This window comes from Prosthecobacter sp. (genome assembly GCF_044227185.1).
Lineage (GTDB): Bacteria > Verrucomicrobiota > Verrucomicrobiia > Verrucomicrobiales > Verrucomicrobiaceae > Prosthecobacter.
The window spans coordinates 1-230,686 of record NZ_JBGAFO010000002.1 but is presented as its reverse complement, the minus strand read 5'-3'; the positions used below and the strand labels follow the sequence as shown (position 1 = coordinate 230,686).

Here is a 230,686-nt window from a genome sequence, read left to right as displayed (position 1 = left end):
ATTCGCCGCCGTCATTGAATCTCGTGCTCGCGTTGTGCAGCACCACCGCGCTGTCCACCTCATGCTGGAAACGCTCGGCCGCGGCACGGTCCTTGGTGATGATGCTGTCCGTATGGTGCGAGCCATACCGGTTGACGTGCGCGATGGCCTCGTCCAGCCCGCTGACGGTTTTCACGGCCAGGATGAGATCCAGGTACTCCGTGCTCCAGTCTTCCTCCGTGGCTGGTTGGGCTGCCACGCCCAGGTGCTGCCGCGCGGTCTCATCCGCATGGATTTCCACCTTCGCCTCCAGCAGGCGCTGGCCGATGAGCGGGTAGAATGTCGCCGCCAGATCCTCGTGCACCAGGATGGTTTCCAGCGCGTTGCACACACCCGGCTTCTGGCACTTGCTGTTGACGATGATGTCTGCCGCCATGTCCAGGTCCGCATCCGCATGCACATACACATGGCACACACCGTCGTAGTGTTTGATCACCGGCATGCGTGCGGTCGCCACCACCTTTTCGATCAGCCCCTTGCCGCCGCGTGGAATGATGAGGTCCAGGTATTGATCCATCTGCGCCATGTGCTCCACGCTGGCGCGGTCGGTGAAAGGGATGAGCTGAATGCTGTCAGGCGGCAGCCCGGCGCGTTCGCCTCCGGCCTGCAGCGCCGCAGCCAGCGCGCGGTTGCTGTCGATGGCCTCGCTGCCCCCGCGCAGGATCGTGGCATTGCCGGTCTTAAAACAAAGCGAAGCCGCATCCGTGGTCACATTCGGCCGTGACTCAAAAATAATGCCGATCACGCCGATGGGCACGCGCACCTTGCGGATGTGCAGGCCGTTCGGGCGCGTCCAGTCACTGAGCTTTTCACCCACGGGGTCAGGCAGCAGCGCCACTTCACGCACGGCGTCGGCCACGGCTTTCAGGCGTTTCGGGTCCAGCGTCAGGCGGTCGATCATCGCCTTGCTCAGCCCGTTTTTCTGCGCCCGCTCCAGGTCCAGCGCGTTCGCGGCGAGGATGGCTTCCTGCCGCGCCATGATCTCCCCGGCCATCGCCACCAGGATCGCATTTTTCTGTTCGGTGCTCAGTTTGACCAGGGCATACGAGGCGGCGCGGGCACGGCGGCCCATCTCCAGGATGGCGGATTTGATTTCGGAATCAGTCATTGAAAGGGTGAAAAAGGGAAGGGGGCCAAAGGCGGCCGCCCTGTGAAGTGTGTTATTTGGAAGGAACGGCTCCTCCGGGGATTTGGACGTCCTTGCCCTGCAGATGGCGGGCGTTGAAGGCGTACATGCGTTCCACCAGCGGCCCGCTCAGAAAGACGTGGCCGCCATCCGTGCCGGTCAGCAGGATGGAGGGGATATGCGCCGCCTTCAGCGCCGTATCAAACTCCGTGGCCTGCGCATAGGGCACGATGTTGTCCTTGTCTCCATGAATGATGAGAAAGGGCGCATCATCCTGCGTGAGGTAGCTCACGGGCGAGGCCTTGCGCGCCTCCTCCCGGCGGTCCTTCAGCGGTCCGCCGATGAGCTTGGCCAGCGGCCCCTGGGGATCATCAGGATCAATCACGCTGCCCTTGCCGCCGAAGGTCAGAAAATCAGACGGCCCGCAGAAGTCCAGCACGCAGGAGACCCGGCTGCTCTGCTCCAGGTGCCTGCCCAGCTCTCCTTCCAGCTCCTTCACTCCGCCGGTCACGCCCAGCATGCTCACCAGGTGCCCGCCTGCGGAGATGCCAAAGACGGCGATCTTGTCTGGATCGAGGTGATACTCCTCTGCATGCGCGCGCAGCCAGCGGATCGCGGCCTTGCAGTCGTGGATCTGCGCCGGCCACTGGGCCTGCTGGCTCAGCCGGTAGTTCAGGCTGGCCCCTGCATAGGGCGTGTTTCCCTTGATCAGCCCCACCAGCACATCAGCCTCGTCCTTGCTGCCCGCCTGCCAGCCGCCGCCATGGATGTAAACCACCAGCGGGTTCGGTTTCTCCCCCTTCTTTTCAGGCAGGTAAAGGTCCAGCATCTGGCGTGCATTCCCGGAGCCCACATAGTCCAGGTCCCTCAGGGCGCGGAACCCCGCCGGGGCAGGCGTTACCTTCTGGCACTGGGCCAGAAGGGGGAAGCTGAGGGCGAAAAGGAGCAGATAGCGCATGATTCCCGGCTCCTTAGACCGGGGAAATGGGCAAAACAAGGGCCGGAACGATCCCGTTCGGCAGGCTCGTTGCCACCTTGACGCATGCTTAACCAGAACTTACTATACCCGTCTGATGAGATTCCTTTCCCCAGTCCGCCTGCCGGTCCTCCTGGCATGTGCCGTTTCATTCTTCTCCCTGACGACTGAGTCCTCCGCCCTCTGGCCCTTTTCCGGCAAGAAGGACAAGGTCGTCCCGGCGAACAGCGAGCGTGAGTCGCAGGAACTCGCCGCCGCCGCCCTTCTGGCCCAGGCCCGCCAGGCCGAGAACGCCGGCAAGGTCAGCAAAGCCCAGACCCTTTACCAGACCATCGTGAAGCGCTACTCCTTCACCAAGAGCGCCGCCGAAGCCTCCTTCCAGAATGCCGTCATCGTCCGCCACAATGGCAAGATGGACGCGGCATTCGACGCGCTGCAGGCCTTCATCCAGTCCTACCGCGACAGCCCGCACTTCAGCGAGGCTATTGAAAAGCAGTTTGAGATCGCCGAGGAAGCCAAAGGCGGCAGAAAGCAGCGCGGCATCCTGCTCATCAGCATGAAGATGAACTCGTCTGACGTGATCAAGTTCTACGAGAAAATCATCAAGAACGCCCCCTTCGGCAAATACGCCCCTCTGGCCCAGTTCAGCATCGCGGAAATCCAGCAGGACCTGAAAGAGAAGGACAAGGCCATCGCCGCCTACCAGAAGGTCGTGGAAAACTACCCCAACACCTCGCAGGCGGCTGAAGCCCAGTTCCGCATCGGCTCCATCAGCAACATCGCCGCCCAGCGCAGCGAGGACGCCTCCAACCTCCTCGCCGCCCGTGACGCCCTCCGCACCTACATCGCCACCAATCCTACCGGAGATCGCAAGCAGGAGACCGAGATGATCCTCCATCAGGTCAATACGGCCGAGGCCAATCAATCCCTCACCGTGGCCAAGTTCTATCAGCGCGTAGGCAAGACCAAGGCCGCCGCCATCTATCTCAATGAGGCGCTCAAATTTGGCTCTCCTGAGGTTTCGGCAGAAGCGCGCACCATGCTCGCTCAGCTCGCCGCCACAGATCCTGATGGCGTGGCAGACGCCAAAAAAGGTCCGGGCCAGGACTACACCGCGCTCACTGCGGAGAATCTGAAGACGCGTGACGACTATGTCGGCCCGCTGGCCCCGGAGCTGGCCCGCCTCAGCCAGAAGCCGAAAATGCGTACAGGGGACGATGGTTTTGTGCCCATTCCTCTGACAGAGCCCACCCTGCCGCTGCGCCCTGGAGCCACCACTCCCGGTGCCGGCTCTCTGCTGCCACCAGTTCCCGAGACGGAAAAACCTGCTCTGCTGCCGGTGCCGCCGGCTCCCAATGCACCCATGGTTCCCCCGTCGCCAGGTGGGTCCAATGTACCTGTGCCACCCGTTCCGCCCGTGCCTTCGACCACGAAGCCCGCGTCATAAATTCTTGCGCGGGCATGTCAGCACGCCATGCTCGGCCGGGTCACTTCTCAAACTATTTGGATGAAATCGCTTTTTCTTCTGCTGGCGTCTGGCTGCCTTCTGCTCTCCGGTTGCGCGGGCTACACCCTGGGTGCCCACAAGCCCGTACACCTCCGCAACATCACCAAGATAGCGGTGCCCACCTTTGAAAATCTCACCCTGGAGCCTCGGCTGGCCGTACTGGTGACCAACGCCGTCATCAAGCAGCTCCAAAATCACGGCTCCTACCAGATCGTGTCCAAAAGCGAGGCCGAGGCCGTGTTGGAGGGAAAAATCTCCAACATCAACCGCACCCAGTTTCGCTCTGACCTGAACAACGTCCTGCGCAGCTCGCAGATTCTCGCGACTTTGGTCTGCCCCTTCACCGTCAAGGACACCGCCTCCGGCAAAGTGCTCCATTACGGCTACGCCACCGCTGATTCCTACATCATCCTCGATGCGAACCTGCAGCTCTCCGAAACTCAGCTCCTCGAAGACGCCGCTCAGCGTCTGGCCTTTGTTCTCGCGGATCAGGTTTCCGAAGGCTGGTAATCTTCTGCCCGCGCCATGTCCTCGGAGCCAGATCCAGCCGCGGAGCAGTCAGCCGGTCAGGAGGAGGAAGGTGAGTTGTTTGAGCCTGTGGCGCCCGCCGGCCGCTTGAATCCAGGCCTGCATCTGGTCGCCACTCCCATTGGCAACATGCGCGACATCACCCAGCGCGCGCTCGACACCCTCCGCGCCGCCGACCTCGTCGCCTGTGAGGACACACGCCATTCGGGCATGCTGCTGAAGTACCACGACATCCGTGCGCGCCTCATCAGCCTCAATGAGCACAATGAAGCCCAGCGCATTCCCCAGCTTCTGGAGCACATGCGCCAGGGCGGCAGTGTCGCCCTCATCTCAGACGCGGGCATGCCCACCGTGTCAGATCCCGGCCAGCGGCTTGCAGGGGCGGTCGTGGCCGCCGGTTTCCATGTGGAGGGCATCCCCGGGCCCAGTGCCGTTATCACCGCGCTGGCCGCCTCCGGCCTGCCCACCACGCCCTTTTATTTCGGTGGCTTTCTCCCCCACAAAAAAGGTGCCCGCACCACCGTCCTCACCGCCGCCCTCCAGCGCGATTGCACCAGCGTCTTCTTTGAAAGCCCTTACCGCCTGGTCGATACCCTCGAAATCCTCGCCACAGCCTCGCCTAAGCATAGGCTTGTAGTGGCAAGGGAATTGACCAAGAAATTTGAAGAAATCAAACGTGGTCCGGCAGACATCTTGCTACCTTATTACCGGACCAAAACGCCCAAGGGCGAAATCACCCTCCTCATTGCTCCGGTCGATCCTCCCAAGTGGTTGACTTGGTAGCTCCATCAAAAAAATTCAGCCCCTCTCCCATGGAAGCCCTCGCCAATTGCGCCGTCCTCAACACCACCGACAGCCTCAAACTTTCGATCACCAATCATCTCCGCTTCACCCTGGGTGCCTACATTGCCACGGCCAGTGAGAACGACTGGTACGTCGCCACCTCCCTCGCCGTGCGCGACCGCGTCATGGAGCGCGCCACCCAGTCTCGCCGTCAGCACCGCGCCCAGGGCGTGCGCCGCGTGCACTACCTCTCTCTGGAATACCTCATGGGCCGCCTGCTGGAAAACAACCTGCGCAATGCCGGCATCTATGACGCCACCAAGCAGGCCCTCTCTGAAATGGGCAAGGATCTCGATGCCCTCGTGCAAAAGGAGCCGGACATGGGGCTGGGCAACGGCGGTCTCGGCCGCCTCGCCGCCTGCTTCATGGACTCCCTCAGCACCCTGGACCTGCCCGCCATCGGCTACGGCATCCACTATGAGTTTGGCCTCTTTCGCCAGGAGTTTGTCAATGGCAGGCAGGTGGAGCATCCAGACGCCTGGATGCGCGATGGCAGCCCCTGGAAGATCGCCCGCCCCTCCTACCGCCAGACCGTCCATCTTTATGGCAAGGTCATTCAGAAGTTCGACGAATTTGGCCGCCCGCACCACGAGTGGGTGGACACCAAATGCCTTCTCGGTCTCCCCTGGGACATCCCGATCGTCGGCTATGACAGCAACACCGTGAACGTCCTCCGCCTCTGGCAGGCGCAGGCGGACGAAGACTTCAACTTCAAGGTCTTCAACGAAGGCAGCTACATCGAGGCCCTGCGTGAGAAGGCCATCGCCGAGACCGTCTCCAAAGTTCTCTATCCCAATGACGCCACCGAGAGCGGCAAGGAGCTCCGCCTCGTGCAGCAGTACTTCTTTGTCGCCTGTTCCCTCGCGGACATCGTGCGCCGCTTCAAAGGCGGCTACGACCTCCCCTGGAGCGAGTTCCCCTCCAAGGCCGCCGTCCAGCTCAACGACACCCATCCCGCCGTCGCCATTCCAGAGCTCATGCGCATCCTCGTGGATGAAGAGAAGCTCGAATGGAGCCAGGCCTGGGACATCTGCCAGAAGACCTTCTCCTATACCAACCACACCCTTCTTCCCGAGGCGCTGGAAACCTGGAATGCCGCCCTGTTTGAGCGCGTGCTCCCACGCCACCTGCAGATCATCTACGAAATCAACAGGCGCTTCCTGGATGGCGATGTCGAAGCCCGCTGGCCGGGGGACGGCGAGAAAAAACGCGCCCTCTCCCTCATCGAGGAGAGCGGTGGCAAAAAAGTCCGCATGGCCCACCTCTCCGTTCTGGGCAGCCACGCCACCAACGGTGTCGCCGCGCTTCACACCCGCCTGCTCTGCGAGCGCCTCTTCCCGGAGTTCTTCGAGCTCTATCCCGACCGCTTCCTCAATCTGACCAACGGAGTCACCTTCCGCCGCTGGCTCGACGTCTGCAATCCGGAGCTCTCCGCCCTCATCACCGAATCCATCGGCGCCGGATGGTTGAAAGACTCCACCAAGCTCATCGCCCTTGACCGCTTTGCCGACGACGCCTCGTTCAAGGAAAAATTCCAGGCCATCAAGCGCGGCCACAAAGTCCGCCTCGCCAAGATCATCCAGGACACCTGCGGTGTCAGCGTCAGCCCTGACGCCCTCTTTGACGTGCAGATCAAACGTCTGCACGAGTACAAGCGCCAGCATCTCAATCTCCTGCACATCGTCACGCTGTATCGCAAGATCATCGCCGACCCGAACTTCGACATGGCTCCCCGTGTCTTCATCTTCGGTGCCAAGGCTGCTCCCGGCTACTACCTCGCCAAGAACATCATCCACGCCATCAATGCCCTCGCCGCCAAGGTGAACCACGACCCCCGCGTGAATGGCAGGCTCAAGGTCATCTACATCCCGAACTACGGCGTCTCCCTCGCCGAGCGCATCATCCCCGCCGCTGATCTCTCCGAGCAGATCTCCACCGCCGGCAAGGAGGCCTCCGGCACCGGCAACATGAAGCTCGCCCTTAATGGCGCCCTCACCATCGGCACCCTCGACGGCGCCAATGTCGAAATCCTCGAGGAAGTCGGTCCGGAAAACATCTTCATCTTCGGCCTCACCGTCGAGGAAGTCACCGAGCTCTACGCCCGCGGCTACAACCCCTGGGACTTCTACCACGCCAGCGAAGACCTCCGCCTCAGCATTGACTGGCTCGCCTCCGACTACTTCACCGGCAATCAGGACGAGTTCAAACCCCTCCGCGACAGCCTCCTCTCCCATGGCGATCCCTTCCTCGTCATGGCCGACTACGACCGTTATGCCGCATGCCAGGCCGAGGTGGACAAAGCCTACCGCGACCAGAACCGCTGGCAGAAGATGGCCATCCACAACACCGCCCGCATGGGCAAATTCAGCAGCGACCGCACCATCCTCGAATACGCCAAAAACGTCTGGAACCTGCCGCAGATCGGCGTGTGAGGCGCTTGAGGGTGTAATCTCCCCTGGCGCTGCGGCGGAGCGAGCATCATCTCGCTCCGCTCAGAGTCACGCCCCCAGCATCGCCTCATGCACCGCCTGCGCCGCGCGTGCATACGCTCCGCCGCTCCCCAGCGTGGCCACCACGTCGGCCAGCTCCCGCTGCAGTTGCTCCCGCTTCGCGCCGTGGGTCAGCAGTTCCAGGGTCGCCTTCGCCAGCGTCTGCGCACTGAGCTGCCCCTGCACCAGTTCCTTCACCACTTCACGCTTTGCCAGGATGTTCACGATGCCCAGGTGCTTGATGCGCACCACCAGCCTGCCGATGACATAGGTGGGCCAGCTCACGTTGTAGATCAGCGTGTAGGGCAGGCCAAAGCACGCCGCCTCCAGCGTGGCGGTGCCTGAGGCCACCGCTCCCGCCTCGGCGCGCTGCATCAGATCATACACGGTGCCGGTTTCGATCCAGCGCTTCGCCTCCGGCATGCCGTGGTCGTCGGCCATCTGCCGCATGAATCCGGCCAGCGTTTCATTTGCGGCGGAAACTGCAAAGCGTGCCCCCGGCGCGGCTTCCTTGATGATCTTCGCCGCCTCCATCATCAGCGGAAACAACCGCCGCACCTCGTTCAGGCGGCTGCCGGGGAACCAGCCCACCAGGCCCGGCTCCCGCTTCCATTCACGCTTCAGCGTCACCACACGCTCCACCATGGGGTGCCCGCTGAATTCGGTGCGCAGCCCGCTCTTCTCATAAAACTCCTTCTCAAAAGGGAAGATGCAGATCATGAGATTGAGCACCTTCGCCATTGTCTTCACCCGGCCCTTCTTCCAGGCCCACACCTGCGGGCTGATGTAGTAGAGGATGCGCCCCTGGTAGCCTGCCGTGCGCAGCCCGCTGGCCAGCCGCAGGTTGAAGCCGGGGTAGTCCACCAGGATCACCGCCTCGGGTTTTTGATCCAGAATGGAGTCCAGCACCGCGTTCATCTTCTCTTTGAAGTAGCTGTACATTTTCAGCACTTCCCACAGTCCCACCACGCCGGCCGTCTCCACCCAGTCCTCGATCCCGTCTCCCGCGACTTCGCGCATCTTCGGCCCGCCCAGCCCCACCACCTTCATATCAGGCTCCAGCGCCTTCAGTTCACGCAGCAGCCCCGCGGCATGGGTGTCGCCGCTGACTTCGCCTGCGATGATGAAGATGCGGTTCATGAGCCTCCGAGCGCGGCGTTCTTTTCGATCTGATCCGTGATCTCCAGCGCGATGCGCACCGCCTCCGCGCCTTCCTGTCCGGTCACCACCGGGCGGCGTCCATGGCGCGCGCATTCCACAAAGGCGGCGATCTCAAGTTTCAACGGCTCGTCCTTCTCCACTTCCACCGCCTCCCGCACGATCTGCATGCCATCCTTGCGGTAAATCCACCCGCTCTGCTCCTGGTAGTCCAGGCTCAGATAACTCGAGCTCTGAAACACCCGGATCTTGCGCATCTTCTCCGGACTGATGCGGCTGGCCGTGATGTTCGCGATGCAGCCGTTGGCAAACTTCAGCCGCGCATTGGCGATGTCCTCGCGCTTCGTCAGCACGGGAATCCCCACCGCGTCCACCTGCACCAGCTCCGATTTCACCAGGTGCAGCACGATCTCGATGTCATGAATCATCAGGTCCAGCACCACGCCGATGTCGATGCTTCGGTTCGGGAAGGGGGAAAGGCGGTGCGCCTCGATGAAGCGCGGGTTGTCCATGCGCTGCTCCAGTTGCAGCAGCACCGGATTGAAGCGCTCGATGTGCCCCACCTGCAGGATCACGCTCTTGGACTTCGCCAGTTCGATCAGCGCCTGCGCCTCCGCGTAGGATTCACTGATCGGCTTTTCCACCATCACATGAATGCCCGCCTGCATCAGCGGCTCGGCCACCTTGCGGTGGAAGATCGTCGGCACCGCCACCGTGGCCGCGTCCACACGACCGGCGAAATCGGCCAGATCGCTTGCGGCCTGAGTGCCATACTGCGCGGCGAATTCAGCCGCGCGGGCAGGGTCCGCATCATACACCGCCGAAAAGGTGATCGCGCCTTCGCTCTTCGCGGCGATCTCCGCCATGATGCGTGCGTGATTTTTGCCAATGGCGCCGACTCCGGCGACTCCGATGCGGAAAGGGGAACTCATAGTGTGGGACAAGGAAAGAAAGCGCAGGATTAGAATTTGCCGGGGAACTTCATCCCAGGCGGCAGCTTGGGCATCTTGCCGCCGCCTCCGCCACCCCCGAACATTCCTCCGAGGCCTCCCATGCCGCCTCCGCCACCCCCCATCATGCCGCCCATCATCTGGGCCATCATGCCCTTGTTGCCCATGAGCTTCTTCATCATCTCAAACTGTTTGAGGAGCTGGTTCATCTCCATCACGGGCCGCCCGGCGCCGGCGCAGATGCGCTTGCGGCGCTGGCCGTTGATGATCTCGGGCCGCTGACGCTCTTTCGGCGTCATGGAGAGGATCAGCGCCTCCACATGCTTCATGCGTTTGTCGGCGTCAGGTCCCACCATTTCCTTCATTTTGCCCATGCCGGGCAGCATGCCGAGGATGCCGCCGATGGGGCCCAGCTTCTTCATCATGCGCATCTGCGCCAGCATGTCGGTGAAGTCGAACTTGTTCGACTGCATGCGGGCGGCCAGCTTCTCGGCCTCCTTCTCGTCGATCTCTTCTGCGGCTTTCTCCACCAGGCCCACCACGTCTCCCATGCCCAGAATGCGCTGCGCCATGCGGTCCGGGTGGAAAATCTCGAGCTGGTCGATCTTTTCGCCCACGCCGAGGAATTTCACCGCGCAGCCCGTCACCTGCCGCATGGAGAGCAGCGCACCGCCGCGGGCGTCGCCGTCCAGCTTCGTCATGATCAGGCCGGTGATGCCCACGGCCGCGTTGAATTTCTGCGCCACGCTCACGGCCTGCTGGCCCGTCGCCGCGTCTGCCACCAGCAGCACCTCGTTGGGTTCCACCACCGCGCGCACGCGCTTGAGCTCCGCCAGCAGTTCTTCATCCAGGTCCTGACGGCCGGCGGTGTCAAAGATCGCCACGCCATTGCCCTGCTCCTTGAGCCACACCAGCGCGGCTTTCGCAGCCTTCACCGGATCCGTTTCGCTTTCAGCAGGCGCAAACACGGGCACATTGAGCTGCTGCCCCAGCACCTGGAGCTGCTTCACCGCAGCCGGGCGGTACAAGTCCAGCGCCAGCAGCAGCGGGCGGCGGCCCTGCTTTTTCAGCCAGTTTGCCAGCTTGGCGGAGGTCGTCGTTTTGCCGGCCCCGTTGAGGCCCGTCATCAGAATGCGCTGTGGCGGGTCCACGTTCAGCGCTGTCGCGTCGCTTCCCAGCAGCTTGACCAGTTCATCGTGGAAGATTTTGACGATCTGCTGCCCCGGGGAAACCTTCAGCAGCACTTCCGCCCCGATCGACTGCTTGCTCACCGTCTCCACCAGGTCCTTGGCTACCTTGAAGTCCACATCCGCCTCCAGCAGCGCCATGCGGATTTCCTGCATCGCTTCGCTGACGTTGGATTCACTGATGCGCGACTGGCCGCGCAGCCTCTTAAAGGCGCTTTCTAGTTTTTCGGAGAGGGCGGAGAACATCGGAGAAAAAGGGGGAAGGGGGGCTTAGATAGTCGCCAGCAGTCCCCACATCGCAACCCCGAAGCTTATCGGATAACCCGAGAGGCAGGGCTTACGCATGAAGCGGTTAGCCACGGGAGGGAGTATTCTGTGACAGCCAGGCTTTTTGCCGATGTTCATCGGCAAGCCCTGGCGACATGCCGGAGGGATGTGATACCCCAAACAGTTGAAAACGGGTCTGAGAGGCCGGCGGTCAGTTGAGGGCGGTGGATGCTTGCGACGCAGAAGCGTGGCGGGACGCGTTGCAAACGCCCATTCTTCGCTAAAGCTACGAAGGACTAGCTGCTGGGACCCGGCGGCATGTGACGGAGCGCTGGGTTTGCTGCCCCGGGTTTGCGTGCGGGTGACCCAGGGCTTGCTCGTTCCTCGCGGCGCCCTGGGCTGGACTCCGTCGCCCCTTTGGGGCTGAAGCGAAGAGAATAGACCCGTATTTAACAATGCGTGGTATGACTTCCCACTTGGCGGACTGTTCGCGTATACCCAGGCGTTGAAATAGTTGAAACGGTTGAAGTTTCGGCGCTGCCCTTCGTCATCCATGATGGCATTTTGTACAGCGGAAGCATTCCAAGACGCCAAATTCTACTCCTCATACTCAGGCGCTCCATTCATGCGTAGGCCCTGCCCGAGAGGGGAAAACACGCGCCAGCGTCCCCGGAGTGCCGTGCGTCAGCGCCGCTTTCGAGCGTCCCCGCCCCTCATCCCGCCTTCTCACTGCGCAGGCAAATAAGCCGCCGCCAGATCAATCTTAAAATGCCAGCTCACCACCTCGGTGGGCTGGGAGGGTTCGCGTTGGAAGCTCAGGCTCACCGCGCAGTCCTCCTTGCGCAGCTTGTAGGGAAACTGGAAACGCACCACCATCGCCGCCGGGTCGTAGTTCGCCGGCACTGTTCCCAGACCGGCAATGCGCAGCTTGATGCTCTCCGGCACGATGGTGCCCAGTTTCTTCAAGTCCGCTTCAATAAGAGGGCGGCGTTCGGTGATCACCGCCTCCGGCTTCGGCTTGAGCTGGATCAGTTGCTCCCCCTTGTCGTTTTTGGCGTCGGCCACCAGAAACTTGTTGGAGCCCACATCTCCCCGCCCGCGGAAGCTCGTCGCCAGCTTGAAATTGATGTCGTTGTCCCCGTGCACGATGTAGCGCCCCAGCTTCCCGTTCGGCGTGTCCCAGGTCACTTTCTGCCCGTTCACGGTGACGAGAGACTCATACCCAATCTGCAGCCCCGTCTCCATGATGGAGTCGTCAAAGTTGCCGTAGGGGTACGCAAAGGACAGCACCTTCACATGCAGGTTTTCCTCCAGGAAATCGCGCGAGTCCTTCAGCTCGCTCACAATCCACTGCTGCACGTCCGCGTCGGTCTTCGCATTCTTGGGTTTCTTCTTGAGGCTTTCGTGCGAGACGCTGTGGCTCCCCACTTCGCATCCGTGCTGCATCATCTCCTTGATCTGATCCCAGCTCATCGAGCGTCCGGCCCCGCCCACGTACTTTTTGTACAAGTAGATCGTGAAGGGAAAGCCGAACTCCTTCAGCACCGGATACGCGTATGTGTACACGCCCTCCCATCCGTCATCCATCGTGATCACGATGGCCTCTTCGGGAATGTTCTTCTCCCCGCGCTTCCATGCCATCATGTCGCTCAGCGAGATGACCGGAATCTTGGAGTCCTTGATCGCCTGCATCTGCGTCCGGAACTTCGGCGCGGAAATCAGCATCGGGCTGCCTCCCCGGTCTTTGAAATCATGGTAGCCGAGGATGGAGACGACGGACGATTTGTTCAGCTCGAAGGCGGGCGCGGCCGGCATCTCCGGCCCCGGCGCGGCGGCTTCCTGCAGCGCGGTCTCCTGCAGCTTCTTTTCGATCGCCTGCTCCTCCGCGGTCAGCGCCGGTTCCTCGGGCTTGGGCGGTGGCGGTGGTTTCGGGGTCACACCGCTCTGCTCGGCCAGGCGGCGCAGTTTGGCCTCGATGCGCTTGCACGAGGGCAGCACCCCCAGGGCAAGGGCGGCAAAGATGAGCGGAAGAACGAAACGCATGGCACTAAGGATTGGAAACGGCGGGGCGCGGCCGGGTGATGAGCAGGCTTTTGACAATGAGATGCGGGCTGGCTTTCTCCCCCGCGCTCAGCCGCAATGTCTCGCCACGCAGGTCGTTGGTCAAGACAAGGCTGCCCAGCCGCAGAATGCGGAAGGTCTTGGTGTCCGCGGTCATCCGCTTCACTTCCAGCTCCTTTTCCAGCGTCTGCCCGTTGAACTCCACCCGCACAATCAGCGGGTCCGGAAGCTCCGGGCAGGCATAGTGCAGCAGCAGGTCATAGTTTCCTGCGGCGATGTATTCAATCCGCCAGCTTATTTCACCGATGGTCGCGGTCGTTGCATCCGCCGCCGCCTTGGGGGTGGACTCCTGCGCCAGCGCCGGAGACAGCGCGATCAGGGCCTGTTTCTGCTCGGCCGGCACCGGAGGCTGTGGCATGGGCGCCGGCATTGGCATCGCGCCTGACTGCGCCTGCTGTGTGGCGATGAGGTCCAGCGCCCCGCCCGCGCTGATGATCTGCTGGACGCGGCGGATCTCCGCGTCATACGCTGATTTGTCGGCGGTGGTGGCCGCCTGTCGTTGCAGCTCGGCCAGGTATTTACCCAGCAGCGGGATGTGCCGCGCGCTCAGCTCCTTCTGGTAGATGCTCTCCATCTGCTGCAGGCGGCTCCCCGCCGCCTGAGCCGGCCCGGGCACCACTGCAGCCCCGGCCGTCGGCGCAGCCGCCGGCGTTGACGCAGTTGCGGCCGGCGTCGTGGGCACCGCTTGCTGGGCTGCGGCATACCCCGTCATCAGCAGCAGGACTGCGGCGTATGTGGCTTCTCGCGTCATGGCGTCCTCCCTCCATTTGCCTCGGCTGAAAGGGCCCAGGCCCCGGGCGCGGGCCGCCGGTTTTTGGCGGCGCTTTCCAGTGCGCTCAGCGTGGCCAGGAAGGCCCGCTCCATCGCGCTGTGCTGCTTCTCCCTTGCGGGCGCCACCACCGCGGCCAGCCCGTGATTGATCAGAACATTCTGGTATAATCCCACATTGGGCAGAAACAGCAGCGCCGCCATCGTCCCGTCCTTGTCGCGGTCCGGGCGGATCAGCAGCCGCAGCGGCTTGTCGCGCAGATAGCTCGCTGTGAACTCCCGCGCGGTGCGCCCCACCGCCACCACGTCCTCCACCTCGATGTTGAAGTGCTCCGCAAAACGCTTCACCCGCGCGGCGTCATCTTCCTCCGGCGGCGCGCAGTCCACCCACAGCAGGCGCACGGTCAGCGTGCGGCCTTCGTGCACCACCTTGAAGTGGTCGCCGGAGAGCGGCTCTTCATCCGCCAGCCTGGCATCGCTGATGTCCTCAAAGCCGCTGAAGTCACCGCCCGCCGAGGCAATGGCGTTCATCCCGGTCTGCCCGTTCTTTTGATCGCCCAGCCGGTTCATCCGCCGGATCTCCGCATCCACCTGTCCCTGCAGCGCCGGCTTCGTCACTGCCAGGTCATGCAGCTCATCCACATACTTCGCCGCCGCCGCCTTTCTCGCGGTGTCGATGGACTCTTTCAAAGTGGCGCTCGCCTGCTGCATCGCCGTCGCGGAGCTCGTCGGCGCCGCTGCGGCGGGGCTCGGCGCTGCCGTTTCGGTCACCGGCACCAGCCGCAGGTTTCGCACGCGGATGATGTTGGCGGGGTACCCGCTCGTGGCGGCGAAGCGCAGCGTCACCGGGTTGCGGCTGAAAGTCAGCGGCCCCACCCGCACCGTCGTGAAGGTCGTTTCATCCGGGCTGCGCTTGATTTCAAACGTTCGGTGGTTCTCCGCGGCGACGCCCAGCAGCGTTACTTCATCAAATTCAAACAGCGCGCTCTGCTGCGGCTGAAACTTCGAGGAGGCATAGATGCTTCCCGCCACCGGCGCGTCGCTCATGTTCACTTCAAATTCCAGATGGTAGCTTCCCGGCATCAGCCGGAAGTTCACCCACTCCGCACCGCTGCCGTTGGAGCGCCAGTTCCCCAGCGTTTCGCCGGCTGCCTGCACGGAGCCCATCATCCGCGCCTGGGTCAGCGGCAGGGGGGTGGCCAGGCTGGACACCGTTCCGGCATACAGCGCCTGCAGTTGCTCCCGCCGCTGGCGGATGGCGCGTGCCTCTTCATAATCTCCGCCCGCGGCCACTTCCGTCTCCGCCTTGGCCAGCGCCCGTTCATACTGCTGCGTCAGCAGCTGGGACTCCGCCATCACCTGCCGCATGAAGGACGCGCGCGTGGCGGTGAGCGCCGGTGGCTCCGGCGCTGGCGTCTGAGCCTGTGTCTGCGCCTGCAGCGCCGCGCAGGCGTGCAGCGTGCAGATCAAAACCAGGGCTGGCAGCATGCTTTTCATCGGGAGGCTGGCACCAGTTCCACGCCCAGCAGTTGCATCAGATTATCCGTCACCAGCGCCTGCACGGAGAGCGTCAGCGTGCCTGCGCCGTCGCTGATCTTCAGCGTGCCCGCGCTGCGCTCCTGCGGGCCCTTGAGCGTCGTTTCGATGTTCGTCGTCAGTGTGAAGCGCGCTTCTTTGATCAGCAGCTTCCCGCCCTCCGCCGTTCCGCAGCGGTAGCGCAGCATCACTTCATACCCGCCGGGTGGCAGGCCCGGCAGTTTCCACACGGCGGACGCGCCCACCTTCGACCATCCCGTGATCGCGCCGCCCTCGTGCCGCAGATCGCTTAAAGCAGCGGCCTCCAGCGGAAGCTTGATCCGGTCCGGCAGCAGCGCGGTTTTCAGCGCCTGCTCGCGGGTTTGCAGCAGCAGCAGCTCCTTGTCCAGCCGCGCCAGTTCATTTTGCAGACGTTTGCGCTCATCCCTTGCAGTGATCGCGTCATCGTAGTCCCGTTCCGCGGCAAACTGCTTTTCCAGCGTCGCCAGCGTCGTGATCTGCTCCTTCACCGGCTTCAGGCTCGCCTCGATCAGGTCGCGCTCATACCCCAGTCGCAGCAGGGCGATCTCCGGGCTCGCTCCTGGGTCATCCGTGCGCTTCTCCGCCTTCGGGGCCGACATGGCAAGCCCCGCGCTGACGAGTGCGCATGCGAAAACAAAACCGGGTTTCAAATGGAGGACGGGAGGGGGTGGAACAAGCAGCCTCATGCTAGCCTGAGCCCGCGGTGAAACAAGCCCGAACTCACGGGGCAGGGCTAGGCATTTCGCTCACTCCCCGCCTCCTGGCACACGCCACCGGCCTGCTGCCCCCTTTTCCAGAAATGGATCCCGGCGGCCGGATGGCTCTCATCAAACCACCGCCACCAAGGCTCTGATTTTATCTCATCAGCAGGCCGGTCCATTTTGGATGGCGCACGGCTCGGTGCATCGCAGCATTTAGGCCTGCATCCTATTTCAAATGGGCGCGGGGAAATTCGCTTTTCCTCACTGGCTGAATCTTCATTCAAGACGTAACAAAAAATGAAAAGCATTCGAATTTGATGGGTATCTTTTTTGTGGCACTTTTCGTTCCCCCAAAACTCAATGCAGAATACTGAAGCATCGTACCCTCCCTCTTCTCCTTCATCGTTCACAAAGGCCCTGTCGCGCGTCGCCATCCTGTTCACAGGAATCATCATGGGCGCCCTCTTGATGAAAGGGTACGAGTACAAGGAGGAGGCCGGCAGCGTTTCTCACACCCTCCTCGGCCAGCAGTTGAGCTCCGGCCCTTGGGGCGAAGTTTATTTCACTCCTTTCACCATCTCCGCTCCTGAGGAGCTGCTCCCTCTGCGCAAGCTGGAGGAAGGCGGCACGCGCTGGGTCTTCCCGCGTGCCCACTACAGCGACGTTCAGCGCCTTCTCGAGTCCACTGGCATGCCGGCCTCTCTGGTGGCGGAACTGATGGAACCCGGCGTGCTGGCGCAAAACGAACGGGGCATGGAGATGCTGCCAGCGGCCAAGACCCTCCTCGCTCTGCCTGCCGGTCCGCGCAAAAAGCTCTATCAGGCCGTGTTGCAGCATCCTGAAAATCGCGGCCAGATCAGCTTCATCCACAAGGACACTCTCGCGGACCGCTTTGGCGGCTCGAACAACGGCGAGCACACCCTCATGCTCTTCAAGCAGCTCTGCTGCGAGCACGGGGACTACCTTGTCTTCAGCGGCCTCTCCGTGGTGCTCTCCCAGCTTCCCACCTATGAGGAAAAGCGCGATTTCATGCGCGGCCTCACCTGCCAGCGCACGCTCACCATGCGCCTCCGCATCAAGCAGGGCATGGACATCAGCGCCCTCGCAAACTACTGGGGCAAAGGCATCAAGGGCACCGATGTCCGCACCATCTTTGAATCCATCGCCGAGGCTCCCGGTGGCGGCACGCTCGGCATTGCCACCATGCTCCCGCCGCTGCCCTCCTCCCAGTTGTTTGTCTATCCCACGCCGGACAATCCTTTGAACGGCCCCGCTCCCGTGCGCGACTGCCACTGGACGTCATTCAATTTCTTCCAGGATTCTCCCGAGCAGCAGCTCAGCGATCCCGCCTACTTCACCCAGAAGCTCAAGGAGGACTACACCCCTGCTGCGGGAGATCCACGCTATGGTGACATCGCTTTCTTCAGCACGCCCTCCGGCGGCATCGTCCACTCCGCCGTGTATCTGGCGGATGACATCTTCTACACCAAGAATGGCGCCACCTTCACCTACCCCTGGATGCTCGAAACCCTCTCTGATCTTCTCAAGCAGTACTCCTTCCAGGTCGAGCCGGGCGAAAAACTGGTGGTCAGTTACTACCGCCACAAAAATCTCTAGGCATGTCCTCCTTTGACTCCCTGCGCACCCTTCTCCGGCGCCGGCTGGATCTCATCGCCGACCACGCCTTTCGTGACCGTGATGCCGCCGCGCACCTTGAAGCTCTGAAGCAGGTCTCGGAGGAGCTCACCATCGAGCACGTCAGGCTGCGCGCCCAGCTTCCGCCGCGTCTCAATCATTTCCTCACCCAGGCCAGTTTTTCCAAGGCCCTGGAATATCTCGATAGCTCGGAGGGCTGAGCGCGTTGAATGCGGTTCAACCATGAACCGCTTCCTTGTCCTCACCACTCTCCTGTGCCTCGCCTTTGCCGCCGCCTCCCGCGCGGGTGACAAGCCCAACATCATCTTCGTCCTCTGCGATGACCTCGGCTACGGCGACGTGAAATGCCTCAATCCCGAAGGCAAGATCGCCACCCCAGGCTTTGATCGCCTCGCCAGAGAGGGCATGATCTTCACCGACGCCCACTCCGGCTCCAGCGTCTGCACCCCCACGCGCTATGGCGTGATCACGGGCCGCTACGCCTGGCGCTCCAAGCTGCAAAGCGGCGTGCTCGGCGGCCTCAGCCCCCGCCTCATCGAGCAGGGCCGCCTCACCGTCGCCGGCATGCTCAAGGCCCAGGGCTACTCCACCCACTGCGTCGGCAAATGGCACATGGGCATGGACTGGGTGCGCACCGGCCCCACGGAGGACTTGAACATCGAAAAGCCCGACCAGGTGAAAAACGTGGACTACTCCAAGCCCATCACCAACGGCCCCACCACCGTCGGCTTTGACACCTACTACGGCATCAGCGCCTCGCTCGACATGGTGCCCTACTGCTTCATCGAAAACGACCACGTCGTCGCCAATCCCACCGAGACCATGAAGCTCGTCATGAACAAAGGCGGCGCCGTCAGCTACACCCGCGAAGGCCCCGGCTCCCCCGGCTTCCGTGGCGAGGATGTGCTGCCCACCTTCACCCGCGAGGCAAAAAAAATCATCGAGGCAAAGGCCAGACAAGGTTCTCCCTTCTTCCTCTACCTCCCGCTGAACTCTCCCCACACCCCCATCCTCCCCAGCGAAAAATGGCAGGGTAAAAGCGGCATCAGCCTCTATGCCGACTTTGTCATGGAGACAGACGACGCCATCGGCCAGATCATGAAAGCCACCGAGGACGCCGGCATCGCCAAGGACACCCTCATCATCGTCACCAGCGACAACGGCTGCTCCCCCAGCGCAGACTATCCCAAGCTGCTGGCCGCAGGGCATAACCCCAGCTACAACATGCGCGGCCACAAGGCCGACATCTTTGACGGCGGCCACCGCGTGCCCTTCATCGTCCGCTGGCCTGCGAAAGTGAAAGGCGGCCAGACCTCCTCCCAGCTCGTCTGCCTCACCGACTTCATGGCCACCGCTGCGGATGCCCTTGGTGTGAAGCTGCCCGAAACCGCCGCGGAGGACAGCTTCAGCTTCCTGCCTGCCCTGCTGGGTGAATCCGGCAAGCCCGTGCGCCAGAGCGTCATCCATCATTCCATCAATGGCTCCTTTGCCCTCCGCGAAGGGGACTGGAAGCTCGAGCTCTGCGCCGGTTCCGGCGGCTGGAGCGATCCCCGCCCCGGCAGCCCCGGCGAAAAGGGCCTGCCCGACACCCAGCTCTACAATCTGAAAACCGACATCGCCGAGAAGAACAATGTGCAGAAGGAAAACCCCGAAATCGTCACCAAGATGACCGCCGAGCTCGACCAAATCGTCACCAGCGGTCGCAGCACCCCCGGCGCACCGCAAAAGAACGCCGTCGAAGTTGTCCTCCGCAAACCCACCCCCGCCGCAAAGCCAAACGCGAAAGGGAAGGGGAAAGGGAAGAAGCAGGAGTGATGGACAGGATGCCGGGTCTCCTGACCCCGGACCACCACCGTCACACCCGGCGTCTCATTCATACCCAGCGCGGAGTGGTCCGCACTCTCCGAGTGCGGCTCGCGCGGAGGTGGAGAACGTTTTCCCAGAGGTTACACTTGGTTCGTCGCTCGGTCTGTGGTGATCGCCGTCCTTTTCGCCCCGCCTGAAATCACGCAACTTTGTTCGTGCGTTCCCAGTCCTTCCCGCTAACCTCGCGGCCTCGATTCCCAAACCAAGCAATCACCATGAGCTACTCCCTACCCAAACTTCACAATGCAATGTGGCCCGGACTCGTCGGCAAAGGCGATGGCGAAGGCCAGGAACCAGCGATCAGCCTGGAAAAGATGCTCGACCTCACCGCCGCCGCCAATGTGAACGGCCAGAAGTTTGAGGGCATCGACTACTTCCTCTTCCTCCCTCACACCAATCCCGAGGCCAGCGACGACGAGATCAAAAAAATCGCCGACCTCATCGCCGGCAAGGGCTTCAATGTCGGCTCCCTCGTGGCTCCCGTGTGGCCCGGCACCGTCGGTGACTCCGCCATGGGCGACGACGCCCAGCAGGAAAAATTCCTCAGCGCCGTGAAGATGGCCTGCCGCATCGCCAAGATCTTCAACAACCACGGCGTGCGCAAATACGGCGTCATCCGCATCGACTCCGCCGAATTCGGCATCGCCAAATGGCGCGAGAATCCGAAGGCAAACACCGCCCGCATCGTGGACACCTTCAAGAAGGCCGCCCAGATCGCCGCGGACAATGGCGAACGCCTCGCCGCCGAAGGCGAAATCTGCTGGGCCGGCATGCACTCCTGGAAGGACATGCTCGATGTCCTCGAAGGCGTCGGCATGCCCAATGCCCTCGGCTTCCAGGCCGACCTCGCCCACACCTACCTCTACACCCTCGGCTACAACGCTCCTGAGCACGCCCTCATCAAAGAAGGCTACAGCGATGCCGAGTTCTGGGCCGCCTATGAGAAGATGACCGATGCCCTCCGCCCCTGGACCATCGACTTCCACGTCGCGCAGAACGACGGTACCGTCCACGGCGCCGGCTCCCACGACAAGACCGGCAAGCACTGCCGTGCTGACGATCCGAACGGCAAGCTCGACATCACCAAAGCCTCCGGCTACTGGCTCAAAGACGCCGCCGCCCGCGGCATCCAGCACATCTGCTGGGATGGCTGCATGTTCCCGAACGCCGTGCTCGAAACGCCGGACACCTGGAACAAGATCCTCGCCGCCATGATCAAAGTCCGCGACGCCCACGGCTGGTAATAATCAGTCCGCCAGCTTCATTCCATCACGCCGTAGGGTTTTCCCTGCGGCGTTTTTTTAGACTTGCCACGACACGGCCGTTCCGTGTTAACCTTCCGTTCATGAACTCGCGCCTGCTCCTTTTTTCCTGCCTCACGATTTCCGCGGCTGCGCTGGCCGAGACTGAAGAAGAGGCGAAAGAGGCGATGATCTCCGGGACACGGGCCAATCTGTCCGCATATGATGTCATCACTGCGCCCAAGGCTGACATTCCCGTCATGGTGAACGTCAAGCTGGGGGAGACGACTTCGAATTTCAAAGATGAAGTTTACGATGGCATCCGCATCACCGCTCCTGATGACGTGGAGGGGCGGGATTTAGTCTGGTATTTCAATGTGCCGGGAAACTGGTCCACCTGGTACATCGTTCCCGTGTCAGGAGATTTTGGCAGGGGCTTCCGCAACTTCATGCGTGCAGACAGGCTGTATGCGGGCCTGGACAAGCCGCAGGAAAAGAATCGCATGCGCGTGCTCCAGTCGCTCGACAGCAGCTACTTCAAGCCCGGCGGCGAATACATCCTGTGGTTTAGGCGGGAGAAGTCCGCTGACGATGCCGCGTCGGATATGCGCGCTGTCTTTCGCTTCGTCGCCAGGCCCAAGGCGGACAAGGAGTGGAATCGCGAAAGCGTTGAAAAAGCCCTCAAACTTAAAAATGCCACGCCAGCCGACCAAGTCGCGGATTGGAACTCCCGCGGCGGGCGCATCCTGCTCGACACCGCGCTCTTCGATCCCGCAGACGCCAGCAGCCGCATCCGTGACGTGCTCTTCAGCATCCGGCAGACGACCTATCACAGCGGAGGCGTTTATGTCTCGGTGGAGTCTTCCTGCAAGCCCTGCAAGCGCACCCCCACCCTCGCCGCCATTGTCGAGAAATACGGCCCGGCGGATTTCGTGCAGACGAGCACTGAACTGCGCAAGGTGGATCAGCAGGCCGGGAATAACGGCCGCAAAGAAGAGCCGAGCCCCGTCACCACTCATTACTACGACTACTTCGCCTTTGAGGTCGTCGATGCTGATGCGGATGGAAAAGTGCGGGAGGTGAAAACTCACTCCACTGATTTTTCCCAGCTCAAGCCGCCGGCCAAAGGCGGGTTTTTTGCAACGATGCCGATGCGGAGTGTCACCGTACTTTATCAGGACGGCAAGGAAGTGGGACGCTTTTACTACTTCATGCAGGGCAGTCTGGAACCTCTTTGCATCCAGGAGCCGCCGGTCGGAAAATATACCAACGACAATGTGACTCTCGAATATCAAGGCGGTGGCATCTGGGTGAAGCAGGCGATGGAGAATGGCAGGCTGTCATACCGGGCGCCTTATGCCGGGCACCGGCTGAACGGCCTGGCCGAAGGATTTTACCCAGATGGCAAACTCCAGTTCAAAGTGCCATACAAAGACGGGGAGCTGCACGGTGAGGGCTTTCAATACTCCGAAGATGGCAAAGTCATCGACCGGCGGCGCTTCATCGAAGGACGGCAGGTGGGAGACGACGAAAAAAACGCTCCCCGCAAAGGCCCCGTCAAAGCAGCCGAGCCCAAATCAAAACCCAAGCCTCTCTGACGCCCGCCGCGTTCAGCCCCTGCGATCCATAGGTGCCCCTCATGCATCGTTTTCTTGCCTTGTTCGTCACACTTGTTTCCTGTGCCCACATGCCCGCCCCAGTGACGCTGCCTGCCGAAATCACCGCAGCGCTTCCTCCGGACTGCCGCCAGGTGCTCCTCGTCACCGTAGCAGATCAGCACACCTCCGCCGCGGAGCTCACGCTGCTTGAGCTCACCCCCTCCCATACGTGGAGCACTGTCGGCAACGCCATTCCCGCCCGCATCGGTCGCAATGGCATGGCCTGGGGCCACGGTGAGTTTTCGCTCCACGCTCCTCCGGGCTGGCGCGTCAAAAAAGAAGGAGACGGCTGCGCTCCCGCGGGCGTCTTTCGCATCGTCCAGGCCTTCGGCGACGGACCTCAGCCGTCCGGCATCCGGCTGCCCTGGCTGCACTGCACCACGCACCACTGGGGCATCGATGATGTCCGCTCACGACACTACAATCAGATTGTCGATGATCGCGTCACCCCCTCAGACTGGACCGGCCCCGAAACCATGGTGCCCGCCGTCGGCTGCTACAAGCTCGGGGCCGTCATCGCCCACAATCCACGCAACACCCCGGGCCTCGGCTCCTGCATCTTCATGCACGTCTGGCAGGGCAGGGAAGTCCCCACCGCCGGCTGCACCGCGATGTCCGAGCCGGATTTGCGCAACGTTCTCGCTTGGCTGGACCCCCACGCATATCCATGTCTTGTGCAGCTCGTTCAGAAGCCCTGACGAATCACCTCCGCTCAATCACATCGCTGCTCTTGAACCGCACCTTCGGCAGTCCTGCATACCGGTCATCCGCATGGCGGTAGCCTGCAGGGCACAGCACCGCCGTGGTAAATCCCTGCGCCTCCAGTCCCAGCACCTCGTCATACTTCTCCGGCACAAAACCTTCCATCGGGCAGGTGTCCACACCCAGCAGCGCCGCCGCCGCCATGAACTGCCCCAGCGCAATGTACGCCTGCATCTTCGCCCATTCCGGCGTCATGTAGCCCTGCGCCAGAGTGCCCGTCAGCATCTTGCGGAAGCCCGCCAGTGAATCCGGCGTACCTCCCCGCACCTCGGCGATCCGCATCAAATTGGCGTCGATCTCCGCCTCAGACATCGTGCGTCGTGTGGCCATCACCACCAGGTGGGAGCAGTCCACCACCTGCCGCTGCCGCCACGAATGCCCGACCAGCTCCTCACGCAGCGCCTGGTCCTGGATGATCAGAAACTTCCATGGCTGCAGGCCATAGCTCGACGGCGTCAGCACCAGCGACTCTTCCAGCGCCGCCCAGACATCGTCAGGAATCTTCTTCTTCGAATCAAAAACCTTCGTGGCATAGCGCCAGTTCAGCGCGGTGAGCAGTTCAGCAGGAGTCATGGAGTTGCCCGACTATGAGGGGCAGGCTGCAGCTTTAAAGTTCAAAGTTCACGGATCACTCCAGCTCCGGCGGCACGTTCCCATACGTCCACGGCACCCCCTTGCCAGCCCCGCCAAACGGCAGCGCCTTCGCCGGCTCCGGCTTCGGTTCCGCAGTCATCTGGTTTGCCAGCTCCACCCCCTTCTTCGCCATCTGCGTTCCTGCCGTGACCTCCAGGTTGGAGTAAGCCGTCAGCCTCGTCTCATAGCCGCCCCCATGCGGCCCGAAGGCCTCCTCGGTCGGCACATAGCCCACGATCCCGTTCGAAAGCTCGCACGGAAAGGTGAAGGCATGCTGGCTGCCTTTTTTGATGTCCAGTCCATACTGCACAAAGTACTCCGCAGGATCCGAAACAAAGCACACCGGCCCCACTTTGATACACTGCACCTCGCAGTCCACCACCGGTGTCACCCTGTTCAGGTGGTCCAGCATCAAAATCTCCTTCGCAAACAGAAACTCCGTCGGGTCTCCCGGCGCCTTCGCCTTGCTGGCGATCTCCAAACTCTTTTGAACCCGCTGCGCCGATGGTGGCCGCCGCTTGATCTTCAAAACCTCCTGCCGTGTGTCGATCGGCGCCACCGTGAACCGTGGCATGGACAGCAGCACGCGGATCGCCTCCGCACCCACACGTCCGCCCACCAGCCGGCTCCAGTCCTCGCCCTTCGGGTTCTCATACGGGCTCAGGTTGTCCACTTGCGTGATGTCGCCGCAGGCCCCTTGCAGAAAGACCACCGGCGCATGCGTGTCCATCCCGCCCTGAATCGTTTTTTCCAGGTATTGAATCCAGTTTGCCGAAATGCCGCCCGGATTGGTGGTGGCATGGCACGCGTAGTTCACCACCACGCCCACCAGCTTCCCCTGCAGGTCCCAGGCTCCGATCACTCCCACCTGCGGGTCGATCGGCCCCGCGTATTCAATGATGTCAGGATTGCCCGAACGCGGGTGGCTCCACGTCTGGCCGTTCTTCATCCGCAGCCGCCGGTTGAAGGCCACCTTGTCTTCATGGCCAAAACCGCAGCCCAGTTGCACCGGCACTTTGTTTTGCTGCGCCGCCACCACTCCGGTCACGATCTCATGCGTCAGCCGCAGCAGGTAGCCGGGGTCCGCGCAGGAGGACTCCTCATACGCCAGCTTCTTCACCAGGTCGGAGGCCGTGTCATATTCCCCCGGCATCACCATGCCCACCGGCCCGGAGCTGTGCGAGTGCGAGGCGCAGATCAGCACCGCGTCCCCCTTGATCCCCGTGGCTTTTTCAATCTGCGCCCGCGCGTCCAGCACCACCTGCCGCGGCACCACCAGCGAATCCAGCCCCACCGTCACAGCCGTCTTTTTCCCGTCGTCAAACAGCGCCACCCGCACCTTGCAGGCATCGTGAAAGCTCCGGTGGTAGCTCTTCCCGTAGCCGCCCGGCTGCTCCATGCCGATCCCCGGCGTGATGTCCCGCTCCGCAAATCCCGCCTTGATGCTGGAGGTCGGGGCAGGGGCCGGGGCGGCGGGAGTCAGCGTGGTCAGAACGGCAAAAAGGAGGGGCAAATGAAAGCGCATGGAGGAAGTACGTTCCGGCCGGCACCCTTCCATGATAAAAAACTTACATTACAGGTTGGTGTGGATATTGCATATTTGTCCCGCTTCGAACTATTGTAGAAGCTCCGATTCCCTACTGATTCGTGCATGCCGCCTATTACATCGCCAAAGGCCAGAAGACCCTCGGTCCCTGCTCCAAGGACGATCTGCGCAATTTCCTCGCCTACGGCTCCATTCGCGACAGCGACCTGGTGAAGCGCGAGGATGAGGAGCAGTGGCGCCCCGTTTCCTCCCTCCTCGAGCTCCATGCCGAAGGCCAGGTCGTTGCTGACGGCCTCACCGTCCTCCCCACCCGCCGCCGCGTGGCCCGCTACCGCGACTACAACCGCGTGCCTTACAATCAGCGCGGTGGCGCCGTGCTCCGGCGCATGATTTTCGGCTTCCTCGTTTTCCCGCCCCTGCTCTGGTGGGCCGCCGTGGCCTTGTACTCAGACCACATCTTTCGCCAGAAGAAGGACGAAAACGGCTATCTTATGGTATGGGGCCGCTGGGTGGAGATCCTCGTCACCGTCATGATCATCGTGAACGCCTTCGCCTGGTGGATGGCCGTCACCTACGCCTCCTGGATTCTCGGCCCCGGCCTTCTCGAACTGAAGAAAGGCATGGGAGAAGCCGTGGACGTGGTCAAAGGCCTCATCAATGACATGTCCGGAAAGTAGTTTTACGCACCCACGCCCTTCGCCGGCGCGTCTGGCAATGACTGGCTTGCCATTTGGTGTGCAGGATTTGGCATCCTAAGGCGGCGCTGACACCTGCTCTGGCTGCATCGCGTTGGTTCTCGCATGAAAGCCAGCCACTCACTTTCGCTGCTCGCCACCGCCCTCTTCGCCCTCACGGCGCACGCCGCTCCCACAGACATTCCGGCCGCCTCCAGGCAGATCGATGCTCTCCTCGCCAAAAGCTGGCAGAAGCACCACATCCAGCCCCATGCCCTGGTGGATGACGCCACCTTCCTGCGCCGCGTGTATCTCACCGTCGTCGGCCGCATCCCCTCCCTCGATGAAGCCCGTGCCTTCCACGCCTCCCAGATGCCGGACAAGCGCGCCAAGCTCATCGACACCCTCCTCGCCAGCGAAGGCTACGTGCAGAATTTCTTCAACTACTGGGCCGATGTGCTCCGCGCGCAAAGCCAGGGCGTCGCCGGCAGCACCACCTCGCAGAATTACCTGAACTACATCCGCGCCGCCCTGCGCGAAAACAAGCCCTGGGATCAGATGGCCCGTGAGCTCGTCTCCAGCGAAGGCTCCTGCTTCGACACCGGCGCCATCGGTTACTACATGCGCGACCGCGGCATGCCGTTGGACAATCTCTCCAACACCACCCGCATCTTCCTCGGCACCCGCATGGAGTGCGCCCAGTGCCACGACCACCCCTTCGACAAATGGACGCAGAAGCAGTTCTACGAGATGGCCGCCTTCACGCACAACATGAGCGCCACCAGCTACCGCTCCAAAAGCGCCGAAGAAGTGCAGAAAATGATCCGCACAGACAAGTCTCTCGACAGCGACACCCGCGATCTCATGCGCCAGGCGCTCAATGAGGCCATGCGCCCCCTGCGCGACACCCTCGTGGTGCAAAACAAGTCCCCGCTCCGTCTTCCCCACGACTACAAATACAAGGATGCCAAACCCAAGGATGTCGTCCAGGCCTCCGTCATGTTTGGCAAGCCCGTCGCGCTGCAGAAGGACTCAAACACCATCGGCGAGTTCGGCCAGTGGCTCACCTCGGCTGAAAATCCCCGCTTCACCACCATCATCGCCAACCGCCTCTGGCAGCGCGTCTTTGGCGCCGGCCTCTATGAGCAGGTGGATGAAATGATGGACAGCAGTGTGCCCTCCAATCCCGAGCTCATGCATTTCCTGGAGCGCCAGATGGTCGCTCTGAAATACGACATGAAGGCTTATCTCCGCCTCCTGCTGAACACCCAGGCCTTCTCCCGTGCCAGCATCAAGGAGGTCTCTCCCGGCACCCCATGCTATTTCGAGGGCCCCGTCTTCCACCGCATGCGCTCTGAGCAGGTGTGGGACTCGCTCGTCACCCTCGTCAGCCCGGACCCCGACCAGCCCAACTGGAGCAGCCGCGAGCGCGAACGCCGCGACCTGGAAAACCGCCACCACCTCGCCGGACTTCTCGACAAGACCGAAGCCCCCCTCCTGTTTGAGGCCGCCAAAGAAGTCGCCGCCGCCATGCGCGAGCAGAACAAGGAGTTCGACCAGCTCCGCAAAGAGCTCGATGAAGCCCGTGCCAAGGAGGACAAGGTCAAGGCCCGCGAGATTCAGCGCCGCCTCGGTGAAAGCCAGCGCATCCTTCGCGAGCAGGTCTCCAAATGCTTCTACGAGGCCGCGAAAAAGTCCGGTAATCAGGAGATCCAGAAAGAGCTCGCCACCGTCAGCGGGGACGGCCCCATGGAGATGGCCATGATGAACCTCATGCAGGACAGCCGCGTGGACGCCAAGGACGCTCCGCTGAATCCCAGGATCCTCGCCACTCTCAAGAAGGACGAGGAAGTGCTCGGCATGAAGGACGCCAAAAGCATCAAAGGCTTCGAAAACTTCCAGCGCACCCTGCACCAGACCTGGAGTCGAGCCGCCGAGCTGCCCTCTCCCGCACCACGTGGCCACTTCCTCCGCGAGTTCGGCCAGAGCGACCGCGAGATCATCGAAAACGCCAGCGACGAAGCCAGCGTGCCCCAGGCCCTCACCATGATGAATGGCTCCCTGCTCACCCAGCTCACCAGCGCCTGGTCCGTCCTCAGCATCAATCTCCGCCAGGCCAAAACCAACGAAGACAAGATCGACACCCTCTTCCTCAGCCTCTACTCCCGCAAACCCACCGCGCAGGAGAAGGCCCACATGCTTCAGACCATCGAGAGCTACGCCTCCTCCAAGACCCTGTGGGAGGACATCACCCTCGCCGCTCTCAGCACCCAGCGCTTCATCTTCGTCGAATAACCATCTCCTGCACACCGCACACCCTCCAGCCCGCATCCCCATGAAAACGCCCCACAACGATCTCTCCCGCCGCGCTGTCATGACCCGCATGGCCCAGTCCTGCCTCGGCGTCGGTCTGCTGCCCTCCATGGAGCATCTTTTCTCCAGCAAGGCCTTTGCCGTCGGTGAAGGCAGCGCCACCGCGAAGCAGGCCGCCACGGCGCGCAATGTGATCTTCCTCTACATGACCGGCGGCCAGAGCCACCTCGACACCTGGGATCCCAAGCCGGACAACAAGGAAGTCGCAGGCCCGGTGAAGGCCATCAAAACCAGCGCCGACGGCGTGCAGGTCAGCGAATACCTCCCGCGTATGGCGAAGCAGATGCACCACGCCTGCGTGATCAATTCCATGGCCACCAACACCGCCGCGCATGAGCAGGCAAACTACTTCATGCACACCAGCTTTGGCCTGCGCAGCACCATCAAGCACCCCGGCATGGGCGCCTGGCTCAGCGTCTTCCAGGGCCCTGGCAATCCTGCCCTGCCGCCCTACGTCTATGTCGGCAATGACAGCCGCCATCCCGGCGCCGGTTTCTTCGCCAAGCGTCACGGCCCCCTCATGGTGAACAATCCCGAGGCCGGCCTGCAAAACGTCACGCCGCAAAAAGGCGTCACCGATGAACGCTTCGGCATGCGCCGTGAACTCGCCCACGCTCTCGATGCCGAATTCCAGGGCAAATGGGACACCCGCGGCGTGAAAGCCTATTCAGACGTCTATGACGACGCCGTGAAACTCATGAAGAGCGAAGACCTCGTCGCCTTTGATCTCACCAAAGAACCCGAAGCCATGCGCCAGGCCTACGGCAAGGACACCTTCGGCCAGGGCTGCCTCCTCGCGCGCCGCCTCGTCGAGCACGGAGTGCGCTTCATCGAGGTGAGCCTCGGAAGCTGGGACACTCACGTGGCCAATTTCGTCAACGTGCCCCAGCTCTGCACCACGCTCGACACCGCCCTCGCCGCTCTCATCACCGATCTCGAGCAGCGCGGCATGCTGGACTCCACCATGATCGTCGTCACCTCCGAGTTCGGCCGCACCCCGAAGATCAATCAAAACCAGGGCCGCGACCACTACCCCGTCTTCTCCTCCGTCATCATCGGCGGCGGCATCAAAGGCGGCATCAAATACGGCTCCACCACCGCGGACGGCTCCGCCATCGCCACGGACAAAGTCGGCCCGCCCGACCTCAATGCCACCATCGGCTACGCCCTCGGCCTTCCCCTGGACCAGGTCATCTACTCCCCCAGCAAGCGCCCCTTCACCGTGGCGGACAAAGGCCAGCCCCTCACGCACTTGTTCGCCTGAGGGATCTCTGCTCCCGAAAACAAAAACGCCCGGCAGCTCGCGCCGCCGGGCGGTGATCATTTGGTGCTCTACGCTTACGCGTTCTTGTTCTTTTTCCGGCCCTTCATCGCAGCCAGTGCTCCGCCCGCGGCCAGCACGGCCAGCGTCGAAATCGCCAGCGGCTTCAGGTTCGTCGGCGGGTTCATGTCCGCGGCGCTGTAGTGCCAGCCCTGGCGGTACGCCGCACGGCTGAGGAGCTTGTTCGCTTCCGCGTTGTCAGACTCCTGCTTGGCGCTGTCCCAGTTGATGACCTTGCCCGGATTGGCGATCGCCAGATTTCCAAACAGGCAGAACTTCGTCAGCGGCACCGAGTAGTCAAAGTTGCTGCCGCAGATCTTGTCCTGCTCGATCGCGCGGATCAGTTCCAGTTGAGGCTCCCCTTCAGCAATGGAAGGCTCCAGTTTCATTTCAGGTGACTTGCCGCCCAGGAAGTCGGCCATCTTCGTGTTTGGGATCAGGCGCGGGCTGCCGCAGTAGTCGTCGGTGTTCAGGATCACCCCGGCGTCGCCGCGCAGCAGGAAGCCGCCTCTGATCTTGTCCCAGTCACGGTCGGCTTCCAGTTCCGCCGGACGCTCCGGCTTCAGGCTGCCTTCATACCAGTGCAGCTTGACCTCGCCGTACTTGGGCGTCTTGAAATAGAAGATCACATGAGACGACTTCGGCCAGCTCACGTCCGTCAGTTCCGTGCACTCCGCTTCCATCTTGTAGGGTTCACCCAGGTCGCAGGCCCAGAAGGGGCCGTCCAGAAGGTGGCATCCCATGTCCCCCATCGCGCCCGCGCCGTATTCGCGGTGGCCGCGCCAGGCAAAGGGGTGCAGCCCTTCGGTGAAAGGCACGGACGGGCACGCCGCCAGCCAGTTCTCCCAGTTGAAAAGATCTTCGTTGGTGTCGGTGGTCACCTCCTTGCCGTCCGGCCCCTTGGTCTTCTGCTTCATCTTCGGCACCGTCCCATGCACATACTTGGCCTTCGCGTCATTGCCCTGCGGCCAGATGGGCCGGTTCGTCCACACATGGATTTCCTTCACGTTCCCCACGATTCCCTCGCTCACCCACTGCTTCAGGAAGCGGATGCCCTTGCCCGTGTGGCCCTGGTTGCCCATGTTCGTCTTCACTCCCATCTTCCTGGCCGCTTCATGGAGCTGGTTCGCCTCCCAGATGCGGTTCACCAGCGGCTTCTGCACGCACACATGCTTGCCCCGCTTGATGGCCTCCATCGCCGCCGGGTAGTGCGCGTGGTCGGGTGTGGACACCGTGCACATGTCAATCTTGTCCCCCATCGCATCAAACATCTCGCGGAAGCTCTCAAACATCTTCGCGCCCGGGTACTTCTGCTGCGCCTGCTTCAGGCGCTCACGGTCCACGTCGCAGATCGCCACGATGTTCGCCCCCTTGGCCGAGATCCCCACGTCGGAGGCTCCCTTGCCGCCCGCGCCACCGATGCCCGCCACGTTGATTTTCTTCACGCCACCCTCCTGCCCGAGCAGCAGGTTGGGAACAAAGATCCCGCCGGCGGTCACGGCGGTGTTGCGGAGAAACGTACGGCGGTTGGGGAAGAGCGATGGCTTCATGGAGTGGGTGGATTGGGGCTGCGAAGATAGCGGATTGCCTCAGAACTACGCAATGGGAATGTCGCCTCTGGAGAAAATCGCGCCCTCTCCGTGCAGAAACACCTCCAGGGGCATTCTTTCTGCTTGGCGGCAGGCCTGTTCATCCCCTAAAAGGCGCCATGGACTTTGCGAAAATTGCTTCCGACCTCTCCGGTTTTGTCTGGGGCCTCCCCCTCATCGCGTTGCTTTTCGGCACGCACTTGTTTCTCACGCTGCGCACCGGCTTCATCCAGCGCTTCCTGCCCCGGGCCATCAAGATCTCCTTCTCGCGTGAAAAAGAAGGCGCGGGAGACGTCTCGCAGTTTGGCGCATTGATGACAGCGCTCGCCGCCACCATCGGCACCGGAAACATTGTCGGCGTCGCCGGCGCCATCACCACCGGCGGCCCCGGCGCCGTGCTCTGGATGTGGCTCACCGGTGTCTTTGGCATCGCCACAAAGTATTCGGAAGCCGTGCTCGCCGTGAAATACCGCATCACCATGCCGGACGGCAGCATGGCCGGGGGGCCCATGTATGCGCTGGAGCGCGGACTGAAGCAGAAGTGGCTCGGCGTCATCTTTGCCGTCTTCACCTGCATCGCCGCCTTTGGCATCGGCAACATGACCCAGGCCAACAGCATCGTCGAACTCCTGCGCGAACACATCAAACCAGAGTCGGATGTCGTACTGCGCTGGGTCGCCGGCAGCGTCATGGCCGTCCTCACCGCCGCCGTCGTGCTCGGCGGGGTGAAGAGCATCGCCAAAGTCTGCGAATTTCTCGTCCCCATCATGGCCGTCGGCTACGTCTTCGGCTGCCTCCTCGTCCTCATCAAAAACTACGCCCTCATGCCGCAGGCCTTTTCCGACATCTGGAACGGCGCCTGGAGCGGTCAGGCGGCCGTCGGCGGCTTTGTCGGCGCTACCTTGAAGCAGGTGGCCCAGGCGGGCATCGCCCGCGGCCTCTTCTCAAATGAGTCCGGCCTTGGCTCCGCCCCCATCGTGGCCGCCGCCGCGCAGACCCGCAATCCCGTCCGCCAGGCGCTCGTCAGCAGCACCGCCACCTTCTGGGACACCGTCGTCGTCTGCCTCATGACCGGCCTCGTCATTGTCAGCAGCGGCCACTGGAAAGAGGGGCTGCCAAAGGGCGCCCTCACCAGCGCCGCGTTCGGAGATCTGCACACCGTCGGGCCCATCTTCCTCCTCTTCGGACTCATGACTTTTGTCCTCTCCACCATCCTCGGCTGGGGCTACTACGGGGAAAAGGCGGCCGAGTACCTTTTCGGCACCCGCTCCGTGAAGCCCTACCGCATCCTCTGGGTGCTCGCCGTGCTCTTCGGCTCCGTGCAGCCCGCCCAGGCCGTCTGGGACTTCGCGGACGCCGCCAACGGCCTCATGGCCCTCCCAAATCTCATCTGCCTCATCTGCCTCAGCGGCGTGGTCGTCGCCGAAACCCGGGCCCATCGAGACGAGCTCACCGGCCGCCCCTGAAAAAGTCTGCCGTCCCGCTTGCAAGAACGGCCGCATCCTCTATTCTCTCCGCCCGCCACTCACTGCCTCATGGTGTAATGGTAACACAGCAGATTCTGAATCTGTTATTCAAGGTTCGAATCCTTGTGAGGCAACCACCTCGTTTTTCACCATGACAGCTGCTGAGGTCATCGCCGAAATTGAAGGCTTGCCGCCGGAGGAGCGCGAGCTGGTTTTTCTCCGGGTTCATGAAATTGAGGAGGCCTCGGTTCCTGACTCCTTTTTGCAAGGCATGGAAGAAGCGATGCGTGGTGAACTGTTGGACATTAAAGACGACCATTTCCAGCTTCCGCCGGTGAAATGACCTATCGCTATCTAGCCACGCCGCAGTTTTGGCGCTCATATGCCAGACTGAGCGAAAACCAGAAGGCGTCCGCCACACGGACTTACGGCATTTTCAAAGAAAACCCATTCGATCCGCGCCTCAGGACGCACAAGATTGCCAGCCTCTCCTCCCGCTTTGGCCGCACGATCTATTCTGTTTGGATCGAACCTGACTTGAGGGCCGTGTTTTACCTTGATGGTTCCGACTGCATCAGCGTGGACATTGGAACACACGCCATTTATCGATGAAATGGTCGTCACCCTGAAGCGATTTTAACTTCGAGCGGAAAGAATAGCGGCACGCCCGCCCGGAGGGGAGCGTGCCACATGCGCTAAACAACCCGGCAGGGCAGGGGCGAAACCAATAATCAGCCCTTCGCCTGCGTCGCCGCCAGAATCGCGGAGTCCAGCCGCGCCAGACGGTGCGTGCTCGACGCCGTTTCGATGCCCTCCAGGGCCCGGTAGGTCTTGCCCACCTTCTTCACCAGACCGCAGTTGGTCAGCTTCAGAATCTTCTCATACGAGCGCAGCCGCAGCATCTCCTCCCCGCCGCTCACCGCATTTTTCAGCTTCAGTCCTTCAAACACTTTCGCAAACAGGGCTTTGAACTCAAAAGTCTCCCCGGAGGACAAAACGCTCACCAGTTCATCGGTGACGTGATCAACTACCCGGCGGGAGAAAGGTGCTTTTTTAGTGGCGGCTTTTGTGGTGACCATCTTTCCCTGTACCACACGAATGACGTCCTGTCTCAGAAACCCTTCGCAAATGTCACTTTTCTGCATTCTGGCATCCTCTCACGCCGCCAGAAGCGTTTCTTTCCCGGACCGGCTCAGTTTTTTGAAAGAAATTTCCGCTCTTAAGGCCGCGGACTGGTTCTTCTGCGGCCATGATTTCACCACGCTCACCGGCCCGCGGCCCCGCGTGTATCTCGCCCCTTTGCCCGCATTGTGCAGGGCCACCCGCCGCTCCAGATCATTCGTGATCCCGCAGTACAGCGTCCCGTCCTTGCACCGCAGCACGTACAGCACCCACTTTTTTTTCGCGGGCCTGGCTTTGGCGGCGGCTCTCTTCTTTTTCTTCGGCACGGCGCATCATAGCCGCGCCGTGCCGCTGCGAAATCAAAACAGCTCGCTGATCGTCGTTCCTTCCGTCAGCGCGATCGGACGGTCGTCCGCGGAGCGGTAGCTGATCTCCCGGTAGTCATATCCCAGCGCCGAGTAGATGCTGGCATGAATGTCCGCCGGCGTCACGGGCCGGTCCTTCGGGTAGGCCCCGGTGGCGTCTGAACTGCCGATCACCTGCCCGCCGCGCACTCCGCCGCCGGCCAGCAGCACGCTGTAGCAGCCCGGCCAGTGGTCGCGCCCCGCGTCGTTGTTGATCTTCGGCGTGCGTCCAAATTCTCCCATCCACACCACCAGCGTGCTTTCCAGCAGGCCGCGTTCCTCCAGGTCGTCCAGCAGCGCTGCGTAGGCCTGCTCCATCGGCGGCACCAGCCGGTTCTTCAGCCCGTTGAAATTGTCCTTGTGCGTGTCCCAGGTGATGGACGGCCCGTTCACCGTCGTCACAAACCGCGTCCCCGCCTCCACCAGGCGCCGCGCCAGCAGGTGGGACTGCCCCCAGCTGTGCCGCCCGTAGCGTTCGCGCACCTTCGCTGGCTCCTTGCTCAGGTCAAAGGCCTCCGCCGCCTTGCCAGACTGCAGCATCGCCGTCGCCTGTTCGTTAAAGATGTCCATCTGCGCCACCTGCGTGGAGGCGATCGGCCGCGCCGCCGCGCTCATCTGGTTCAGCAGCGCCAGCCGCTCTTGAAAACGCGCCGGCGTCAGGCTCGCGTCCAGCCCCATGTTCCTCACGCGGAAGGCCGCGGCATTGGGATCATCATCCAGCACAAACGGGTCGTATCGAGTCCCCAGGCAGCCGCCAAACTGCCCCGGCGTCAGGTACACCTTGCTGTCGCAATGCGGAAACGGTGTGATCACATACGGTGGCACCCCTTTGCTGAAGCCATCCCGCTGCGCCAGCCAGCCCACCAGAGTCCCCACGCCCGGCAGATCCGTCGGGCTTGGCGTGATCAGCGTGCTGTCCACGCGATACGGCCTGCCCGTCGTCGCCCAGTGCATGCCGCCGTTGTGGCTGCTGTGCCCATGGTGCACGGAGCGGATCAGCGCCAGCTTGTCCATCCGCTTCGCCATCTGCGGCAGCAGCTCCGTCACATGAATCCCCGGCACGTTCGTGCGGATCGTTTTAAATTCCCCGCGAATCTCCACCGGCCCGTCCGGCTTCGGATCCCACAAATCAATGTGGCTCGGTGCTCCGCCGTTGAAGATCATGATCACCGACTTCGCCTTGCCCAGCCCGATGCTGCTGCTCTTGTTCACCGTCGCGCCCAAGGCTCCCAGTCGGCCTAGGCCCATCCCCAGCAACCCCATGCCACCGGCATGCAGCACGCTGCGACGCGAAACACGAATCTCTGGAACCTGAATGCCCATGATGAAACCTACGAGGCAGGACGGTGATTCTTGCGAATGCGAAGTAATTCACCCCGCTGTTGGCGTGAGACTCACGCCCGCCACTGCAGGTCCACCTTCACGCCATTCCACTCATGCTCCGCCAGGTGCGTATGCGTGGTGAAAGACCCGCCCGTGGCGCTGAGCCGCGCCATCGTCCAGCCTGTCGTGCTTTCCTTTGGATTCGCCACAAACGATGTCGCCGGTGTGTTCAGAATGTGGATGCCGCGATGCTCAAAGTAGTTCCGGTGATGGATATGCCCGTGAATGTAGGCCTTCACCTGCGGCCGCGCGGCCAGCACCTCCCACAGCGCCTCCGAGTCCTCCAGTCCGCCCGGAAAATGTTTTTCCTCGCCACCCAGACGTGGATTGTGGTGCGCAAAGATCAGCGCCGGCTTGTCCGCATGTGCATCCAGCACCTTCTCCAGCCAGTCGCGCTGCTCCTGCCCCAGCAGTCCCTGCGCCACCATTCTCGCCTTGAGCGAGTCCAGCAGAAAAAGGTTCGCCCTGGCCGTCTGCACCACGCCCACATGTTTGGCGGCCACCGCGGTGCTCGCAGGCTTCTCGCCCTTCAGCACTTCATAAAACACCTCACGATCATCGTGATTGCCCATCGTGAGATGCACAGGAATACCGGCCTCGCGCAGCGGCAGGATCAGTTTCGCAAAGTGCGTGTAATCGTCCGGCTGCCCGTTGTTCAGCGCCAGATCACCATTGATGATCACCGCCGCCGGTCGCTTCGGCAGACCCACCAGATAGGCCACTGTCTCGCGCAGATGCGTTGGAATCGATGCATTAGCCGGGTGCTTTCCTCCCACATGCGTGTCATTCAGAATCGCGATCAAATCCTCATCCACCTCCGCTGCTCCAGCTTCCTGCGACACCAGCGCAGTCGCAATGCCCATTTGTGCGATGAAGTGACGGCGTGAAGTGAGATGAATCGGCATGCTCTGCTATACGCACGGTTTCCTCGCCGTATTGCTTCCTCATGGACCGCCGCGACTTCATCAAGACCACCAGCGCCATTGCCGCTGTAGGACGGACATTCGTGTCCGCCGCCCCCGCCTCTTCACGCCAGCCCGAACTCATCAAAACTGAAAACGCAAAACCCGGCGCGAGCTTCCAGCTCACCCGCATGCGGCCGGACGGCTCCAAATCCTACCGCACCTCCCTCATCGAAGGCTACTGCTCCCGCCAGTCCGTCAAAGCCGGCGAAAAGCTGGAAATTTTCGTCAGCACCAAACCTGCCGCCAAGTTCACCATCGACCTCTTCCGCATGGGCTACTACGCAGGCGCAGGCTCCCGCCTGATGACCACCCTCGGCCCCTTCGAAGGCCGGGAGCAGCCCGTGCCCGAGATGGCAGACAAACGCCTCCGCGAATGCCAGTGGCAGTCCTCCACCACCCTCACCATCCCCGCCGACTGGCCCAGCGGCGTCTACATGGGACGCCTGAGCACCGTGCCCGAAGCTGCCGACAAACCCTACTGGCAGAGCTACCTCATCTTCATCGTCACAGACGACCGTCCCGCCGACATCCTTTTCCAGTGCAGCGACAACACCTGGCAGGCCTACAACCGCTGGCCCGTCAATGAATCCCTCTACACCGATCCCCGCGCCGCCCACGCCCCCGGCGTCAGCGTCAGCTTTGACCGCCCCTACGGCAAGTACGTGCAGATCTTCGACAACCCTCAGAGCATGGGCAGCGGCGAGTTTCTCCTCTGGGAATACCCCTTGTGCTACTGGCTCGAAAAAGAAGGCTACGACGTCACCTACTGCTCGAACGTTGACAACCTCAACTCCGCCAATCTCGCCCGCGCCAAAGCCATGATCAGCGTCGGTCACGACGAATACTGGGACATGCGCCAGTACAACAACGTCAAGGAGGCCATCGCCAATGGCCTCAGCGTCCTCTGGCTCTCCGCCAACGACGTTTATATGGTCACCCCCTTCACTCCAAACGCCGGCGGCGCCGCCAACCGCCGTCTCACCCGCGAGACCTGCTACGGCGAATTCCGCGAAGAAGAAAAAGAGGCCTACTCCAAAGTCCTCGGCCCCTTCGAAAACCCCGGTCCCGACGAGCGCGACATCATCGGCGCACGCACCACCGTCCCCTTCAACGGCGGCGGCGACTGGACCTGCGTGAAGCCCGACCACTGGCTCTTCGCGGGCACCGGCATGAAGCACGGAGACAGCATCCCCGGCCTCGTCGGCTGGGAATTCCACGGCGACCCCGACACCGCCCGCCCCGGCCTCGAAGTCATCGCCGCAGGCAACGTCTGGGCCGGCGGCACCCGCCTCGGCAAATACGCCGCCACCCTTTACGAAGGCCCGAAGAAAAACATCGTCTTCAACGCCACCACCATCTTCTGGTCCCAGGGCCTCAGCGATCCCCCCGGCCACATGATCCCCTGGAGCCACTACTCCCGCCCGCATGGCCCGGATGAACGGGTGCAGCGCATCACAAAAAACGCCATCGCAAGAGCACTCGGATGAGATGGCAAATCGCCAGCGCGCGAGCACTCGAGGTGGCCGCTTGGTCATTCGCACCCGTCTCTGCTCTCGCCGCGCATCACGCTGTCCGGTTGAAATTTGCATTTCTTCAACAGCATCAGTTTGCCATCGCCTATGTGAATGATGCCTGCCTCCGCTCGGAGCATCTTTGGAAACTGATGGAGCATCACTATGGCTGGTTCTGCTTCGCTGCGTTTCTGTTCCCTGCCATAGGCTGCTTCATTCAGCACCTAGGCCTTCGTTGGTGGTGGCGGCTGCTCATCGCATTCTTTGCTTCTATTCCGGCGCTGGCCTATGCCAGCATGGCTCTGCATCTCTTCGGAAAGGTCGTCACGCATGCCCCATGATAAACTTCACGGAAACATCTTCGCAGACCTGCTCACTCAAAATTGCTCTGCAATAATCAGCAGCAACGAGCGGCCAAAACGCAAATCCCCTCTCCCCCTCGATGATAGTGCATCGCCCATGATTGCCTTGGGGGAGAGGTAAGGGTGAGGGGGCGTTCCGGGGAAGGGCGGCTGCCGTTGCGCGGTGAAATCACCGCATCTTATCACCCTCGTCAGGTTTCACTTCAGGCACTTGAGCCATCACTCGATCAAACGCCGCAAGGTCAGCCCGCTTTGCCCTCCCGCTCAAATAATCCTCTGTCGCAATAGCCGGCAGCTTCTCTCCCGCTGCTAAATCAAAAACTGCTCCATCGAATAGCCATCCTTCACCGCCAGCTCTTGAATGCCGCGATGAAGAGAATCAGGAAACTCGAGTGTGATGCACGCCATCTTTTGCTTCATTCTGATCTCCCTTCTGGATTCCGTGTCTTCCGCGTGTTCCGTAGGTACTCCTATTCAAACACAATCAAGCTCCGCGCCACCTCGCCCCTCTGCAGCGCCTCATACGCCTCATTGATTCCTTCCAGCGGATACCGCTTCGTCACCAGCTCATCCAGCATCAGCCTCCCTGACTGGTGCATGCCGATCAGCAGCAGCAGATCCGTCCGCGGCTGTGTGCTGCCATACAAGCTCCCGCGCAGCGTCTTCTCCGCATACACCAGCTGGTTCACATTGATCGAGGCCCGGTCCGCCGCGCTGGTGATCCCCACCATCACGCACATCCCGCCCTTCTTCGTCGCGTCAAACGCCTGTTCCGCCGTCTTCCCCGAACCATACGCCTCAAACGCGTAGTCCACGCCCTTGCCCTCCGTCAGGTCCTTGATCGCCTGCACCGGATCGCCCGCGTTGATGTCCACATAATCCGTCGCGCCAAACTGCCGCGCATCGCCTTCCTTGCGGCTGAATTTGTCCACCGCGATGATCTGCCGCGCTCCCGCCATCCGCGCGCCTTGCACGATGTTCAGGCCGATCCCCCCGCACCCGATCACCGCCACCGTGCTGTTCGGCTGCACCCGCGCTGCCCTCTCCACCGCGCCCACGCCCGTGATCACCCCGCAGCCAATCAGCGCCGCCTTCTCAAACGAAAACTCCTTCGGAATCTTCACCACGGACGCCTGCGGCATCGTCGCCAGCGAGGAGAATGCAGACACCCCCGCGTAATGCCGGATGCTCTCACCCGCCGCGTTTTGAAATCGCGTCGTGCCGTCCGGCATCAGTCCGGTGAAACGCATCGCCGTGCCCATGTCGCACAGCGCGGGCCGTCCGCTGCTGCAGTACTCACATTTCCCGCAGGAGCCGCGCCACACCAGGATCACATGGTCCCCCACCTCGACCGAAGTCACCCCTTCACCCACGGCCTCGATCACCCCGCTCCCCTCATGCCCCAGGATGATCGGCATGGGCATCGTCAGGTCACCCTTCATCACATGCAGGTCACTGTGGCACACACCCGCCGCCTTCATGCGCACCGTCACCTCGCCCGCCTGCGGCGGCAGCACCTTCACCTCCTCGATGCGCAGGGGCTTCTTCGCTTCATACAAAACGGCGGCTGGGGCAAGGGTGGACATGGTGCCGGGATGAGAGACCATCCGCGCCTCCCGGCAAGCAATACATTCGGCCGAGTTGCGGCCCTCCGGAAGAGCTTGATTTGATAAAGGCCCGCCCGAAGGTTGTAGGATTAGCCGCCACTTCCTGGTGGCTTTCATCACCCCAATATCTCATGAAACGCGCCCTCTGCCTGCTCGCCGGACTTCTCACACTCTCCCTCCTCCCGGCTTCCGCAGCCGAAAAAACCTTCCCTGCCAAAAACCCGGTCCTCAAATTCGAGCTGCCGGAGAAATGGACCAGCGAAGTGGACGCTTCGGACGGCAGTATCTCCCTCACTTCCGATGACAAAGATGAGCGTATCTCAGTGAATTTCGTCGAAGTGAAGGTGGAGGCGACCATGGAGGATTTTAAAGGCATGGTGCCGGAGATGGTCAAAGAACTCAAAAATGCCCAGTTGGTGCAGGAGGCAAAGGAACAAACATCGGATGGCCTGACCGGCTACACCACCGGCTACATCGGCACCTATGAAGGCAATCAGGCCATGATGATCATCATCCTGTTCAAAGCTGGCGAGGGCCGCTCGATCATCGAGACGGCCGTCATGATGGAGCCAGCCACAATGCCGAAGGAGCAGGCCGCGAAATTTGACGCCTTAATGAATTCCGTCAAAGGGATCAAGGAGAAGTAATGCCAGCCACTCGCAGCAGCTCCAGCCATCCCGGCCGGAGCCTGCTGCCAGCCACGCGGTCAAAGTAGTCATCTCGCTCCGCGAGATGACCCAGCGCCCCCGCCATCCCCCGGTCTCTCAGCGCTCCCCATAAACTCTCTCCCGCTGCGAAAGCCCTCAGTTCCTCCCGCGCTTCACCAAAGGACAGAAGGACAGCTCTTCCTCGCCGCCTCCCGAATCTCCTGCGGCAGGCCGCACTCCCCGGTTGCAGGCATCGCCGGTCTCGCTGAGATAGCGTCCACATGTTTTCCAACCGCAAGACATTCTCCATCCTCGGCGCGCTCGCGTTGCTGGGCGCGTCCGGTCTCCGGGCGCAGGCTCCTGCGGCTCCAGCTCCTGCGGCCCCCGCACCCACACCCGCCCCGGAACCAGCGGCATCCGCGCCGGCAGCGGTGCCTGTACCCGCACCTGCGTCCCCTGCGCCTGCCCCGGCACCTGCGCCTGCGCCTGCGCCTGCGCCTGCGCCTAGTGAAACCGTTTCAGACCTTCCCGCACTTCAGGCCGCCGCACGTGCCATCGAGGCGCAGTTGCCCACTCCCGCCGTCCAGCCGCAGACCTACTTTGATCTCACTCCCGTTCAGCGCGATCGCTGGCGCAAGTTCCTCCCTCAGACTCTCCTCAAGCTCACCCGCCGCGAGCGCGTGCAGATCGTCGTTCTGGGAGACGCCATCCTCGACGGCGCACAGGCGGATGCTGGGGTCGATCCCCTTCTAAAAAGCTTCGCTGGCGTCTTTGCCAGCAAGCTCGCCTCCCAGTTTTACTACACCGGCGGCGTCCGCGTTGTGCGGCCCGGCGCCAAATTGCGCAGCAAAGAGTCCATGGCCCTCGGCCCGGAGATTCTGCTCCAGCCCGTTCGCATCTCCAGCATCGTCTCTGCACCCGCCGCCCTCGCCATCGCCTGCCTTCAAAGCCAGCCGGATGTCGTTCTCCTCGCCCAGGGGCTGGAAGACGGCCTGGCAGACCTCCCCTCCGCCGATGTCGCCTCGGCCTTCCGCACCATGCTGGAAGTCGCCCGTGGCAAGCGCCTCGAAGTCATCGTCGCCGGCCCCGTTCCACAGGTGGCGGACCCGGAGGAATCCAGCCTCGCCCTCACCCGCGGCCCCTCCAGCGTTCTCCGCGAGGCCTGCGCCAGGGACAAGGTGATGTTTTCAGATCTTGGCGATCTCTCCCGCCTGCTCGAAATCCCTGGCGGTGCCAAAGGGGCGGACCAGATCTTCCCCACCCTCGTTCAGGAATACCAGAACCTCCTCAATCTGCTTCCCGCCGCCGGAGTGGACACACCCACCGCCGGCATGCACGCAGAGATGGGCCGCATCTTGTACCAGGACGTCATGCAGGGCCCGCCCGGCGTCTCCTGGCAGATCAGCGCCGCCAAGGCCACCCTCGCAGGCCAGGGCCGCCTCACCCTTGAGTTTTCTGTCGCCAGCACACGCCGCGAGCCACTTCCTCTGATCGTCCTCCCTCTCATTCCCCCGGGCCTGAAGCCCAAGGACGCCAGTCCCGAGGTCACCCTCGCTCCCGGCGCAAAGCAGACCCTCAAAGTGGACTACGCCATCACCGACACCCGCGATCTCCCCCTCACCGATGGCGAAGTCCGCCTGCCCGTCCTCGTCATCTCCGGCAAACAATCCCGCATCGAGGACATCGTTGCTCCGCTCCAGCCTTTCAGCGTCACCTGGAATGAGCGCGCCGCCTTCAATCAGGAGAGCGAGTTCTCACCCGAACTCGAGGTCGAAAACAGCACCGGCGCCAGCCTCTCCGCCACCTGGGAGTCCTCCTGGGCCGGCAAGCCCCAGCAGGGCCAGATCTCTCTGGACGCCAGCGGTTCCGAAGTCCTCAAGCTCGCCCTCCCTCTTGCTGCCGAAGGAAAGAGCCCCTTCCGCCGCGTCCTGCCTTTCAAGCTCACCCTCTCCTCCGGGGGCGTGAGGCAGATCTTTGATCGCGAATTCGAGGTCATCCGCAATTTCGGTCTCAAAGAAACCGTCCCCATGAGTGCGGCCGATGGGCAGGACAGCGCCGTCACCCTCCGCGCAGATGCCGATGGCATGAAGCTCTTCCTCACCCTCGATCTCACCGGCGTCAGCCTCGCGGACGACTCCTCCGGCCACGCCTTTGAGCTCCTCCTCAATCTCGACGCCCGCAGCTACGGAGAGCGGTTGACCCCAGGCGCCACCGCCGCCCTCCGTATCACCGGCAAGGCCGCCGATGGCGACGCCCTCGTGGACCCCATCGCTCCCTGGGCCTTCGGCAGCAGCGGTGCCTCCGCCACGGGTTACGCGATGGCGTTTGACCACAGGGAAATCCAGGCCGTGCTCAGCAGCTCCGCCTCCGGTGGCCGCAGGCTCACCATCACCCTGCCAAAGAGCTACCTCTATCTTCACGAGTGGGCTCTCGGCAACGGCAACAGCCAGCTCGGCCTCAATCTCCGCTTCTCCGGCGGCGGCCGCGACTACTTCCTCACCCGCAGCACCCGCCAGGGCGATGACGCCGAAGGCCTCGCCGTCCTGGAACTGACCGACAAACCCACGCAGCGCTGGACCGTCCGCGTGGAGTAGAGAGACTCAAAAAACATGGCAGAAGAACGAGCGAGCAAAAAACTGTGGGACCGCGCCGCGTGGAGAGACGCCGGCTTTTTCCTCACCTACCTCCGTCCCCACTACAACGTCTTCATCCCCGCGCTCATCGCCCTCGCCATCACCGGCGGCATGACCATCCTCTTCATCAAGGAGCTCGCCGCCCTCGCGGGGAAGGGGATCGGCGGCGGCATCAGCGCCGGCTGGATTGCCCAGTTCAAAGCGCTCGCCGTTCATCTTTCCACCCTGGTTTCAGGCTGGCCCGCCGAAGCCACCAGCCCCGAATGGGGGAAGGAGTTAAAAGACGTGGCCGCTCAGGCCACGGCACTGGACGCCAGCTTGAAGGGTGCCAGCGGCCCCGCATGGATGGCTGAGCTCACCCGCAGCGCCTGGTATCTGGTCGCCCTCGTGTCAGGTCAGGCCGTCATCGCCTTCTTCCGCATCATGCTCTTTGCCAAGGCCTCTGAGCGCGCCCTCGCCGCCCTCCGTCTGGACACCTTCAGCCGCATCATCCGCCTGCCCATGGCCACGCTGAATCAGCGCCGCGTGGGAGAGCTCGCCTCCCGCCTGGCCAATGACGTCGAGGCCATGCGCGAGACCCTCGTCGTCACCATCCCCATGCTCATCCGGCACACCGTCATGCTCTCGCTCTGCCTGGTGCTCATCCTCAGCATGTCCGTGAAGCTCTCCCTCTTCATGATCGGCACCATCCCCGTGGTCATCGTTCTCATCGCCCTCTTCGGCGCCCGCATCCGCAAGCTCACCAGGCGCGCCCAGGACAATCTCGCCGCCTCCCAGGTCGTCGTGGACGAAAGCCTCCAGAGCATCGTCAGCGTCAAAGCCTTCCGCAATGAGGCCTACGAGCTCGCCCGCTACGACAAAAATCTCGGCGAGTACCTCCGCACCGTCCTCCGTGCCGCCGTGCCCCGTGCTTCCTTCATCGCCTTCATCATCTTCGCCTTCAGCGTCGCCCTCATCCTCGTCACCTGGTTCGCCATGCGCATGCTCAATGACGGCGCCATCGGCAAGGAGGAGCTCACCCAGTTCGCCGGCCTCAGCGGCATGATCGCCGCCTCCTTCATGCAGTTCCCCGAGCTCATCACCCAGCTCCAGCGCTCCCTCGGCGCCACCGAACGCGTGCGCGAAATCCTCCGCGACTCCACCGAGCCCGAGGACGACGGCGCCGCCAAGCTCCACTTCAAAGGCGAGATCGACATGCGCGATGTCAGCTTCGCCTATCCCACCCGCCCGGACACCATCGTGCTGCGCGATTTCAATCTCCAGGCCAGAGCCGGCCAGCGCATCGCCCTCGTCGGCCCCAGCGGCTCCGGCAAATCCACCAGCGTCGCCCTCCTCTTCCGCTTCTACGATCCCACCTCCGGCGAGATCCGCATCGATGGCCAGCCCATCCGCGAAATGTCCCTCACCACCCTCCGTCGCAATCTCGCCCTCGTCCCTCAGGAGGTCCTCCTCTTCGGCGGCAGCATCAAGGAAAACATCGCCTACGGCAAGCCTGACGCCACCGAGGAGGAAATCATCAGCGCCGCCAGGAAGGCCAACGCCCACGACTTCATCACCACGCTTTCCTCAGGTTACGAAACCCTCGTCGGCGACCGCGGCACCCAGCTCTCCGGCGGCCAGCGCCAGCGCATCGCCATCGCCCGCGCCATCCTCGCGGATCCCGCCATCCTCGTCCTCGATGAAGCCACCAGCAGTCTCGACGCCGAAAGCGAGCGCCTCGTGCAGGACGCCCTCGACAAGCTGATGGAAAACCGCACCAGCATCATCATCGCCCACCGCCTAAGCACCGTCCGCCGCTGCGATCAGATCCTCGTCATGTCCTCCGGCGCCATCCTCGAGCGCGGCACCCACGAAGAACTCGTCGCCAAACCCGGCTCCCTCTACGGCTCCCTCGCCAAACTCCAGCTCGAGTAGCGGGCTGCCACCCAGCGTGGAGTGGTCCGCACATTCCATGTGCGGTCTGGGAGGCGGGAAGTGACACCAGGTGCTCAGTCGCGCTGGTAATTTTCCGACCCCTCAGCTCCTGAACACCATCGCCGGCTCCAGCTTGCTCACCCGCCAGATACCCAGCAGCGCCGCCAGCGTGCAGATGCTCAGCACCACCCCCAGCACCGCAAAGGGCACAAACTCCGGCATGTAAAACGGCGGCTGCTCATTCTTCAGCGCCCCCATCGCAAATCCAGACGTCCCCAGCAGCCCGATCCCATAGCCGATAAACCCCACCGTAAACGCCTGCGTGATCAGCATCAGGCACAGCGTCCCGTTCGAGGCCCCCATCGCCTTCAGCGCGCCCAGGTGCCGCATGTTCTCCAGCACAAACGAGTAAAACGTCTGGCAGCTCACCGCCATTCCCACCAGCAGCCCGATGATCACCGTCGTGCCAAACGAAATGGGAATCCCCGTGTTCTTCACATACCACCACACCGTGGAAACATTGAAGTTGCCCGTCTTCGCGCCGTCGCGCTGTGCCCAGAACTCACCAAAGCCCGCCTCCCGGTTCACGAACGCCTTCAGCCCCGTCTCCCGCTGAATGTCCGCCACCGCCTGGTCCACGCTCACCCCTTCGCGCGGCGCGCAGATCACCGCCTGCAGCATCTTGCGCTGCGGCGGCACATACTGCAGCGCCCGCTCATACGTCGTCCACACATAGGGCCCGCCCGTGAATGACGTCATCGCATCCGCAATGCCCACCACCCGCGCCTCCTGGTCGTTGAGCTCAAACACATCCCCCACCTTCACCTTCTCCCCGCGCTTCCGCGCCAGTCGCGTCACCCCCAGGTCGTCGATGATCACCGAATGCGGCAGCCGCAGCTTCATGAGGTTTCCCTCCAGCATCTTCGCCGGCGCGCCCGCCAGGGTGTTTGAGTCAATGCCGATGAGCTGGATCATCTTGAAGTTTCCGTTCTCCAGCCGCACCCGCTGGATGCCCGAGTAGATCGGCGCCGCCCACGCCACGCTCTTCACGCTGCGCACCCGCGCCACATCCGTGTCCAGCAGGGGGTTCGTCTCGTTCACCTGCTCCACCTTTTCCTCCACCACCCAGATCGGCGCCGGCACATTGCGCAGCGTCGCCTTCGTCCAGTTCATCAGCCCGCAGAACACCGCCGTCTGCTGCGCCATCAAAAACGTCGCCACCGCCAGCCCCGCCACCAGCATCAAATACTTCGCCGTGTCACCAAACAGCATTTTCAGGGCAAGGCGGAGCATGGAGTAAAATCAAAACAGTTTTATCGCTGCGCCCGGCATGACACATCATCGAGCCAGGTCCACAGCTCTATAGCACGTCATGGAACGAACACCAAGGAATGACCGCAAATACGCGCAAATCACCCTCAAACCCAGCACTATTCATAAAAATTCGCGGTCAATTCGTGCCCATTCGAGTTGAACATTTCGATGCTGCCACGACGACACATTCGCAGCCGCAATCACAATCATCATCCACGTCTCCCCGCCTCTAAATAATCCCGCATCGACCAATCATCCTCCACATCTTCTGCCGCCACCTGCGCTTTCAGCCGGCGCGCCCTCGCTATTTTTTCCTGCACCTGCCCGTGTGAGCAACCCCGCGCGGCAGCGATGCCGGGATGTCCTCCGTCCATCACTTCTCGCAGATCAGCCTCAGCGTTCGCACCCTCCATCCTGCCGCTTTTCCAAATCATAAATCATAAATCGTAAATCATACATTACCTGCCTCCCCCAAACAGCCCGCCAAAGCTGCTGCTGATCACGCTCGTCAGCACGCTCTGAATCTGGCTCCCGCTCGGGTGGTTCTCATGGATGTGCCCGTGCGGCGTCAGCTTGTCGATCACCTGCGGCAGAAACTGCGCCAGCAGCGGCAGCACCGTGTGCACCTGCATGCCCACCTTGCCGGCCAGCGCCTGTAGATTCTCAGCTCCCACCGCCGCCTGCATCTGCTCCGCGGTGATCGGCTCGTTCGTGCCCGTGCCCACCCAGGAGGAAAAGGTCGCCCCCATGCCCGCCTTCTCAAACTGCGCCATCATCCCGCTCAGCCCCCCCGCCTCGCTCAGCATGCCCGAAAGCATCCCGGCAGGGTCCATTTTGGCAGAGCCGCCGAGCAGTCCGCCCAGCGCGTTTTTGGCGAGTGAATCAAAGAGTCCCATGGAGACCGCGAGTGTGGGGGAGGGCAGGGGAAAGTCAAGGCCCCGCCACGCAACCATCCACTCGCTCGATCACCCCCAATCGTCCTCGTCCTCGTCCTCAATCAAAGCGCCCCGCATCCAACCAAAAATGCCGCATTCCTCCCAGCCCCTGTCTTGATCCCTCTCCCCCTCAAAACGCCGCCCCCTTGACCTCGCATTCCCTCCCGCTACTCTCTCCGCCCCCAAACCAACAAAAACTTACCATGAGTCAAACCCACGAATTCCAGGCCGAAGTCAAACAAGTCCTCGATATCGTCATCCACAGCCTCTACACCGACCGCGAGATCTTCATTCGCGAGCTCGTCTCCAACGCCTCTGACGCGATGGAAAAGATGCGCCTCACCCAGCTCACCGAAAAAGAAGTCTTCGACGCCGCCGCCCTGCTGGAGATCTCCATCACCACCGATGAAGCCGCCCGCACCCTCACCATCGCCGACCACGGCATCGGCATGACCCGCGCTGAGCTGGTCGAAAACCTCGGCACCATCGCCCACTCCGGCTCCAAGGCCTTCGCTGCTGCTCTGAAAAACGCCGGCAAGCAGAATGACGCCTCCCTCATCGGCCAGTTCGGCGTCGGCTTCTACTCCGCATTCATGGTGGCAGACAAAGTGGAGGTGCACACCCACTCCTGGCGCAACGACGGCGAGCACCTCGTCTGGACCAGCGACGGCTCCACCAGCTACACCATCGATGAATCCAAAGACGAAGCCCGCGGCTGCAGGATCATCCTCCACCTCAAGGAAGACGCCGCCGAGTTCTCCAAGAAGCACCGCGTGAAGCAGATCCTGGAGAAATACTCCAACTTCGTCACCTTCCCGGTCATCCTCGACACCGAGCGCGTCAACACCGTCGAAGCCCTCTGGCTCAAGCCCAAGGACAGCATCACCGACGAGCAGTACACCGAGTTCTACCGCTTCGCCGCCCACGCCTTTGACGACCCCAGCTACCGCCTCCACTTCCAGGCCGAGTCCCCCATCGCCATCAATGCGCTCCTCTTCACCCCCACGCAGAACATGGAAGCCTACGGCATGGGCCAGATGGAGCCAAACGTGGGCCTCTACTGCAAAAAGGTCCTCATCGATCCCAAGCCCAAGAAACTCCTTCCCGAGTGGATGCGCTTCGTGCGCGGTGTCATCGACAGCGAAGACCTCCCGCTGAACATCTCCCGCGAGTCCATGCAGGACAGCGCCCTCGTCCGCAAGCTCGGCGACGTCGTCGCCAAGCGCCTCCTCAAGCACCTCGACAAAGAAGCCGTCGAAGATCCGAAGAAGTACAACGAGTTCTACTCCCACTTCAGCCGCTTCTTCAAGGAAGGCATCGCCACAGATCACACCAACCGCGATGCCATCGCCAAGCTCCTGCGCTTTGAGTCCAGCATGACCGAGCCCGGCGAGACCGTCAGCCTCAGCGACTACGTGAAGCGCATGAAGGAAGACCAGAAGGAGATCTACTACCAGGTCGCCACCTCCCGCAGCTCCATCGAAAGCGGCCCCTACGTCGCCGCCTTCAAGGCCAAAGGCTACGAAGTGCTCTACATGTTTGAGCACATCGACGAATACGTCATCTCCAGCCTCAGCAAGTTTGAGGACAAGGACCTCAAGTCCGTCAATGCCCCCGATATCGACCTCGGCGACACCGCCGAAGAAGGCGAAGCCCTCCCCGAAAGCGACGCCACCTCCCTCTGCGACTGGATCAAGGACCGCCTCTCCACCCAGGTGGAAACCGTCCGCACCGGCAAGCGCCTCGTCGGCAGCCCCGCCCTCGTCCTCACCCCTGAAGGCGAGATGAGCCCGCAGATCCGCCAGATGATGAAGGCCCTCGGCAAAGACGGCGACATGCCCGGCTCCAAGGTCATCTTCGAAATCAATCCACGGCACCAGCTCGTGCGCAATCTCTCCACCCTCCGCGAGAAAGACCCCGAGACCGCCGGCCTCATCACCGACCAGATCCTCGACAACGCCCTCCTCTCCGCCGGCCTCCTTGACGAGCCCCAGCGCATCATCGAGCGCACCCAGAAGCTCATGGAAAAGCTCTCGGCGTAGGCTGCTAAAAAAGATCAGAGCGCCCTGCGGTGAACTTTCGCCGCAGGGTCTCGCGAGGGCGCCAGCAAAGTGGCCCGCACAGTCCTCTGTGCGGTGCGAATTACCCAGCGCCTGCTTTTTCACCCAAATCATTCGCGAGGGTTTTTAGACAGCCGCAAGGGAATGAGCGATGGGTTTCTGCGCAGGCAAATCGTAGCTTGCAGCTCAGGGAGTTCGCGGGCTGCACAGAGGACGGTGCGAACCACTATGGGGGCAGCCTTCGGCTTGTTGCGTCCACAGGCTTTGTTGAAAATGGTCAATGGGCTTATGTTTGCGCGCTGGATCTCGAGAAGCCTCAAACCTCCGCTTGCACCTTCCCGCCCTCCCCGCCTTCATGCCCGCATGATCGCCTTTCTCCGCGGCCTCCTCGCCGAAGCCCTGCCACACCGTGCCACCATCGACGTCAACGGCGTGGGCTACCTCGTCCTCATCCCTCTCACCACCTTCGACAAACTCCCCCATCCCGGTGAGAAGGTCCAGCTCCTCACGCATTATCACGTCACCGACCGCGACCACACCCTCTTCGGTTTCATCACCGCGGACGAGCGCGATCTCTTCCGCCTCCTCATGGACCGCGTATCCGGCATCGGCCCCAAGATGGCCCTCAGCGTCCTCAGCGGCATGCCTGTGCCCGCCTTCAAAGACGCCGTCATCAGCGGCGATGTCAAATCCCTCTCCCGCATTAAAGGCGTCGGCGGCAAGACCGCCGAGCGCATCGTCCTTGAGCTCAAGGACAAAGTCGGCGTCGTCGATGCCTGGCAGGCCGCCCGCACCGCCAAAGGCGCCCACGATCCCAAGCAGGAAGCCCAGAGCGACGCCGTCCTCGGCCTCATCGCCCTCGGCTACAAACAGGCCGAAGCCATCAAAGCCGTCACCGACCTCGCCAAAAACCCCGCCATGGACACCGCCGACAAGCTCATCCGCGAAGCCCTGCGGAGTGGGGGTCTCTGACCCCCACAAGACAGGGGCGGGAGCCCCTGTCGCCTCGGGGTAGGGGCCAAGCGGGACGCTTGCCCTACGGGCTACTTCAAACTCTTGATATACAGAATCAGACTCTCAATCTGCCCGTCATTGAGGATGCCATTGTAGATCGGCATCCCCGTGTCAAACTTCTCAAAGCCCTTCACCACTTTCGCACTCGGACTCAGGATGGACTCCCGCAGATACGCCTCATCCGCCTTGAACTTGCCCTTCTGCCCTTTGGCGATCTCCCGCTCGCTGCCATACAGCCCCTTCCAGCTCGGCCCCACCTTGCCCACCAGCGTGCCATCCGTGCTGTGGCAGGCCATGCAGCCAAACATCTGATACAGCCGCTCGCCTTCCTCCGCAGTCGCTTTCACCATCGCCACCGCCGCCGCTTTGCGCGGCGTCAGGTCCACCTTCAGGTTCTCATCAAAGCCCTCCTTCTTTGCGTCAAAAGTCATGAGCTCCCACGGTGAAAAATACGCCGTGTTCTCCGCCTTCAGGCCGTCCGCGCTCTTCAGTCCCCAGCCGATGCGCATTTGGTGCACGCCCGCCTTCATGTCCGGAAAGCCCACCAGCACGCTCATGCCATCCTTGCTCAGGTACGCGCTGCTCGCCGTCATCCATTCCTGGCCGCTGCTGCCGTCGGGTTTCAGATGCGGAGAGCCGTACTCAAAGGTGCGCTTGTAGTTCCAGCGTTCGCCATTGTAGCTGTCCGGATCAGTCGCCAGCTTCGGGTCCAGCGTCGCGTTGAACTTCAGCAGCAGCCCCTTGTCCGTCGGCGTCACTTCTTTGATCAGCACCCGCGGCTTGTCCGTGTAGCGCACCCGCGCCAGCCCGCTGATCTTCTTCACCACCGTGCCCCACACCTGGAAGCCCGCCACATAGAGCTGGCCGTCCGCCGGATTCACCACCGCATTCAGCGTGGGGAAATCAAAGTTCCGGTTAAAGCTCACCACCGCCGCCTGCGGCTTTTCAAAGTGCGAATTCATCAGCACCCGGAACAGCTCCGGCCGGTTGTAGCCGATGTGGATCAGCTCATCATTCACCGGCCCCATCTTCGCTCCGATCAGCCACGTCTGCGTCACCCCGCTCGGATTCACCGGATGCGGCAGCCAAGTCAGCGGCTCCGTGATCGTCTCCGGATATTTCTCCTTCGGCGCGATCGTCGGCAGATGTCCGTAGAAGTGATGATCCGAAATGATGTGCAGCGGCGTGGACGGCACATAGTTGCCCTGCTGATCGCTCGCCGTCACCAGCCCCGTCTTCGGATTCACGCCAATGAACGGCTGCCGCAGCCCATACCCGATCACCTCCATCGACTTCCCATCCGCCGCGATCTTGATCACCGTCCCGTTGTGCTTCCCAAACGTCGTCCCCTCCTGCCCGCCCTTCGAGATATACAGCTCCCCCTTTGGCCCCAGCTTCATCGAATTCGGAAACTCCCGCGTCTCCGCCGTCTGCGCAAAGAGATTGCAGAACATCTCATACCGGTCGCACTCCTTGTCACCATTCGTGTCCACCAGCTTCCAGATCCCATTGCGGTCAAAGACAAGAATGTCGCTGCCGCGCACCACGATGCTCATCGGCTCATGCAGCCCGCTCGCAAACCTCTTCCAGGTGACTTTGTCGAGATCGCCCTTCAGGCCGGAGATCAGCCACACATCCCCGTCGAAAGTCACACCTGCCGCATCACCCTTGTCATTGAAGAAGGAAATGTCCGCCAGTCGCACATTCCTCTTCCACGGATTGTCGAGCGGCAGGGGGATTTCGTCGTTGACGTAGGCATCGGGCTTGGTGGAGAGGGTGCCGGCGGTGGTGAGGATGGCAGCCCACTGCGGTACTTCTTCATCTGTAGTGGTTGCACCGTGCAAACTTCCCGCTGGCATGTCCACTGAGCAGACAATGGTCACGGGTTCTGACGAAGGAGCAAGCCTGATCCAGGCACAGTTTTGTGTCACCATCACAGTCAGCTTCTTCTGGTTGATTGTCGCACCCTTGTCATCCTTCGTTATGGAAACAGCATGCTGCTTCTCTTGGGTTGTTCCCAAAATCCAAATCAAAGAATCCTTGTGCGGAGCAACTTCCACTTTGCGGACGATGGCCCAGTCTCCTTCAGGATGACTGAATCTGACAGGGAGCATCCGAACCTCTTCTTGAATGTCAGTGGTCGCGATCTTCATTTTGAGAGGACACGCCTGACGGATCTTTTTATCCGCTGCTGCAGCACCAGGTCGGTCAACAGATTCAAATCGAGCATAAGACACCGGCCCTCTCCCCACCTCCTCCGGACTCGGCGTCGCCGCACGCGGATCAGTAAAGCTCGGCTTCTCCCCCACCTGCCACCCCGGATAAATCCCATTCGCCAGCCACACCTTGCCCACCGGCTTCGGCAGAAAATCCTGCCCGTCCTTCGTCTTCTGCCCCGCCACATGGTACGATCCCGGCGCCAGCGCATCCGGCGTCACCGGCGGCTTGCCCTCCTCACCTTCCCAGATGCACGCGATGCGCAGCAGATCCGTGTCAAAACACGCCCACAGATTGTGCCCCAGGTTCAGGATGATTCCCCGCGGCGTCAGGTTGTCCTTCGGAAATCCCTCGCCCACCTCCCGCGCATCCAGCACGCTGCTGAAAAACGGAAAATCCTTCTCCACAAAATCCCCCCACGGCGACGGCGCGGCCGGAGCCTCCGCCACCTTCGGTTTGGCAGGCTTGGACTTGTCAGCAGCAAACGAACAGGTGGCAAAAGCCAGGAGCGCGAGAAACGAGCAAAACTTCATGGGAGACACAGAACAGGCGTGGCGGGCCGAATCTGTCAATCATGGAGTGGTCCGCACTCTCCGAGTGCGGTTTTCGAATCCGGGCACCCACGTCCCGCTGAAGTTCGCGGCCCCTATAAACCGAGTTCGCGCAATGGCCAGAGCCATGCCCAGCGCGGCGTGGTCCGCACATTCCATGTGCGGTCTGGAAGTCCGGACACCGCACTCGGAGAGTGCGGCCCACGCCGCGCTGTGACTCTCGCCGTCCTGTAGCATCATTGCTCTCTCCGCCAAAGCGTAAACTCACCCTCCGCCAGCCCAGCCTTGCCCGGATTCTCCCCGATGTACCGCCGAAATTTCATAAACGCCGCCTCATTTCGCACGAGATGATCAAAACTCTCGTCTTGCCAGAATCTCCCGCGCTGCCTCAGCGCCGCGTTGATTTGCCTGGCCGTCCATCTCTTCCACGACTCCACCTGCGCCAGCATCGCCTCACGCGCCATCCCGCCCACGAGCAGATGCACATGGTTCGGCATCACCACAAAATCCCCCAGCATGTAACGCTGTCCGTCGAAGCAGCGCAAAGCATCCATCAGGATCTGCCGCAGGTTGGGCTGGCGAAGGACACATGCCCCGTGACAGGCGTCCGCTTCAGACTCAAGTCGAGTGGTGAACTGGCGAAAATCAAGACGCTCCGTCTCGTCCAGTTCCTCCACCTGCAGCCGCCAGTCCTTCCGCTGGGGATCAATTCCATGCTCCACCAGCCATCCGTCCCGCTCTGCCCGCCACCGCTCCCATACTGCCTTCGGAATAGAATCCGCCATGCGCCACGTGATGAAATAGGTCGCCCCCGCCTGATCCCAATGCGGCAGATGGCCGCGAGTGACCGTTACACCTGCAAGAGGATCGAAAAACTGAAACGACATGAAAGGCCCGGCGCGGAGTGGTCCGCACTCTCCGAGTGCGGTCTGGTCTCCGCAAGCAGAAGCAAACACCGCCCCGGAAAGAGCGGTCCACGTCGCGCTAGGTTACTCCACCCTCACCGCCGCGCACACCGCCGCCAGCACCCGGCTCAGCGAGGCCACACCACCCGGCTCATCAAACCCATTCCCCAGCTTCGGCTGCCACGTGTCCCGATCATGATTCTGCTCCGGCTGCGGGATCAGCGTCAGCTTCGGATCATACTGCCCGTCCTTGCCACCCAGCTTGTAAATCACCAGATCCAGCGACGGCACCACATACAGGCAGAAGCCGCCCGCGCCCGATTTCCAAAAAGCATCCTTCGGCACACCCGCCACGTGCCCGTCCTCATTATGCTCAAACTGCAGCGAGAAAGGCGTGTGCGGATTGTACGGGCTCCACGTCTGGCATTTCTTGATGTACTCAGCCGGCACCAGCTGCGCATCCTTCCACTTTCCGCCGTGCGCCAGGCAGTAGCCCATGCGCATCACATCCGTGGCATGCAGCGCCGTGCTGCCCGCGCCGTTCGCATGTGGCATCACGTAATCGCCGCGGTGCAGGCAGTAGTCCCACGCACCCCAGCCCTGCGGCTTCGCCAGCCGCGCATCGATGTAGTCCTTCAGCTCCATTCCCGTCACATGCCGCAGCACGATGCTCGCGATGTGCGGGGAAGGGGAGGAGTACGAATACCCTGCACCCGGATCAATCCACAGCGGCACGTTCAGCGAGGACTTGTCCAGATCCCGGATGTTCTGCCCCGGCACCGGCTTCAGCGGCCGCGTTTTCGGGTCGCCCTTTACATACCCGCTCGGCGTCTGCCCCTCGCCCCAGTAGCCCGCCGTCATGCACAGCAGCTGCCCCAGCTTGATCTCCGCCTTGCGCGGATCATTCAGCGGAAACGCCTCCGGCAGGTACTTCTCCGTAAACACCTTCGTGTCCAGCCCCTCGGGGATCTTGTCCTTGAACTCATTCAGCATGATCCCGCACGCGATGCTGCAAAACGCCTTCCCGGTGGAGGCCATGTCCGGATTGCAGTTCCGGCTCGCGCGGCCGAAGTACCGCTCAAACACCAGATACCCCTGGTGCACCACCAGCAGCCCGCCGTGCGCCGTGGCCCGTTCAGAGAGAACATACGCCGGCTCGATCTTGCTCAAATCCATCCCGCCCAGCTCACGGCACGCCTTCTCCGTCTTCGCCTCACGCCAGCCTCCCTCGCTGTCCGGCGGCGGAAAATAAACATCAGCAGCATGCACAGACAGGGAGGCGGAGGCAAAAACAGCGGCGGTCAGAATTCGAAAGCTCATGGCAGGTTTGCCACCATGAAGGCTTCGCCCCACACTGCCAGCCGCAATTTTCTCAAACCTCAAAAACTCCGGCTCACGCCAATCAAAATCCCCAGCGCATTCACCCCCGGATTCGGGTTCGTCTGCCCGCCGTTCGACATATGCTGAAACATCGCGCTCGCACGCACCGACCAGTTCCGGTTCACCGCATAGCCCACGCCCACCTGGCTGAACCAGTTGAAGGTGAAATCCTGCCCCTCACCGCCCGGCACTCCCTGCGCATCCAGCCAGCCCACACCGCCGCCCGCTCCGCCGAACACACTCCACGCCAGGTTCGGACTCCACCATTCGATGGAAGGAGAGGCCGAAAATCCCAGGTAGCGGTTCTCAGACCCCGTCTCGATGTAGTTCGCCATCGCGGAGAGCTTGTTCCGCACGCTCAGCGCCGACCCGTTTCTAAAATGCAGCCCAAACATCTCCGGCGCGCGCCAGGAGACGATGAAAGGAATGATGCGATAGTTGAAGGTGGTGTCTCCGCCCACCTTCCACAGCATGCCCGTTTCGAAATCAAACGCGTTCCGGTCCCACGGCTTGAGTTCGGCGGGAGCACTTTGGGAAAAGCCGGTCGTGGCGGCCAGCAGCACGCAGGCCATGCAGGTGAGGAGTCGGGTCATCCCTTCACATAGCCTCCGCCACCGCATTTTCCAGTCAGGAGTTATTTGCCACTGCCCCGCCGCGCTTCATATCTAGCGCCCCATGCCAGCCCACCCCGCCTACGATCTCCTCTCCCTCGGTGAAGTCCTCCTCCGTCTCGATCCCGGCGAGGGGCGCGTCCGCACCTCCCGCCAGTTTACCGCCTGGGAGGGCGGCGGCGAGTACAATGTCGCCCGCGGCGCCCGCCGCTGCTTCGGCCTCCGCTCCGGCATCCTCACCGCCTTTGCCGACAATGAAATCGGCCGCCTCATTGAGGATCTCATCCTCCAGGGCGGCGTGGACACCTCCCTCGTCAAATGGGTGCCCTATGACGGCATGGGCAAGCGCGTGCGCAATCCCATCAACTTCACCGAGCGCGGCTTTGGCGTGCGCGGCGCCAAAGGCAGTGTGGACCGCGGCCACAGCGCCGCCTCCCAGATCAAGCCCGGAGACTTCGACTTTGATCATCTCTTCGGCACCCTCGGCTGCCGCTGGCTCCACACCGGCGGCATCTTCGCCGGCCTCTCCGAGTCCACTGCCGAGGTCACCATCCAGGCCTGCGAAGCCGCCAAAAAACACGGCGTCACCGTCAGCTACGATCTCAACTACCGCCCCTCCTTGTGGCAGGAGCGCGGCGGCTTCGCCGGCTCCCAGGCCCTCAACCGCCAGCTCGCCCCCTACGTCAATGTCATGATCGGCGTCCTCAGCGATGTCCCGCCCGTCTCCTCCTCCACACCGACCGATCCAAACGACATCTTCGCCGCCGAAGACGCCAAGCTGCGTCCCATGATGGAAAACCTCGCCGCGCAGTATCCAAATCTCCACACCATCGCCGCCACGCTGCGCCGCGTCCACACCGCCAATGTCAATGACTGGGGCGCCCTCTGCTGGCACAAAGGCTCCTTCCACCGCAGCCGCAACTACTCCCGCTTCGACATCCTCGACCGCATCGGCGCGGGCGACAGCTTCGTCGCCGGCCTCATCCACGGCCTCCTCGTGGAAAACGACGCGCAGAAAGCCGTGGACTACGGCGCCGCCCACGGCGCCCTCGCCATGACCACCCCCGGAGACACCAGCATGGCCACCTTCCCCGAAGTCCAGAAACTCGCCGAAGGCGGCGATGCCAAGGTCATGCGCTGAGACTGCTCCGCTTCGCTGAGAATGACGAAACCAGAATGGCGAATGACGAATGAACTCCCAATGCCCCACATACGAATCAGGTCGTCTTAAGGGCGGGTCAGGCTCTGTGACATTCGAGCTTCGACATTGATTCGTCATTCCTCATTCTGGTTTCGTCATTTTTGCCTCTTGTTTCTTCACTCCATCGTTCCCAGTTTACTCATCTCGTTTTCCCCTGAATGGCCACCCCCTTCTTCACGCCTCCCCACGTTTACGAGCAGCCCTTTCCGGCCTTCGATATCGACGCCATCGAGACCCCCGCCTACGTGGTCGATGTCGCACTGCTGCGCCGGAACATGGAAAAGCTCGCCCACGTGCAGAGTGAATCCGGCGCCCGCGTCCTCCTCGCGCTGAAGGGCTTCTCCATGTTCAGCGTCTTCCCCATCATGCGGGAGTACCTCAGCGGCTGCTGCGCCAGCGGTTTGAATGAGGCCCTGCTTGCCCAGGAGTTCGGCAGGGAGGTTCACGTCTATTCTCCCGCCTTCAAGGAGCACGAGATGCAGCAGATCATCCCCATCTCGCATCATCTCAGCTTCAATTCCCTGGCTCAATTCAGGAAGTTCAAGCCCATGCTCGATGCCGCAAAGGCCGCCACCGGCCACGCGCCCAGCCCCGGCATCCGCGTCAATCCCGAGCACTCCGAAGTCGAGGTCTCCCTCTACGATCCCTGCTCCCCCGGCTGCCGCCTCGGCATCCGCTCAGAGCTTCTGGAAGGCGAAGACCTCACCGGCATCGAAGGCCTCCACTTCCACGCCCTCTGCGAGCAGGACAGCGATGTCCTCGAGCGCACCGTCGCCGCCGTCGAGCGCCGCTTTCCCAAACTGCTCAGGCAGGTCCAGTGGGTCAATATGGGCGGCGGCCACCACATCACCCGCAAGGACTACGATGTCGCCCGCCTCATTCGTGTCCTCCGCACCTTCCGCGAAAAATGGGGCAAGGACGTTTACATCGAGCCCGGCGAAGCCGCCGGCCTGAACACCGGCTACCTCATCGCCGAAGTTCAGGACATCATCTCCGGCGAGCACAAATCCACCGTTGTCTCTTCACCCTCTCACACTAACATTCCCCATGGCCAAGATCGCTCCCGTCCTCAACTCTTTCGCCCGGCAGCAGATGCGCATCATTCAGCAGCAGGACTCCATGACTTCCTCAGAGATGCCGAAAGAAAGCTTGATCACCCAGATGCGGCGCTGCGGATCCACTCCGAGACCGAATCCCTTCTTGCCTGGGCGCGCGAAAACCACCGCCTGATCACCGCTGCGCATCTCGCCCACATCACCGCCGGGCTCGCCGAACTCGAAGGCGCCTCCGAGCACGATGTCTGTCTCGATCATGCCGCGGGCCGTGTCCTGAAGTGGACCAAGCCGCCAAACTTCGGCGCCCGCGGCAGCGCCCTCGGCTACCTCGAAAACATCCTCGCCTGCAATGCCTTCTTCGCGCTCGACTGGCGCTTTGAGGCCATCGTGCAGGCAGACGACGGCGTGCGCATCCTCAGCAGCCAGCCCTTCATCATCGGCGAAAACGCCACCGTGCAGGAGATCGACTCCTGGTTCACCACCCTCGGCTTTGGCAAAGAGCGCGAAAACACCTACGTCCGCCCGGACGGCCTCAAAGTCGCAGACGCCCGCCCGGACAATCTCATCCGCCGCCCGGACGGCGCCCTCGTTCCCGTCGATGTCCACATCCTCGGCGTCGCCTTCGAGGATTTTCCGGATGAAGACGTCGAGCCCGAGCCCCTCGGCTGCGAAAGCATCACCCCCACCATCATCCTGGACATCTCCGCCACCGCCCACATGCCGGACACCCTGGAGATGCCCTACCGCCCCTACATCTTCGGCGCCGGCCTGCCCGGAGAGCATCCGTATGAGTACAAAATGGGCGGCACCTCCTGCCTCGCCGGAGATGTCCTCAGCGGCTTCTCCTTCCCCGAGCCCCTCCGCATCGGCCAGCGCCTCGTCTTCGCAGACATGGCACATTATACCATGGTGAAAACCACCACCTTCAACGGCGTCCCCCATCCCGACATCGCCATCTACGACCCCTCCACCAAAGAGTACCGAGTCGTCCGCAAATTCGGCTACCCCGACTTCCGCAACAAGCTCTCGTAACGCAGCACGCGCCCCCGGAGCGCGGGCCTCCGAGCCCGCAGCACTCCGCCCACACATGGCGCGCCGCACGTCCCATCGCAATCGCATGTGATTCAGCCCGTATTGTAGTACCGGGTTCGCTTCGCGGCTTCGCAGCAGCCGGTCCGGCCACATCACCCACAGCCTGCAAAAACAGGCGCCGCCATGCGCACGCCCAGGACGCACGAAGCCACGAACCGAGAACCGAGAACCGAGAACCGAGAACCGGGAAACCAAACCCCACATCACAAAAGCACCATTTCTCGCCTCAATCGTGTCTGCATCACAACTCGCCATGCCGTAATGATTCGCTCATCCTCGTCGTACTCACACCATGCGCATCCTCTCCTTCCTTCCCATGTTGTTCTTAGTGGGTTCCGCAGCCCGCCTCTCCGCCGTCGAACCCGTCAAGGCGAAGATCAACCTCCTTGACGTCATCAAGTCCGGCAACGTCGAGTACCACGTCAACCCCAAGGCCGACTTCCACGACGACCCCAAGGACATCTGGACCTTTGACAAAGACGGCACCTTCCACATCAGCGGCCGCGGCTACGGCTACGTCGCCACCAAGGACAACTACCGCGACTACCATCTCGTCCTCGAGTTTAAGTGGGGCACCAAGACCTGGGGCAAGCGCGAAAAAGCCGCCAAGGACAACGGCCTCCTCCTCCACGCCTACGGCCCCCACGGCGCCTACGGCGACACCTGGATGGCCAGCATCGAGGCCCAGATCATCGAAGGCGGCGTCGGCGATATCCTCGTCCTCTCCCCGAAGCTCGCAGACGGCACCGAGCTCACCACCTCCCTCTCCTCCGAGTACACCCTCGACCGCGACAAGGAAAAAATCTGGAAGAAGGGCGAGCCACGCCAGACCGTCACCAAAGGCCGCATCAATTGGAAACACCGCGATGTGGACTGGGCGGACAAAGTCGGCTTCCGCGGCCGCGAAGACGTCGAGTCTCCTTCCGGCGAGTGGAACCGCCTCGAAGTCATCGCCAAAGGCGACACCCTCCAGTACTTCGTCAATGGCGCCATGGTGAATGAAGCCTTCGACTGCAAACCCAGCGAAGGCAAAATCCTCCTTCAAACCGAGGGCGCCGAAATGCTCGTGCGCCGTTACGAATTGTATCCCCTCGGCGAGTTCAAAGAAAAATGGAGTGCCATCCAGGCCAGCGGCGGCAGCGACATCGGCGCCGTGCGCGACGGTCAGGACAAAGCCCTCTCCCCCGAAGAATCCCTCAAGCGCATCCAGCTCGATGGCGACTACGAAGCCCAGCTCGTCGCCGCCGAGCCCCTCGTGCTCGACCCCGTCGAGTGCACCTGGGATGCCCAGGGCCGCATGTATGTCGCGGACATGCGCGACTACCCCCTCGGCCCACCCGTCGCCGGAGATCCATGGCTCTCGCGCATTCAGCTCCTCACCGATGAAGACGGCGACGGCCGCATGGACAAGGCCGTCACCTTTGCCGACCACATGGACAATGTGCAGGGCCTGCTGCCCTACAACGGCGGCCTCATCGCCACCACACGCTCGCAGATCCTCTTTCTCAAAGACACCGATGGCGACGGCAAGGCCGACGAAATCAAATCCCTCATCAAAGGCTTCAATCCCAAGCACGCCCAGCTCCAGGTCAGTGCCCCCCGCTGGGGCCTCGATGGCTGCGTGCATTTCAACAACGGCCTCGACGCCCGCGAGATATACCCCGCCGACAAACCCACGGATGTAGTGAACATCCCCGGCAGCAATTTCAAATGGGACCCCCGCACCGATAAGATCACCCCCACCGGCGGCAAAGGCCAGTACGGTGGCTCTTTCGATGACTACGGCCACCACTTCTACTGCTCCAATCGAAACCCCCTCATGTTCACCGTCATGCCCTACGAGGCCATGCTGCGCAATCCGCACGCCGGCATCACCCAGAACTTCGAGGACATCGCCCCCTTCGGCCCGGATACCCGCGTCTTCCCGCTGCAGATCACCCACACCACCGCAGACGCCCACGCCGGCACAAACACCGCTTGTTCCGGCCTGGGCGTCTATCGTGGTCCCCTCATGCCAGAGCTGAAAAACAACGTCTTCGTTCCAGATCCCACCGGCCAGCTCGTCACCCGCTACAAGGTCGAGCCCAATGGCGCCTCCCTCAAAGCCACCCGCGTCGGTGACCGCACCGAATTCTTCCGCAGCAGCGATGAATGGAGCCGCCCTGTCAACTTCACCACCGGCCCGGATGGCGCCATCTACATCTGCGACATCTACCGCCGCTGGATCGACCACGCCCGCTTCTTCCCCGAGGAGTTCGTCAAAACCCACGACATGCGCCAGGGCGAAAACGAAGGCCGCATCTGGCGCGTGGTGCCGAAGGGCAAAAAAGCGCCAAAAGTGGAAGCTGCACCGAAAGAGATCGAGAAGCTCGTCGCCTTGCTCGGGAATGAAAATGCCTGGCAGCGCGAGACAGCGCAGCGGCTGCTGGTGGAGATGCTCGCTCCAAAGTTCGCCGGCTCCCAGATATCGAAATTCGTCTGCCCTCTTGACGTTCTGGAGCCTGCTGAAGCCGCCAAGTTTTGGGAGGCGGCGCACAAGCTCTCCGGGATTGGCATCCTGCATTTCTTCGCCACCTACGCCGGCATCGACGGTGGCGATCACCAGCTTGCCAACACGGCTCAGGCAAACATCAGGGATGCCTTGACTGAGAAGGGTTCAAAAGATGCCCCCTTGACCCGGCTCCGTGCCCGCATGCTTCTGATCGGCCGCTCGAAGCTGCCCCAGGAACAAAGTGAGAAATGGGTTCGTGAGGGCGATGCGGAGACTGCGATGACCGCTCTTCTCGCCGCAACAACATCCGATCCAGCATCTGCCGCGTCCTTGGGTAAAGCTCTCTTAACCCGTTTCCCGGATGATGCATGGGTCGCAAGAGCAGTCGCTTCCTCCGCCAGCAAGCAGATGGGCCGCATCCTCAGCTCCCTGGGAGATGACTACTTCAAGACCTTCTCCGAAACTCGCAGCACCACCATTCGCACCTTTGCCCTCGGCTCCCTCGCAGATGCCGAAGCCGCGGACGTGACCGCCCTGCTCACTCTCCTGCAAAAAGAGCCCGGCAAGCTCCTCTGGTGGAAGCCCGCCCTGCTGCAAGGCCTCGCCAAGCTGCCCAAGGGCCACGAAGACGCCGCCAAAGAAATCGCCATGCTGCAGTCAGAGATCGACGAAATCATCGCCAATCCCAAATCTCCCCTCGATCAGCGCCTCGCCGTCATGCCCCTGCTCGCCCAGCGCAAATGGGACGCCGTGCAGCCCGTCGTGAAAACTCTTCTCAGCACCAGCCAGCCTCCGGAGCTCGCCCTCGCAGCCTTGGCCCTGCTGAAAAAATACCCCGTCGCCACCACCGCGCCATTCATCTACGAGCTCCTCCCCGCCGCCGGTCCCGCCTTGAAGCGCGATCTCGTCCCCATCCTCACCTCCAATGCCACCACCGCCCTCGCCTTGTTCCGGCGCATGGAGAAAGGCGAATTCCCCACCGCCTGGGTCGATGTCGAGACCCGCTGGCGCTACCAGCGCGGCACCGGCGAAATGCCCGAGCTCGCCAAGAAACTCTTCGGCGAAGCCAGCAGCGACCGCGCCAAAGTCGTGCAGGACTACATGGTCTCCACGACGATGAAAGGGAACGCCAAAAGAGGTCAGCAGGTCTTCGCCACCATCTGCATCTCCTGCCACAAGCATGGCGCCCTCGGTGTCGATGTCGGCCCTCCCCTCTCAGACGTGAAGGTCAAGCCCCCCGAAGGCCTCCTCTCAGACATCCTCGATCCCAACCGCATGTTTGAGGCCCGCTGGAGCGCCTACACCGTCGAAACCAAGGACGGCCGCATCCTCTCCGGCCTCATCCAGAGTGAAACCGGAGATGCCATCGTCCTCGCCATGATGGGCGGCGCGAAAGAAACCATCCAGCGCAGCGCCATCAAGGAGATGAAATCCCTCGACCACACCCTCATGCCCGTCGGCCTCGAAGCCGCCATCAACAAGGAGCAGATGGCCGACCTGCTGGCGTTTTTGCTAGGAAAGTGATGCGGGCACTCCTGCCCGCAAAGACGCCTCCACCTCGCGCATCACCTCCCGAACAACCGCTCGTGAAGTGGTCCGCACATTCCATGTGCGGTCTGGCTTCCACGGTTGCAGGCAGCACCTGATGTCCCGGCTTACCTCCTCGCCTCCTCCGGCCAGTCCGCCACCTGCACATCAAACTCAAACACCTCCGGTCGTTCGATCGCAAACTCCAGATCCACGGTCTCATACGTCGCAGGCACCCAGTAGCGAAGGTCAAAGGTGGGCGTCGTCGCCGCCACCGTCGGACCATGAGCGTCGTTGAAAACACGAATGGGGTGGCAGCTAAATTGCCCAAATTCCTCGCGCACCTTTCGCGGGTCAAACACCTCGCTGCCACCACCTGCCAGATGTCCCGTCACCCGGGTCAGCACCGGCCAGTCATCCACTCTCGCTCCGGGAAGCTGCACATACGCAAAGTTCAGCCACATGCCATTCTCCACCTTCCTCTTCTCACTCCCCCGGTGATTCAGCATGAACCGTTGGGCGGCGATGGCCCGCGTCTGTACAAAGTGAGAATCCCCCATCGGAATCGATTCAAACACCGCCGTCCGGCCCGCAGGCATCTTGGCGCCCACCCCTCGGCTCAGGGCCAGCCTCACACGCCAGTGGGAATCCTGCATCACGGTCCTGCTACTGCCCATGGGTTGCCAGAAGGCATTCACCGTCCTACCATCCTGAGATGCGGAACCCTGGATCAGCTCGGAGTTTCCCCAGCAGTCCGAGATGCGTACCCCGATCACATGGCAGGGCAGCAGATCTCCGCACTGCGAAACATCAAACTCCAGCCGCATGTTGGAAACACCCTTCGAGTTTGGGGCGGGGTGTTCCCACACGACTTTGCGCAGTTGCACCCTACCTGCCGGTGTCGATGCGTTCACCGGGGCCGGCAGGCCCACAAAAGCCCGCACCGGCTGGTGGCAGGGATTTCGCACCTCCAGATGTCCCGATGACTTTCCGGAGGGATCCTCGATTCGAAACACCAGCATCGCATTGCGGTGGGGAATCGCATCCCAGTTGCAAAACAAAGGCCGCCATCGCGAGCTCAAAGATTGAGAAGAACCAAAGTCATCCTGCAGGATGACTCTTCCCTCGAAACGTCTGCCATCAGTTTCTCCCACCTGAACCTTGAGCAAAACAGGCACGTGAGAGTACTCAGGTGGGGGGAGGCTTCGCTGGCTGACCATCCGTTGCAAAATCTCAAGGATGTCAGGCGCTTCAAAGTGGTTCGCGGAGTACGCATAAAACGCCTCCTCAAATTCCGAATGCGGTAAAGCCTCCCCATGCACCAGGCCCAGATATCGCACGTGGGTCCCGTCCATCAAAACGGTCGAGGCCACGTCACGATTCACCCACCACACCCCTCCGCCCCCCACGCCCAGCAGGATCAGCGCCCAAACCCAGCGAGCACGCACAGCCCACCCTGGCCTCCTTTCCGTTTCTCCCTCTGCGCGCATGCCCCGATCCTTTCAGAAACCACCCGCCTTAGCAACAACAAACCTCTCAACCCACCGCGGCGCGATCCCCACTCTCCGAGTGCGGCTTCTGCTCCCCCCAACACCCACACCCCACAAAACAACACAAAACCCCAAAAACAGAGAACAGAGAACAGAGAACCGAGAACCATCACTCCACCGTCCCCCCACCTCACTCCTCCGCCGCACCCTCTTCCCCATGGCCTTCCTCCGCCATTTTCTGAATCGTCCCGCTCAGCAGCTCAATGTACCCATGCACATCCAGTGACTCCGCCTCCGGCTCCCCCCGCACCGCATACAGCCACCCCTGCTCATACGGATCACTCCGCACGATGCACGCATCCACCTTCAGCTCCGGGTTCCCGCCGGCAAACGCGCCCTCCATCACGCAATAGACATCAGACGCCGCCTTGAAGCCCTCCACCCAGCCGATGTTGTCCCCCGGCGTCACCTTCGCTCCATCTCCCGGCTTCCATTCGCAGTCCACCAGCTCGCCCAGCATCCGCGTCGCAAACTTCGTAAACCCCACGCGCCACAGGTTCGTCTCCCCCTCCACCGGTGCCATCCAGTAGTGCGAGCGCGAATAGCGAAACGTGTCAGGAAAACGGGCGGAAAACCGGGCGTGCTTGAAGCGGACAAAATTGAGCATGGGGAAGGGGAGAGAAAAGCCGGAGGTCAGGAAGTGGTCAAGAGATCAGGTGGAACGGCAGCACATGGAAAGAACTCGCTTCCTCATCGTGCAAGCGGAAGCAGCCGAGAATGCAGCCTCTTTGGGACGGATTGAAGCGCCAAAGGCGCGGCCTATCGCAGCCCAGGGCATCGCCCTGGGTCCACGGCACCGCCAGCCGCAGCCCTGAAGGGGCGGCCTAACTGCTCAGCCTCATCCCCTCCGCTTCAGCCCCACAAACGCCAGCACCACGCCCACCAGGAAATGCACCCCCAGCATGCTCATCGCCAGGTCCGGCGTCGCAAACCACGTCTTCACCAGTTTCTCGATCGGATTGAAATACGCCGTCTTCGCCAGTGAATCGATGATCCCGGACCACCCATAGTGCGCCGTGATGAACGGATGCACCACCTGTCCCATGATCTTCGGAAAGCCCAGCAGCGCCCCGCACAGCAGCACATTCGCAAACAGCAGCGTCAGCGACACGCTGTGCGCCCGATCCCTGTTCCCGGAGTTCGCGGAAATCCCCAGGCAGATCGCCGCAAACGCCGCGCCTGAAAGCGCAGGCAACACCAGCTTCGCCACCCCGTTTCCAGGCAGTCCTCCGGACACGATGTCCACAAACATTTCCATCCAGACGCTCTGTACCAGAATGATTGGCAGCATGAAAAGCAGGCACCCCAGCAGCCACGCCGCCGGGCTCACCCCGCCGATCCTCTCCCGCTCATACAGCGCACGCCGTCCCGCGATCTCACACGCCCCCAGCCGCACCGCCATGAACATCACCAGCAAAATCTGGATCAGCATGATCATCGAAACCGTGTGCGCCGCCGGCCACAGCACATCCGCATACGTGTTGCCGCCCTTCACATCCTTCAGATTTCGTAAATTCGGCAGCAGCAGCAGCGCCGCCACGGCCGGCGCACCCACCAGCAGCGCCGCATGCGTGATCCACTCTCCCGGCGTGCGCCGCAGCAGCGTCCACCGCCGCTTCACCAGATGCTGCGCCTGGCTGAAAATCCCCGGCAGCGGAATGATCGGCCTCGCCTCCGCGTCCACCGGCTTCTTCACCTCGTCCTCGTCGCCCTTCTGCTTCATGAGGATCGTCCGGTCCTCATCACCCGGGTCATCCTCCGCCGCGGAAAGCTTGTCCGCCACGCTCCCTCCCAGCTTGAAGGCCGCGTAGTACGCATCCCGGTGCTTCATCCAGGAGTCGCCCCACCGCTGTGCCGGGCGTTTCGCCAGCCGCGCATACACCTCGTCATACGTCGGCACCGTGAAGTAGTGCGGCACCGCCCGCGCCGGTCCGTGAAAGGCCACGTATCCCTCGTGCATCACCACCACCGTGTCATACGCACCCAGGTTGGAAAGCGAGTCCGTCGCATGGATCACGATGCGGTCCGGCCGGTCCGTGGACACCATCTTCAGCAGCGCCTCAAACTCCCGCTCGCTCCGTACATCCAGACCCACCGTAAAGTCGTCACACAGCACGATCACCGGGTCCGCCACCAGCGCCAGCCCCAGCTTCAGCCGCCGCCGCTGCGGCAGCGCCAGCGCAGACGTCCGCTCCGTCGCGATGTTCTCCAGCCCCACCGTCACCAGCACATGAGACACCCGGGAGAGCACCTCGTCCCGCGTCCGCCCCGCCCCCCGCAGCATCGCCGCGCTGATCAGGTTCTCCCGCACCGTCAGGTGGTCGATCAAATTGTCATCCCCCGCCGGCACCCAGCCCAGTTGGTTCGCATACAGCGGCTGCTTGATCACGTCCCGCTTCCCCAGCGTGATCGTTCCCGCCTCCGGCTCCGTCAGTCCCGCCAAAATGCGCAGCAGCGTCGTCTTCCCGCTGCCGGAGGGCCCGATCAGCGCCAGCACATGCCCGCCTGGTGCCATGAAACTGACCTGTTCCAGCACACGCAGCGGCTCCTTGCCTTTTCCGGGAACAACATGGGAGAGATTGCTGATTTCGAGCATAATCCCCGTTCTAACCCGTTCTGGCGGAAAGCGCAAAGGTAACTATTCGGGCCCGGGCCCACCCTTCTGGAAGGCGTTACGCAAACCGGCCTTCAGGCTGATCCTGTGCGCTTACACTTCCATGTGTATCGAGCCTCCCAGCGCGAAACCCCTCTCCCCGCCCCAGATGTCGCAGCTCTGAGCTTCCTTCGGGGAGAGGCGTTCCAAAGTCTCCTAACCGCGCCGACCGTATGATCCAAGGACCTGAAGAGTGACGCGCAAAGTTCAAAATTCCGCCTTCCCCTCCGCCAGCCTGCGCTTTATTCCTGCCCCATCATGGCCTCCATCCTCCAAGTCCACCCTGCCGACGACGCCATCGTCGCCCTCTCAGATCTCGCCGCCGGCACCGCCCTCTCCTTGCACGGCACCTCCTGGACCCTGCGCGAAAAAATCCCCGCCAAGCAGAAATTCGCCGCTCACGACTTCGCCATTGGCGACCTCGTCACCATGTACGGCGTCACCGTCGGCCGCGCCACCCAGCCCATCGCCACCGGCTCCCTCATCCACACGCATAACATCGTCCACGCCACCTCCGCCTTCAGCGGCAAACAGCGCGACTACACCTGGACACCTCCGGATGTCTCCAAATGGAAGACCCGTACCTTCAATGGCTTCAAACGCTCCGTCGGCCCCGCTGGCACCGCGAACTACTGGCTCGTCATCCCCCTCGTCTTCTGTGAAAACCGCAACCTCGCCTTCATGCGCGAGGCCCTCACCCGCAGCCTCGGCTACGGCAAAACCTCCCCCTACGAGCGCTTCGCCCAGCGCCTCGTCGAGCTCCACCGCTCCGGCGCCTCACGCGAGGAAATCCAGGCCACCGCCCTCGAAGCCGAAACCTCCGCCACCGCCGCCCGCGTTTTCAAAAACATCGACGGCGTCAAATTCCTCGAGCACGGCCTCGGCTGCGGCGGCACCCGCCAGGATGCCCAGGCCCTCTGCCGCCTCCTCGCCGGGTACATCCACAGCTCCAACGTCGCCGGCGCCACCATCCTCAGCCTCGGCTGCCAGCACGCCCAGGTCAGCCTCCTCGAAAGCGAGATGGCCGCACTCTATCCCAAATTGGAAAAACCCCTCCTCATCTACGAGCAGCAGAAGAGCAAATCCGAGCGCGACATGATGGCCTCCGCCATCCGCGACACCTTCCTCCACCTCGCCACCGCGAACGAACAAACCCGCGAGCCCTGCGCGCTGAGCAATCTCATCATGGCCGTCGAATGCGGCGGCAGCGACGGCTTCTCCGGCATCTCTGCAAATCCCGCCATCGGCCACACCGCCGATCTCCTCGCCGCTCTCGGCGGTGCACCCGTCCTCAGCGAGTTCCCCGAACTCTGCGGCGTCGAGCAAAGCCTCAGCGACCGCTGCGTCACCGCCGCGCTTGCGGACAAATTCGTCGGCCTCATGCGCGCCTACGAAGCCACCGCCCAGGCCTGCGGCTCCGGCTTCGATGCCAACCCCAGCCCCGGCAACATCCGCGACGGCCTCGTCACCGACGGCATCAAATCCGCCGGCGCAGCCAAAAAAGGCGGCACCAGCCCCATTGTCGATGTCCTCGACTACGCCGAGCCCATCCGCCAGCATGGCGGCCTCACCCTCTACTGCACCCCTGGCAACGACGTCGAAAGCACCACCGCCCTCGCCGGCGGCGGCTGTAACATGATGCTCTTCACCACCGGCCTCGGCACCCCCACCGGCAACCCCGTCTGCCCCACCCTCAAAATTTCCACCAACAGCGACCTCGCCAAACGCATGCCCGACCTCATCGACTTCGACACCGGTCCCATCATCACCGGCCAGAAAACCGTCGAACAAATGGGCGAAGAAATGCTCGAACTCGTCATCTCCACCGCCAGCGGCGAATACATCCCCAAAGCGGTCGCTCTAGGTCAAGACGACTTCCTTCCCTGGAAGCGCGGCGTGTCGCTGTAGAGGGCTGTCTGCACTATTTATTCGACCTTCTTTCGCGGCTTCCTCGGAGGGGTAGCGTCATCTCCAAAGTATAGCTTCTCAGTGACGTGATCGCCACTGTGTGAGGTGAGTTTAACATTGCGACGAGGCCTGAGAAGTTCGACTTCACCATCGCGCTTCATCCGATAACCTTCACGCTCAGTCCAATATACGTTTTCTGTTTCATAATCGAAAACGTCGATGAAAAACCCATCGACTTTACGAGCCATTAACCATGGGTGCCCACCAAACGAAAGCGAACCAGCCTCTGCCACGGCATCCTTCCAGTCTGGATTCCTGTATCGCCTCATGGACTGGAGATACATTTCTCCATATTTTTCGAAATTCAGCAACGTCCGTTCAGTGGAATAAAGCAAGGGAAGGTACCGCCTAACAAAATCATCCGAAGCCCGACTATCCAGCACAGCGGCAATTGTTCGCCGTCCCAATTGCTCAAAATAGTCATCGCGCATGTACTCCCAAGTGATTAGCCACACGGTCCTTTTTGGAGTTCGAAACGGAAACATAGTAACATACTCAAGCTGGAGTTTTGAATGACAACGAAATCTGGCGAGCGCTTACAAAAGCTTGGCTGTTATCGAATCGTCACCCCTCCGTCTCCGCATGCAGCGCGATGCAGTTCCCCTCCGAATCCAGCACCTCCGCGCGAAACCCATACTGTCCGATCGAGTGCACATCCGTCTGCACCGTCCCCCCATTCGCTCTCACCGCAGCCACCGCCTCCTTCAGCCGCCCGTTCACATCAAAGTAGATCATGATGCCATCCGCCGAAGGCTTGAAATCCTTCACCACCACCACGCAGCCCTGCTGCCCGCCATCCGCCGTCGGCAGCATCGCCGTCGGCACCCCGCCGAAATTTTCCTCCTTGAGTTCCCGCCCCAGCACGGCCGAGTAAAAACGCATCGCTCGGCCGAGATCGACCGCCGGAATATCAAACCAGACAAGATTAGGTTTCATGGCCACCAGCATGACTGACCACCTCGCGAAAGCAAACGCCAGACCTGTGACGCACCCGGAAATCATGCTTGCCGATAACACGGGCTCCGTCTCTTAATTGCGACCGCCATGCGCCCCGCCGTCTTCGCCCTCCTTCTCGCCATCCCGGTCTTCGCCAAAGACATCCCCGTCGCCGATGCCGCCGCCTTTGCAGAAGCCGCCAAAAGCATCGCTGCTGGCGACACCCTCATCCTCCAGGACGGCACCTGGGCGGATGCCCAGCTCAAACTCTCCGCCACCGGCACCGCCGCGAACCCCGTCACCATCAAAGCCCAAACCCCCGGCAAAGTCATCCTCACTGGCGCCTCCCGCCTCTCCGTCGGCGGCTCCCACATCATCGTGGACGGCCTCTGGTTTCAAAACCCCACCGGCGATCAGGTCATCGAGCTCCGCCGTGACTCCAAGCAGCTCGCCACCGACTCCCGCATCACGAATTGCGCCGTCACCAACGACACACCGCTGACCTCCGCCAAGTCCTCCCAGTTCGTTTCCATCTACGGCGCCCGCAATCGCGTGGACCACTGCTACATCGCCGGCAAGACCACCCTGGGCACCACCATGGTCGTCTGGCTCTCCAACGAATCCAAAGACCAGGGTCAACACCAGATCGACCACAATCACTTCGGCCCCCGCCCGCGCCTTGGTCAAAACGGCGGCGAAACCATCCGCCTCGGCGACAGCAAGACCTCCATGCAGACCGCCGCCTGCATCGTCGAGCACAACCTCTTTGAGAAATGCGATGGCGAAGCCGAGTGCATCTCCAACAAATCCTGCGGCAATGTTTACCGTCACAACACCTTCCAAGGCGTCTCCGGCACCCTCACCCTCCGCCACGGCAATGCCTGCACCGTCGAAAACAACACCTTCATCGGGGCCGGAGCCAAAGGCGCCGGCGGCGTCCGCATCATCGGCGAAGACCACGTTGTCACCGGCAACCGCTTCGAAAACCTCACTGGCGATGACGAGCGCAGCGCCATGTGCTTCATGCTCGGCATCCCCGATTCCCCCGCCAATGGCTACTTCCAGGTCAAACGCGCCAAAGTCACCGGCAACACCTTCATCAACTGCAAGCACAACATCCTCATCGGCATGAGCGGCGACAAAAAAGCCACCCTCCCGCCTCTCGAAACCGTCATCAGCGGCAACCACATCCAGGCCAATCTCGCCGAAGCCTTCGAAATCAAATGCGCCACCGAAGGCGTCACCATGAAGGACAATCACATCGACAAAACCGCTCCTGCCGCCACGCTGTCTCCGCCCACTGCACCCGTCGGCCCCTCTTGGAGGCAGCCGTAATCCAGCAAGGTGAAAACCTCTCATTCTGTTTCCGTGTGTTCAGTGTATTCCGTGGTCAATTCTCCGGCCTTCGCGGTGCAAGCCCCTGGCGCTCCCCACCCGCCGCGTTCATAGTCCCCTCATGCGCACAAACGTCCTCCGCAAACCCCTCACCTGCTGCTGCCGCAAGCCCATGACCGGCTTCTACCGCGACGGGTACTGCCGCACCGGCCCTGGCGATGTCGGCCTTCACACCGTCTGCATCGAGGCCACCGAGGAGTTCCTCAATTTCTCCTACCTCAGCGGCAACGACCTCACCACACCCGCCCCCGAGTGGGACTTCCCTGGCCTCAAGCCCGGCAACCGCTGGTGCCTCTGCGTCACCCGTTGGAAGGAAGCCCTCGATGCCGGCTGCGCCCCGCCCGTCTGCCTCTCCGCCACCCACGAATCCGTCCTCGAGTGGGTCGATCTCGAAGACCTCAAAGCCCACGCCCTCGACGACCCCGGCGAAGTCATCGACAACGAGTAACCTCATCAATCGTCCACCGACTCGAAACTCGTCCGCAATCTCTCGCTTCGCGTCATCTTCCGCCTCCGCCAGTTGGAATATCTGCTCAAATGAAAAGCTAAGTGTGGGAAAACTCACTTCCCCATGCTCACCCGGCTTCCCCTTCCTTTGCTTTGCTCCAGTTTGAGCAATTGGCAATAAGAACGGAACTGGTGCCATGCTAGCAGTGCTCCGCCCAGCGGCAGTCCCGCGACCATCAATTTAACGGAGCCCGGCATCATCATCTGGCTCATCAAAGCATTCGCAACAAAGGCATGAACCAATGCGGCAGCCTGCAGCAAGATCGAGCCTGACAGCATCCAAAATTTTTGCGCTGTGGACAGCCATAAGCCTGCCGCGCCGATGCAGGCAGCGGAAACCCCAAACACCACGTATCTGAACACATCGGGAAGCTCGGACGGCCGTAAAAACGAGAGAATCGACACTGCCACCACTATCAGCAGCGCACATCCCGCCACATACGCAGCCGATTGCTTCCGCAAATGGTTCAGCGCCTCCTGAGTCTCCTGTTCATGCTTCAGCAGTTGCGCGAGGCTCAGCAACGGCCCTCCGCATTGCGGGCAGCGTCTGACATTCGCTAAACTGGCACCTTCATAATCCTTCACGCATGGGCGGCAGCGATAGTTCTCCATAGGGTTGAAGCGCTGGTTAGTTGCGCAGCAGGCTTTTTATAAAACACAGACCTGCCTTTGCGAGTCAAAAGCTCAGCAAACTCCTTGCGCCGCGCAACATCTTCGGCCGCATCCAGCATCCAGCATCCAGCATCTAGCATCTAGCATCTAGCATCTAGCATCTAGCATCTAGCATCTAGCTCCGGCTCTCCAAAAACTCCTTCACCCCCTGCGCCAGCACCTTGCTGATCCCCGGCACCTCCGCGATCTTCTCCACCGTCGCCTTCCTCAGCCGCGTCACCGAGCCAAACGCTTTCAGCAGCGCCGCCTTTCGCGCATCGCTGATCCCCGGGCAGTCATCCAGCACGCTCTCCGCCACCCGTTTGCCCAGCAGCAGCTGGTGGTACCCGTTCGCCCACCGGTGCGCCTCATCGCGGATCCTCTGCAGCAGCTTCAGCGCCCCCCGCTCATGCGGAATAATCACCGGATAGCTCTCCCCCGGCAGGTACACCTCCTCATTCTCCTTCGCCAGACCAACGATCGGCAGCCCGTGCAGCCCCAGCTTCTGCAGCTCCGCCACCGCCACCCCCAGCTGCCCCTTGCCACCATCCACGATCACCAGATCCGGCAGCCTCACAAAAGGCGCCTTCCGTCTTCCATCCATCGCCTCTGGATTCTCGTCATTCGTCATGGATTCGCTTCGCCCCCCTCCGGGCTCGCGTTGCTCGTCTGTGTCGCTCCGCTCGGCTCCGCATTCATCATTCGTCATTTCCAGTCTCCGCATTGCCTCCAGCGGCTCCTCCTGGGAAAACTCCGCATCACTCCCCGCTGCCTGCCTGCCCTCCAGCAGGATGCGTGAAAACCTCCGCCGTATCACCTCCGCCATGCTCACAAAATCATTCTGCCCGCTCACCGCGCGTATCCGGTACCGCCGGTAGTTCGAGTTGTCCGGCACCCCGTTTTTAAACCGCACCATGCTCGCCACACAGTGCGCCGTGCCGATGTTCGCAATGTCAAAGCACTCCATCACCAGCGGCGTCTTTTCCAGATGCAGCAGCTCCTGCAGCTCCCTCACATCCGCCATCGGGTCGATGCTCCGGATCACCCGCGCCCGGGTCCCCCGTTCAAAGCTCCGGCTCGGGATCAGCGTCTTCTTGAAATCCTCCACCATATCCCGCAGCTCCGCCGCCTTTTCAAAGTCCATCCGCGCCGCCGCATGCTGCATCTCCTCCTCCAGCGCGCTCACCAGATCCTTCGACTTTCCCTCCAGAAACTCGCACGCCTGCTCCATCCGCTTCTTGTACTCCTCCAGCGAGATCCGCCGGATGCACGGCGCCGAGCAGTTCTTGATGATGTCGTTGCTGCAGTGCTTGTAGTCCGCCTCCCCCGGCTTCAGCGGCCGGCACACCCGCAGGCCAAATCTCTTGTTCAGCCAGCTCAGCGTCGTCCGCAGCGCCGTCCCATGCGGAAAGGGGCCGAAGTACCGCGCCCCGTCATCCTTCTTCAGCCGCGTCGTCGCCAGCCGTGGAATCTCATCCCCCAGGTGCACCCGCACCATCAGGTACCGTTTGTCATCCCGGAAGGTCACATTGTACCGCGGCCGGAATTCCTTGATCAGCCGCCCCTCCAGCACCAGCGCCTCCGTGTCATTGCGCACCTCGTGCAGCTCAAAGTCCCAGATGCTAGCGATCAGCGCCCGCGTCTTCCTGTCCGCCAGTTGAGACCTCGCCGGCGTGAAGTAATTCGCCAGCCTCTTCCGCAGATCCCGCGCCTTCCCCACATAGATCACGCTGTTCAGCCGGTCCCGCATGATGTACACCCCTGGCACATGCGGCACATCACGCAGCTTCGCGAGCAGATCAGGTTTGGCACGTGAGGAAGACATCGAGAAAGAATGATAACAAAATGACGAATGACGAATAACGCATGAACCCGCGACCCGCCAGGCAGCCAGGCAGCCAGAGCAGGGCAGGGAAGGAGGAGCAAAGTCAAGACCGCCTCATCAGCCCGTCAAGCCCTTCGCCCCGCCCACTCCTCAAATACGTCTCATCCTCCCCATCCGTCCCATTTCTTCCACCCACAAAAGCAGACTTGTTGCCGCGCCCCAAAAACCCTCGCTCGCACCTCCCACATCTCCCACCGCGCCGTGGCCCCCACTCTCCGAGCCCGGCTTCCCTTCTCCCCAAGAGGGCCCACCCACCACCACCCCACAAAACAACCCAAAGCCCCCCCAAACAGAAAACCGAGAACCGAGAACCAAGAACAGAGAACAGAGAACAGAGAACAGAGAACCATCCCCAGCATCCAGCTACCCCACCACCCTCCAAGGATGCACCGCCTCCGAAATCCCCTTCAGTTGCATCGGCGGCATCGGCACTGCGTTAATAAAACTCTTCGAGTCCTCATACGTCTCATCATCCATGATGATCTCCCCCGCCTGAGCGATGCTGCACAGCCTTGACGCCAGGTTCACCCGGTGTCCCAGCACCGTGTAGCTCAGCCGCTGGTCAGACCCCATGCACCCCGCCACCACCGGCCCCGTCGCCAGCCCTATCCCCACCTCCAGCGAGTGCTTGGACACCTCGTTCAGCTCACGCCTCACCCGCAGCATGTTCAGCGCGCACTTCACCGCCTTCACCGCATCTTCCCCCGTGCTCTGCGGCGCCCCAAACAGCACCATGATCAAATCCCCCACAAACTTGTCCACGATCCCCCCGTGCTCATACGCCACCCCCGTCAGCGCCGTCATGTGCTCGTTCAGCAGCTCGATCACATCCGCCGGCGGCATGTTCTCCGTCAGCGCCGTAAAGCCGCGGATGTCGCAGAACAGCATCGTCACATGCCGCAGCTCCCCGCCCAGCGTCCCGCTCTGCGTGATCAGCTGCTCCGCCACAGACCGGTCCGCCACCGCATTCAGCACGCTCCGGTACTTCTCCTGCAGCGCCAGCCCCGCCGCCATCTCATTAAAAGACGCCGCCAGCCTCGCCAGCTCGTTCTCACCCCGCACCGGCACCCTCACATCAAAGTTCCCTCGCTCGATCTGGTGCGTCCCGCTCACGATCTCGCGGATCGGCCCCGAAAGCCCGCGGGAGATGTACAGCACCGCCACCAGCGCGATCAGCAGAGACACCACCCCCAGCACCCCCACATCCCGCCGCAGCTCCCCCAGCTCCTTGTCCATCACCGCCAGCGGGTACAGGTTCACCTGCGCCGCCAGCGGAAAAGGCGAGCCCGGATTCAGCACCCGGTAGTAAATCTGGTGCCGCTCCCCGTTGATCCACACCGCCATCCCCCGCTGCGTCCGGTGCGTGTGGTGGATCGAGTCCGCAATGTGCGCCGCCACGATCTCCCGCTCCTCCTTCGGGATCGTCGTGCTCACCAGCCCCTCCTCCACCCACACCCCGCTCATGATCTCCCCCAGGTCCGAGTGCTTCGTCTGCTCATACAGCACCCTCTCCGCCAGCACCTGCAGCGGCAGTCCAAACAAGATCGCCCCCAGAAACTCGCCCGACTTCGGGTCGCGCAGCGGTGTGATGTACATCTCCCTCACCTGCTCGTAGCGGTTGTCCTCCCCGTACTCCAGGCGCATGTAGCCGATCTCCTGCTCCTTCAGGATGTCCTTCAGCTTGTGCTCTCCCAGCCACAGCAGCTTCCCCGACTTCCGCCGGAACTCCGCGCTCGTCGCGCTTTCCCGCAGTCGTGAGGGCAGCAGCATCCCGCGCGCGCCAGGCAGGTTCTTCCTCGATGACATGACAAAGTTCCCCTCGGGATCAATGAGGTCGATCGACGGCTGCTGCGACATCGGCAGCTTTGAAAGCACGTACTCCCTGTTCTTGTCCCGGTCCCGGTCCTTCTCCCTGTCCCGGTCTTTCCCTTGGTTGTCCTTGTCCTTGTCAGTGTCATTGCCTCCCGCTCGTGCCGCCGGCATCGGGCCCGGGTGCGGCGGCGTCCCCGGCGGCCCTCCGCTCCTCATCAAGCCCGCCCCTGGCACATCGCTCAGAATGCGCTCGCTCGTCAGCGACTCCAGCTCCGCCCGCAGCGTCTGCCACGCCGCACCCAGATTCTTCTTCGAGATCGCCTCCAGCAGCTCCGGCTCCTTCGCTATCTTGTCCAGTACCTTGGACAGCGCCTCCGTCCGCTTCTTCCTCGCTGCCGAATAGCTGCTGATCTGCGAGTCAAACTGCTCCTCAAACAGCTTCCGGTACGACTCCATGAACTTCACCTCCGCCAGCACCAGCGTCGCTATCGTGATCCCCGCCACCACCGGAAACACCGTCAGGATCAGCTTGGCACGAAAACTGTGGAACCACTTCATGAATCAGATGTCACAGGCAAAGCATGACGCAGGAGGATGAACCCGCACCCGCCCGCATGGTTGCTCACCGCACGCGTTTCATCGTGTACGTTCCGTGGTCCATCGCGCACTTGTAGTTCGCCTTGAAGTCATCCCCCTTGATCGTCCCTTCATAGTGGTACAGCCCGCCCGCCCAGTCCGGCATCTTGTGCTCCCCGGTAAAGCGGTAGCTCCCATCCTGCTGCTTCTTCGTGCGGTGCACCGCCTTGTAGCTCCCGCTCAGGATCTTCTTCCACGTCGCATGGTAGAAAAACTCGTGGTCCCCCTGCAGGTCCTTCAGCTCCGACACCACGCACCGCAGCTCCCCTTGGTGGCCGTTCGCATCACTCAGCCACGTCCCCTGCCACCTCCCCTCCACCTGGGAAGTCACCGGCGCCTTCCTCCACGCAGACCGAAACGCAACCCCGCACGAAGACAGGCACGAACTCAAAATCAGACCAAGGACCACACGGAAGATCAAAGCATGTTTCATGAATGAAGGAAGAAAGGAAGGAAGAAACGAGAATGGCAGTCCCCTACGAACGTCCCGCCCGCCCGCCCTTTTTCGCCCATCCCCCAATTGCCCCTCCCCCAGCCCATAAGCCCCCCGCCTATCCCACACGAAGTAGTCCCCACACTCCGTGTGCGGTATCGCGCGTCCTCCAGGCTCTCAAACCACCTCCCAGCTCCCCAGCCCACCCCACGCGGCGTGGTCCGCACTCTCCGAGTCCGGCCCCGCACGTCCCCCAGCCTTCAACCAGCACCCATCCCCCGCCCAATTTGAAATTCTCAGTTTTCAGTTCCCAGTTTACAATCCCTTCCCCCCTCCGCCGCCTCCCCGGCCACTCTCCCCTCAGCATCCCTCAGTCCCCGAAGTAGGAACAACCTTCCTCTTGCCCCCGCCCGTATCCACGATACTAACCCCCGAGAACCTCAAATCAACCCACCCACCACCATGGCCCACACCCTCCCCCCCCTGCCTTATCCCTCCAACGCTCTCGAGCCCCACATCGACCAGCAGACCATGGAGATCCACCACGGCAAGCATCACAACGCCTACGTGACCAACCTCAACAACGCCCTCGCCGGCAAGCCCGAGCTTGAGGCCATGTCCGTCGAAGACCTCTGCAAAAACATCTCCAAGATCCCCGCAGACGTCCAGGGCCCCATCCGCAACAACGGCGGCGGTCACTTCAACCACACCCTCTTCTGGAACATCATGGGCCCCAATGCCGGCGGCGCCCCCACCGGTGCTCTCGCTGACGCCATCACCTCCACCTTCGGCAGCTTTGACGCCTTCAAGGAAGCCTTCGGCAAGGCCGGCGTCGGCCGCTTCGGCTCCGGCTGGGCCTGGCTCGTCGTGAAGGACGGCAAGCTCGCCATCACCTCCACCCCCAATCAGGACAACCCCCTCATGGACGGCTCCGGCACCCCCATCCTCGGCTGCGACGTCTGGGAGCACGCCTACTACCTCAAGTATCAGAACAAGCGCCCCGACTACATCGCCGCCTGGTGGAACACCGTGAACTGGACCGCCGTGGCAGACCGTTACAAGGCCGCTCTCGGCTGATTCCCCGCTTCCTGACGCCTCGTCCTCTTCACAAAGCGCGGAACGGCCCTGCCCGTCCCGCGCTTTGTCGCTTTCAGGCTCCGTCATTCGACATTCCTCATTCTGGTTTCGTCATTTATCCGATGTCCATGGTCCTCCATCGTCTCCGCAACGGCCTCATCTATTCCCAGGCCTTCGCAGACTACCTGGCCTCGAAGCACGCCAGCGAATCCATCGGCCATCCCGGCGAAGTCATTCACCTCGACTACGTCCGTTGTTCTCAGGGAGATCTCAGCGGCCAGGAGTGGTGCCAGCTCACCTGGATCAGCGGCGCCCAGGCCGCCACCGAGCACCGTCACCCCATCGGCGGCACCGAAGTGTACATCCACAAGCAAGCCCTCCGCGGCCTCAAAAACCGCCTCCTCCATTTCGATGGTACAAATGTGGTCGTGAAGCAGTAGCCATGATGCACGCCCTCCACATGATCTTGCCCACGATGCCCCGTCCAAGGCATTCCATCCGCCACACCACACCGCCGCACACCAGCCCCAACGGGGCTGCGGAACATAGCCCAGGGTCAGCCGAGCCTGGGCGAGGCGACCCTGGGTATCATCCATCAGACCGGGAAGCAAACCCAGCATTCCGCCACACCCAGCGGCCACCAGCAGCGTCTGCCAGGCAGCTCCGCCACACCTTTGCCGTGCACGCCACACTCCCGTCAACCTCTCTCCACTCGGCCCGCTTAATCACGCGCCCTCATCCGCCCCGGACGCACCCCGCATCCACCCTTCATCCGGCGTCCGCCATTCGACATTGATTCGTCATTCCTCATTCTGGTTTCGTCATTGTCGGCACATCCAACACGCTTAAAACAGCCAAAGCCCCACATGCCGACCCTGGCCGACATCGGAGAAGACAACCTCATCCGCAAACTCATGCGCGGCGTGAAGCTCGACAGCGACGTCATTGCCGGGGCAGGGGATGACTGCGCCGTCGTCCGCGGCTCCAAGGACGAACACACCCTCCTCAAAACAGACGCCCTCGTGCAGGACGTCCACTTCACCCTCGAAACTCCTCCGCGCCTCATCGGCCGCAAAGCCATCGCCCGTGTCGTCAGCGACTTCGCCGCCATGGGCGGCACCCCGCGCCACGCCATGGTGACCCTTGTCGCCCCACCCAGCATGGAGGTGGCCTTCCTCACCGAGGTCTATCGCGGCATGCGCGCCATCGCCAAAGAATACGGCATCAACATCGTCGGCGGCGAAACCTCCCGCGGCCTCGTCCTCATGCTCTCCATCTCCATGAGCGGCACCGTCCCCTCCAAGCGCTGGCTCTCCCGCAGCGAAGGCAAGGCGGGCGATGTCATCCTCGTCACCGGCCGCCTCGGCGGTTCCATCCATGGCAAGCACCTCAAATTCCAGCCCCGGCTCGAAGAAGGCCGCTGGCTCTCCGAACATGCCCATCCCCATGCCATGATGGACATCAGCGACGGCCTCGCCAAAGACCTTCCCCGCCTCGCCCTCGCCAGCGGCACCCACTATCAGGTCAATGTCGCCTCCTTGCCCTGCAATCCCGGCTGCACCTTCGACCAGGCCTGGGGCGATGGCGAAGACTACGAGCTCCTCCTCGCCGTCAATCCCCGCAGCGTGAAGTCCCTCCTGCAGAAGTGGCGCCTCGCCTTCCCCAAGCTCCCCCTCACCATCATCGGCAAGCTCGTCCCCCCCGGCGAAGGCCGCCCCCCCGACTTCGAAAGCACCGGCTGGGATCACTTCGCCCTCAGCGCCGACGCCTGAGCCCCCCCCACTCCGCCGCCGCTTTGCGTCTTGGAGTGCTCCAGCCCTCTGGAGCTTTCCGTCTCATCCAAGCCCCCCTGAAAGTCTCTCAACCGTCCGGCTCTGAAATTTTTTTGCCCCTTATCTTTTTGCCCTTAATCCTTCCCAATCTCGAAGGAATGTTTGCGGTGCAAATCTCCATCCTCTCTCGACCTCGCAAAGCCCGCTCTCCCACTCTTCAGATTCTGAAATTTTTCTACCCCTAATTTTTCTACCTTCACTCTCTTGGCTCCGCATAACAAGCCTCGCCCACCTCTGAAAAATCTCTGCGCCTTTCCGATCTCTCCGGTGCAACTCAACTTCCGTTCCAGGCACTCCTCATGACCACCCTCGCCACCGCCGAAGACGCCCACGCCTGGGGCATGCAGCTCGCCCCCACCCTCGCCGCAGGCGATGTCATCGCCCTCTGCGGCACCCTCGGCGCCGGCAAAACCCAGATCACCCGCGGCATCGTCGCCGGCATGCAGTCCCAGGCCGCCGTCACCAGCCCCACCTTCACCCTCGTCCACGAATACCTCGACGGCCGCCTCCCCGTCTTCCACTTCGACTTCTACCGCATGGACTCCGCCGCCGAAGTCCTCGGCATCGGCTGGGACGAGTTCCTCACCGAACCCGGCCTCATCATCGTCGAATGGGCCGACCTCTTCCCCGACCTCCTCCCGCCCCACACCCGCTGGTTCCATATCGAAGCCAGCGCTGACGGCTTGCGAACCGTCACCGAATCCTCCAAATCCTGACGCCTCATCCATTCGTCATTCCTTATTCTGATTTCGTCCTTTTCTCCGCATGCTCCTCTCCCTCGACCTCTCCACCGCCCACGGCAGCATCGCCGTCGTGCATGGAGATGACGTCCTCTTCCAGTCCACCTTCCAGTCCGAGCGCTCCCACAACGCCCAGGTCTTCGCCCCGCTGAAAGAAGCCCTCACTACAGCCGGCAATCACCTCAGCGGCATCGTCATCGGCAATGGCCCCGGCTCCTACACCGGCGTCCGCATCGCCATCGCCGCCGCCCAGGGCATCGCCCTCTCCCGCAATGTGTGGTGCGCCGCCTGGTCCTCCCTCACCGGCCTGGACCTCGATACCCCTCCCGCCTACCAAGTCATCGGCGATGCCCGCCGCCAGAGCTTCTATCTCGCCCGCGTCGAGAACGGCAGGCTGCGCCCCGACCTCGAAATCGTGTCCGCCGAAATCGCCCAAAAAAAGGCCTCCGATTGCGGAATATGGTACACAACTGACCCCAAACCACCGCTCAATCTGCCATTCAAAACGGCCAGACCAGACGCCGCCAAGCTCGCCAAAATCGTCCAGTCCCTCCCCCCCTCCGAGCTCGCCACCCTCATTGCCCAGCCCCTCATCCCCCACTACCTCGCCGAAGCCTTCATCACCCTTCCCAAACGCTCCACCCCATGACTCCCGAACCCATCACCACCCACGTCTCCGAATGGGGCGAAGGCCCCATCTGGCACCGCGACCGTCTCTTGTACGTTGATATTGAATCTTATAAGATCATCGCCTTCACCCCTTCCACCGGAGAAGAAAAGGTCTGGAACGTGGGCCAGCGCGTCGGCACCGTCGTCCCCCGCGCCAGCGGCGGCCTGCTTTGGGCCGGAGATCACGGCTTCTTCTTTCTCGATGAAGCCACCGGCCAAAGCACCCTCATCGCCGATCCCGAACCCAACCTCCCCGACAACCGCTTCAACGACGGCAAATGCGACCCCGCCGGCCGCCTCTGGGCCGGCACCATTTGCCTCCAGAAGCGCCCGGATGCCTCCCTTTACTGCCTCCACACCGACCTCCGCGTCGAAAAAAAGTTCGGCCCCGTCACCAACTCCAACGGCATCATCTGGAGCAGTGACGCACGCACGATGTATTACATCGACACGCCCAGCAAAAAGATCCGCGCCTTCGACTTCGACAAAGCCACCAGCGCCATCACCCACGAGCGCGTGGTATGGGATACCAGCGCCGATCCCTCCTCACCCGACGGCATGACCATCGACAGCGAAGACCGCCTGTGGATCGCCTTCTGCCACGGTGCCAAAGTGGTCTGCTTCAATCCCGCTACGCGCCAGGTGGAGACGCAGATCGACTTCCCCTGCGTTGAAACCACTGCCTGTGCCTTCGGCGGTCCCGATCTGCGTGATCTCTACATCACCACCGGCAAGAAGCCCGGACTGGAGGAGCCCCTCGCCGGACGCCTCTTCATCTGCCGTCCTGGAGCGCAGGGCGTGCCGAGTGATGCGTTTGGTGGATGAGTCCTGCAGCCAGCCGAGAAGCGCAATAGATGTCAGCCCGAGCCTCCATAAGCTCACGAAAATAAGCATGCGCACTTGTCAGGCGTGATGATTGTGATTATAAAAACCATAATTGCATGAAACTCATCGCTCCTGATCCCGAGATGCGTACGGCTGTTCCGTTTGAATACACGGCCAAGCCACTGCTGACACCCACGGAGGCGAGATTTCATGCCTGCCTGCTTCACATCACGCAGGAGCGCTGCCGCATTCAGATCAAGCCGCGGCTGGCGGACGTGTTTCAGCATGAAAACCGCAACGGGGCCTTTCAGATGATCAGCCAGAAGCATGTGGACTTCCTCATCTGCCGTAATGACGACTGGATGCCGATGCTGGGCATCGAGCTGGATGATGCCAGCCACAATTCGATCAAGGCCAAGGAACGCGACATGTTTGTGAATCTTCTCTTTGCCTCCACGGGCGTACCTCTGCTGCGTCTGCCCGTCCAGGAACTGGATCAACTGGAGGTTCTGGTCGAGGAGCTGAACCGCGCCTGGAGCCACCGCTGGAAGACTTTGGAACTGGGTGTCGCGGATTAGGCGAGAGGAAAAAGATGCTGCATGACAGGCTCACAACCCGTGGCCTGTTACTCTGCATGAAGCTTTTCGTTTTTTCACTTTGGGTCCTGCTTTCATCCCTTCGCCCTGCCTTGGCGGAAACCGCGGTGCAAAAAGTGGACGTGTGTGTGTATGGAGCCACGCCGGGAGGCATTGTTGCCGCGGTGGCTGCGCGCCAGGAGGGGTGCTCGGTGCTGATTGTGGAACCCAGCCGCTGGGTGGGTGGGATTCTCGGTGCGGGGATCAAGCCCATGCAGGACTGCGCTGCGCCGGAGGCGGTGGGCGGGCTCACGACCAGCCGCGTCTTCAAGCTGGGGAACAGGCCGGATCTGATCCGCGAGGCCTTCGCGAAGTGGCTGGAGGAGGAAAAGATTCCAGTGCTGTTTGAGCACCGTGTGGAAAGAACGCGCAAGACTGGCACCACGATCCACAGGCTCGTGCTCGAACTCGCCCCGCCGGATGCTCACGGCGTCCCCGCACCGCAGGCCACGCAGCGCGATGCCGCCACCATCGAGGCCAGGGTCTTCATCGATGCCAGTTACGAAGGCGATGTGCTGCGTGCCGCCGGAGTGCATTACAGCGTGGGCCGCGAGTCGAAAGATGTTTTCAATGAAGAACTCGCGGGCGTGGGGCCAGCAACGAACTGGACGCCCATCGATCCTTATGTCGTCCCCGGCGATGCGAAGAGCGGACTCCTTCCGCTGGTGGACAAAGATCACGGACTGCCCAAAGGCGCGGCGGATGACTACACGCAGGCCTACAACTACCGCTTGTATGTGACCCGTGACGCGGAGAAGAAGATCGCCTTTAAAAAGCCGGAAGGGTATGATGCCAAAGACTTCGAGCTCGTGGGCCGCTATGTGGAGCATCTGGTCCGCACCACCGAGGGCGGAGAGGAGAAACTGCTCAAACGCCTGCGCGACATCTTTCCTGGCTGGAGAAACAGCGGCGAATACAACTACAAGCGCGACTCCCTTGTCACCATTGCTCCGCTGGGCGTGAGCCGTTACTACCAGGATGGGGCCTGGGTGAGAAAGTCTCGCGTATGGCGGCAGCACCAGGATTACCTGAGCGGGCTGCATTACTTTCTGAGCAACGACGAGCGGGTGCCGCAGAAGTTCCGTGAGGAGACGGCCGCGCTGGGGCTGGACAGGACCATGCATGCGGACACGGAGGGCTGGCCCAATCAGCTCTATGTGCGCATCACACGGCGCATGCAGGGGCCGTATGTGCTGACTCTGGCGGATGTGTGGAACCAGACCCAGGTGGAGGACAGCGTGGGGCTGGCGCTGTATGGCGTGGACATTTATCCCGTGCGTCGTTACGCCGTGGCTGACCCCGCCACGGGAAAGATGGGCGTGGCGACGGAGGGGAACATGTTTGTGGGCGGCTCGCAGGGCACGGGACATCCCTATCCCATCCCGTATCGCGCACTGACGCCGAAGGCGAAGGACTGCGGCAATCTGCTGGTGCCGGTGTGCTTTTCTGCAAGCTACATCGCGTATGCGTCCGCGCGCATGGAGCCGGTGTTTTGCGTGATGGGCGAGTCGGCGGGGGTGGCGGCGGCGCAGGCGATCCATGCCGGTGTGCCGGTTCAGGCGGTGGATGTGGGGAAGCTGCAAGGGCGGCTGCGGGAGCGCGGGCAGATTTTGAAATGGACGGGCGGGAACCTGAAGCCGAAGGGCGGTGGAGTGACGACGGGCGAGTGGGAATCCAAGGAAGCCTGGAGCGAGGCGAAGCCCGGCTGGGAGTGGCTGTTCCCGTTTATCGACACGAACAAGGATGGGAAGATCTCCAAGGCGGAGCATGAAGCCTTTCAAGAGTATAAGAAGCAGCACCCGGCGTGGATGAAGGAGCTGAAGGAGAAGTGATCAGTAGGGGGCCGGAGACCCCGTCACCTTGGCATGCCTTCCACGATCACGGGGGCCTTCCGGCGGACGCCGATGTACACCGGGGATCTCTGGCGCTCCAGCCACTTGTGCTTAAAGGGGAGCTCGGTGTTGAAGGCGTGGAAGTGCCAGGGGCCGTCGTCGGTGCGGATGGAGTATTGCAGGGCGCGGCCGCCATCCAGCAGGGTGGCGTGCTGGACGTCGAGCTTGCGGGCGATCTCGGTGACTTCGCTGACGTTCATGACGCCGCCGTCGCCGGAGAGGACGAAGACGATGGTGCCGTCCTCCCGCATGCCGACGAGCGAGCGGTAGGTGACTTTGGAGCCGTCGAAAAATTCGTCGGGTTTGAGGTCGATGTAGGAGAAGGTGGTGTGGTGCTTCATCACAGAGGGATAGACCTGGCAGCCTTCCTGGATGAGTCCGGGAACATCGTTGAGCAGTGATTTCGGCCCGCACCAGGGGCGGCCGTCTTTGACGAAGAAGCAGCCGCTCCAGTCGCCAAAGGGCTGGTTCACCTGGCGGCCTTCGTGATAGACCCAGCCCATGGGACGGCCTTTGGGGTCGCGGAAGTTGGCGGTGATGGCAAACCAGAGGTTACCCTCCGCCATGCGTTCGCGCGCGGTGGTGAGGGCGAACTTGGGCTGGAAGGTGGTCATGAAGTCGAAGCGGTCGGCGGAGAAGGTGACGACCTGGACTTCCGCGCCGAAGAGGCGCTGGGAGAGGCCGGCCAGCGTGCCTCCGCCGCGCCGGACTTTGAGGGTGGACCAGTGCATGCCGGTCTCGCTGTGGCGCTCGATGAGGGCGGCATCGAGATCTCCGGCGGTGAGGGAGACAGCGGATTTCCACTCGCCGCGCTTGGTGAGGATTTGCAGCGGGGACTTGGAGTCGCGCACGCTGACGGCGACGAGGTTGCTGTTCACATTGAAGAACACCTCGGCGGCAAGCCAGACCAGCAGCGCGCCGGCAAGGACGAGCAGCAGAAGCAGCTTCAGGCATCCGCGTTTGGAGGGCATGGGGGTGCGCCAGCATGGAGAACAAGTCCGGCACGATCAAGAGAGATGTCAGTCGGGTGAATGAAGATTGATTCAGGCGGTGGTCTGTTCCAGTTTCGCGGGCATGAAACTGATTTTGCCCTCCGCCTTTGTTTTTCTGATCTCGCTGGGGTTGCTGGCGCAGTCGCCCGCACCAGCACCCGTGCTGACGCTGAAGGCCAGCACGGATCATCCGGACGCCTTGTACAAGGTGGGTGAGACGGCCACCTTCACGATTGAGGCGCTGCAGGGAGGGAAGCCGGTGGAGGGCAAGGTGACCTGTGTGTTTTCCAAAGACGGCGTGCAGCCACAGCCACCGCAGACGCTGAATCTGAAGAGCGGCAAGGCGACTGTGATCGGCAAGCTGGACGAGCCGGGCTTTCTGCTGCTGCGCGTGACAAGCGAGAAAGCCTCCGCCATGGCCGCGGCGGGCTATGATCCGCTGCTGCTGAAGCCGAGCATGCCGGTGCCGGAAGATTTTGACGCCTTCTGGGCGGCGCAGAAGGCCGTGCTGGCGCAGGTACCGGCGAAGGCGGTGCTCACCCCTGTGACGACCGGTGCGCCCAAGGGCGTGGCGGCCTTTGATGTGCAGATCGACTGCGCCGGTGGCAAACCGGTGAGCGGCTATTTCGGCAGGCCGCTGGACGCGAAGCCGAAGTCCCTGCCGGCGATCCTGCATGTGCATGGCGCAGGGGTGCGCAGCTCAAATCTGGGCAGTGTTTCCTGGGCTCTGAACGAGGGCGGGATGCTTTCCATGGACATCAATGCGCACGGCCTGCCGAATGGGAAACCGAAGGAGTTTTATGACGCGCTGGCAGCGGGAGAACTGAAGGATTACCGCATCGAGAACCCGCGGGACCGTGAGAAGATCTACTTCAAAGGCATGTTTCTGCGGCTGATGCGGGCGCTGGATTTCCTGGCGGCGCAGCCGGAGTGGGATGGGAAGACGCTGATCGTCTATGGCGCGAGCCAGGGCGGGTTCCAGGCGTTTGCCGCAGCGGGGCTGGACCCACGGGTCTCCTTCATCTGCGCGGGAGTGCCGGCTGGCTGTGACCACACCGGCAGCCAGGCGAACCGCATCGCCGGCTGGCCAAAGATCGTGCCGCTGGATGCGGAAGGGAAGCCGGACCCGGCGGCACTGCAGGCCTCGCGCTATTTTGACAATGTGAACTTTGCCACGCGGGCTAAGTGCCAGGGTGCGGTGGTGACGGTGGGCTTCATCGACACGACCTGCCCGCCGACGAGTGTGTATGCAGCGTACAATGCGCTGACGATGCCCAAGGAGATGCACACCGACATCCTCTCCGGGCACACGAGCACACCCGCGGCGAGCAAATTCATGCAGGCGGCCGCCTTGAAGCATGTGCGGGAGAGCAGGGCGAAGTGATGCCCCCGCTGGCGCTACAGCGTCGCTAAAGTTGCGTCCTTAGTGGAGGTGTTCTTGCATAAAAAACGCAAAAAGTGGTGACATAAAGTTTTGGCGAGGTTACGGTGAATACTTCGCCTATGAATTCAAGTTCTGCTCTTTTCAAATCCATCGTGTTTATCACCAGTCTCAGTCTTCTGGCTGTTTCTGGTCTGCCAGTCGAAGCTCAGGAAGCCAAGGCCAAGGGAAAGGCCACCCACAACAAAAAGGGTGCGCCTCCCACGCCCAGTTCTCTGGTCAAGGACATGAAGGCCTCCGTGGCCGTCATTGTCAAAAACGCCAAGGACATCAATCCCAAGTCCAAGCAGGCGGTGCCGTTTTACTCCGCGCTGAAGACCACGGCCAAGGGGCTGGATCAGATGGACAAGGGCATCAAGGAAAAGAGCCAGGACATGCTCAAGGGCCTGGACGCCACCGGTGAAGGGGTCACCCAGCTCGCCGCCACCTGGGGCATCATTCGCGGTGCGCATCCCAAGTCTGCCGTGGGGCGCGGCTTGAAGTCGCTGAATGCGGCCTATGAGATGTACCTCACCCATTACGGCCCCTCCGTGGCTGCCCTGAAGAAAGGTGGCAAGAAGGGCAAGCTCACCGATGCTGAACTGGCCGAAATCCAGGAAGCCGGCCCGAAGATGGAGGAGCTCATCGGCAATCTCAAGAGGGCCTCCGCCAACGCGAAGCCGAAGAGCTACCAGTCCCGCATGATCGCGGATCTCATCGGTCTGGCGGAGAAGATCCTGGGCATCCAGGGCACGGACCGCGGCACGTATGCCAAGTATCAGTACCAGACCGGCCGCCTGCGCAACACCCTCGCGGCCTACGGCAACATCAACAAGGCCTACTACCCCGAGTACTACAAGTCCTCCTGGACGGTGCTCACGCCGGTGGTCAATGTGCTGAGCGCCATCTTTGACGACTCCGCCTGGGGCTACTATGACGGCTGGGACTACTATGACGTCGCCATCGTGAACTACGGCAGCTACTATGAAGAAACCGCGATCAGCCTGTCCATTGAAGTAAGCGAAGTGTCCTCCTACGAGGAGTCGGTGGAAAGCTACGAGGAGGAATCCGCCACGGAGGAAGATGAGGAAGACGAGGAGGAGATCGACGAAGAGCAGGACGAAGAAGACGACGAGCAGTCCCTGGCGGATGAGGCCGCCGACTGCGAAGACGACGCTGATGGCGACGGCATCGACGACGAAGAAGATGAAGACGACGACAACGACGGCATTGCCGACGAAGAAGATGGCGACGACGACGGCGACGGCGAGTCCGACGAGGAAGACGGAGATGAAGAGGACGAAGAAATGGAAGACGAAGGTGACGACGACGACTGCGACGGCGCCGCCGACTGCGGCTGCGACGGCTGCTGCCAGGAGTAAGCCTCACGATCGAAGATTTCTTCCCGAAACAAATTCCAGGCGCATGGTCTCAGGGCCATGCGCCTTTTTTGCGTGCGCCCGGCAGGGCGCACTCACTTGGCGGTTCAAGTCCGCCGCACACCCGGCAAGGGAACGTGCTAGCTGAAAGGCAAGGGCGTCAGCCGTGAGGCTGAGTCCGAAGGAGCCGACCGTAGGGAGACAGCCAGCCAAAGGCTGCCCGAAGGGGGCGCGAAGCGCAGCAACTCAGAAGCAAAACGCTGCACCGATGAACAAGAACCTCATACAAGGCACCACGATGGAGACAAGGCGGCCAATATCGCTGAAGTCCGATTCTTGCCCGGAGAGTCGTGATGTATATGGGGCGGTGATGAGCGGGGAGGTGAGTGCGTCATACCCGGGGAGGTCTGGGAACCTGCTCCAAGAAGAGCTATCGTTGCCGGAAGGCGGTGGGAAGGGAACCCAGAAGTCAGCAGAAGGCATAGTAGCAGCCGCTCCACGCTGCGAAGGCCCGAAGAGAGAAGACCACCACCGTCATGTCGATGGAGCGAGGAGTCGCAGCAACGGAGCCTGAGATGACACCAGCAGCCCACCGGAGAGGCGTGCGGAACACGCCGTGCCGTGGGACTGCCGCGACAAAGCCCACGGTCGTGACTGACCCAGGTGAGTCCACATGGGAAAGACAAGACAGCAAAGACAACGCTCCGTGCGAGCTGATGCCCCGCATCCTCTCGCGCGAGAACATGCTCGCAGCCTGGCAGGCCGTGAGGCGCAATGCCGGAGCCGCCGGAGTGGACAGACTCCAGGTGGAAGCATTGCCCGAATGGTTGAAAGCCAGATGGGAGCAGACTACAACGTTGGCAGCGTCAGGTCAGACCATGAACACAAACTCTTCAACTCAACCGCCGGATGCGGAACCGCACGTCCGGTGGTGTGGGAGGACGGCGGGGGCAACCCCGCCTCCTACCCGATTTTTCTCCCTCTCCCCGCTCCAGACTTACGACTGCAATCTCGATTGCCTCCGGGGAGAGGGCTGGGGTGAGGGGAAACGAGACGCGCCGACAGCGCTGAATCACCCCTCACCCGGCCTCTCCCCCGAAGGGATTCCTTGCGGGAGCACATGTCCTCGGCGTGGAGAGGGGATTCACTTTGTGTTCTTTCTCGATGTTTCCTTACCTTCGTCACCTGCGTCAGCTTCTTATCACGCCAGATGCCCCAGTGCCAGCAGGCCGTAGTAGGTGTACTCGCAGTCCAGCACATCATCCGTCCAGTTCCCATGAAACCCGCCGGTGGCATCCCAGAGGGAATCGACGAAGTCGAGGCAGGGCTCTTTGAGACGGGAGTAGTCGGCCTGTACGGCATCCAGGGCGTGGAGGGCCACGGCGGTGGAGAGGAGATCGGGAATGGGGGCGGCGGGCAGGGCCAGAAAGCCGCCGGCGGGCAGGCACTGGCGCATCAGCCAGTCCACCGCTTCCGGGGGCGGGGCCATGTCCATGTGGCGGTGCAGTGCGACCATGGCCGCGGTGGCGGTGGTGGAGCCCACAGGGATGCCGGGCTCATTTGACCAGGCACCATCCGCCGTGCGCAGGCCGCCCATGCACTCCGCCAGCCGCCATGGCTCAGGAGGGAGGCCGCCGAGATCCTGATAGGCCCCCCACGCCAGCAGGCAGCCGTAGGCGCTGCCCTTCGCCCGCTTCGGTGCCTGATGGTAGCCGCCATCGGGGCAGCGAAAGGCCTCGATGCGTGCGGCCAGCGCCTCCCGCGCGGCGGGAGGGAAGTGCTGCATGCCTGCATTGGCCCAGCAGCGTGCCAGGCAGCAGAGGTGCACAAAGTCCTGGCCTTCTCCATCGCCGAAGTGAGCCAGCCAGGGACGCACATCAGGAATCGTGTCGGCATTCACCGAAAGGGCCTGCAGGCCTTCAAGGCCGAACACGGTGTAGTAGAGATCGGGCTTGTCATTGCGGTCCAGGAAGCCGCCCTCCGGAGAAAGGCGGGAGCGCAGAAAGGCCTGCACCAGGTCCGCCGACTCACCGAGGAGTTTGGGGGCCAGACGTGCGACTTGCAGCATCTCAAGACGAAAGGACATGAACACGCGACTAACCCCGGTGCCGGACTGCTGCCAGAAGAAACTGATTTTCCCGCTTGAGTATTTTCTGGCTTGGTCAAAAATCACGTCCCCAGTCAACCCGACTCCATTGCTCACGTGGCGGAATTGGTAGACGCGCTAGATTCAGGTTCTAGTGAGTAACATCGTGAAGGTTCGAGTCCTTTCGTGAGCACCATCCCCCTCTAACTGAGGGGTTCCCCTTGGGAAATAGAGAGTGGATCTAGCGCTGCCTGTGAGAGGTGCGGCGGTCAATGAAAGCCCTCACTGAGCATAGGTCGATTTTCCCCCGAAGGTGAAGGCTTTGGGCAGAGCGCATTTGCATTTCGCCGAGGTGCACACCTTGGGCCTGGCGCACTGGCAGCGCGGGTCCGCGCACGCATGCTGCTTCTCGCACGAGCAGCCGGCGCTCAGGCAGACGCGGGGCAGGTTGCACCTGCATGGCCGGACGTCCGCGCAGCAGGCCCATTTTTCATCATGCGTGACCTTGTGTCGTGACCACGCGCGCCAAAAACCGAGCTTCCACAACCAGACCGCCACCATGAGAGAGGTGGCGGCGGCAGCCTGCGCGAGGGAGGCGGAAATCCTGGAGGCATCAAACTTCAAGGCGTCCAGCGCAGCGCATGTTCCGACCACCAAACCCAGCCATGCGGCGGCCCACCCCAGCCCGCCGAGAAATGCCATGACACCGCGCGTTTTCATTCGGCAGGCTATTCCGCGCTCATCCGCCTTCAAGCTGATTCGGGCGCGACATTTGAGCGGCTGCTTCCCACCTTGAGGCCCGCAAAAAACGGCTCGTCAAACGGCGATAAGTCGGCAAGGTGGCCGCCATGCAGTGTGAGATGAGCGGTGACCGGTTACCCAGAAAGAGAACGAGAAAGGTGAAGGCGATATGCAAGACGCAGGATTCGTAAGGCAGGCCTTTGCGGGGATTGCATCGCGCTATGTGCTGGCTAACCACGTGCTGAGCCTTGGCATTGACTGCCTGTGGCGGCGGACCACGGCGCGGCGCATCGCAGAGCTGCAGCCCCGGCGTGTGCTGGATCTGGCGACCGGCAGCGGCGATCTGGCGCAGGCCGTTCAAAACGCCTGCCCGCAGGCGAAGGTTTTGGGCGCGGACTTCTCCGTGCCGATGATGCGCGAGGCACAGAAGCGCCAGCTCCGCGCCCTGGTGGCCGCGGACGGGCTGGCGCTGCCGTTTCAAGACGGTGTCTTTGACGTGCTCACCGTTGCCTTTGGCCTGCGCAACATGGCTTCCTGGCCCGCGGCCCTGCAGGAGATGAGCCGCGTGCTGCGCCCCGGCGGGCGTTTGTTTGTGCTGGATTTTTCCATCCCTCGCATGCCCGGCATCCGGCAGCTTTACCTGTTTTACCTGAAGGAGGTCATGACCCGCGTGGCCGGATGGATCACCGGCAAACGCGAGGCCTACGTGTACCTCTGCGGCTCCATCGAGCGCTTTCCATCCGGCCGGGAGATGGAGGCGCTGATCTGCGCGAACGGTTTTCAAAGCGCGAGCTCACGGCAGCTCACGCTGGGGATAGCGTCATTGTATGAGGCGGTGAAGTGAGGAAGCCGAGCCCGCCTCTCGTGGTTAACTTCTTGCCTTCTTCGAGCATCTCCGCTTTCGTCGGCTGTCTCATGGCATGAACGCGCCCATCACCATCACCGAAGTTTTGGGCCGCGCAAAGCAGGGGATGACCCGGCCTTTTATTTGTCGGAGCGATGATGGGGCCACGTGTTTTGTCAAAGGTGCTTACGCCGGGCGGCGTTCCTTGTGCTGCGAATGGGTGGCCAACCGGCTGGTGCGTCCGATGTTGCCGGAGGCCGTGCTGGGCGTGCCGCCGTTTAGGATGGCTGAAGTGCCGCCGGCTTTAATCAAAGGCAGTGTCATGCCGGACATACGAGACCTGGGGGCCGGGCGGGTGTTTGCCTCCATGCTTGTCAAAGACGGCCTGGAACTGGAGTGGTCGGAGGCACAGGCGTGGCCCGAGGAGACAAAGGCGCTGCTTCTGCTGCTGGATCTCTGGCTGCAAAATGAGGACCGCAGCCTGTCTGCCCTGGGCGGGAACCCGAACCTGCTGGTGACGCCCGGGCGTGCTCTTGAAGCGAGTGGGGGAAGTGATCCGCCACGAGGGGAAAGGCTGTGGGCGTATGACTTCAATCTGGCGTTCGACCCGGACTTCAGCCGTGCTCGTTTCTTTGATGCCCATGTGTTTGGCAGCATGCTGCGGCAGTGGCCCGCCGGATTTCGGGAGAGCATGACGGCACGCCTGGAAACAGCGCTGACGGAAGTGCGCACGATCTTCGCGGAGCTGCCGCTGGAATGGCTGCATTTGGACGGAGACGAGAGTTTGCCTGTGCAACTCGACGTGGAGGGAGTAAACTCGATCCTGCAACTGCCGTTCACCGAATCTGACAGCTTCTGGACTTTGCCATGACATCTGCACAACATGCCTGCAACTACGCGCTGCTCCATTTCCGGCCTCATCGAGAGACGGGGGAGATGGTGAATGTAGGCGTGGTGGGGATCTGCCTGCAGCCCTGCTTGTTTCATTTCATGATCGAGGAAAAAATGACCGCCCGGCTGAAAGCCGTTTTTCCCGAGCAAAAAGAAGAAGCCTTTGCCGCCGCGGCAGCCGCCATGAAGCGGGAGATGGAACGGGTGAAAGCCACCATCCACGATCCTAAGACCTGCCAGCTTGCCTTTAACAAAGTGGTGCGCCCGAGGGAGTCCATTTTTTGTTTCAGCGAGCCGCGCACGATTCTCACGGCGGATGCGCTGCACTTTGCGGAGGTGCTGTTCAGCCGCTATGTGCGAATGGAAGCGCTGCCGCAGCACAACGCCCATCTGGCCGCGGCCTGACAAGGAAGGGATCAGATCAGGCCGTCCTTCAAATCCTGCAGCGCACCGCCGAGGTGAGATGTGACATCCGTGGCGCCGACGGCTTCCATGGCCGCCCCTTCCTGAATGACAAAGCGCTCGGCGGCGCGGCCGCAGAGCCATGCACCGAGGCCGGCCGCCTGATGAAGGGGGATGTGCTGGGCGGCGAGGGCAGCGCAGACGCCGGTGAGCACATCGCCCATGCCGCCGCTGGCCATGCCGGCGTGGCCGGTGGTATTGAAGAGCGTGGGCTGGCCGCGCGTGGCGATGACGGTGCGCGTGCCTTTGAGCAGCAGCGTGTGGCCGGTGTTGGTTTCGGTGAGGGACTCCACCAGCGTGCGGCGGCTCATGCCATGCCAGCCGGGGAAGTTGCGCAGCAGGCGGTCCATCTCACCAGGATGCGGGGTGAGGAGGCGTGGCAGCTTGCCCATGGCATCGAGCACGTCCGGATGCTGGGCCAGCATGGTCAGGGCGTCGGCATCCACCACGGCGGGAGTCTTGCTGCGCTTCAGCACTTCGAGGATTTCCTTCTCATGTGCAAAGCCGAGGCCGGGCCCGAGCGCGAGAGAGTCGAAGCGCATCTCGAGCACGTCACGGTAATCGTCGATGGGCTTGACCATCACCTCGGCAGGCATGCGCGGTGCCATGAGGAGATAAACATCTTCCTTCACCAGCAAAGTGACGAGCCCCGCGCCGCCGCGGATGGCGCCACGGCAGGCCAGCTCCGCCGCACCGAGAAAGCCCGGTGATCCGGCCAGGATGCCCACGCGCCCGGCATCTCCCTTGTGCATGTCATTGGCACGCCGTGGCAGCCAGTGGCGCAGCAGGCGCGGTGTGAGTGCCTCAGCACTCGCATCGCCGGTGATTTGAGACAGCGCGGGCAGAGGCACCAGCGCGATGCGCCCGACGTAATGATCGGCCCCGTCTTCGAGCAGGCCGGATTTGATGTGCGCCACCACGGCGGTCACATCCGCCTCCACGGCATCATCGCAGGCATCGCCATGGTCGCCATCGAGGCCGGAGGGGATGTCCATGGCGATGGTCAGCGCGTGGCGCTGGGTGCGGAGCGTGTTCATCTCGCGCGCCAGGGCCTGCAGCTCGGGCTTCATGGGTCCCGTGGCACCGATGCCGAGGAGCCCATCCAGGCTCACCAGAGGGCCGGCGGGAAAGTCAAAGGTGGTGGCGTCTTCCAGGAAATGAACCAGGCTGCCGAGAAGCGCGAGATGGCGGCGCGGGAGCTCCTTCATCGCGGCGGGTTCGCAGCAGAGCCGGGCGTGCAGTTTCCAGCCATCCGCCACGAGTTCACGCGCGGCCACCAGCGCATCGCCAGCATTGTTGCCTTTGCCAAGAAACAGCACGAGCGAGCCAGCGCGCGGCGCAAACTGGCGCACCACCTGCGCGATGCCTTTTCCCGCCTCCTCCATCAATGCGGCTGCGCTCACGCCGTGGGTGAAGGCGGCTTCTTCGCATTGCTGCATCTGCTGGCAGGTGACGATCATGGAATCTCCGCTGCATCCAGCAGCATGGCTTTGAGTTGGTGCGCGGACTGGAGGGTTTCCTGCGTGGTTTTGGTGGCGGGAAGAGAGAGGACGCGCGTGCCCTCGGCCGTGGTGTTCAGGGCGTGGGAGATGGCCTCGATGCTCTTCACCTCAGGGCCGCCGAGCACCAGCAGCTGCATGAGCCGTTCTCCATCGCGCTGCAGTCCCTCCTTCAGCCGCTGCAGCGCCGCCGGTGTGTCTGGTATGAAGGCAAAGCGCAGGGAGCGTACCACTTTTTCACCGGTGACCTCATGTGCCACGGAAAGAGCCTCGGCAATCGCCTGCGTGGTGCTCTCAAGCTGCTCAGGCTGGCCGCCGTAGAGGACCAGGGCCATCACGATTTCCCGCGGGCGCTTCGTGCCGGTGAGTTCGGCATCAATGAGGGCCAGCCCCTCGCCAAAACGTTCGCGGCGCACCGCGTAGCCCATGTTTTCCGCGCCCATGGTGGATTCGAGGTAAGCGGGAATGCTCAGATCACGGTCCGCCTGGCCCAAAGCCGTGCGCACAATGCCCGCAACCCTTTCGATGCCCTCAGGGCTGATCGTGCGGCGCAGCGCCAGCGCATATTTAAACGAGCGGTCCGCCGCCTGATCCTTCTTCCACTGCCAGATGCCAAAGGAGGCAATGCCGAGAATGATGGTGCCCACAGGCAGCATGACGAGGGCAAAGCGAATCCAGCGGCCGGGGTCAGCGGGGGTTGGTGGTGCGTCGGTCATGGGTGATGATCCCATAGCCATGATTCAGCGTGATGCCACGCCGAATGCGGGGAGTGATGCGCCTCAATCCAAATTTTGCAGCAGCTCCGCCACTGTCTCCTTTTGCCCAGGCAGCACCAAATCCGGCCGGATGTCCGCCAGCGGCTCCAGTACAAAGCGGCGCAGGTGCATGCGCGGATGCGGCAGGATGAGCACGGGATCGTCACTGACGACATCATCCGCATACAAGAGGTCCAGATCCAGCGTGCGCGGCGAATTGCGCTCGCGCTGTTCGGGTCTGCCCAGCGCCTGCTCCACGGCTTTGAGATGCGCATGCAGCTCCTGCGGCGTGCACTCCGCCGCCACTTCGATGACCGTGTTTAAAAACGCCTGCGTACCCGGCGCGCAGTCCACAGGCTCCGTCTCATACACCGGCGCGCTGGCGTTGAGCCGGATGCCGGGCACCCTCGCGAGCAGCAGGTCGATGCCGCGTTGAATGCTGGCAGCGCGATCACCGAGATTGGAGCCGAGGGCGATGCCGAAGTTCATGGGAAGGGGAAGTTGACGGTGGTTTACGGTTATTGACGGTTGTTTTCCAACCCCCGGCTAACAACCGTAAACCACCGTCAACGATTGTTCAGCCACCGCAAACTCAGATTCCGCGCGGAGAGGTGGAAACGGTGCGGACGGCAGTGAGGGTGTGGCCTGCGGCAAGGGTGTCTGCGATGAACTTCAGGAAGCCGCCGGAGGGACGGCAGGGGATGACATCGAAAGGAATGAGTTCGTTTTCAAAGCGAATGATGTTTTTCGCATGAGCATCGAAGACTCCGAGGTTGTCCGCCGCGCGGTAGTAGCCGCAGGCGGTGACTTTCTCGAAACCTTGCCCAGCAAACCATGCGTCGATTTCCGCCAGAGTGACGGGCACAATGTCGAAGCGGGGCTGAGAGGTGACGATGGCGAGGTCATCGCCCTGGTCGAGGATGCCCTCCAGCCGGTTGAGCCCGATGACGAGTTCGTTTTGCAGATGGAGACGTTCGAGATACTCAATCGGCGAAGCCTCCCAGAGATGAAAGCGCGTGCCTCCATGTCCGAAGACACCAAGGCGAGGTCAATGCCCGGCGAGAGGCCGAAGATGCCATCGCGGGTGACTTTGAAGACTCGCTCTCCTTCACGAAACCAGTCATGCTCCATGCCGCCGCGTTCCAATCGCGGCACGATGGCCGACGAATCTAGCAGCAGACCCAGACTTCCCGACCATTCACGAAGGTCTTTTTTCTGCCGGGAGAGGGAGGGCGGCCCAGGTGAGCTGCCACCTGCTGGCGAAACTCCTCGGAGGTGACTGAGCGCCGAGACGATAAGATCCTCGCCATCTGCTCTTGAGTGAGCAGCGGCTTCACTGGCGGCTGGCTGTCGGGAGTCTGGGACATCGGCGGGCATGCGGAATGTAAGCGCAGACGCGGCGGGGGGGAAGGGCGGAGTTTGCGGTTGTTGGCGATGCTTTGGAAACCATTGCAAACAATGGCAAACCACGGCCAGCCATCGCAAACTTCTACTTCAGCCCCAGCACATCCTGCATGTCATACAGTCCCGCAGGCTTCCCGGCCAGCCAGACGGCGGCGCGGACGGAGCCGTTGGCGAAGGTGTCGCGAGAGCTGGCCTTGTGGGTGAGCTCGACGCGTTCGCCGACGTTGGCGAAGATCACGGTGTGGTCTCCCACCACGTCGCCACCGCGGATGGCGTGGACGCCGATTTCCTTCGGCGTGCGTGCGCCCACATCGCCAAAGCGGCCGTGCTTGCAGTCGTTGTCGTATTCGAGGCCGCGCACATCGGCGAGGATTTCGACGAGGGTGCGTGCGGTGCCGCTGGGGGAGTCTTTCTTGAGGCGGTGGTGCATCTCCACGACTTCGAGGTCGAAGGCGGGGCCGAGGAGTTCGGCGGCTTTGCGCGTGAGCCAGAAGAGGGTGTTCACGCCGATGCTGTAGTTCGAGGCGAAGACGATGGGCAGGGTCTTGGAGGCTTCGCGGATGCGGGCCAGCTCCTCATTGGTGTGGCCGGTGGTGCCGATCACCAGGCTTTTCTTCTGCTTCAGGCACTCGTCCAGCAGCTCATTGGTGAAGAGGTGGGAGGAGAAGTCGATCACGCTGTCGGCTTTGGCGAGCGCAGGGGACAGGGCATCGCCCACATCCACAGTGGAGGCGACGGTGACGTTTTGAGCCTCGGCGGCACGGATGATGGCCTGGCCCATGCGGCCTTTGCTGCCAGTGATGAGGAGTTTGAGGTCGGACATAACGGGCCGGGTTGATAAGCGGGACCCCGGTATTATGCAAGGGGCGGCTGTACGCTGTGCAGCGGGTCGTGCAGCAGAATCTCGTCGTAGTCCGCGTTCGGAGAGCGCTCGGCCGGCGGCCAGAAAACGCCGCTGCGGATGCGCTCCACGGCTTCGGTGGCGCACGCCAGCGCGCAGTCGGTCAGGCCGGCGTCAAAATTCTCCCAGGGTACGATGGCGGTGTCCTGGATGCTTTTGGGCAGGGCGAAGTAGGCCACCTCGCGCACGTCCAGGCCGCGCTGGCGCAGGGCGGCGGCGTAGAGGGGCAGTTGCAGATCCAACCACAGGGCGCGCCGGCCGTCGGGCAGGTCAAAGCACTTCCATTCATCCGCTTCGGTGAGCTTGGTGCGGGCGGTGATGACTTTGAAATGCGCCTCCTCTGGCGGCCGCCGTTTGTCGGAGCTTTTGAAATCCACAATGCGCACCTTGCCGCTCACGTGGCGCTCAATGCGGTCGATGCGGCCTCGCAGGCGGGCTTCAGCGATGAGGAAGGGCCTGGCGTCTTCTTCACCGCCGATGAGCAGTTCCGCCTCCACGCTCTGCCAGCCTCCCTGGCGGTTTTTAGCCTCGATCTCCGCGGCCTTCTTCAGCCGCTGCAGGATGCTTTCCATCTGCAGCGTGATCAGCGGCGCGGGACGCCGGCCGTAGATTTCCTTCACCCGGTCCCGGGCGGCGGCTTCGAGACAGTCGGAGATTTTTCCCTCATGCGTGCAGTCGCGCATGGCTGCATCCAGATGCAGTTGATGAAAGGCGTGATGGATCACGTTGCCAAATTCGGCGGCATCCAGCTCGCGCTTGTCCATCTCCACGGCCTGCATGCGTTTGTTGCAGCCCAGGTAAAAGCGGAAGGGGCAGCTCAGGTACTCACGCAGGCGCGAAGGTGAGATGGTTTCCAGCGGCTTTGCGGCCCAGTCCGGCTCCAGTTTCCACGCCAGCGTGCGCGGCGGTTCGGCGGTGGCGGGCTGGTCTTCTTCCTTGGGGAAAAGATGGGCCACGCGCCGCGGCAGCGCCTGATCATCACAAAGAAAGAGAAGACGGGAGGGGCGCAGGGCATCGCCATCTTCACTCCACTGCCCGCAGAGCAGGCGCAGGCGGCCACGATCTCCCAGACGCTGATGCGCCAGCGCGGCGAGGATGAAGGCGTCACGCGCAAAGCGGGTGTTTTGATGCGGCAGGCCCAGTGCCTGGCGCAGGCTGTCCGGCAGAAACGGATGGCTGATGAAGATGCCCGGCACATGCTCCTCATTGAATCCGGTGACGATGAGGTTGGGCGCGTGCTCCCACAGCAGTTCCAGCCAGCCCTGCAGCACGACGTCAATGTCACCGCGAGGTTCGGCGAGGCGGCTCTGCGCCAGGCAGTCGAGCGACAATGAGAATGCCTCCTCCGCCGTGGGCTGCAGGCCGAAGCGCCGGGCTTCGAGCTCGAGCTCTTCACTGATGCGCAGCCACTCGGTGGCCAGCTCCGTGCGCTCGCGGTCGCCCGGCGCTTCGGGATCGAAGTCATGCTCACCGAGCAGTTTCAGGATGAGCGCGCGCGCTGCATGCGCCGGGCTGAGCCGACGCAGGGAATCGAGGAGTGCGAGCGTGTTTTCCACCGCGGGCAGCAGAGCCGGGTGCTCTGCGAGCGGCAGTTCCAGCGCATGCGTCAGAGTCACGGGCAGATGCTGGCTGCTGAAGTCATCCGCCTGGCGCAGCAGTCCGGCAGCACTCTCATTGCCGGGGATGATGGCGCTGCGGAAGTCCTGGATGCGCAGCAGCGCGGCAAAGGCGCGCCAGGAGCCGGAGGCCAGCAGCAGGCGGAAGCAGTCGAGCATGTGCCACAGCCCCTCGCGCTGCACAGGAATGCCGCCGGGTTCAAAGCTGCGTGCGTTTTCGAGCGTGAGTTTTTCCAGCAGCAGGCTGCCGACTTCGGAATCGCAGACGCCGAGCGCGGTGCGCGCCGTGGGCACGAGCTCGCGCATGAGATCCAGCGTCAGCGCCGCCTGCGTGGCGGGATCGCGCGCCACATGAATCTGCGCGTCTTGGATCGGCAGGCTGCTGCCCGCGTCTTCGCCCCAGTATTCGGGAAGGGGGCGTCCGCAGTCATCAAAGGTGTGGGCCATGGACTGCGGTGCCTGAATCGCGATGACCACCTCCAGGCCGCGGCTGGCACATCCGGCGATCCATTGATCCAGCAAGGGCGGCAAATCCGGCGAGGCGAGCACGACGATGCGCCGCACGCCGTCCGGCAGGGCGGGCTCCTGCGCATGGCGGCGTTTCAGTGCCTGCGCATCGGCCACTTTCGCCTGCGCGAGCTCCGCGAAGTACGCGCGCTCGATTTTCCCCAGGTCCTGCCAGCGTGCGGCGTCGCGCTGAGCGGCGGGGTGTGTGGCGGTCTCCGCAAAGGTGAGGCCGCCGGTGCCGAGAAGCATTTTCAGCTCCGCCAGCATGCGTGCGGTCTCCGCCTGCCAGCCCCAGCCGAGAGAGACGGGCGGGTGTGGAAAGAGCGCTGGCAGTGCCTCCAGCGGCACCTGCTCCAGCGCGCGCTGCCAGGCCATCTGGGACTGCACGGCGGTGGCGGCTTCGAAGCGGCGCGACTGCGGCAGCAGGGCCTGCTCCGGCAGCCAGAGATGCGGCACGATGGCGGCCGTGCCGGTCTCGTTCGTCACCTGCGCCAGCGCCTCGCGCAGGCGGCGTCCGGCTTCACCGTTGGGCACCAGCAGCAGCGTGCTGCTGAGGTCCAGCGCACGCGCTGAATCCCAGCCGCGGCAGAGAAAAGCCACGGCCTGATCCAGGACGGGAGCCTCCCACCCCCAGAACAGACGCTGGACCGGCACACTCATGCGTCTTCCTCTTCCAGCTTCTGGATGATGTCGCTCACGATCTGCTCGGGCGTTTGATCAATGGCCACGTGGATCACATCCGGCGTCAGTTCCAGGGTGGCGAGCTGGCTGTCCAGCAGGGCAGGGGGCATGAAGTGACCTTTGCGCCCCGCGAGGCGGGAGGCGATGAGCTCCTTGCTGCCGTCCAGCAGGACAAAGCGCAGGGTCTCGGGCTGATCGTGGGCGCGCAGCTTGTCACGATACTCCGGCTTCAGCGCGGAGCAGGCCAGCACGTAGATGGGCGTGACGTGGCGCATGTCCTCGATGCGCTGGCGCAGCGTGGCGTACCAGGGCCAGCGGTCCTCGTCAGTCAGCGGCGTGCCGGCGGACATCTTGGCCTTGTTGGAAAGCGGGTGGAAGTCGTCGCCATCTTCAAAGGTGCCGTCGAGTTTTGACGCGAGCTGGCTGCCGATGAGGGACTTGCCGGAGCCGGAGACACCCATGACGATGATGGTTTTTAAAGCGGAGGTGAGCATGGTGGAAGGTGTTTTTTGTGAAGCTTGACCGTGGGGCATGCCACGCTGAAAATGCGGGCCGAAGCCATGAAATTCCCCACCCTGACCGCTCTTCTGGTGCTCGGCACCGCCTTTGCCACTGCTGAAGACAAGCCTGCTGCCGCGGCAAAACCGGCGGCGGCCAAAGAGATCGTGCTCTTCAACGGCAAATCCCTCGACGACTGGGAGAGCGTCGATGTGGGCGGCAGCGGGGTGGTGGAGGTGGAGGGAGGCCTCATGATCATCAATCAAGGGGAGAATGTGAGCGGTGCCATTTACAAGAAAGCGGCGGCACTGCCAACGACCAACTACGAGATCACGCTGGAAGCCAAGCGGCTGCAGGGCGTGGATTTCTTCGTGGGCCTCACCTTTCCCGTGGGGGATGTGAAACACTGCGCCACCCTGGTCTGCGGCGGCTGGGGCGGCAGCGTGACGGGCATCTCCTGCATCGACAGCCTGGACGCCTCCGAAAACAACACCTCCAGCTACCAGCGCTACAACGATGACCAGTGGTATGCCATCAAGCTGCGCGTCACGCCGAAGAACATCAGCGTGTGGCTGGGGGAGAAGCAGGTCGTTGACGAGGACATCGAGGGAAAAAAGATCGGCGTGCGCCCCGGTCCCATTGAAAGCTACCTGCCGCTCTCGCTGACCACCTTCAACACCACCGCCGCCATCCGCAACGTGAAGCTGACGCCCATTCCGGAGCCGAAGTGATGCGCGGCCGCTGTGTGACACACCTGCTCGTCCTCGCCGCATGCGGGGCGCTGACCTCCTGCCACTCCGTGCTGCGCATGGAGCTGCCCCGCGCGGAGACCGTGCTGAGCAGCGGTGAAAAGCGGCGCATGGCCGCGCTGCTGGAAGAAGTGGCGGCCGGGTGGGACGGCATGCATCACGGCAAAGCCTCCGCCAGACGGGCGGCCGAGGACCGTTACGAGCGTGCACTGGCCAGGTTTCTGCGTGAATGGGATGCCCACCAAAGCCCGCGCTACTGGCAGAACGGCACCGTCTTTGCGTCCAGAAGCCAGACGTTCCAGGTCGGGCTGAGCACCCAGCCCGGCCTGCGGCGCGAGGTGAAGCCCGCGCAGATCGACGAGCTGATGCTGGCCTCGCGCACGAGGTCGCATGGGGAGGACACTCTCTCTGAAAGGCCCGGCGTGGGCGTGCCGGTGGTGGGCCACATCTACCGCAATGACACCACGCGCAGGGAGCAGCCCTTTCTGCCGCCGAACGGCGGCAACCTCACACTCACCGCCGTGATGGAGCTTGCGGAGGATGATGGAGATCCCGCCACGCCACGGAGCTGCCGCCTGCGCCTGCACGATGCCCTGAACGTGGACACCGTGAAGGTGCGGCAGGATGAACGCCTGCTGGCCGCAAACTTCACTGCCGCCAAGGACCGGGCGCTCTCCAAAAAATCACTCGGCCTCTTTTCCTGGGTGGGCCTGTTTTACCCCGAGCGCACCCTGGGAGACTGCCGCCTCTGCTGCATGGACGCGTATGATCCGCGGCGCATTCCGGTCGTGTTTGTGCACGGGCTCATGTCAGACCCCCACATCTGGCTGAATGCGGTGAATGCCATCAGCTCAGACCCGGAGCTGCGCGCCAGGTACCAGCCCTGGTATTTCCTCTATCCCACCGGCATGGGCGTGCCGCAGACCTCCGCGCGTCTGCGTGCCTCCCTGCAGCAGGCGCGCGATTACTTTGACCCTGACCACAACGACCCCGGCATGAGCCGCATGGTGCTCGTGGGCCACAGCATGGGCGGGCTGCTCAGCCGCATGCAGGCCATCGACCCCGGAGACAGGCTTTGGAACGCCATTTTCACCAAGCCGCAGGAGCAGCTCAATGTCTCCCCCGCCTTGCAGGAACGCCTGGCGAGCACGCTTAAATTCAAGCCGCGGCCCGAGGTGAAGCGGCTCGTCTTCATCACCACACCGCAGCGCGGCAGCGATCTGGCCGGAATCAATCTCGTGCGCCGTCTCGCCTCGCTCATCCGCCTGCCGGTGGACACCCTGCTGATGTCAAAACAGCTGCTCACCGGCAACACGGACGCCCTTTCGCCGCAGATCCGCGACTGGGGCTTCTTTGCGTTTCTGAGCATCGGCACGCTGTCCAACAAACATCCCTTTTATCAGGGCCTCAATGAGGTGCCCATCCCCGTGCCGTATCACTCCGTCATCGGCCAGTTCGGGCACAAGCCCCTGCTGCAAAGCTCCGACGGCGCCGTGCCCTACTGGAGCGCGCATCTCGACGGCGCCGATTCCGAAAAAATCGTGCCCTGCTGGCACGGCTGCGTGGAGCGCCCCGAGGTGGTGCAGGAAGTCACGCGCATTCTGCGCGAGCATCTGCGCTGATCAGGGGCCTGGCACGCTTGCGCCTGACAAGAAGGATGACATAGATCGCCACAACACCGCCGGCAGCCAGCGCAAACACGACGAGCCCGACATGGCTGTAATCGGAAAGCCAGGCTGCGAGGGGGACGCCCACCCGTTGTTCCAGCTTGGTCCGGGGCACTTCGGGCATCTGCGGCTCCTCCCAGCCGTTCCAGAAGTCCGTGTGAGTATCCGGGTGCATGCCTTTGGCAAAGCGCTGCTGCATGAAGGCCGTCTTGGCCGCCAGCCGCTGCCGCGCGGCGGCGCGGGCCTGATGAAACCACAGCGGGATGGCAGACTGATCCCCGCTGCCTCCCCAGATGCCCACGCGGCTGAGTGAAAGTGGCAGCCGCTCCAGCATTTCCTCCCTGGTCGGCGGAACCTTTGAGCCTTTGAAGTGGGCTTCCGGCTGCAGCCAGTCGTGAAGATCCTTTCCCGCATAGACCGGCTCCCGCCCCTCTTTGATCAGCTCGGTCATTCGCAGGCAGGTGAGATAACAGAGGGCGAAATGCGAATCTCTGTGCCCCTGCGGCGTCCTGTCGTTCATGAGAAGCCATGACACCAGAAAATGCACATCCAGGCTGTCCTGCGCTGAGCCCATCTGAATCAGTCCGCAATAACCTTTCACCAGATTGGAACTGGTGGTGTCCACAGTGTTTGGGAAGTCCGCCTGCACAGAGCGCAGCAGCTGGTAGGAATCGTACAGGGGCTCCTGCATGCCGGGGCTGTGCAGGCCCGCCTGCCACCACTCCAGCAGCGCCAGGTGGGCACGCTCGCGGCCAAAGTGTGCGTTGGGATTGATCTCCAGCGCGGTTTTCACCTCCTCAATGGCGAGCTTGAGCTTTTCTTCCTGCGCGTTGCGCTCCAGTGTCTTGATCCATTGGTGCGTGCGGAAGACGCCCAGGTTGGCATGCATGCGGTAGCGGTGATCCGTCGTCTGCTCCGGTGGCAGTGCCGCCATGCGGGCGCTCTTCCGGTCCATCCACGCCACCGCGTCATCATGCCGGCCCAGGCGGTCGCAGGCCACCGCCGCATCATCATACAGCTCCAGACGTTCCGGTGTGGTGCCGATCTCCTTCGTCACACGGTCCAGGCGCATCTGGTAATACTCCGGCGGAAACCGGTCAAACCACCCCACCATCGTCTCCACCACCTCCAGCCTCCCCTGCGCCTCCATGGCGATGGTATCGCGATCCCACAAGCACGCGCACAGCGGCGTGGCAGTCAGCAGGAAGACAAAGGCGGGAAGGAACTTCATCCAGGTACGGAACGAGACATCCACGGCCGGGTCAAACGAGATTGCATTCAAGTTCGACTTTGGCCGCGTGGCGATCCCGCAGCCTGGGCAAACTTCATTGCTCCTCGGCGTCATAGAGTTCAAAGACGCTTGCGGAAGCATGGATGACGTACTCACGTTCCAAAAACCATTCGCGCAGTTTCTGCCACTCTTCCCGTGGAAGGGCCTCGATGGCTTCCTCGATTTCAAGGACGGTGTGCATGGGTGAATATGATAGCATATTTGCCAGACTGATTTCCGCAAAGCAAAGAAAGCCAGGAGACGCTCGCGGAGGCTTGAGGACAAGCCTCCCTGCCTCGCGCTGGATGTATGGGAGCCCAGCGCGAGGTAGGGCGGACTGTCCTCAGTCCGCCGCCGTCGGAGCCCATCGTTCCCTTGGAACGGCATGCGCCCTGATGCGGCCGAACCTTTTGCCCGCATGGAACCGCCGCGAAGCTGCGTTTTTTGAGTTCCAACCATGAAATCTTTGTTCCTTTCCGGCCTGCTGGCCTCCGCGCTGGTGGTCCATGCCGATGATCTGCCCTTCACCCAGGTGCCTGCCGAATTTGCCGGCCAGTTTTCACCCGGAAAATCACCGCTGGTTTTCAATGACGGCACGCCTGTGAAAGCGCCGGCGGACTGGCCGAAGCGCCGCGCGGAAATCCTGGCCGACTGGCACGCCATCATGGGCCCATGGCCCGCGGTGATTGAGAAACCCAAGATCGAGGTGCTGGAAACCAGGCAGCGGGAAGGGGACATCACCCAGCGCAAGGTGCGCATCGAGATCGCCCCCGGCCAGACCGGCGATGGCTACCTGCTGCTGCCAAAAGATGCAGGCAAACGCCCCGCGGTGTTTGTGCCCTACTACGATCCTGAAACAAGCGCGGGTCTGAGCGAGAAGCCGCTGCGCGACTTCGCCTGGCAGCTCGCGCGGCGCGGTTTTGTGACTCTGTCCATCGGCTCCCCGGGTGGGGATGCACGAAAGCCGGTGCTGAGCGAAGGCGCAAAGTGCCAGCCGCTCTCCTACCTTGGCTACATCAGCGCCAACATGTGGCAGGCCCTGGCATCTCTGCCAGAGGTGGACTCCGCGCGCATCGGCATCGTCGGCCATTCCTATGGCGGCAAGTGGTCCCTCTTTGGCTCCTGCTTGTGGGACAAATATGCCTGCGCGGCGTGGAGCGATCCGGGCATCGTCTTTGATGAAACCCGCGGCAGCATCAACTACCAGGAACCGTGGTATCTCGGGCTGGACCCCGCCCTCACGCGCAAGCCCGGCCTCGTCACCGCAGACAGTCCCCGCACCGGCGCCTACAAAACCCTCGTCGAAAAAGGCCACAACCTGCAGGAACTCGAAGCCCTCATGGCCCCGCGCCCCTTCCTCGTCTCCGGCGGTGCGGAAGATCCCCCCAAGCGCTGGACCGTCCTGAACCACGCCATCGCGGTCAATCAGCTCCTCGGCACCACCAGCCGCGTGGCCATGACCAACCGCGAGAAGCACGACCCCAATGAGGAGTCCAATGAGCAGATCTACCGGTTCTTTGAGTACTGGCTGAAGCCCTGACCTGAGGCCTTGTCAGCGCAGGGGGGCCGGAACCCGGAGTTTTGTGCATTGGGACAAAGGCGGCACTTGACGGAGGGCCGCTCTGTCCACGAAGGTACGTCTTCAACCGTCACGTGACCTTTTTGTCGAGATCATGCCAGAAAACACCGCTCCAGCCACCACCGCGAATCCTGCCGTCCAGTCCGCTCTCAAAGCGGTGGAGGCGCAGCGGGAAGCTGTGAAGGAGTTTCCTGGCAAGGCCCCCGGCCTGGTGCGGGCGCTGCAGACGCTGGGAGACGCCCAGCGCGATGCAGGGGACGTGCCTGCGGCCGAGGCCTCCTACCGCGAGGCGCTGGAGGCGGGCAAGGATCTGGAGCTGCCCACCGAGGTGATGGCCAATGTGCGCACCAGCCTGGCCACGCTGCTGGACTTCAGCGGGCGTGAGGCGGAGTCGCTGCCCTATTACGAAGAGGCGATCAGCAATCATGAAGCCCTCGGTGGGGAAAATGCCGAGGTGGCGGCGCAACTGCGCAACAACCTGGCCATGACCTACAAGTGCATGGACAAGTTTGCCCTGGCCGAGCAGCACTACCTGCGCTCCCTGGAAACGCTGGAAAACAAGCGCGGGCGCAAATCCGAATCCGTGGCCTGCGTGTTCAACAATCTGGGCAGCCTGTACTACGCGGCCGGGTTCCCCGACCAGGCCAAGGAGATGTTTGAAGACGGCCTGCAGATCCGCACGGAGGTGCTGGGAGAGCGCCACCGCGATGTGGCGCAGTCCCTGTGCAATCTGGCCACGGCCTGCCATGAGCTGAAGGACAACGACGCGGCGCAGAAGCATTTTGAAAAGAGCCTGACCATTCTGGAGTCGCAGCTCCCGCAGGAGGCGCGCAGCTATGAGGCCATCGGGACCGATTACGTCGCCATGCTGGAGATCATCGGTGAAGAGGGCAAGGCCGCCGCGCTGAAAAAGCGGATGGAAAAGGTCCTGGCCGCAGTTTGATGCATGGTGGCGTTTGCCAAATGCGTTGTCCGCATGAAAGGTAGGCGCGGAAATGAGTCCCCACCCCTTTTTGCAAGAAAAAACCTGGAGCGGCACTGCGGTGTCCAGCGGGGTCGCGCATGCGGTGGTTCATGTGCTTAAGGACCACTTTGACGAGCCGGACGAGGACACCATCGAGGCTGGTACTGAAGACCATGAAATGCAGCGCCTGCACGCGGCGCTGGCGGTGACGAGCAAGGAGATCGAGGAGCTCCAGCGCGTCATGGCCGGGGAGCAGGGCAGCGCCGAGAGCGAGATCTTCGAGACGCATCTGCTCATCCTGCAGGACGCGACCATTTTAAAGCAGACGGAAAAAACCGTGCGCGAGCAGCGCGTGTGCGTGGACTGGGCCTACTACAAGCTCATGTGCAAGCACATGGACGCCCTGCGCGGACTTTCAGACGCCTACCTGCGCGAGCGCTTTCTCGATGTGAAAGACGTCACCCACCGCGTTATGCGCCACCTGCGCGGCGAGTTGCTGGACCACCCGATGTTTGACGAGCCCGTGATCGTGGTCGCGCATGATCTCACGCCTTCGGACACCGTGCAGCTTGACCGCAGCAAGGTCCTCGGCTTTGCCCTGGAAACGGGCAGCGCAGTGTCTCACGCGGCCATCATCGCCCGCTCCCTGGCCCTGCCGGCGGTGGTACGGCTGCATGGCATCTGCGACGAGCTGCACAGCGGCGACACCGTGCTGCTGGATGGTGAAGGCGGCCTGCTGATCCGAAATCCCAGCGCAGAGACCCTGACGCGCTACCGGCTGCGCGAGGAGCAGGCGGAACGGCGCGAGGATGTGTTCCAAATGGAGCGGCACAAGCCCTCCCTCACCCGCTGCGGCACCGCCGTCTGCGTGGGGGCCAATGCGGAGTTCATCGAGGAAATGAAGATCGTGGAGGACAGCGGCGCCGAGGAGGTGGGCCTCTTCCGCACCGAGTTTTTGCACCTGGAAAACCCGGACGCCACGGAGGATGAACTGGCCGCCGCCTACGGGCGCGTGGTGCAGTCCCAGGCGCCGAAGCGTGTGGTGTTCCGCACGCTGGATCTCGGCGGGGACAAGGTGGACGAGCGCCTGGCCCTGGAGCCGGAGCCCAATCCCTTTCTCGGCTGGCGCGGCATCCGCCTCTCCCTGGGCCGGCTGGATCTGTTCAAGCGCCAGCTCCGCGCGCTGCTGCGCGCGGCGGTGCATGGGCGTGTGGGCATCATGTTTCCCATGGTCTCCGGAGTTGAGGAAGTCATCGAGGCGAAAGCCGTGCTCAATGACTGCGCGGACGAGCTCACTGCGGCGGGGGTGGACGTGCCGGACGAGATCGAGATCGGCGCCATGATCGAAATTCCCAGCGCCGCGCTCTCGGCGGATTTGATTGCCGCGGAAGTCGATTTCCTCAGCCTGGGCACGAATGACCTGACGCAGTACACCATTGCCGTGGACCGGCTCAATGACCGCGTGGCACAGCTCTACCAGCCCACCCATCCCGCGGTGCTGCGCCTCATCGCCATGTCCGTCAAGGCGGCGCGCTCAGCGGGCATCCGCATCGGCATGTGCGGAGAGATGGCCTCGGACCTCACGCTCACGCCCCTGATGATCGGCCTCGGCTTGAATGAGCTCAGCGTGGCCACCACTCAGATCGCCCGCGTGAAGCATGCGGTGCGGCGCCTGGCCGTGGCCGAATGCGAAACACTCGCGCAAGCTGTCCTTAAATGCTCCAGCCCGGCCGAGATAAGGAATCTCAGCCGGGCTGTGGCGGATCGGTGTTATCCTGAACTTTTTGAGTAAGTTTGCGGTTGTGAGCGGGGGTTTGAAAACCATTGCAAACAACGGCCAGCCATCGCAAACCACTGCAAGCTTCCCCCCTCATGCGGCCAGCTTCGCCTTGCCCTTGCGCACCGGCTTCGCGGTCTTCGGGGCCATCGTGGGGCGGAAGGCGTCGCCAAAGAGATACTGGCGGGCGCTGTCCACCTGGCCCATCACACGGCGGTGCCACTTGGTGTACTCCTTGCCCAGGCGCTCTTCGGCGTCGTCCTGCTGGAGGGCGGCGTCCAGGCTCATGCGCTCGGTGCTCAGCTCCACCTGGAAGGTGATTTCGGGGATGTGAAGCTCCACGGCTTCAAACATGTCCATCACGCGGGCGGCGTAGCTGGTGTCCCAGACCTTGTCGTCTTCGTCATAGCAGCTCGTCACCAGGTGGGCGATCAGGTACTCGGCATTGTCAGAGTACACTTCGGCCGCGTCGATGACGGAGTCGAAGCTCTCGCGGTCCACCGTGACCGGCAGCACCACCGAGACGGCGACGCCCGCGGACTGCAGGATCTGGTCCATTTCGCAGCCCTGATAGAATTTGTTGAAGAACTCGCCGAGGCCGGTGCTGATGTCCAGGATGGTCAGCGGGGAGGCATCCACATGAGCCAGGAAAGCCCTGGGTGTCAGGGAACTGGCGTCGAGAGCCACGGTGCCCATGGCGTCATGGGTATCCTCTTCGGTGAGGGAGAGGAGTTGATGAGGGACACCATACTGCTGGAGGTAGCGGTGGAAGCAAAGAGCCAGAGTGCTCTTGCCGGTGCCGGGATAGTCGTTCTGGATGAGGATGAGTTTCTTCATAATGTTTTTCTCAAATTGCAAAGCTATTATGTTAATTATAGTTTATATTGCAAGAATAAATATTTTGTATTTCCATAATTTTAATACAATAAGGCTATCTTTAGCGGCTGGATTCCCTGAAAAATCAAGGCCTGCGGGGGGAACCCGGCCCCCCCAAAACCCCCCAAAAAAAAATTTGCTTTAGGCTCCAAATCACCCCGCTTTTCACCAGAACCGCTCATTCCGCACCCCGCGAAGGCCTCTGCGCAGGGGGGGCGCGTCTCTCCTTAAACACCAGGCCTGCATGTCCCGGCATCCACATTCCCCTCGAAGCCGCCCTTGCGCAGTGCCAATGAGGCTCTACTATCGCGCTCGGCACACCTCCTACCCCGTGGTGTAATGGTAACACAGGAGATTTTGATTCTCTCGTTCAAGGTTCGAGTCCTTGCGGGGTAACCACTCAAGAAAGAAAGGTGGTGCCATGCAGATAAAAAAACGGAGACTTCACCCGAGGAGCCCAGGAAAGTTGCTGCGGGAGAGCAAATGCGGCCTTGCCACATGCCTTCTGGCTCCGGGCGGCCCCGCATCCCCTGGGAGGCCATGATAGGGAGGCAGCAGGTGTTCTGATTCGGGCTTGACGAAGCCAGCTAGGTATGTTCGAATGCACATTATGAAGACGATTCTTACGCTTTTAGCAATGATGTGCGTCACGGCGGGTTACGCTCAGGATGCAAAACAGCAGCAGCTTGCCACTGGATTCGCCGCCAGCACGGGCCAGCCGTATGATCTTTGCCTCAAGGCGGTGATGATTCGTGACTGGTGCGTGGCCAACCCCCAGGGCGGCGTGCTGAACGGCACCACCTATGATGCCGCCGCAACCGCTCAGTTGTTGCACAAGAGCATGGTCATCCTGGGGCTGGAACTGCCCAGCGCGCCTGTTCCCGCCACCCCGGCGACTCCCCCGGCCTCGCTGCCCATGGGCACGGGCTTGGCAGATCGCGCACCCCGCCAGGTGGGGCGCAGCATGAATGATCCACAGCGCAGGGCTGAGATGGAAGCACGCAACGCACGAACACAGCAGGGAACGGCCCAGACCCAATCGCCGGTAGTGCGTCGCGAAATCATCGGGGAGGCCATCAAAACGGCCATCTCACAGCGCCGGATGCTTCTGATCTCCACCGGCGGGGGCGGAGGCACCTTGGTTGAGCCCCATCTGCTGGGCGTGACACCCGCCGGAAACTGGGCCATGCAGGCCTGGGTGGTGGAAGGAGCCGTCTCCGGAAGTTCGCAGAACGGCTTCCGCATCTACTCGCTCGATCAGATTTCCACCATCGAGCTGACCGATCGCTTTTTCAACCCGCGCCCAGGCTACAATCCCAACGGGCAGCCTGTGTTCAAGGCCGTTCAAACCTCCCTGTGATTCAGCGCAGGTAAGTCAAAGCACGTGGCTGGATGACCACGCGATGTTTTGAGAAAAACATCAGGCTGAATCCAGCGCCCCCCAGATCCAGGGCGTGGCTCATGCCACGCTCCTTTGGATAAGGGGCCATCCCGAGACGGCTCCATGTCAGGAAAGCCACAGATGGATCCAATCAAACATAAAAAATCTGCGGGTTCCCTGAATCTGTGGGAAAACAAATCATACCCGAAACAGATGAAAACAGCTCTGCGCGCCGAGCCAGCCCCACCATACTGGGAGCGCCGCCGTACTGGGAGCGCCGGTTTGTAACCGGCTCTGGGTGCCGCTCCGCTTGCAGGTGAGCACCGAACTTCTCACCACAGACCCGTTTTCAAAGGATCGTGGTATAACGTCCCAGAAATCTTCCCGCAGATTCAGGAAAGCCACAGATGGATCCAATCAAACATAAAAAATCTGCGGGTTCCCTGAATCTGTGGGAAAACAAATCATACCCGAAACAGTTGAAAACAGCTCTGCGCGGCCCAGCCAGCCCCGCCATACTGGGAGCCCCGCCGTACTGGGAGCGCCGGTTTGTAACCGGCTCTGGATGCCGCTCCGCGTGCAGGTGAGCACCGAACTTCTCACCACAGACCCGTTTTCAAATGATCGTGGTATCAAACCGTCTGACAGGGCATGGTGGTCTCACAGACCCGGCACCACCCACACGCTGCTGGAACTTCCGTGCCGCGTGAAGTACGCCGCGCGTCCCGCCTTGAACAGAGGAAGGCCATTCTGGGAGCGCAGCGTCGCATCCCGGCTGGACACCCAGGCGGCTGCGGTGGCGGACCTCGGGCTTTGGAAGAACCAGTAGCCATCGTAGCCGCTGGCCCCTGCGAGGCTGTCTCCCTTCCAGAGCTGCAGCGCATCCGCGGAGGCCGGGCCGGTGGTGGCGGTGAAACTGCTGGCGCTGGTCATGTTCAGCCCGGTGGCGGACGCTGGCAGCGGCCAGGGGTTGGCCAGGAGACTGAATCCGGAAGAGATCAAATGGGCAAAGGGCGTCGTGCGCACCTGTCCGGTGATGAGCAGCACGCTCGCGGAGGAGCCGGCGCTTTTCAGCATCACGCCCGTACCAGGAGGAATGACCATGCCGTCAGCGCTTGTCAGAGTGGCATCACCTGCCGCGATCCACTGGTGATAGCTCCCGGCCCGCAGCAGCCAGTAAGTTTTAAAGCCGTTCTCGCTCAGCACCTGCACCTGGTCCGCGCTGGCAGGGCTGCTGGCGCCACGCAGCAGCGTCTTGTCAAACACCTGGCCGAGGGTGATGTGCTTGCGCACCGCCATGCGTGCTCCGCCAATGTCCGCAGGCAGTGCCGCCAGCGTGTTGTTGGCGGACTCGGTGTCGATCAGCAGGGCCCGGTCGCCGATGTGGGCCAGGTCCCAGTGATGCCCGGCATACGTGCCGTCGGTGATCTCCACGTAGTAGCACGCATCGGCATCCACCACGCCCGGCAGATAGGAGGCATCGGTCAGGTAGAGCACGGTGTCGGTCGCGGAGTGCGCATAGCCGGAGAAGACCGGGGTGTTCACCACATTCACACCCACGGACTGCATGCCATTCTGAGGAGTCCACTGCTGCCAGGCATAGGGGGCCGTGGCGGCGGTGGCGCCCGTGGGTGTGTGCTGCACTTTCAGACGCACCATGCCCAGGGCGGGGCTCTGGCCTGCCGCCGCATCCAGATTTGCCCAGCGCAGGGTTTCAGTCCCGTCGGCATTGTCGCTGACAGCAGCAGTGAGGTTCAAAGGCGTCCAGGTTTTCAGGTCCGCGCTGGTTTCCAGCAGCCAGTTCAAATCACCCAAGCCCTGCGGGCGGATCACACTCGCGTTGACGTGGCGGCCGCGTGTGTCCAGCCGCAGCGCATCTCCCGCGCTGATGCCGCTTCCCGCGCTGCCGCCCAGGGCATACTCCAGCAGATCCGGCAGATCGTCCCCATCGGCATTGCTAGTGGCGCTGGTGTCTGGGCCGTTGCTGCGCCCGCTGCTGATCCACGCGGCGAAGCTGCTCGGATAAGGCGTGACCGTCTCCCCCGGCGCGCTGGCCTGCAGACGGCTGGCGGGGATGACTTCCAGAGGCTGGCTCGTGCTGGCCCAGAGCAGTCGCACCACGGCGTCCCCGTCATTCGCAAAGAACTCCATTCGAATCGCGACGGGCACGCCTGCCTGCAGGTCGATCTCGCCGCTGTCCGTCTCTTCATCATGCCTGCTCCAGTTGTCGATGAGCAGTTGCCCGTTCACCCACAGCCGCAGGCCGTTGTCGCTCGTGGCGGCAAAGGAGTAGCGTTCGCTGTGGCGTGGGATCACCGCCCCCTGCCAGCGCACGCTGAAGTTGTCTGAAGGCAGCCGCGCGTCCGGCGCGGCGGCGCTCCAGCGGAAATCAATGCCGCGGTCGATGCGGCTGAAGCGGAGCTGATCAAAGCCGGCGCCGGCAAAGTAGTCCGCCGCGAGCCCGTTCGGTGTGGCAGATGGGATGCTGCTGGCGCTGGAGATTTCCACATAGTCCAGCGCCGTGGCGCCACCAGCAGCGCCACCATTGTCCAGCGTGAGGCGGCCGTCGCTCACCAGCACGCGCCGCGTTTTCATTTCAAAGGCCCCCGCGGCGCAGGCGGCGGCGCTCCAGGCAGACGCGCCTTCCACGTTCAGCGTGTTCGTGCTGGCCGCGGTCGCGTCTCCCACGCTCAGAGTCACATCATACTCGCCATTCGCCACCGCGATCTCCCACCTCGCACCGGCCTGCATGCGGATGAAGCTGTCCTGCCGCTGGTCGGTCATTGCATTGCGGTCGCGTCCCTGCGCGGTGTGGTCCTTGTTCCAGCCGTAGGTGAGTCCGTTGCGCTCCGCGAAAACCTCACCGTTGTCCGCGCTCCAGCCATTGGGCGTGGGCGTGGCGGTGCTTTGAAAATTGATCTTCGCCATCAGTGGCGCGGGCGGATCATACGTGAGGATGACCGTGTTTGAGGCGCTGCTGCCCTGCGCCGCGCTGTCCTGCGCGGCATCCGCGGGCAGGCGCACGCTCACATCTCCCGCTGTGGCTGGCTGGATCGTGACGATCCAGAGTGAATCGCTGCCGCTGAGTCCCGTCACATGGCCGTTGGTCACGATGAAGTCGCCCTCGCTGACATCCGTCACGGCCTCGCTGAACTGCGCGCTCACCGTGAAGCCGCCGCCGCAGGCCGCCAGCACCACCGTCGGTGCGGGGTCCGCCGGCACGGTGTAGTGCACGCTCAGGATGTCCGAGACGACGTCCTTGGAATACTGCACGGTGACGGCTCCCTCCGCCGCGGGTGTGACAGACAGCGCGTAGCTGGAGCCTCCGCCGCTGAGCGCCGTGGCGCTGCCGTTCGTGATGATGAAATCATTCACGCTGACTCCAGCGACGCTCTCATTAAAGCTGACGCTCACATCAAACACACCGCTCACCTCCGCCGCCGCCGTGCCCAGCGTGACCGTGGGCGGAGTGTTGTTCACCGGAGCGAAGGTGACGCTCAGCGTGTTGGATGCCGCGCTGCCGTTTTCAGCCGCGTCTGTGGCGGCTTCAGCAGGCAGTTGCACCGTCACGACTCCGCTGCTGGCAGGCGTGATGGTGACGCTGTAGCCCGCGCCGCCGCCGGTGAGATTCGCGGCACTGCCGTTCGTCACGATGAAATCAGAGACGCTCAAGCCGCTGACGGATTCACTGGCCGTGATGCTGACTTCGAAGGCCCCGCTCACCGTGTCTGCCGGAGTGCTCAGCGTGAGCACAGGTGCGGTCACATCGCGGGTGTTGGTGAGGGTGAGCACGTTGGAGGCGAGGTTTCCCAGCCCGGTGGAATCGCTCATCACATTCGCGGCGATGCGGATGCTCACGCTGGCCGCGGTGGGCTCCACGTAGAAGCTGAAGCTTGTGCCGGAGATGCTGAAGCCGCGCAAAGTGCCGCCCGTGACGGTGATGTCGCTGGCGGTAAATCCGCCGGCCGCCTCGCTCAAAAAGCCCGCCACCGGAAAGGAGGCGTTCACGCTGCTGCTGGCCGTGGCCAGCACAATGCTCAAAGGTGAGGGCGCGCGCACGACTGCGTCGTCAATTTGAGAGAGAAAAGACACGACTTTGGACATCTCGCTGTCGGTAAGAGACACCCCCTGGTGCGCTCTCACCGCTGCTTCGAGCGTCGCAGCGCTGCCATCATGCAGATACGGCGCCGTGCTCCACAGTCCGCGCAGCGTGGGCACATCCAGGCCCGTGAGCGGAGCGCCCAGCCGCTGGCCGCTGCTGGGCTTGATCGTGCCGATGTTTGCAAACACATTCAGCGCGCTGTTCGTGAAGCGTGCGCCGTCGTGGCAGGCCGCGCAGTTTTGCGCGCGGAAGATCTGCTGCCCCGCCACCGCGTCGGCGGTGAGTGCGCCAGTGCTGCTGCGGTTCGGGCTCGTGCCGGTGGTGGTGAGGGAGGTCACATACGCGGCCAGCGCATCCAGGTCCGCGCTCACGCCCGCCTTCGGTGTGCCCAGCGGCTGGTCACGCGTGCCGGTGTGGAAGTCTCCGTCGCTCATCAGCCCCTGCCCGCCGGCAAAGCTGCGGATCTGCCCTTCGAAATCCTGAATCTCATCAAAGTTCCCGCTCCAGTGCGGCGGGCCGTGCGTGGCGTGGCCGCGCAGGGAGATGTTGTTGCGCAGGCCTTCGCCAAAGCTGGTGAAATCCCACACGCGCCCGTCCTGGTCGCCGTCATTGTGGCAGGAGGCGCAGCTGAGGTACTGCTGCAGCGCCATGCGCGGGTCGCGTGAATCGTAGAAGAACTGCTTTCCCTTCAGCACCGTCGCCGGCAGCTTTTCCGTGTTGATGCAGCTCAGCAGCGCGGTCGTGGGCGGTGCGGTTTCTGCTCCGCCGAGAATGGCGCTGACGTCGTGAATCGTCACGCTGCGGTCCATGAAATTGTGCACATACACGAAGCGCCCGTCCGGCGAGGTGGCCACGCCCTGCGGAGCGCGCCCGGCGGTGAAGCGCAGCAGCTCGCGCTGGTTCCACGCATCCACCACCGCCACCTCCCGGCTGCCCTCCAGCGCGGTGAAAAGATACATGCCCGCGGGATCATACGCCGCCGTGCTGGCAATCCCGGCGTCATTGAAATCAATCCGCGCCGCGTGGTCTTCGCTCTCCGTGGAAAGATCAATGCGCGAGGTGATGCTGCGCACCGCGTTGTCATGCGTCAGCGGTCTGCCATCGCGCAGTTGCCCGCGCTTGATGTTGTCTTTCTTCGAAGGCACCCATGCGTTCGTACCGTCCGGACTGAGTACCGCGGGGCCCAGGTAGTTCGGAATGCCGCGTCCGGCGATGGAGCTGTCCTCTTCCTCACTGTGGGAGAGGATGATGGTCTTGGTCACAGCCATGCTCGCGGCATCGATGACTCTCACCTCGCCGCCATACTGGGTGTCTCCATCCTGCGTCACCACATTGGCCGTTTCCTCCCCCGGCAGGTGCGGCGTGATGAAGCGCGTGGCATACACCTTCGCCCCGTCCGCGCTCACGGACAAATGACGCACGCTGGCTCCCGCACTCGCGCTGCCGAGAAACTGCGCGGGCCTGGCGGGATTGATCTTCAGCACCAGGCCGCTGTCCTGCAGCGACACATAGGCAGCCGTGCCCGCCGGATCAAACACCACGGCAAACGGGCGCGAGCCGCGGGGCAGCGGCACCGTCTGCACCACGCTGAGATTCGTGCCGATGATGGAGAGGCTGCCGCTTTCGCTGTTCACCACCCAGGCCCTGCCGTCCGGTGCGATGGCCACGCTGCGCGGCGCCCGGCCGGTGCCGATGATGGCGTTGCGCGTGCGCGTCACCGCATCAAAGACCGTGACGCTGTCCTGGTCCGGATTCACCACCCACAGCCGCGCATTCGCCCCGCTGCGCGCCTGATAAACGATGCTGCTGGAAACCGCGGGCCGTGCGGAGGTGAGCGGCGCATGCACCGCCTGATGGAAGCTCGTGGTGACGACGGCTCCCGTGTCATCCCGCGCGGTTAGCGTGACGAGATAGCGCCCGGGAGCGGCATACGTGTGGCTGATCGTGGTGCTGCTGCTGAAGCCGGAGAGGGGAGATCCGTCGCCAAAATCCCACTGAAACTCCGGGCTGGCGCTGCCGGAGGCGCTCACCGTCAGATCAATCACGCTGCCCGTCGGCGCCGGCGCATGCGTCAATGGAGCGAGCACCAGATCCGAATGCACCGTCCACTGAAAGGTCACGGAGGCAGGCTCAAGCAGCCCGTCATTGACGGTCACCGTGACGCTGTACCGGCCGATGACGGACGGCGTGCCGGAGATCACACCCGAGGCCGCATCCAGCACAAGGCCCGGAGGCAGCCCGCTCGCGGAGAACACGCGTGAAGCGGGGCTGTAACCAAAGGACTTGATGCCAGCAGGTACCGCGTTCCTGCCCACCGTGCTGAGCTGATCTCCGGGCTGGCTGATGGAATCCGTCAGCGTGGCGTCCACCAGCACGGTTGTTGAAACGGAGTAGGGACCTTCGGGTGAAATGGCAAACAGCATCCAGTAGCCAGGGGTCAGCACGTTCACATTGGCAGGCGCCTTCAGCACATACACACCCGGTTCGTGTTCCGTGAATGGCAGTTCGAGAAATCGCAGGTCACTCGTCACACAGTGGGTGAGCGAGGCCATCTTGATGAAGGTGAAACGTTTCATGCCGGCGGTGGCGCGCACCGCAAAGGCCATGCCCGGGCCGATGACCTCCGGCGTTTCACCGATCTCCGGCCGCTCTGCCGGTGTGCCGTCGGCCTTGTACAAAACAGCCGGTGTGTAGATCTGCGCGTCCTGGTGGTCGGCCGCGTTCCCGCTGAGGCCGCCGCCGCCGGACCACACGCGCCCGTCGGGAAGAAGGATGGCGAGCGAGTGATAATTGCGCGGCACCCACATGTCCGCGCCGCGGCGCCACTGGCCGGTGGCGGGGTTCCAGATTTCCGGTGTCAGCACGCTGCCATCATCACTGAATTTGACCTGCGAGGTGTTGCCACCGATCGCCATGACCTCGCCTGTGGGGAGGACGACGCCATTGGCAAACGTGCGCGCAAAGGCCAGGCTGCCGGTGGGCGTGACCCTGGGTGTGCTGCCATTGATGTCGATGACACATGCTAGTTTGGATGGCTCACCCGTGCCCATGGTGCGGCCGCCGGCCTGCAGGATCTTGCCCTCGTTGAACATCACCATGGCTCCGTCCTTGGGATAATAGGATCCTGGTACAACGGCGCTCGTGCTGATGAACTGGCCGTTTCCCGTGGTGTCCACCCAGTGCATCGTGTGCGTGGGGCCGGTGTGGGCGATGCGGCCGTCCGGCGCCACATGCAGAAACGGATGCCAGATGGATTCCGTGCCGCCCTCGTCGGTGGCCAGGGCCCAGTTGATGTTCGTGTAGCGCGTCCAGCCTTTGCCTTCCTGCCAGCGTTCCGCAGTGTCGCTGCCGCCGGAGCCGGACGCGGTGAAGACGCTGCCGTCCGGCAGCGCCACGCTGGTGTTGTACCAGCGCGGGTCCTGCATGTCCGCCGCCGCGCTCCAGGTGCTGGTGCGCCAGTCAAACACGCTGCTGTCGCGGATCGTGTTGTTGCCGCCGTTGACAAGCAGGCGCCCGTCCGGCAGCAGCGAGACACCGCCGCAAAACATGTCATGCCGTGTGTTGTTGATCTCCACAAACTCCCCCGTGCGGTAGTCCCAGGTGGCCGCATAGGTGAAGCTGCCCGGCGGGAAGTTGTTGCGCTGGCTTGAGGCAAAGGTCAGCAGTCTTCCATCCGGAAGCTGCGCGCAGGTCACGGGGATGTGCGGCGTCCATGGGATGACGGCGCTCCAGGTGCCCAGCGTGGAGTACTGCGCCGGCGTGGGAGCCTGCGGCTGCGGCGTGTCGGACGAGGGCGCGAGCTGCGCGGCCTCGGCGGCCAGCGCATCACTCTGTTCATGTGTCAGGCCATCCGCATGGCACAGGTGGCCGGCCGGCAGCAGCAGTGCAAACACAAGGCGTTTCATCGTGCGGCGGTGGTCGTGCTGGCGGCCGGACCAGCGGTGAAACTTTCATCCGTCAGCGTTTTGAGAAAGGCCACGAGGTCCGCCTTCTCCTGCGCTGTGAGCTGGATGCCTCCCTCCGGATGCTTGGCCAGGTTCGGGTCCAGCGTCGGGGTGCGGCGCACGCCGCTGCTGTAATGCTCCACCACCTCCTCCAGCGTGGCAAAGCGGCCGTCATGCATGTAGGGCGCGGTGCGCGCGATGTTGCGCAGGCTCGGCGTCTTGAATTTGCCGCGGTCAGCGGGGTCTTTCGTCACCGCCATGCGGCCCACGTCTTCATCGGAAAGTGCGAGTCCGTTGCTGGCAAAGGCCTGGCTGGCAAACAGCGTGCCGCCGTGGCAGTGAAAGCAGTCCGCGCCACGCAGCCCGCGCTTCGGTTCAAACTCCGTCACAAACAGCCGCAGCCCGCGCTTCTCGCTCTCCGTCAGCTCCTCCACCTTCCGCGCGGCCCGGTCAAAACGTGACTCCTGCGAGACCAGCGTCAAAAGGAACTGCTCCAGCGCCTTCGCGATGCGCTCGGCCGTGATCTCCGCGGAGCCAAACGCCCGTTTGAAAGCAGCCGCGCAGCCCGCGTCCGCGCTGAGCTTGGCAATGACATTTGGCAGCGTTTCATTCATCTCGCGCTTGTCCTGGATGGGCATCAGCACCTGCTCGCGCAGCGTGGCGGCGCGGCCGTCCCAGAAGAAGCCCTGCTGCCACGCCAGGTTGAACAGCGGCATCGCATTCCGCGCCCCCACCTGCTGCTGCGCGCCGAGGCTGAAGCGCCGCGCATCCGCAAAGGCGCGGCTTTGATCATGGCAGGAGGCGCAGGATTGCGTGCCATTGCCCGAAAGCCGTGTGTCATGAAACAACTGCCGTCCCAGCGCCACTCCCTCCTCCGTCAGCGGATTGTCCGCGGGCAGCTTCACCTGCGGAAAACGCTGCGTCATCGCGGGCTTCAGCGCATGCGTGCCGGAGGGCAGGGGAGCGGGCGCGCTGGCAAAGACCGGCGTCTGATACACATCATAGCTCAGCCCGCGCACGCGGAAGGCCTGCTCCATGTTCCCCTTCAGCTTCGCGGCAAGGGCGTCTCCCTCGCGCGAGTGCGTGGAAGTTCCATCGGTAATGAAGTCGATGCCCGCGAGCACGCGCTGCATATCCAGATCCAGCGCGAGTGTCAGCGGCCGCCCGCCGATGAACTCCACCGGCAGCTCCACCGTCATCAACTGTGGCGCATTGGCGATGTGGTAGGAAAACCCGTCCTCCTTGCCCCCATTTTGAAAGCGTCCCTCCAGCGCCATGAAAATGTACCCGCCCTGCCAGCCCCAGTGCAGCCCGTTCACCTGCGGATTCAGCGCATGATCCGGCGCATGAAGATTCGGGTCCGCCTTGTTCGTGGCCTCATCCACCCCGATGCGAAAACGAACGCCACGGTACCTCCCCGCCGGAATGCCCGAACCCTGCGCCGTCAGCCGCCCCGAGCCCGCGCTGAGATAGGCAAACCAGTCCCGCGACTCCACCCACGTGCCATCCTCCCGTTGCAGCGCCAGCCCTGAGAGCAGCCAGTCCAGCCGCGTCACCCGTGCCGCTTTCGTCGTGGCAGCGCCCAGCGGCTCATTCATGTGCAGCGGCGTCACCTCCAGCCGCAGCTCCTGCCCCTGTACCGTCGGAAGCATCCCCATCATAAAGACCCCCAGCAGCCCCGCAGGCAGCTTGAAAAAGGATCGTTGGTCGTGGTTGAGTCGCATAACAGACACGTTTTATCGTTCGCGACACATTTTTCTATAACCTCCATAGCTTCACAAGTCATGTAATTGTAAAATCGAGAAAGTAATCTGAGAGTCTTCGCAGCCCTGAAAAACTCCCCCTCCCACCCGCGTAGCCCTGCCAAGATGAAAGTGGCCCTCTTTTTTGCGCTCTCCTGGCTCCCCTTTGCCCTCCCCATTCACGCGGGGCCAGTGAAGCCCGTCAGGCTTCCGGAGGTCATTCTGGACGCCGCCGGCCCGGAGATTTTCCCCCCGAGCTGGCGCTCCGCCCCCGTGAGCGCTGAGGCGACCGTTCTGGATGAAGCCCTCCGCGCACGCTCCCAGAAGCTGCTGGCCGCTGCCCTGGCGAGGTACCCGTACGCCGTGCTGCAGAAGCATCTGCACCACGTCTATGTGGTGGGGCGCCTGGCCTACAGCGGCGTGCCCACCGGCGGCACCAATTCCCGCACCGCCGTCTATCTGGCAAACTCCGGCAAGGCCTCGGATGCGGTGCTGGAGGGCATATTCCACGCGGAGTTCTCCAGCATCCTGCTGCGCAATCTGCCCCAGAATCTGGACACAAACCGCTGGCTGCAGATCAATCCTCCCGGCTTCCGCTACCTCGGCAGCGGGGTGCAGGCCATCAAGCAGCAGCGCGCCTCCCGCCAGTTGGACGCCGAACTCCACAAGGCGGGCTTTCTCCACGCCTATGCCCAGGCCAGCCAGGAGGAGGATTTCAATTCCCTCGCCTCACGCCTCCTCATGGGAGACCCGGGACTCTGGAGCGCCATGGCGCAGTTCCCCAAGATCCAGGAAAAAGCCGCGCTGGTGATGGACTTCTACGGCCGTCTGCACCCACAGTTCACCCCAGCCTGGTTTAAGGCACGCCGGATGCTGCCATGAGGCTCCGATCCGCCTTCCCCCTGCGCCAACGCCAGATGAATCCCATCAATCAGGCGGCCACGCTGCGGCGGCGGCGCAGCATCCAGGCCATGCCAAAGCAGCCGATGAGCAGCGCTCCACCCGGCTCCGGAACGGGGGCAAACCCGCCGATCACCAGGCCGTCCTGCCAGTTGTTCGGATCGTTTTCGGCATAGAACGTGTTCAGCGTGAAGTAGTCGTGCTGGGCGGTGTAGGTGTTGAAGAAGCCCGCTGCGTCCTTGGACGCCACGTCGCTCAGGATGCTCTGGAAGATGGAGGAGCGTGCGTCGTCCGTGGCGTCGCCCAGGCCCATGTAGTAGTCCATGTAGTCGCTCATGTTGGTGAAGTCGGACTTCACCGCCTTGCCCTCGGTTTCAGACAGGAAGTTCTGCACCGCGAACATCGCGTTGTGAAAGGCGTCGTTGTTGTTGAAGCTCGTGAAGCTCGGATCCTGCTCCAGAAAGCGGCCGGAGGCGCCCGCCAGCGTGCTCCACGGCAGGTAGGTGTCCAGCACGTACTCCATCACCGTCACCTGCTTGGGAATGACATCCGTGTAGAGCGTCGGGTCGGTCTGATAGATGTTGTAGTAGCGCTCGGTGTTCTGTTTGTCCCAGCCGTCCTGGAACGAGTACGTCTGCGCCGTGATGGTCTGGTTGCTCAGCGCGGGTGGTCCCGGCTCGATGCACAGCCACCAGTAGGTCTGCCCGCCAATCACGTACTGGCCGATGGCATTGCCATCATTGTCCAGCCCTGTCACGGTGACCGTGTCTGCCGAGGCCGTGGCGGCCAAAGCAACAATTACCATAGAGAAGAACTTTGGGAAGGTCATGATGGTATCAAAAATACGGGGAAAGGTGTGATAAATCGAGGTTTAATTTGTTAAAATGATGAAAATTATGTAAGGAATTCGCAAAATTAAGGAATTATTAAGCGGGAGTTGCGGGTGTGCGAGGTGGCTCTACGCTCCGGCTTTCCCGTGGCGCGCCCTTTCTCGTCCCCTGCATGGCTCTGGATTCTCTCCCTGGCGGCGGTTGCCTGCGTCTGGGGAGACCTGAATCTCTTCAAAGGCCCCCTGCATCGGTTCATGGAGCGGCGCAGCGGCGGGGTGGCAGCGGAGGTCCACGGGCACCCCATCACCCGGCTGGATCTCGCTACCGCCCTGCGTGAGGATCTGTGGAAACGCCATGAAGTCTGGAGGGATCTCAGCCCTGAGACTCAGCAGCGCGTACGCTGGCGGGTGTTGGAAAATCTGGTGAATGACCATCTTATCCAGGCCTGCCGTGGTGAAAGCGGCCCCGACAGCCCGGCCCTCAAGGCCTCCGTGCGGCGCGAGCTGGAAAGAATGCAGCGGCAGTTTGCAGAGCCGGCGGAGTTTCCCGCACGCCTGGCCGGTCAGCACCTCACCCCCGCGGCCCTCGAAGCCCAAATCCGCGACGCGCAGCTAGATGAGGCCTGGATCGCGGAGAAAATCCAGCCGCGTCTCGCACAAGTCTCTGAGCAGGACCTGCGCGCCTGGTATGACAAGTTCAGGGAGACCCTGCGAATCCCGCAGGCCTGGCATGCGTCGCACCTTTTCCTCACCCGGCACGACAAGAGCAAACCGGACCGCGCCGCGGAAATGCGCGAGTTCCAGCGTCAGCTTCAGGCCAAAGAGAAGACCTTTGCGGAACTGGTCCGGGAGCGCTCCGAGGACGCGAGAAGCAAAACCGAGGGCGGCGATCTCGGATGGTTCACGCAGGAGCGCATGCCGGCGGATTTCATCGCCGCGGTTCAAAAGCTCAGGGTGGGCCAGATCAGCGAGCCGGTGGAGACGCGGCTCGGCTGGCACCTCATCCTCGTCCATGAACGCCGCACCTCACGGCTGCCGGCCTTCGAGGAGGTGAAAGGGGAGATCGCCGCCCTTCTTTCCAGCCAGCGGCGGGAGGCGGCGGTGCAGGGCCTCCTCTCAGAGCTTCGGGAGCAGGCGCGGCGGCAGCAGTGGCTGGTCTATCATGCCGAAGTCATCGCGCGGGTTCACCCGGCTCCGTGAGCCTCCGGCGCCCCAGCCACTTCCGTATTTCTTCCACCCACAGCACGCTGCTGCCCACCACCCCGAGCAGAAGCAGGTCTGCCAGCGGGATCGGCACCGTGTGGAAGATGCGGTTCATCACCGCGGAATAAACCACCACGAGATGCAGCGCGCCGCCCAGCAGAAGACCGCCGACCAGCCAGCGATTGCGCAGGACATCGAGGCTGATGGCGGACTTGGTGGCGCTGCGGCAGTTCAGCACATTGAACCACTGGCTCACAGCCACCAAGGTAAAAGTCTCGGTCTGCACCAGCGCAAACGGCGCACCGCTGGCCTGCCGCCACAGAAAGAAGCCAAAGATGGCCGCCACGGAGGTGGTCACCATCAGCAGCAGCCGCCGCAGCATGGGCCGGGTGATCAGCGGTTCATCGATGGGCGTTGGCTGCCGCCGCATTTCGTCGCCCTCCAGTCCTTCCAGGATCAGATTCACGGTGACCACGCCCTCCGTCACGAGGTTGATCCACAGAATCTGCACGGCGGCCAGCGGCAGCGGATACCCGCAGAGCAGCGCCAGCAAAAGCACGATGACTTCATCAATGGAAGTGGCGAAGAGAAAGAGCACCACCTTCTTGAGGTTCTGGTACACCAGCCGGCCCTCCTCGATGGCTTTGACGATGGTGGCAAAGTTGTCATCGGTGATTACGATCTTCGCGGCGCCCTTCGCCACGTCAGTACCCGTGATGCCCATCGCCACGCCCACATCAGCAGCGGCGAGTGCGGGGGCGTCATTGACACCATCTCCGGTCATGGCCACGACCTGCTTCTGCGCCTGGAAGGCTTCGACGATGCGCAGCTTCTGCTCGGGATGTACCCGCGCAAACACCGAGATGCGCTCCAGCCGCTCGCGCAGATCCTCCTCGGACATGGCTGCGAGCTCGGCACTGTCCAGGGCGATGTCTCCCTCCTTCGCAATGCCAAGCTCGGTGGCAATGGCGAGTCCAGTGGCCTTGTGATCGCCTGTGACCATCACCGGACGAATGCCGGCCGCGAGACATTCGCTCACAGCCTCCTTCACTTCCTGGCGCGGAGGATCCATCTGGGCGATCAGGCCCAGGAATCGCAGGCGGCCGCCCCAGTCGTCAAAGCCCGCCTCTTCATCGAGCGGTTCGTCATTCACCTCCGCCACCGCCAGCACGCGCAGCGCCTGCGTGGCCAGTTCATTGGACACCTGGCGGACTTGGTCGAGATCGAGCGTCGTGGGATCGCACAGGGCCAGCAGGCGTTCGGGCGCGCCTTTGAAAACCACGCGCTGTTTCCCGGCCTGGTCGTGCTGCGTGGCCATCATCTTCGCGGCGGAATCAAAAGGGATCTCTGCCTGCCGGGGCCACTCTTTTCGCAGAGGTTCGGGATCGACGCCGCCCTTCAGCGCGAGTGTGAGCAGGGCCGCTTCGGTGGGGTCTCCCATCGGCCGCCAGCGGGTTTCCTTGTCATCGGGACGGAGGAGATTCGCGTCGTTGCAGAGGGCGACTGCTTCCAAAAGCGCGCGAAGTTCGGCATCCTCCTCGGCGGTGAGGTCTTTGCCCCTCACATGCAGCCGCCCGTCTGCCGAGTATCCCGCGCCGGTGGCTTCGATCTGCCGCCCGTCCGGCAGCAGCACACGGGTCACGGTCATCTCGTTCTTCGTGAGCGTCCCGGTCTTGTCGCTGCAGATGATGCTGGTGGCTCCCAGAGTTTCCACCGCGGCAAGACGCCGCACGATGGCCCTGCGCCGCGCCATCCGCTGCATGCCTACCGCGAGGCCGATCGTCATCGCCACCGGCAGGCCCTCAGGCACCATGGAGACCATCTGGCTGATGGCGACCATGAAGATTGTCACAAAGGGAATGCCGCGCAGCAGGCCGAAGCCGAGGATCAGAGCAAAGAGAATGATGGAGGCCACCACCAGCCAGTTTCCAAACTGCTTGAGGCGGGCTTCCAGCGGGGTCTTTGGTTCTTTGGCAGAAGCGGTCAGTCTGGCGATTTTTCCCACTTCCGTCTGCAGCCCCGTGGCCACCACCACGGCACGGCCCCGCCCTGCGGTGAGGTGCGTGCCGGAGTAGATCATGTTTTTGCGGTCGCCCAGTCCCGCGTCCTCAGGCACAGGGGCGGTGCTCTTTTCCACCGGCAGGGACTCGCCTGTCAGCGCCGCCTCCGTGGCTGCCAGAGAAGAAGCCTCCAGCAGCCGCGCATCAGCGCCCACCTGGTCTCCCGCGCCGAGGAGAAGAACATCTCCAGGCACCAGCTCCCTGGCTTCAATCTGGGCTTCATGCCCAGCCCGCACCACGCGCACCTTGAGCGCGGAGAGTTCGCGCAGCGCGGTCATGGAGTGCTCCGCGCGCCCCTCCTGCACCGTGCCGATGAGCGCATTGATGAGAACGACCACCAGGATCACCACGGCATCACTGGCATGTCCCATGGCAAAGGAGATCACCGCCGCGACGAACAGGATGTAAATCAAGGGACTGGCAAACTGGGAGGCAAACACCCGCCACAGCGGCTTGTGTTTGTCTTTCGGCAGTTCATTCGGGCCTTGCTGCTTCAGGCGTTCGGAGGCCTCGCTGCCGCTCAATCCGGAGCCCGCGTCCGTTTGGAGCGCCGCCACGACTTTCCCGGCGTCGGCTGCGTGCCAGAGGAGCGGTGAGGAAGACGGCATGAGAGGTCCTGGGAATGAGGGTGGGAGCTGCCATCGCTGATACGTGCCATCAGCCGCAGGTGGTTCTACTCCATATCCCTGAAGAATCGGCTGCCAAGCAGGCATTGTGGAACTGCCTTGGGAAAAAGGAGGAGGCCGTTGCGCGTGCGGAAATGCGCGCTAAGGGCGTGGGCATGAAACAAAACGTTGGCATTCTCGGGCTCGGCATCATCGGCAGTCGTGTGGCGGACAACCTGCGCAAGGCAGGGCATGAAGTGTTTGTCTGGAGCCGCAGCGCACGCCCCGTGCCGAACTTCCTCGCTTCTCCGCATGAGGTGGCGGAGGCGGCGGGCATCATCCAGATTTTCGTGCGTGACAGCGCCGCGCTGCTCGAAGCCATCGAGGACATGAAGCCGGCGCTGAAGGCCGGGCATCTCATCATGAACCATGCGACCGTGAGCAAGCAGGCCACGCTGGAGGCCGCGAAGCTGGTGGAGGAAACGGGCGCGGCCTTTCTCGACGCCCCGTTCACCGGCAGCAAGATGGCTGCGCAAAACGGCAGGCTGAGCTACTACATCGGCGGCCCCGATCTCCTGCTGGAGCGTGCGAAGCCCGTGCTGCAGGCGAGCGCGGCGAAGATTCTGCCGCTCGGTGGTGTCGGCGAGGCGATGGTGCTCAAGATCGTGACGAACCTCGTCTCCGCTGTGATCGTGGAGGCCGTGGCCGAAGCCGCGGACATCACCAAGGCAAACGGCATCGCGCTGGAGAAGCTGCACGAGGCGCTGGAGAGCAATGCGAACTACTCCACGCTCATCGGCATGAAGCTGCCCGCCATCATCAAGGGCGACTACGAGCCCCACTTTGCGCTGCGCAACATGCTGAAGGACGCGGACTTTGCGCGTGAGCTGGCGGCGGAGGCGAAGCTGAAAACGCCCGCCCTCGACTGCACCGCCGCCGCCATGCGCGCCGGAGTGGATGCCGGGAAAGGCGACCTCGACTTCAGCGTGATCGGCCAGCGGTAACTTAAGCTCAAACCTGCCTGTCCGATGAAGCGGCACACTCGTTTTCTCCTCGTTCTCCTTTTCCTGGCGGTCCACGGCAGCATGGCCCTGGCTCATGATGTGGCCGTTCCCGCCGCAGCGGATGGGGGCCGCATGAAGGTGCTAGTCTTCTCCGGCGCTGCGTATTACCGGCATCCGGACATCCCCGGCATCAACCGCTGGCTGGTGCTGCTGGGCCACGAGAACGGCTTTGATGCGGACATCACCGAGAGCCCGAAAGACCTCATGCCGCAGGTGCTGGCGAAGTACGACGTGCTGCTGCTCAACAACGCCAATGAACTCGACAAGATCATCCCCGAGGCGCAGCGGCAGTCGGTGGAGGCCTGGTTTGCCAGCGGCAGGAAGGGAGTCGTGGGCCTCCATGCGGCGCTGGTGCATCAGACGAACTGGCCCTGGCTGAATCAGCTTGGCGGCTGCGACTTCAACAGCGACTCGGATTTTTCCAAGGCCAAGGTCACGGTGGATCCGGCGGCAAAGGAGCACCCTGCCGTGAAGGGACAGCCCGCGGAGTTTTGGATCGAGGCGGACTGGACCAACCATGACCGCTGCGTGACGGGGCTGCCAGGTTTTCAGGTGCTGCTGCGCGTGGATGAGAGCACCTACACGCCCGTGCGGGATTATTTCAAGACACGGGGAGGCAGGCCGATGGGCGCGGATCATCCCATCGCCTGGACGCATGAGCCCGCGGGAGGCGGCCGCTTTTTCTATACCGAGTTCGGCCACGATCTGCGCTCGCTGAGCACGCCCTTTGTCCGCCGGCACGTGCTGGAGGGCATCCGCTGGGCGGCGGCGAAAAAAGCGGCGAAATGAACTGAGCAAATCACCAGCATGAAACACACACTGACCGTCCTGCTGCTCGCATTCACGAGCCTTTCCGCCACCGCCGATGAAGCCGCCCTGTGGGATTTGGCGAAGAATGACATCCCCGCGGCTCAGCAGTCCGGCGCGGTGGAAAAGGTGAACGGCACCGTGAAGCTGCGCGATGGCGCGGCCTTCGCAGTGCCGGCGGAGGCTTTTCCAGACCAGAAAAACTTCACGGTGCAGGTCACGCTTTCGCTGGATGCCCTGGTGCAGGATGCCGTCTTCACCGTGATGAACAAGCAGAGCAGCGGGCAGGACGACGGCTTTGCCATGTTCTTCAACTACAAGGACAAGCCCTACTACGCGCGCCAGGTGAACTCGGTCGTGAACCGCATCCTCATGGTCGGCGGCGCGCTCAACGGCCGCAATGAGCCGGAGGTCGGCAAGCCCTGCACCTTCACCATGGCGGTGCGCGGCGGCCTGGCGACTTTTTACATCGATGATGCTCCGATCAAGAAGTGCTTCATGGAGCTGATCCCCAACGGCGGGCCGATGTGGATCGGACGCAATGACAATGCAAAGTCCAAGACCATGCCGGTGACGGTGCACGCAGTGAAAGTGTTCGGGCCGGGCTACAGCTATGTGTCGAAGAAGGAGCGGGCCAGTGAGTTTCCGCGCGGCGCGGTGGCTGGCAAAGGCTGGGCGCTGGACGTTCCGAAGATCGAGCACCCGGAATGGCCCAAGGTGCTGATCTACGGCGATTCCATCTCAGGCGGCTACAGCGGGCCTTTCATTCCGGAGATGCTCAAGCAGCACGTCTATGTGTTTCATTGCGTCCACTTCGTCGGTGGCGATGTGCCCGAGCAGGCGCTGACGGAGATGGCGGGCCGGTACAAATTTGACGCGGTGGTTTTCAACAACGGCCTCCATTCCCTGGGCTGGACGCCGGACAAGGTGCCGGATGCGCTCGTCCTGGACCGGATGCACAAACTGACCCGCTGCTTCAAAAACGGCGCACCGCAGGCAAAGATTTTTTACCTCATGACCACGCCGCACACGGCCGCGCGTCCCGCGCCGGACCAGCCGGTGACTAGCCTGGGCGACAAAAACAACGTGGTGATCCGCCTGAACACTCTTTCCGCGCAGGTGATGAAGCAGGAGGGCGTCGAGGTGATCGATGCGTATGCGCTCCTGGCCTCGCATCTCGAACTCGCCGCGGGTGACAACTTCCACTGGCAGGCGCCGGCGTATCAGATGCTCAGCCAGGAGATTGCCAAACACGTCCTCCCGGCGGTGGGGAAGGGGAGGTGATCCGAATGAAAGTGGCGCGGCCGGTTTCCTGATTGACTTCACCCGCGGGGACTTCAAAAGAAGGGCATGCCTGAAGCGCCCATGCCCGACGAGCCGGATGCTCCGCTGGAGCCTTCGTCTGCTGTCGGGCACCCGTCCACCTCCTGGCTGGTGTGGTTGGTGGGTGCGGCGGCCTGCGGCGCTTTGATTTTGGTGGTGACGCATCTGAGCGAGGAGGAGGAGTTCATGCGCCTGCTGCGCCAGATTGATGTGTTCTGGCTGGGCCTCGCGCTGATCCTCCAGGCTGGCACGTACGTGTTGCAGGGCATCGTGTGGCGCGTGGTGGCCGTGGCCAAGGGGCAGGTCTTGTCCGTGGGCAAGTCGTTTGAGCTGAGTCTCGCGATGTTGTTTGTCGATCAGGCGCTGCCCTCGGGCGGGATCAGCGGCGTGGCCGTGGTGTCCGGGGCGCTCACTCGCATGGGCATGCCGCGTGCGGTGGTTTCAGCCGCGGTGCTGGTGGACGTGGCGATGTATCACCTCGCCTACGGCTGCTGCATGGCGCTGGCGCTTGCCGTGGCGCTCCATCAGGGACATCTGCCCGGCTGGGTGACGTGGGCCATGCTGGTTTTTGTGCTGGTGGAGGCAGGCGTCTGCGCATTTCTCATTTCACTTCCCAGCGGCGGCGTGGTGTGGGTGAAAACCAGGCTGCGGCGCTTCGCAAAACTGACGCGGCTGCTGCAGTGGGTGGAGCATGCGCCCTCCGGCTCATTCAAAAACAAGCGGGTGCTGCTGCTGGCCTTTGCCATGCACGCAATGATCTTCCTGCTGGATGCCGCCACCATCTGGGTGGCGGCGCGCGCGCTGGGAGTGGCGGCATCCGTCGGCGGCGTGTTCTCCTGCTTCATGGTTTCAAACCTGTTCCGCACCATCGGCATCATCCCCGGAGGACTGGGCACGTTTGAGACGGCGTCCGTGGTGAGCCTGAAAAGCATCGGCCTGCCTCTTTCGGTGGGGCTGTCGGCGACGCTGCTGTTTCGCGGCCTGAGCTTCTGGCTGCCGATGATTCCAGGCCTCATCTGTTCGCGACGTCTTCTGAAAAAGAAACAAGCGTGACCTCAGCGGCGGGGCTCCACCGCCTGCTCCAGCCGGGCAAACATCACTCGTTTCACCATTTCACTGGTCAGCAAATAAAGCAGGGTGATGCCTGCAAGCATCAGCATGAAATGCCACGGCGGCGGCACCAGGCCAAAGAGCTCGCCGAGCGGTGTGTAAGGCAGCACGACGACCGTCCCGGCGACGGCGAGCGTGGCCGCGGCGAGAATGCGCCCGGGGCGGCTCTTGAAAATGGAGCGGTGCGTGCGGATGACCATGACGATGAACATCTGCGTCAGCACGGACTCGATGAACCAGCCGGTCTGAAACTGCCCCTCCGTGGCATGCAGCACCAGCAGCAGCGCGCCGAAGGTGAGGTAGTCAAACACCGAGCTGACCAGTCCGAACGCCACCATGAAACGGCGGATGAACTTCTGGTTCCACCGGCGCGGTTTCTGCACCTGCTCGGCATCCACGCTGTCCGTGGCGATCGTGAGCGCGGGAAGATCGGAGAGAAAATTGTTCAGCAGGATCTGCTTCGGCAGCAGCGGCAGGAACGGCAGAAACAGCGAGGCCCCCGCCATGCTGAACATGTTGCCAAAATTCGCGCTCGTGGCGATGAAGATGTACTTCAGCGTGTTCGCAAAAGTAATGCGGCCGTTGCGCACCCCGCGCGCCAGCACGCCGAGATCGTGGCGCAGCAGGACGATGTCCGCGGCCTCCTTGGCCACATCCACCGCGCCATCCACGGAAATGCCCACGTCCGCGGCGTGCAGAGCGGAGGCGTCGTTGATGCCATCTCCCAGATAACCGACCACGTGACCCGCCTTGCGCAGCGCGATGAGGATGCGCTCCTTCTGATTGGGCTCCGTTTCAGCAAAGATGTCCACCTCGCTGACGCGGCTGGTGAGCGCGGCTGCGGTCATGTGATGGAGGACGTCCCCGGTGAGCACTTCAGGACTTGGAATGCCCATCTGCGCGCCCAGGCGCTGCGCCACGAGGCGGTTGTCTCCGGTGATGACCTTCAGGCTGACGCCGAGCTGGCGCAGCTCCTGAATGGCCTCGGCCGCTCCTGCCTTGGGCGGATCGTCAAACAGCAGAAAGCCGGTGAAGGTCATGTCCTGTTCGTCGTCCTTGTTGATCACCGGATCGTCGGTCACGTCCCGGCTCGCTAGCCCGAGCACCCGGTGGCCGGCGTGGCTGTAGTCGGCAAAGCGCTGCTGCAAGGAATCGCGAAAGGCCGCCATCGGCTGCTCGCCCTCTGGCGTGGCCACCTTGGTGCAGACCGCGAGCACATTCGCAAAGGCCCCCTTCGTGATCATGAGGTGGCGTTGCCCGCCATTGCTGTGCTCCACCACCACGCTGAGACGTTTGCGGATGAAGTCGTAGGGCACCTCGTCAAACTTGTGCCAGCCGGAGAGATCCAGCCCCGTCTCCGCACGCAGCGCGGCATCGATGGGATTGGTGAAGCCGCTTTCAAAGGTGGCGTTCAGCACGCCGTGCAGGCGCGCCGTGTCGCTGGCTTCGCCCTGAAAATCATGCGCGGCGAGCAGGCGCACGTGCCCCTCCGTGAGCGTGCCGGTTTTATCCGAGCAGAGCACGTTCATGCTGCCAAAATTCTCAATGGAGGAGAGCCGCCGCACGATGACCTGGTCCTCCGCCATGCGTTTGGCCCCCCGCGCCAGGGTGATGCTGACGATGGCGGGAAGGAGTTCCGGCGTCATGCCCACGGCCAGCGCGAGCGCAAACATGAAGGCCTCCAGCACCGGACGGTGGAAGAAGACATTGATGCCGAAGATGGCGATGACGAAGAGCAGCGTGACCTTGATGAGCATCTCGCCAAAGCGCCGCAGCCCGCGCTCGAAGTCCGTCTCCGGCGCGCGCAGTCGCAGCCGCTCCGAAATGGCGCCAAACTCGGTGTCCGCGCCGGTGCCCATGATGAGCACGCGCGCGGTACCGCTGACCACGTGGGTGCCTTCAAACACAGAATTCGTCCGCTCGCTCTGGCGCGCGTCCGGGGCTACGGCGCCGGCCTTTTTCTCGGCGGGGTAGCTTTCTCCGGTGAGCGCGGATTCATCCACAAACAGGTCCTTCGATTCCAGCAGGAGCCCGTCTCCCGGGATGGTGTCTCCAGCGCTGAGGAGAACGACATCTCCTGGCACGACCTGCTCGGCGGGAATCTCAGCCTTCTGATCATCGCGCAGCACACACGCACGGGCCTGGATCATCGCCAGCAGAGCGGCCACGGCATTCGCCGCGCGGTATTCCTGCCAGAAGCCCAGCAGGGTGCTCATGAGCACCACGGTGGAGACGATGAGGACGTCCATCTTGTCCCCGAGAAAGGCGGAGATGGTCATCGCCACGAGCAGCAGGATCACCAGCGGGCTGCGGAACTGGTTGAGCAGCAGGCGCCAGGCGGAGCCGTTGCTTTTTCGCAGGCGTGTGCCCGGCTCTGCCAGACGGGCCGCGGCCTCCGCGGAGGTGAGACCGCTGCTGCGCGAACGCACCTGGCTCAGCGCGGCATCAGGGGAGAGGTGGTGAAATTTCATCGTCTCAGCAGCAGGCGCAGCCTTCGGTCCATTGGCTGGAAACGCCACAAGAATCTAACGGTATCCAGTAGCATCGATGCCGTGGTACTACGCATGGACAACACCGGCTGCGGCGTCGTTCTATAAGTTTGAATCCACGGTGATGAATGCCCACGCCACCAACCTGGAATGCTCGCACGTCTGCGCCTGGCGGGACACCTGCCAGTGCCTTCGCCTGCTGGTGCGTCAGAGTGTGCTGCTGGGCGGTCACCTGGGCGGTGCGCAGCTTTCGGGGGTGGAGTCGCTCTATTATCCCCATGGTCTTCCCCCTTGTGTGAGGGCTGACGGCAGTCTGCGCTGGGACAGCTCGGAGGAAGACTCCGAACAGTTGCTGCGGTGGACCAATGACGGGCCGGGCCTGTGAAAGCATGACGGAACCTACGTCGTCACCTTGAACGCACTCCCCGCATCTTGGTCATTCCTGTCCCCAGGATGCGCCGGAAAAAAACACTCCCGCCGGCGTCGATTGCAAAATCGCCCGCCGATCACAATTGCTCCACGAGCCGCCTCGACTAGGAATGCGGGGGCCAGTCACCCCCTCTCTCCTATGTTTACAGCCATTCTTTATCTTCTTGCCGGTGTCGTGCTCGCCTGGTTCGGTGGCGAGCTGTTTGTGAGAGGCGGTGTCGGCCTGGCCGCGTGGGCTCGCTGGCCCACGGCCGTCATTGGCGTCACGGTGGCGGCGTTCGGCACCTCCTCTCCGGAGCTGATGGTGGCCATTCATGCCGCGCACGATGGCGTCCCCCAGATATCCCTGGGAGACGTGCTCGGCAGCAATGTGGTCAATGTCTCGCTCGTTCTAGGCCTCGTGCTGTCCCTCTCCGCCATGAAGGCGGAGGACAGCGGCGTCATGCGGGACTGGTTTGTCTCTCTGCTGGTTCCAGGCGTCGTGTACGCGCTGCTCATCGACGGCTGGTTTTCACGGGCGGATGCCGCGATCATGATGGGCGTCTTTTTTGTCTGGCTCATGGTCGTGATCAATCATGCCCGTGCGCATGCCGCCAAAAATCCGGCCCCGGCGGAAAAAGTCGCCGTGGGCCGCATGCTGGGCTTCAGCCTCCTGGGCCTGCTGCTCCTCATCGGCGCCGCCCAGTTCGTGGTGCATGGCGGCAGGGCGGTCGCCCTCGCGCTGGGCTGGAGCCCCTTCATCGTCGGCGCGGTCATCGTGGCGCTGGCCACCAGCACCCCGGAGCTGGCCACCACCCTCATCGCCCGCATGCGCGGACATCATGACGTGGGCCTGGGAAACATCCTCGGCAGCAGCATCTTCAATGCCCTCTTCATCGCCTCCGTCGCAGCCTTGATCCATCCCTACAAGGTCAATCTCTCCGAGATCATGCCCAGCCTCATTTTCGGTGCCCTCACCACCCTCCTCATCATTCCCGGCCCCGGCGGCCACATCGGCCGCTGGCGCGGAGTGCTGCTCCTTGGCATCTATGTCGTGTACGTGATGCTCTCGCTGGATCAAGGCACGGCGCACTGAGCCGCCCCGTTTATTTCGCCAGCCGCCCCAGCACGTTTTGCGTGATGCGCATCACCGTCGCATCGCCACCCATCAGGCCGTGCGCCCAGTCCGTGGTGGCGGCGGTGAAGACGGTGCCGCCGCGGGTGTAGAGACCCAGACAGGCCGCGCCCGTCCGCCCGATCTCCCATTTCTCATACCACTCCGCATCATCCGGATGCCAGCGCACCGGGCAGGTGGCCAGGACTTCAAAGGTCTTCGGCGTGCCGTCTTTAAACGTGGGGAAGGGGAGGCCGTCCTTCCAGGAAAGCTCGCAGCCATCGCACTCATAGCCGACGATGGTGTCCTTGCCGCCAAACTTGTCCCCCCGCTTCAGCTCGGTGCCTTCAAAGATCCAGTGCTCCGGCCGGTGCACTTCATACTCCGCGGGCTCCGTCATGAACTGCCCGTGGCTCTTCCGGTACCCGCCCCACAGAAAACCCACGCCCGTCAGCTCGTTCTCCGGCCGCTTGAGCAGATGATGGCTCCACGCGGTGCTCAGGGTTTTAAAATCGCGGGTCGCAAAGACCGGGTCCAGGTGGTAGTTCTGCTTGCAGCACGTGAAGGCGCGGCCGCCATCTTCGGCGCGCACCTGCCAGCAGCACGTGTTCCCGCTGAAAAAGGCCACGTTGCCGCCCTTGCCGATCCATGCCTCCAGGTTGTCGCGCATCGGCGTGCTCCAGTACTCGTCATGCCCCACGCTCAGCACCAGCTTGTAGCCCGCGAGAATCTCCGGCCGGAATTCCAGGTCATCATTCGCCGCAAACTCCAGTGTGTGTCCATTCTTCTCCGCCCACTGCACAAACGGCAGCTCCCAGCGCGCAAACTGGGAAGGGCCGGGCCTCTCGAAGCTCACCCGGTGCCCCTGGTTGTTGGAAAGGCTGTTGTAGGCATACACGGAAAAGCCGCCCCAGTTGTTGTACGCGTTGTACGTGTTGCTGCAAAGCTGCAGCAAAATCTTCGAAGTCCTCCCCGGCTTGGCGGAGCGCACGATGAACCACGCGCTGCTCTCCGCGCTGCGTTTGCCGCGGTGGCTCCATTTCCCGCCCGTGTCCGCCGCGCGGAATACCACTTCATAATAGCCGCTCTTCCATTTCTCACCGCTCGGCACGCGCACACTCTCCGGCCACCGGCAGCCGTTCGCAGACGCATCCTCCGGCACCGGATACGCCGCCCCGGGCACGTCAGCTTTCTTCCACACCACCTCCCGCGTCGCGCCCAGCCGCGCCACCTCGATCTCATACTTCGCCGCAGTGGTGCTCACATGAATCCCGATCTCCTCCCCCTGCGCGATGCTGCGCTGCCCGGCATAGCCTTCAATGAACAGCGGCACCGGCTCCGCCGCGTGCAGGGAGGAAAGAACAACAAAGAGAGCAATGAGAAGACGCATGGTCAGACCGCTACGTGACGGAAACGCGGTCACTTTCAGCGGGCGCTTCCAGCCCGGCGCTCATTGGACGTCTCTCAAAGCCGTCGAGATCACCCGCTCCACCCCATTGCCAGGCGCCCGCTCAGAAAGAGTCGCTGCATCCCGGCTGCCCGTGCGGGTCGGGCGCAGCACGTAGCACCGCCCGGCCACCGCGGTGAATCTCATCGGAGCATAGCCATAGGGGCGGCAGACATCGCTGACCTTGAGAACCGTCTCTCCAGCCGGCAGGCGAAAACTTTCCCGCAGCCGCCAGAAGGCCGTGGGCTGGTCATTGATAAAAGACGGCGAGACCTTCCGCCCAAAACCCATGAAGCCGCGCAAGCCTGACGCATCCGCGGAAATTAAACTGGCGTGAGGACGCTGCGCCGGTGCATTCCGAAACACATTCGGTGCCTCACATCCCGTGACCAGCAAAGCTCCCGCAGCGCATGAAAGCACGCGGTGCCAGAAGGAAAGCTTCATCGCCTTCTCTCTCTACTCCTCCGCCTCCGCCAGCTTCGCCGCCTCGCGTTTCAAGATGCGCCCCACGCGGTGCTTCGCCAGGTACACCTGCGCCGCATTCACCCCCAGCTCCTTCTTCACGCGCTCAGGGCTCCAGCCCTTCAGCACATAGCAGGAGAAAATCTGAAACTGCCGCGGAGACACCAGCGCGCGCACACGCCGCAGCGCGATGTCCATCACCTTGTCCTGCCACTCCTTTTCCCACAGCTTTTCCAGCGCCACCCCGTTCGGGTCCGCGCACCGGTCGATGGGCGCCGTGCGCCGCTCATCCGTCTCATCCGCATACAGGTTCGCCTCGCGGCTCTGCTGCTTCTTCCGGCGGCGGAACTGGTCCAGAATCCGCCACCGCGCCTGGTTCAGCAGAAAGGATTTGAAGGACCCCAGGCTCGTGTCGAATTTCTTCTTCTGCAGGTTCTTCGCCACGCCGATGAAAGTTTCCTGCACCACGTCATTCGCCTCGTCATCGCTCAGCCCCGTCTTGCGCGCCACGTGGAAGACGAAGCCCGAGTACGTGCGGTAAAATTCATCCCAGCTCGCCCAGTCGTCCCAGTTGTCCAGTTTCTCGATCAGCGTCTTCCGGGTCGGGGGGGATCCGGACGTCTCCTTGAGGAGTTCTTCAGTTTCAGCGACTTTGGGCAGGTCGGACATGCAGTGGGGGGGCGGAATAGTAACGGCGCCTGAGGTGGAGGCAACGAGGTTTTGTCATCCATTCGATAGATCGTCTGAAGGTCAGCCGTATTGCATGGCCCCCCAAAACCACCATCCCGGCCCAACCACCCCAATGCCGGTCAGCTCCCCCATGCCAAAACATCGCCCTTTCCAGCCCGCCGTAGCGCTCCTCACGCTGCTGGCACTGGGACTGAGCGCCTGCAGCACGGGCTTCTACAAGAAGTGGGCGGACAAGGAGACCTTCGGCATCCTGCGCAAAAAGGCCAGCAAGGTGCCAAATTCCGGAGACGCCTTCCTGAACATCAGCCCCCCGCCCCCCGTCAGGATGGAGGAACTCCGCAAAAGCATGAAAAAGGAGGAGTTCCTCGGAGACCGCTCCTTTGTGGAGGAAAACGCCCGCGTCGTCAGCCTGGCGGAGGCTCTGAACTTCGCGGTGCACCGCAATCGTACCTACCTCACCCAGAAGGAGGCCGTGTATCAGGCGGCCCTGGGCCTCACCCTCACACGCCAGCAGTTCAGCCCCATCTTCGCCGGCTCAGGCTCCGCCACCAAGTCCAGCACCGTCTCCCTCTCGGGTGTCAACAGCCTCGTCCGCACCTCCACCCAGACCACCACCGGCAGCCTCGGCGTCTCCGCCCTCACCCGCACCGGCGCCCAGCTCGCCACAAACCTCACCAGCAATTTCGTCCGCTACCTCACCGGCGGCGGCAGGGGCAATGGCCTTTCCCAGCTCGGCCTCTCCCTCACCCAGCCTCTCCTCAGCGGCGCCGGCTATCTTTCCGCCTCGGAGGCCCTCACGCAGAATGAGCGCAGCGTCCTCTACGCCATCCGCACTTTCGCCCAGTATCGCAAATCCTTCGCCGTGGACATCGCCACCCAGTACTTTGGCGTCATCCAGTTGCGCGAGACCGCCCGCAACGCCTACCTCGCCTTCAAAGCCTTTGATTTCGTCGTGGCCCGTGAGACCGCCATGCAGAAGGAAAATGCCGCAAACAGCACCAAGTCCTCCGTCTTCCGTCTCGTCCAGTCCCGCATCGTCTTCGAGCGTTCTTGGATCAGCGCCATCCGTGACTACGAGCAGGCCCTGGATGACCTCAAGGTCAATCTCGGCCTCCCCGTCACCGAGCGCATCGTCCTCGACTACAAGGACAAGGACGCCCTCCAGATCATCGAATCGCCCGGCACCCTCGATGAAGCCATCACCGTCATGCTCAACAGCCGCCTCGATCTGCTGAATTTGCGTGACCAGGTCGAGGACGCCAGCCGTAAGGTTCTCATCGCCAAACAGCAGGCTCTTCCCTCCGTCAATGCCCTCGTCAATTACAGCGTCCTCGACAACCCCAACCGCACCGACTACGCCCTCCTGCCCGGAAACCGCAATCTCAGCATGGGCCTCAACACCGACCTCAACCTCAACCAGAAGCCCGAGCGAAACATCCTCCGTTCCGCCATCATCACCGAGCAGCAGGCCAGACGTGCGCAGGATCTCGCCGAGGAAAATGCCCGCAGCGACGTCCGCACCGGCTGGCGTGACCTCCAGCTCGCCCGCAAGCAGTACGAGCTCGCCAAGATCGGCATGGACATCAGCACCCAGCGTCTCGAGGTCGAGGAAGCCTTCAATGCCGAAGGCATCGGCACCGCCATCAACCTCGTCGATGCCCAGCGCGACATGAACACCACCCGAAACCTCATGGTCTCCACCACCATCAACCACACCCTCGTCCGGCTGCGCCTGTGGCGGGACATGGGCGTGCTCTTCATCGAGAAAGATGGCGGCTGGGTGGACGTATTGAACAAGGAAAAGCCTAAAGGAGAATGAAGAAGGGAAAATCCAGAAAAGGAATCATCACCGCCGGCGTCAGTGCTCTCGCCCTCGTCGGCTGGTGGAGCATGTCCGGTGGCGGTGCCACCGCGGAGAAAGTCCCCACCTTCATCGTGCAGCGCGGCCCCTTGGAGATCAATGTGCTCCAGGGCGGTGAAATCCGCGCCCTGCAGAACAATGAAGTGAAGAGCGAGATCGAGATCCCCACCAAGATTCTCAACCTCATCCCCGAAGGCTACCTCATCACCGAAGAAGACGTCAAGGACGGCAAGGTCCTCATCGAGCTCGACAGCACCGACCTCAAGACCAAGATCGAAACCCACGAGATCGAGTTCCAGACCACCGTTTCAAACTACATCGACGCGGACGAAAACCGCGAGATCCAGAAGAGCGAAAACCAGACCCTGGTGCGCGACACCAAGCAGGTGGCCATCTTCGCCCTCATGGACTTTGAAAAATACCTCGGTCGTGAAGTCACCGGCGCCATCCTCACCGCTGCAAAGCTCCCCCCGGACGTGGAAGCCTTTGAAAAATACGCGGACGTCCTGGAAACCCAGGCCAACACCCCCGTCAACTCCGAGGCCGCCATCGCCAAACACGGCGCCTCCGGCAAGGAAAAAGCCCCCAAAAAAACCGTCGCCGCCCCGCCCGTGAGCGAGATGATCGACTTCACCCCTTTCCTGGAGCAGAAGGCCCAGAGCGATGGCGAGGCGCAGCAGAAGCTTCGCCAGCTCGAAGATGACCTCCTCCTGCACCGCTCTGAGCTGGCCCTGGCCAAGCAGAAAGTCGAGTCCTCCAAACGTCTCGCAGAAAAGAAGTTCGTCACCGCCGCCCAGATGGAAAATGACGAGGTCAGCTTTGACAAGGTGGAGCTCTCCGTGAAGACCTCGGAAACCGCGCTCGCCCTCTTCAAGAAATACGAGTTCAGCAAGCAGTGCGCCACCTACCTCGCCGCCTACCGCGAAGCCCTGAACAAGCTGCAGCGCACCATCCGCGCCAACCGCTCCCGCATGGCCCAGGCGGAGACCCGTTTCAGCACCGCCAAGCGGCGCTACGAAATGGAGCTCGCCCAGCGTGAAAACCTCGAGCAGCAGCTCAAGGCCTGCGTGATCAGGGCCCCCCAGCCCGGCCTCGTCGCCTACGGAGACCTCAACGCCAGCTCCTCCTACAACTACAACAACAGCATCGAGGAAGGCGCCACCGTCCGCCTTCGCCAGACCATGCTCACCATTCCGGACATGAGCCAGATGGGCGTCCGCGTGAATGTCCATGAGTCCCAGATCAAAAAGGTCCGCATCGGCCAGCCCGTGAAGGTCCGTGTGGATGCCGAGCCCGGCAAGGAGCTGGACGGCCGCGTCGCCGAGCTCGCCGTCCTGCCAGACTCCAGCAGCAGCCGTTACACCCCGAATTTGAAGGTCTATCCCTGCACCATCCACATCAATGGCTACCACCCCTGGATGAAGCCCGGCATGAACGCCAAGGTCGAAATCATCGTCGATCAGCTCGCCGACGTCCTCTACGTCCCCGTCCAGTCCATCGAGGTCGAGCAGGACCACCACTTCTGCTACATCAGCAACAACGGCGCCCTCGAGCGCCGTGAGATCAGCACCGGCCTCTTCAACGACGAATTCATCGAAGTGCGCGACGGTCTCAACGGCGGCGAAGCCGTCGCACTCGCCCTGCCGAAGAAGGCCGAGACCGACATGGGCGGCAGCGGCAGGTCCGAGCATCCCGAGGGAGACCCCGGCAAGCCCAAGTCCTCCAAGAAGCCCAAGGAAAAAGCCGTGGCCGTCGCCAAACCGTGATGCCGGACACCGAGCCCATCATCAAGCTGGTGGACATCTGCAAGAGCTACCAGATGGGGGAGACCCTCCAGCACGTGCTCCAGGGCGTCTCCGTCTCCATTTATCCCGGCGAGTACGTCTGCATCATGGGCCCCTCCGGCTGCGGCAAGTCCACGCTGCTCAATGTCCTCGGCTGCCTCGACCAGCCCACCACCGGAGACTACTACCTCGGCGGCCTCAACGTCGCCCACCTGGAGGATGACGACCTCTCCGCCGCCCGAAACAAAAACCTCGGCTTCATCTTCCAGAGCTACAATCTCATCCAGCAGCTCAGTGTCATCGAAAACATCGCCGTCCCCATGTACTATGGCGGCGCCAATGACACCGACATGATCGAAACCGGCACCCGCCTCGCCACCCAGGTCGGCCTGGAGCACCGCCTCTACCACAAGCCCACCGAGCTCTCCGGCGGCCAGCAGCAGCGTGTCGCCATCGCCCGCGCCCTCTCCAACAATCCCCTCGTCATCCTCGCAGACGAAGCCACCGGAAACCTCGACTCCAAATCCGGCAAGGAAATCCTCGACCTCTTCGACGATCTCAACCAGCAGGGCAAAACCCTCGTCTTCGTCACCCACGACGAGCGCATGGTCGAGCGCTGCACCCGCATCATCCGCCTCAAAGACGGCGTCGTCGAGCACGACCAGGCCGGCGCCAAAGCCGACCGCCTCCGCGGCAAGGTCATCGGCCAGCACTACGGCCTAGCCGCATAGTAGCCATCTCGCTCCGCGAGATGAGCCCAGCGCCCCCGCCGCCCCCGGGACATCCGCACAACACGCGCGCCGCTCCCCCCCCAATGGGTCAGACAGGCCCCATCAGGCCCTATAAGACTTATCCGGCCTATAAGTCCTATTTCAGCGCCTCGTCCATCCCCTTCCCATCCGCTCCAGGCAAGGGGATGCCCAGCCATCCTCGCCGTCCTGGGAGCGCCGGTTTTTAACCGGCTCCGGGTGCCGCTCCGCCTGCAGGTGAGCCCCGAACCTCTCACCACAGCCCCATTTTCAAAGGATCGTGGTATAAATGTCGCTCTTTTGGTTCTCTTGGCAAGAGATGCTACTTGCCAAGTTTCACTAAAATGGGTTTTTTCAGCAAATGATGAAACCGGCTGAAAAAGTGAACGAAGCAGAGTTGCTGCCGCAGTTCCAGAGACGTGGCTGAGATTCGGCATGCAGCCCCCAAAAACAAAAAGCGCAGTCAGATCGAATGTTCACAGCCAATCTCTTGGGCCCGCATTCTCAAAGTCCACCAGAAACTCCCATTTTCTTGCCAGAAAAACCATCTTCCAATACCAATACCACCACCGTTGGATGACCTCGGAACCTGCTTTTTGACAAAGGAATAAGGAGCAAAGGAATGCAGATTTCAGAATTCCAAATTCCAAATTCAAGATTCCAGATCAGACATCCACCATTCCCTTGCCCCGCATTCCCTCGCCAAAAGCAGCGCCCCCTCAAAGCAAGAAACCCCAATCCAAAGGTCCGGAAAAAATCTTTTGACCCTCAATTTTTCACCCTCTTTCCGATCCTTAATCCATAGAGTGCCTCCCCCCCCGGATGAAATCATCCGTGACTTTTCTCTGACACCCCGCAATCATCCCACCCATGGCCCAATACACCGTTCAGCCCGGCGACAACCCTTCCAAGATCGCGGCATCCTTCGGCATGACGCTCGATCAGTTTCAAAGCGAAAACCCCACCCTCGTCGAATGGGGCACCGGCCGCTGGAAGGTGCTCTTCCCCGGCCAGATCGTAAATGTGGACACTGCCGGAATGGCCGGCCCCATCGGAGACCCCGCCGCGCAGGCCGCTCCCACGGACTTCGCCGCCCCGCCGCCCTGGATGCAGATCGCCATCATGGAAGTCGGCGTCCAGGAATGGGCCGGAGCGGCGGACAACCCGCGCATCCTCGAATACCTCCAAAGCTGCGGCATCAGCGGCAGCCTGCTGCACGACGAAACCGCCTGGTGCGCCGCCTTTGTGAACTGGTGCGTGCTCCGCGCCGGATTCAAGCCCCGCGGCAGCGCCAAAGTCTCCGACTGGTGGACCTGGGGCCGCCCCGTCGTTCCCACCTACGGCTCCATCTGCATCCTCCAGCCCCTCACCGTCGATCAGGCCGGCAGCGGCCACATCGGCTTCCTCCACGCCCAGGACGACACCAACGTCTGGCTCCTCAGCGGCAACTCCCACAACCAGGTCCGCATCGCCGCCTACCCCAAAAGCAAACTCATCCCCAACGCCCCCTTCCGCTGGGCCTTTTGACGAACGATGACAGGCTCGCCAAATCCATTTGCTTGAGAGTTGCAATAAGGTCCGCGAATCCCCCTGAATACACCCTCTGCTTCTCGCCTTGCCCGTACTCCTTCGCGTGTCACGCGGCCTGAAGGGCCGCAGGACTCAGCCCAGGGCGCCGCGAGGCACGAGCAAGCCCTGGGTCACGCATGCCATACACCCTCCTCGCTCATCCTCATCCCCAACGCCCCCTTCCGCTGGTCCTTTTGACGAACGATGACAGGCTCGCCAAATCCATTTGATTGAGAGTTGCAATAAGGTCCGCGAATCCTCCTGAATACATCTTCTGCGGTCGTCTTGTCTGCGGGTTGTCGCAGGCCACGCGGCCTGAAGGGCCGCCGGACTCAGCCCAGGGCGCAGCGCAGCAAGCCCTGGGTCACGCATGCCATACACCCTCCTCGCCAAAGGTCGCGCTCTGAAGGAGCGCGGGAAAGGCGGCTTCAATCCCACGCCCGCCTCCCGCCCTCCCATCCACGCATCGTGTGATAACGTCGCACCGAAATTCCGGCACCTCAGCAATCAAAAATCGATGGCTCATCAACGTGTTTTCCGAAGCTCGCAGAGCGAAGGATGAATCGTCAATCAAGCACGCTCCCAGGTTCTCGAAACCCCATCGATCCACGAAAAACTGAAGCCCGCCCAGCATCCAAGCTCCGTCCTTTCCCACGCCCCTCCGACACCTCCTCCAGCCCCGTTTTCAATGGTTCGTGGCCTCACACCACAGGCAGTTGAAATCGAGTCTGGAAAGAAGCACGAGCAAGGAGGCCTCCTTGACCAATAGAGAGCACAGCCTGGCATGGCCGTAGGACGGTCGTGGCGACAGCCCGCCCGTCTTCGAGCGCGTCGCAAACCCTGAGGCGAACAAACCTCCTCGAATCCAAACGGTTTGGCGGAGGAATCGTCGAAACATCGAACATTCGACTCCACCCACGACCGGCCTGCGTCCGCCGCAGGCATGGCCGTAGGACGGTCGTGGCGACAGCCCGCCCGTCTTCGAGCGCGTCGCAAACCCTGAGGCGAACGAACCTCCTCGAATCCAAACGGTTTGGCGGAGGAATCGTCGAAACATCGAACATTCGACGCCACCCACGACCGGCCTGCGCCGCCGCAGGCATGGCCGTAGGACGGTCGTGGCGACAGCCCGCCCGTCTTCGAGCGCGTCGCAAACCCTGAGGCGAACAAACCTCCTCGAACCCAGGCAGCTTGGCGGAGGAATCGTCGAAACATCGAACATTCGACGCCACCCACGACCGGCCTGCGCCCGCCGCAGGCATGGCCGTAGGACGGTCGTGGCGACAGCCCGCCCGTCTTCGAGCGCGTCGCAAACCCTGAGGCGAACAAACCTCCTCGAATCCAAACGGTTTGGCGGAGGAATCGTTGAAACATCGAACATTCGACTCCACCCACGACCGGCCTGCGCCCGGAATGCACGTGTTCGAAAACCGATCCGCTGCGACTGCCCTGCAGCCCCGTTTTCAATAAGTTCGTGCCATGAGACCTCACACCCGTTGTTTCGCAACACCTCAGAGCCCTTCAAAAGCGGACTCAAAAGAACCTCTGCGGCGTTCCAGCCTCCCGAATAGAGCGGTCCGCAAAACTCATTTCCGCCTAGCCTAAAACGGGAATGGATGGCCTGCGCAACACACGGAATCCTCGAAAAAAGCCTTCCAAACCACTCACTCCAAAGGTGAGGCGTTTGGGCTTGGGTTTTTGTCTGATTTTCCGTTTGTTCCGTGTATTCCGTAGGCCGTCATCTCTTTTTCTGGGTTTAGCGGGCTGTTTCTTGATCGCGCCTCATGGACTTCGACGGCGGCTGGCTGAGGACAGCCAGTCCTAACCTGCGCTGGGCACTCGCATGCCTGGCGTGAGGTAGGAAGGCTGGTCCTCCAGCCTCCGCCGAACGTCTCCACGCGCCCCTGACCGGAAATCCGGTTTGGAAAACGCTATAACTGCAGTGCCAATCCCCGGCCATTCCCTTGCTCCTTCATTCCCCTGCCAAAAAAACAGCACTCCCTCGCGACGAACAGCGTCCGCCATATCCCCCAATGTCCGCCTCACCTCTCCGTAGGCTCACGCATCAGGTTCAGCACGCGGGAGCGGTCCACCACCGGCGTGGCTTTCGGCTGGGCCGGGGTGTCAGCCTTGGGGGTGGAAACCGGTGCGGAGGCCGTGGCAGGCTTCGCCTTGGGTTTGGAAGAAGTGGAAGACGTGGAAGACTTCTTCTTCGAAGAAACCGCAGCCACCGTTTTAGGCTTCGCCACCGGGGCAGGGGACTCCGCCGCGGTCCTTGCCTCCGCCTTCGCCTTTTCCGCCTTGGCATAGGCCTCCGCTTTCATCTCGGCATCCGCCTTCGCCTTGTCAGCCATCGCCTTCGCCGCGGCCTCTTCCAGGGCCTTGGCCTCCGCTCTGGCGGCCGCTCTCGCCTGCGCCTCGGCTTCCTTCCTCGTCTTGGCCTCGGCATCTGCCAGCGCTTTGTCCGCCCTCACCTGGGCTTCGGCTTCCTCCCTGGCCTTCGCCTCGGCATCCGCCAGCGCCTTGTCCGCCTTGGCTTTTGCTTTCGCCTCGGCCTTCGCCAGGGCATCCGCTTCGGCTTTGGTCTTGGCCTCAGCATCCGCCACGGCTTTCGCCTCCGCCTTCAGCCTGGCTTCTTCCTCAGCCTTCGCTTTGGCTGCCGCCCGGGCCAGCGCTTTCGCCTCGTCCCTGGCCTTCGCCTCCGCCGCGGCCGCTTCATTGGCGATGCCCCGGACAGCTACGGCACCGTCGGGAATGATGGAACTGCCATCAATGCGGATCTTGGCGGTCTCATCCTGGCCGATGTAGAGACGGTCGTTCTGCTTGGCCGTCGCTTTTCCGCTGGCTTCGGAAAACTCCGGGGTGATGGAGATGCTGTCAGCCTGCAGCCAGATGGGAGGCGTGCTGTTTTTCACCAGCAGGGCGCCACCGGTCGCCTGATGGCTTTCGCGCCCCCATTGATCACGTGTGGTGTCAATTTTCTGAGCGTAGAGCCGTGCAACGCCGGCTTGACGCGTGGCAGGGTACTGCCGCAGCAGGGCTTCTGAGGAGAGCTTGAATTCAGCCGGTTCGGGCGCAGTGGAGCTGCAACTGCTGAGGCCGATGGCGGCGGCGAGAAGGCCGGTACGAAAGAAAGTCATGGTGGGGGAAGGGTTCTGCGTCGTCGAATCAGCATTCAACGAATGTGACAGGGCCGAAACCTTCCATGATTGCAGAAAATCTTCCGGATGCAAACAGGCCACGCGCAGTCTGCTTCTCCCGGCCCGCGCTCCATTACCGCTCATCCAGGGGCGGGCTGCCGCCGCGGCACCCTGAAATCATTCAGCGTTCCGTGGGCTCCCGCATCAGGTTGAGCAGCCGCGGCCGGTCCACCCCCTGCGTTTCTTTGGGCTTATTCTCCTCAGAAGGCGGGCTGCTCTTCTTCGCCTTGGGCTTGGCGGCGGCCTTCGGCTTGTTCCGCTTCGGCGCAGGCGGCGGCGCTGGTTCTGCCACGGCAGGTGCGGGGGCCGTGGCCTCGGCCTCCGCCGCCGGCTCTGCTTCCGCGGAGATCTTGCGGATGAGATGCGCGCCGTCCGGCTTCAGCGTGGTCCCCTCCAGGCGGAACTTCGTGGCGTCATACCCGATGTAAAGCCGGTCGTTCATCTTCACCGTCGCCTTGCCGTAGGTTTCACAAGATTCGGGGGTCACGGTCAGCCCGGGGGCCATCACCTGGATCGGCGGCACCGCGTCGATCACATACAGCGCCCCTCCCGTGGCGCGGTACATCCGGTTCCCGGCATCATCCCGCCCCGTCTCGATCACCCCGGCATACAGCCGTCCCGCCTCGGTCGTCCTCCGCGCCGGGTACTTCTGGTTCAATGCGTCCGCTGAAAGCCTGAACTCCTGCGGCTCCGGCGCCTTGGAAAAGCTGCACGCGCCAAGACTCAAACCAACGGCCAGGATGCTGAGACGAAAAAAGATCATGCCCCGGATTTAAACGGGACATGCCTCTTCGGGCAAGCCTTCAATGCGCCTCCTCCTCGCCGATTATTTGCCCGTGCGCAAATACGCCACGATGTCCGCCACATCCTGCGCATTCAGGCCCAGTTGTGTGGCATTCAGCATCATGCTGTGGTTCAGCTTGCGCCGGCTCTTGATGCGGGACTTCGCCACATACTGGTTCTGCCCCCCCATGCTCCGCACGATCATGATGTCCCCCTCCGTCAGCACCATCCCATGAATGGTCACGCCATCCTTGGTCACAATCTCCTGCCCCTCATATCCATGGGCGATGTCCTTGCTCGGATCGATCAGCGCCTGCGCAATGATCTCCCCCGGCTGGCTCCGGCCCCACCCTTCCAGGTTCGGCCCAAACTCCACCCCCTGCCCATTGATCTGGTGGCACATCACACACCGCGTCACCAGTTGCGCCCCGTTCTTCACATTCCCCTTCAGCTTCATCACCTCCTCCACCTTCACCGTGCTGGGAGCCGCATCTGGAGTGACGATGGTGATGAGCTTCGCGCTCTCCGGATCAAAGATCCCCTCCTTCTTCAAAGCCTGCGGAATCCCGAACGCCGCCCACTCATCCGTGCTCCGCTTGATCAGCCACCACATGACATCAGCATGAATCGGCGATTCCTTGTCCCTGGCCAGCCCGAGCACCGCCTCCGCCGCGTTTGCCGCTGGAATGAATGCCAGCGTGTCCAGCGCCAGCTTCCGCTGCTCCGCCGTCAGCTTGCCGTCGGCGGCCCTTTTTGCCAGATCCGACACACAAGTGGCAGGGTGCAGCCGCCAGGTGATGTGGGCAAAATCATCGCTCCACGACCCCACCGGCTTCAGCGCCGTCCACACCGCCTCCTCCTTGCCCTCACACCCGATGCCCCAGGCCTCCAGCAGCGAACGGTCCCCGCCATCGATGTGATGGGAGAGCTTCACCAGCAGCGGCACGCTCTGCGCCGCAGGCACATCCCGCAGCGCCACCGCCACCTCGCTGCGCACCATGGATGAAAGATCGGTCGTCAGATTGCTGAGAATGTCGATCACATCACTCGTCGCCGCACGGATCGCACGCAGCGCCACCAGCCGCTTGGTGGCGTCTTCGGACTCCAGCCACACGCGTGCGGAAATGAGCCCTGGATCACCAAGCTGCGCGAGCAGCCACACCGCACGCGCGGCGATGTAAGGATTGGCATTGTCCCGCAGCTTCAGCACCGCAGGCATGATCTCATCCCCGGCGGCTCTCAGCCGCGTGAAGCCCACATGTCGCACATTCGTGGCAGGCGACTGCAGCGCGGCGATCTGCCCTTCGGTCGTGCTGAGATCGATGGCGGGCACCTTGGATTTGAAACCCTTCGGTGCGATGCGGTAGATCGTGCCGCTGCAGGTTTCATCCGTGTCCTGGTGGCCGCCGGTGCGTTTGTCAAACCAGTCGCTCACATAGATCGCTCCATCGGGGCCCACGCAGACATCCGAAGGACGGAACAGAGTGTGGCGGTCGTCGGAGAGGTTGTTCGCACCGCCCACGAAGTCGCTGCCTTTGAAGACACCGGTGGTGTTGGTCGTGCAGAAATCAAAGCGCTCCAGCTTGAAGCCCGCGCCTTCCGGTTTCGGCAGGTAGCCGAAGACCACGTTGCGCCCGGTTTCGCAGCTCAGCAGCAGGCCGTTCCATTTGTCACCCAGCGCGCCGTTTTCATAGAAGCACATGCCGGTGGGCGCGCCGCCGCCATACACGTCGCCGGCGGGAATGCTGCCGGGATCTTCCTGGCGCCACTCCGCGGTGGGAATGCTCTGGCCGGGGCGCTTGTCGGCGCGCCACTGGCGTTTGCCATCGCGGGAGAAGAAACCGAAGCTGCCGCCTTCGATGAGGTGGCTCACACGGCAGGCGGGCGGATCGTCGTTATCGTTGAGAAACATGTCGCCGTAGCTGGTGCGCACGCCTTCAAAGCTGTTGCGGTAGTTGTAGCCCAGGATGCGCGCCTTGTGGCCGTCCGGATCAATGCTGGCGGTGAAACCACCGACATAGACGTGCCCGTCGTCGCTTTTCGCGCCTGCATAGGGATTGTTCAGATAAGCGCCGCCGATGCGGAAGGTGGTGCCGCTCTTGTCGCTGAACTGCGCCCCGCAGTTGCCGTTGCTGAAATAGAGGCGGCCATCGGGGCCGGCATAGACGCTGTGGAGGCTGTGGTCATGCTGCGGCTGCTCAAAGCCGCTGAGAAAGATCTCGCGCTTGTCCACCGCGGGGTCGAACTTCAGATCACGGTTCACATCAGTGTACTTGATGATGTGCGGAGCGTTGGAGACGAAGATGACGTTGTCGAAAACGGCGACGCCCAGCGGGCACTCAAGCTCCTTCTCACGCACGAAGACGTGGCTGCTGTCGCACTTGCCGTCTCCATCCGTGTCCTGCAAAATGCGCACGCAGTCACCCTCACGGCTGCGGCCGCTGTGGCGGCGGTAGTTGACGCCTTCAGTGACCCAGACGCGGCCCGCGTGGTCGATGTCCATGTTGGCCGGATTGAAAAGCTGCGGCGAGGTGGCCCACACCGTGATCTCGAAACCCTCGGGCACTTTGAAGGCGCTCGGTTCGAGGTGGTCAGGCTTCACCTGCGCTGGGTCAAAGGCCGGCGTGTTCGCATCGGGAGTGAAAGCCGGCTTTCCCGCGACGAAGGGGCCTTTGTCCTTTTTGCCTTTGGCGGGTTTGTCCGGGTTTGCGGACATGAATGCAAACGGCGCCACCAAGGCGAGAACGACAAGAAGGTTTTGACGGTTGGGCATGATTGGGGGGCAGAAGGAACGGGCGGAACGCCATGATCTTGCGTGAGGAGTCGCGTGCTCCGACGCAAGTCAGGTGGACACGACGAGACATTCGGCAAAGCTGAACGCCGCCGTGCGCCAGCGCACGACCTTGCCGCGTTCCTCCAGTCCGTGCCAGCGCGGCTCCCGCTACTGCCGGTAGATGACCACCACGTCCGAGGACGGGCCGCTGGGGGAGAAATCATTGCCGAAGCCGACGGTCTGGAGATTGGCGGCTTCGAGCCCGAGTTCAATGAGACGCTGCCGCACCGCCAGGGCCCGGCGCTCGGAGATGGAACGCGCGTGATCCTGGGGCAGATTGGGCGGCGCATAGCCGGCGATCAGCAGGCGGGCCTTTTTATTACCCTTGCTCATCTCCTGCACGAAGCCGCGCAGGGCATGCTGATGTGATTCGGTGAGCCTGAAGTCCGCATTTTCAAACACCAGGGCGGGGCAGGCGGGCTTGAGGCTGTTGCTCAACGGGGAGGTGTAGCCCTCGCGCGGCCCCAGCGCAAAGACGACCGCCTCGGAGGACGTGCTGCTCAAAAAGGAAGGCATGGGCAGGCTGCCGCAGGAGGCCAGCAGTACACTGCTGCAAAGGAGGGCTGTGCGGATGGCGCGCTGGTTCCGTCGGTTCATCTTTGGCTGGGCGTCATTCATCATGGCTAGCGCATCCAGCGCGGTTCGGTGATGCGGCCATGGCCGCGCACGATCGCACGACGGTTGCCGCTGCGGAGATCATGCACAAACAGCTCGCCGTGCTGCACGTAAGTGATGAAATGCCCGTTGGGACTCCAGGAGGGATGCTGCGCCCCGCCGGTCTGCACCACGTGAACGCCGCCATTCGGGTAGGGCTTGATGGCGACCGCCCACTCGCCGCTGATGCGGGTGGTAAAGGCGATGTGGCGGCCATCCGGCGACCACTCGGGATCGGTGCAGAAGTGATAGCCGGTGCGCCAGCGAAACAGGCGCGAGGACTGGCCATCCTTCTGCGGCACTTCGACGATGAACAGCCGGGGGCCGTCGCCATCGTCACTGGAGAAGACGATCTCCCGGCCGTTGGGATGCCACGACGGGCTGGAGGGCGCCCCCACGGAGTCACTCACACAGGCGGCGGTGTTGGTGTTGAGATCGCTGACAAAGATTTCGGGATTGCCGATGAAGCTCATCACGGCGGCCAGATGCGTGCCGTCTGGCGAAAAGGCCGAGCCAAAGCTGCTGCCGGGCGTGTCCGTGACGCCGCGCTCCCAGCCGACATTGAGATCCAGCAGGCGGATGATGGGGAAGCCGCTGCGGTAGCTGGTGAAGGCAATCATGGAGGAGTCCGGCGAGAGCGAGGGAGACACCGCGCCGTTTTTGTCGTGCGTGACCTGATGCACCTCCCCGCCTTCGGCATCGCAGACGTAGATCTGGCGCTTGCCGGTGGCATCACTCACGAAGACGATGCGGCTGGTGGCCAGGCCGGGCCTGCCAGTGATGGTGTAGATGACGTCGTCCGTCAGGGCCTTGAGGTTTTCATCCAGGCCCGGCGCGGCATAGGCGCGCTGGAAAAGTTCCTTGCCCTTGGCATCGCGCAGCCTGCCGTCCACACGGCCGCCCACGGAGGTGCCTTCCACGGTGAAGTCCGCCTTTTCGTCGGCACCGGCCACGAAGAACTCGCGGGAGTCGAGCAGTTCCTTGCGCAGGGCCTGCTGGGCGCTGGCGCCCGTGCCGCCGGTGAAGGCGCCCACGCGGATGCGCGGCAGGGTTTTCTTCGTTTCCTCAGTCCTGCTTTTGCCGCCGAGGCCGATCCAGCCGCGCATTCTGTCGAAGACGCCAGCCTCCGCCGGCGTGATCTGGCACACGGCGAGGATGAAAATGAGAAGCGGCGTGCGGACGTTCATGCGGGGGTCAGGGCAGCAGAAGGAAGTTCATTTCCAGATCGTAGCTGTCTTTCGAGAAATTTGAAGGCAGTGTCGCGGAAATTTTTTTAACTTTCGCGGCCGCCTCGAGAATGGACTGGTCGAGTACGTGCGATCCTGAGAATTTGCTCATCTGGGCCTTCAGCACCGTGCCGTCTTTGCCGATGGAGATGTTCAGCCGCGCTTCGCGCTGGCCTTCGGCCACACTTTCAATGGGCGGTGCCGTCCAGCCGGCGAGGAAGGCCGCATTCACCGCCTCATCCACGGCATCCAGATTCACCTCCTCCTCCGTGGGCGGGGCGATGCTGCCGGGAGGGGGGAGGGCGGTGGGCCGCAGGGCATTGAGGCGGGCGATGTCCCCGAGCGTGGGGTTGGTCATCGGTGGCACCACCGCGCCGAATGAGCCGGGGACCGCAGCCCGCGGCTGGGCTCTGCGCAGGGTGATGCTGCGGTTGGCGGAAGGCTTGGGCGGAGCCGTGGCGGTGCTGCCTGCAAACAAGGAAGGGGTGCCGGTGGTGTTTGGCACCGGCTCCATCACGTGCTGCTGCGGGGGCGCGGCGATGAGCGTGGCCTTCTGCACCGGCGGTTCGGCCGCCGCCACGGGGGCCGCAGTCGGGGCTTTTTTCTCCGTCTTCGCGGCGGCAGTCTGGCGTTTCGTCCGCGGCGCGGCGGAGGGCGGCGGAAGCTGGGATTTGAAATCAGAGGGATCCATCCAGGTGAGCTGCTGGGAGCGGCTGTCATGCTGCAGCCCCCCGGCATTCTGCCACCACCACCAGACGCCGAACACCGCGCCCAGATGCAGCGAGACGATGACAATCACCGCTGCTGAAATCGGCTCCAGCGTCGTGGGGCGTTTACGGTTCATGGAGGGTCAGGGTTCGTCGGCATGAGTCGTGACGGCGGTCTTCTGAATGCCCGCCTCCTCGAGCAGCTGCATCGTCTCCACCAGCTGCTGCACAGGAAGATCACGATGCATCCGTACTTCGATGCCGATGCCAGGTTTGCGCTGGGCAAGTTGCTTTAAAGAAAGGGGAAGATCCGCGCGAGCCAGCATGGCGCCGTTCAGCGTCACAGACTGGTCGTTGTTTACCACCAGGGTCATGGTTTCCGCCGGGGTGGTGCTGGCGGCTGGCGCCGGGGCGGCGGAAGGAGCGGGAGCAGACGCCGCCAGGAGGTCCTTGTCCGCCTTCAGCAGGGGGGCGGCCAGCAGAAAGACAAACAACAGCACCAGCACCAGATCCATCAGCGGCGTGAGGCTGATTTCGGTGATGAGGCGGAGCTGGTGCCTGTTCGAGTGGCGTTTCATGCGCGGGCGTGCACAGCGTGCATGGCGGAGGGCAGAGGGGAGGAGCTGGTGCCGGTGAAGGCGGGCATGGAAGGGCTTCCCAGCGCGCTCATGCTGGGCAGCGCCTCCGTACTGAAGCGGTGGTCCACAAACGTGCGGTCAAAACCCGCGTTGAGCTCGCTGGCGAAATTGTCCAGCCGCACCACCATGCCGCGGATGCGGTTCACCAGTGCGTTGTAGCCCACCATGCTCGGAATGGCCACGATCAGCCCCAGCACCGTGGTGACCAGCGCGGTGGTGATGCCCGGCGCCAGAGTGGTGAGCGTGGCCGTGCCGCCCGCGGTCGTCAGCGTGCTGAAGGTGTCCAGGATTCCCCAGACTGTGCCCAGCAGGCCGAGAAACGGCGCGCCGCTCAGGGCGGTGGCCACCCAGCTCATGCGGGCTTCCAGCCGCAGCGCCGCCTCCGCCACGCTGCGCTCCATGGCCACCTGCACCGCGCTCATTTGAGAAGGCGTGATGCGCCCCGCCCCCTGCAGCCGCGCCGCGAAGGTGGTCCCGGGCTCATCCTCACCCAGGAGGTACCAGGACATCTCCCGGCAGGCCGCGTGGTAGATGTGGTAGAAGGAGGAGAACTCATGGGGCTCGCGCTGCTGGTAGAGCTCCAGCGCGTGGTTGCTCTCCCGATACTCGCGCAGAAACGAGAGGTTCGCCTTGTGCACGCGGGAAAGCAGGAAGTGCTTGCTCAGGATCACCGCCCAGCTCGTGATCGAAAGAAAGGCGAGGATGCCGCAGATGATCCAGCAGGTGGGATTGCTATGTTCGAGGCCATACTGCAGGCCGGGCGAGAGAAAGGATTCCATAGGCGGCATTGCGGGTGAATGAGTTGCTGCTAGTTAAAAGACCTTAATAGTCGGGCGTCAACAGACGAGTGCGCAGAGAATGGCGGAGGAGAAGGGGAGGTGCGTTTGCCGCGAGCCTATGTTTCCTACGGCCTTTATATCGGTTAAAGCGCTCATGCTGATGGTTTAAGATGATCCTGCTTGCGTGAGTGCCTCCGGCCCCGCTATAGGTGAAAAGCATCGTGCGCCGTCTCACCCCCCCGGCGTTACCTTACCATCTTGAAAGAAACCTGCCGAAATTCCCCCAAGGAAGGAGAGCCGTGCTGCGATGATGAAGCGGAGCCACAACGTGGCCTTGTTTTTCCCGTGGTAGGCATCGGTGCCTCGGCGGGCGGTGTTGAGGCGCTGGGCGAGCTGCTGCAGGCGCTGGCGCCGGACACCGGCATGGCCTTTGTCATCATCCAGCATCTGCCGCCGGACCGCCCGAGCAGTCTCTCAGAAATCCTTGCCCGCGCCACGGAGATGAAGGTGTGTGAGGTCAGCCCCGAATGTGGGGAGCCCGAACTCCACCCCAATCATGTCTATGTCATTCCTCCCGGATGCGACATGACGCTTCATGACGGCGGACTGCACCTCTTCCCGCAGGAGCCGGACACACGCCGTTGCGGCATCGATCTTTTTTTCACCTCGCTGGCGGAGCAGTGTGGCCATCAGGCCATCGGCATCGTGCTCTCCGGCATGCTTTCAGACGGCACGCTGGGCCTGGAGGCCATCAAGGCGGAGGGCGGCATCACCTTCGCCCAGAACGACACCGCCCAGCACGACTCCATGCCGCGCAGCGCTGTCGCCTCCGGCTGTGTGGACTTTGTTCTATCCCCGGCGGAGATCGCGGAGGAGATCGCCCGCATCTCACGCCATCCCTTCGTGGCGCCGCGCGCGCAGCCGCCGGTGGCGGAGGACGAGTACACCAGCCACGACCGCATCGCGCAGATCATCCATCAGGCGCTGGGGGTGGATTTCACTCATTACAAGTCCAACACCATGCGGCGGCGCATCACCCGCCGGGTGGTGCTGCACAAGCTGGAGAGCATGAAGGAGTACGAGGCCTTCCTGCAGGACAGCCCCAAGGAAGTGGAGACGCTCTATCAGGAGGTGCTCATCGGCGTCACGAGTTTCTTCCGCGATCCCTCCGCCTACGCCGCGCTGACCCGCCTGGTCTTCCCCCGCCTGCTGAGCGGGCGCTCCCGCCAGGAGCCGCTGCGCCTGTGGGTGGTGGGCTGCTCCACCGGGGAGGAGGCCTACTCCCTGGCCATCGCCTGCATTGAATGCGCGGAGAGCCTGCACTGCACCGTGCCGCTGCAGATCTTCGCCACCGACCTCAACCACCTGGCCATCGCCACCGCCCGTGCGGGATTGTACCCCAAGGAGATCGCGCGGGAGGTGTCCCAGGAGCGCCTGCAGCGCTTCTTTACCGAGGAGGAGGATGGCTACCGGATCAGCAAGGCCATCCGCGACCGCTGCATCTTCTCCCGCCACAATGTGCTGGCGGATCCGCCTTTCTCGCGCGTGGACTTCATCTCCTGCCGGAACATGCTGATCTACTTTGATCCGGTGCTGCAGCAGCAGGTGGTGCCCATGCTGCACTACGCGCTGAAGCCCGGCGGCTGCCTCTGGCTGGGAGGCTCGGAGTCCGTGGGCACGACGCGGGCGCTTTTTGAAGCCGAAGACGTGCGGCATAAAATTTTCATCAAACGCCCGGGCGGCGGCACTTCGCCCGGCATGCGCTTCCGCCCTGCACGCGGCAGCAGCCTGCCCGGCACAGCATCCTCTCCTCCAGCTTTCTCCATGCGCGAACCCTTTCGGGCAGATCTGCCCAAGGAGGCCGAACGCCTCCTCCTCAGCAAATACACGCCCCCCGGGGTGCTCATTTCCACCAGCCTGGAGATCCTGCAGTTCCGCGGGGACACCAGCTCCTTTCTGGCGCCCATGGCCGGTGCTGCCAGCCTGAACCTGCTCAAGATGCTGCGGGAGGAGCTGCTGGTCTCCGTACGTTTCGCCGTGCAGCGCGCCGGGGAGACCGGCCGTGTGGTGCGGGAGGAAGGCCTGCGCGTGAACACCGACTCCGGATACCGCGAGCTGGCCGTGGAGGTCATCCCGCTGCAATCCGGCGCGCAGGAGCGCGGCTTTCTGGTGCTTTTCATCGAGACGCAGCGCGTCGAGCAGCAGGACGCGGACGCGAACTCCCTCTCCCACGAGGACACGCGGCGGCAGGAGGAGATAGCCCGCCTCAGGCAGGAGCTGGCCGCCACACGGGACTACCTGCAGTCCGTCATCGAGCAGCAGGAGGCGGTGAATGAGGAGCTGCAGTCTGCCAACGAAGAGGCGCAGTCTGCCAACGAAGAACTCCAGAGCATCAATGAGGAGCTGGAGACTTCGAAGGAAGAAACGCAGGCCTCCAATGACGAGCTCATCCTTCTCAACGAAGAGCTCAACAAACGAGGGGGCGAACTGAACCGTCTCAATGAGTCCCTGCGCCAGACGCGCGACTTTGCCGAGAGCATCGTGGACAGCGTGCGCTGGCCGCTGGTGGTGCTGGACTCCGCCCTGTGCGTGCGCCGCGCCAGCGCCGCCTTTTACTCCACCTTTCAGGTGGACCGCGCCGCCACCGAGGGCGTGCACATCTACGAGCTGGGTCATGGCCAGTGGAACATCCCGGAACTCCGCACGCTGCTGGAAAACATCCTGCCAAAGACCCAGGGGGTGGAAGACTTCGAGGTGCGCCTGAACGTCGAAAGCCTGGGCCAGCGCGTGATGATGCTCAATGCCCGCCGCCTGGCCCAAAGCGCCGAAAAGGAGCCCCTCATCATCCTCGCCATCGAAGACATCACCGAGCGCAAGCGCGTCTATGAGGCGCTCAACCGCCTGGCCTCCATCGTGGAAACTTCGGACGACGCCATCGTCAGCAAAGATCTCGACGGCATCATCATCACCTGGAATGCGGGCGCTCAGCGGCTCTTTGGCTACACGGCGGAGGAGGCCATCGGCCGCCCCATGACGCTCGTCATTCCGCCGGAGCGTCTCGACGAAGAGGAGCAGATTCTCGGGCAGATCCGGCAGGGCGGTTCCGTGGACCACTTTGAAACCGTTCGCGCCCGCAAGGACGGCCGCCGCATCCACGTCTCCCTCACCATTTCTCCTCTGCGGGATCATCAGGGCCGCGTGATCGGCGCCTCCAAAATCGCCCGGGACATCACCGAGCAGAAGCTTGTGGCCGCCTCGCTCCTGGAAAAAACCGAGCAGCTCACCGCCGCCGACCGCAACAAGGATGAATTTCTGGCGATGCTGGCGCATGAGCTGCGCAATCCGCTGGCCCCCATGCGCAACACCGTGGAGATTTTGGAAGACCGCGGCGTGGGCGAGGAGGAGCAGGGCAATGCGCGAAACATCCTCCGCCGGCAGATCACCAACATGAGCCGCATGATCGACGATCTCATGGACGTGTCCCGCATCACACAGGGAAAGATCACCCTGCATTTGCAGCGGGTGACGCTGCAGTCCATCCTGAACGCCACGGTGGACCTGGCGCGCAGCAGCTTTGCCGCCAACCAGCAGGAGCTCACCGTGCATCTCCCCGCCGAGCCGGTGTACCTGCATGCGGACGCGACCCGGCTGGAGCAAGTCTTCAGCAATCTCCTCGGCAATGCCTGCAAATACAGCGGGGAGGGCTCTCACGTTTCATTGACCGCCGGGCTGGACCCTGAAGCCCCCACGCCGCAGGTCATCGTGCAGGTGCGTGACAATGGACGGGGCATCTCGCCCGAACTGCTGCCGCACGTCTTTGAGCTTTTCCGGCAGGCCAGCCGCTCGCTGGACCGCGCGCAGGGCGGCCTGGGCATCGGCCTCACTCTGGTGGAGCAGCTCGTGGTGCAGCATGGCGGCAGTGTGGAGGCTCGCAGCGAGGGGATTGGCAAGGGCAGCCAGTTCATCGTGCGCCTGCCTGTCATGACGAAGGAGCCGGAGCCGGAACCGGAGTCGGAATCTGAGCCGAAAGCGGAACATACGCCGCCGCCTCAGACCGCCGGAAAGGCGGCCACCCGCCGCCTGCTCATCGTGGACGACAATGTGGACTCCGCCCAAACTCTGGCGCTGCTGCAGAAACGCCGCGGCCACGACGTCCGCGTGGCCTTCACCGGCCCGGAGGCGCTGGCGGTGGCGGCGGAGTTTCTCCCGCAGGCGATGCTGCTGGACATCGGACTGCCGGGGATGGACGGCTTTGAGGTGGCGCGGCAGATACGCGCCATGCCGGCTCTCGCGGAGATCTTCCTCATCGCCATGAGCGGCTACGGGCACAATGAAGACGTCGCCAAGGCTCTTGCCGCCGGTTTTGACAGCTACCTCGTCAAACCCGTGAACCTCACGGTTCTCAATGCGCTGCTGGTCACCCGTTCGAATCTGGGAGCCACGGCCGGAGGGCAGGCTGAGCACTGCGGCAGGGAACGGGTGTTTTGATGCCTCCTTTTCGAATACGAAGCGTTCCTTGCACCCGGCCCGTTTCTTGCTTCCCTGAGCCCCCCTAAACTCATAAACACCCCCCAAAGATGCCCGTAGCCACACCCGCCCAGTACCGTGCCATGCTTGATGCCGCCCAGAAAGGTGGCTATGCCTATCCCGCGATCAACGTTACCTCCCTGCCCACGATCAACGGAGCGCTGAAGGCCTTCGCCGAGTCCAAGTCCGACGGCATCATCCAGGTCTCCACCGGCGGCGGCGAGTTCGCCTCCGGCACCTCCGTGAAGGACATGGCCCTTGGCGCCATCGTGCTGGCGGAAGCCGTGCACATCCTGGCGGAACGCTACAACGTCCTCGTGGCCCTGCATACCGACCACTGCCACCCGAAGAACGTGGAAAAATTCCTCAAGCCCCTCCTCGCCGCCACCAAGGCGCGTCGCGAAGCCGGCAAGGGCAACCTCTTCAACTCCCACATGTTTGACGGCTCCGAGCTGCCGCTGGAAGAGAACATGAAGGTGTCCAAAGACCTCCTCACCCAGTGCGCCGCGCTGGACATCATCCTCGAAATCGAAGCCGGCGTCGTCGGCGGCGAGGAAGACGGCCACGACACCTCCGGTGTGGCCAACGACAAGCTCTACACCACCCCTGAGGACATGCTCACGGTGTATGAAACCCTCAACGGCATCGGCCGCTTCATGTTTGCCGCCACCTTTGGCAATGTGCACGGCTCCTACAAGCCCGGCGCGGTGAAGCTCAAGCCCACCATCCTGCGCGACGGCCAGGCCGCCGTGACCGGCAAGTACGGCGCCAAGGCCGAGATGGACCTCGTCTTCCACGGCGGCTCCGGCACCCCGCTGGAAGAAATCCGCGAGACTCTCGGCTACGGCGTCATCAAGATGAACATCGACACCGACACCCAGTACGCCTTCACCCGCCCCATCGTCGGCCACATGATGAAGAACTACGACGGCGTCCTCAAGATCGACGGCGAAGTGGGCGACAAGAAGAGCTACGACCCCCGCAGCTACCTCAAAAAAGGCGAGCAGGGCCTCTGCGACCGCATGAAGGAAGCCTGCAACGACCTGCTGAGCACCGGGAAGACGATCTTCGGCACCGTCTAAACTTCTCTGTTTCATCCGCTCTTGTTCAGGAAGGCAGCGTTCTAGCGCTGCCTTCCGTTTTTCCACCCTCTTCGTCAACTGTCGTGAAATCCCACCTCCGCAACCATCCCCTTCAGCTCTATCTCATCCGCCACGGAGAGGTGGAGGAGAAGTACCACAAGGTGTTTGGGGGCTCGCGCATTGACATGGGCCTCTCTCCTCTGGGGCTGAAGCAGGGGGAGGCGGTGGCGCAGTGGCTGAAGGACACGAAAATCGATGCGCTGTATGCCAGCCCCATGCTGCGGGTGCAGCAGACGCTGGCTCCGCTGGCGAAGCAGCGGGGCATGCAGCCAACGCTGCTGCCCGGGCTGCGCGAGATCGATTTCGGCGACTGGACCGGCCACCGCTGGGACGAGGTGCAGACGCATTTCGGCGCGAGCGCCTTTGACTGGCTCGAAATCATCCAGAGCAATGGCATCGCCAATGGCGAGACCATCGACAGCCTCCTGACGCGCGTGCGCGACTGCCTGTTGCAGATCATTCAGGCGCACCCGCACCAGCATGTGGCGGTGTTCTGCCACGGCGGCATCATCCGCGCCATCATCGCCCTCCTGCTGGAAATGCCGCTGATGCACATGGCGCACTTCAACATCGAGTACGGCAGCATCAGCATGGTGGAACTCCTGCCGGAGCGGAAGCACGCGGTGGAGATCGAGCTGCTGAACTTCCAGCCGCCGATAAAGTAGCCCAGTTGCGCTGCAACTGGTGTTTTTTCACACCTGTTGCGGCGCAACTGGTCAACTTCAATAATTCAGCGGCTTCAGTTCCGGCAGCACAAACTTCCCATCCTTGCGGATGAGCTTGCCGTCGAAGTGGATCTCACCGCCGCCGTACTCAGGGCGCTGGATGTTGACGAGGTCCCAGTGCACCTGGCTGCGGTTGCCGTTGTCGGCGATGCCCTCATAGGCCTGGCCGGGGGTGAAGTGGAAGCTGCCGGCGATTTTTTCGTCGAACAGGATGTCGCGCATCGGCTCCTTGATCTCGCGATTGAATGCGATGGCGAATTCGCCGATGTAGCGGGCGCCTTCGTCGCTGTCGAGGATCTTGTTGATCGCCTCGGTGTTGTTGGCGGTGGCGCTGACGATTTTACCCTTGTTGAACTCCAGCTTCACCGTGTCAAAGGCGATGCCCTGATAGATGGTGGGGGCGTTGTAGCTGATGACGCCTTCCACGCTGGTTTTGACCGGGGAGGTGAAGACTTCGCCGTCGGGAATGTTGTGGTTGCCGCCGCAGGCGATGGCCTTGATGCCTTTGAGGCTGAAGCTCAGGTCGGTGCCCGGACCGGTGATGTGCACGTGCCTGGTTTTGTCCATGAGCTGCTTCAAAGCTTTCATGGCGGGGAGGAGCGCGGCGTAGTCCAGCAGGCAGACGCGGAAGAAGAAGTCCTCAAAGGCCTGCGTGCTCATGCCGGCCTGCTGGGCCATGGAAGGCGTGGGCCAGCGCAGCACCACCCAGCGGCTGTTGTTCACGCGCTCGTTCTGCACGGGGCGCAGCTTGGCCATGACCATCTTCATTTTGTCCGGCGGCACGTCCGCAGCCTCAGTGATGTTGTGGCTGCCGCGCACGGCGATGTAGCAGTCCGTCTGCTTCATCAGGGCCAGGTTGTTTTCCGCGATGATGTCATACTGTTTCTCAGAAGCATGGATCATCTGCTCGCGGGTGAGCACGGCATCATTGAGGCGGACCATGGGCAGGCCGCCGGCTGCGACGACTTCGCGGATGAGACTCTGGCCCACGGTGTTTGGCGCGTCGAAGAGGTCGATCCAGACGAGGTCGCCTTTTTTCACCTTGGTGGAGTAGCGGACAAGCTGGCGGGACAGGGCGTCGATTCGGGGGTCGTGCATGGTGATGAGACTGTGGCGGAAAAGACACAGACTGGCAAAAGGGAAAATCGGGGGAATACTGCGGCATGCGCGCTTTGTGGTTCCTCCTCCTTGGCCTGCTGGGCCATTCTCTGACGTGGGCCGGTACGCCGGAATGGGTCAAGGAGCTCACCCCGGGCACTGCGGGAACGCAGAGACGCGTGCCACCGTGCCGCCTGACCTTTGACGTCGGCTGGAGCCATGTGATGACGGCCGGCCAGGCCACGCTGACGGTGCGCGAGGCGGGAGCTTTCTGGCGGGCGGATGCCAGCGCGGCCAGCACGGGGCTGGCGCGCGCGCTGTGGAAGTACGACTGCGAAATGACCTCCATCATGCATCGCGGAGATTTGCGGGCGCACTACCTGCAGCACCAGGAGACGGACAGCGCGGAGACCTGCCGCTACCGCGTGTCGTTTGAGCGGCATCGGGTCATCACGGAGACCCAGGTGCAGCCGGTGAAGGGAGCCAAGGCCACCTCCACCGCCGTTTGCCCCTATGGCCCCATGGATGACATCCTCTCCTTCATCCTCTACGTGCGCAGCCTGGAGCTGAAGAACGGGCAGAAGATCACGCGGGTGGTGCAGCCCTGGGACACGCCCTACCTGACCACGTTTGAGGTGCAGGGGCGCGAGACCATTGAATACGGCGGGCAGAAGCGCCCCTGCATCAAACTGGGCCTGAAGATCCGAAAGATCGACCGCAACACCCTTGCCCTCAGCGCCTACAAAAAGATGAAGACGGCCACCATCTGGGTGTCAGACGACGAACTGCGCATCCCCATCGAGATGAATGCGAGCGTCTTTGTCGGCTTCATGTTTGCCCGCCTGACTCAGTTCGAAACTCTCACTGGCAAGCACGCCACGGCTTCACTGCCCGCCAGCATCACGGTCAAACCGCCGCCGCCTCCCGCACCGTGATCCGTTCAAGGCGCCGCAGGAGCTGCCTCAACGCTGATTTTGATGTCGTCAAAGAACACCGGCTCGCCTGAAAACGGGGTGGCCCAGATGGCGCATTTGCCCTGGCCTTTGAGCTTGGAATCCTCGTGTTTGATGAGGGGCTCGGCAGGCTCCGCCGCATCCGCTGCCCAGGCCTTGCCCGTAATGGTCCAGGCATCACCCGCTCCCTTTTTGGCTTCGAGTTTCACCTTCACCCAGACTTCACTGGTCCAGGCAAAGGGCACGGACGCCAGGGTCTGGTCTCCCTTCACCAGATCGAGCGATTTTTTGGCGGCATTGACGATGAGGCGGTGCCCGCTCATCCCATGCACGCTGACGCCAAAGCGTGGCGTGCTGCGGCCGCGCTTGATGGCGAGAATGCGCGCCTCGATGCTCGCATTTCCCGCCGCCGAGACGCCGAGCTGGGCGCTGGCATCGGTGATGGGATTGGGATCAATCACGATCGCCTTGTTGCCATCCCGCGCGGCGATCTTGATGGTGCCGTCCACCACAAAGACCTCCTTGGGCGGCTCGCCTTCAGTCCAGTCGTCGGCCGTAATGTTGAAAGTTTGAAGCTGCTGGGCGTGGAGTGAGCACGCGGCAAACAGGCTGGCGGCAAGAAGCAGTCGTTTCATGATGGGGTGAAACGAAACTGGTTCAGCGCACGGGTTCTTTCAGCAGCGCGAGAGCTTCGAGGGCGGAGGCATCTTCATGCACAATCGCGGCAAGACTGCGGGCAATGGCGGCGGGATTTTTGTGCTGCCAGACATTGCGGCCGATGGCGATGCCGGCGGCTCCGGCCTCCATGGCGTTCTCCACCATTTTCAGCAGCCCGGCGTCGTCTCCCATGGCGGCTCCGCCGAGGATGATGACCGGCACAAAGCTCTGCCCCACAATGCGGCGGAAGTCTTCCACCGTGCCGTTGGTGGGGTAGGGGGTCTTCACCACATCCGAGCCCAGCTCGGCGGCCAGGCGGACGGCAAAGCTGACGTTCTCCACGGTGTATTTTTCCGGAGCGCCGAGCGCGAAAGGCAGCGACTCCAGGATGACAGGAATGTCTGTGTCCAGGCTCAGGCGGATGAGGTCGGCGCATTCCTGGAAATTCGCCTTCTCATAGGCGGAGCCGGGGTAGAGCATGTTCATGACGGCATTGGCGCCCACCATTTCCGCCTCCTCCACGCCAAAGACGCCGATGCTGCCGGCGCCCTCGCCCGTGGTGCGGGTGTTGTAGATGTCCGTGCGCAGGATGATGCCCTTGCCCGCCAGACTGTCCGCCGCGCGCAGGGCCACTCCCAGGTTCATGACGTAGCCATCGACGAACTCGTTCACCGAATCGATGAGCTGAAAGGGGTTTTCCAGCCCGGGCACGGGAATGGCACAGCCGTGGTCGATGGGGAGGATGACGGTCTTGCCGTTGCGAAAGAGGGATTCGAGGTTTTCCTGGCGGTTCATGGGGGCGGGATTGGTATGGAACCTTCCTTCGCAGCGATGGAGGCCCCGTGCAAACCAAAATCCAGCCCCTGTCTGTGCCGCCGCCGCCAGGTCAGCGCTTGATGCTCTGCGGCTTGTTTTTCATTTTTTCGAACTCGCGGTTGGAGCTGTCCACCGCGCGCTCAAACCGCGTTTTGTCGCGCTTGGCCTCACGCACGCGGTCCACCGTCCAGAAGGCGCCGCTGAGGCTCGTGGCCAGCAGCAGCATGAAGAGCAGGTAGCAGATGAAGGACATCTGGCGCTCCTGGCTCCGCCGCTGCTCCCGGTTGGAGTCCACGTCGAGGACTCCGAGAAGGTCCATCCACCAAAGCCGCCAGACGCTGGGATCCCGCGCGATGTTCAGTGTCCAAAAACTGATGAACAGCGCAAGAATGGAGGCAATGGCAAGGCCAATGGGCATACGTTATCAATCTTCGCCCCGAACCCGCCGTCAATATCGTTTTTCAAGAGTCTGGCGCAGCCTTCGCCTTCACCAGTTTTTGATCCATTTGACGGACAGCGTCGGATCCGAAAGGGTGTTGATGCTCTGCTTCGTGGTGTTTTGCTCGTCTTCGGAGTAGGACCAGAGATCGTAGGTGGAATTGATGGTCGTGGCCGTGGTGGTGCCGGAGCCAGATCCTGAGCTGCCGGACCCGCTGCTTCCGGAACCCGTCGTGGTGGAAGGAAGCGCCGCCTTGATGTACTGGAAGGGGTGGCCAAAGCCGTCGATGAGGATGTAGGTGGAGCCCTTTTTGGTGAAGATGGTCTGGGGGATTTCCACAAACATCTTGTTTTTGATCTCCGCCGTTCCTTCGACCTTTCCGTCCGAGGAGCCTCCCGCGCTGCCGCCTCCGGCAGAGCTGGAAGACGCCGCTGTCACACCCTTGATCTGATCGTAGCCATCGCCGGTCAGGGCTTGGTAGAGGCACGCCGCCCCCGAGATGTCATACGCGGCCGTCCCAGGAGGGAAGGGCATCATCTGGTTGCTGCCGGCCGGCTGCGGATACTCGCCGAATTCGGAGTTGTAACGCTCCAGGGCGAGCTTGATCGCCTCGAAAGTCCCGGTGGTGAGGCGGCGCTTGGAAGAGCGCATGGCATAGGTGTATCCGCCCAGGGTCAGGGCGGCGAGCATCGCGATGATGGTGACGACGATGAGCATCTCCACCAGCGTGAAGGCGCGCGGGCGCGAATGGAATTTGAAGAGGGTTGTTTTCATGACTCCAGAATAAAAGGTTGGTTTTTTTGACCAGGCAGGCCGGGCTTAGCCGCCGGCGCCACCGCTGAGGTTTTTGATCACGTCGATGAGCGGCAGGAACAGGGCCATGACGATGACACCCACCACGAGGGCGAGCACGACGATCATCAGCGGCTCCAGCATCGAGGTCAGGGCGGACACGGAATTGTCCACTTCGTCTTCATACACGTCGGCGATCTTCAGCAGCATCTCGGGGAGCTGGCCGGTTTCTTCACCCACGTCCACCATGGAGATCACCATCGGGGGGAACACATTGCTGGACTCAAGCGGGGCCACCATGGACTCACCTTCTTTCACGGCGTCATGCACTTTGGTGATGGCGTCGGAAACGATCGTATTGCCCGCCGTGTCACGCGTGATGTTCAAGGCCTGCAAAATCGGCACACCGGAGGTCACCAGCGTTCCGAGCGTGCGGGTGAAGCGCGAGATGGCAGTTTTGCGCTGCACATCACCGAAGAGGGGGAGCTTGAGCTTGGTGCGGTCGATCCAGCGCCGCCCGCCCTTGGTGGCCGCCATCATGCGCCAGCCGACGACGATTATTGCAATCCCAGCAAGAATATACCAGGCATTGCTGGCCATAGTGCGGCTGAAGCCGATGACCCATTTCGTCAGGTCCGGCAGCTTGTCCTTGCTGCCCAGCATGTCCTCGAAGATGACTTCAAATCGCGGCACGATGACCATCATCAGGAAGACCATGATGCCCGCGGCGATGAACATGACGATGATCGGGTAAACCATCGCGGCCACGATCTTGTTTTTGAGCTTCTGGGCCTTTTCCTGGTACTCAGCCAGACGGTTGAGCACGAGCTCGAGCACACCACCGAGCTCCCCGGCCTTCACCATGTTGATGTAAAGCTTGTTAAAGATGCGCGGGTACTGCTGCAGGCTTTCGGAGAAGGTGCTGCCGGTCTGCACGTTGTCCGCCAGCGTGTTGATCGTGCCCTTCATCACCAGGTTCGGCTCCTGGCGGCCCAGCACGGTGAGGCCGCGCAGCAGCGGCAGGCCGGAGTCGATGAGGGTGGCGAGCTGGCGCGTGAAGATCATCAGGCTCTTGCTCTTCACCTTGGCATTGGCGCCCACTTTGACGCTCTTCGCCTTGCCCTTGGAGCTGGATTTGACGCGTTTCTTGATGGCGGCCGCCTGGCCCTGGCCTTCCGCGGCCACACTGGTCGGATACAGGCCGGACTGGCGCAGTTGATTGATGGCGTCTGCCTCGGAGGCGGCGTCAAGATCTCCGGCGGTTTCCTGTCCGTTCTGATCCAGGGCAATGTAATGAAACGTGGGCATAGGTGGCTTGGCGGGGCGGCGTTGTTCAGTGTAAAAATGAGAATACCGGGGCGGCGGGCGTTCTGTCCATCAAATAATGTCCAGAGATGCGCGGGAGGTGGCGCCGGCGGCCCGGAGGGCGGAGGTCAGGTGTATTTCAGCACTTCTTCGATGGTGGTCGAACCATCATAAATGCTGCGCAGGCCGTCCTCACGCAGGGTGACCATGCCGAGCTCGATGGCTTTTTGCTTTAGCACGATGGAAGGCGCGCGGCCGGTGATGAGCTCGCGGATGGGGTCGGTGACGTCCAGCAGCTCGTAGAGCCCCTTTCGGCCCTTGTAGCCGCTGTTCCCGCAGACAGAGCAGCCGGAACCGGTGTAGAAATGCTTCCCCCCCAGGTCTTCCGGCGAGAGATTGAGCTGGTTGAGGATGTGCAGGCTCGGCTCATACGGCGCACGGCAGCTCTTGCAGATGGTGCGCAGAAGTCGCTGGGCCAGCACGCCTTCCAGCGTGGCGGAGACGAGGAAGGGCTCCACCCCCATGTCCACCAGACGGGTCACGGCGCCGGCGGAGTCGTTCGTGTGCAGGGTGCTGAGCACCAAGTGGCCGGTGAGGGAGGCCTGGATGGCGATCTGCGCGGTCTCCAGGTCGCGCATCTCTCCCACCATGATGCGGTCGGGATCCTGACGCAGGAAGGAACGCAGCGCCTTGGCAAAGGTCAGGCCCACCGACTCATTGATCGGCACCTGCATCACGCCGTCGAGCTCATACTCCACCGGGTCTTCGGCGGTGAGCAGCTTGCAGTCGATGGTGTTGATGCGCCGCAGGCAGGCGTACAGCGTGGTGGTCTTCCCGGCGCCGGTCGGGCCGGTGACGATGAAGATGCCGTTGGGCTTGTGAATGGTCTCGACGATGTAGTCCTGCAGGAAGGGCTGCATGCCCAGCGCCTCGAGCTCGATGTTGATCGATGAGCGGTCCAGAACGCGGAGCACCACGGACTCACCGTGCTGCGTCGGCAGGGAGTTCACGCGCATGTCCACCGGCTTCCCGCCCACATTGGTCATGATGCGTCCGTCCTGCGGGATGCGGCGCTCGGCGATGTTCATGCTGGACATCACCTTGATGCGCGAAATGATCGAATTCGCCAGATGCACGGGCGGCGGCGCCATTTCATAGAGGGCGCCGTCCACACGATAGCGGATTTTGAACTCACGCTCAAAGGGCTCGAAGTGAATGTCGCTCGCACGCTCCTTGATGGCCTGCTGCATCACCAGATCCACAAATTTGACGATCGGCGCGGAGTTGGCCTCGGCCTCTGCCGTCATGCCTTCCTTCCCGGCCTTGCCGAGCTGGCCGAAAATCTCATCGATGCTGGGGGCGCCGGCACCGTAGTACTTTTCAATCAACGCCAGCACCTGGCTGCGGCGCGCCACCACGGGAACAATCGTTTTTTCCAGGCCAAAGCGCAGGTCTTCCACGAGCTGGGGATTGAGCGGATCCGTGAAGGCCACATGAAGGCCCTGGCCGTCCAGAGTGACCGGAAACGCGCCGTAGAGACGCGCCATGCCGGCGGGAATCAGCGCCACCACGGAGGGCGGCGGCTCAAAGTTGTCGAGGTCGAAATGGTCGGCGCCCAGTTCATCGGCCACCTGCGCCCAGAATTCGTCTTCACTGGTGTAGATGCCGTAGGACAGCAGCACCTGGACGATGTCTTTGCCGTTTTGCACGGCATCCTGCTCGATGTCATAGGCGAGACCTTTGTCGATCACGCCGCGGCCTTTGAGCATCTCTACCACATTATGGGGTGTCATAGCGTCTGAAGGAAAGGAAGTTCGTTGGAAGGGGTTCGATGAAGAAAGATCAATCGGCGTCGGCCATCGTGGCCTCGATGACTTCCTCGGCCGTGGTCGAGCCGGAGAGCACCTTGCGGATGCCGTCCTCGCGCAGGGTGCGCATCCCCAGCTCGCGCGCACGCTTGCGCAGCTGCGGCGTGGTGAGCTGCTGGTTGATCATGCCGCGCACTTCGTCGTCGATCTTGAAAATCTCCACGATGGACATACGTCCGCGGAAGCCGCGCTGGCGGCATTTGGAGCAGCCGACGGGGGTGTTGATGTTCGCCTCCGCCATCTGGCCGGCCTCCAGCCCGAGGGAGCGCAGTTCATGCGTCGAGAGCTTGCCGGGCTGCTTGCAGTCCGGGCACAGCTTGCGCACCAGGCGCTGCGCCTCGATGGCGCGCACGGCGGAGGCCGTGAGGAAGGGCTTCACCCCGATGTCCGTGAGACGTGCCACCGCGCTCGGCGCATCGTTCGTATGCAGCGTACTGAAGACAAGGTGACCCGTGAGCGAGGCCTGGATGGCGATGGAGGCCGTCTCCAGGTCGCGAATTTCCCCCAGCATGATGATGTTGGGCGCCTGGCGCAGCATGGCGCGCAGCGCCGCCGCAAAGGTCATGCCCACGTCCTCCTTCACCATCACCTGGTTGATCCCCGCCAGCTCGTATTCCACCGGGTCTTCCACGGTGATGATCTTGCGGTCGGGACGGTTGATGAAATTGAGGCAGGCGTACAGCGTGGTGGTTTTGCCGGAGCCCGTCGGGCCCGTCACCAGGATGATGCCGTCCGGCAGCGTGATGAGCTGCTCAAAGGAGGCCTGGTCGTCGCTGAGGAAGCCCAGGTCCACCAGGCCCAGCTTGAGGCTGCTCTTGTCCAGCACACGCATGACGACGCTCTCGCCGTTGTTCGTCGGGATGATCGACACACGCATGTCGATCTCCTTGTCATTGAAGGACATCTGGATGCGGCCGTCTTGCGGGATGCGCTTTTCATCCAGCTGCATGGAGCCGGTCATGATCTTGATGCGGCCGATGATGGCGGAATGCAGGCGCTTCGGGTGGTGCTCCACATCCACCAGCACGCCGTCCATGCGGTAGCGGATGCGGATGTCCTTCTCCAGCGGCTCGATGTGAATGTCAGACGCCTTCTGCTTGAAGGCTTCCATCAGCAGGTTCGTCACCAGCTTGATCACCGGGGCGTCGTCATCCTTGCTGTCCTGATTCTTGGTGGTCAGGCCCAGGATTTCCTCATTGCCATAAATGTTGGACTGGACCGTCTTGATCAGGGAGGGCGTGGAGCAGTAGTACTCGATGTCCGGCTGCAGCACGTGCGGCAGGGCGTCCAGTGTTTCAAAGTCAAACGGGTCCGCCACCGCAATCTGCAGCGTGCTGTTGTTCATCCCCAGCGGCGCGATTTTGTATTTCTTGGCCACGTCCACCGGGACCAGCGCCTTGAGGCCCGGGTTCGCCTCGAAGCCATGCAGATCCACATACTCCATGCCGGAGTTCACCGCCACCGTGCGGGCGATCTGCTCGTCCGTGATCGCTCCGGATTTGATCAATGCAGCAATGGCGCTCTCCCCGGGTTTCAGGCCTGTCTTTGCCTGCTGGATGTCACGCCCGGTCAGTTGCCCGGTTTCTTCGAGCTGTTCGAGGAGGTATGCTTCATTGGAGTACATGAATTCGGATCGGCTTGGCGGGTGGTACGGGAAAACGGTATTTTACGATAATCATCAGACTACAGCCTCGCGGCGGAAAGTGTCAACGTTGCCGCGCACACAAGCCGAAAATTGGTCACAATGAATGACAAACCGCTCCGGAAACGAGCGTTCGACTTGCCCCGCCAAGCAATCACGTCGAATCATCACCACCATGCACCTCGCTCAGCGCCTCTCCGCACCGTTTCTCGGCATCTGCCTTGCCCTTTCCACTTTCACTCCGCGCCAGGCAGGGGCCCACGAAGCCGGCTCCCAGATGTCCGCCATCGCCAAGGTCTTCCTGGCCGCCCTCACGCCCGAGCAGAAGGCAAAGGCCTGTTTTGAATTTGGCTCCGACGAGCGCGAAAACTGGCACTTCATTCCGCGTGAGCGCAAGGGCCTCCCCCTCAAGGAGATGACGCCGCAGCAGCGCCTGCTGGCGCATGCTCTCTTAAATACCGGCCTCAGCTTTCGCGGCTCCGCCAAGGCGGTGACGATCATGAGCCTCGAAGAAGTGCTCTATCAAATGGAAGGTGCGGATGAATCGAAGCGCGCCGCCACACGTGAAAAGCGCGATCCGGAAAAATATTTTGTCTCGATCTTCGGCGAGCCTGCCGACAAAGGAGCCTGGGGCTGGCGTGTGGAAGGGCATCACCTCTCGCTGAACTTCACCCTCAAGGATGGGCAGATGATCCGTGCCACGCCCTCCTTCATGGGAACCAACCCCGGTGAAATCCGCCAGGGGCCGCTGACCGGGCTCCGCGTGCTGGGCGTTGAGGAGGAATTGGGACGCGAATTGGTGAAATCTCTCACCCCTGAGCAGTTTAAGAAGGCGTTCGTCGCCACGGAAGCTCCCAAGGAAATGATCACCGCCGCGGAGCACAAGGTGAGCGCGCTTTCACCTGCCGGTCTTGCTGACTCGGAGATGGATGAAAAACAGAAGAGCATGCTCACCCGTCTCATTTCAGAGTACATTGAGCGCCTGCGTCCGGAGATCGCCGAAGCCGCGCGCGCTGAGTTTAAGAACAGCGGCCCCGTTTATTTTGCCTGGGCCGGCGGAAAGGAGCGCGGCGAACCGCACTACTACCGCGTGCAGGGCAAGACCTTCCTCCTGGAGTATGACAACACGCAGAACGATGCCAACCATGTGCACAGCGTGTGGCGCAGCTTTGACGGCGACTTTGGCCGTGACTTCCTCGGAGAGCATGTGAAGCAGGCTCATTGATACCGCCTCCGGGCCCGGTATGTGACAGCATCTATGGCAAATCATGCACGCATTTTGCGTGCCGGTCATGCTTGCACACATCTGTTCGCACGCTGTTCACAGCTTGTTGGTGGAATCTTCACAATCGAGTGTGAATTTTATTTTGAATGTTTTGCGATATGCGCTGCAAAACTTTAAAAATATATCGAAGAAGAGCTTGTTTCATGTGCCGTTTTCGTCATACAAAGCGCCGTCATTTTAAAAGATATTCAATGGCCTCCTGATTGCTCCCTTTGAAATTCTTCGCTCTCACTTCTCAAACCAATCCCGACCTCACTCTCCCAGGAAAACTCATCATGGCGCGCAACGATGAAAACTCGAATCACTCTTCTCCCAACGGCTCGGCTCATCATGGACACACGGAACTCTTCACGCCTGTCCCCACCGTCTGGGATCAGGTCTGCGAAGTTTTGGTGAAGCGCCTCGGCGGGGATAATTTTCAGCGCTGCTTCAGCGGCACGACCGCCCGCCTCACGGACGACGGCAGGTTCGTCATCACCGTCCCAAATCCGATCCATCAGCTCTGGATTGAGAGCAATCACACCGTGGCCGTCACAGATGCCGTGGCGGAGGTCACCGGTGTGCCGACGACCATCGAGTTTCATGTGGCCACCGAGCCCGCGCCGGTGAGCTACACCCCCCTGCCTGAGCAGAAGGCGGCGCGTCTTCCTGTGAACGACCAGGCACCGATTCGTTTCTTCAGCGAAGCCGGCCTGAACGCCAAGTTCAACTTTGACAGCTACGTCATCGGCCCGAACAGCAGCTACTCCGTGGCCGTGGCCAAGGCCGTGGCTGAAAAGCCGGGCCGCATCTACAATCCGCTGTTCTTCTACGGCCCCACCGGCCTGGGCAAGACGCACCTGCTGCAGGCCATCGGCCAGGAGGTCCTGGCCCGCAAGCCCCGCGCCAACGTCCGCTACGTCACCTCCGAGCAGTTCACCAACGAGTTTGTGGACGCCATCAAGCGCCAGACCTTCAGCCAGTTCCGCCAGAAGTACCGCAGGGTGGATGTGCTCCTCATCGACGACGTTCATTTCTTCGAAGGCAAGGACAGCACGCAGGAGGAGTTCTTCCACACCTTCAACGAGCTCTTCAACAACGCGAAGCAGATCGTGCTCGCCAGCGACCGCCCGCCGAGCGAGATCAAGAATCTGGAAAGCCGCCTCGTCTCCCGCTTTGAGTGGGGCCTCGCCACGCAGATTCAGGTGCCGGATCTTGAAACCCGCATCGCCATCCTGCGCCGCAAGCAGAGCGACTTCAATGTCTCGCTCGATTCATGGATTCTCGATTTCATCGCGCAGCGCATCCGCGTGAACGTGCGCAAGCTGGAAGGCGCCCTGATGCGCGTGGCCGCCCACGTGTCCCTCGAAGGGGCCGTCACCACGGAATCCGCGCTCGCCGCGCTGCTCCATGACGTGATCGATGAAGATCCGTCCAAGACCGTCACCGTGGACCGCATCCAGCGCATCATCGCCACGCATTACGATCTGCGCGTGAGCGACCTCACCGGCCCGCGCCGCCCAAAAAACATCGCCGAGGCCCGCCAGGTGGCCATGTATCTCACCCGCACGCTCACGAAGCTGCCGCTGGTGCAGATCGGGGATGAATTCGGCGGCCGTGACCACGGCACCGTCATCCATGCCTGCAAGGTCGTCACGAACCTCGTCAACGGTTCCAACGACTTCAAACGCACGCTCGACACCCTGGCGGGGAAGATCCGCGAGAGCTGAGGTCTTACGAGGGATCAACGAGATGCGCGGCAGCGTACTGGAGTGCTCCAGCCCTCTGGAGCTTTGCGCAGGCCGATGGACATTCGAAAGCGCCGGAGGACCGGCGCAGTCCAGGACGCTGTCGCGAGGAGCCTTACTCCATGCAGTTTTTGAAGTCTCCAAGCGGCTCATCGAAGTCCGCTGACATCGAGATTTTGCCTTTGAGGCATCCGAATCCTTTTAATGGATTAACGGGCAGATCGAGAGTCTCACGGTTCAAGGCAAGCTCCAGCCCTTGCAGCCCGCGAAGATGCTCCACGAGCGATTGACGACGAGACCGGTTCGGACGCAGGATCATCGCACCGGAAGGGGTGACGCTAACACGAAACTCCATGCCGTTCTTGAAAAGTCCTTGGGCAAGGACATCCTCGGAGAGTGAAAGCTTGTGATCGGATTCCAGCGTCGCAGTCATGCCATCGAGTTTAATGGCTGGCAGATCAATGACAACCGCGAGAATGAATCACATCACCTCCCCACGCTCAGCGTCCCCCACATGAGCACGGCATGCCCGGGGAAGGTGCAGACAAACTCATACTCCCCGGGCTGTGACGGGGCCTTGAGCTTGATCGTTTCTTTCTGTCCAGGTTCGAGGAGCTTCGTGGCGGCCAGGATTTGTTTCTCAAAGGCGGCGGGCATGTAGGCGCGGCCTTGTTTGTCGAGCTTGTCGGGCGTCATGGTCATGGCGGCGGTGCCGATTTCCATGTGCTTGCCCGGAGGCACGATGACGAAGTTGTGCGGCATGACGTCGTCGTTTTCAAAGATGACTTCGAACTGCTTGCCGGCGGTGACTTCGATCCGGGTGGTGTCAAAGCGAAGCTGCTCGTGCACGGTATGGACGACGAAGACATCGACGCTGATGGTCTTCAATTCAGCGAGCGTGGCCTTGCCGGCATCGCCCTGCAGCGCGGCCATTTCCTTGGCGGCGGCGATGATCTCGACGTACTCGGGCTTGCTGCGGTCCGCAGGGGCGACGGTCTTGCCATACGCAAGCACGGCCTCGGTGACGGGCTTCGCTTTGGCCGCGTCCCAGCTTGTTTTTGGGAACTTCATGAGCGCCTTGGCGGCGGCGTTGCGCTCCTTGCCGTCGATGAGGTGCTGCGCCACGATCTGGAAGTTCGCGGCGGCATGGCTGGCACCCATGAGGGGCAGGGCGGTGAGCACGGCACGCAGGCGGCCGCCGTCGAGCTTCGCATCGCCCAGCAATGCGGTAAGGTGCGGCTGGAACTTGGCGCGCAGGGCGGCTTCATTCGCCGGGATGAGGGCGATGGCTTCGATGAGGTAGTTGCGCTCTCCACCGTCGGTGGTGGCCTTCCAGAGATTGTCGGGTGTTTTGTCACCGACGATGTAGGCGGCGTAGCACACACGCTTCACCGGGGCCTGCTTCGCCTCCTGGGCCAGCGTTTTGATGAGCGTGCCATGGCGGGCGATCATGCCCGGAGACTGCGCCAGCAGCAGCTTGCCCAGGTCGTCCGCGGTGGAGTTGAGTCTGCCGCCGGCGGCTTCGACGCGCTTGAGCATGTCCACCAGCACCACAGGAGCGTCGTTGCCGGAGATTTTGGCGAGTTCTTCCAGCGCCTTCGAGCGAACGTCGGCTCCGAGCTTCGGGCGGGTGAGTTTTTCCACCAGCACGGGCTCGATGTCCGGCAGGCTTTTCAGATCGGCATCGCTGGTCTTGGAGATGAACTCGGCGAGCGCGCCGGGATCCTTCGGCAGAACCTTCGTCTTCAGCACGGACTGCAGGCCTTTGCGGCATTCGCCGAACACGTGGTCGATGTAGGAATCCGTGGGCTGCTTGAGCACATCATAGGCAATCTCCAGCGCCTTCTCCGCGTCCGGCGTGGGCTGGTAGAAGCTCAGCGCGCGGACCGCATGCATGCGCACCGGCATGGCGTTGTCATTCACAGCCGCCTTCAGCAGCTCGAGCGCGCCAGGCACGCGGTCCTTCCAGTAGCAAAGCACGCGGGTGGCAGCAGCGCGGGCGCGCGGTTCAGGAGAGGTGAGCACCTGCTTGAGGAGATCCACATCCACCACATCCACCCACTGGTGCACCCACAGCGCTTCGAGGCGGTGGTGCTCGTATTCCTTGTCCCCCTTGTCGAGTTTGGCGGCCCACGCTTTCGCTGCGGCGGCCACCTTGGCGGGCTCGTATTTAGCCAGCTCGATCTTGCTGCGCATGCGCACGTTGTCCTCCCAGGTCTTCAGGTTTTCGAGGAGATTTTCAATGCTTTCACCATAGATCTTCGCGGGCTTGAGCAGCTCGCGGCCTTCATACGTCAGCTTGTAAATGCGGCCATGCTGGTGGTCGCGGTTCGGATCGCGCAGGTGGTGCTGCATGTGGCCGATGATCGCGTTCGACCAGTCGCAGAAATACAGCGCACCATCCGGGCCCACGCTGACGGCGGCTGGGCGGAAGGTGGGATACACGGCGGGATCCACCTTCACCAGCTCATTGCTGACTTCCCCCTTCAGGGCTGAGCCATCCGGCAGAAGCGGCACGCGCCAGATGCCCTGGTAGCTGATGACGTTGCAGTTGAGGAAATTGTTCTGCCAGTCCTCCGGGAAATGGCGGCTGGAAATAAGGCCATTGCCAGCAGCCGGGCGCGCGGGGCGCTTCCAGAACTCCTGCAGCTTCGCGCTGCCGCCGCCTTCACGCGGCAGGTAGCAGGAGGAGGCCTCGGCAAAGGTGTTCACATTGCCCGTGGCGTCCGTGAAGAAGGCATTGCCCCAGCGGTCCCACACCTTGCCATGCGGATTCACCGTGGCGTCCGTGGTGAAGCGCTCCAGCGTGCGGCGGTTCAGGTCAAAGCGGTAGATGCACCCGTTGGTGTTGCGCACCGGGCCGTAGAGCGTCTCCACCTGCGTGCGGTGGAAGACACCGTCGCTCGGATACAGCGCGCCGCCGCAGTCATAGTTCAGCGCATTCGTTTCATGGTGCGAGTCCGCCGCGCAGAGCCCCATGAGGAGGATGGTGCGCTTGTCGCTCTTGCCGTCGCCATCGGTGTCCTCCAGATACACCAGATTCGGCGACTGCATCACAATGACGCCGTCCTTGTAAAAATTGAATCCGGTGGGGCAGTTCAGATTGTCCGCAAACTCCGTCATCTTGTCCGCCGTGCCGTCGCCATTCGTGTCCTCAAACACCAGCAGACTGTCGCCCTTGGTGCTGGTGGGCGTGCGCTCGGGGTAGTTCCGCCAGGCGCTGATCCACAGGCGGCCGCGGGTGTCCCACGCCATCTGCACCGGCTTGGCCAGTTCCGGGAACATCTTTTCATCGGCAAACAGCGTGATCTTCAGCCCCTTCTCAGGCTGGATGTTTTTCATCGCCTCCTTCGCGTCCGGAAATGCCACGAGGCCTTCCGGCGTGAAGGTCATGCCGGTCATCGGCACCTTGTTGAATTCCTTGCCCTCCTTCGGATTGGGCATGTTGGTCGGCACTTTTTCCACCGGCGGGAGGTTGTCGTCCTTCACCTGGAGGTCGCCGCCTTTGGCGATGGCATGCACACGCTGGTCGCGGTTCGCCGTTTTCACATCGCGCTGCGCCATTTCCTCCATCATCACCTGGTAGTTGGAAATGTAGGGCTTCTCGGGATTGCGCTCGTTCTGCTTGAAGCCGCCCACTCCCGCCGTGTAGGCCAGGCCGGAGCGGCCCCCATAGACGTTGTAGCCGTCCACGGTCCGGTAGCGCTGGTGCCACTCCCAGTTCTTTTCATTGATGGCCTGGCGCAGCTTTTCATTCACCTGCGGCGCGTCCTTGCCGGTGAGGGATTTGAAGGCGGCGGTGGCCAGGGCCTTTTCACCGCTGTCCGTGATGTAGAGACCGTCGAGCGTGGAGCCGTCGGGCAGCCCCTTGGCGCTGGGTTGGAAGAGATCCACAAACGTCACTCCTTTCGCCGCGGCGACTTCATTCATCGCGGCGGTGTAGTTCTGGATGTTCGTGTTCTTTTCATCCACCGGCGGCAGGCTTGGGTTCGCCAGCTTTTGCAGCGCGATGGGCGAGAACAGCACGATGCGCGGCGCGCCTTTGCCGCTGTAATTCTGCGCCTTCGCGTCGTCGATGAACTTGGCCAGGTTCTTTTTGAACTCCTCGATGCCTTCGTACCCTTTGAAGGACTCGTTGTAGCCGTAGAAGGCGAAAATGACGTCCGCCTTCACCTTCGCCAGCCACTCGTCGCGCGTGCCGAAATTGTCGATGCGGTGCCACGTCTGCACCTCATCGCCAGAAAAAGCCAGATTGCGGAAGGTCAGGTCCTTCTCGGGATTTGCCTGGGTCAGCATCGTCTCCAGCCAGCCGGAGTATTGCGCACGGTCCGGCAGCGCATTGCCCAGAATGGCAATGCTGTCGCCCTGCTTGAGTTCGATCTCTGCCTGGAGCGGGACGGTGAGGGCGAGGAGGAGAGGGAGCAGTTTCTTCATGGGTTGGGAACGGGAAGGCTGTGCAATACGGAGAGGCAGCATCAATCTTTGCCGCGGAAAGCGCAATCGTGGTCTGCGAGCGATGACATCAAAAATGTTTACGGATTGACGCGGCTGTGGTAATTTAACCGAATGCCCGTGAAATCCCGTCTGATCTTTGCCCTCGCCACCTGCTTGTTGCTCAGCAACTGCGGGCTCATCGGCACGGCGATCAGGCTGGCTCCTTACGCCCTGCTGTTTGCCGACGAAAACGACAAGGGCGCCACCTCCGGCTCCCGCTCTGGCAAGAGCGTGGAAATGCGCGGGCGCGAGGTGCAGGACAAGAAGGGGCGCAACATTCTGCCCCAGGCCGCCGGCACCGGCTCCCAGGTGGCCTGGAGGCGCTGAGCATCTTGTTGTTTACAGAATTGGATCGTCATGATAAACACGACTTTAATGAAATTTGCCCGCCTCAGTTTTCTCGTTTTGATTTCAGCCTGCTTCACCAGTTGCGGAAGCCAGACATGGAACGCGTTCAAGAACACCTATCCGGTGAAGTTCCTGGACCAGACGGGTTCCGCCGTGCTGGGCTGGCTGGGCGAAAACAATCTTCCCACCGACGGCAAGCCCGCCACCATGGAGGAGCGCGCCCGTCAGATCGAAAGCCGCGGCCACTATGCAGGCCGTACCCAGACCCCCTTGCGTGATGCTGGACAGGCCATGGCGGCTCGCTAAGTGTGCTCTCCGCACACATGGACTGGCACCGCATACGCTCTGATTTTCCCATTCTCGACCAGCAGGTAAACGGACACCCGCTGGTGTATCTGGACAACGCCGCCAGCAGCCAGAAACCCCGCGCCGTCATTCAGGCCCTTTCGCACTACTACGAGCGCGACAACTCCAACGTCCACCGTGCCCTGCATGAGCTGAGCAATCGCGCCACGGAAGCCTTCGAGGCCGCGCGGAAAAAGGCCGCGCGTTTCATCGGCGCCGCCTCGGAGGACGAGATCATTTTCACCCGCGGCACCACCGAAGGCATCAACCTCGTGGCCAGCACCTGGGGCACGCAAAATCTCCGCGCCGGGGATGTCATCCTCATCACGGGAATGGAGCACCACAGCAACATCGTCCCGTGGCAGCTCCTCGCACAGCGCACCGGCGCCACGCTCAAATACATCCCGGTTCTGGATGACGGCACGCTGGATGGCGAGGCCGTCGAAACGCTGCTCACCGATCAGGTAAAACTCTTCGCCTTCGTTCACATCTCCAATTCGCTCGGCACCATCAATCCAGCGAAGGAACTCCTCGCCAAGGCAAAGGCCTTGGGAGCTGTGACCCTGCTCGATGGTGCCCAAAGCGCCGGCCACATGCCCATCAATGTGCGCGATCTCGGCTGCGACTTCTTCGTCTTCTCCGGCCACAAGATGTGCGCGCCTACCGGCATCGGCGTGCTGTATGGCCGCATGGCCCTTCTGGAAACCATGCCCCCCTGGCATGGCGGTGGCGAGATGATCCTGAATGTCTTCATGGAGGCCAGCACCTACAAGCCGCCGCCGCATCGCTTTGAGGCCGGCACGCCGCACATCGCCGGCGTCATCGGCCTCGGTGCCGCCATCGATTATCTGGAGGCCATCGGCCTGGAGCACATCCAGCGTCATGACCACAACCTCGCCAACTACGCCGTGCAGCGCATGGCCGAGGTGCCTGGCATCCGCATCCTCGGCCCGCAGAACGGCCACCGCGGCGCGCTCGCCGCCTTCCACCTCGATTTCGCCCATCCGCATGATCTGGTGGAATTCGCCAACAGCCACGGCGTCGCCATGCGCGGCGGCCACCACTGCACCCAGCCGCTGATGAAGCGCTTCAAGGTGCCCGGCACCACCCGCGCCAGCTTTTATTTCTACAACACGCTCGAAGAGATCAATCGTCTCGTCGAAGTCCTGCTCCTCGCGCGTAAGTTCTTCACCTGAGACAGGCCGCCGGCCTGTGCTATACGTCTCCGACGACCATGCTTTCCGACGACCTCCGCGACCTCCGCGACCTCTACCAGCAGGTGATCCTCGATCACTCCCGGAACCCGCGCAACCGCGGCGAACTCCCGCCCCCCTGCCTCCACGCCCATGGTGACAATCCCTCCTGTGGCGACGAGATCGACGTCTGGGTCAAAGTAGCCGACAACGGCCACATCGACGACCTCAAGTTCACCGGCCAGGGTTGCGCCATCAGCCAGGCCAGCGCCTCCATGATGACGCAGAAGATCAAGGGCAAATCCAAAGCCGAAGCCGCCGCCGTCCGCGAAGACTTCCGCCGCGTCGTCATGGGAGACGGCGCCCCCGCGAATGAAGATGCGCTGGGAGAACTCATCCTGCTGGAAGGCGTGCAGAAATTTCCGCAGCGCGTGAAATGTGCGATGCTCGCGTGGCGCGCGCTGGAGCAGGCGCTGGAGGGGAAGTAGGGGGGGCTCCCGATGCTAACCCACGGTCTTTGGCGGGTGAACACCTGCGTTTGCTAGCACTCGTCGTAGCGACACAACATTGCCCCTGTTCAAGGCCATTCGTTCGATGGAAGCCCTGCCAATGGCTGTGGTTCCCACGAGTTCAAGATGATCAGGCGACCAGATGAAGTGCTCCGCCCAACGATCCTGTCGTGGATGGAACAAGCCGGAGATTTCTCCAGTGTGTGGATCAGGGTGAGCTGTCGCGATGAATTTTCGATTGTTGCACCCCTGGCAGGCAAAGGCGAGGTTCGACACGTCATCGCTTCCACCCTTGGACTGGGGCGTGATGTGCTCGATGGAATAGGTTGATGAAGAATAGCGCTCGGGGCAGCGGCAGTATTCGCACAGCCCTTGGGCAAGGCGGCTCACCTCTGCTCGGATGGCGGCTGGAACGGCCACAAATTCAGGCCAGCTTGGGTTTCAGGTCCGCCTTCTCCATCAGCTCATCCAGGCTCATGCCCAGCAGTCTGCTGGCGCTGGCAAAGCAGGCCATGCGGCGCACGTTCACCTCCTCCAGCGTGTCTGTCAGGGCCATCAGCTCGCGCATCTCGTCGGGCGCGATGTTGCCTTCGTCTCGCCTGATCACCAGCGTGCGGTAGTTGGTCCACCAAGCGTCGGAAAATCCTTTGTCCATTTCCGCAAGCAATGGTTGCTCCAGATGCATGGCGGTGGCCTGGACATCCCGGATGATGGAAACGCTGCGGTCATCAGCGCCGCCCAGTCGCCGCCACATCGTCGCAATCATGCGGACCAGCTCTGGAAGGCTGGCAGGCTGGTTGAGGGCGGTGGACTCTTCAGCGAGCATCAGCGGGGATCATGCCTGAAATCAGGCGGCAGTTCAACTCAGTTGTCAGCAAACGTTGCCACGCCTTGCCGCGTGATTTAATGCTCCCCCATGCCCGAACTCCCCGAAGTCGAAACCACCCTGCGCGGCGTCTCGCCCCATGTGCTCGGCCAGCGGGTGCGGGAGGTCATCATACGGGACAAACGGATGCGCTGGCCAATCCCGGATTCAATCCACGAACTCGAAGGCTGCCGCATCGACTCCGGCACGCGCCGTGCGAAGTACATGCTCTTCAGCACCTCCAAAGGCACGCTGCTCCTTCACCTCGGCATGTCCGGAAATCTGCGCGTGCTGCCACCAGACACGCCCTTCAAGAAACACGACCACCTCGCCATCACGCTGGAGAATGGCAAACAACTGCGTCTGCATGATCCCCGCCGCTTCGGCGCGGCGCTCTGGATCGAGGGCGACCCCATGCAGCACGCGCTCCTGCGCGATCTGGGCCCGGAACCACTCGGCGATGACTTCACCGCCGCTCATCTCCAGGCCGCCTGCAAAGGCAAGACCGCCGCCATCAAACAGGTCATCATGGATGCCCATGTCGTGGTCGGTGTCGGCAACATTTACGCCAGCGAGGCCCTCTTCCTCGCCGGCATCAATCCGCGGCAGGCCGCGGGAAAGGTGACCAGGCCCAAGCTCGTGAAACTCGTGCAGGCCATCCGCAAAGTGCTGGCCGCCTCCATCAAAATGGGAGGCACCACGCTGCGCGATTTTGTGAACGAGAGCGGCGAGCCCGGCTACTTCAAGCTCACCCTGCGTGTGTATGATCGCGAAGGCGAACCCTGTCGTGTGTGCAAGACAAACATCAAACGGATCATCCAGGGCCAGCGCTCCACCTTCTTCTGCCCGACCTGCCAGAAGTAGCGCGCCCAAACGCGGCTCACCATAAATGGTGAGATTCTTTCGTTCGTCATTCCGGCATTCGTCATTCACCATGGCCGGATCATGTCCACGTCTCTTCCACCGCTCCGCAGTGCCTACGATCTCGAACGCGTGCTCGAATTTGAATTCGTCCGCGCCACGGAAAACGCGGCCTTGCAGGCCATTCACTGGCTCGGGCGTGGTGAGAAGGAACTCGCAGACGGAGCGGCATGCAGCGCCATCTACGGCGTCTTCGACATTCTCGACATCCGTGGCGAAGTCGTCATCGGCGAAGGCATCAAGGACAACGCGCCCGGCATTTTCGTCGGCGAGCACCTCGGCACTTGGCGCGACGGCTCGCCGCGCTTCAACATCGCGCTCGATCCCATCGACGGCACCAGCAACATTGCCAAAGGCCTCCCCAACAGCATCTCCGTCATCGCGGCGGCACAGATTCCCGATGGTGCCCCGTGTGCCATGAAAAGCATCCCGAGCTTCTACAGCCACAAGATCGCCTATGGCCCGGCGGTGAAGAAGGCGCTGGAGGGCAGGGGAGACCGCTGCTTCCTCGACATGCCGCTGGAGGAGGTCATCACCTTCGTGGCGGAGGCCCTGGGCAAGCGCGAACGCGATCTCGTGGTCTCCACCATGGATCGTCCGCGTCACCAGGACATCGTCGAGCGGATCCGCCGCTCGGGCGCTGCGCTGCGAATGGTGACGGATGGCGACATCGCCGCGGCCGTCGCGCCTTCCATGCCGGAATCCGCCTGCGATCTCTACGTCGGCATGGGCGGCTCTCCCGAAGGCATTCTGGCTGCGGCTGCTCTCAAATGCCTCGGTGGCGACATGCAGTTGCGCATGTGGTTTCACAATGAAGAGCATCGCGCTGAAGTCGCGGCTATGACGCCTGCCTCAGAGATGAACCAGGTCTTTCGCGTGCATGAACTCATCGTCGGAGAGAGCGCTCTCTTCTGCGCCACCGGCATCAGCGACAGCCCCCTGATCCCCGGCTGCCGCCTCGTCGGCCACCGCGTCGAAACGCACTCCATTTTGATGCGCTCACGCAGCGGCACGGTGCGCCGCATTCACGCCACGCACGATCTCGACCGCAAAGTCGTGCCCCTGCGCGTCTAGGCAGTGTTTGAAAGCAGCGACTGACAAGGAGAGGAGAGGGATCGTCCTGAATAGCTGATGCGCAGGGGTTGAATAAATGACTTTTGCGCTCTCCTGCTGGGCGGGAAAAGCGTCAGTCTGTATGAGCACAAGAAAAACACTCTCACACCCGTGACCGGTTTGCCAATTTCATGCACGGAGATCAATTGCCCTCACCTGATGACCGCTATGTGCTGACTGGCAGCAAAGCAGGAATCTTCCTCGTGGACGTAAAAAGCGAAGAGTGCGCAGGAGCTGGGTGTAACGCCAAAGCATTTGGCTTGGGTGAGCAACACGCTGGTTGAGGGATTGAACTAAGTGGTGTTTTCGATCCGTGAGGCACTATTTCGGATGAGGCCCGAGGGTTCAGAACTTCACGAGATCCCAAGTTGAAACGCCATGGGGGCGTGATTCAGGGGGGGCAAAAATGGGGGGCTTGCTCAGTAGGACAGTGGGTTTGCTGACCCTGATTATCTGCGCATTAAAAAAAAGGGACTAAATTGAACCCACTATAACTACCATATCTAAAGCCGGATTTTTGATTTTAATGGTGCTTGCCATGAAGTCATGCTCTCAATTAAAATAGAAGTCATTTCGATAAAATCGAAAGCGTGCAGGAACTCAGTATTCATCGGCGCCTATGAAACCACCAAGTACATTTGAAGCTACGCTGGTCGAAGTTGCTTTTCCCAGCGGCTTCCACCTGAGTTCCAGATACGCGTTTTTAGAGACCTTGGATGAAGAAGCATTGATTGTGCAATATCGGAGTCTCTACGGTAAAAGATTTCATGATCTGCTGGTAACGAGAGTGGAAAAAAAACACGAATGGATGGAAGATGCCTACGAAATTAAAGTGTTTTTGAAGCAGTCGCCGGATGACATTAACGGATTTCTCGGGCTCCGGCATTGGGGTTAAATACGGTGCCTCTTTGCATTAGTTGAATCACACGGTCAGCGTTAGCAGCTGCCCGGCTCCTGACGCTTTCCTCAGATTGCTCTGGATCCAATAAGTCTACACGCCTACGTGTTGAAAGTAATGAACGAACTTCTCCTGCTTCCAAGGGTGTAGCACCTACACGTCTTACTGAAAAGCTCTCCAGCTCGCCTTTCTGACCGATAAATAACAGGAAATCGCCAGGCTCAGGCTGGCTAGATACATCAGATAAATCCGCCTCCTTTCGGAAAATTCGGCAGGTCAACGCGTAGCTGTCTGGCATGGCCACCTGATCCGTTTCTGTGGCGGATGCAGCTTTACAAAATTCAATTTTGGCCACCAGAATTGCTTGCCTTGTCCAGCCTAAGTCTCGGTTCAACAGGTCGAGGTCAAAGTCTTCCAAAAGATTGGTGAAGCCAGTGAATCGTTTCCAAACCACTTTAGGACTGACTTCTCTATCAAAAAAAGATCTTAAAACTTCAAGACGCGAAGCACACAAATCCTCAGCATTCCACTTTTCCTTTTCCAAGACACTTTGCGCCTCCTTTGCGCTGCTAACGACCGGTTTCAATACTATTGCAATCTCAGCGTCAGAACGGCATACACGTGACGCTTCACTACCGGTAGAATCATCATATTGAGTTTCCTCGTTCATTGCAAGGGCGGTCAGTTCAGCAAACTTTTGTGTCTCAAAAAGGATTTCCGTTCATTGTTAAACACAATAAGGGGTCATTCAAGCCTGCTTTAATCGTTCAAAATCAATAAATTAGCTTGTCAGAGTTGAATCTGAGGGGAAAAGGGCCGAGGTAGCAAAAAATACGCCGCATTTTTTAATTAAGTTGCGCTAAGTTAATTGATAATAAGGAGGAGTTAAATAATTATTTCCCAGATTTACATTTTTTTTTTTTTGAAATGCCGCATGCTGGTGACGGGAAAATTAAAACCCCCGGTAATCTCATGGCTCGCGTGCTTAATTTTTTTGAAAATCCATCCGTGGCGCTCCCTGAAAAGCTCATGACAGATGTCGCACGCCTAGATGGCGAAGAGCTCATAACTTTGCTCTGCCATGTCGCTACCAAAGCGATTCTGAAACTTCCAACCGGATGTATTATCAGTGTTGATCCGGTATTCATGTTTGCTCGGGAAATGCTTAGTTGGTCTGGAAGTGCGAGCCTGAATCATGCACGCCCTAACAGCAGAACCGCTCGAATTGCCGAGCTTATTCTTTCCCTCCCCAAGGATGTTACAGGACCAGAGCGGGCATTGGCCGCTGCTGTGCGGCTTTATCATGAAGGCGCCGACGAGGTTAACGCCCGAAGCATTAATGGAGCAAACGACGAGTGCAAAGGGGCATTCATCCCAAATATCACGACTGCTATTGCCTCAAATGTACGCGCCGGATTTCTTGAAGAAACCACACGTGATGGGCATTCAACCTTTAAAGTGACTGCCCAAGGCTTTGCTTCGTTCGAGGTATTGCATCGTAAACTGCATGACCGGGTTGGTAATATTAATGAGGGAAAGCAGGTGGGTAACGCGGCATAAACCAGGTTCGCCAAGACCCATTTGCAATGGTGCTGGGATGGCAGATGAATATCGAACAATCCAAATTTGTACCAAAGTATTCATCTCGCTCTGCGGTCGAGTTTTTCAAAACACTGCCTACCCCGCACAAACACAAATCTCCCGCCGGTTCCCCGCCAGCTGCGTGGCAAACACCGGCGCAGGCGCAAAGTCCCGAATCGTGTCGATGAACTCATGCGCGCGATCCTCCAGCGCGGGCGTGTTGAGCTTGATCGTCAGCACCAGCCGCCGCGCCTGCACCGCATCCTGAATGCGCTGGAGCGTGGGGATGATTTCAGGCGGCGCGAGATTGATGTCACACAGCAGCAGCGCGACATCCTGCGGCAGCGCCGTGAGATTTAGCCGTCCCGCCGCCGTGCGCCAGTGGTCAAACCGCACACCCTTGGACTTCGCGAGCTCCAGCACCCGCGCGTCCATGTCTCCCGTATCCACGCCGAGCACGTTCATGCCGCGCTGAATCAGCGCATACGTGGCTCCCCCGGGAGCGCAGCCCAGGTCCAGCGCCGTTTCGCCGCGCAGGTCCAGCTTGTCCCACCCGCGCCACGCCAGCGCCTGTTCCAGCTTGAGCCAGGCACGGGAGGGCACGTCTTCAGGCAGGGAAATGCGTGGCACTCCACCTGGATGCGGATGCATGCCAGCCTGGTGCTCATGGCAGCCGAGAAAGATCGGCTCTTCGTCCGTTTCACCCGCGATGACGTCGAGGATGAGATCGCCATAGGCCACGGGCTGGTTTGTTTCGAGCTGAACACCCGCTTGCTCGAGTGCCGCAGCGATTTCCGCAGTGAGTGTGTCCATGCGCTGCCAGGTGGCGGCGTCCACCCCATCCTCATCGGTGAGGCGCGGGAAGACATGCAGCCGCAGCGGCTTGCCGCCCAGCTTGCGGGCGTGCTCCACCACATCGTCCAGCGTCTTGCACAGGCCCAAAGAAGTGCCGCTCACGCGGGCAAAAGTGCTCAGGCTCTTCGGCGGGTGGAAATCCGCGCGGCGGATCTTCCACGTGATGAACTGCGGCTTCATGAACGCAGGCGTCAGCTCGCCGGCAAAGTGGCTGGCGATGTCACGCTTCAGCGTGGCTTCAGATCCGGCGCGGCAGGTGGTGAAACGAAAGGGCGGGTTCATGGGCGGAAAAAGAAAGGCGGAGCCTAGGCTCCGCCCTCCGTGGTGAGATGTTGTACCGAGAAATTATTCGACGCCTTTCCAGCTTCCAAAGCTGGCGCCTTCGGTGATCCATTTCTTGATCAGGTCGATGTTGGCGGCGGAAATGCGGTCGCCTTTGCCTTCAGGGGGCATGGCCATGTCGTCGGAGTCCGGCAGCGCCATGGTCTTGACCAGCCAGCTCGCGTCCGGCTTGCCGGCCACCACGTTTTCGTTCGGGTATTCCTTGCCGCCCTTCATGATCACTGCGGCGCCATCCAGACGCAGGCCGCCCTTGGGTTTCTTCATCTTGCCGTTTTCTTCGTGCTCCTTCTCATGACACTTGAAGCAGCTTTCCTTCAGAATGGGGAGGATCTGCTTTTCAAAGTCCACCTTGCCCGCGTCCTGGGCGCTGGTGGTCGGGGTGGTGGAGAGGCCGAGGGCGAGCACGGCGGCGAGAGCGAGGGTGGGTGTGGTTTTCATGAGTGTGGTGTGACGTTGCAGCGAGCAAAGATGTTCGCGGGATTTTTTGCGGTCAAGCAGCATCCCGAAGGGGATCGAAGCTGATTCATAAAAGTGAGGCAAGGTAAATATTTCGGTAGCCTTAAATAATTTCATCTGTCAGAATTACCAGATTGCTGCCATGAGTCGTGCCGCCGCTCCCGCCCGCCCCCCTCGCGCCCGCTCCACGGACGAGAAAGAGAGCCCGTGGAATGACGTCTTTGGCATCTTTTTGCTGATGGTGGCGGCCATGCTGCTGCTGGCGCTCGTGTCGTATGATCCGCGGGACATGCCCTCGTGGTCCTTCCTGGCGCTGTCGGAGTCGTCAGGGGAGCAGGCGCACAATTTTGTGGGGCGCGTGGGCGCTCTGGCGGCGGGGCACATGCTCTGGCTCATGGGCTACGCAGCCTATCTGCTCCCCTTCAGCATGACCTGGTTTGGCGTGTGCAAGCTGCACTCCAAAATCAAGATCACGCGCGCGGCCTGGCTGGGCGTGGCGGTCATGATCATCAGCGGCGCGGCGCTGCTGCAGGTGCAGAATCTGCTCAGCGAGCGCGATCACTTTACCCCGCTCGGCGGTGCCGGCGGCCTCGGCTATGTCATCGGCGGCACGCTGCTGAAAAACCTGCTGGGGAAGGCGGGGGCCACTCTGGTGTTGGGCACCGTGTACATGGCGGGACTTTTCCTGGTGACCGGCCAGCATCCGCTCACCGTGATCCATAACATCCGCATGGAGCTCACGCGCTGGAAGATGGAGCGCGAGGCGCAGCGCCTGGCCGAGGAAAAGCTGGCCGAGGAGGCCGCGAACACCATTCCCGGTACTCTCACCCCGGTGCCCACCGAACTGCGGCGGAAAAAGAAGGACAAAGGCGCAGGTGCGGGCACCGAACTGCGTGGCGACACCCCGGCCGCGCCTGCGACGAACCTGGAGCTCCCGCTGCAGTTTGACCCGCCTGCGCCCAAAATCATCGACTCCTCCGTCTCCCGCCCTCACGAGGACAACAGCGACAAGCCGAAGCTGGCCGAGGTGTGGGAGAAGAAGCGTGCGCAGAAGATCGAGCAGGCCCCGCATGGCTCGCTGGGAAATCTCACCAAGCTTTTCAAAGACTACAAGCTGCCCTCCATGGAGCTGCTAAAATGGCCGGAGGACACCGGCCGCGCCCCCACCAATAAAAACGAACTCCTGGCCATCCAGGCCACCATCGTCAAAGCGCTCGCCAGTTTCGGTATCACGGTGGAGCCCGGGGACATCACCCGTGGCCCCGCCATCACCCGTTACGAGGTTCGTCCCGTGGACGGCCTGCGCGTCAGCCGCATCGCCAATCTGGACGCCGACATCGCCCGTGCCACCCGTGCGGAGCGCATCAATATCCTCGCCCCCATTCCTGGCAAGGACACCGTCGGCATCGAGCTCGCCAATTCGGAAAAAACCATCGTGCCGCTGCGCGAACTCCTGGAAGACGATGTCTTCGTCAATGGCAAGTCCAAGCTCCCCGTCGCCCTCGGCAAGGATGTGTATGGCAAGACCATCATTGGCGACCTCGCCGTCATGCCGCACCTCCTGGTGGCCGGCGCCACCGGCAGCGGCAAGAGCGTCTGCATCAACAGCATCGTCACCAGCCTGATCTGCCGCTTTGCGCCGGATGAGCTGCGCTTCATCATGATCGACCCCAAGGTCGTGGAAATGCAGAGCTATGAGGAGCTGCCGCACCTGGCGCTGCCTGTGGTGACAGATCCGAAGAAGGCGCTGCTGGCCCTCCGCTGGGTGGTGAAGGAGATGGAAAACCGCTATCAGATCTTCGCGCAGGAAGGCTGCCGCAATTTCGAAGCCTTCAACAACCGCAACCGCAAGCGCAAGGCCGAGGCAGACGCCGCCCGTGCCGCGAAGCAGGCAGCCGCCCCGCAGACGAAGGCCGGTGTGGATGATGCCGCGGTCTCCGCCGCCTTTGCCAAGGAAGCCGCCGAAGAAGCCGCTGCACCGAAGACCGCGGAGATTGACACCGTGGATGGCGAAAACAGCGACCTGCGCGACGCCAGCGGCACCTGGCTGGGAGACTCCCAGGCTCCGCCGCCACGCCGTCAGGAGGTCGTCATTCCCGACACCATGCCCTACATCGTCGTCATCGTGGACGAGCTCGCGGACTTGATGCAGACCGCCCCGGCGGACATTGAAGTCGCCATCGCCCGCATCACCCAGATGGCGCGTGCGGCCGGCATTCATCTCATCGTCGCCACTCAGACGCCGCGTGCGGACGTCATCACCGGCGTCATCAAGGCGAACATCCCCACCCGCATCGCCTTCCAGGTCTCCTCCGCGCTCGACAGCCGCGTCATTCTTGACCGCAAAGGCGCCGAAAACCTCGTGGGGAAAGGGGACATGCTCTACGTCCCGCCCGGCGGCGCCCAGCCCGTCCGCAGCCAGGGCGCGCTCGTCACCGATGACGAAATTCACGCGCTCGTGGAGCACTGCGTTGCCCAGGGCAAGCCTGTCTTTGACGTCAAAGTCGATGACGAAAGCGGTGAGTTCGGCGGCGAAGACGACATGGGCGAAGATGGCGTCAGCTCCGAGGAGCTGGAGTGCCTGGAGAAATGCCTCGAAGTCATTCGCCAGGAGAAAAAAGCCAGCACCAGCCTCCTCCAGCGCCGCCTCCGCCTCGGCTATGGCAAGGCCGCCCGCATGATCGACATCCTCGAAGACCGCGGCATCATCGGCCCGGGAGAAGGCGCGAAGCCACGTGAGATCCTCGTCCAGATGGACTGAGTCCGGACAAAGTACTCGCGAGCTTCAGCTCGCTCTGGAACGTTCGCGGACCCTGAACGAGCCAGATTTTTCCCACTGCTTTTCGCCTGCGGTGTCGTCCGGAGAGATTCCCGTCTGACTGGATACCCGTCCTGCTCTGCGGGAGGCAGACGAGAGAGAATTCCCTTCGTCTCTTTGTAATCGACAACGGGCGGCCAGCCTTGGATGCTCGTGGCATATGAAACTCAGCAGTTTGTTTTTTGGCGACTTTGCCGATTTGTTTCAAGACGACCGCATCGACAAGGCCACGTATGAGGCGGAGAGCGCCCTGCTCAGCGCCAGATCCACCTCGGTGCGTCATGCGCAAATCCTGAAGGACGCGAATGAAAAAATCCTCCAGTTGGAGCGGGACAATGCGTTGCTGGGGCTCGTTTTACTGGGCCTGCTGCGTAGATCACCATCAGCCGAAGTGGAGGCGCTCGCGGGCGAAGTCAGGTCGCTGATGGCAGACAATGAAAAAGCCCCGCCTCGCTCCCTCAAGTTTCTACGAGACGCCCTGGGCCTGCCGCCCGTCTCAGAGCAGCCGGGCGGCATCTACAAAAAGCCCGTGGCCGCCACGCCGCTGCGCACGCCGGGGCCGCTGCAAACGCCACCACAGCCCAAGGGCCCCAGGCCGCCCGGAGCCAGAAAGTGAAATCACCGCGAAGCTGACAACGCGCCTTGCGCATTCGGGGCCGCTGGCGAGAGTCCGCCACCATGCCCGCCCCAGCCGATTTCCGCACCCTGTTCACGAACCTCAAGGCCGAGATGCAAAAAGCCATCGTCGGCTACGATGAACTGCTCAGCGACGTGCTCGTGGCGATTTTCTCCGGCGGCCATGTGCTGCTGGAAGGTGTCCCGGGTCTCGGCAAAACCTACCTTGTCCGCACGCTTTCTCAGGTCGTCGGTCTGGAGCCCGGCCGTGTCCAGTGCACGCCTGACCTCATGCCGGCGGACATTCTGGGCACCCACATCGTCGGTGAAGATGAAAAAGGCCACCGCACCCTCCGCTATGAAAAGGGCCCGGTGTTTAAGAACCTGCTGCTGGTTGACGAAATCAACCGCGCCACGCCCAAGACCCAGGCCGCCCTGCTGGAAGTCATGCAGGAGCGCTCAGTGACCACCGGCGGCGAGCGCCACGCCGTCCCGGAGCCGTTTCTCGTGCTCGCCACGCAAAACCCCATGGAAATGGAGGGCACCTACCCGCTGCCAGAGGCGCAGCTCGACCGCTTCATGTTCAAGATCAAGGTCCCGTTCCCGGATCTCGACGCCCTCGTGGAAATCTCCCGCCGCACCACCGGCTTCACCGAGCCAAAACTGGCCACGATGACCGACGGACCAAAGCTCATGGACTGGCAGCAGCAGCTCTCAAAAATTCCCGTGGCCGATCCCGTGGCCCACTACGCCTCCCGCCTCGTGCTCAGCAGCCACCCCGAGCAGCCGGACGCCCTCCCCGAAGTGAAGCGCTACGTCTCCTACGGCGCCAGTCCGCGTGGCCTGCAGGCCCTCATTCGCGGAGCCCGCGTCTGGGCCGCCATCCAGGGATCCACCGCCGTCTCCACCGACGACGTCCGCGCCATCGCCCACGTGGCGCTGCGTCACCGCATCATCCTGAATTTCGAAGGCGAGGCCGGCCAGGTGAAGGTGGACGACCTCATCACCAAACTGCTCGACCAGGTAAAAACGCCCGCGCAGCAGGCGGCGTGAAGAAATGAAAATGACGTGAATGAATGGCACTCGGTTAAGCCGACACTTCGTTCATTCCACAGCCCGCCTCTCAGCGCTAAAGGTGGAGCCTGTCGCAGCCCAGCGCATGCCGAGCCTCAGCGAGGACGCCCTGGTTGCTGCTCATTCCCATTCTCTTCATCCCACAGGCCGGAGGCGCAACTGACGCAGGGTGTAGAAGTCTGAGTCAGTCTGCGGAATGCGTCTGGCGCCGTGTTTGCGCCTTGGACCGAAGTCATCGCGGTGGGTTTGAAAGACCTCTTCGACAAAGGCTTTGCTGCCGAGCACCAGGCCGTCAGTGAAATAACGAACACGCAGGCGGACGAGCTCTGCAGGGCTGAGTTTGCCCTTCGCGGCGAGCACGGCGCGGGCGGCCTCTGCGGTGATGCCGCGTCTCATCACGTTTTCATTTTGCGCGTCTTTGATCTCCCGCCCTTCATCCTGCAGCAGGCAGCGGTAGGCTTCTGCTGCGTCTGCGGAGCGCCAGCTGTCCACGGGTTTGCCGAGCGCTTTGCAAAGGCCGCGCTGGGCTCTCCGGCTGCCGCTCAGCGCCTCGGCGTAGCCGCTCCAGCGGTAATCCTTCGGGTCTTTGACCAGGCCGGCACGCACCGGGTTGAGATCGATGTACGCCGCCATGGTGCGCAGCGGCTCGCCTTTGCCTTCGACCAGCACGCTTTTGAATCGGTCCATCCAGAGGGTACCACGACGCTCGTGGCGTTTGTTGTACCAGCGGCTGAAGCGCTCTTTGATTTCTTTGACGAACAGCGAGAGGTCGCAGAAACGTTTTTTGATGGCCTCGATGCGCTGGCCCGCCAGGGCCTGCAAGCCGCGGGCGCGGAGATCGGAAAGTTCATCGCTCAGCAGCCCGAGGTAGGCGCGGCTGTAGAGGATTTGGAGGTGCTCAAACAGCTTTGCTTCCCCCTGCGGACCCTCAAAACGCTGCAGCCAGGTCTGGCGGTGCGGCACCTCCGCCAGCAGGTGGAAGTGATTCCGCATGAGGCAGTAAGTCACCACCTTGATGCCGGAGAACTCCGCCATGCGCCAGATCACGCGCCGCAGCGCCTCTTTTTCGACCTCATCAAAATGCACCTCACCGCCGCAGGTGCGTGACATGACGTGATAGCAGTAGGATTCCAAGGGGCCTTTGCCAAGGATGCGGTGCCTGCCCCCAGACCAGGACCGCGCGCCGGGATAGAGCCCTGTTTTGGCATTCACGCCCACGAGCTGCTCTTCGAGCGGGAGAGCCTGGAGATGAGAGGATTGGAGGGGTATCATGGACAAGAGAGTGGAGCGAAACGAGGCGAAAGCAATAATTAAATGCCTGGCATTATATGTGGCGGCCATTAGACCATTGCCGGGGACGGCGGACGCCTCGTTCTGGGTTTTTGACTTCAGCTTGCCGCCCCGATAGGTGGTTCTTCCGAGCGGGGGATATCAGTTTGTGGGGCTCCGCCTATCGAGTGGAGAGCGCGGTCTTCGATCTCATGATGCACTGGGGGCCGAAGGAACGGGCTGTTTAATTTTGGACTCGTTGGCATTGGCGGCGGAAGGCTCGTCTTCGACGCCAGCGCCAGAGGAGGTTTCTCAATTCGTTGCCCAGCATGAAAAGCCACATGAGCAGGCCGCAGCCGATCTGGCACAGACTGAAGTAAAGGCTGGGTGCCGCACCGTCATCGACGATGATGAAGTCGGGAGCCAGGTTGAGGCGAAGGGCGGCCAGCCGGGCATGCATCAAGAAATCGAAGAAGAGGCCGTAGCGGGTAAGACCCGTGATGTCCTGCCGCATGAAGAGCTGGTCTGCCTGCCTTGAGGCAGCAACGATCTTTTTCTGCACCGGGCCGGGGGAGCGGCTGAGATTTTGCAGGGCCTCGACCACGGCGGGATCGCTGGTGGAGAGGAGGATGTGAATCGGCGCGTCCAGCGATTCACCAGCCGGGCGCACGGGAATGTAGATTTCGGAGATTTTCCCGACCCGTGCCTTGTAGGCGGCCTCAAGCAGACTCATCTGCCCTTCCTGAAGCGTCATCCATTCAGCGTCCGGCTTTTTGGCAATGTATTTTGCAACCGTGATCTTCAGCGGGTCCGGATTCCTCAGCGCCACATACACGCCCTGGCAGCCCAGCCAGAGCAGGCCCATGGCGGCCAGGTGCCCGAGCAAACTCAGACTGCTGAAGCCTGGGGCGTGATGCCGAAATCGGAAGCTCATGCGGTCCGCTTACGCACGCGGCGGCAAATTCGGCGCTGGCGGCGGGGGGGAGGCAGGAGTGCTCTTCGCCGCGCTGCGCAGCATGAAAAAGCCGACGAGCACGCCGCCGCCGAGCATGAAGAGGCTGCCAGTCAGGCTGGGAGCGGCGCCGTCATTCAAAATCACGAACTCTGGAGCCAGCTTCATGTCCAGGGCGGCCAGTTTATCCCGCGTTTTGGAGTCGGAGTCGATGCCGAAGCGGATGAGGCCTGAGATGTCCCTTTGCACAAAGATCTTGTCCTTGTGCCGTGCCGCAGCCTCGAGGGCGTCCTTCATGTTGCCGCTGGAGCGGTTCAAATCCTCCAGCGCGGCCACGATGTCTTTGTCCTTGGTGGAAAGAAGGATGTGCACCTGGGAACCCTCCGTCTGCCCTTTGGGCCGGACTGGGATAAAGATCTCGGAGATATTTCCCGACCGCCCTTTGTGGGCGGCTTCCAGGAGGTTGAGCTGAGCCTCCTTCAGCGTCACCCATTCCGCATTGGGCTTTTTGGCAATGTAGTCGGCGACGGTGATCTCCAGCGGCTGGCGGTTTTTCAGCGCAGTGTAGATGCCTTGACAGCCGCCCCAAAGAAGGCCGATGGCGATGAGGTAGCCCAGGCAGCCAAGACTGATGAAGCCGCGGGGGTGTTTCTGAAGACGGATTTTCATGCGTCCGCCTGCATACCAAAAAAATCTTAGCCGCCGCAAGACAGATTCTTGCCAGATCTGAAAATACCTGCTTCAAACAACCTGCCCATTTTTCCCATGAACACCGCCACCACCGCCGACACCTGGTCCGAAGACGAAGTTTCCGCCTACCTGAACAGCCCCCTGCTGGACAACGGGCGGCCAATGTCAGGAACCGAAGGCATGACCATCCAGCAGGTGGAGGACGACGTGCTGCGCGGCGGGCGCTTCAGGATCTTCCGCTGGAATTTCTCCCTCGTCGTCATGAGCTTTCAGCGCAGCTCGGGCATTCACTACATCCGGGCGGGGCATGGCCCTGGCGCGCATGCGCTGCCATGGACTCTGCTTTCGATGATGGTGGGCTGGTGGGGGATCCCCTGGGGCATTGTCTTCACCATCCAGACCATCTATACCAACTGCATGGGCGGCAAGGACGTGACCCCGGAGCTTCTGTCGGCGGTGGTGGGACCGCAGCGCGCTTCAGGCATCATGGCGCAGGCCCAAAAGCCCCGCGCGGATGTTTTGCTGTGGGTCCTGCGTATTTTTATCCTTTTGATTCCGTTGAGCATCTTTGCGTTAATTGCGAGCGCTGAGCACTCGTCTCGCTAAAATTGCCGGATCCGACACATTCAAATGCCCGAAACCCTCGAACGCGAAGACCTCTTTGACGCCTCCTTTCTGGACCGTCTGCGCGTGCTGGCGCTGCGGCTGCGCAAGCGGCGGCAGCTCATGCGCCGGGGCTCGCAATCGACCCCGGCGACGGGCTTCACGCGGGAGTTCAAAGACTACCGGCACTACACCCCGCGTGAGGATTATCGTGCGATCGACTGGCGTTTGTACGCGCGGCTGGACAAGCTGTTTGTGCGCCTCTACGAAGAGACGCAGGAGCTGAACCTCCACATCCTCCTGGACACCAGCACTTCGATGGCGCAGCCCTTTCCAGAGAAGCGCCGCCAGGCGCTGCGCTTTGCCGTGGCTCTGGCCTACCTCGCCCTGAGCGCACAGCAGCGCGTGAGCCTCTACTCCATGAGTGCCGGCGTGCATCAGGAGCTCCCGCCTCTGCGCGGGCAGGGAAACATTGAGAAGGTGATCCAGGCGGTGATGAAGCTGAAGTTTGAAGGGCTCACGGACATGAAGCGCTGCTTTGAGGAGTTCCGCCCCAGCAAGCAGCGCTACGGCATCATCTTCATCATCAGCGACTTTTTTGGCCGCGAGATCGGCAGTGCCACGGAGGCGGTGGCGCGGGTTTCGGCCTGGCCGGGGGAGAACCACTTTCTGCAAATCGTGCATCCCTCCGAGCGGCTGCCTGAGATCGAAGGTGAACTGGAGCTGACGGAAGTGGAAACCGGCGAGCGTCGCCGCTTCTGGCTGACCAGGCGCGATGTGCAGCGCTACGTGGAGACGTTTGACGCCTTTGTCACGGACCTCTCCCGAGAATGTGCCAGCCACAGCGTGGACTTCATGCAGGTGACGAGTGATGAAGCCTTCGAAGAGCGCTTCCTCGATCTCCTGGTGCGTGGCTCCGCGCTGGCGGGCGGCGTGTGATTTCTCTGGCGGGGAAAGGGATACAGGAAAGCCCCACGGGAAGGTCAGGCGGGAGGCCCCGCCGGCCACACTTGGCATCTGCCACTCCTATGCTCTTATGGGAGGATGAACTGGCCTGTAATCAAAGCTGTGGGACTCCTGATGGGATCGAATATTTTCATGACCTTCGCGTGGTATGCGCATCTGAAGGACTTGAAATCGAAGCCCTGGTTCATCGCTGCCTTCATTAGCTGGGGGATCGCGTTCTTTGAATACATGCTGCAGGTGCCAGCCAACCGCATCGGCAGCACGGCGCTGACGCTGCCCCAGCTCAAGATCATCCAGGAAGTCGTCACGCTGACGATCTTTGTGCCCTTTGTGGTTTTTTACATGAAGGAGTCCTTGAAGTGGGACTACCTTTGGGCGGCGCTGTGCATGTGCGGAGCGGTGTACTTCATTTTCCGCAAATGAGCCGGTTTACGGAGAGCTTTTTGGGGGAATGGCTGGGGTACCTGGGCTCCTGGACGGTGAGACTGCTCAGTTTTGGGCGCTGGAAGCCCGACGCAGAGTCCTGGGAGGCCGTTGGAATCGGTTTTGTAGTGCTGGTGGCTGCGGTGGTGTGTGGAAAGTTATAATAATTGTACACATTATTATTCACATGTTCACATTTAAATTGTGAAGATGTTTAAGATTGGTTAAATAATTCACTGTTCCTATGTCCACCGCAAATCAGCGCAGACATTTCCATGAGGCCCGCAACCGCCCCGCCGGGATCAACAACCGGCAGGACGTGAAACGGGACCGTTTTTTGCTGCTGATGAAGCGCTGGATCGGCGGTGCGGTGCTGGCGCCGGCCTGCCTGGTGACGGCGATCACACTGATCATGATGCTGTGGCGGGCGGTGGTGCGCATGGATTTCCTGAAGTCTGAGGAGTTCATCTTTTTCAGCTTCGGCGGCATTGTGTGGGGGGCGGCCTACCTGTCCGGTGTGCGGCCAGTGACGGCGTATGTGTTTGGGCATGAATTCAGCCACCTTGTCACCGCGCGGCTGTTTGGCGGGCGCATCTTTGACTGGAAGGTCAGCGCCGAGGGCGGGTATGTGGAGACGGACAAGTCGAACACCTGGATCACGCTGGCGCCATATCTGATCCCGTTTTACACCCTGATCATCATGCTGGTGTTTGGCATCGTGGGACTGGCGCTGGACATGCAGCAGTCGCACTCGGTGCATCTGTGGAGCTGGACGTTGCACCTGAAGCCCCTGCGCCTGCTGTATGCGCTGGTGGGGCTCACATGGTTCTTTCATGCCACTTACACGGTGAAAACAGTGATCGCCGAGCAGGGGGATCTGAAGCGCAACGGGGAGTTTTTCTCCATGATGCTGATCTTTCTCATCAATGCCTTCCTGCTGATCGCGCTGTTTCTGGCGTCCTCACCTTCGCCGGGGCTGGGCTTCATGGAAGTGGCGCGCTGCTGGTGGTCGGTGGCCTCGGGGATGATCAGCTGGCTGTGGCATCTGGTGTTTTGAAAATGACGAAACCAGAATGAGGAATGACGAAACAGGGCTGAAGCCCGAATGAAGGAGTTGCGGTTATGAGATCATGGACAGTCTCAAACCGGAATGGAGAGCCCAGAGTTTGTTTCGCGCCGGTTGAGGGGGGGCGTTTTCATCCCCGGATATCGAAAAGCTGCCTTCCTTTGAGTTCCACATTCATTCGTCATTCCGCATTCTGGTTTCGTCATTCCTCCCACTGGACTCCGGCTCCTTTTCGTTCCATGAACTTTCCTCATGCCCGAAGACCCCGAAGTCCTCTCCGTGACCCAGCTCACGCGCGAAATCCGCGACGTGCTGGAGGGGCACATCGGCAGCGTGTGGGTGGAGGGGGAGATCAGCAATCACCGCCTGCAGTCCTCCGGGCATCAGTACTTCACGCTGAAGGACGCCGGGGCGCAGCTGAGCTGCGTCATGTTTCGCGGCGCGGCGGCGCGCAGCAGCGCACGCATTCAGGATGGCGCGCTGATGCAGGTGCACGGGGAGATCAGCGTGTATGAGCCGCGCGGACAGTACCAGATGGTGGTGCGCCAGGTGCAGGCGAAGGGCAGGGGATCGCTGCAGGAGCGTTTTGAAGCGCTGAAGCGCAGGCTGCATGCGGAGGGCTTGTTTGATGCGGAAGTGAAGCGCGCCATTCCGCGGTTTCCGCGGGTCGTTGCACTGGTCACTTCGCCCACTGGCGCGGCGATTCAAGACATGCTGAACATCCTGACACGGCGTGCGCCGTGGGTGCGGGTGCTTGTTTTTCCTGTTCGCGTGCAGGGGCAGGGGGCGGAGCTGGAGATCGTGCGGGCGCTGCGGGTGCTGGGAGATGCGGAGAGCTTTGGCCTGCCGGTGCCGGATACCATCGTGGTAGGCCGTGGCGGCGGCAGCCTGGAGGATCTGTGGTGCTTCAATGAGGAGGCGCTGGCGCGGGCCATCGCGGCCTGCGGCATTCCGATCATCTCCGCCGTCGGGCATGAGATTGATTTCACCATCGCGGACTTTGTGGCGGACCTGCGCGCTCCCACGCCCAGTGCGGCGGCCGAGCTTCTCGCCCCGGACGTCACCGAACTGCAGCGCCATTTCGACAGCATCGCCCGCACGCTGAAGGCCCGCGTGGGCACTTTGCTGGATCACCATCAGCACGTCATCGAGCTCACCGCCAAAGGCCCGCTGCTGCACGCCCCCGGCCGCCTCCTTCAGCAGGCGGAGCAGAACCTCGACGATCACGAGTCCCGCCTGCGCGACACCCTGCGCGAGCGCCTGCAATCCTGGGCGGATGACCTCACGCAGAAGCAGCAGGTCCTCTCCGCCCACCATCCCCGTGTGCAGCTCACGGAGGCGGTGCACCGCGCGGAGACGGGAGAGCGCAGGCTGAAGCAGGGCCTGCTGCATCGGCTGGACCGCCTCGCGGATCGGTTGCAGTCCCGCGGCGAACTGCTCAAGCACATCGGCCTGGACGCCGTGCTCGCCCGCGGCTTTTCCTTCACCACCAATGCAGACGGCAAAGTCCTCAAAGACGCCTCCGAGGTGAAGGCGGGGGATGAGGTGGTCACAAGGCTGGCGCAGGGGACGCTAAAGAGTGTGGTGAAAGGGCCGTAGCTCGTTCGATCTTCCTCCTCCTCTTACTCCTACTCCTCCTCCCTGGCTTTTTCCGGAATTCCGGGAGGAAGAGGAGGAGTAAGAGGAAGAGGAGGATTGGCGAGCCGCCGGGAAGATTCGGCCCCATTGCTGCGTAGGTAAGGCATGCTCTCACGCCGCTCCATTTTGAACCGCTCCGCCTACGGCATCGGCGGCATCGCTTTGGCTTCATTGCTCAAGGAGCAGAACCTGCTGGCCAGCCCGGAGCAGATCGGACCGAAGCATTTCGACCTCAAGCCCAAGGTGCCCCATGGCTTTGGCCAGGCCAAGGCCATGATCTCCATGTTCATGCAGGGCGGGCCCAGCCATATGGACCTGTTTGACCCCAAGCCCGAGCTCACCAAGTACGACGGCAAGGACTTCCCCGGCGAAGTGAAGTACGACGACGCCGCCGGCGCCAGCCGCGAGTGCATGGGCAGCCCGTGGAAATTCAAAAAGTACGGCCAGAGCGGCATGGATGTGAGCGAGCTGCTGCCGCACTTCTCCAACATCGTCGATGACGTCACGCTCATCCGCTCCATGCACACGGGCGTGAACAATCACGGCCAGTCCATCTACGCTTTGCTCAATGGCCAGGTCACCGGCGGCCGCCCCACGCTGGGGAGCTGGCTCACCTACGGCCTCGGCTCCGAAAATCAGGACCTGCCCGCCTACGTCGCTCTCACGGACCCGCGCGGCCTGCCCGTGCTCGGCGTGGACAACTGGAGCAACGGCTGGCTGCCTTCGCTGTATCAGGGCACCGTCATTCGTCCCAAAGAGCCGCGCATTCCGAACCTCGACGCGCCGCTGAGCCTCAAGGGCGATGCGCAGTCGCGTTACCTCAATTTCGTCCAGCGCCTGAACAAGGAGCATCTGGAGGCCCGCCCCGGCGAGGCGGACCTGGAGGCGCGCATTCAGAGCTTCGAGCTCGCCGCGCGCATGCAGACGGCGGCCAAGGAGGCGCTGGACATCGACCAGGAAAGCGCCGCCACCAAGAAGCTCTACGGTCTGGACAATCCCGCCGCTGCGGAGTTCGGCACGCGCTGCCTCATCGCGCGCCGTCTTGTCGAGCGCGGGGTGCGCTGCATCTCGCTCTTCACTGGCAACCAGACGTGGGACAATCATCAAAACATCCGCACCGCTCTGCCTGCGGCCTGCCAGTATGTGGATCAGGGGGCCGCTGCGCTCGTCATCGATCTGAAGCAGCGCGGCCTGCTGGACACCACCATCGTCCACTGGGGCGGTGAGATGGGCCGCCTGCCCGTCATTCAAAACCGCTCCGGCTCCAAGGACCGCAGCACCGTGGGCCGCGACCACAACACCTACGGCTTCAGCATGTGGGTGGCCGGCGGCGGCTTCAAAGCCGGGCACATCCACGGCGAGACAGACGACTTTGGCCACAAGGCCGTGAAGGACGTGGTCAATCACTTCGACTACCACGCCACCCTGCTGCACCTCTTCGGCCTCGATGCCAAGCACCTCAGCTACCGCCGCAACGGCACCGAGCAGGTGCTCGTGGAAAATCCCCAGGCGCGCGTGGTGAGCGAGATTTTGGCGTGAGACGAATTCCCGCCTGCATTTGGTTTGAAAATCCGATGCGGCGACTCACGCCGGCGCTTGTGAGAGAAAGACACCCGGCAAAATGGCAGTAACCGGCGCTGATGAATAGTCGTTGATGTTGCGGGTGACGATGAAATCGACTCCCGCTTGCACCGCCGCAGCGCATTGCAATCCATCCTCGAAGTCCGTCATTGGTAGCGCGAGCGCATGCTTTGCGGCAGATGTCCCTGCGGGCACCACTTCGATGAACGTCAGCAGGTCATGAATGAACTGTCGTGCCTGCAAGGCTCTGCCGCCTTTCTGCAGCAAATAAAAAACATTGGCGATGGTATGCCAGGCGATGAAGCCATTGCCGGGATGGCGTTCACACCAGTCCAAAACTTGCTGACTGTCCGCGGCATGCGGCATGCGACCGGTGCCCACATCCAGCAGGACATCGCAGTCGACCAGAATCTTCACACGCTGCTCCTTTCATACCTTCTCAAGAGATAGGAAAGCCGCTCGTCTTCAGGATCAGCTTCCGGCAGCGCAAACTTCCCCAGCCAGCGTGTGCTAAAGGTGGCTGCTTTGGCGGATTTCATTTCGCGTTCCGCCGCATAGACAAGGCTGGCACGGATGTCCTCTTTTTGCAGGCCTGGATGGAGGCGGAGAATTTCTTTTTCTGATTCGCCCGCCGCCAGCCATTGCAGCACTTCGGCCACGGTGATCTCGCTCTGCCGGATCCTGGCCGGAGGTGGATCCATGACGATGATGCTGCCAATGTCGATTTCATCCTCCCCTTCACGCACCTTGCACTCGGTGTTTTTTTCAGAGCCGGATTCATACGTGGTGGAGACCAGAAACGGAGTCCAGTCATAGCTGACCGCGCGCGCCGCCTCCTGCAGCCACCAGCTTCTCCAGGATGAAATGTCACCCACGTGCCCGTGTGATTCAGCAAATCCTTTGCCCGGCAGGTGGCTGCTCCTGCTTACGATCAATGCGGTGATCTTCGGCAGTTCTTCGTGACGCAGCGTCCAATCGTTGAGGGCCGTCAGTCCCAGTTTTTGCAGACGTCTCCCCGCGAAGTAATGAGGCGAAGGCCGCCCCAGCCGTGCGAGCAGGAAAGAGTAAGTGGGAAAGGTTTGCGGATCTCCGGCCCGAATGCCACCCCGCCGCATCTCCTCGACAAGAACGTGCAGCAATGGCTGGGCCTTTGGATCTGGCGGCTCAATCAGGGACATGGAGGGAAACTATCGATTCTTCTCGGGGAAACAACCAAACCTTACACGCATGTAATGCTCCAGTAACACAAAAGCCGCTCCCCCTGTGGTTTGATTGCGGCGGAAACCAATCCACCCCAAACAATCCAATGAATCCAACAGATACTCCTATGAAAACTTCATCTCACAACCAGTCGATCTGGAAACGGACGGCGGTTCTTGGTTCCGTATGCGTGCTGAGCGCTTCGCTGGTGGCCTTTACGGCTGCCAAAGAGGCGGCAGGCACGAAAGCGGAGCCCCTGCACATCCAGGTCAGTGATGCGCCGCTCTCCACCGCAGCCAAAGGCTTCCCCAGCTTCTCGCCCATCGTGAAAGCCGTGGCGCCCAGCGTGGTGAAAATCTCGGTCTCCAGCGAGGCAAAGGTCAGCCAGATGGAAATGCCCGGCGGCATGGACCTGCGCCGCTTCTTCGGCCCCGGCTTCCAGATGCCTGACGAATTCCAGCAGCAGCAGCGCGGCCAGCACCAGCGCCATGCGCCCCGCGAACAAGGCGTGGGCTCCGGCATCATCGTGACGAAAGACGGCTACATCCTCACCAACAACCACGTGGTGGACAATGCCAGCACGATCAAAGTCAGCCTCACGGATGGACGCGAGTTCAACGGCAAGGTGGTCGGCCGCGATCCCAAGACGGACGTGGCCGTCGTGAAGGTCGAAGCCAAAGACCTCCCCGCCATGGCTTTTGCTGACAGCGACAAGATCGAAGTAGGAGACATGGTGCTCGCCATCGGTCATCCGTTTGGCATCGGCCAGACGGTGACCAGTGGCATCGTCAGTGCCAAAGGCCGCGCCACGATGGGCCTCGACTATGAGGACTTCATCCAGACGGACGCCGCCATCAATCCGGGCAACTCCGGTGGTGCGCTGGTGGACGTGGAAGGCCGCCTGATCGGCATGAACACGGCCATCCTGAGCCGCAGCGGTGGCAACCAGGGGGTCGGCTTTGCAGTGCCTACCAACCTGGCCCGCTGGGTGATGGAAAGCATCGTCAATACCGGCCGTGTGGAGCGTGGTTTCCTGGGCGTGAACATCCAGGACCTGACACCGCAGCTCGCGCAGCAGTTCAAGATGGACCAGTCCAAAGGTGCGCTGGTGTCCGGCGTCTCGCCTGACAGCCCTGCTGACAAAGCGGGTGTGAAGAGCGGCGACGTGATCACGGAATTCAACGGCAAGCCGGTCAGCGACAGCCGTCATCTGAAGCTGCAGGTGGGCTCCACCGCCCCCGGTGCCGCAGTGCCCATGAATGTGCTGCGCGATGGCAAGACCATGACCCTCAGCGTGACCGTGAAGGAACTGCCCGGCGACAAGGTGGCCAGCGCCACCCCGGCCGCGGACAAGGCGGACGACGCTCTGCATGGAGTCGGTGTGTCTGATCTGGACAAGGCCACCCGCGACCAGCTCAAGGTGCCCTCCAACATCAAAGGTGCCCTGGTTTCCTCCGTGGAGGAAGACTCGGTGGCCTACGATGCCGGGCTCCGCGAAGGCGATGTGATCCTGGAGATCAACCGCCAGCCCGTCAAAGATGCTGAGCAGGCCACCGCCCTGTGCGCCAAGCCTGAGAGCAAGGTCTCGCTGGTGAAGATCTGGAGCCATGGCGGCACCCGCTTCATCGTGATCGACGAAAGCAAGGCCGGCTAATGTTTGTTGGTTCGTTCGATGACCCGCCCCTGCGCGAAATGCGGGGGGCGGGTTTTTCTTGGAAAACGGTGAATGAAGAAGAGGAAGAGGGGAAGGAGGGGCAGTCGAAGAGCCCCGGCAGTGGACAATCAACCTCAGCGCAGCTACCCATGAGCACCCAGCCAGCCATGCGCATTTTAGTGATTGAAGACGACAGCAAGATCGCCTCGTTCATCGTGAACGGGCTGAAGCAGAACAGCTTTGGCGTGGACACGGCCGCGGACGGCGAGCAGGGCCTGGACCTGGCCTGCACGGTGACTTACGACTGCATCGTGCTGGATCTCATGCTCCCAAAGCTGGACGGCCTCTCGCTGCTGCGGCAGCTCCGCAGAGAGAAGGTGCACACACCAGTGGTGATCCTGAGCGCGAAGGCCACGGTGGACGACCGCGTGAAGGGACTGCAGGCCGGTGGCGATGACTACCTCACCAAACCCTTCGCCTTCTCCGAGCTCCTGGCGCGCGTGCAGGCCCTCATCCGCCGCGCCACGCACGTGGTGGAGCCCACCACCCTCACGGCATCCGGCGTGGTGCTGGACCTGCTGGCACGTGAGGTGAAGCGCGAGGGGCGCACCATCGAGCTGCAAAGCCGCGAGTTTGCGCTGCTGGAGCTGCTGATGCGCACGCCGGGCCGCGTGGTGACCAAGACGATGATCCTGGAGCATGTGTGGGATTACAGCTTCGATCCCCAGACCAATGTGGTGGATGTGCTGGTGCACCGCCTGCGCGCCAAGATGGACAAGGACTTTGATGTGAAGCTCATTCAAACCATCCGCGGAGTCGGCTATGTCTTTAAACCTGTTTAAGCCGTGGCGGCGCAGCTTCGCGGTGCGGCTCACGCTGGGCTATGCGTCCATCTTCACGCTGAGCGCCCTCGTGCTCTTCGGCCTGCTCTATGTGCTGCTCGCCTCCGCGCTGGAGCGCAAGGACCGCGAGGTCATCGAGGCACGGCTGAAGGAATGCGCCGCCGTGTATGCCAGCGGGGGGCTGCCGGCGCTGCGCAATCTGGTGCAGCTCAACAGCACGGACGAAAGCAAATCCAAGTCCTTCTTTGTCCGCGTCACGGGAAATCTGGGCAGCGTGCTGTTTGTGAATGTGCCCAATGACTGGCTGCCGGTGGATGCAAAAACGCTGCAGACGCAGGCGGATGCCTCCCGGCTGGACTGGCTGCGCATTCCGAAGGACGAAGAGCGGGACCTCACCGTGGCCACCGCGCGCCTGAGGGACGGCTCCATCCTTCAGGTGGGCCGCAGCACGAACAGCCGCGAGACCGTGCTGCAGCCTTTCCGCCGGAATTTCCTGCTGGTGATGACGCCCACGCTGCTGCTCGCCGTGCTGGGCGGCGCCTACTTCGCGCACCGCGCCACCACCCCGGTGCGGGACGTGGTGGCCACCGCGCGCACGATCTCTGACACCGGCGACTTTTCCGCCCGCGTGGCCGCGCAGATGAACCGCACCGAGCTGGAGGAGCTGGCCACGGAGTTCAACCGCCTGCTCGACAAGAACCAGGCGCTCATCCAGGGCATGCGCCATGCGCTGGACAATGTGGCGCACGATCTCCGCACGCCGCTGACGCGCCTGCGCGGCACCGCGGAGGCCGCCGTGCAGACCACGCCCGATCCCGTGGCGCGCGAGGCGCTGGCAGACTGCGTGGAGGAGTCCGAGCGCGTGCTCACCATGCTGAAGGCGCTGATGGACATCAGCGAAGCCGAGGCAGGCATGATGAAGCTGCACCGCGAGCTGTCATCCATCCCGGCGCTGCTCCAGCACGTGGTGGAATTGTACGATCTCATCAGCGAGGAAAAGCACATCACCATCAGCACCGATTTTGCGAAGGAGTGCATGGCCTCGGTGGATCCCACCCGCCTGAGCCAGGCCTTTGCCAACCTGCTGGACAACGCCCTCAAATACACGCCGGAGAACGGCAAGGTGCACCTGACCTGCCAGGCCGCGGACAACACTGTCACCGTGACCATTCGCGACAACGGCATGGGCATCCCCGCCACCGACCAGCCGCACATCTGGGAGCGCCTGTATCGCGGCGACAAAAGCCGCACCCAGCGCGGCCTGGGCCTGGGGCTCAGCCTCGTCAAAGCCATCGTCGAAGCCCACGGCGGAACCGTGGCCGTGACGAGCGAGGTGGGGAAGGGCTCGGAGTTCACCGTCACCGTCCCGCAGATCCCGCTGGCGGGGTGAAGGGGCTGAGCTAGACAGGCATTGACAGGTGTTCGCAAATTTGCTAATACTCTCAAGGAGCAAATTTGTGCCACAAACCAAAGTCGTTTTTTATCAGGAGACGGATGGAACGGTGCCTGTGCTGGAATGGCTGGAAGGAATTCCGGCCAAGGCGCAGTTGAAATGCCTTTCCAAACTTGAGCGCCTTAAGCAGGAGGGACATGAATTGCGCCGACCCGAAGCCGATTTGCTGAGAGACAAGATCTATGAACTGAGATCGAGCCTGCAGGGCGTCCACTATCGCCTTCTCTATTTCTTCCACGGGAAGGTGGCCGCGGTCGTGTCACACGGGATCGTGAAGGAGGACCGCGTGCCGCCGGTGGGAAATAGCGCGGGCCATCGAACGGCGAAAGAATTTTGAAGCCAACCCCAACGCACACACATTTAAGGAGATTTGAAGATGACTAAAAAAAAGATCAAACCCACCAGCGATGCCGTTGAAATTCTGCATCGCAGGCTCGTGGCCGGGAAGCCGGATAAAATGGCCGAGCTGGAGCAGATTCGCGCCGACGAGGCCGTTGCACGGAAGATTCACGACCTGCGTGTTCAGGCAGGTCTTTCTCAGCGGGCTTTGGCGAAGCTGGTGGGAACGACAGCCTCTGTCATCTGCCGCCTGGAAGATGCTGATTACGAGGGGCATTCACTGGCGATGCTCAACCGCATTGCCGCAGCGCTTCATCGCCGCGTGGAAATTCGTTTTGTTCCGCTGCGGAATGCCAAGTCCTCCGATGGGCGAGCCTCACGTTCTGCGGCGTGAGTGAAATCCATCTTCAGTCGAAGATGGTGCGCGATACAGGGTTCGAACCTGTGACCCCTACCATGTCAAGGTAATGCTCTACCACTGAGCTAATCGCGCGAGTCCGGGGGCGGAGTCTATAAACGGCACCTGCCGGTTGGGCAAACGGTTTTTCGGGCAGGATGTCAGCCGTTGTTCACCTGCTTGCGCACCGTGGTGCCCTGGTTCAGGAGGTCGTCGCGCTCCAGGCCGGTGATGCGGGAGATGGAGCGCAGCACCCAGAACATCAAGGCCAGCAGGACGGCCATGAGCGGGATCATGAGGATCAGGGAGCCGCTCCAGTTCAGCCGGCCGATCGCCTTCGTGTACTCTTCGCTGCCGGGTGTTTTGTCTCCCAGCAGGTAGAGGGCGAGGGCGAAATTCATGGCCGAGGAAAAGATCATCGTGCCCGCCATGCCCCAGGAGGCCTTTTTGAGAAGAATGGCAAAGTTGTGGTGCTTCTCCGGGGTGTCGAGCGCCTGGTGCAAAGCCGGATGATTGATCATTTGAGGATTGAGCAGCAGATCATTCACGAGCGGCCTGCCCCAGCGGTGGCTCAGTGGGAAGGCGATGCCGAGGAACAGGGGGAACATGGCCTCCTTGGCGGCAAACCACGTGGCGTTGAGCTTCCACAGGCCCAGCACGCCGGTGACGATCACGGCCGTCAGCCCCAGGATGGAGAAGAAGTTCATGCCGCGCTTGTTCACAAAACACCAGATGCCAAAGCCCAGCGGCAGCAGCAGCGCCACGATCAGCGCCCAGAGCGGGCCCAGCCGCTCCGGCGCGCTGAGTTTCTCGAGAGCGAGGGAAGGGAGGATGACGGTGAGCGCGAGGTCGAGGAGCGGGTGGGGCTGTTTTTTGGTCACGGTGGAATTGTGGAATGATGAATGAGGAATGTCGAACGACGAATGACGAATGACGAATGACGAATGACGAATGACGAATGACGAATACGGGGAGGGGGTTATTCTCATTTGAGGCCTTCGGGGCTATTGGCAATTTTCAGTTCTCAGTTTTCAGTGCTGCGGTCCCGCTGCGGCGAGGGGGGCGTTTCTTGATCGAGAACGAGAACGAGAACGAGAACGAGAACGAGAACGAGGATTCCACGGCCCCGACTCCATCCTTGCTTCCGCGCCGCTTCGTTTTACGCTCCGCACCCTCATTTCCATGGTCGCCACCGCCGCCCCCAGCCTTACCGAAGAAATCCTTCGCCTCAAAAAAGAACGCAATGCCGTGATCCTGGCGCACAACTACCAGGACAAGGCCATTCAGGAGATCGCTGACTTTGTGGGAGACTCCCTCGGCCTCGCCTACAAGGCGAAGGAGACCGAGGCGGACGTCATCGTTTTCTGCGGCGTGCATTTCATGGCGGAGACGGCGAAGATCGTGAACCCGGGGAAGATCGTGGTGCTGCCGGATGCCAATGCCGGCTGCTCCCTGGAGCAGAGCTGCCCCGGCCCGCAGCTTGAGGCCTTCCTCAAAGCGAACGCCGCCAAGAATTATTACGTCATCGCCTACATCAACTGCAGCGGCCACGTCAAAGCCCTCAGCGACTGCATCTGCACCAGCGGCAATGCCGACAAAATCGTCGAGGCCGCGCCAAAGGACCGCCCCATCCTCTTCGTCCCAGACCAAAACCTCGGCTCCTGGGTCATGGAGCGCACGGGCCGCAAGATGGACCTGTGGAAAGGCGCCTGCTACGTGCATGTGGAGTTCACGCGCGACAGCATCCAGCAGATCAAGGACGAGCACCCTGACGCGAAGGTGGTGGCGCACCCCGAGTGCACCTACGCCGTCCGCATCCTGGCGGATGAAGTGTGCAGCACGGAGAAGATGGTCGGCTACTGCCGCAGCAGCCCCGCCAGCACCTTCATCATCGTGACGGAGAGCGGCATGCTGCACCGGCTGGAGCGCGAAGTGCCGGGGAAGACATTCATTCCCGGTCCCACCGGCCACTGCGCCTGCGCCGACTGCCGCTACATGAAGCTGAACACGCTGCAAAAGCTGCACGACTGCCTGCGCGACCTCACCCCCCGCGTGGAGATGGACGAAGACCTCCGCAAGCGCGCCGAAAAGCCCATCCTCCGCATGCTGGAGCTGAGCCGTTAAAAGCAGCACGGCTGCCCGCCAGAAGTACGATGGGCACTCATGCCCGTCGATCAGCGCGCTCTTCACGCGCGGCAGTTCCCGCATGACCTGCCGGCTGCGAGACGCTTGGAATGATGCGGAGTCTTTGCGTGCTGAGAAAGCGCTGATCGACAGACAAGAGTGTCCGTCGTACTTCCCCCCTACCTCCACCAGGAGGGCAGATCCGTCATCGTGTCCTTGAGGATGCCGCGGATCGCCACGCGTTCCGCGGGGGCGAGGTGCGCGTGCTGAGCGTCGGGCTGATCGCGCAGGTAGAGGGCCATGTGGTAGTACACGCGTTCCTTCAGCTCCTTCGGCGCGGCCTTCCAGGTGTCCGTGTAGAGCATGTAGCTGCAGCGGTGTTTGAACATGCGGGTCTTCAAATCCAGGTCCTTTAGCGAGAGGCCCGCCTTGGACACCTTGCGGTCGCGCAGGAAATCCCGCACGTAGGCGGGGTCGCCCACCATGCCCTTGGCCGGAAATTTGGCCTCGTCGGCAAAGACCGTGTAGCGGGCGATCTCCTGCGCGCGCTCCTCGATCTCCGCCTTCGCAGCGGTGTCCAGCAGGCCTTTGTTTTCGCTCTTGAGCTGGCGCACGGTGTAGATGGCATAGACCAGCCGGTTTTCGAAGCCCATCTGGTGCTCGTTCACCAGATTGGGCAGGATGTCGCTGGTGGGCAGAAGGTGGAGGCCGAGGTCGGAGTACTGGCCGGGCTCCACGGGCACGATCTGGTTTTTTCCCGCGTTGGGGATGCCCATCACATTGGCGTGATTGTGAAGGAGATTGTGCTGGCCGGTGAGGTGCCAGCCGCCAAAGCGGTCCTCCAGCGGGATCTGGTGGCCCTGCACGTCCCGGCGGTAAGTCTCCAGGCTGGAGCCCGCGCGCGAGACCAGCAGGGACTCCGCAATGAGCCCGGGCAGGCGCCGCGTCGCATTGCCCGCGTGGCAGTTCATGCATTTGGTGGAGCGCGTGACGTTCGGCACCGGCCCGCCGGGCCGCAGCCGGTCAAAGACGTAGAACATCGGCCCCATCTCCGGGTCTGCGGCGATGATTTCCACCAGCCCGCCCGGCACCCAGCCGAGGTAGGTGTCTTCATTGAAGTACAGGGCGCGCGGGTTGCGCGGGTTGATGATCTCGCTCTGCAGGGAGCTGGCGGAAAACACCAGGATCTGGGAGCTCACGGGGATGTTCAGCGCCTCCAGCAGGCTGGTCAGGAAGGCCTTGTCGTTCGTGGTGTCCAGCTTCAGCTCGCCTTTCCGCGCCTTTTCCTGCAGTTCGGCAAAGCGGTCCTTCGGCTTCCATTCCAGGTAGGAATGGGGCGGCTCTTTGAAGTTGATGACACGCGGCGCCTTGGTCTCGGCGGCCGGGGCGGCGGAGACCAGCAAAAACAGCAGCATCGGCAGGGTTTGGGAACGCATTGTGCTCTATACGCTTGCCAAGTTATTCAAATCGCAGCACACAACCACTAAACATTTGTCATCCGATCTGTCTGGTTCGTCATTTCCCTTTCCATGCCCACCCTCCAGCCCCGCCGCGCCGGCATCCTGATTCCCGTTTTTGCCCTTCGTACCGCCGAGGACCTCGGCGTCGGGGACATCGGCGGTGTGCGTGAGCTCATCGACTGGGCGGCGGACACCGGCCTCGGTTTCGTGCAGTTTCTGCCCATCAACGCCACCGGCAGCGACAGCAGCCCCTACAACGCCATCAGCTCCGTCGCCCTGGACTACCTGACCCTGGAGCTCTCCCCGGCGGCGGTGCCTGAGCTGGACGAGAAGTTTTACAGCACCATCACGGGCATCCTGCGGGTGGACCTGCTGCGGCACGGCTCGGTGAACTACCCGAAGGTGCGGCGGCTCAAGCACACGCTGCTGCGGCGCGCCTTCAGCCAGGTCGAAAGCCAGCCCGCGCGCATGGCGCAGTTTGAGGCTTTTTGCGAGAAGGAGGCCTCGTGGCTGGACGACTTCTGCCTCTTCAAGGTGCTCATGGAGGAGCACGGCCATGAGGACTGGGCAAACTGGCGCGACCAGGTGAACACTGCCGCCAAAGCCCGCGCCTGGCGCGATGCCCAGGGGGACGAGATCGACGACCGCATCCTGTTTCACGCCTACGTGCAGTGGCTCTGCTTCACCCAGTGGGGCGAGCTGCGGGCGTATGCGAACGGCAGGGGAGTCAAGCTCATGGGAGACATCCCCTTTGGCATCTCCTGGTGCAGCGCGGATGTGTTTTTCAAGCCTGAGCAGTTTGACCTGGAATGGTGCGGCGGCGCTCCGCCGGAGACCTACTTTAAAGACGACTACTTCGTGCAGCGCTGGGGGCAGAACTGGGGCATCCCCCACTACCGCTGGGACGTCATGGAGCACGGCGGCTTCCAGTGGTGGCGGCAGCGCACGCAAAAGCTGACGGAGGTTTTTGACATCTTCCGCATCGATCACGTGCTCGGCTTCTACCGCATCTACAGCTTTCCCTGGCGGCCCACGCGCAATGCGGAGTTCTGCTATCTCACCGACGAGGAGACCAAGGCGCTCACCGGCGGACGCCTGCCGCACTTCATCGAAAACGCGGACGACACGCCGGAGCACAAGGCCGCGAATCTGGCGAATGGTGACAAATACCTGCGCATGATCCTCGATGCCGCCGCAGGCAGGGCCGAGGTGGTGGCGGAGGACCTCGGCACCGTGCCGGACTACGTGCGCCCGCACCTGCTCAGCCTGGACATCCCCGGCTTCAAGGTCTGCCAGTGGGAGCACAATGAGCAGGGCCGCGTGGTGATGGGCGCCACCTATGACAACTGCGCCTTCACCACCTACGCCACGCACGACCATGAGCCCATGCGCACCCACTGGGAACACCGCCGCCGCGATGCCTCCAGCAGCGACGAAGCCGAGCGCGCCCTGGGAAACAAGGAGCTGGGCGACCTCGCGGAATTTTCCGGCCTGCGCTTCTCCGCCGAAGGCTGGCCTGAATACGACGCCCACATCCGCCACGCCCTGCTGGAGGCCCTGCTGACCAGCAACGCCCGCTTCGCCGCCTTCATGCTCACGGACCTCTACGGCCTCGAAGACCGCTTCAACGTCCCCGGCATCGCCGCAGACAGCAACTGGAGCGCCCGCCTGCCCATGACCGTGTCTGAGCTCCGCAACGCCCCGCCATGGAAGGAAGAAGGCGACTGGCTGAAGAAGGCCATCAAGGCGGCGGAGCGGTGACGTTGTGCCGCTGCGCTCGCCGGATCAAACAAACATTCTTTCTGAGAAACAGTCTAAGTGTAGGCTTTTTTTGGGGGGCATTCTCAGCTACGGCTTTACTTCGACGATTACTTCGACGTCAGGACGTGCTTTTTTGAAGTCGTTGATTGCACTTTGGGGCAGTTTGTGGGTCAAAATGAAAAGCTTCTTGAGTTTTTTCAACTTGCGAAGCTCCACCAGGATCACCGGCGTCAGGTTCGGGCCGCCGATCATGAGGTCTTCGAGCTTGCGCATGCTGCGCAATGGCACTGCCACGGCATCGGTGACGGGAGTGTCATAAATGTGCAGCCTGGTGAGTTGGGGCATTTTTTCCGCGAAGGACTGCACGGCCCTGTCCGTGAGAGCGGAACATGCGCGAAGTTCGAGCCCATGCAGCCCCTGGAAGCGAGTGGCAAAGGCCTCCCAGTCCGCGTCAGTCCACTCGCGAATGTCCGAGCACAAAAATTCCTCCAGCGATGGCTGTGGTGGCAGGCTCATGACGAACTGGTAAAAGGTTTTGGCTTTGTTGGCGCCATTGCCCGCAAGATGCAGCCGCATCAGCTTTGGCAAGGTCCCAATAACACTGGCATCGCCGCCCATGCCCACGTTGTACTCCAAAACCAGGCGTTCCAGTTTTAAGAACTGGTTGAGCTTCAGGGCGGTCAAAGAGCCGCTTGAGAGGCTGGCCTGGTGGATTTGCAAGTCATGCAAATCGGCGAGCGTCGAAACCGACTCCCAGTCTGCCACTGGAGCACCAGACATGCCCCCCAGGATGAGCGTTTCCAGCGCAGGCAACGGCGCAAGATCCTTCAGGTGAGAAATAACGGAGTTATTGTCCCTCATTTCAAGGCGTTCAAGGGAGGCCAGACGCTGAAGCGGGACAAGCGTCGTGATTTGCCGCGGTTTGTGAATCCTCAGCTCTTGCAGGGCAGACAGGCGCTCCGAGATGCAGCGGATGTCTTCGTCATCGAGCGCCGCGCTCATTTGCAATTTGGTCACCGCAGGCAGCAGTGGCAACTGCCGGAAAGTCCCTGGTGCCCGTGCTTCAGTGCATGCCTTGATCAATTCCTCGTCGCCCCCTTCCAAAATCAACAACTGCTTGAGTTTGGTCATGCCACGCAGCACCGAAAAATCGGCAAATTTGGTTCCCTTCAGTTGGATTTCTTCCAGATCGGTCTGTCCCAGCAACCACTCGGGGTTGATGTCCACTTTGTCGGCGATGACGTTTCTTACGATTATTTTCAGCAGCTCAAATTTGTCAGATGGGACTTTGTCGTTTCTCTGATGAGTTAACGTCAGCGGTTGCTGGCCGATCCGAATCACAATTTCGCCATCGTTTTGAGACAGTGCCCAGTCGGCCAGTTGTCGGGTGTAGAGCGGGCGCGGCGGGGGCTCAGTGAGCGCCGCAGGAATGGGCTCTGCCGGAGGAAGGTTGGGCTGGTATTTGCCAGGCTTGTCGTTCTTGGGAGTGGCGGCGGGCGGCGGCATGGCCGCAACTGGCTTCGAGTCAGCCGGGGAGGGCGGCGCATCAGATGTCGCAGACTTGTCCAGCGCCTCCCGTACTGAGCGTACGGCGGCGGCGTCGGAGATGCGGTTTTGCTTGGTCAAATCCGTCTCCAGTTTTTTGAGCGCGGAGTCGTACTGTTCCGTCAGTGTCTTCTGGTTCTCCATGCGAGCGGTGTCCAGCTTGTCCATGGCGGCGCGGTATGTGTTGCGCAGGGGTTTGAGAACGGCTGGGTCAGTACTGTCATCTCCCAGCAGCGGCTCGCTGGCTGCCGCCCGCTTTTTTTCGCTGTTGAGCGCCAGCACGGCATCCAGATCGCCTGCTTTCTGGTGGCGGGGCAGCTCGCGATTCAGTGCGCTGATGTAGCTGGTGTTGAGTTGTTTCACCCCTGCTTCGAAGGGGGCCGTTACGCGCTCGGTTGTCAGCCCGTCCATGCGTTTCTGGAGTTCGGTGAGTTCTGGAGGCAGCGCCGCCTGCGGTGCGGCTGTCTCCGGGGGCTTCATTGGGACAGGTGGGGGACTGGAGGCCGCAGCTACCAGAGGAGGTGTGGGCTGCTTCACAGCGGTGGCAGGTGCGGTGCTCACGTTCGGCTTCTCGTCCCATTCGCACACATAGCCTGTTCTCCAGTTGCCGGGCAGCCCCCGGCCGCTCACCTCAGGCTGGTCCCACCATTTGCCAGGCTCCCGTGTGGTCAGCAGCATTGCGTAGTTCTCCCCTTCAGAGCCGGAATTGTTCGGCTGGCCGGTATCCCAGTTTGAGTAGCTCACGGGAGATCCATCGCTCCAGATCCAGCGTCCTTCCCGGGCCTCATCTGTCGCGCCAAGCCAAAGACCGTCCACGGCCCTCCCTGCGGCCAGTTTCAAGAGGAAATCGTTTTCCTCTTTCGAGCGGACCTCGGCCAGTCTGCCTTTCTGTGCCGCGCATTTCGTTTTGGCCGCATGCCAGTCAAGGTGCTCCGCATAAAGTTTATATCGTTTCGTGCCAAAGACCACCGGAGGTGAGTTGGTGTCGGCAGCGCCGCTGCCCTGCATCATTGCGACGGGCTGCATTTTTTCCACGGGCTTGATGGCGAGGATGTACTTCGGGCCGATGACAATCTGGATGGCATTCTTGGCCATGCGCTCACAAAACGAAATGTTTGGAACGTTTGGCCCTTCTTTGCCGCCCACAAAATACCACTTTTTCGCCGCGTCTTGGAACGCGGCAAAGCCATACTGGGAGCTGAGGTTGGTCAGCCCTTGAATGTTCAGTTTGTTTGTCTCCAGTGATGCTGTCCGCAGGCTGCCCCACTCTGTGGTGCGCCCGTTGCTTTCCACGACGTATCCCCCGTGCGAGGGATGGCACACGGCATGGACTGTTGCAGTGCTCGTTACGGGCTTTGGAAGATTATCCTTCGGTGCGTCGCGGCCCCAGGTTACCAGGATTCCGTCATCGCGCAGAGCACATGCGTAGGTATCTCCAAAGCCGATGGATGTCACATGGTTGAGGTTTTTGGGGATTTGCTGAATCAGTCTGGCCATTGCATCGTCCTCCACGGCCCAGCAAAACACCGTCCCGTCACGCTGGAGACCCAGAACAGCGCCTGAGTGACCGTCATCGTCGGTGCTGAGGGACGCAAATGAGGATGCGGCTGAGACGGGTTTGGACCATTTGCCAGCCTCTTTTCCGAGGATCAGCACGGAGCCATCGGATCGCAACGCGAAGGCTGTACGGCTGCGGGCTCCCACGAGATGAACGACATCTCCTGTGGCAGCGCTCATTCCCTCAAGCAATTCTTTCTTTCCCCAGGACGTCACGCGGCCGTTCCGGTGCAAGGCAAGTACGATATTGCCCCCGTCTGCGAAGGCGACCTGCACGACGTCGTCCATCCCGGCGGGTATTTGGGTGATGGGGTCTGCAGGATCAATCGGCTCGCCAGTGCGCCGCCAGACGAGGACCTGGCCGGCCTCAGACGGGCGCGTGGGCAGAGGCAGAGGGAAACGTGACGGTGAAGATGATGAGGTGGAAGCTGGAGGGCTCGGAGTTGGCGAGACCGAGAGAGCTGGAGTGGAAGAGGCGATGGCCGGGGTGGCTGGCGAAGCAGGCTTCCTCCCCTCCCATAGGAAGAAGGCTCCGATGCCGAGTGCGGCAGCCACGCCGAGGCCGATGAAGAGCGGTGTCTTGGATTTTGCAGGCGTGGCAGCGATGTCTTTTCCGGGCATCTGGGGCTTCGCGGCGGCGGCGGCTTCAGGGCGTTTTTGCGGCGGCCTGCCGGTGGGCTTTTGCGGCAGGGACTGCTGTGGTGCGGCGGCTTGGCCGGGCGGGCGGCTTGGTGCCTGGGGGGCTGAGAGAATGGCATCAAGATCCTGCCGGATCTCCCCGCTGCTCTGGTACCGCGCTTCGCGGTCATACTGCATGGCCTTGGTGATGATCTGGTCAAAGCGGCGGTCCGTCCCTGGGCTGAGCACGGAGGCGGGCTGCCAGGCTCCGCGCGGGATCTGCCCGGTGAGCATCTGGTAAAGCATGACGCCCACGGCGTACAAGTCGGCACGACCGTCCACCTGCGCACCGGGCATGAGCGCCTCTGGCGCGACATAGTCTGGCGTGCCCATGGCCATGCCGGTTTTGGTGAAGCCGCTGCTGCCGGCCTCTTCGGCCTTCGCAAGGCCGAAGTCCGCCACCTTCACGGCTCCCTCGCGGTTGATGAGGATGTTGGCAGGCTTGATGTCGCGGTGGATGACACCGTGCTCATGCGCATACTTGAGTGCATCGCATACATGCGCGGTGATGGCCAGCGCGTGATCCGGCGGCAGCCTGCCCTGGGAGGCGATCATCTGCTGCACATCCGTGCCATCGACAAATTCCATGACGATGTAGAGCTGCCCTTCGGACGTTTCTCCAAAGTCATGCACGGCCACGATGCCGGGGTGCATGAACTTGGCCATGACCCTGGCTTCGTTTTTGAAGCGGTCGATGTAGCTGGGGTCCTCCTCCTCCAGGCCCGGGGGCAGAATTTTGATGGCCACCGTCCGGTCCAGGGACTTTTGTTTTCCTTTATAGACCGCGCCCATGCCGCCACGACCCAGCATGCACTCAATTTCATAGCCCGAGAGCAGCTCTGCCAGCCGTTGCGGTGTCGGGGGCTCCCAGCGGAAGCCTTTGCCGCCGGTGGTACGCTGATAACCGGCGGGGGTGGATTCACCGGGAGAAGCAGGATCAGCGGTGTCTTTGCTCATGATAAAGAAAAGCAGTAAAACAAGCGGTTCTTATGGGGTGGCCCTTGGGAATCAAGAGAAATAAGGTAGGTGCAAGGCCTATTTTGAGACTGTCGCGATGCAGGCGCGCAAAGGGATGGGAAACATCGCTTCGATCAGAGAGGCTGTCGTCTGGACATGCCATTTGCCATGACCGTGGCGGAGCCGCGCAACGCCCCGCCATGGAAGGAAGAAGGCGACTGGCTGAAGAAGGCCATCAAGCGGACGGAAAGGTGAGGGGAGGTGGTGGGCGGGAAGCGCAGGGTGGGTGTGATGACCGCGGATAAGGGCAAAAAGATGAGGGGCAAAAAAATCAGAATCTGAAGGTCGGGGAGAAATCTTTTTGCCTTTTTTGGGAGCTCTGTCCTTCATCAGTGGCCGGCATGTCCCAAAGTGTTCCCGCAGATTGATCCGACTTCTGAATCTGTGGGAGAAAGAAACCTGAGGATGATGAACTTTTCGCCCCGGGCTGGCAGCCCATGTCACCAACGGCACCAAAAATTTGCTGGAGATCGGGATGGGGCTTTCCTAGAGTTGCGCCATGGAGGACCTACCAGGCTGGGTGGCTGCACAGACGAAGGCGCGGAACATCTTGAAGAACCGTTATTTTTCCGCGCTGGCGGATGGCGCGATGGGTCGTGAGCAGTTCCTGGCGACTCAGCAGCAGTTCTTCTTCGCGGTGCGGTATTTTTCCAGGCCCATGGCGGCGCTGATGGCGCGCATGCCCTCCTCGGTGCAGCGGCGGAGCTTGATCCACAATCTGGCCGAGGAGCACGGCTTCGTGGATGAAAAGGCGGCGGTGTTTGATCCGGCGCTGGCCCATGACATGACCTTTCTGCGTTTTCTGGAAACGCTGGGCGTGACGCGCGGGGCGATGAGCCATGTACGCGAAGAAGAGGCGGTGAGGGCTTTTAACACGAGCCTCATGGGCCTGTGCCTGATGGAGCGCCCGGAGGTCGCCTTTGCCTGCCTGGGCATCATCGAGCAGGAATTTGCCGGCATCTCAGCGCGCCTGGGCCGCACGGTGGTGGAGCGCGGCTGGGTGCCGGCGGAGAAGCTGGTGCATTACAACGTGCACGAGGAAATCGATGGCCGGCATGCGGCGGAGTTCTTTGACTGCGTGGCGGAAGCCTGGGCGGCAGGGGGCGGAGACCGCGCCGCCGTGCAGGACGGTGTGCGGCTGGGGCTGCATGTCTTTGACCGGCTCTACGAGGATCTTTGGGACGCAGCCGCGGCACCGCCATGAACTCACTGCCACCTGATCTCCAGCGGCGCTGCCATGCGCGCTCCGCCGCGCGGCACGTCTGGCGCGCGGCCGCCTTTCTGGCGCTCTATGCCATGGGCGCGGCGGGGGCCGTGTGGCTGGTCTCCAGCGCGGCGGGGTGGTGGAAGTGGCTGCTGGTGGCGCCGCTGTATCTTCTCGCGGCAGGATCATTGCACGGCATCAGCCTTTTCACCCATGAGGCGGTGCATGGCACGCTGGCGCGAAACCGCGTGTGGAACGGGGTGCTCGGCGCCCTGTGCGCCATGCCGGTGCTGCAAAATTTCTCAGCCTACCGTGTCCTGCATTTGAACCATCATCAGCACCTCGGGGAGGCGGGAGACCCCGATCACTACGCCAACTACACACGCTGGACGTGGATGGTCTTCATCATGAACTGGCTGCGCCTCCTGGTGGGCTACCCGGTTTACATCACGGCCATTCCGGTCCTGGGATTCAAGCAGGGCACGGCGCGGGACCGCGCGGGCATCGTGGCGGAAGTCTGCGCCACGGTGTTTTTCGCCTGGCTGGTGTGGCGTCATGTTCCCACGCTGTGGCTGTGGCATGGCTGGCTGGTGCCCATGCTTTTCATCAACACCATGGTGAACATCCGCGGCATGAGCCAGCACACGCTGCTGGAGCACGCGAATGATGAAGTGCGGGGCACGCGCACCATTCTGACCAGCCCGCTGGTGCGCTTCTTCATGTGCAATGAGAACTTCCATCTGGAGCACCATCTGTTTCCCGGCGTGCCCTGGCACCACCTGCCGCAGGTGCACGCGGCGCTGGCCCCGGCCCTGCGCAAACAGGGCGCGCCCTACATCAGCTCCTACTCGGCCTTTGTGCGGGAGTTTTTCATTCATAGCCTGCGGCGCAGCCCGCTGGGGTGGAAGGGGGCCGGGAAGCACTCGTGACGGGGCGGCGCGTGCAGATTCATGAAGGGCTGTATCTCGGCTTCGGCGTGGTGCTGTGCGTGGCGCTGGCCTGCCTGCATGGCTGGGACGTGCTGCTGCTTGAAGTGGCGGTGCTGACCTGTGGCTACGCGCTGCTGGTGCGTACTTCGGCAGCGGGCGGCCGCATGCGCCTTGCCGGTGCCTATGTCGCAACGTGGGCGCTGTATGCCGGCTCGTCCATGCTGGTGGAGGCGCTGGCGGTGCCGCTCCGCCATCATGAGCTGCTCGCCGCGGATGCGGCCTTGTTTGGCGTCTCCCCCGTGCTGGCTCTGCGGGGCGTGACCGCGCCCTGGATGAATGACGTGCTGAGCGCGGGCTACATGAGTTATCACGTCTATCTGCACTGGGCGCTGCTGCAGGCCTTCATCCAGGACGGTCGGCGGCTGCTTTTCAGCTCACGTTTGTTCACGGCATTTGCGGTGGGGTTTGCGGGCTACCTGCTGTATCCGGCGGCACCGCCTTTGACGGCCTTTCCAGAGCTGTTTTCCGCCCCGCTGCCGGGTGGTCTGCTGACCCATTGGAATGAACAGATCAACCACGCCATGGCTTCGCGCTACGATGCCTTCCCCAGCCTGCATGTGCTGATCACGCTGACGCTGCTGGCCTGGGACTGGCGGTGCTTTCGCCTCCGTTTCTGGCTCATGCTCCTGCCCTCGCTGCTGATGCTCGCCGCCACGCTGGTGCTGCGGCTGCACTATGCGGTGGATCTGCTGGCCGCCGCGCTGTTGTTTCTCATCCTTCACTTTGCTCATGGCCGAACCAAACTCCACTCCCGCTGATGCCTGGGCCCGCGAGGCCGCCACTCTGCCGCTCGCCTTTGCGCAGGTGCGTGAAGACCCGCGTCTGGATGTGGAGCTCGCGGAGACTCTGCCCGCGGGTGCCGTGGTGGTGATGATCGCCTCGGGCGGCGAGACGCTGGTGCAGCTCGCGCGGCTGCCGCTGAAGCGCATCCACGCGGTGGACATGAATGCGGCGCAGCTCGCGCTCTCAAAGTGCAAGCTGCACCTGGCGGCCCATGCCAGCGCTGACCAGGCGGCGCGGCTGCTGGGGCATGAATCAATGCCGCTGGCACAGCGTGGCGAGGAGCTGAGGCGGTTGCTTGGAGCACTCGCCATGCCGGAGGATGTGTTCGGGCCCCTGGACTTGGTGGCTGCCCACGGGCCGGACCACGCGGGGCGCTATGAGCGTTGTTTCGCGGAACTGCGGCGCGTGCAGGCGGCGGGGGCGGGGCTGGATGCCGCCCTGGCGGAGGTGATGGCTCTGCCAAATCTCGTCGCGTTGTTTGGCCATGAGGCGGCGCAAAATCCGCGACGGCCTTTTCACGAGCACTTTGCCTGGCGCACCCGCGTGGCCCTCGCGCGTCATGGGGCGGAGACCAATCCCTTCCTCCGGCAGATGTATGAAGGCAGCTTTGCTTCGGAGCACCGCTACGACTGGCTGCACACGGCCGCTGCGCCACGTGCGGAGGTCGTCTGGCATCAGGGCCGCATGAGGGAGGTTCTCGCCAGCCTTCCTGCAGCCAGCACGGATATGGTGCATCTCTCGAACATCCTCGACTGGCTCTCTCCGGCGCAGGCAGGGCAAACGCTGGCCGCCGCCGCCAGGGTTCTGAAGCCCGGCGGCAGAGTCATCCTGCGGCAGTTGAATTCATCCCTCGACATGGATGCACTCGCTGGAGCCATCGCGTGGGATCATGAACTGGGCCGCGCCATGGAGCAGCGGGACCGCAGTTTCTTCTACCCGCAAATCCTCGTCGGCAGCCGCGCATGAAACTTCACCTCCTGCACGAACCGCCCCCGACATGGCTGGGAGAGGCGCTGGAGCGCTTTGAGCGCCAGTTTGACTATCCTCTGGGAAATGGCGCACGCTTCAGCATCTCGCACGGACGCGACTACCTGCCTTTCTTTGCCGCCATGGGAGATGCGACCGTCATCGTGGCGGAAGCCGGCGGCGTGGTGCTCGGCACGCTGGCGCGCGTGGAGCGCTGGATGCACTGCCCGCACACGGCGCCACACCCCAGGCGCGTGCACTATTTGTGCGATCTCAAGGTCAGCCCCTCGGCACGCGGCAGCCGCGTGCTCGCGCATCTGCTGCGGGAAGCCCGGCGGCAGATCATGAGCAGCGGCGCCCATGCCTGCTACGGCATCGTGATGCACGGCACCGGAAGGCGGCCCACGGACTACACGGGAAGGCTGGGCATTCCGGCTTTTCAGGAGCTGGCCCAGATCGTCGTGCTGCGGATTTCTACCGGCCAGGCAGCATCGGGTACGTCCACCGCGCCAGACGCCTCCACCCAAGCCCCCGCCTGCATCCTCACCGGTGGAAACCACGCGCTGCGCTCCCTCATGACGCCCCTGCGGATCGCCGGCGCCGCCTGGCTGGAGGACACCCGGCGCGGCAAACGCCTCTGGACCGACGAAGGCACCGAGATGCTCTCCGCCCACCTCTCCGGCTTTCGTTTCAGCCATCCCACGCAAGGTGCCGCGATCATTCGCGAGGCCCTGCTGGCCGCCAAGGCCGCAGGCATGCCCGCCATGTTTGCCGCCGTGCCGCAGTCACAGGCCGCGCCCTTGCTGCAGGAAATACCCGGCCTGCAGGCTCTCCAAGCCCCCGCCACCATCTACGGCCACGACCTCGAACCCGCCCACGACTGGTGGGTGGACACAGCAGAAATCTGAGTCCCCTGAGACGCTTCCCCACGTCCCAGAAATCCTCCCACAGATTCAGGAAAGCCGCAGATGGATCCAAACAAACATAAAAAATCCGCGGGTTCCCTGAATCTGCGGGAAAAACAAATCCGAGTTCCCCCCTCAGTCCCGCCCATGCTGTCAGCCCAATTTCACGCACACACTCACGGCAGCCCCCACGCCTCTCTCAGCGCCGCGTAGTCCGCCTGCGGCAGAAGCACGTAGTGCGGCGATGCGCTCGGGTCCAGCCAGCGCAGCAGGCGGGTCAGATCTCCCTCGGCCATGGTGGTGCAGCCCGCGCTGGGCTTGTCCGGACCGCGGCGCACGTGGAAAAAGATGGCGCTGCCGTAGCCGGGGGCGGCCGGCTGCTGGTTGTGCCGGATTTCCAGCATCCACTTGTAGGCGGCGTCTCCGAGCCGCATTTTTTGTTTTTCAAACCACGGCGGGATGCCCTGGCGGGGATCAATGCGGACGTGGCGGTTGTAATACTGGGGGAGGGAGGAGTCGTCCACATAGGCGTCCCAGGGCCCCACCTGGATGTAGGGCCAGCGGGCGCCGCCCGGCGCGGTGGGGGCATAGCCAAAGAGGGAGCCGAGCTGGAAGACGCCCGCCGGGGCGCGCCAGTCCTTTTCCACCTTGGGGGGGATGCCGTTCTGGGGCGGGGTGAAGACCCCGCGCCCCCACGCCAGCCCTTTCCTGCCCAGAAGAACGGGGATGGTTTTTTCAAAAACTGCCTGCCACGGCGCCCCGGCGGAGGCGCGCTGGTAGCACTGCATGGTGGCGGTGTTGGAATTCCAGGTGGCCGCCTGGGAAACGATGACCTGGCGCACAGCACGACCGAGCTGCGCGTGGGACATGGAGGGAGCCAGGGCAAAAATACTCAGGCCCAGCACCGAAAGAAAAGCGGCCTTTTTTTGATGAAAAACTTTTTGGTATTGCATGGCGAACCTGTTTCCGAATATATTCAATAAATCAACCCTGCCGGGTTAATTGGATTCAGGTTTTGGGGGTTTTTTTCCTGAGCTCCGAGTTCCGGCAGGGTTGTTTTTTTTGTCCCGGCCACCCCTCGGATGAATCTCGGGCATTGATTCGCGTCCAAGGCGTTCTAAAAATGATCCCCATGAACTTTCGGTGTCTTTCAGCCATTCTCGGTGCCGCGGCCTGCCTCAGCCTTTCGTCTTGTTCCAATTCCTCGGTCATCAGCCTGGACTACGTGCCCCAGGCCGGACGCATGCTGCGTGGGGCGCCGGAATTCGTCGCCGGGGAGTTCAAGGACAAGCGCGGTGAGCAGGCCCAGACGCTGGGGCATGTACGCCTGCCCATCGGCCCGAGCGTGGACACCATCCAGACCCGCCTGCCCGTCAGTGAGGTGGTGCGGAACTGCTTTGCCTACGCCCTCGAAGCCCGCGGCATGCTGGCCACCGATGTGAAGGGCCGTTTCATCCTCACCGGAGAAATTCAGGACCTGCGCGCGCAGCTTCTCGTCCACCCCTACGGCTATGCCCGCATCCGGGTCAATGTGGTGGAGGCCATGTCCGGCCGGGTGATTTTCACCCGCGTCTATGAAGGCGAGCGCCAGAGCAATGCCTACCGCCCCGGCAGCGGCTCCCCCGTTCCCATTTTGCGGGACCTCACCTCCCGCGCCCTGCAGGACGCCGTGGATCGTGCGCTGGACGACCCCAGCATGCGCCAGCAGACGGGGGCCCACGCCGACGACCGCCCGCGCTACACGCCGGGCATGCTCTAACCCACACCGGCGTTATGCCTGCAGACATCCTCACCACCACGGCGAACTCCCTCACCGGGTTTCACGTCAATCAGGAGCTGGGGGTGGTGCGCGGCATCATCGTCCGCTCGCGCTCCATCGTGGGGTCCATCGGCGCGGGAATTCAGACGCTGTTTGGGGGGAACATCTCCATCTACACCAAGCTCTGCGAGCAGGCGCGTGCGGAGGCCTTTGAACTCATGAAGCAGCACGCGGAGGCCGTGGGCGCCAACGCCATCATCGCCATGCGCTACGATGCCACCGAGATCGCCCCCGGCGTGACCGAAGTCCTCTGCTACGGCACCGCCGTGGTGGTGCAGCGCGCGTGAGCCACGTTATTTCCCCAGCGCCTCGTCCAGCACCCGCCCATCCGCTCCAGGGAAGGGGATGCCAAGCAGCTTTGCCATCGTCGGTGTCACATCGATATTTTTGATTTCATCGAGCACCGCGCCCTGTTTCACGCCCGCGCCGCTGATGACAAACCCGCCGTAGAGATTGGGATCCGTCTGCAAATGACCGTGCGCTCCCTTGGGCGGATCGTTCGGAATGATGACGTTGTTGTCGGCGAGGGAATCGGTGAAGGTGTAGCCATCGGCGGCCAGCAGCACGAGATCCGGCTCGCGGCCGTCCTTGGCGGCGGTGACGTGGTGCAGCTTCGCATCGAAATCTTTGGCCTCCACCACACCCTCCACGCCTTCCAGCTTCGCGAGCGTGGGTGTGATCTGTTTCAAGATGCTCTCGCGGTTCGCGTCATCCAGCACATACACAAAGCAGGCGCCGCCCTCCGCCATGGCAAACACCTGCGAGTCCGGCGCGAGGCTCTTGCCCAGCACGGCTTTGACAAAACCATCCTTCCGCAGCGCGGCATTGGCATTGATGGATTTCGTGAAGGTGACGAAGCCGTGGTCCGTGGTGATGACAAAAGTCGTCTTGTCCAGGATGCCCGCCTCCTCCACGGCACGGATGATGTCGGCCACGCGGTTGTCCGAATCATTCGCGGCCCAGTAGGCTTCCGCCACCTGGCGGCCGTGTGCATGCTCAAAGGAGTCGAGGCTCACCAGATGCAGCGCCAGGAAGTTGGGCTTGTGCTTCTTGATGATGTGCTGCGCGAGCTGGGAGTACATGTAGTCGCGCTGGGCCTTGCCGGGGTTGCCCAGTTTGCACCACTCGTTCTGCTTTTCGATGGGGATGCCCGCTGCGCGTGCCTCCTCCAGCAGGGAAGGGGTGCCGTATTTTTCAAACAGCTCCTGCTCAAACACATCCGGCACGGTCCAGTCCAGCGTCTTGGCTCCGCGTGAGGCAGGCCATATCACGCCGGCGGTGGTCAGGCCGGCCGCCTTGGCCGCATCGTAGATGGTCGGTGTCTTGACGATTTCTTCCTTGTTGAAAAGCGGGTCGGGAATCAGCGGGATCTTTTTCCGCGCAGCGCGGTCGAAGTACTCATTCGCCAGTACACCGTGCTTCGCCGGATGCACCCCCGTCACCAGCGTGGTGTGGTTCGTCCACGTCACCGTGGGGAAGGAGCACTCCATGCGCTTCGCACGCACCCCCTTGGCCGCCAGCGCCTTCACCGCGGGCATGTGGCACTTCGGATCATCGAAGTACTGATGAGCCCAGCCGTCGATGCTGATGAGGATGACGTGCTCCGCAGGCGCGGCATGAGCGAGTGAAGCGGCGGCGAGGAGGAGGGCGAGGGAGCGGTAGAGCATAAGAGACATGGAGTGGAGAAGTTCAGGCTTCGACAGCTCGTGCCGATGCGATCCTGTGGGTGATGGTGGCGCGCTGACCGAGAGCAGGAGCGCCCGTTGTGTACGTATCAGGGCAGCGCCTGTACTTTCTTCCCGATGCAGTACAGCTTGTCCTGCGTGCGGATGAAGAGGCACCCATCGCTCACCGCCACACTCGCGCGCACGCTGGCGGCGTTGCCATTCGGCTTGCTGCCGTTGCCCATTTCGTTCATGCCCAGCAGCTCAAACTTGTCCGTGTTCGCCTTGGCCACATAGACCTCGCCCCAGAAGTTGATGCAGTACACCTTGCCATCCACCACGGTCGGGCTGCTTTCAAACTTGGTCTTCCCGCCGAGTTCACCGCTCCACACCACCTTGCCGGTCTTCGGCTCCAGGCAGCTCAGGATCTTCTTGCCACCGTCGAGCACGTAAAACTTCCCTTTGTAAAAGGCTGGCGTGGGCACGTCGCTGGTCACGCCCTTCGGCTCCGTCTGCCAGACGGGCTTCGTCTCGCCTTTGGAATCGAGCGGCATGGCAAAGATCGGCGAGTTTTTCGGCGCGCACACGATCGCCATCCCATCGCCCACCACCGGAGAGGGCACCAGGCGGAAGAATTTGTTGTAGCCTTCACCGGGCGGATTCCACGTGGCGAGGCGGGAGAACTCCTTGCCCGTTGCGGCATCGTGAATCGTCAGCGTGTCACCGCCGGAGATCAGCATGAGGCGCTGGCCCTTGTAGGTGGTGAAGATGGGGCTGCTGAAGGCCTCCAGAGATTCCGTGGAGGCGAGGCTCGGGCGGATGTGCTTCCAGAGGTCCTTCCCGGTGGCGGGGTCCACGGCGAGGATGTAGCTGCTCATGTCCTTGCCCGCGGTGCCCTTTTCAAACTTGTCCTGGAATTTGAAGGACTCGTTGCGCTGCAGCACCTGGATGTACAGCTTGCCGCCGTCCAGCGCGGGGCTGCTGCCGTAGGTCCACTGCGTGGCAAAGGCGCCGTGCGTTTCCTTGAAGTCACGCTTCCAGAGGATCTTGCCGTTGAAGTCGCAGGCCGCGGCCACGGCGTTGGCAAAGAGGAAGTACACGTGGTCGCCATCCGTCACGGCGGAGGGGCTGGCGAGGTTGCTCTTGTCATCCCACTGCACCTCGGAGCCTTCGCTGATCGTCGTGCGCCACTTTTCTTTGCCGGTCAGCTTGTCATAGCAGAGGCCCACCAGCTTTTTCTCCGCATCGATGGGCGCGGTGATGAAGATGCTGTCCTTCCACACCACGGGCACTGAGGCGGAAAGGCCGGGAACATCCGCCGCCCAGCGCACGCCTTCGGTGGTGCTGAATTTCACCGGCAGTCCGGTCTCACCGGAGGAGCCGTCCTGATTGGGGCCGCGCCAGCTCGGCCAGTTTTCGGCGAGGGCTGCTGAAGTGAAGGACAATGCGGCAAGCAGGAAGGCGGCGGAGGATTTCATGGCGGAGTGAGAGAAGCGAATACGTGCTGGCATGTCGAGATGTTTTCGCGAATTGATCGTTAACTTTGAACCTGACCCACTGGCAAACGACCGCGCTCGCCCTTGCCGGCTTTGCCGCCGGGCTGCTGCTGCACCTGCGCTGGCACCCGCTGCGCAGGCATTTGTCTGACGCCTGGGATTTCCTGCGCCTGCACCCGGTGCTCATTCCACTGACCGCGGGCGCGCTGTTGCTGGCCGGCATGAGCGGCGAGGCCGCGCAGGCCCAGGCCTCGGCCCCGGCCACGCTGCAGCGGCTTTCGGACTGGCGGGAAATGATCCTGCCGCTGGCACGAGCTGCGCTGGCGCATCTGGCCGCGCTCCCGCACGCGCTGGTCCCGCCCTGGCCGCTGGCCTGCGTGGCGCCGGTGGCGCTCGTCTTTCTGACGATCCGCATCTGGCGCTGGCCCTACCGCTATGGCGAGCGCAGGCCGGGGCCCGAGCAGAAATTCTCCCTCCTCGCTGTCACGCTGGCCGGGTTTGCCTGGCTGGGGCTGGAGGCCGCCAGCGCGCGGCACATGCTGCCCGAAGGCACGGAAACTCTGAAGCTGGGGCTGCGCTACGCCTTCACCGCCCTCGCCGCCGCGGGCATGCAGGTCTGGCTGGTGCGCTTCGTCATGGCCTGGGAGCGGCCGCGGCAAACCGACGCTTCCGGCGATGCCGCGGCGGCGCTGGAGCAGGCCTTTGCCCGCTGGCAGGGCGTGGCCTTTCTGGCGGCTTTCAATCTCCTCTGGATGAGCTGGCGCTGGTGGCAGCTCAGCACGCCGCAGAGCATCGGCGCGTGGTGGTGGGTGGAGCTGCTCCTCGTTTTCGCCGCGCTGCCGGTCGCGGTCGCCGCCGTCCCCGGATCATTCTGGCATCAGGGCGCCAGCGCCCTGCACATTCTCTGGCGCGCCGCCATCCCGCTGCTGCTGCTCGCCATCACCTCCCTCGCCCTCTTCATTCTCGTGCTCTACACGGAGGAAATGGCGCGCGCCTTCTCTGTGGATTCGCCATTTTGGCGCATCATCCAGCAACCCCTGGGCGCATTGGTGCTTGCCATGCTCGATTGCTGGCTATTGCTAACGGCTCTCCTTCTCATGCTGCGCCTCGGCTTTTCACGTTCCACTTCCGCATGACCAGCGGCACGCTCTCCCCAGAACAGATCGTGCGCCGGGCGAAGTCGAATCTGGCTTTTGCGCTCGCATGCCTGCCCAAAGAGCGCCGCCGGGACATGATCGCCTTCTACGCCTTCTGCCGTGTGGTCGATGACATCGCCGACGACCCGGACAACTCCGCGGAGTCCAAGGAAAAGGAGCTCAATCACTGGAAGCACTGCGTGGAAACGGGCGAGCCGCCGGGGCACCCCGTGCTGGATGAGATGCTCCTGCTCCCGCAGAAATACGGCTTCCCCCGCGCCTGGCTCGGCGAGATCATCGACGGCGTCGCCAGCGACATCACCAAGACCCGCTACGAGACCTTTGAGGAACTGCTGGGCTACTGCTACAAGGTCGCCAGCGTCGTCGGCCTCGTCAGCATTGAGATCTTCGGCTACCAAAACCCCGCCACCAAGGACTACGCCATCAATCTCGGCTACGCCCTCCAGTTCACCAACATCATCCGCGATGTCGGCCAGGACGCGCGCGACACCGGCCGCATCTACCTCCCCCAGGCAGAGCTGCGAAAATTTGGCGTGCTGGAAAGCGAGATCCTCGACGCCCGCCCCAGCGAGCGCTTCATCAAGATGATGGACTTTCAGTACGCCCGCGCCCGCGCCTACTACGACGCCGCGCGGAAGTGCCTGCCCCCCGAGGACCGCAAAAACATGGTCGCCTCCGAGATCATGGCCGCCATCTACTCCCGCATCCTCGAAAAGCTCCGCCGCGAGCGCTACCCCGTCTTCACCAAACGCGCCCGCCTCAGCAAGCTCCACAAGATCTGGATCCTCAGCAGCCACCTGATCAAAGCGCGCTTTGGGAAGTGAGGAGCGCGGGCCTCCGAGCTGATCTTTACCCATAAGTCTGCTGGGTGCGAAGCCTGCGCCAGACAGCGGTGATTGTGTCGAGCTTGGTGAGCCCCTGCCAGAGCACCTGAGCTCCTGGGTGGCCGTCGCCCTTGCGTCCCAGATGTCCACCGAGACGGGCGATGCTTTTGACCGCTGCCCCCAGGCTCATCGGCGGGGCACTGTTAGTCTTCACGGGCTTCTTTCCTTCGCTTTCATACGC

Annotated in this window: 187 protein-coding genes and 4 tRNA genes (1 of these 191 cut by a window edge); 102 read left to right on the top strand and 89 right to left on the bottom strand. The window is 62.3% G+C overall.

Annotated features, from left to right (window positions below; all coding sequences use genetic code 11):
- On the bottom strand, positions 1-1,147 hold the 5' portion of the coding sequence (locus ACILSQ_RS05440; protein WP_395742571.1) for a glutamate-5-semialdehyde dehydrogenase. 122 nt of this gene lie to the left of the window's left edge; only the first 1,147 of its 1,269 coding nucleotides appear in the window; its start codon is at positions 1,145-1,147; its stop codon lies off the left edge, out of view.
- Between the two features lie 52 nt (positions 1,148-1,199).
- Complete coding sequence (locus ACILSQ_RS05435) at positions 1,200-2,123, bottom strand: alpha/beta hydrolase fold domain-containing protein (protein WP_395742570.1); 924 nt, start codon at positions 2,121-2,123, stop codon at positions 1,200-1,202.
- 115 nt (positions 2,124-2,238) lie between these two features.
- Between ACILSQ_RS05435 and ACILSQ_RS05430 the strand changes: the two genes are divergently transcribed.
- The 4 genes from ACILSQ_RS05430 to ACILSQ_RS05415 are packed head-to-tail and all read left to right on the top strand — an operon-like array spanning position 2,239 to position 7,451.
- Positions 2,239-3,588 carry a tetratricopeptide repeat protein gene (locus tag ACILSQ_RS05430; RefSeq protein WP_395742569.1) on the top strand — a complete coding sequence of 450 codons (1,350 nt, stop codon included), beginning with the start codon at positions 2,239-2,241 and terminating at the stop codon, positions 3,586-3,588.
- A gap of 60 nt (positions 3,589-3,648) precedes the next feature.
- Positions 3,649-4,158: an LPS assembly lipoprotein LptE gene (gene lptE / locus ACILSQ_RS05425; RefSeq protein WP_395742568.1), complete on the top strand. Its 510-nt coding sequence runs from the start codon at positions 3,649-3,651 to the stop codon at positions 4,156-4,158.
- A gap of 15 nt (positions 4,159-4,173) precedes the next feature.
- Entirely contained in the window at positions 4,174-4,959 is a 786-nt protein-coding gene (gene rsmI / locus ACILSQ_RS05420; protein WP_395742567.1) for a 16S rRNA (cytidine(1402)-2'-O)-methyltransferase, read from the top strand.
- Positions 4,960-4,988: 29 nt separating this feature from the next.
- Positions 4,989-7,451, top strand: coding sequence for a glycogen/starch/alpha-glucan phosphorylase (locus tag ACILSQ_RS05415; protein WP_395742566.1), 2,463 nt, complete (start codon positions 4,989-4,991; stop codon positions 7,449-7,451).
- Between the two features lie 66 nt (positions 7,452-7,517).
- Here ACILSQ_RS05415 and lpxB read toward each other — a convergent pair whose 3' ends face one another.
- The 8 genes from lpxB to ACILSQ_RS05375 form a co-directional block, all read right to left on the bottom strand.
- On the bottom strand, positions 7,518-8,648 hold the full coding sequence (gene lpxB, locus ACILSQ_RS05410) for a lipid-A-disaccharide synthase (protein WP_395742565.1): 1,131 nt from the start codon (positions 8,646-8,648) through the stop codon (positions 7,518-7,520).
- Positions 8,645-9,598 (bottom strand): Gfo/Idh/MocA family oxidoreductase, encoded by a 954-nt coding sequence (locus ACILSQ_RS05405; RefSeq protein ID WP_395742564.1) that lies wholly within the window; start codon positions 9,596-9,598, stop codon positions 8,645-8,647. The genes lpxB and ACILSQ_RS05405 overlap by 4 nt, the downstream gene beginning before the upstream one ends.
- Positions 9,599-9,627: 29 nt before the next feature.
- The gene (ffh, locus tag ACILSQ_RS05400; RefSeq protein ID WP_395742563.1) at positions 9,628-11,049 is read right to left on the bottom strand and encodes a signal recognition particle protein; all 1,422 of its coding nucleotides are present in this window, start codon (positions 11,047-11,049) and stop codon (positions 9,628-9,630) included.
- 747 nt (positions 11,050-11,796) lie between these two features.
- Positions 11,797-13,113, bottom strand: coding sequence for a polysaccharide deacetylase family protein (locus ACILSQ_RS05395; RefSeq protein WP_395742562.1), 1,317 nt, complete (start codon positions 13,111-13,113; stop codon positions 11,797-11,799).
- Positions 13,114-13,117: 4 nt separating this feature from the next.
- Positions 13,118-13,942, bottom strand: coding sequence for a hypothetical protein (locus ACILSQ_RS05390; RefSeq protein ID WP_395742561.1), 825 nt, complete (start codon positions 13,940-13,942; stop codon positions 13,118-13,120).
- Positions 13,939-15,447, bottom strand: a complete 1,509-nt coding sequence (locus ACILSQ_RS05385) for a thermonuclease family protein (RefSeq protein ID WP_395742560.1) — start codon at positions 15,445-15,447, stop codon at positions 13,939-13,941. Before ACILSQ_RS05385 ends, ACILSQ_RS05390 begins: the two co-directional genes overlap by 4 nt.
- Positions 15,448-15,452: 5 nt before the next feature.
- Entirely contained in the window at positions 15,453-16,115 is a 663-nt protein-coding gene (locus ACILSQ_RS05380) for a hypothetical protein (RefSeq protein WP_395742559.1), read from the bottom strand.
- A gap of 134 nt (positions 16,116-16,249) precedes the next feature.
- Entirely contained in the window at positions 16,250-16,672 is a 423-nt protein-coding gene (locus tag ACILSQ_RS05375) for a hypothetical protein (protein WP_395742558.1), read from the bottom strand.
- Between ACILSQ_RS05375 and ACILSQ_RS05370 the strand changes: the two genes are divergently transcribed.
- The 6 genes from ACILSQ_RS05370 to ACILSQ_RS05345 all read left to right on the top strand — a co-directional run bounded on the left by ACILSQ_RS05370 (position 16,671) and on the right by ACILSQ_RS05345 (position 23,336).
- Complete coding sequence (locus tag ACILSQ_RS05370; RefSeq protein ID WP_395742557.1) at positions 16,671-17,834, top strand: hypothetical protein; 1,164 nt, start codon at positions 16,671-16,673, stop codon at positions 17,832-17,834. The genes ACILSQ_RS05375 and ACILSQ_RS05370 overlap by 2 nt on opposite strands.
- 2 nt (positions 17,835-17,836) lie before the next feature.
- The gene (locus ACILSQ_RS05365; protein WP_395742556.1) at positions 17,837-18,073 is read left to right on the top strand and encodes a hypothetical protein; all 237 of its coding nucleotides are present in this window, start codon (positions 17,837-17,839) and stop codon (positions 18,071-18,073) included.
- A gap of 22 nt (positions 18,074-18,095) precedes the next feature.
- The gene (locus ACILSQ_RS05360; protein WP_395742555.1) at positions 18,096-19,688 is read left to right on the top strand and encodes an arylsulfatase; all 1,593 of its coding nucleotides are present in this window, start codon (positions 18,096-18,098) and stop codon (positions 19,686-19,688) included.
- 266 nt (positions 19,689-19,954) lie between these two features.
- Positions 19,955-20,983, top strand: a complete 1,029-nt coding sequence (locus ACILSQ_RS05355; protein WP_395742554.1) for a sugar phosphate isomerase/epimerase family protein — start codon at positions 19,955-19,957, stop codon at positions 20,981-20,983.
- A 101-nt stretch (positions 20,984-21,084) separates the two neighbouring features.
- Positions 21,085-22,578, top strand: a complete 1,494-nt coding sequence (locus tag ACILSQ_RS05350) for a toxin-antitoxin system YwqK family antitoxin (protein WP_395742553.1) — start codon at positions 21,085-21,087, stop codon at positions 22,576-22,578.
- Positions 22,579-22,619: 41 nt separating this feature from the next.
- Positions 22,620-23,336 carry a L,D-transpeptidase gene (locus ACILSQ_RS05345; RefSeq protein ID WP_395742552.1) on the top strand — a complete coding sequence of 239 codons (717 nt, stop codon included), beginning with the start codon at positions 22,620-22,622 and terminating at the stop codon, positions 23,334-23,336.
- Between the two features lie 4 nt (positions 23,337-23,340).
- Here ACILSQ_RS05345 and ACILSQ_RS05340 read toward each other — a convergent pair whose 3' ends face one another.
- Both ACILSQ_RS05340 and ACILSQ_RS05335 read right to left on the bottom strand, forming a co-directional pair.
- On the bottom strand, positions 23,341-23,973 hold the full coding sequence (locus ACILSQ_RS05340) for an NAD(P)H-dependent oxidoreductase (protein ID WP_395742551.1): 633 nt from the start codon (positions 23,971-23,973) through the stop codon (positions 23,341-23,343).
- Positions 23,974-24,028: 55 nt separating this feature from the next.
- Positions 24,029-25,558 (bottom strand): hypothetical protein, encoded by a 1,530-nt coding sequence (locus tag ACILSQ_RS05335; protein WP_395742550.1) that lies wholly within the window; start codon positions 25,556-25,558, stop codon positions 24,029-24,031.
- Between the two features lie 122 nt (positions 25,559-25,680).
- On the opposite strand from ACILSQ_RS05335, the gene ACILSQ_RS05330 reads away from it, so the two are divergent.
- From ACILSQ_RS05330 to ACILSQ_RS05320, 3 genes are all read left to right on the top strand, one after another.
- Entirely contained in the window at positions 25,681-26,256 is a 576-nt protein-coding gene (locus ACILSQ_RS05330; RefSeq protein WP_395742549.1) for a DUF4339 domain-containing protein, read from the top strand.
- 123 nt (positions 26,257-26,379) lie between these two features.
- Positions 26,380-28,548 carry a DUF1549 domain-containing protein gene (locus tag ACILSQ_RS05325; protein ID WP_395742548.1) on the top strand — a complete coding sequence of 723 codons (2,169 nt, stop codon included), beginning with the start codon at positions 26,380-26,382 and terminating at the stop codon, positions 28,546-28,548.
- A gap of 40 nt (positions 28,549-28,588) precedes the next feature.
- A complete protein-coding gene (locus ACILSQ_RS05320; protein WP_395742547.1) occupies positions 28,589-29,890 on the top strand; it encodes a DUF1501 domain-containing protein in 1,302 nt (433 codons plus the stop codon).
- Between the two features lie 74 nt (positions 29,891-29,964).
- Here the strand turns inward: ACILSQ_RS05320 and ACILSQ_RS05315 are convergent, their stop codons facing one another.
- Positions 29,965-31,497 (bottom strand): Gfo/Idh/MocA family protein, encoded by a 1,533-nt coding sequence (locus tag ACILSQ_RS05315; protein WP_395742546.1) that lies wholly within the window; start codon positions 31,495-31,497, stop codon positions 29,965-29,967.
- A gap of 158 nt (positions 31,498-31,655) precedes the next feature.
- On the opposite strand from ACILSQ_RS05315, the gene ACILSQ_RS05310 reads away from it, so the two are divergent.
- The 4 genes from ACILSQ_RS05310 (at position 31,656) to ACILSQ_RS05295 (ending at position 33,614) form a co-directional block, all read left to right on the top strand.
- The gene (locus ACILSQ_RS05310) at positions 31,656-33,002 is read left to right on the top strand and encodes an alanine/glycine:cation symporter family protein (RefSeq protein WP_395742545.1); all 1,347 of its coding nucleotides are present in this window, start codon (positions 31,656-31,658) and stop codon (positions 33,000-33,002) included.
- 63 nt (positions 33,003-33,065) lie between these two features.
- Positions 33,066-33,139, top strand: a tRNA-Gln gene (locus ACILSQ_RS05305).
- A 14-nt stretch (positions 33,140-33,153) separates the two neighbouring features.
- A complete protein-coding gene (locus ACILSQ_RS05300; RefSeq protein WP_395742544.1) occupies positions 33,154-33,345 on the top strand; it encodes a hypothetical protein in 192 nt (63 codons plus the stop codon).
- Positions 33,342-33,614 (top strand): hypothetical protein, encoded by a 273-nt coding sequence (locus tag ACILSQ_RS05295; protein WP_395742543.1) that lies wholly within the window; start codon positions 33,342-33,344, stop codon positions 33,612-33,614. The genes ACILSQ_RS05300 and ACILSQ_RS05295 overlap by 4 nt, the downstream gene beginning before the upstream one ends.
- 119 nt (positions 33,615-33,733) lie before the next feature.
- Here the strand turns inward: ACILSQ_RS05295 and ACILSQ_RS05290 are convergent, their stop codons facing one another.
- From ACILSQ_RS05290 to ACILSQ_RS05275, 4 genes are all read right to left on the bottom strand, one after another.
- Positions 33,734-34,081, bottom strand: a complete 348-nt coding sequence (locus tag ACILSQ_RS05290) for a hypothetical protein (protein WP_395742542.1) — start codon at positions 34,079-34,081, stop codon at positions 33,734-33,736.
- 78 nt (positions 34,082-34,159) lie between these two features.
- Positions 34,160-34,450: a GIY-YIG nuclease family protein gene (locus ACILSQ_RS05285; protein WP_395742541.1), complete on the bottom strand. Its 291-nt coding sequence runs from the start codon at positions 34,448-34,450 to the stop codon at positions 34,160-34,162.
- 33 nt (positions 34,451-34,483) lie between these two features.
- Positions 34,484-35,851 carry a DUF1501 domain-containing protein gene (locus tag ACILSQ_RS05280; RefSeq protein WP_395742540.1) on the bottom strand — a complete coding sequence of 456 codons (1,368 nt, stop codon included), beginning with the start codon at positions 35,849-35,851 and terminating at the stop codon, positions 34,484-34,486.
- Positions 35,852-35,922: 71 nt separating this feature from the next.
- Positions 35,923-36,816, bottom strand: coding sequence for a metallophosphoesterase (locus tag ACILSQ_RS05275; RefSeq protein WP_395742539.1), 894 nt, complete (start codon positions 36,814-36,816; stop codon positions 35,923-35,925).
- Between the two features lie 41 nt (positions 36,817-36,857).
- Here ACILSQ_RS05275 and ACILSQ_RS05270 point away from each other — a divergent pair, with 41 nt between their 5' ends.
- Together ACILSQ_RS05270 and ACILSQ_RS05265 are read left to right on the top strand one after the other, a co-directional pair.
- The gene (locus ACILSQ_RS05270; protein WP_395742538.1) at positions 36,858-38,363 is read left to right on the top strand and encodes a N,N-dimethylformamidase beta subunit family domain-containing protein; all 1,506 of its coding nucleotides are present in this window, start codon (positions 36,858-36,860) and stop codon (positions 38,361-38,363) included.
- Complete coding sequence (locus ACILSQ_RS05265; protein WP_395742537.1) at positions 38,360-38,728, top strand: hypothetical protein; 369 nt, start codon at positions 38,360-38,362, stop codon at positions 38,726-38,728. Before ACILSQ_RS05270 ends, ACILSQ_RS05265 begins: the two co-directional genes overlap by 4 nt.
- Positions 38,729-39,219: 491 nt before the next feature.
- Here ACILSQ_RS05265 and ACILSQ_RS05260 read toward each other — a convergent pair whose 3' ends face one another.
- Positions 39,220-40,335 (bottom strand): zinc-binding dehydrogenase, encoded by a 1,116-nt coding sequence (locus ACILSQ_RS05260; RefSeq protein WP_395742536.1) that lies wholly within the window; start codon positions 40,333-40,335, stop codon positions 39,220-39,222.
- Between the two features lie 152 nt (positions 40,336-40,487).
- On the opposite strand from ACILSQ_RS05260, the gene ACILSQ_RS05255 reads away from it, so the two are divergent.
- The 3 genes from ACILSQ_RS05255 to ACILSQ_RS05245 all read left to right on the top strand — a co-directional run bounded on the left by ACILSQ_RS05255 (position 40,488) and on the right by ACILSQ_RS05245 (position 45,550).
- Positions 40,488-41,003, top strand: coding sequence for a hypothetical protein (locus ACILSQ_RS05255; RefSeq protein ID WP_395742535.1), 516 nt, complete (start codon positions 40,488-40,490; stop codon positions 41,001-41,003).
- Between the two features lie 281 nt (positions 41,004-41,284).
- The gene (locus ACILSQ_RS05250) at positions 41,285-43,597 is read left to right on the top strand and encodes a hypothetical protein (protein ID WP_395742534.1); all 2,313 of its coding nucleotides are present in this window, start codon (positions 41,285-41,287) and stop codon (positions 43,595-43,597) included.
- Between the two features lie 15 nt (positions 43,598-43,612).
- Positions 43,613-45,550: an ABC transporter ATP-binding protein gene (locus tag ACILSQ_RS05245; RefSeq protein ID WP_395742533.1), complete on the top strand. Its 1,938-nt coding sequence runs from the start codon at positions 43,613-43,615 to the stop codon at positions 45,548-45,550.
- Positions 45,551-45,652: 102 nt separating this feature from the next.
- Here ACILSQ_RS05245 and ACILSQ_RS05240 read toward each other — a convergent pair whose 3' ends face one another.
- Positions 45,653-46,843, bottom strand: a complete 1,191-nt coding sequence (locus ACILSQ_RS05240; RefSeq protein ID WP_395742532.1) for an ABC transporter permease — start codon at positions 46,841-46,843, stop codon at positions 45,653-45,655.
- Between the two features lie 479 nt (positions 46,844-47,322).
- The gene (locus tag ACILSQ_RS05235; RefSeq protein ID WP_395742531.1) at positions 47,323-47,817 is read right to left on the bottom strand and encodes a YidB family protein; all 495 of its coding nucleotides are present in this window, start codon (positions 47,815-47,817) and stop codon (positions 47,323-47,325) included.
- 185 nt (positions 47,818-48,002) lie between these two features.
- Here ACILSQ_RS05235 and htpG point away from each other — a divergent pair, with 185 nt between their 5' ends.
- Complete coding sequence (htpG, locus tag ACILSQ_RS05230) at positions 48,003-49,841, top strand: molecular chaperone HtpG (protein ID WP_395742530.1); 1,839 nt, start codon at positions 48,003-48,005, stop codon at positions 49,839-49,841.
- Between the two features lie 381 nt (positions 49,842-50,222).
- Positions 50,223-50,831 carry a Holliday junction branch migration protein RuvA gene (gene ruvA, locus ACILSQ_RS05225; protein ID WP_395742529.1) on the top strand — a complete coding sequence of 203 codons (609 nt, stop codon included), beginning with the start codon at positions 50,223-50,225 and terminating at the stop codon, positions 50,829-50,831.
- A 71-nt stretch (positions 50,832-50,902) separates the two neighbouring features.
- On the opposite strand, the gene ACILSQ_RS05220 is transcribed toward ruvA, so the two are convergent.
- The 4 genes from ACILSQ_RS05220 to ACILSQ_RS05205 all read right to left on the bottom strand — a co-directional run bounded on the left by ACILSQ_RS05220 (position 50,903) and on the right by ACILSQ_RS05205 (position 56,519).
- Positions 50,903-53,623 (bottom strand): DUF6797 domain-containing protein, encoded by a 2,721-nt coding sequence (locus ACILSQ_RS05220; protein WP_395742528.1) that lies wholly within the window; start codon positions 53,621-53,623, stop codon positions 50,903-50,905.
- A 254-nt stretch (positions 53,624-53,877) separates the two neighbouring features.
- The gene (locus tag ACILSQ_RS05215) at positions 53,878-54,528 is read right to left on the bottom strand and encodes a transposase (protein ID WP_395742527.1); all 651 of its coding nucleotides are present in this window, start codon (positions 54,526-54,528) and stop codon (positions 53,878-53,880) included.
- Between the two features lie 102 nt (positions 54,529-54,630).
- On the bottom strand, positions 54,631-55,866 hold the full coding sequence (locus ACILSQ_RS05210; RefSeq protein WP_395742526.1) for a serine hydrolase domain-containing protein: 1,236 nt from the start codon (positions 55,864-55,866) through the stop codon (positions 54,631-54,633).
- 59 nt (positions 55,867-55,925) lie between these two features.
- A complete protein-coding gene (locus ACILSQ_RS05205) occupies positions 55,926-56,519 on the bottom strand; it encodes an acyloxyacyl hydrolase (RefSeq protein ID WP_395742525.1) in 594 nt (197 codons plus the stop codon).
- 82 nt (positions 56,520-56,601) lie between these two features.
- On the opposite strand from ACILSQ_RS05205, the gene ACILSQ_RS05200 reads away from it, so the two are divergent.
- The 3 genes from ACILSQ_RS05200 (at position 56,602) to ACILSQ_RS05190 (ending at position 63,900) form a co-directional block, all read left to right on the top strand.
- Positions 56,602-57,678 (top strand): sugar kinase, encoded by a 1,077-nt coding sequence (locus tag ACILSQ_RS05200; protein ID WP_395742524.1) that lies wholly within the window; start codon positions 56,602-56,604, stop codon positions 57,676-57,678.
- Positions 57,679-57,896: 218 nt separating this feature from the next.
- Complete coding sequence (locus ACILSQ_RS05195) at positions 57,897-59,825, top strand: hypothetical protein (RefSeq protein WP_395742523.1); 1,929 nt, start codon at positions 57,897-57,899, stop codon at positions 59,823-59,825.
- 352 nt (positions 59,826-60,177) lie between these two features.
- A complete protein-coding gene (locus ACILSQ_RS05190) occupies positions 60,178-63,900 on the top strand; it encodes a PVC-type heme-binding CxxCH protein (protein WP_395742522.1) in 3,723 nt (1,240 codons plus the stop codon).
- 131 nt (positions 63,901-64,031) lie between these two features.
- Here the strand turns inward: ACILSQ_RS05190 and ACILSQ_RS05185 are convergent, their stop codons facing one another.
- From ACILSQ_RS05185 to ACILSQ_RS05175, 3 genes are all read right to left on the bottom strand, one after another.
- The gene (locus tag ACILSQ_RS05185; RefSeq protein WP_395742521.1) at positions 64,032-65,081 is read right to left on the bottom strand and encodes a hypothetical protein; all 1,050 of its coding nucleotides are present in this window, start codon (positions 65,079-65,081) and stop codon (positions 64,032-64,034) included.
- Between the two features lie 502 nt (positions 65,082-65,583).
- Positions 65,584-66,060, bottom strand: coding sequence for a glycine cleavage system protein H (locus ACILSQ_RS05180; protein ID WP_395742520.1), 477 nt, complete (start codon positions 66,058-66,060; stop codon positions 65,584-65,586).
- Positions 66,061-66,291: 231 nt separating this feature from the next.
- A complete protein-coding gene (locus ACILSQ_RS05175; protein WP_395742519.1) occupies positions 66,292-68,049 on the bottom strand; it encodes an ATP-binding cassette domain-containing protein in 1,758 nt (585 codons plus the stop codon).
- Positions 68,050-68,364: 315 nt separating this feature from the next.
- Between ACILSQ_RS05175 and ACILSQ_RS05170 the strand changes: the two genes are divergently transcribed.
- Entirely contained in the window at positions 68,365-70,014 is a 1,650-nt protein-coding gene (locus tag ACILSQ_RS05170) for a UxaA family hydrolase (RefSeq protein ID WP_395742518.1), read from the top strand.
- Positions 70,015-70,031: 17 nt separating this feature from the next.
- Here ACILSQ_RS05170 and ACILSQ_RS05165 read toward each other — a convergent pair whose 3' ends face one another.
- Together ACILSQ_RS05165 and ACILSQ_RS05160 are read right to left on the bottom strand one after the other, a co-directional pair.
- On the bottom strand, positions 70,032-70,505 hold the full coding sequence (locus ACILSQ_RS05165; protein ID WP_395742517.1) for a hypothetical protein: 474 nt from the start codon (positions 70,503-70,505) through the stop codon (positions 70,032-70,034).
- A gap of 133 nt (positions 70,506-70,638) precedes the next feature.
- On the bottom strand, positions 70,639-71,010 hold the full coding sequence (locus ACILSQ_RS05160; protein ID WP_395742516.1) for a VOC family protein: 372 nt from the start codon (positions 71,008-71,010) through the stop codon (positions 70,639-70,641).
- 108 nt (positions 71,011-71,118) lie between these two features.
- Here ACILSQ_RS05160 and ACILSQ_RS05155 point away from each other — a divergent pair, with 108 nt between their 5' ends.
- Positions 71,119-72,345 carry a polysaccharide lyase 6 family protein gene (locus tag ACILSQ_RS05155; protein WP_395742515.1) on the top strand — a complete coding sequence of 409 codons (1,227 nt, stop codon included), beginning with the start codon at positions 71,119-71,121 and terminating at the stop codon, positions 72,343-72,345.
- Positions 72,346-72,466: 121 nt separating this feature from the next.
- Entirely contained in the window at positions 72,467-72,853 is a 387-nt protein-coding gene (locus ACILSQ_RS05150; protein WP_395742514.1) for a DUF2237 family protein, read from the top strand.
- A 113-nt stretch (positions 72,854-72,966) separates the two neighbouring features.
- Here ACILSQ_RS05150 and ACILSQ_RS05145 read toward each other — a convergent pair whose 3' ends face one another.
- The 4 genes from ACILSQ_RS05145 to ACILSQ_RS05130 all read right to left on the bottom strand — a co-directional run bounded on the left by ACILSQ_RS05145 (position 72,967) and on the right by ACILSQ_RS05130 (position 78,329).
- Positions 72,967-73,497 (bottom strand): hypothetical protein, encoded by a 531-nt coding sequence (locus ACILSQ_RS05145; RefSeq protein WP_395742513.1) that lies wholly within the window; start codon positions 73,495-73,497, stop codon positions 72,967-72,969.
- A 202-nt stretch (positions 73,498-73,699) separates the two neighbouring features.
- Positions 73,700-75,388 carry a GIY-YIG nuclease family protein gene (locus ACILSQ_RS05140; protein WP_395742512.1) on the bottom strand — a complete coding sequence of 563 codons (1,689 nt, stop codon included), beginning with the start codon at positions 75,386-75,388 and terminating at the stop codon, positions 73,700-73,702.
- 423 nt (positions 75,389-75,811) lie between these two features.
- Positions 75,812-77,818, bottom strand: coding sequence for an adenylate/guanylate cyclase domain-containing protein (locus tag ACILSQ_RS05135; protein ID WP_395742511.1), 2,007 nt, complete (start codon positions 77,816-77,818; stop codon positions 75,812-75,814).
- A gap of 64 nt (positions 77,819-77,882) precedes the next feature.
- Positions 77,883-78,329 (bottom strand): hypothetical protein, encoded by a 447-nt coding sequence (locus ACILSQ_RS05130; protein WP_395742510.1) that lies wholly within the window; start codon positions 78,327-78,329, stop codon positions 77,883-77,885.
- Positions 78,330-78,791: 462 nt separating this feature from the next.
- Here ACILSQ_RS05130 and ACILSQ_RS05125 point away from each other — a divergent pair, with 462 nt between their 5' ends.
- The 8 genes from ACILSQ_RS05125 to ACILSQ_RS05090 all read left to right on the top strand — a co-directional run bounded on the left by ACILSQ_RS05125 (position 78,792) and on the right by ACILSQ_RS05090 (position 85,939).
- Positions 78,792-79,406, top strand: a complete 615-nt coding sequence (locus ACILSQ_RS05125; protein WP_395742509.1) for a superoxide dismutase — start codon at positions 78,792-78,794, stop codon at positions 79,404-79,406.
- A gap of 128 nt (positions 79,407-79,534) precedes the next feature.
- Positions 79,535-79,846, top strand: coding sequence for a hypothetical protein (locus tag ACILSQ_RS05120; protein WP_395742508.1), 312 nt, complete (start codon positions 79,535-79,537; stop codon positions 79,844-79,846).
- A gap of 426 nt (positions 79,847-80,272) precedes the next feature.
- Complete coding sequence (locus tag ACILSQ_RS05115) at positions 80,273-81,178, top strand: thiamine-monophosphate kinase (protein WP_395742507.1); 906 nt, start codon at positions 80,273-80,275, stop codon at positions 81,176-81,178.
- Positions 81,179-81,537: 359 nt separating this feature from the next.
- Positions 81,538-81,954, top strand: coding sequence for a tRNA (adenosine(37)-N6)-threonylcarbamoyltransferase complex ATPase subunit type 1 TsaE (tsaE, locus tag ACILSQ_RS05110; protein ID WP_395742506.1), 417 nt, complete (start codon positions 81,538-81,540; stop codon positions 81,952-81,954).
- 49 nt (positions 81,955-82,003) lie between these two features.
- Positions 82,004-82,627 carry a tRNA (adenosine(37)-N6)-threonylcarbamoyltransferase complex dimerization subunit type 1 TsaB gene (gene tsaB / locus ACILSQ_RS05105; protein ID WP_395742505.1) on the top strand — a complete coding sequence of 208 codons (624 nt, stop codon included), beginning with the start codon at positions 82,004-82,006 and terminating at the stop codon, positions 82,625-82,627.
- A complete protein-coding gene (locus ACILSQ_RS05100; RefSeq protein ID WP_395742504.1) occupies positions 82,624-83,472 on the top strand; it encodes an SMP-30/gluconolactonase/LRE family protein in 849 nt (282 codons plus the stop codon). The genes tsaB and ACILSQ_RS05100 overlap by 4 nt, the downstream gene beginning before the upstream one ends.
- 116 nt (positions 83,473-83,588) lie before the next feature.
- Positions 83,589-84,050: a DUF2726 domain-containing protein gene (locus ACILSQ_RS05095; RefSeq protein ID WP_395742503.1), complete on the top strand. Its 462-nt coding sequence runs from the start codon at positions 83,589-83,591 to the stop codon at positions 84,048-84,050.
- A 110-nt stretch (positions 84,051-84,160) separates the two neighbouring features.
- Positions 84,161-85,939, top strand: a complete 1,779-nt coding sequence (locus ACILSQ_RS05090) for an FAD-dependent oxidoreductase (protein WP_395742502.1) — start codon at positions 84,161-84,163, stop codon at positions 85,937-85,939.
- A gap of 23 nt (positions 85,940-85,962) precedes the next feature.
- On the opposite strand, the gene ACILSQ_RS05085 is transcribed toward ACILSQ_RS05090, so the two are convergent.
- Entirely contained in the window at positions 85,963-86,970 is a 1,008-nt protein-coding gene (locus ACILSQ_RS05085; RefSeq protein WP_395742501.1) for a phosphodiester glycosidase family protein, read from the bottom strand.
- Positions 86,971-87,073: 103 nt separating this feature from the next.
- Here ACILSQ_RS05085 and ACILSQ_RS05080 point away from each other — a divergent pair, with 103 nt between their 5' ends.
- Both ACILSQ_RS05080 and ACILSQ_RS05075 read left to right on the top strand, forming a co-directional pair.
- Entirely contained in the window at positions 87,074-88,375 is a 1,302-nt protein-coding gene (locus ACILSQ_RS05080) for an acetylxylan esterase (RefSeq protein ID WP_395742500.1), read from the top strand.
- Between the two features lie 119 nt (positions 88,376-88,494).
- Complete coding sequence (locus ACILSQ_RS05075; protein ID WP_395742499.1) at positions 88,495-89,793, top strand: hypothetical protein; 1,299 nt, start codon at positions 88,495-88,497, stop codon at positions 89,791-89,793.
- A 1,198-nt stretch (positions 89,794-90,991) separates the two neighbouring features.
- Here the strand turns inward: ACILSQ_RS05075 and ACILSQ_RS05070 are convergent.
- Positions 90,992-91,876, bottom strand: coding sequence for a prenyltransferase/squalene oxidase repeat-containing protein (locus ACILSQ_RS05070; RefSeq protein WP_395742498.1), 885 nt, complete (start codon positions 91,874-91,876; stop codon positions 90,992-90,994).
- 111 nt (positions 91,877-91,987) lie between these two features.
- Between ACILSQ_RS05070 and ACILSQ_RS05065 the strand changes: the two genes are divergently transcribed.
- A tRNA-Leu gene (locus ACILSQ_RS05065) sits at positions 91,988-92,072 on the top strand.
- Positions 92,073-92,158: 86 nt separating this feature from the next.
- Here ACILSQ_RS05065 and ACILSQ_RS05060 read toward each other — a convergent pair.
- Positions 92,159-92,596, bottom strand: coding sequence for a hypothetical protein (locus ACILSQ_RS05060; RefSeq protein WP_395742497.1), 438 nt, complete (start codon positions 92,594-92,596; stop codon positions 92,159-92,161).
- A 190-nt stretch (positions 92,597-92,786) separates the two neighbouring features.
- Here ACILSQ_RS05060 and ACILSQ_RS05055 point away from each other — a divergent pair, with 190 nt between their 5' ends.
- The 3 genes from ACILSQ_RS05055 (at position 92,787) to ACILSQ_RS05045 (ending at position 94,757) form a co-directional block, all read left to right on the top strand.
- Positions 92,787-93,461 (top strand): ubiquinone/menaquinone biosynthesis methyltransferase, encoded by a 675-nt coding sequence (locus ACILSQ_RS05055; RefSeq protein WP_395742496.1) that lies wholly within the window; start codon positions 92,787-92,789, stop codon positions 93,459-93,461.
- Between the two features lie 76 nt (positions 93,462-93,537).
- Positions 93,538-94,332 (top strand): HipA family kinase, encoded by a 795-nt coding sequence (locus tag ACILSQ_RS05050; RefSeq protein WP_395742495.1) that lies wholly within the window; start codon positions 93,538-93,540, stop codon positions 94,330-94,332.
- Complete coding sequence (locus ACILSQ_RS05045) at positions 94,329-94,757, top strand: DUF3037 domain-containing protein (protein WP_395742494.1); 429 nt, start codon at positions 94,329-94,331, stop codon at positions 94,755-94,757. The genes ACILSQ_RS05050 and ACILSQ_RS05045 overlap by 4 nt, the downstream gene beginning before the upstream one ends.
- Positions 94,758-94,768: 11 nt before the next feature.
- On the opposite strand, the gene ACILSQ_RS05040 is transcribed toward ACILSQ_RS05045, so the two are convergent.
- The 7 genes from ACILSQ_RS05040 to ACILSQ_RS05010 all read right to left on the bottom strand — a co-directional run bounded on the left by ACILSQ_RS05040 (position 94,769) and on the right by ACILSQ_RS05010 (position 102,671).
- A complete protein-coding gene (locus ACILSQ_RS05040; RefSeq protein WP_395742493.1) occupies positions 94,769-96,274 on the bottom strand; it encodes an NAD(P)H-hydrate dehydratase in 1,506 nt (501 codons plus the stop codon).
- Positions 96,271-97,029: a hypothetical protein gene (locus ACILSQ_RS05035; RefSeq protein ID WP_395742492.1), complete on the bottom strand. Its 759-nt coding sequence runs from the start codon at positions 97,027-97,029 to the stop codon at positions 96,271-96,273. The genes ACILSQ_RS05040 and ACILSQ_RS05035 overlap by 4 nt, the downstream gene beginning before the upstream one ends.
- Before the next feature lie 63 nt (positions 97,030-97,092).
- Complete coding sequence (gene folK / locus ACILSQ_RS05030; protein ID WP_395742491.1) at positions 97,093-97,557, bottom strand: 2-amino-4-hydroxy-6-hydroxymethyldihydropteridine diphosphokinase; 465 nt, start codon at positions 97,555-97,557, stop codon at positions 97,093-97,095.
- A 103-nt stretch (positions 97,558-97,660) separates the two neighbouring features.
- Positions 97,661-98,056 carry a hypothetical protein gene (locus tag ACILSQ_RS05025; protein ID WP_395743016.1) on the bottom strand — a complete coding sequence of 132 codons (396 nt, stop codon included), beginning with the start codon at positions 98,054-98,056 and terminating at the stop codon, positions 97,661-97,663.
- Positions 98,057-98,557: 501 nt separating this feature from the next.
- A complete protein-coding gene (gene dapB / locus ACILSQ_RS05020; RefSeq protein ID WP_395742490.1) occupies positions 98,558-99,295 on the bottom strand; it encodes a 4-hydroxy-tetrahydrodipicolinate reductase in 738 nt (245 codons plus the stop codon).
- A 32-nt stretch (positions 99,296-99,327) separates the two neighbouring features.
- Positions 99,328-102,156 (bottom strand): PD-(D/E)XK nuclease family protein, encoded by a 2,829-nt coding sequence (locus tag ACILSQ_RS05015; RefSeq protein ID WP_395742489.1) that lies wholly within the window; start codon positions 102,154-102,156, stop codon positions 99,328-99,330.
- Positions 102,153-102,671, bottom strand: a complete 519-nt coding sequence (locus tag ACILSQ_RS05010) for a gluconokinase (protein ID WP_395742488.1) — start codon at positions 102,669-102,671, stop codon at positions 102,153-102,155. Before ACILSQ_RS05010 ends, ACILSQ_RS05015 begins: the two co-directional genes overlap by 4 nt.
- A 66-nt stretch (positions 102,672-102,737) precedes the next feature.
- On the opposite strand from ACILSQ_RS05010, the gene ACILSQ_RS05005 reads away from it, so the two are divergent.
- Together ACILSQ_RS05005 and ACILSQ_RS05000 are read left to right on the top strand one after the other, a co-directional pair.
- The gene (locus ACILSQ_RS05005) at positions 102,738-103,406 is read left to right on the top strand and encodes a DUF1080 domain-containing protein (protein WP_395742487.1); all 669 of its coding nucleotides are present in this window, start codon (positions 102,738-102,740) and stop codon (positions 103,404-103,406) included.
- The gene (locus ACILSQ_RS05000) at positions 103,406-105,046 is read left to right on the top strand and encodes an esterase/lipase family protein (protein ID WP_395742486.1); all 1,641 of its coding nucleotides are present in this window, start codon (positions 103,406-103,408) and stop codon (positions 105,044-105,046) included. The genes ACILSQ_RS05005 and ACILSQ_RS05000 overlap by 1 nt, the downstream gene beginning before the upstream one ends.
- Here the strand turns inward: ACILSQ_RS05000 and ACILSQ_RS04995 are convergent.
- The gene (locus ACILSQ_RS04995; RefSeq protein WP_395742485.1) at positions 105,015-106,322 is read right to left on the bottom strand and encodes a hypothetical protein; all 1,308 of its coding nucleotides are present in this window, start codon (positions 106,320-106,322) and stop codon (positions 105,015-105,017) included. The two genes, ACILSQ_RS05000 and ACILSQ_RS04995, sit on opposite strands and share 32 nt — an antisense overlap.
- Before the next feature lie 94 nt (positions 106,323-106,416).
- Positions 106,417-106,563: a hypothetical protein gene (locus ACILSQ_RS04990; RefSeq protein WP_395742484.1), complete on the bottom strand. Its 147-nt coding sequence runs from the start codon at positions 106,561-106,563 to the stop codon at positions 106,417-106,419.
- 255 nt (positions 106,564-106,818) lie between these two features.
- Here ACILSQ_RS04990 and ACILSQ_RS04985 point away from each other — a divergent pair, with 255 nt between their 5' ends.
- The 3 genes from ACILSQ_RS04985 (at position 106,819) to ptsP (ending at position 110,696) form a co-directional block, all read left to right on the top strand.
- Entirely contained in the window at positions 106,819-107,901 is a 1,083-nt protein-coding gene (locus ACILSQ_RS04985) for a sialidase (RefSeq protein WP_395742483.1), read from the top strand.
- A 133-nt stretch (positions 107,902-108,034) separates the two neighbouring features.
- Positions 108,035-108,883, top strand: coding sequence for a tetratricopeptide repeat protein (locus tag ACILSQ_RS04980; protein WP_395742482.1), 849 nt, complete (start codon positions 108,035-108,037; stop codon positions 108,881-108,883).
- A 52-nt stretch (positions 108,884-108,935) separates the two neighbouring features.
- Positions 108,936-110,696, top strand: coding sequence for a phosphoenolpyruvate--protein phosphotransferase (gene ptsP / locus ACILSQ_RS04975; protein ID WP_395742481.1), 1,761 nt, complete (start codon positions 108,936-108,938; stop codon positions 110,694-110,696).
- Positions 110,697-110,774: 78 nt separating this feature from the next.
- Here ptsP and ACILSQ_RS04970 read toward each other — a convergent pair whose 3' ends face one another.
- Entirely contained in the window at positions 110,775-111,518 is a 744-nt protein-coding gene (locus tag ACILSQ_RS04970) for a hypothetical protein (RefSeq protein WP_395742480.1), read from the bottom strand.
- A 364-nt stretch (positions 111,519-111,882) separates the two neighbouring features.
- On the opposite strand from ACILSQ_RS04970, the gene ACILSQ_RS04965 reads away from it, so the two are divergent.
- Both ACILSQ_RS04965 and ACILSQ_RS04960 read left to right on the top strand, forming a co-directional pair.
- Positions 111,883-111,956 (top strand) — tRNA-Gln (locus tag ACILSQ_RS04965).
- A 211-nt stretch (positions 111,957-112,167) separates the two neighbouring features.
- Positions 112,168-112,917 (top strand): hypothetical protein, encoded by a 750-nt coding sequence (locus tag ACILSQ_RS04960; protein ID WP_395742479.1) that lies wholly within the window; start codon positions 112,168-112,170, stop codon positions 112,915-112,917.
- A 681-nt stretch (positions 112,918-113,598) separates the two neighbouring features.
- Here ACILSQ_RS04960 and ACILSQ_RS04955 read toward each other — a convergent pair.
- Positions 113,599-120,945, bottom strand: a complete 7,347-nt coding sequence (locus tag ACILSQ_RS04955; protein WP_395742478.1) for an Ig-like domain-containing protein — start codon at positions 120,943-120,945, stop codon at positions 113,599-113,601.
- Positions 120,942-122,708, bottom strand: coding sequence for an MbnP family protein (locus tag ACILSQ_RS04950; RefSeq protein ID WP_395742477.1), 1,767 nt, complete (start codon positions 122,706-122,708; stop codon positions 120,942-120,944). The genes ACILSQ_RS04955 and ACILSQ_RS04950 overlap by 4 nt, the downstream gene beginning before the upstream one ends.
- Before the next feature lie 144 nt (positions 122,709-122,852).
- Here ACILSQ_RS04950 and ACILSQ_RS04945 point away from each other — a divergent pair, with 144 nt between their 5' ends.
- On the top strand, positions 122,853-123,608 hold the full coding sequence (locus tag ACILSQ_RS04945) for a hypothetical protein (protein ID WP_395742476.1): 756 nt from the start codon (positions 122,853-122,855) through the stop codon (positions 123,606-123,608).
- A 49-nt stretch (positions 123,609-123,657) separates the two neighbouring features.
- On the opposite strand, the gene ACILSQ_RS04940 is transcribed toward ACILSQ_RS04945, so the two are convergent.
- On the bottom strand, positions 123,658-124,431 hold the full coding sequence (locus ACILSQ_RS04940) for a hypothetical protein (protein ID WP_395742475.1): 774 nt from the start codon (positions 124,429-124,431) through the stop codon (positions 123,658-123,660).
- 171 nt (positions 124,432-124,602) lie between these two features.
- On the opposite strand from ACILSQ_RS04940, the gene ACILSQ_RS04935 reads away from it, so the two are divergent.
- Positions 124,603-125,655 carry a peptidylprolyl isomerase gene (locus tag ACILSQ_RS04935; protein ID WP_395742474.1) on the top strand — a complete coding sequence of 351 codons (1,053 nt, stop codon included), beginning with the start codon at positions 124,603-124,605 and terminating at the stop codon, positions 125,653-125,655.
- Here ACILSQ_RS04935 and ACILSQ_RS04930 read toward each other — a convergent pair.
- Positions 125,627-128,326 (bottom strand): cation-translocating P-type ATPase, encoded by a 2,700-nt coding sequence (locus ACILSQ_RS04930; RefSeq protein ID WP_395742473.1) that lies wholly within the window; start codon positions 128,324-128,326, stop codon positions 125,627-125,629. The two genes, ACILSQ_RS04935 and ACILSQ_RS04930, sit on opposite strands and share 29 nt — an antisense overlap.
- Before the next feature lie 173 nt (positions 128,327-128,499).
- Here ACILSQ_RS04930 and ACILSQ_RS04925 point away from each other — a divergent pair, with 173 nt between their 5' ends.
- From ACILSQ_RS04925 to ACILSQ_RS04910, 4 genes are all read left to right on the top strand, one after another.
- Entirely contained in the window at positions 128,500-129,327 is an 828-nt protein-coding gene (locus ACILSQ_RS04925; RefSeq protein ID WP_395742472.1) for an NAD(P)-dependent oxidoreductase, read from the top strand.
- Between the two features lie 24 nt (positions 129,328-129,351).
- On the top strand, positions 129,352-130,176 hold the full coding sequence (locus ACILSQ_RS04920; RefSeq protein WP_395742471.1) for a ThuA domain-containing protein: 825 nt from the start codon (positions 129,352-129,354) through the stop codon (positions 130,174-130,176).
- Positions 130,177-130,194: 18 nt separating this feature from the next.
- Positions 130,195-131,478, top strand: a complete 1,284-nt coding sequence (locus ACILSQ_RS04915) for an SGNH/GDSL hydrolase family protein (protein WP_395742470.1) — start codon at positions 130,195-130,197, stop codon at positions 131,476-131,478.
- A gap of 66 nt (positions 131,479-131,544) precedes the next feature.
- On the top strand, positions 131,545-132,570 hold the full coding sequence (locus ACILSQ_RS04910) for a YbhN family protein (RefSeq protein WP_395742469.1): 1,026 nt from the start codon (positions 131,545-131,547) through the stop codon (positions 132,568-132,570).
- A 2-nt stretch (positions 132,571-132,572) separates the two neighbouring features.
- Here the strand turns inward: ACILSQ_RS04910 and mgtA are convergent, their stop codons facing one another.
- Positions 132,573-135,098: a magnesium-translocating P-type ATPase gene (gene mgtA / locus ACILSQ_RS04905; RefSeq protein WP_395742468.1), complete on the bottom strand. Its 2,526-nt coding sequence runs from the start codon at positions 135,096-135,098 to the stop codon at positions 132,573-132,575.
- A gap of 76 nt (positions 135,099-135,174) precedes the next feature.
- On the opposite strand from mgtA, the gene ACILSQ_RS04900 reads away from it, so the two are divergent.
- Together ACILSQ_RS04900 and ACILSQ_RS04895 are read left to right on the top strand one after the other, a co-directional pair.
- Positions 135,175-135,501, top strand: a complete 327-nt coding sequence (locus tag ACILSQ_RS04900) for a hypothetical protein (RefSeq protein ID WP_395742467.1) — start codon at positions 135,175-135,177, stop codon at positions 135,499-135,501.
- 183 nt (positions 135,502-135,684) lie between these two features.
- Entirely contained in the window at positions 135,685-136,620 is a 936-nt protein-coding gene (locus ACILSQ_RS04895; protein ID WP_395742466.1) for a sodium:calcium antiporter, read from the top strand.
- A 10-nt stretch (positions 136,621-136,630) separates the two neighbouring features.
- On the opposite strand, the gene ACILSQ_RS04890 is transcribed toward ACILSQ_RS04895, so the two are convergent.
- Positions 136,631-138,028, bottom strand: a complete 1,398-nt coding sequence (locus ACILSQ_RS04890; RefSeq protein ID WP_395742465.1) for a N,N-dimethylformamidase beta subunit family domain-containing protein — start codon at positions 138,026-138,028, stop codon at positions 136,631-136,633.
- A gap of 513 nt (positions 138,029-138,541) precedes the next feature.
- Positions 138,542-139,216 carry a sigma-70 family RNA polymerase sigma factor gene (locus tag ACILSQ_RS04885; protein ID WP_395739255.1) on the bottom strand — a complete coding sequence of 225 codons (675 nt, stop codon included), beginning with the start codon at positions 139,214-139,216 and terminating at the stop codon, positions 138,542-138,544.
- A 151-nt stretch (positions 139,217-139,367) separates the two neighbouring features.
- On the opposite strand from ACILSQ_RS04885, the gene ACILSQ_RS04880 reads away from it, so the two are divergent.
- From ACILSQ_RS04880 to ACILSQ_RS04865, 4 genes are all read left to right on the top strand, one after another.
- On the top strand, positions 139,368-141,056 hold the full coding sequence (locus ACILSQ_RS04880) for a TolC family protein (RefSeq protein ID WP_395742464.1): 1,689 nt from the start codon (positions 139,368-139,370) through the stop codon (positions 141,054-141,056).
- Positions 141,053-142,864, top strand: coding sequence for an efflux RND transporter periplasmic adaptor subunit (locus ACILSQ_RS04875; protein WP_395742463.1), 1,812 nt, complete (start codon positions 141,053-141,055; stop codon positions 142,862-142,864). The genes ACILSQ_RS04880 and ACILSQ_RS04875 overlap by 4 nt, the downstream gene beginning before the upstream one ends.
- On the top strand, positions 142,864-143,613 hold the full coding sequence (locus ACILSQ_RS04870) for an ABC transporter ATP-binding protein (protein WP_395742462.1): 750 nt from the start codon (positions 142,864-142,866) through the stop codon (positions 143,611-143,613). The genes ACILSQ_RS04875 and ACILSQ_RS04870 overlap by 1 nt, the downstream gene beginning before the upstream one ends.
- An 888-nt stretch (positions 143,614-144,501) precedes the next feature.
- A complete protein-coding gene (locus ACILSQ_RS04865; protein ID WP_395742461.1) occupies positions 144,502-145,158 on the top strand; it encodes a LysM peptidoglycan-binding domain-containing protein in 657 nt (218 codons plus the stop codon).
- A gap of 2,084 nt (positions 145,159-147,242) precedes the next feature.
- Here ACILSQ_RS04865 and ACILSQ_RS04860 read toward each other — a convergent pair.
- The 8 genes from ACILSQ_RS04860 to ACILSQ_RS04825 form a co-directional block, all read right to left on the bottom strand.
- A complete protein-coding gene (locus tag ACILSQ_RS04860; protein ID WP_395742460.1) occupies positions 147,243-148,340 on the bottom strand; it encodes a hypothetical protein in 1,098 nt (365 codons plus the stop codon).
- A 181-nt stretch (positions 148,341-148,521) separates the two neighbouring features.
- Positions 148,522-149,163, bottom strand: coding sequence for a hypothetical protein (locus ACILSQ_RS04855; protein ID WP_395742459.1), 642 nt, complete (start codon positions 149,161-149,163; stop codon positions 148,522-148,524).
- A gap of 63 nt (positions 149,164-149,226) precedes the next feature.
- A complete protein-coding gene (locus ACILSQ_RS04850; RefSeq protein ID WP_395742458.1) occupies positions 149,227-151,956 on the bottom strand; it encodes a PVC-type heme-binding CxxCH protein in 2,730 nt (909 codons plus the stop codon).
- Between the two features lie 168 nt (positions 151,957-152,124).
- A complete protein-coding gene (locus ACILSQ_RS04845; RefSeq protein WP_395742457.1) occupies positions 152,125-152,637 on the bottom strand; it encodes an OmpA family protein in 513 nt (170 codons plus the stop codon).
- A gap of 2 nt (positions 152,638-152,639) precedes the next feature.
- Positions 152,640-153,857, bottom strand: a complete 1,218-nt coding sequence (locus tag ACILSQ_RS04840) for a hypothetical protein (protein ID WP_395742456.1) — start codon at positions 153,855-153,857, stop codon at positions 152,640-152,642.
- Positions 153,858-153,864: 7 nt separating this feature from the next.
- Complete coding sequence (locus tag ACILSQ_RS04835) at positions 153,865-154,740, bottom strand: TonB C-terminal domain-containing protein (RefSeq protein WP_395742455.1); 876 nt, start codon at positions 154,738-154,740, stop codon at positions 153,865-153,867.
- A gap of 6 nt (positions 154,741-154,746) precedes the next feature.
- Positions 154,747-155,181, bottom strand: a complete 435-nt coding sequence (locus tag ACILSQ_RS04830; protein ID WP_395742454.1) for an ExbD/TolR family protein — start codon at positions 155,179-155,181, stop codon at positions 154,747-154,749.
- On the bottom strand, positions 155,178-156,020 hold the full coding sequence (locus ACILSQ_RS04825; protein ID WP_395742453.1) for a MotA/TolQ/ExbB proton channel family protein: 843 nt from the start codon (positions 156,018-156,020) through the stop codon (positions 155,178-155,180). The genes ACILSQ_RS04830 and ACILSQ_RS04825 overlap by 4 nt, the downstream gene beginning before the upstream one ends.
- A 258-nt stretch (positions 156,021-156,278) precedes the next feature.
- On the opposite strand from ACILSQ_RS04825, the gene ACILSQ_RS04820 reads away from it, so the two are divergent.
- From ACILSQ_RS04820 to ACILSQ_RS04810, 3 genes are all read left to right on the top strand, one after another.
- Positions 156,279-160,508, top strand: coding sequence for a chemotaxis protein CheB (locus ACILSQ_RS04820; RefSeq protein WP_395742452.1), 4,230 nt, complete (start codon positions 156,279-156,281; stop codon positions 160,506-160,508).
- 89 nt (positions 160,509-160,597) lie between these two features.
- Positions 160,598-161,629, top strand: a complete 1,032-nt coding sequence (gene fbaA, locus ACILSQ_RS04815) for a class II fructose-bisphosphate aldolase (protein ID WP_395742451.1) — start codon at positions 160,598-160,600, stop codon at positions 161,627-161,629.
- Between the two features lie 83 nt (positions 161,630-161,712).
- Entirely contained in the window at positions 161,713-162,354 is a 642-nt protein-coding gene (locus tag ACILSQ_RS04810) for a histidine phosphatase family protein (RefSeq protein WP_395742450.1), read from the top strand.
- 57 nt (positions 162,355-162,411) lie between these two features.
- On the opposite strand, the gene ACILSQ_RS04805 is transcribed toward ACILSQ_RS04810, so the two are convergent.
- A complete protein-coding gene (locus tag ACILSQ_RS04805) occupies positions 162,412-163,512 on the bottom strand; it encodes an aminopeptidase (protein ID WP_395742449.1) in 1,101 nt (366 codons plus the stop codon).
- A 65-nt stretch (positions 163,513-163,577) separates the two neighbouring features.
- Here ACILSQ_RS04805 and ACILSQ_RS04800 point away from each other — a divergent pair, with 65 nt between their 5' ends.
- Positions 163,578-164,447, top strand: coding sequence for a DUF3108 domain-containing protein (locus ACILSQ_RS04800; protein ID WP_395742448.1), 870 nt, complete (start codon positions 163,578-163,580; stop codon positions 164,445-164,447).
- Positions 164,448-164,452: 5 nt separating this feature from the next.
- Here the strand turns inward: ACILSQ_RS04800 and ACILSQ_RS04795 are convergent, their stop codons facing one another.
- From ACILSQ_RS04795 to ACILSQ_RS04765, 7 genes are all read right to left on the bottom strand, one after another.
- The gene (locus ACILSQ_RS04795; RefSeq protein ID WP_395742447.1) at positions 164,453-165,100 is read right to left on the bottom strand and encodes a hypothetical protein; all 648 of its coding nucleotides are present in this window, start codon (positions 165,098-165,100) and stop codon (positions 164,453-164,455) included.
- Between the two features lie 22 nt (positions 165,101-165,122).
- The gene (locus tag ACILSQ_RS04790) at positions 165,123-165,917 is read right to left on the bottom strand and encodes a class I fructose-bisphosphate aldolase (RefSeq protein WP_395742446.1); all 795 of its coding nucleotides are present in this window, start codon (positions 165,915-165,917) and stop codon (positions 165,123-165,125) included.
- A 91-nt stretch (positions 165,918-166,008) separates the two neighbouring features.
- Positions 166,009-166,356, bottom strand: a complete 348-nt coding sequence (locus tag ACILSQ_RS04785) for a hypothetical protein (protein WP_395742445.1) — start codon at positions 166,354-166,356, stop codon at positions 166,009-166,011.
- A gap of 69 nt (positions 166,357-166,425) precedes the next feature.
- On the bottom strand, positions 166,426-167,151 hold the full coding sequence (locus ACILSQ_RS04780; RefSeq protein WP_395742444.1) for a type II secretion system protein: 726 nt from the start codon (positions 167,149-167,151) through the stop codon (positions 166,426-166,428).
- 45 nt (positions 167,152-167,196) lie between these two features.
- Entirely contained in the window at positions 167,197-168,477 is a 1,281-nt protein-coding gene (locus tag ACILSQ_RS04775) for a type II secretion system F family protein (protein ID WP_395742443.1), read from the bottom strand.
- Between the two features lie 125 nt (positions 168,478-168,602).
- Positions 168,603-170,267 carry a GspE/PulE family protein gene (locus ACILSQ_RS04770; RefSeq protein WP_395742442.1) on the bottom strand — a complete coding sequence of 555 codons (1,665 nt, stop codon included), beginning with the start codon at positions 170,265-170,267 and terminating at the stop codon, positions 168,603-168,605.
- A 49-nt stretch (positions 170,268-170,316) separates the two neighbouring features.
- Positions 170,317-171,966: a GspE/PulE family protein gene (locus tag ACILSQ_RS04765; RefSeq protein ID WP_395742441.1), complete on the bottom strand. Its 1,650-nt coding sequence runs from the start codon at positions 171,964-171,966 to the stop codon at positions 170,317-170,319.
- A gap of 193 nt (positions 171,967-172,159) precedes the next feature.
- Between ACILSQ_RS04765 and ACILSQ_RS04760 the strand changes: the two genes are divergently transcribed.
- The gene (locus tag ACILSQ_RS04760; protein WP_395742440.1) at positions 172,160-173,209 is read left to right on the top strand and encodes a DUF3500 domain-containing protein; all 1,050 of its coding nucleotides are present in this window, start codon (positions 172,160-172,162) and stop codon (positions 173,207-173,209) included.
- Between the two features lie 272 nt (positions 173,210-173,481).
- Complete coding sequence (gene dnaA, locus ACILSQ_RS04755) at positions 173,482-174,978, top strand: chromosomal replication initiator protein DnaA (RefSeq protein ID WP_395742439.1); 1,497 nt, start codon at positions 173,482-173,484, stop codon at positions 174,976-174,978.
- Positions 174,979-175,111: 133 nt separating this feature from the next.
- Here dnaA and ACILSQ_RS04750 read toward each other — a convergent pair whose 3' ends face one another.
- Together ACILSQ_RS04750 and ACILSQ_RS04745 are read right to left on the bottom strand one after the other, a co-directional pair.
- Entirely contained in the window at positions 175,112-175,429 is a 318-nt protein-coding gene (locus ACILSQ_RS04750) for a DUF2281 domain-containing protein (protein ID WP_395742438.1), read from the bottom strand.
- 53 nt (positions 175,430-175,482) lie between these two features.
- Positions 175,483-179,430, bottom strand: a complete 3,948-nt coding sequence (locus tag ACILSQ_RS04745; RefSeq protein WP_395742437.1) for a PVC-type heme-binding CxxCH protein — start codon at positions 179,428-179,430, stop codon at positions 175,483-175,485.
- 138 nt (positions 179,431-179,568) lie between these two features.
- Between ACILSQ_RS04745 and ACILSQ_RS04740 the strand changes: the two genes are divergently transcribed.
- Genes ACILSQ_RS04740 through sufU form a run of 4 tightly spaced genes read left to right on the top strand, consistent with a single transcriptional unit; the run spans position 179,569 to position 181,864 of the window.
- Positions 179,569-179,817 (top strand): hypothetical protein, encoded by a 249-nt coding sequence (locus ACILSQ_RS04740; protein WP_395742436.1) that lies wholly within the window; start codon positions 179,569-179,571, stop codon positions 179,815-179,817.
- A 48-nt stretch (positions 179,818-179,865) separates the two neighbouring features.
- Positions 179,866-180,144, top strand: a complete 279-nt coding sequence (locus ACILSQ_RS04735) for a hypothetical protein (protein ID WP_395742435.1) — start codon at positions 179,866-179,868, stop codon at positions 180,142-180,144.
- Positions 180,145-180,161: 17 nt separating this feature from the next.
- Positions 180,162-181,379 carry a cysteine desulfurase gene (locus ACILSQ_RS04730; protein WP_395742434.1) on the top strand — a complete coding sequence of 406 codons (1,218 nt, stop codon included), beginning with the start codon at positions 180,162-180,164 and terminating at the stop codon, positions 181,377-181,379.
- Positions 181,380-181,417: 38 nt separating this feature from the next.
- A complete protein-coding gene (sufU, locus tag ACILSQ_RS04725; RefSeq protein ID WP_395742433.1) occupies positions 181,418-181,864 on the top strand; it encodes a Fe-S cluster assembly sulfur transfer protein SufU in 447 nt (148 codons plus the stop codon).
- Between the two features lie 15 nt (positions 181,865-181,879).
- Here the strand turns inward: sufU and ACILSQ_RS04720 are convergent, their stop codons facing one another.
- Together ACILSQ_RS04720 and ACILSQ_RS04715 are read right to left on the bottom strand one after the other, a co-directional pair.
- Complete coding sequence (locus ACILSQ_RS04720) at positions 181,880-182,275, bottom strand: HNH endonuclease (protein WP_395742432.1); 396 nt, start codon at positions 182,273-182,275, stop codon at positions 181,880-181,882.
- Between the two features lie 34 nt (positions 182,276-182,309).
- The gene (locus ACILSQ_RS04715; RefSeq protein WP_395742431.1) at positions 182,310-182,711 is read right to left on the bottom strand and encodes a hypothetical protein; all 402 of its coding nucleotides are present in this window, start codon (positions 182,709-182,711) and stop codon (positions 182,310-182,312) included.
- A gap of 90 nt (positions 182,712-182,801) precedes the next feature.
- Here ACILSQ_RS04715 and mutM point away from each other — a divergent pair, with 90 nt between their 5' ends.
- From mutM to ACILSQ_RS04700, 3 genes are all read left to right on the top strand, one after another.
- Complete coding sequence (gene mutM / locus ACILSQ_RS04710) at positions 182,802-183,614, top strand: bifunctional DNA-formamidopyrimidine glycosylase/DNA-(apurinic or apyrimidinic site) lyase (RefSeq protein WP_395742430.1); 813 nt, start codon at positions 182,802-182,804, stop codon at positions 183,612-183,614.
- Between the two features lie 81 nt (positions 183,615-183,695).
- Complete coding sequence (locus ACILSQ_RS04705) at positions 183,696-184,745, top strand: fructose-bisphosphatase class II family protein (RefSeq protein WP_395742429.1); 1,050 nt, start codon at positions 183,696-183,698, stop codon at positions 184,743-184,745.
- 658 nt (positions 184,746-185,403) lie between these two features.
- Entirely contained in the window at positions 185,404-185,679 is a 276-nt protein-coding gene (locus ACILSQ_RS04700; protein ID WP_395742428.1) for a hypothetical protein, read from the top strand.
- Here ACILSQ_RS04700 and ACILSQ_RS04695 read toward each other — a convergent pair.
- Complete coding sequence (locus ACILSQ_RS04695; protein ID WP_395742427.1) at positions 185,645-186,352, bottom strand: hypothetical protein; 708 nt, start codon at positions 186,350-186,352, stop codon at positions 185,645-185,647. The genes ACILSQ_RS04700 and ACILSQ_RS04695 overlap by 35 nt on opposite strands.
- A 302-nt stretch (positions 186,353-186,654) precedes the next feature.
- Here ACILSQ_RS04695 and ACILSQ_RS04690 point away from each other — a divergent pair, with 302 nt between their 5' ends.
- Positions 186,655-187,242: a hypothetical protein gene (locus ACILSQ_RS04690; RefSeq protein WP_395742426.1), complete on the top strand. Its 588-nt coding sequence runs from the start codon at positions 186,655-186,657 to the stop codon at positions 187,240-187,242.
- Between the two features lie 117 nt (positions 187,243-187,359).
- On the opposite strand, the gene ACILSQ_RS04685 is transcribed toward ACILSQ_RS04690, so the two are convergent.
- Positions 187,360-188,400, bottom strand: a complete 1,041-nt coding sequence (locus ACILSQ_RS04685) for an SAM-dependent methyltransferase (RefSeq protein WP_395742425.1) — start codon at positions 188,398-188,400, stop codon at positions 187,360-187,362.
- Between the two features lie 63 nt (positions 188,401-188,463).
- Positions 188,464-188,898, bottom strand: coding sequence for a c-type cytochrome domain-containing protein (locus ACILSQ_RS04680; RefSeq protein WP_395742424.1), 435 nt, complete (start codon positions 188,896-188,898; stop codon positions 188,464-188,466).
- A gap of 160 nt (positions 188,899-189,058) precedes the next feature.
- On the opposite strand from ACILSQ_RS04680, the gene ACILSQ_RS04675 reads away from it, so the two are divergent.
- The 3 genes from ACILSQ_RS04675 to ACILSQ_RS04665 all read left to right on the top strand — a co-directional run bounded on the left by ACILSQ_RS04675 (position 189,059) and on the right by ACILSQ_RS04665 (position 193,402).
- Positions 189,059-191,677 (top strand): DNA translocase FtsK, encoded by a 2,619-nt coding sequence (locus tag ACILSQ_RS04675; RefSeq protein ID WP_395742423.1) that lies wholly within the window; start codon positions 189,059-189,061, stop codon positions 191,675-191,677.
- A gap of 217 nt (positions 191,678-191,894) precedes the next feature.
- Positions 191,895-192,350, top strand: coding sequence for a hypothetical protein (locus ACILSQ_RS04670; RefSeq protein ID WP_395742422.1), 456 nt, complete (start codon positions 191,895-191,897; stop codon positions 192,348-192,350).
- A 62-nt stretch (positions 192,351-192,412) separates the two neighbouring features.
- Positions 192,413-193,402, top strand: coding sequence for an AAA family ATPase (locus ACILSQ_RS04665; RefSeq protein ID WP_395742421.1), 990 nt, complete (start codon positions 192,413-192,415; stop codon positions 193,400-193,402).
- Between the two features lie 156 nt (positions 193,403-193,558).
- Here ACILSQ_RS04665 and ACILSQ_RS04660 read toward each other — a convergent pair whose 3' ends face one another.
- The 3 genes from ACILSQ_RS04660 to ACILSQ_RS04650 form a co-directional block, all read right to left on the bottom strand.
- Positions 193,559-194,695 carry a transposase gene (locus tag ACILSQ_RS04660; RefSeq protein WP_395742420.1) on the bottom strand — a complete coding sequence of 379 codons (1,137 nt, stop codon included), beginning with the start codon at positions 194,693-194,695 and terminating at the stop codon, positions 193,559-193,561.
- A gap of 241 nt (positions 194,696-194,936) precedes the next feature.
- Positions 194,937-195,626: a hypothetical protein gene (locus tag ACILSQ_RS04655; RefSeq protein WP_395742419.1), complete on the bottom strand. Its 690-nt coding sequence runs from the start codon at positions 195,624-195,626 to the stop codon at positions 194,937-194,939.
- 9 nt (positions 195,627-195,635) lie between these two features.
- Complete coding sequence (locus tag ACILSQ_RS04650) at positions 195,636-196,313, bottom strand: hypothetical protein (RefSeq protein ID WP_395742418.1); 678 nt, start codon at positions 196,311-196,313, stop codon at positions 195,636-195,638.
- A gap of 96 nt (positions 196,314-196,409) precedes the next feature.
- Between ACILSQ_RS04650 and ACILSQ_RS04645 the strand changes: the two genes are divergently transcribed.
- The 6 genes from ACILSQ_RS04645 (at position 196,410) to ACILSQ_RS04620 (ending at position 202,569) form a co-directional block, all read left to right on the top strand.
- A complete protein-coding gene (locus tag ACILSQ_RS04645; protein ID WP_395742417.1) occupies positions 196,410-196,940 on the top strand; it encodes a hypothetical protein in 531 nt (176 codons plus the stop codon).
- A 24-nt stretch (positions 196,941-196,964) separates the two neighbouring features.
- Positions 196,965-197,876 carry a DUF58 domain-containing protein gene (locus ACILSQ_RS04640; RefSeq protein WP_395742416.1) on the top strand — a complete coding sequence of 304 codons (912 nt, stop codon included), beginning with the start codon at positions 196,965-196,967 and terminating at the stop codon, positions 197,874-197,876.
- Between the two features lie 105 nt (positions 197,877-197,981).
- A complete protein-coding gene (locus ACILSQ_RS04635) occupies positions 197,982-198,326 on the top strand; it encodes a DMT family protein (protein WP_395742415.1) in 345 nt (114 codons plus the stop codon).
- Between the two features lie 244 nt (positions 198,327-198,570).
- Positions 198,571-199,383 carry a hypothetical protein gene (locus tag ACILSQ_RS04630; RefSeq protein WP_395742414.1) on the top strand — a complete coding sequence of 271 codons (813 nt, stop codon included), beginning with the start codon at positions 198,571-198,573 and terminating at the stop codon, positions 199,381-199,383.
- Between the two features lie 261 nt (positions 199,384-199,644).
- Positions 199,645-200,991 carry an exodeoxyribonuclease VII large subunit gene (gene xseA, locus ACILSQ_RS04625; RefSeq protein WP_395742413.1) on the top strand — a complete coding sequence of 449 codons (1,347 nt, stop codon included), beginning with the start codon at positions 199,645-199,647 and terminating at the stop codon, positions 200,989-200,991.
- Between the two features lie 144 nt (positions 200,992-201,135).
- Positions 201,136-202,569, top strand: coding sequence for a DUF1501 domain-containing protein (locus ACILSQ_RS04620; protein ID WP_395742412.1), 1,434 nt, complete (start codon positions 201,136-201,138; stop codon positions 202,567-202,569).
- A 45-nt stretch (positions 202,570-202,614) separates the two neighbouring features.
- Here the strand turns inward: ACILSQ_RS04620 and ACILSQ_RS04615 are convergent, their stop codons facing one another.
- The gene (locus ACILSQ_RS04615; protein ID WP_395742411.1) at positions 202,615-203,028 is read right to left on the bottom strand and encodes a type II toxin-antitoxin system VapC family toxin; all 414 of its coding nucleotides are present in this window, start codon (positions 203,026-203,028) and stop codon (positions 202,615-202,617) included.
- Positions 203,025-203,789: a DUF433 domain-containing protein gene (locus ACILSQ_RS04610; protein WP_395742410.1), complete on the bottom strand. Its 765-nt coding sequence runs from the start codon at positions 203,787-203,789 to the stop codon at positions 203,025-203,027. The genes ACILSQ_RS04615 and ACILSQ_RS04610 overlap by 4 nt, the downstream gene beginning before the upstream one ends.
- A 149-nt stretch (positions 203,790-203,938) precedes the next feature.
- Between ACILSQ_RS04610 and ACILSQ_RS04605 the strand changes: the two genes are divergently transcribed.
- The 5 genes from ACILSQ_RS04605 (at position 203,939) to ACILSQ_RS04585 (ending at position 208,493) form a co-directional block, all read left to right on the top strand.
- Positions 203,939-205,465: a DegQ family serine endoprotease gene (locus tag ACILSQ_RS04605; protein ID WP_395742409.1), complete on the top strand. Its 1,527-nt coding sequence runs from the start codon at positions 203,939-203,941 to the stop codon at positions 205,463-205,465.
- A 167-nt stretch (positions 205,466-205,632) separates the two neighbouring features.
- Positions 205,633-206,307 (top strand): response regulator transcription factor, encoded by a 675-nt coding sequence (locus tag ACILSQ_RS04600; protein WP_395743015.1) that lies wholly within the window; start codon positions 205,633-205,635, stop codon positions 206,305-206,307.
- On the top strand, positions 206,288-207,697 hold the full coding sequence (locus ACILSQ_RS04595) for a sensor histidine kinase (RefSeq protein WP_395742408.1): 1,410 nt from the start codon (positions 206,288-206,290) through the stop codon (positions 207,695-207,697). The genes ACILSQ_RS04600 and ACILSQ_RS04595 overlap by 20 nt, the downstream gene beginning before the upstream one ends.
- 67 nt (positions 207,698-207,764) lie before the next feature.
- Positions 207,765-208,097, top strand: coding sequence for a type II toxin-antitoxin system RelE/ParE family toxin (locus tag ACILSQ_RS04590; RefSeq protein ID WP_395742407.1), 333 nt, complete (start codon positions 207,765-207,767; stop codon positions 208,095-208,097).
- A 39-nt stretch (positions 208,098-208,136) separates the two neighbouring features.
- The gene (locus ACILSQ_RS04585) at positions 208,137-208,493 is read left to right on the top strand and encodes a helix-turn-helix transcriptional regulator (protein WP_395742406.1); all 357 of its coding nucleotides are present in this window, start codon (positions 208,137-208,139) and stop codon (positions 208,491-208,493) included.
- Positions 208,494-208,517: 24 nt separating this feature from the next.
- Here the strand turns inward: ACILSQ_RS04585 and ACILSQ_RS04580 are convergent.
- Positions 208,518-208,592: transfer RNA gene (locus ACILSQ_RS04580), tRNA-Val, on the bottom strand.
- 65 nt (positions 208,593-208,657) lie between these two features.
- Positions 208,658-209,485, bottom strand: a complete 828-nt coding sequence (locus ACILSQ_RS04575; RefSeq protein ID WP_395742405.1) for a VC0807 family protein — start codon at positions 209,483-209,485, stop codon at positions 208,658-208,660.
- A 193-nt stretch (positions 209,486-209,678) separates the two neighbouring features.
- On the opposite strand from ACILSQ_RS04575, the gene nadA reads away from it, so the two are divergent.
- Positions 209,679-210,620, top strand: a complete 942-nt coding sequence (gene nadA, locus ACILSQ_RS04570) for a quinolinate synthase NadA (RefSeq protein ID WP_395742404.1) — start codon at positions 209,679-209,681, stop codon at positions 210,618-210,620.
- Positions 210,621-210,799: 179 nt separating this feature from the next.
- Here nadA and ACILSQ_RS04565 read toward each other — a convergent pair whose 3' ends face one another.
- Positions 210,800-212,056, bottom strand: a complete 1,257-nt coding sequence (locus ACILSQ_RS04565) for a hypothetical protein (RefSeq protein ID WP_395742403.1) — start codon at positions 212,054-212,056, stop codon at positions 210,800-210,802.
- Positions 212,057-212,149: 93 nt separating this feature from the next.
- On the opposite strand from ACILSQ_RS04565, the gene ACILSQ_RS04560 reads away from it, so the two are divergent.
- Complete coding sequence (locus ACILSQ_RS04560) at positions 212,150-213,841, top strand: 4-alpha-glucanotransferase (RefSeq protein ID WP_395742402.1); 1,692 nt, start codon at positions 212,150-212,152, stop codon at positions 213,839-213,841.
- Between the two features lie 87 nt (positions 213,842-213,928).
- On the opposite strand, the gene ACILSQ_RS04555 is transcribed toward ACILSQ_RS04560, so the two are convergent.
- On the bottom strand, positions 213,929-218,578 hold the full coding sequence (locus tag ACILSQ_RS04555) for a protein kinase domain-containing protein (protein WP_395742401.1): 4,650 nt from the start codon (positions 218,576-218,578) through the stop codon (positions 213,929-213,931).
- A gap of 559 nt (positions 218,579-219,137) precedes the next feature.
- On the opposite strand from ACILSQ_RS04555, the gene ACILSQ_RS04550 reads away from it, so the two are divergent.
- From ACILSQ_RS04550 to ACILSQ_RS04530, 5 genes are read left to right on the top strand one after another with little or no spacing between them, the layout of a single operon-like run.
- Positions 219,138-219,842 carry a TenA family transcriptional regulator gene (locus ACILSQ_RS04550; RefSeq protein WP_395742400.1) on the top strand — a complete coding sequence of 235 codons (705 nt, stop codon included), beginning with the start codon at positions 219,138-219,140 and terminating at the stop codon, positions 219,840-219,842.
- Positions 219,839-220,771 (top strand): fatty acid desaturase family protein, encoded by a 933-nt coding sequence (locus ACILSQ_RS04545; protein ID WP_395742399.1) that lies wholly within the window; start codon positions 219,839-219,841, stop codon positions 220,769-220,771. Before ACILSQ_RS04550 ends, ACILSQ_RS04545 begins: the two co-directional genes overlap by 4 nt.
- An 11-nt stretch (positions 220,772-220,782) precedes the next feature.
- Complete coding sequence (locus tag ACILSQ_RS04540; RefSeq protein WP_395742398.1) at positions 220,783-221,589, top strand: phosphatase PAP2 family protein; 807 nt, start codon at positions 220,783-220,785, stop codon at positions 221,587-221,589.
- Positions 221,561-222,580: a DUF3419 family protein gene (locus ACILSQ_RS04535; protein WP_395742397.1), complete on the top strand. Its 1,020-nt coding sequence runs from the start codon at positions 221,561-221,563 to the stop codon at positions 222,578-222,580. Before ACILSQ_RS04540 ends, ACILSQ_RS04535 begins: the two co-directional genes overlap by 29 nt.
- Complete coding sequence (locus ACILSQ_RS04530; RefSeq protein WP_395742396.1) at positions 222,577-223,488, top strand: N-acetyltransferase; 912 nt, start codon at positions 222,577-222,579, stop codon at positions 223,486-223,488. The genes ACILSQ_RS04535 and ACILSQ_RS04530 overlap by 4 nt, the downstream gene beginning before the upstream one ends.
- 173 nt (positions 223,489-223,661) lie before the next feature.
- Here the strand turns inward: ACILSQ_RS04530 and ACILSQ_RS04525 are convergent, their stop codons facing one another.
- Positions 223,662-224,354: a L,D-transpeptidase gene (locus tag ACILSQ_RS04525; protein ID WP_395742395.1), complete on the bottom strand. Its 693-nt coding sequence runs from the start codon at positions 224,352-224,354 to the stop codon at positions 223,662-223,664.
- 263 nt (positions 224,355-224,617) lie between these two features.
- Between ACILSQ_RS04525 and ACILSQ_RS04520 the strand changes: the two genes are divergently transcribed.
- Complete coding sequence (locus ACILSQ_RS04520; protein ID WP_395742394.1) at positions 224,618-225,244, top strand: hypothetical protein; 627 nt, start codon at positions 224,618-224,620, stop codon at positions 225,242-225,244.
- Between the two features lie 14 nt (positions 225,245-225,258).
- Positions 225,259-225,591: a YbjQ family protein gene (locus tag ACILSQ_RS04515; RefSeq protein WP_395742393.1), complete on the top strand. Its 333-nt coding sequence runs from the start codon at positions 225,259-225,261 to the stop codon at positions 225,589-225,591.
- A 6-nt stretch (positions 225,592-225,597) separates the two neighbouring features.
- Here the strand turns inward: ACILSQ_RS04515 and ACILSQ_RS04510 are convergent, their stop codons facing one another.
- Together ACILSQ_RS04510 and ACILSQ_RS04505 are read right to left on the bottom strand one after the other, a co-directional pair.
- On the bottom strand, positions 225,598-226,980 hold the full coding sequence (locus ACILSQ_RS04510; protein ID WP_395742392.1) for an alkaline phosphatase family protein: 1,383 nt from the start codon (positions 226,978-226,980) through the stop codon (positions 225,598-225,600).
- A gap of 98 nt (positions 226,981-227,078) precedes the next feature.
- Complete coding sequence (locus ACILSQ_RS04505) at positions 227,079-228,446, bottom strand: PQQ-binding-like beta-propeller repeat protein (RefSeq protein ID WP_395742391.1); 1,368 nt, start codon at positions 228,444-228,446, stop codon at positions 227,079-227,081.
- A gap of 65 nt (positions 228,447-228,511) precedes the next feature.
- On the opposite strand from ACILSQ_RS04505, the gene ACILSQ_RS04500 reads away from it, so the two are divergent.
- On the top strand, positions 228,512-229,600 hold the full coding sequence (locus tag ACILSQ_RS04500; RefSeq protein WP_395742390.1) for a hypothetical protein: 1,089 nt from the start codon (positions 228,512-228,514) through the stop codon (positions 229,598-229,600).
- Positions 229,597-230,445: a phytoene/squalene synthase family protein gene (locus ACILSQ_RS04495; RefSeq protein WP_395742389.1), complete on the top strand. Its 849-nt coding sequence runs from the start codon at positions 229,597-229,599 to the stop codon at positions 230,443-230,445. The genes ACILSQ_RS04500 and ACILSQ_RS04495 overlap by 4 nt, the downstream gene beginning before the upstream one ends.
- A gap of 25 nt (positions 230,446-230,470) precedes the next feature.
- On the opposite strand, the gene ACILSQ_RS04490 is transcribed toward ACILSQ_RS04495, so the two are convergent.
- On the bottom strand, positions 230,471-230,686 hold a 216-nt coding region (locus ACILSQ_RS04490; protein WP_395742388.1), incomplete at its 5' end, for an IS4 family transposase.

Coding starts and splice junctions, on each gene's coding strand:
- ACILSQ_RS05435 (WP_395742570.1), bottom strand. CDS start 2,123: ATGCGCTATCTGCTCCTTTTCGCCCTCAGCTTCCCCCTTCTGGCCCAG.
- ACILSQ_RS05430 (WP_395742569.1), top strand. CDS start 2,239: ATGAGATTCCTTTCCCCAGTCCGCCTGCCGGTCCTCCTGGCATGTGCC.
- lptE (WP_395742568.1), top strand. CDS start 3,649: ATGAAATCGCTTTTTCTTCTGCTGGCGTCTGGCTGCCTTCTGCTCTCC.
- rsmI (WP_395742567.1), top strand. CDS start 4,174: ATGTCCTCGGAGCCAGATCCAGCCGCGGAGCAGTCAGCCGGTCAGGAG.
- ACILSQ_RS05415 (WP_395742566.1), top strand. CDS start 4,989: ATGGAAGCCCTCGCCAATTGCGCCGTCCTCAACACCACCGACAGCCTC.
- lpxB (WP_395742565.1), bottom strand. CDS start 8,648: ATGAACCGCATCTTCATCATCGCAGGCGAAGTCAGCGGCGACACCCAT.
- ACILSQ_RS05405 (WP_395742564.1), bottom strand. CDS start 9,598: ATGAGTTCCCCTTTCCGCATCGGAGTCGCCGGAGTCGGCGCCATTGGC.
- ffh (WP_395742563.1), bottom strand. CDS start 11,049: ATGTTCTCCGCCCTCTCCGAAAAACTAGAAAGCGCCTTTAAGAGGCTG.
- ACILSQ_RS05395 (WP_395742562.1), bottom strand. CDS start 13,113: ATGCGTTTCGTTCTTCCGCTCATCTTTGCCGCCCTTGCCCTGGGGGTG.
- ACILSQ_RS05390 (WP_395742561.1), bottom strand. CDS start 13,942: ATGACGCGAGAAGCCACATACGCCGCAGTCCTGCTGCTGATGACGGGG.
- ACILSQ_RS05385 (WP_395742560.1), bottom strand. CDS start 15,447: ATGCTGCCAGCCCTGGTTTTGATCTGCACGCTGCACGCCTGCGCGGCG.
- ACILSQ_RS05380 (WP_395742559.1), bottom strand. CDS start 16,115: ATGTCGGCCCCGAAGGCGGAGAAGCGCACGGATGACCCAGGAGCGAGC.
- ACILSQ_RS05370 (WP_395742557.1), top strand. CDS start 16,671: ATGGGCGCCCTCTTGATGAAAGGGTACGAGTACAAGGAGGAGGCCGGC.
- ACILSQ_RS05375 (WP_395742558.1), bottom strand. CDS start 16,672: ATGATGATTCCTGTGAACAGGATGGCGACGCGCGACAGGGCCTTTGTG.
- ACILSQ_RS05365 (WP_395742556.1), top strand. CDS start 17,837: ATGTCCTCCTTTGACTCCCTGCGCACCCTTCTCCGGCGCCGGCTGGAT.
- ACILSQ_RS05360 (WP_395742555.1), top strand. CDS start 18,096: ATGAACCGCTTCCTTGTCCTCACCACTCTCCTGTGCCTCGCCTTTGCC.
- ACILSQ_RS05355 (WP_395742554.1), top strand. CDS start 19,955: ATGAGCTACTCCCTACCCAAACTTCACAATGCAATGTGGCCCGGACTC.
- ACILSQ_RS05350 (WP_395742553.1), top strand. CDS start 21,085: ATGAACTCGCGCCTGCTCCTTTTTTCCTGCCTCACGATTTCCGCGGCT.
- ACILSQ_RS05345 (WP_395742552.1), top strand. CDS start 22,620: ATGCATCGTTTTCTTGCCTTGTTCGTCACACTTGTTTCCTGTGCCCAC.
- ACILSQ_RS05340 (WP_395742551.1), bottom strand. CDS start 23,973: ATGACTCCTGCTGAACTGCTCACCGCGCTGAACTGGCGCTATGCCACG.
- ACILSQ_RS05335 (WP_395742550.1), bottom strand. CDS start 25,558: ATGCGCTTTCATTTGCCCCTCCTTTTTGCCGTTCTGACCACGCTGACT.
- ACILSQ_RS05325 (WP_395742548.1), top strand. CDS start 26,380: ATGAAAGCCAGCCACTCACTTTCGCTGCTCGCCACCGCCCTCTTCGCC.
- ACILSQ_RS05320 (WP_395742547.1), top strand. CDS start 28,589: ATGAAAACGCCCCACAACGATCTCTCCCGCCGCGCTGTCATGACCCGC.
- ACILSQ_RS05315 (WP_395742546.1), bottom strand. CDS start 31,497: ATGAAGCCATCGCTCTTCCCCAACCGCCGTACGTTTCTCCGCAACACC.
- ACILSQ_RS05310 (WP_395742545.1), top strand. CDS start 31,656: ATGGACTTTGCGAAAATTGCTTCCGACCTCTCCGGTTTTGTCTGGGGC.
- ACILSQ_RS05300 (WP_395742544.1), top strand. CDS start 33,154: ATGACAGCTGCTGAGGTCATCGCCGAAATTGAAGGCTTGCCGCCGGAG.
- ACILSQ_RS05295 (WP_395742543.1), top strand. CDS start 33,342: ATGACCTATCGCTATCTAGCCACGCCGCAGTTTTGGCGCTCATATGCC.
- ACILSQ_RS05290 (WP_395742542.1), bottom strand. CDS start 34,081: ATGGTCACCACAAAAGCCGCCACTAAAAAAGCACCTTTCTCCCGCCGG.
- ACILSQ_RS05280 (WP_395742540.1), bottom strand. CDS start 35,851: ATGGGCATTCAGGTTCCAGAGATTCGTGTTTCGCGTCGCAGCGTGCTG.
- ACILSQ_RS05275 (WP_395742539.1), bottom strand. CDS start 36,816: ATGCCGATTCATCTCACTTCACGCCGTCACTTCATCGCACAAATGGGC.
- ACILSQ_RS05270 (WP_395742538.1), top strand. CDS start 36,858: ATGGACCGCCGCGACTTCATCAAGACCACCAGCGCCATTGCCGCTGTA.
- ACILSQ_RS05265 (WP_395742537.1), top strand. CDS start 38,360: ATGAGATGGCAAATCGCCAGCGCGCGAGCACTCGAGGTGGCCGCTTGG.
- ACILSQ_RS05260 (WP_395742536.1), bottom strand. CDS start 40,335: ATGTCCACCCTTGCCCCAGCCGCCGTTTTGTATGAAGCGAAGAAGCCC.
- ACILSQ_RS05255 (WP_395742535.1), top strand. CDS start 40,488: ATGAAACGCGCCCTCTGCCTGCTCGCCGGACTTCTCACACTCTCCCTC.
- ACILSQ_RS05250 (WP_395742534.1), top strand. CDS start 41,285: ATGTTTTCCAACCGCAAGACATTCTCCATCCTCGGCGCGCTCGCGTTG.
- ACILSQ_RS05245 (WP_395742533.1), top strand. CDS start 43,613: ATGGCAGAAGAACGAGCGAGCAAAAAACTGTGGGACCGCGCCGCGTGG.
- ACILSQ_RS05240 (WP_395742532.1), bottom strand. CDS start 46,843: ATGCTCCGCCTTGCCCTGAAAATGCTGTTTGGTGACACGGCGAAGTAT.
- ACILSQ_RS05235 (WP_395742531.1), bottom strand. CDS start 47,817: ATGGTTGCGTGGCGGGGCCTTGACTTTCCCCTGCCCTCCCCCACACTC.
- htpG (WP_395742530.1), top strand. CDS start 48,003: ATGAGTCAAACCCACGAATTCCAGGCCGAAGTCAAACAAGTCCTCGAT.
- ruvA (WP_395742529.1), top strand. CDS start 50,223: ATGATCGCCTTTCTCCGCGGCCTCCTCGCCGAAGCCCTGCCACACCGT.
- ACILSQ_RS05220 (WP_395742528.1), bottom strand. CDS start 53,623: ATGAAGTTTTGCTCGTTTCTCGCGCTCCTGGCTTTTGCCACCTGTTCG.
- ACILSQ_RS05215 (WP_395742527.1), bottom strand. CDS start 54,528: ATGTCGTTTCAGTTTTTCGATCCTCTTGCAGGTGTAACGGTCACTCGC.
- ACILSQ_RS05210 (WP_395742526.1), bottom strand. CDS start 55,866: ATGAGCTTTCGAATTCTGACCGCCGCTGTTTTTGCCTCCGCCTCCCTG.
- ACILSQ_RS05205 (WP_395742525.1), bottom strand. CDS start 56,519: ATGACCCGACTCCTCACCTGCATGGCCTGCGTGCTGCTGGCCGCCACG.
- ACILSQ_RS05200 (WP_395742524.1), top strand. CDS start 56,602: ATGCCAGCCCACCCCGCCTACGATCTCCTCTCCCTCGGTGAAGTCCTC.
- ACILSQ_RS05195 (WP_395742523.1), top strand. CDS start 57,897: ATGGCCACCCCCTTCTTCACGCCTCCCCACGTTTACGAGCAGCCCTTT.
- ACILSQ_RS05190 (WP_395742522.1), top strand. CDS start 60,178: ATGCGCATCCTCTCCTTCCTTCCCATGTTGTTCTTAGTGGGTTCCGCA.
- ACILSQ_RS05180 (WP_395742520.1), bottom strand. CDS start 66,060: ATGCTCAATTTTGTCCGCTTCAAGCACGCCCGGTTTTCCGCCCGTTTT.
- ACILSQ_RS05175 (WP_395742519.1), bottom strand. CDS start 68,049: ATGCTCGAAATCAGCAATCTCTCCCATGTTGTTCCCGGAAAAGGCAAG.
- ACILSQ_RS05170 (WP_395742518.1), top strand. CDS start 68,365: ATGGCCTCCATCCTCCAAGTCCACCCTGCCGACGACGCCATCGTCGCC.
- ACILSQ_RS05165 (WP_395742517.1), bottom strand. CDS start 70,505: ATGCGCGATGACTATTTTGAGCAATTGGGACGGCGAACAATTGCCGCT.
- ACILSQ_RS05160 (WP_395742516.1), bottom strand. CDS start 71,010: ATGAAACCTAATCTTGTCTGGTTTGATATTCCGGCGGTCGATCTCGGC.
- ACILSQ_RS05155 (WP_395742515.1), top strand. CDS start 71,119: ATGCGCCCCGCCGTCTTCGCCCTCCTTCTCGCCATCCCGGTCTTCGCC.
- ACILSQ_RS05150 (WP_395742514.1), top strand. CDS start 72,467: ATGCGCACAAACGTCCTCCGCAAACCCCTCACCTGCTGCTGCCGCAAG.
- ACILSQ_RS05140 (WP_395742512.1), bottom strand. CDS start 75,388: ATGTCTTCCTCACGTGCCAAACCTGATCTGCTCGCGAAGCTGCGTGAT.
- ACILSQ_RS05135 (WP_395742511.1), bottom strand. CDS start 77,818: ATGAAGTGGTTCCACAGTTTTCGTGCCAAGCTGATCCTGACGGTGTTT.
- ACILSQ_RS05130 (WP_395742510.1), bottom strand. CDS start 78,329: ATGAAACATGCTTTGATCTTCCGTGTGGTCCTTGGTCTGATTTTGAGT.
- ACILSQ_RS05125 (WP_395742509.1), top strand. CDS start 78,792: ATGGCCCACACCCTCCCCCCCCTGCCTTATCCCTCCAACGCTCTCGAG.
- ACILSQ_RS05120 (WP_395742508.1), top strand. CDS start 79,535: ATGGTCCTCCATCGTCTCCGCAACGGCCTCATCTATTCCCAGGCCTTC.
- ACILSQ_RS05115 (WP_395742507.1), top strand. CDS start 80,273: ATGCCGACCCTGGCCGACATCGGAGAAGACAACCTCATCCGCAAACTC.
- tsaE (WP_395742506.1), top strand. CDS start 81,538: ATGACCACCCTCGCCACCGCCGAAGACGCCCACGCCTGGGGCATGCAG.
- tsaB (WP_395742505.1), top strand. CDS start 82,004: ATGCTCCTCTCCCTCGACCTCTCCACCGCCCACGGCAGCATCGCCGTC.
- ACILSQ_RS05100 (WP_395742504.1), top strand. CDS start 82,624: ATGACTCCCGAACCCATCACCACCCACGTCTCCGAATGGGGCGAAGGC.
- ACILSQ_RS05095 (WP_395742503.1), top strand. CDS start 83,589: ATGAAACTCATCGCTCCTGATCCCGAGATGCGTACGGCTGTTCCGTTT.
- ACILSQ_RS05085 (WP_395742501.1), bottom strand. CDS start 86,970: ATGCCCTCCAAACGCGGATGCCTGAAGCTGCTTCTGCTGCTCGTCCTT.
- ACILSQ_RS05080 (WP_395742500.1), top strand. CDS start 87,074: ATGAAACTGATTTTGCCCTCCGCCTTTGTTTTTCTGATCTCGCTGGGG.
- ACILSQ_RS05075 (WP_395742499.1), top strand. CDS start 88,495: ATGAATTCAAGTTCTGCTCTTTTCAAATCCATCGTGTTTATCACCAGT.
- ACILSQ_RS05070 (WP_395742498.1), bottom strand. CDS start 91,876: ATGTCCTTTCGTCTTGAGATGCTGCAAGTCGCACGTCTGGCCCCCAAA.
- ACILSQ_RS05060 (WP_395742497.1), bottom strand. CDS start 92,596: ATGAAAACGCGCGGTGTCATGGCATTTCTCGGCGGGCTGGGGTGGGCC.
- ACILSQ_RS05055 (WP_395742496.1), top strand. CDS start 92,787: ATGCAAGACGCAGGATTCGTAAGGCAGGCCTTTGCGGGGATTGCATCG.
- ACILSQ_RS05050 (WP_395742495.1), top strand. CDS start 93,538: ATGAACGCGCCCATCACCATCACCGAAGTTTTGGGCCGCGCAAAGCAG.
- ACILSQ_RS05045 (WP_395742494.1), top strand. CDS start 94,329: ATGACATCTGCACAACATGCCTGCAACTACGCGCTGCTCCATTTCCGG.
- ACILSQ_RS05040 (WP_395742493.1), bottom strand. CDS start 96,274: ATGATCGTCACCTGCCAGCAGATGCAGCAATGCGAAGAAGCCGCCTTC.
- ACILSQ_RS05035 (WP_395742492.1), bottom strand. CDS start 97,029: ATGACCGACGCACCACCAACCCCCGCTGACCCCGGCCGCTGGATTCGC.
- folK (WP_395742491.1), bottom strand. CDS start 97,557: ATGAACTTCGGCATCGCCCTCGGCTCCAATCTCGGTGATCGCGCTGCC.
- dapB (WP_395742490.1), bottom strand. CDS start 99,295: ATGTCCGACCTCAAACTCCTCATCACTGGCAGCAAAGGCCGCATGGGC.
- ACILSQ_RS05015 (WP_395742489.1), bottom strand. CDS start 102,156: ATGAGTGTGCCGGTCCAGCGTCTGTTCTGGGGGTGGGAGGCTCCCGTC.
- ACILSQ_RS05010 (WP_395742488.1), bottom strand. CDS start 102,671: ATGCTCACCTCCGCTTTAAAAACCATCATCGTCATGGGTGTCTCCGGC.
- ACILSQ_RS05005 (WP_395742487.1), top strand. CDS start 102,738: ATGAAATTCCCCACCCTGACCGCTCTTCTGGTGCTCGGCACCGCCTTT.
- ACILSQ_RS05000 (WP_395742486.1), top strand. CDS start 103,406: ATGCGCGGCCGCTGTGTGACACACCTGCTCGTCCTCGCCGCATGCGGG.
- ACILSQ_RS04995 (WP_395742485.1), bottom strand. CDS start 106,322: ATGAAGTTCCTTCCCGCCTTTGTCTTCCTGCTGACTGCCACGCCGCTG.
- ACILSQ_RS04990 (WP_395742484.1), bottom strand. CDS start 106,563: ATGCACACCGTCCTTGAAATCGAGGAAGCCATCGAGGCCCTTCCACGG.
- ACILSQ_RS04985 (WP_395742483.1), top strand. CDS start 106,819: ATGAAATCTTTGTTCCTTTCCGGCCTGCTGGCCTCCGCGCTGGTGGTC.
- ACILSQ_RS04980 (WP_395742482.1), top strand. CDS start 108,035: ATGCCAGAAAACACCGCTCCAGCCACCACCGCGAATCCTGCCGTCCAG.
- ptsP (WP_395742481.1), top strand. CDS start 108,936: ATGAGTCCCCACCCCTTTTTGCAAGAAAAAACCTGGAGCGGCACTGCG.
- ACILSQ_RS04970 (WP_395742480.1), bottom strand. CDS start 111,518: ATGAAGAAACTCATCCTCATCCAGAACGACTATCCCGGCACCGGCAAG.
- ACILSQ_RS04960 (WP_395742479.1), top strand. CDS start 112,168: ATGAAGACGATTCTTACGCTTTTAGCAATGATGTGCGTCACGGCGGGT.
- ACILSQ_RS04955 (WP_395742478.1), bottom strand. CDS start 120,945: ATGAAACGCCTTGTGTTTGCACTGCTGCTGCCGGCCGGCCACCTGTGC.
- ACILSQ_RS04950 (WP_395742477.1), bottom strand. CDS start 122,708: ATGCGACTCAACCACGACCAACGATCCTTTTTCAAGCTGCCTGCGGGG.
- ACILSQ_RS04945 (WP_395742476.1), top strand. CDS start 122,853: ATGAAAGTGGCCCTCTTTTTTGCGCTCTCCTGGCTCCCCTTTGCCCTC.
- ACILSQ_RS04940 (WP_395742475.1), bottom strand. CDS start 124,431: ATGGTAATTGTTGCTTTGGCCGCCACGGCCTCGGCAGACACGGTCACC.
- ACILSQ_RS04930 (WP_395742473.1), bottom strand. CDS start 128,326: ATGCCGTCTTCCTCACCGCTCCTCTGGCACGCAGCCGACGCCGGGAAA.
- ACILSQ_RS04925 (WP_395742472.1), top strand. CDS start 128,500: ATGAAACAAAACGTTGGCATTCTCGGGCTCGGCATCATCGGCAGTCGT.
- ACILSQ_RS04920 (WP_395742471.1), top strand. CDS start 129,352: ATGAAGCGGCACACTCGTTTTCTCCTCGTTCTCCTTTTCCTGGCGGTC.
- ACILSQ_RS04915 (WP_395742470.1), top strand. CDS start 130,195: ATGAAACACACACTGACCGTCCTGCTGCTCGCATTCACGAGCCTTTCC.
- ACILSQ_RS04910 (WP_395742469.1), top strand. CDS start 131,545: ATGCCTGAAGCGCCCATGCCCGACGAGCCGGATGCTCCGCTGGAGCCT.
- mgtA (WP_395742468.1), bottom strand. CDS start 135,098: ATGAAATTTCACCACCTCTCCCCTGATGCCGCGCTGAGCCAGGTGCGT.
- ACILSQ_RS04900 (WP_395742467.1), top strand. CDS start 135,175: ATGCCGTGGTACTACGCATGGACAACACCGGCTGCGGCGTCGTTCTAT.
- ACILSQ_RS04895 (WP_395742466.1), top strand. CDS start 135,685: ATGTTTACAGCCATTCTTTATCTTCTTGCCGGTGTCGTGCTCGCCTGG.
- ACILSQ_RS04890 (WP_395742465.1), bottom strand. CDS start 138,028: ATGCGTCTTCTCATTGCTCTCTTTGTTGTTCTTTCCTCCCTGCACGCG.
- ACILSQ_RS04885 (WP_395739255.1), bottom strand. CDS start 139,216: ATGTCCGACCTGCCCAAAGTCGCTGAAACTGAAGAACTCCTCAAGGAG.
- ACILSQ_RS04880 (WP_395742464.1), top strand. CDS start 139,368: ATGCCAAAACATCGCCCTTTCCAGCCCGCCGTAGCGCTCCTCACGCTG.
- ACILSQ_RS04875 (WP_395742463.1), top strand. CDS start 141,053: ATGAAGAAGGGAAAATCCAGAAAAGGAATCATCACCGCCGGCGTCAGT.
- ACILSQ_RS04870 (WP_395742462.1), top strand. CDS start 142,864: ATGCCGGACACCGAGCCCATCATCAAGCTGGTGGACATCTGCAAGAGC.
- ACILSQ_RS04865 (WP_395742461.1), top strand. CDS start 144,502: ATGGCCCAATACACCGTTCAGCCCGGCGACAACCCTTCCAAGATCGCG.
- ACILSQ_RS04860 (WP_395742460.1), bottom strand. CDS start 148,340: ATGACTTTCTTTCGTACCGGCCTTCTCGCCGCCGCCATCGGCCTCAGC.
- ACILSQ_RS04855 (WP_395742459.1), bottom strand. CDS start 149,163: ATGATCTTTTTTCGTCTCAGCATCCTGGCCGTTGGTTTGAGTCTTGGC.
- ACILSQ_RS04850 (WP_395742458.1), bottom strand. CDS start 151,956: ATGCCCAACCGTCAAAACCTTCTTGTCGTTCTCGCCTTGGTGGCGCCG.
- ACILSQ_RS04845 (WP_395742457.1), bottom strand. CDS start 152,637: ATGATGAATGACGCCCAGCCAAAGATGAACCGACGGAACCAGCGCGCC.
- ACILSQ_RS04840 (WP_395742456.1), bottom strand. CDS start 153,857: ATGAACGTCCGCACGCCGCTTCTCATTTTCATCCTCGCCGTGTGCCAG.
- ACILSQ_RS04835 (WP_395742455.1), bottom strand. CDS start 154,740: ATGAACCGTAAACGCCCCACGACGCTGGAGCCGATTTCAGCAGCGGTG.
- ACILSQ_RS04830 (WP_395742454.1), bottom strand. CDS start 155,181: ATGAAACGCCACTCGAACAGGCACCAGCTCCGCCTCATCACCGAAATC.
- ACILSQ_RS04825 (WP_395742453.1), bottom strand. CDS start 156,020: ATGGAATCCTTTCTCTCGCCCGGCCTGCAGTATGGCCTCGAACATAGC.
- fbaA (WP_395742451.1), top strand. CDS start 160,598: ATGCCCGTAGCCACACCCGCCCAGTACCGTGCCATGCTTGATGCCGCC.
- ACILSQ_RS04805 (WP_395742449.1), bottom strand. CDS start 163,512: ATGCACGACCCCCGAATCGACGCCCTGTCCCGCCAGCTTGTCCGCTAC.
- ACILSQ_RS04800 (WP_395742448.1), top strand. CDS start 163,578: ATGCGCGCTTTGTGGTTCCTCCTCCTTGGCCTGCTGGGCCATTCTCTG.
- ACILSQ_RS04795 (WP_395742447.1), bottom strand. CDS start 165,100: ATGAAACGACTGCTTCTTGCCGCCAGCCTGTTTGCCGCGTGCTCACTC.
- ACILSQ_RS04790 (WP_395742446.1), bottom strand. CDS start 165,917: ATGAACCGCCAGGAAAACCTCGAATCCCTCTTTCGCAACGGCAAGACC.
- ACILSQ_RS04785 (WP_395742445.1), bottom strand. CDS start 166,356: ATGCCCATTGGCCTTGCCATTGCCTCCATTCTTGCGCTGTTCATCAGT.
- ACILSQ_RS04780 (WP_395742444.1), bottom strand. CDS start 167,151: ATGAAAACAACCCTCTTCAAATTCCATTCGCGCCCGCGCGCCTTCACG.
- ACILSQ_RS04775 (WP_395742443.1), bottom strand. CDS start 168,477: ATGCCCACGTTTCATTACATTGCCCTGGATCAGAACGGACAGGAAACC.
- ACILSQ_RS04770 (WP_395742442.1), bottom strand. CDS start 170,267: ATGACACCCCATAATGTGGTAGAGATGCTCAAAGGCCGCGGCGTGATC.
- ACILSQ_RS04765 (WP_395742441.1), bottom strand. CDS start 171,966: ATGTACTCCAATGAAGCATACCTCCTCGAACAGCTCGAAGAAACCGGG.
- ACILSQ_RS04760 (WP_395742440.1), top strand. CDS start 172,160: ATGCACCTCGCTCAGCGCCTCTCCGCACCGTTTCTCGGCATCTGCCTT.
- ACILSQ_RS04750 (WP_395742438.1), bottom strand. CDS start 175,429: ATGACTGCGACGCTGGAATCCGATCACAAGCTTTCACTCTCCGAGGAT.
- ACILSQ_RS04745 (WP_395742437.1), bottom strand. CDS start 179,430: ATGAAGAAACTGCTCCCTCTCCTCCTCGCCCTCACCGTCCCGCTCCAG.
- ACILSQ_RS04735 (WP_395742435.1), top strand. CDS start 179,866: ATGAAATTTGCCCGCCTCAGTTTTCTCGTTTTGATTTCAGCCTGCTTC.
- ACILSQ_RS04730 (WP_395742434.1), top strand. CDS start 180,162: ATGGACTGGCACCGCATACGCTCTGATTTTCCCATTCTCGACCAGCAG.
- sufU (WP_395742433.1), top strand. CDS start 181,418: ATGCTTTCCGACGACCTCCGCGACCTCCGCGACCTCTACCAGCAGGTG.
- ACILSQ_RS04715 (WP_395742431.1), bottom strand. CDS start 182,711: ATGCTCGCTGAAGAGTCCACCGCCCTCAACCAGCCTGCCAGCCTTCCA.
- mutM (WP_395742430.1), top strand. CDS start 182,802: ATGCCCGAACTCCCCGAAGTCGAAACCACCCTGCGCGGCGTCTCGCCC.
- ACILSQ_RS04705 (WP_395742429.1), top strand. CDS start 183,696: ATGTCCACGTCTCTTCCACCGCTCCGCAGTGCCTACGATCTCGAACGC.
- ACILSQ_RS04700 (WP_395742428.1), top strand. CDS start 185,404: ATGAAACCACCAAGTACATTTGAAGCTACGCTGGTCGAAGTTGCTTTT.
- ACILSQ_RS04695 (WP_395742427.1), bottom strand. CDS start 186,352: ATGAACGAGGAAACTCAATATGATGATTCTACCGGTAGTGAAGCGTCA.
- ACILSQ_RS04690 (WP_395742426.1), top strand. CDS start 186,655: ATGGCTCGCGTGCTTAATTTTTTTGAAAATCCATCCGTGGCGCTCCCT.
- ACILSQ_RS04685 (WP_395742425.1), bottom strand. CDS start 188,400: ATGAACCCGCCCTTTCGTTTCACCACCTGCCGCGCCGGATCTGAAGCC.
- ACILSQ_RS04680 (WP_395742424.1), bottom strand. CDS start 188,898: ATGAAAACCACACCCACCCTCGCTCTCGCCGCCGTGCTCGCCCTCGGC.
- ACILSQ_RS04675 (WP_395742423.1), top strand. CDS start 189,059: ATGAGTCGTGCCGCCGCTCCCGCCCGCCCCCCTCGCGCCCGCTCCACG.
- ACILSQ_RS04670 (WP_395742422.1), top strand. CDS start 191,895: ATGAAACTCAGCAGTTTGTTTTTTGGCGACTTTGCCGATTTGTTTCAA.
- ACILSQ_RS04665 (WP_395742421.1), top strand. CDS start 192,413: ATGCCCGCCCCAGCCGATTTCCGCACCCTGTTCACGAACCTCAAGGCC.
- ACILSQ_RS04660 (WP_395742420.1), bottom strand. CDS start 194,695: ATGATACCCCTCCAATCCTCTCATCTCCAGGCTCTCCCGCTCGAAGAG.
- ACILSQ_RS04655 (WP_395742419.1), bottom strand. CDS start 195,626: ATGAGCTTCCGATTTCGGCATCACGCCCCAGGCTTCAGCAGTCTGAGT.
- ACILSQ_RS04650 (WP_395742418.1), bottom strand. CDS start 196,313: ATGAAAATCCGTCTTCAGAAACACCCCCGCGGCTTCATCAGTCTTGGC.
- ACILSQ_RS04645 (WP_395742417.1), top strand. CDS start 196,410: ATGAACACCGCCACCACCGCCGACACCTGGTCCGAAGACGAAGTTTCC.
- ACILSQ_RS04640 (WP_395742416.1), top strand. CDS start 196,965: ATGCCCGAAACCCTCGAACGCGAAGACCTCTTTGACGCCTCCTTTCTG.
- ACILSQ_RS04635 (WP_395742415.1), top strand. CDS start 197,982: ATGAACTGGCCTGTAATCAAAGCTGTGGGACTCCTGATGGGATCGAAT.
- ACILSQ_RS04630 (WP_395742414.1), top strand. CDS start 198,571: ATGTCCACCGCAAATCAGCGCAGACATTTCCATGAGGCCCGCAACCGC.
- xseA (WP_395742413.1), top strand. CDS start 199,645: ATGCCCGAAGACCCCGAAGTCCTCTCCGTGACCCAGCTCACGCGCGAA.
- ACILSQ_RS04620 (WP_395742412.1), top strand. CDS start 201,136: ATGCTCTCACGCCGCTCCATTTTGAACCGCTCCGCCTACGGCATCGGC.
- ACILSQ_RS04610 (WP_395742410.1), bottom strand. CDS start 203,789: ATGTCCCTGATTGAGCCGCCAGATCCAAAGGCCCAGCCATTGCTGCAC.
- ACILSQ_RS04605 (WP_395742409.1), top strand. CDS start 203,939: ATGAAAACTTCATCTCACAACCAGTCGATCTGGAAACGGACGGCGGTT.
- ACILSQ_RS04600 (WP_395743015.1), top strand. CDS start 205,633: ATGCGCATTTTAGTGATTGAAGACGACAGCAAGATCGCCTCGTTCATC.
- ACILSQ_RS04595 (WP_395742408.1), top strand. CDS start 206,288: ATGTCTTTAAACCTGTTTAAGCCGTGGCGGCGCAGCTTCGCGGTGCGG.
- ACILSQ_RS04585 (WP_395742406.1), top strand. CDS start 208,137: ATGACTAAAAAAAAGATCAAACCCACCAGCGATGCCGTTGAAATTCTG.
- ACILSQ_RS04575 (WP_395742405.1), bottom strand. CDS start 209,485: ATGAGAATAACCCCCTCCCCGTATTCGTCATTCGTCATTCGTCATTCG.
- nadA (WP_395742404.1), top strand. CDS start 209,679: ATGGTCGCCACCGCCGCCCCCAGCCTTACCGAAGAAATCCTTCGCCTC.
- ACILSQ_RS04565 (WP_395742403.1), bottom strand. CDS start 212,056: ATGCGTTCCCAAACCCTGCCGATGCTGCTGTTTTTGCTGGTCTCCGCC.
- ACILSQ_RS04560 (WP_395742402.1), top strand. CDS start 212,150: ATGCCCACCCTCCAGCCCCGCCGCGCCGGCATCCTGATTCCCGTTTTT.
- ACILSQ_RS04555 (WP_395742401.1), bottom strand. CDS start 218,578: ATGAGCAAAGACACCGCTGATCCTGCTTCTCCCGGTGAATCCACCCCC.
- ACILSQ_RS04550 (WP_395742400.1), top strand. CDS start 219,138: ATGGAGGACCTACCAGGCTGGGTGGCTGCACAGACGAAGGCGCGGAAC.
- ACILSQ_RS04545 (WP_395742399.1), top strand. CDS start 219,839: ATGAACTCACTGCCACCTGATCTCCAGCGGCGCTGCCATGCGCGCTCC.
- ACILSQ_RS04535 (WP_395742397.1), top strand. CDS start 221,561: ATGGCCGAACCAAACTCCACTCCCGCTGATGCCTGGGCCCGCGAGGCC.
- ACILSQ_RS04530 (WP_395742396.1), top strand. CDS start 222,577: ATGAAACTTCACCTCCTGCACGAACCGCCCCCGACATGGCTGGGAGAG.
- ACILSQ_RS04525 (WP_395742395.1), bottom strand. CDS start 224,354: ATGTCCCACGCGCAGCTCGGTCGTGCTGTGCGCCAGGTCATCGTTTCC.
- ACILSQ_RS04520 (WP_395742394.1), top strand. CDS start 224,618: ATGAACTTTCGGTGTCTTTCAGCCATTCTCGGTGCCGCGGCCTGCCTC.
- ACILSQ_RS04515 (WP_395742393.1), top strand. CDS start 225,259: ATGCCTGCAGACATCCTCACCACCACGGCGAACTCCCTCACCGGGTTT.
- ACILSQ_RS04510 (WP_395742392.1), bottom strand. CDS start 226,980: ATGTCTCTTATGCTCTACCGCTCCCTCGCCCTCCTCCTCGCCGCCGCT.
- ACILSQ_RS04505 (WP_395742391.1), bottom strand. CDS start 228,446: ATGAAATCCTCCGCCGCCTTCCTGCTTGCCGCATTGTCCTTCACTTCA.
- ACILSQ_RS04495 (WP_395742389.1), top strand. CDS start 229,597: ATGACCAGCGGCACGCTCTCCCCAGAACAGATCGTGCGCCGGGCGAAG.